A 215,985-nucleotide genomic window follows, 5' to 3' on the forward strand; every position below is an offset into this window, starting at 1 on the left:
GCGAGTGGACCGTCCGACCGTACTTCAGGTCGCCCATGATGCCGACCGTGATGTCGTCGAGCCCGACGTTCTCGCGGATGGTGTACAGGTCCAACAGCGTCTGCGTGGGGTGTTGCCCCGCGCCGTCGCCGGCGTTGACGAGGGGGACGTCCACGAACTCCGACGCCATCGACGCCGCGCCCTCGTAGGGGTGTCTGAGGACGAGGGCGTCGGCGTACCCCTCGACGACGCGGACGGTGTCCGCGAGCGTCTCGCCTTTCTTGACCGAGGAGGACTCGACGGGGCCCATGTCCACGGTGCGACCGCCCAACCGCTTCATGGCGGTGTCGAAGCTCATCCGCGTGCGGGTGCTGGGTTCGAAAAAGCAGAGACCGAGAACCTGTCCGGCGCGACGTTGCTGCCACGCCGCCGGGTCGGCGTCGATTTCGGCCGCCCGGTCGAGCACCGCCTCGATGTCCTCCCGCGACAGTTGTGCCGCGGAGATGAGGTGGTCCTGACGCATCGTTGAGTAGGGGGCGATGGACCGACTTGAATCACTCGGGTTCCGAACGCGGGCGAGATGCACACGTCCGTGCATCGCTCGCGCCGGAGAGCGAGTCCGCCGGAATCCCACACGTCGCTTCGCCGCGACGACGACGCTCCGAGCGTAGCACGAAGGGTCTCCGGTACGTCCTCTCTCGCTCCGACGAAAAAGAAAAATCGATCCGCGGCCCGTCCCCGGTTACGTCGGGGAGCGTTCAGGGCCAGTTGCCGCTCTCGGCGTAGGCGTCGGCGACGCGTTGGACGGCGACGACGTACGCCGCGGTTCGGAAGTTCGGCAGGTCGTGCGTCTCGTACGCCTCGACGAGGTTGTCGAACGCGTCGGTGATGACCTCTTCGAGCTCCTCGTTGACGCGTTCCTCGGTCCAGTAGAACCGCTGGCGGTTCTGCACCCACTCGAAGTACGAGACGGTGACGCCGCCGGCGTTCGCAAGGATGTCCGGGACGACGGTCACGTCGCGGTCCGTCAGCACCTCGTCGGCCTCCGGCGTCAGCGGACCGTTCGCCGCCTCGGAGATGACGTCGGCCTGCACCTCCTCCGCGAGGTCGCCGTCGATGGCGTTCTCCAGGGCCGCCGGAACGAGGAGGTCCACGTCGAGCGTCAGGAGTTCCTCGTTCGTCAGTTCCTCCTCGGCCCCGTCGTACCCGACGACGGACCCCGTCTCCTGCTTGAACTCTCTGACCTCGCGGGCGTCGAACCCGTCCTCGCTGTAGATGCCTCCGCTGGAGTCGGAGACAGCGACGACGTTCGCGCCGAGGTCCTCCAGGAGGTACGCCGCGATGGACCCGGCGTTACCGTACCCCTGCACCGCGACGGTCGCGCCCTCTATCTCCTTGTCGCGGTAGTCGAACGCCTCGCGGGCGGCGAGCATCGTGGACCGACCCGTCGCCTCGACGCGGCCCTCGGACCCGCCGGACGACAGCGCTTTCCCGGTGACGACGCCGGGTTCCGTCTTGTGTTCCAGCGTCTCGTAGGTGTCCTTTATCCAGTTCATCTCCCGCTGACCCGTGTTCACGTCCGGCGCGGGGATGTCCCGGTCCTCGCCGATGAGCGGTCGGAGTTCCTCGGCGAACGACCGCGTGATGCGTTCGAGTTCGCTCTCGGAGTACTGCTTCGGGTCGATGACGATGCCGCCCTTCCCGCCGCCGTAGGGGATACCTACGACGGCGCACTTGTACACCATCCACCCCGACAGGGCCTTCACCTCGTCGCGTGATACGTTCGGGTGGTAACGGATGCCGCCCTTGTACGGCCCCCGGTCGCCGTTGAACTGAGAACGGAACGCTTCGAACAGTTCTACCTCACCGTCGTCCATCTCGACGGAGAGGTTCAGTTCGAGCACCCGTTCGGGATTCTTCAGACGCTCGATGACGTCGTCCCCCACGTCCAGGTGGGCGGCGGCGTCGTCTATCTGTTCTTGCAGACTTTCGAACGGATTTGCCTCCTCGGGCATATTCCACCGTCCCGGCAGTGGATGGTTAAGTCTGCCGGGTTTGGTACTCCGTCGCAATATTTGTTCGGTTCTGCAGAGATATATCTAGGTGGTATCGTCTCCGGCGCGGTCCAGGATTCGCTCCGCCTGCGCGACGAGGGGCGCGTCTATCATCTCGCCGTCCACGCGGAACACCCCTCGCCCCTCCTCGTCGGCGGCGTCGCGCGCTTCGAGCACCCGTTTCGCCCACTCGACTCGGTCGGACGCGGGGGTGAACGCCTCGTTTATCGGGCCGACCTGCGCGGGGTGAATCGCCATCTTGCCGTCGTACCCGAGCGTCGCGGCGAACTCCGTCGCCTCGCGGAGGCCCGCCTCGTCCTCGAAGTCGGTGTAGACTGTGTCTATCGCGTCCGCGCCCGCCGCCGCCGCGGCGAGGACGACGCGTTCGCGGGCGTACAACACCTCCGTCCCCTCCGCCGTCCGCGTCGCGCCGATGTCCGCCGCCAAGTCCTCCGCGCCGAAGACGAGCGCAGTCGTCGGGTCCGCGGCGGCTATCTCGGGCGCGTTCAACGCGCCGCGGGCGCTTTCGACGAGTGCGAAGACGGGGAGCGTCCGCCCGCGCGCCTCCAGTTCCTCGGCGACGGTTCGCACGTCCCCCGGGGTGCCCGCCTTGGGGACCATCACCGCGTCGAGGCGCACGTCCGCGTCCGCGCCGTCGTCTCCGAGGAGGACGCCGAGGTCGGATTCGTAGTCGTCGCTCACTCGGACGACGACTTCGGCTCCCGGGTCGAACGACGGGTCCGAGAGGACGGCGCGCACCGCCTCGCGGGCCTCCGCTTTCCGGGCGGGCGCGACGGCGTCTTCGAGGTCGAAACAGACGATATCCGCGCCGGTCGCCGGGGCCTTCCGCATCAGTTCCGGGCGGTCGCCGGGCGAGAACAGCAAACTTCGTCTGGCCATATCCGAGGTACGCGAGGCGATGTGTTCAAACCGTGCGGTGCGGGAACGACCGGTACGATTTTTCGCCTCGCGCGCGAGGTTCCCCCATGACCGGGCGGTACTACGAGGAGTTCGAGGTGGGCGAGACCATCGAACACGAGAAGCGCCGAACCGTCTCCGAGGCGGACAACCAGCGGTTCTGCGACGTGACGATGAACCAACAGCCGTTGCACCTCGACGCCGAGTTCGCCGCGGAGACGCAGTTCGGCGAGCGACTCGTCAATGGGCTGTACACGCTCTCTCTCGGCGTCAGCCTGACGATACCCGACACCACCGACGGCACCATCGTCGCCAACCTCTCGTACGACGACGTAGAGCACCCCGAACCCGTCTTCCACGGCGATACCCTCCGCGCGCGGTCCACGGTGACGGACAAGCGGGAGACGTCCGACGGGGAACGCGGCGTCGTGACGATGCGCGTCGAAGTGATGAATCAGGAGGAGACGGTCGTCTGTTCGTTCGAGCGAACCGTGTTGTCGCTGAAGCGTCCCGACGAGTAGTCGCCTACCCGACGACGAGGACGAAGTTCGAAACCGACGCGAGGCCCCACGGCGTCGCCACGGCGAGGGGGATGAGCGGCCGCCCTCGGTTCGGGACGAGGCGGGCGGCGACGACGGCGAATCCGACGACGAGAGCCTTCAGTCCGACCATCGCCGGCAACGGACCGACCGCCGAGATGACGGCCCGGGCGAACGGGTTGCCCTCGGTGTACCCGAGTTCGAGGCCGTACGCCGTCAGGAGAACGTCGAGGACGAACGTCACGCCGACGAGTGCCCACAGCGTTCGTTCGTAGTCGGCAACCGCATCGAGGGTGGCGGCGAAGGCGGACGACGAGGGGGACGCCGTCGAGTTGGGCGCGGCCATGTTCGATGGGTCGGCGGGAGAGATCCTCAGTAGTCGTCACATACGGAGAGACTGTACAAATAAACTGAACGTTACCCCGCCGGTAGCTTCGTCGTATCGGGTTCCTAACGGATACGTCGCGTCCGAACGGGGGCGACCAGTCGGCGCGGAAGACGCATCTCGACGTTGTCGAATCTCGAACCGTGAACTCGTCTGGCGGGACGGGCGGGCGTCGCGGACCATCGCCGTCGAAGCGGACTCCTCGCACTCCATCGAACGAACGGTAGAATCATTACGCGCTGTTCCATCTCCACCACCCATGTCGATAGATTGGGGTGACGTGTCACACGTCACGAAGGTAGACCCCGCCGAAAATCTGCCCGAGGACCTGTCTATCCTCGACGGGACCGACCTCGTCATCGTCGGCGGTTCCGACGGCGTAACCCGGGAGAACTCCCTGAACGCGCTCGAACGGATCCGAGCGCACCACCCGGACGTTCCGTTGTTTCAAGAGCCGTACAGTTCGAGTCACGTCTCGGAGGAGACGATAGACGCGGCGGACTACCTCTCCGTCCCGGCGGTGTACAACGGCGACCGCGAGAACTTCGTCGCGAAGCACGTCAATTTCTTCACCGAAGTCGGCAGCAAACCAGAGGAGATACTCGGGTCGGGGCTTCCGCTCGTCGGCGACCTGATAGCGTCGAGGGGCCGGGACGCGATCGAAGCGATTTCGGAGAAGATCCTCGCGGAGGGGTACGTCGTCCAGAACCTCGACTCGAAGGCGGCCGCCGTCTCGGGCGTCGAATCGACGTTCACCGCGGAGCAGGTGGCGGGGGCGGCGTTGGCGACCGAGTCGTTCTACGGGTTCCCGATATTCTACGTCGAGTACTCCGGGACCTACGGCGGGCCGGAGGACGTCGCGGCGGCGGCGAAGTACCTCGACGACACCGTGTTGCTGTACGGGGGCGGCATCGAGAGTCGAGAACAGACCGAGGAGATACTCGACGCGGGTGCCGACGCCGTCGTCGTCGGGGACTGCTTCCACGAGGACCCGGAACGGTATCGACGGACCCTGTGTTGAGCGGTTCGCCCCCGCCCCCGAAACTCCGGGGAACGCTCGCCCCTACAGCACGGTGCCGTGTTTCTTCTCGGGCAGCGATTTCTCCACCGTCTCGTAGAAGGCGAACCGCCCGGCGAGTTCCGCCCGGAGGTCCGACGGCGGCACGATATCGTCGATGACGACTTCGCTGGCCATCCGGTGGGCGTCGATGTCCTCGCGGTACTCTGCGCGCAGTTCCGCCTCCCGCTTCCGGCGTTCCTCCGGGTCGTCTATCTCGTTCAACTTGTTGGCGTAAACGGCGTTGATGGCCGCCTCCGGTCCCATGATGCCTATCTCGCCCGACGGCAGGGCGATGATGCTCTCGGGGTCGTACGCCGGGCCGCCCATGGCGTAGATGCCCGCGCCGTACGCCTTCCGGACGACAACGGTCTGTTTCGGCACCGTCGCCGAGGAGGTGGCGTAGATGAACTTCTTGCCCTTCTCCAAGATGGCGTCGCGTTCGACCTGCGACCCGGCCATGAACCCCGGCGTGTCGCAGAGGTAGAGCAGGGGAATTTCGTAGGCGTCGCACGTCCAGATGAACTCCGCCGCTTTCTCGGCGGCGTCGGGGAAGATGGCTCCGGACCGCTGAGCGGGTTGGTTGGCGACGACGCCGACGGGTCGGCCGTCGATGCGCGCGAAGGCGGTGACTATCTCCGTCCCGTAGTCGGATTTGAGTTCGAAGACCGACTCGGCGTCGGCGACGCGGTCCAACAGGTCGCGGACGTCGTACGGGCGGTTCGGCGACTCGGGGATGAGTTCGTCGATGCCGTCGGGGGAGTACTTCGGCGGCACCGTCTCCGCTCGCGGCGGTTTCTCGCCCGCCTTGTCGGGGAGATACGTTATCAGGTCGGCGACGAGCTCGCGGGCGTGTTCCTCGTCGCGTGCGACCAAGTCGGCGCTCCCGGACTCCTCGGCGTGCATGCGCGCGCCACCGAGGTCCTGCATCTCTATCTTCTCGCCGGTGACCATCTCCACCATCCGCGGGGAGGCGATGGCCATCGCGGACATCCCCTCGACCATGACGGTGAAGTCCGCGAAGACGGGCGTGTACGCCGCGCCCGCGATGCACGGCCCGTAGAGGACGCAGATCTGCGGGACGCGGCCGGAGAGCATCGAGTGGTTGTAGTAGTACTTCCCGATGCCCTCCCGGTTGGCGAAAAAGCCCGTCTGCTGGTCGATTCGACCGCCGGAGGAGTCCATCAGGTAGAGGACGGGTCTGCCGTTCTTCAGCGCTCGCTGCTGCATCCGGAGGAACTTCTCGACGCCGCGGCGCGCCATCGACCCTGCCTTCACGGTGAAGTCGTTCGCCATGAAGTGGAGTTTCCGCCCCTCGAACTCGGCGGCGCCCGTGATGAGGCCGTCCGCGGGGAGGCGGTTGCCGTCGGTCGCCTCCTCGGCATCGACTTCGGGACTGTCCGGGTGCCACGAGTCGAAGTTGGCGAACTTGCCGTCCTCGAAGAGGACGCCCGACGCCTCGCCGTCCGCCGAAGCCACGCCGTCGGTCGAATCCCCGCCGTCACCGTCGTCGAACCACAGATCGAGGCGGTCGCGGACGAACAGTTTCCCCTGTTCGGAGAGTCGGTTTCGGTACTTCTCTGGCCCGCCTTCGAGGATATCGGCGATCTCCTCGCGGAGTTTCGCCTCCCGGTCGGTCGGACCGAGTTCGTCGTCGAGGGGGTACGCCGTCTCGGGCGGGTCTGCGGTCGCCGCGGGGGAGTCGCCGCCGGCGTACACTTCGACGCTCGTATCCAGGTGGCGGGCGAGTGCGCCGGCGATGGCAGACGCCTCGTCCGCGGAGGCGTCGCCGCCGATTCGGACCTTCATAGGTTCGACTCCGCGGCGTTATTCAAAATGGTTTTCTATGTAAGAGTCCGCCGGCGCTCAGTCGTCGGCGAGGTGCGCCTCGATGGGTTCGACGAGCGATTCGTTGCCGACGTACACCGGCGTCCGCGCGTGCAGTTCGTCCTTCTCGACGTCCATCAACGACTTCTCGCCGTCCGAGGAGTACCCGCCCGCCGTCTCGACGATGTGTCCGACGGGGTACCCCTCGAACTGGACGCGGAGTTTCCCTTCGGGCGTACCCTTCAGCGTCGGGTAGCCGAAGACGCCGCCGTAGGTGAGTACCTGGTTCACGTCGCCTATCATCGACCCGCCGTACCGGAGTTTCATCGAGTCGTCCGACTCTATCTCGCGGACGTACGCCTCGAAGGAGTCGACCCAGTCGGGGACGCGCCCGCCGAACCCGTACACCGTCGGGTCCTCGGGGAGCGTCAGGTCCTCGCGGACGGCGTCGTAGGTGCCGTCGGGGTGGACGACGTACTCGGTGACGGTGCCGTCGCGGGCCGTTATCATCGTCGTCGTCGCCCCGTAGAGGACGTACGCCGCGGCGACGATGTCGTCGCCCGTCGCCGGAAGCGGCGCGTCGTAGACGGAGACGATGGTGCCCATCGTGTTGTTGGGCTTGAGGTTCGAGGAGCCGTCTAACGGGTCCACGCAGACGGAGAGACCCGCGCCCACGCCGATGACCTCCTCGCGTTCCTCGCTGGCGTACTCGCCGACGCCCGCGATGTCGCCGATGCGTTCGAGAAGCAGGTCGTCGGCGAACACGTCGGCCTCCATCGGACGCTCCCCCGAGGGGTTCTCGCCCTCGACGTACTTCCGCCGGGTCGGGAGGCCCTGTCGGATGTCCGGGGCCGTCCGCGCCGTCACGTCCACTATCTGGTCGATTACGGAGGCGGCCGAACTCGCTTCGGTCGGGAGTGAACTCTCTTCGGTGGCCATCTCAGAGCCCCGCCGTTTCCAGCGCCTCGTCCGTGGTCGTTTCCTCGAAGATGACCTGCTCCAAGGCGTCGAGGATGCCTTCCGGGTCCTCGCGTTGGAACACGTTGCGTCCGACGGCGAGTCCCTGCGCGCCCGCGTTCATCGCGGACTCGACCGTCTCCAAGAAGTCGCGGTCGGACGCCTTCGACCCGCCGCTCATGACGACGCTCGTCGGTCCGGCGGCGCGTACCGCCTGCTGCATCGCGTCCTCCGAGCCGGGGTACTTCACCTTCGCGATGTCCGCGCCGAGTTCGAGAGCGAGGCGGGCGGCGTAGGCGATGGTGCCCGGCTTCTTGTCGTTCTTGAGGCCCTGTCCGCGCGGGTAGGACCACATCACGACGCCCATGTCGTTCTCGCGGGCGGCCTCTTGGGCGTCGCGGAACTCCTCTTGCATCTCAACCTCGTGGTTCGACCCGCCGTAGAGGGTGAACCCGATGGCGTCCGCGCCGAGGTCCGCCGCGTTCTCAACCGTCCAGTTGACGGCGGAGTCCGGTTCGCCCATCCAGAGGTTGCTCGTGCCGTTCAGCTTCGCGAGGAGCGACACGTCGTCCTCGTAGGAGGGGTAGTACGCCTCCGCGACGCCCTTCTGGACGGCGAAGGCCGTCACCGCCGAGTGGGTCGCCAAGTCCCACAGGACCTCGGGGTCGGCCGTCTCCGGCACCGGGTCGAAGTCCGACGGTCCGTGCTCCAGTCCGTGGTCGTACGCGAGGATGATGGACTTGCCGTTCCGAGTGATGGCGGAGTCGGCTCCGGGTTTCATTACTTCCATTTCGGGTAACTATCTATATAAGCTCTTTGCAGGTCGTCATTCTCGTGCCCGCAGAATCAAATGCAGAATATTTGCTTTAGAAACCGTGACAAGCCAGAACTGCCGGAAGTGGGAAATTAACTCGAAAAGTAAAAAGTTCTTCAAACGCCGTCGAGTCGCTCGTCGGCGGCGCGGACCCACCCCTCGACGAGGGACTGGTCCAACTGCAGGGCGTCGGCGACGCTCTCGGGGTCGGCGGTGGCGAGGCGGCGGACCGAGCGAATCCCGGCGTCGGCGAGTTCCCGAGCGTCCGCCTCCTCCACGCCGTCGAGGACCGTCACGGGAGTCGGGAGGCTCTCGGCGCGCCACGCGGCCTCCTCGTCCTCGGGCGCGGCGGACGCGTCGGCACCGGTCGCGTCAGACCGCCACGCCGCCTCCTCGTCGGTCACGTTCGAGTCGCGTTCGCCCCCCCGCATCGACTCGGCGCGCCACGCGGCCTCCTCGTCCTCGGGCGCGGCGTCGTCGGACGCGCCGTTCCGGTCGCTCTCGACGCTCCGACTCCGCCACGTCTCCTCGTCCGCGGTGGCGTCGTCGCCCGAACCCTCCGTTCCCGAGTCCGCCGACGCCGAGGCGGCGCGTTCGCGCCACGTCGACTCGTCCACGGGGTCGGCGTCCGTCGGTCGCCGGCCGTCCGGTCGCGCGTCCGCCTCGGCGGATTCGGTCCGACGGTCGACGGCGGCCCGGTCGCCGTCGCCCCCGGATTCGTCCGCGTCGCTCTCGTCGTCGCCCCATCCGGTCGAACTCGCGGCTATCCACGCCCGTTCCTCGTCGTCCAAGCCGCGGACCTGCGTGGACCGCCGCGAGAGGTCCGTGTCCGCCGCGTCGAACGACCACGACAGGGAGTGCTCGCGCCGTATCTTCGCCGCGACGCCGGGGTTGACGCCGATCTCGGTCAGATTCCGGTACGAGATGCGCTTTCGGACGAAGTCCGACAGTTCTATCTCCGACGATTCGAGCGCCTCGGCCGTCTTCGGCCCGACGAACCGGAGGTCCTCGAACGTCTCGGGGCCCTCGTCGTCGTCCGCCGCGTCGCTCTCGTCGGTGCTGTGCCACGGAAGCGGAATCTCCTCTCCCTCGTCCGCCTCGCCGGTCCCCTCCACGTCCGACAGGCGGTTGCGGTCGCTCACTCGTCCCGCTTCGACGTACTCGTTCACGCCGTCGCCGGCGTCTCCGCCTTCGGTCACGATGTCACCCGTTGGGTGTACCTTCACTGTTTCCGACTTGAGCGTTTCCGTGCCTATCTCCGGGCAATCATGTTGTCCGACGGCCGACGGAAGCGACGAAACCGACCGACGGGGGAACGTCCCCTCCGGCACGTTTACCACGCGACCGGACGCACGTCCTCCATGGACGTTCGTGACGTAAACGAAGCGGAGACGGTCGGCGTCGTCGGCGCGGGCACGATGGGCAACGGCATCGCACAAGTGGCGGCGACGGCGGGATACGACGTCGTGATGCGCGACATCGAACCGGAGTACGTCGAGCGCGGGTTTTCGAGCATCGAGGAGAGCCTCGACCGACTCGTCGGAAGCGACCGCCTGACCGACGAGGAGGCCGAGGCGGCGCGAGCGAGGATAACCGGGACGACCGACCTCTCGGACCTCTCCTCGTGCGACGTGGTCGTCGAGGCGGCCGTCGAGAACATGGACGTAAAGCGGGACATCTTCGCCGACTTAGACGGACTCGTCGACGACGACGCGGTGTTGGCGACGAACACAAGTACGCTCTCGGTGACGACCATCGCCGCCGCGACGGACGCGCCCGAACGCGTCGTCGGCGTCCACTTCATGAACCCCGTGCCGGTGATGAAGGGCGTCGAAATCGTCGTCGGCGAGAAGACGGCCGAACCCGTCGTTGAGTTCGCCCGCGACTTCTCGGACCGACTCGGCAAGGAGACGTGGGAGTCCGACGACAAACCGGGGTTCGTCACTAACCGCATCCTGATGCCGTGGCTGAACGAGGGCATCCGCGCCTACGACGAGGGCGTCGCCTCGAAGGAGGACATCGACCGCGGGATGAAACTCGGGACGAACGCGCCGATGGGCCCCCTCGAACTCGCTGACCACATCGGCCTCGACATCTGTCTCGACGCCTCGAAGACCCTGTTCGAGGAACTCGGCGACCGCTACAAGCCCGCCTACCTCCTCAAGCGGAAGGTCGCCGCCGGCGACTTGGGGAGGAAGACGGGGGAGGGGTTCTACGAGTACGACTGACTCCGCGACTCACCACGTGCAGTACTCGCACCGGTCGCCGTCGAGTTCCTCGGGGTCCGCCTCCCGTTCCTCGGCGGGGTCGATGACGCTCGACCGCTGACACCCCAAGATGTCCGTCCGGTGCCAGTCTCCGTCCGCCGCGCGAATCACCGTGAGTTCGGGTGCCATACGAGAATGGTCACTCTCTCGTCACGAAAAAGTATCGCCGACGGTGCGGGGGCGCGACGCCGGGGGAACCACTCGTTCGTTCGTTCGTCCGTTCGTCCGTCACCGGGCGAGAAGCGCCGCGGCGGCCAGAGAGAGGAGGAGAAAGACGACGCCGAGTCCGGCGAGTGCGCCCGAGAGCGCCCTCACCGCCGGAATCAGGTCGCCCGCGGCGACGTACGCCAGCAGGGCGGCGAACCCGAACAACCCCGCGACGAAAACGCCCACGAACGCCGCCGTCGTCGCGTCGAGGTAGTCGTCTGCCGGCACGACGCCCCCTTCTCGGTCCGACCCCAAATGGGTACCGAGGCGACAGTCTGAGTATCAGGACTGAACATCTGCGCGAACGCTTTATCGGGGGGAGTGCCGTTGCCGTTCGCATGATTACCGTCGAGAACCTCAGGAAGACCTACGAGGGGTTCCCCGCAGTCGTCGGGAGTTCCTTCGAGGTGGACCGCGGCGAGATATTCGGCGTCGTCGGCCCCAACGGCGCGGGGAAGACGACGACGCTGAAGATGCTCGCCGGACTCATCGAACCGACGGCGGGCGCGGCGCGCGTCGGCGAGTTCGACGCCGGCGACCCGGAGATGCGGCGATGCCTCGGCTTCCTCCCCGAGGAGTCACCCCTCTACGAGGACATGACGCCGCGGTCGTACCTCCGTTTCTTCGCCGACCTGCACGACGTGCCGTACGCGGAGGCGACGCGCCGGACGGAGCGAACGTTCGACCGACTCGAACTCGAACACCGGGAGCGTCGCCTCGGCGACATGTCGAAGGGGATGAAGCGGAAGGTGGCCATCGCCCGGTCGTTGGTGAACGACCCCGACCTGCTCATCTACGACGAACCCGCGTCGGGACTCGACCCTCTGACGACGAACTACGTCTTGGAGTTCACCCGCGAACTCGCCGAACGGGGCAAGACCATCGTCTTCAGCGCGCACAACCTCTATCACGTCGAGAGCGTCTGCGACCGGGTGGTCATCATGAACCGCGGCGAGATAATCGCCCGCGGGACGGTCCCCGAGATACGCGACGAACACGGGGAGACGACGTACCACGTCTTCACGACCGTTCCCGTCCCCGACGCCGAACCCGTCGGCGACGGGCGGCACCGGCGCGTCGTAGCCGACATGGACGCCGTCGAGTCCGTCCGCGCCGCCGCCGAGTCCGCGGGCGGCGAGGTGGACGTGGCCGTTTCCGGCGACGCCACCTCGGACCTGATACGGGCGGCGTCGTCCGTCGGCGGCATCGACGCCAGACCGTACCGGTCGGAGGACGCCGCGATGTGGGCCTTCGACAGGGGCGACGCGGACGCCGTCCTCTCGGCGGAACGGTTGCACGGGCGGGTGTTCGTGACGGCGACGGCCCCCGACTCGAACATCGCGACCACGGTGGTCGTCGTCCGACTCCGCGACGCCCTCCGCGAGTTCGAGCGGACCGAACGGGCCGAGCGGTCGGCGTTCCTGACGAGTTCGACGCTGGAGTTGCCGTCGGAGACGAAGTCGAGCCCGTACTACGGCTTCACGTACACGGTGCTCGTCCCGCTTCTCCTCTACCTCCCGGTGTTCATCAGCGGCTCTATCACCGTCGACTCCATCACCGAGGAGATAGACCGCGGGACGCTCGAACTGCTCCGGGTCGCACCGCTGTCGCTGTCGGACGTGGTGGACGGAAAACTCCTCGCGGCGGCGACGCTCGCGCCCGCCCAGTCGGTGCTGTGGATTCTCCTCCTCGGCGTCAACGGGACGCCCGTCTCGAACCCGCTGTCGCTCTTAGTGATGGTCGCCGCGCTCTCGACGCTCGTCTGCTCGCTCGGCGCGGCGGTGGCGCTCCTCTCGCCCGAACGGCGCGCCGCGTAGTTCCTCTACTCCATCGGCGTGCTGTTCGTCTTCGGCGGCACCACGCTGTTCCCGCACAATCCCGTCAACACGTCCGCGCGCCTCGCAATCGGGAGCCCGGACCCCCTCGCGCCCGCCGTCGTCGCGTCGTACGTCGTCCTCGACGCGGGCGCGTATCTGGCGGTCCGGTACCTCGTCGGCGGCGTGGATCCGAACGAACTGTGAACTCTACTCGACGAACTCCACGCCGGTAATCTCGAACCGCCCGCCGCCCTCCGGCCCCTCCGCGGCGGTCACCTCCCACCCGTGAGCGTCGGCGACGCGCCGCACTATCGAGAGGCCGAACCCCGTCCCGTCGCGCGTCGTCGAGTAGCCCGTCTCGAACACGTCGTCCCGCCGGTCCGGCGGGATGCCGGGGCCGTCGTCCTCGACGTGGAAGCCGCGGGCCGATTCGCCGACGCGGACGGTCACGTCCGGGCCGCCGTGTTCCACGGCGTTCCGGACGAGGTTCTCCAGCAGTTGTTGCATCCGCCCCTCGTCCGCGCGGACGACGCGACCCGCGTCGGCGATGAGCGTCGCGTCCGCCGTCTCGACGTTCCGCCACGCCGATTCGACGGCGTCGCCGAGGGCCACCGGTCTGGTCTGCGTCGCCGCCTCGCCCTCCCGCGCGAGCGCCAACAGGTCGTCTATCAGCCTCCCCATCCGTTCGTGGGCGTTCGCCACGTCCCGGAGGTGGTCGCTGTCGCACTCCTCGGCGGCGAGTCCGAGGCGTCCTTGGGCGACGTTCAGCGGGTTCCGCAGGTCGTGGGAGACGACGCTGGAGAACTCGTCGAGTCGCTCGTTCTGCTGGCGGAGTTCGCGCTTGCTCGCCAACTGGTCGAGCGCCTGCCCCGTGTGCGAGACGAGCAGTTCGGCCAGTTCCACGTCGTCCTCGTCGAACGCGCCGGCCCGTTCGCTGACCGCCTGAAAGACGCCGTGGTCGCCGAGGGGGACGCTGAGCGCCCCGCGGTACGGCCCCTGCGGGTTCGCCTCCTCGGCCGTCCGCACGTCGTCGAACAGGTACGACTCGCCGGTCCGGTACGTCTTCCCGACGATGCCGTCCTCGACGGACATGGGGGCGACGCCGTCCGACGGAACCTCCTCGGAGACGGCCACGACCGACAGCAGGCCGTCGTCTTCGAGGTTTATCACGCACTGGTCGAACTCTAGGATGCTCTCGGCGACGTCCACCGTCCGCCGACAGACCTCCTCCGGCGTGCCGAACGTCGTGATGTCGGTGGCGATGCCGTGGAGCTCCTCCAGCGCCCTCTCGCGCTCTCGCTGCCGTCGGTTGCTGAGCACGCGGAGCACCTGGTCCGCGAGTTCCCCGGCGAACCGGCGCTCGTCGGCGAACCACTCGCGCGGTTCGCCGACGTGTTCGTGGCAGACGACGCCGACGACGCCGCCGTTCGACCGAATCGTCGCGTCCAGGACCGAGCCGATTTCGAGCGGTTCGAGGTACGCTTCGGCGAGTTCGGCGGTTCGCGGGTCGGTCCGCGCGTCCTCGGCGGCGAGAGAGCGGTGCGCCTCCAACGCCTCGAAGTAGGTGGGGTAGTCCGCGGCGGTCAGTTCCTCGCCCTCGGCGTGCGCGTCGGCGGACCGTTCGTACAGGTCCGCGCAGCGGAGGACGCTGTTACCGTCCTCGAACAGCCAGATTCCGACGCGGTCCACGTCGAGCGTCTCGGCGGCCGTCTCGGTTATCGTTCGCTTCCCGGTCTCGAAGTCGCCGTCGGTGATGCGCTCGTCGGTCGAGAGTTCGACGACCGTCCGTCGCTGCCGCGCCCGACGCTCTCGACTGTGGTAGTCGTCCGTCACGTCGCGGAAGACGAGCACGACGCCGATTACCTCGCCGCGCTCGCTCTCTATCGGCGACGCGCTGTCGGCGACGAACCGCTCGGTGCCGTCCCTCCCGACGAGGACCGTCCCGTTGGTCAGTCCGACCGCGCCGCCCGTCTCCAACACCCGCCGTGCGGGGTTCTCCTCCGGTTCGCGCGTCTCGTGGTCGATAATCTCGAACACCTCCGAGAGCGGTTCGCCGGCCGCCTCCTCGGCGGACCACCCCGTCAGTTCCTCCGCGACCGGGTTCATCCGCGTCACCCGCCCCTCGACGCCGGTGGTGATGACGGCGTCGCCGATGCATTCGAGGGTGACCCGGAGGTTCTCCTCTCGCTTCCGCAGGCGACGCTGGGTGCGGTGGTGTTCGTGCTCCTGTACGATGGCCCGCGCGAGGACGCCGTACTGCGAGGTGGGGTCGCCGCCCTTCCGGAGGTAGCGGTCCGCGCCGAGGTTGAGCGCCTCTATCGCCACCTCCTTTCTGCCCCTCCCGGTGAACATGATGAACGGCACGTCGTCCTCGAACTCCTGACGCACCGTCTCGAGCACTTCGAGGCCGTCCATCTCCGGTATCTGGTAGTCGCAGACGACGACGTCCACCTCGCGGCGCTCTATCGATTCCAGCCCCCGCCGCGGGGACGACGTCGTCTCGACTTCGATTCGCGGCGTCTCCGTCTCCAAGAAGCGTCGCGTGAGCTCCAAGAGACTCTCGTCGTCGTCGATGTAGAGCGTCCGAATCGGCGAGACGCGCTCGAAGTCCCCTTGCTCCCGCATCAGTGGGACTCCTTTCGCGCAATAGATTAAAAGAGTTACCAGCACCCGAACGCGCGCGTCGCAGGCTCCGCCCTCCCGCGTCCGAGAGGCGTCGGGTCATGCCCGGTGAAGGGTTCCCCGCGTGGAACATCCGAGTCGGAACGCACTCAAGGTAAGAGGACGGTGTTCGAGGTATGGGACTCGGAGGAACCGCGAAGAAGCTTCAGAAAGTGGCCGAGATGGCAGAGGACGTCTACGCTCGATTGAACGACTTGCGCGACCAGATTCACGCGATGCGCGAGACGGTCGACGAGACGAAAGACCGCGTGGACACCCTCGAAACGGAGTCCGCCGAACAGCGAGCCATCCTCGAAGCCATCGCCGAAGAGCAGGGTATCGACGTCGAAACCGTCACCGCGACGGCGCACATCAAAGAGGCCGAGGCGGACGAAACCGCGGGGGCGGGCGACGCCGACGCCGCGGACGCCCCGACGGACGCCGACGCGACGGACGCCGACGCGACGGACGCGGGGACCGCCGACCCCGAACCCGCCGACGAAGCGTAACGCCGCTTCGGCACCGCGATTCACGTCGGCGCGCGACCCGACCGGTAGTAGTTCGGCTCCCGTCCGCCGCCGACGGATGACAACCTTCAGGTTCGGGGGCAACTTTTGCCACCGCATGACCACGGACCGCGAGCCGCTTTCCTCGGTGTTGGAAACCATCGGCCGGACGCCGTTGGTCCGCGTCCACGCCTCGCCCGACGAGGTGCCCGTCTACGCCAAGGTGGAGTCGTTCAACCCGGGCGCGAGCGTCAAGGACCGCATCGGGAAGTACATGCTCGAACGGATGCTAGAGGAGGGGACGCTCCCCGAGGGCGGCACCGTCGTGGAACCGACCGCCGGGAACACCGGCATCGGCATCGCCGTCGCCGCGGGGCAGCTCGGCGTCGACGCCGTGTTCGTCGTCCCCGAACGATTCAGCGTCGAGAAGCAGCAACTCATGCGCGCGCTCGGCGCGACGGTCGTCAACACCCCGACCGAGAAGGGGATGGACGGAGCGATACGGCGCGCGCACGACATCGCCGACGACTTGGACGACGCCGTCGTCCCCCAGCAGTTCTCAAACCCCCTGAACGCCGAAGCGCACTACGAGACGACGGGGCCGGAGATTTACGAGGCGCTGGACGACGAGGTGGGCGCGGTCGTAATCGGGTGCGGCACGGCGGGAACGCTCATGGGCGTCGCCCGGTACGCCCGCGAACGGAACGAGGACACCTACGTCGTCGCCGTCGAACCCGAGGGGTCGCTGTACTCCAGACTCGAAGGCGAGGACGTCGAGGAGGCCGACTACAAGACGGAGGGCATCGGAACGCACAACCTCGAGACGAACGAACTGTTCGACGACTCCCTCGTGGACGAAATCGTCCAGATAGCCGACCGAGACACCCACGCAGAGGTCAAGCGACTCGCGAGCGAGGAGGGGCACCTCGTCGCCTCCTCCTCCGCCGCCGCGAGTCTCGCCGCGCGCGGCGTCGCCGAACGCATCCGCGACGGCGAGGTCGACGCGCCGCACGACACCGTCGTCACCATCTTCCCCGACTCCAGCGAACGCTACCTCTCGAAGGGAATCTACCGCGACTTCGAGTCGTGGGAGGGGTAGTCGGCGCGGCGTCGCGACGGCGGAGCACGACACCGCCGCGATACCGCCGCGTTACCGCACGAGGCGGCCGTGCTCTACCTTCATACACCTGTCCTGCACGACGGTTAGCCCCGCCTCCTCGGCGCGCGCGGCCGCCTCGTCGTCTCGTATCCCCTGTTGGAGCCAGATTGCGTTCGCGTCGCCGGCCGACTCGTGACGTTCGAGCACGTCGTCGACGATTCCCGGAACCTCCTCGCTGGGGCGGAACACGTCCACGACGTCTATCTCGGCGTTCTCCGGCACGTCCGCCAGCGAGTCGTACGCCGTCTCGCCGAGAACCTCGTCGGCGAAGGGGTTGACGGGAACCACCTCGTACCCGTGGCGTTGGAGGTACGCGGGTATCTCGTGGGCGGCCTTCCCGGCGGTGGTCGAACAGCCGACGACCGCGATGGTTTCGGCGTCGAGTACGTCCCTCATTCCGGCGTCGTCGGTGACTGGCATGGGTACACGGAGGGCGGGCGCGAACAAAAATCGTGGCCGTACGTGCGCACGCGTCACACAGTCAGGCGGCGGGAAGTCAGTCCGAAGCGAGAAGTTCAGTCCGCGGCGAGGCGAATCTCGGGGTCGCCGTCCTCGCGGGTGGTGACGATGCCGTCGAACAACTGCTTCAGCGTGTTCATCGTCTGGTCGTCGTAGGCGCTGGAGTCGATGGCGAACAGGCCCAGTCCGTCCACGCTCTGGATGCGCCCGGTGAACACGTGCAGGAAGCGGAACACCGTCTGCAGGTCGGCGTACATCAGGAGCGTCGAGAGCGAGTGCAGCATGACGCGGTTCTGCTCGATGTGGCGGTCCCGATAGAACGCCTGCAGGAACTCCGAGAGCTTGATTCCGATGCCCGTCATGTCCACGGGCGAGGACGTGTACTTGATGCGGTCGTCGTCGCGGATGTCGCCGAGATCCTGCTGGCGCGTCACGCAGTCCACGACCGCGACCGGCTTCCCCTCGTAGGGGACGCGCTTGCCGAAGTCCGAGAGGACGCGCTGTGCGCCGTCCTTCGTGGTGACGATTATCGCGCCGTCGCCGCGCTCGGTCCCCTCCGCGAGGACGTCGAGCGCCAGCGACCGCTTTCCGGTGAGCGGCGGTCCGCTGATGAGGATGTTCGTTCCCGGTTGGACCTCCGTGTCGAGATCGGGGCCGAGGTCATACATGCGGGTCCCTCGGGGCTGAGCCGTCAGCATGGAGATAAACGTTCGCGTGACGGGTCGACTCGCCGGGAGTCATTAGATGTAAGGTGATATCGTGATGCGATAATATTCTTTTTGATTCCGTAACAAGCGACCGATTCGGCGAGCGACGGACTCCGTCGAGCGACCCCTTCGCCGCCGGTTCGGCGGACACTCACGCGGGTACGCCGCCGGACGCGGTGATTCGCCCGGCGATGAACGCCGCCGTCGCCAGCAACATCCCCTGTTTCAGTCGCGACTGGCCGGCCGACGGGTCGGAGAACGCCCGCGCCGCGCCCCAGAGCATGACGCTGTCGGCGGGGAGCACGAGTGCGAGGTAAGCGGCGCCGAACCCGCCGACGAGGAACGGGACGACGCTCGACGCGACGGCGACGGCCAACACGGCGACGCCGAGCGTCAGGGACCGCCGTTCGCCGACCACTATCGGAAGCGTCCGCAGGCCCTCCTCTCTGTCGCCCGCGACGTCTTCGACGTCCTTGGCCACCTCCCGCGCGAACGTCGCCATCGCCGAGAGGGCGAAGAGGACGAGCACCGTCGTCTCGAACGCGCCGTCCACCGCGGCCGCGCCGAACAGGAACGTAGACCCCGTGAGATACGCGACGACGACGTTTCCGACGCCGGGGAGGCCCTTGAAGAGCTCCGTGTAGGCGAGCAACGCGACGAGGTTCACCACGGCGATGGCGATGGCCGTGACGGGGAGGACGGCCGCGGAGACGACCGCCCCCGCGAAGAGCGCGACGCTGAACCAGAGCGCGCCGCGTTCGCTCACCGCGCCGCGCGGAATCGGGCGGCTTGGGCGGTTGATTCGGTCTATCTCGCGGTCGAAGTAGTCGTTCACCGCGTTGCCCGCCGCCGTGGCGAATATCGTGGCGGCGACGGCGGCGACGATGGCGGCCGGCGCGAGGAGTCCGTCCGCGACGAACGCGCCCGTGAACGTGAGGACGCCCGCCGCCGCGACGTTGCCGGGACGGGTGAGTTCGAGGAGTCCGCGCGCCGTCTCCGACGGCGACGACTCCGCCTCGCGGACGCTCGATTCGGACTCTGCGGCCGGTGGCATACGACGTACTCCCGAAGCCGCGGAGATAAATGGCGCGGAGTCGGACGGATTCGCACGACGAGTCCGAATCCGTGGGTTTAAAACGAATCGCCTCACTACGTAGTAGCGAGGGCGCTTAGCTCAGTCTGGACAGAGTGCTTGGCTTCGGACCAAGTTGCCGTGGGTTCAAATCCTGCAGCGCCCACTTCTCTGCGAGGAACGTACGTGACGAGCGAGACGTTTACGCGAAGGATTTGAATCGGGGAGCGAGCGACCGAGGTTCAAATCCTGCAGCGCCCATGATTCTTCCGCGAACAACGTGAGCGGAGAATCATCTACCGCGAAGGATTCGAACGAGACCGAGGTTCTGCGGAAGCGTGGGTTCTCGGGCGTAGTCCACGATCCTGCAGGGTCCACGGAATCGATAGATTACAGCGTAGAATGTCGCCCGCCCTCTACGAGAGTTCGAGAAGTTGTTGAGCCAGTTTTCGAGGCACCGACACCATCGGCCAGTGCCCCGTGTCCAGTTCGCGGAGTTGCCACCCTCGCTGCTCACACAACTGCCGAATCATATCCAGGGTGGAGTCGTCCATCCCGTTCTGGGTGCAGAGAATATAGCTGGTGAGTAACGCTGCGTCCGGATTACCGACGTTCACCGGCTGTTTGAACGTGTTCAGCGGATGCGGAACAGCCTTTTCCCGCATCCACCGCGTGTCCTCGTCCGAGATGCCCACCCAGCCTGGAGGGTCATCTGGGAGCGACCAACCTCCAGCATGGCCTTTTGCCGACGCTTCCATGGCTTCCCACTCGTCCGGAGGATAGAACTCAGATGCCGAAACCGGCTCGTCGTTCATCGGAACCAGTGCATCCAAATAGACGACGTGTGCGAGCCGCTCGGGGACTCGTTCTGCCACGCCGGTCACTACAAGCCCCGCATAGCTGTGCCCGAGGAGAACAACGTCCGTGAGCTCGTTGTATTCGAGTGCATTCACGATATCCGTGATGTGCGTTTCTAAGTCGATCTCGAACTGAGCAAGGTGTTCTCGTTCACCAAGCCCAGTGAGTGTCGGTGTGTATACTTCGTGTCCCTCGTCACGGAGCAGAGGGGTGAGGTACTTCCAGCACCAGCCGCCGAGCCATGCTCCAGGAACGAGAACGAACTGTCGTGCCATGGTTCTTAGAACGGTTGCGAGCCTGATATAGATCTCTGCGAGGAACGTACGCGACGAGAGAGCAGTTTACCGCGACGGATTTGAGTCGGGGAGCGAGCAGTAGCGAGCGACCGAGGTTCGAATTCTGCAGCGCCCACTTCTCGATTGGAGTCCACTATTAGCGGAGACGCGTCGCTCCCCCGTTTCGTGAGACGCGTACGGATTCGACGTCGGTGCCCGCCGCCGGAAGCGTACCCGGTCCACCGTCGATGACCGACCGGTACGTTCGGTGCTCGGCCGAGGACGAGTCCGACCCGGAACGGTCGAAAAATACGTCGAACGGTGCTGTTCTCCGTAACTTCCGTTACGTTCCCGACGAACCCCCTTCGCTATCCCTCTTCTCGTCGTGACCGTTCCTCCTGCCGGTCGTGCTATTGTCTTCGATAGGAATGTTCTCCTCGCCGTCGAGACCGTGCCAGACGCCGTTATCTCCGACGATATCGGCGCGGCCTCGGTCATTGTCGACGAACAGCCGGACGATCGACGCCGGTCCGACCTCGAGTGTCACCGTGCCGTCACCGTCGACGTCTTCGACCGCGTGCTCGACCGCGTGGTTCGTCGGTTCGTCCCACGAGGACGGTAGCTCGTGGGGCAGTGGACGTTCCGCGGTGGCCGGTTTGAGCTGGACGACTTCGACCGACTTGTCGGCGTACCGGTCGCCCAGTTCGACCGTCACCTCGCTCGGTGCGCGGAGGTTGCGGTTGGTCAGGAACACGGCCAGTTCCTTTCCGCGTCGGTTCTGCATCGCGGCGGCGTCGACGTACGAGACGTCGTCCATCGGATCGATCCGCGGTCCGGTGTCGGGGAGGTTACGGCTAGCACCGCTCGTCGCGACGTCGACGGCGTGCCACTCGGCGTCGAGCTCGAAGACGGCGGAGTACAGTCCGGTCACGGAGCCGTCGGGACGGAGGGGATTCGGATCCGGCGGGTGATCGACCGTTTTCATCGGAACCCACGACTTGATCGGGACCCACGTCTGAGCGGCCCACCTGACGGTATCGGTCTCCCGAATGCACGCGTTGAGGACGCCCGCGACGTAGGACGCGCCGGGCATCGTATCCGGACCCGGATACGGCGCGCCGTCCGCGACGGTCGGGAAGATTCCGATTTCGCTGAGGTTGACGTAGAAGTCGTCGCCGTAGCCGTGTTCGTCAGCGAGCGTTCCGAGCTCGCCGAGTTGTTCGCCCAGCTGGGTCGCGGCCATCACGATCACTTCGTTGTAGTCCCAGTCGTCGGCGTCGTGTTCGTCTTTCCACGATTCGACGTCCTCGGCGCTGTCTAAGCCCCACTGGTAGCGGTGGATATTCAGCCCGTCGAGCTGATCGGGCGACAGTTCGTCCAACAGCGTTTCGTTCCACGGATTGTCGTTGTGTTCGGCCTCGGCCGGGTCCCAGCCGCTCGCGATGATCGTGATCGAATCGTCGACCTCGCGCATCGCCGCGGCGTACTCGTCGAAGCCGATCCGCTCTTCGGAGCCGGTGGCGTACTCCGAGGCGTCGGACGTGTGACCGAACTGCCAGTCGCCCCAGACCTCGTTTCCGACGCCCCAGTGTTCGACGTTCCAGGCGTCAGTGTAGCCGTGTTCGGCCCGTAGCGCCCCCAGCTCGGTGTCGGTCGAGCCGTTGACGTACTCGACCCAGTCGGCGGCGTCCTCGGGGAGGATCTGCCGCTCTTCGCCCCACTCCGGCGCGTTGTCGTGCCAGCCGATCGTGATCTCGGGAACGAGGTCGGCCACCTCGCACAGTTCGAGGTACTCGGCGGTCCCGAAGAAGTTCGGCTGCATCCCCTGCCAGGCGTGATTGAACCGGGGCGTCCGCTCCTCGAGCGGGCCGATCCCGTCGCGCCAGTTGTACTGGCTGGTGACGTTGCCGCCGGGCCACTTCAGCCACGTGCCGTTTTGGTCTTCGAGGAGTTCGATCGTGAGCGGGTTGAACTTGCCGTTGACGGCGTCGTCGGCAGCGAGTTCGATGAAGTCGATGTCGAAGTGTCCGTCGCCCTCGGCCGTGAACTCCACGGCGTACCGGCCGTACGGCGTCTCGACGTCGTCGACGGCGCCGCCCACGTATTCGTCGCCGCTCTTCTCCTCGAGTTCGAGCGTCGGCTCGTGGCGCGTCCACTCGCCGGTGACATCCACCTCCGTCGAGGCGAGGACATCGCCCTCGAGCGTCGTGATCGAGGCCGCAACGGCGTCGACGTCGCCGCGCACCGAGAAGCCGAGGTCGTAGCCCAGCGTCCGGTAGTCCGGCAGGACGATTCGCTGTTTGATACCGCCGGTCGAGCCGTCCTCGACGGCGATGCGCTCGTAGCCGACCGTCCCGTGGGAGGCCGATCCGCCGGCGACGCGCTCGCCGTCGGTCCGGTGTTCGAGGCTCACTCCGGTCTCTCCCACCGGCTCCCACGGGTACGGGAGCATGTCGTGGCGCTCGACCTCGTAGAACGTATCGATCTCGTTCGCGTCGAACCAGTAGTCCGGCGTCCGCCAGAACGTCGGGTTCATCACGTGCAGTGAGTAGACGCCCGGATAGATCGTCGCGTCGCCGTAGTGTTCGTTCAGGCGGCCGAACAGCGTATCGGGGACTGCACTCGCCGACCGAGCGTCGGTATCGACGGTCACCGTGTTCTCGACCGCGTTCCCTGATGTCGCCGACACGACGCCGGGCCCTAGCCCGACCGCCGACCCGGCGACCAGCATCGATTGTGCCGCGAGAACCTGTCGCCGAGAGACGCCGTTTCCGTCCGTCTCACTGTTTCCGTCGTCGTCGTTCTTTGGATCTACCGTCATCCACCGGCGAATAGATCATTATAGTATTAAATGATTGCTAGGTGTCATGAAAGATGAATACGAGACCGGATCGAGCACAGCGAGGGAGCCTATAACCGATCTAAGAGCTGCCAGAACTGGTAGTCTTGCAAGGGCCAAATTCGGCCGACTCGCGCCTCAGAGGTCGATTCGTTCGATAGTCGAACCGGAGCCTGCAGCGCCCATCTTCCTGCGACGAACGAGGCGATAAGACGCTACTCTCTCACTCACTCAACGGACGCTCCAACGCCTCGTCTATCGGTTCGTCGCCGGACCCGAGTTCGAACGTCTTCCCGTGGGTGTTCTCGGCCGTGAGCGACGCGGCGAGCGTTCGAGCCACGTCCTCGCGCGGAATCTCCGCGCTGTCGCGGTCGATTTCCTCCCCGACTTCGACCCGCCCGGTTCCTTCCTCGTTCGTCAGGGGGCCGGGGCGGACGATGGTGTAGGTCAGGTCGCTCTCGCGGAGGTACTCGTCGGCTTCGGCCTTCGCGCGCAGGTACTCTCGAAGCTCCTCGGGACTGTTCTCGGGTCGGTCGGCGTTGATGGAACTGAGCATCACGAACCGCTCTGCGCCCGCCTCCTCCGCGGCGTCGACGATGTTCATCGCGCCGTCGCGGTCGACGCCCCACACGTCCTCGCCGCCGGACCCCGCGGCGAAGACGACGGCGTCGCGCCCCTCGACGGCGTGCGTCACGTCCTCGGTCAGGTCGGCGACGACCGGTTCCGCGCCGAGCGATTCGATGTCTTCGACCTGCGCCTCGTCACGGACCATCCCGTAGGCGTCGTGGTCGCTCTCGGCAAGGATTCTCGTCAGGTGTTGCCCCACCTGTCCGTGCGACCCTGCGACGAGCACGTTCATGGCCCGGAGTTCGCCCGGAGTTCCGAAGAACCTGTTGCCCGGCCGCGCGACGAGGCGCAACCGATTTCGGCCCGTCCGCCCCTCCTTACCGCGGGCGCGCCTCTATCGTGGTGACGATACCGAACAGGGCCGTATCGGACCGCACGACGGGTAGCCCCGCCTCCGCGACGAGTTCGAGGGGTTCCTGGGTCCACCGACAGCCCATCTTCTCGTAGTGGGCGTCGGCGCGCCACTCTTGGAAGCGCGCGAACGGTCCGAAGTCGCTCTTCCCGTGTTCGACGAGCAGAATCCGCCCGGAGGGCGTACAGACGCGGCTCATCTCGCGAAGCGCGGCGACGGGGTCGGGGAACGTGCAGGTCGAGAGCGACGAGATGACGGTGTCGAACTCGTCGTCGTCGAAGTCGAGGTCCTGCGCGTCCATCTCGCGGAGGGTGTCGTCGCGGCCGAGTTCGTCGAGTCGCTCCCGGGCGTTCGCCAGCATCTCGGGGCTGATGTCGATGCCGACCAACTCGACGGACGCCGGCAGGTACCGGAAGTTCGGCCCCGTGCCGCAGGCCACGTCGAGGACGCGGCCCTCCGCGGTGGCGAACTGCCGCCGGCGGTATCGCCCGGCGAGAAACCGGTCGAGCCACTCCATCCGCGCCATCAAGTCGGCGCACTCCGCGTACGACGTCCGAATCTCCGCTATCGACTTCGGTCGCCGCTCCGACGGCGAGGAGTCGGTCGGTTCGGTCGAACTCACGAGTGATACCTCTCGTTCCACCGAGGTTCTACTGGCGCATAAAGATTGACGGCGGCGGTTACAGCGACGGAAGGACGCTCACAGCACCGCCGGAACGACGCTCGACAGCACCACCGTCGTGACGAGCCCAGTGAGGGAGATGATCGTCGTGAGGGCGGTCCACGTCCGGAGCGTCTCGCCGATGGTGAGGCCGCCGATCTCCTTGACCAGCCAGAACCCGGAGTCGTTGTACCACGAGAAGATGTTCCCGCCGGCCCCGATGGCCATCACGAGGAACGCGGGGTGGACGTCGAGTTGCGACACCTGCGGAGCCATGATGCCGGCGGTGGTCAGCATCGCCGCCGTCGCCGACCCCTGCGCGATGCGCACGATGGCGGCTATCAGCCACGCGCTGACTATCAGCGGGATGCCGATGCCGGCGAGGATGCCGGTTATGTAGTCGCCGATGCCGGACGCCGCCAGTAGCGCGCCGAACGCGCCGCCGGCGGCGGTAATCGCGGCGATGTTCCCGCCGCTTCGCAGCGCTTCGGTCAACTCCTCGGTCCACTCTTCGCGCTCCAAGTCGTTGTGGCGGTAGAACGTGTGCGCGGCCGCCATCGCCGCGATGGTGAGCGCCACGTTCTTGTTGCCGATGAACTGAATGTACGGCCGAATCGCCTCCAGCGCCGGGAACACGTCCCGGAAGGAGTTGACGAACGTCAGCGCGCCGACCAAGAGGACGGCGAGAAGGATGGGGAGGAGCGACTCGAACATGCCCGGAAGGGAACTCGTGTTCCGGTCGGCCAGTTCCTCGAGTTCCTCCGTCGTCGTCGCCATCGTGTCGCGGAGGGGGATGTCGAGTCGCTTGTTGATCCACCGCCCGTACACGATGCCGGCCAGAAACGCCGCCGGAAGGGCGGTGGCGATGCCGACGAGAATCGTCATCCCGAGGTTGACGCCGATTTCGTTCGCCACCGCGAGGGGGCCCGGCGTCGGCGGGACGAACACGTGCGTCGTCGCCGCGCCCGCGCCGACCACGACGATGAACAGGGTGTAGTCGCGGCCGACCCGCGCGCGCATCGACCGCGCGAGGGGTGCCATGAGGTAGAACACGCTGTCGAAGAAGACGGGGACGGCGAGCACGGTACTGCTCCCCCACAGGGCGATGTCGGAGTTCTCTCGGCCGAGTGCGCTCTGGAACCCGCGGACGACGCGCTGGGCGGAGCCGCTTTCGAGCATCGACTTTCCGATTATCGCGGCCATCAGAATCGGTATCCCGATGCCGGCCATGTTCTCGCCGAACGCGGCGGCGACTCGGCTAGCGGCGTCGGCCCACGCGAAGTCGGGCACGAACACCGCGTTGATGATGCCGACGAAGAACGCGGCGATGATTAGCCCGACGAACGCCGGGAGGTCCCACACGACTAACAGTAGTATGACCGCTGCCAACGCCAGGATGAACGTCAACAGCGGGCTATGTGCGAACTCTATTGCCATGGTTTGTTGTGATACTCTTCTCACTGCACAGTCGGGGTATAATTATCCACCGAAAACGAGTATTATATATAGAAATTATTATAAGAATAATCTATGAACCGAGCGTAAAATAATGACAGAACTTCACTCTCTGCATCTACGAGGTAGAGTGTGCGTCCCCGGGCGGAGAATGAGTTGAACGGACTACCGGGTTTACCGCCCGTACGTCGCCTCCCGCGCCACCGTGGACGGGTCACCGGTTCGGACGGCGGTCCGACGTCCGACGACGCTTGAGGCTGGAGCCGTCGGGAATCGTACATGTATCCGACGAAAACACTAGTTCTCGGCGGCCATAGCGCCCTTACGGGTAATCGCCTTGGTGTCGGTATGGCCTCCTATTACGTCGCTCTCATCGTGGTGAGCCTCGCCATTCTCGGAGCGGCGGTGCTCCCCCGGGTGTTCGCCGACAAACCGATATCGCTCCCCATAATCTACCTCGCGTCGGGGGCGGTGCTGTTCTTCGTCGCAGGGGTGGACGTCCCGCACCCGGTGGCCCGCCCCGAGGTCACGGAACGCCTCACCGAACTCGTGGTCATCATCGCGCTGATGGGCGCTGGCCTCAAACTCGACCGGCCGTTCGACTGGGGAGCGTGGTCCTCGACGTGGCGACTGCTCGCGATTACGATGCCGCTCTCCATCGCCGGCACCGCCCTCCTCGGCTGGTGGGTGCTCGGCGCGCACGTCGCGACGGCGATTCTCATGGGCGCGGTCATCGCCCCCACCGACCCGGTTCTCGCGGCGGACGTCCAGACGGGTCCCCCGGCGGAGGGCACCGACGAGGAGATAGACCCCGAGGAACAGGAGGGGACGATTCGGTTCGCGCTCACGTCGGAGGCCGGACTCAACGACGGACTGGCGTTCCCGTTCACCAACCTTGCCATCGCCCTCGCCGGCGCGGCGTCCCTCGCGGCGGGCGAGTGGCTCCGAGACTGGGTGCTCGTGGACGTGCTGTACAAGATTATCGTCGGCGTCATCGCGGGGTATGTCGTCGGGCGACTCATCGCGCGGTTCGTCTTCGGGGAACCCGCGAGTACGAGACTCGCCGTGGTGATGGAGGGTTCGGAGGCGTTGGCGGCGACGCTGTTCGCCTACGGCGCGACCGAACTGGTCCACGGCTACGGGTTCATCGCCGTCTTCGTCACCGCCCTCGTCCTCCGGCACTACGAGTGGGAACACGGCTACTACGAACACCTCCACGACTTCGCGGTGATGACCGAACGCCTGCTGATGGCCGGCATCCTCGTCCTCTTCGGCGGTACCCTCGTCAACGGACTGCTCGATCCCCTCACGTTGCCGATGGTCGGCGTCGGCCTCCTCATCCTGTTCGTCGTCCGACCGGTGGCGGGGATGGTGGGACTCCTCGGACACTCCGCACACTGGGCCGAACGACTCGTCATCGCGACGTTCGGCATCCGGGGTATCGGCTCCTTCTACTACCTCGCGCACGCGCTGAACGAGGCGACGTTCAAAGAGCAGGAACTCATCGTCGCCGCCGAGGAACTGTGGGCGCTACTCGGGTTCATCGTCGCCACCTCGACGGTGGTGCACGGAATCGCCGCGTCGCCGGTGATGGAGTGGTTGGACGAACGCCGCGCGTAGCACCCTTTCGCCCCGTCTCCCTCTCGTACCGACGGGTACGCGTTCTCGGCGTGTACGAGGTTCGCGCTGCGCGAGTGACCGTTCTGAAACGGAAACGACATACAAGTGCGTGGCCTCCGAACGGTGCGTTCACCGTGCCACGTGAACGCTCAGTCGATTTCTCGATAGACTACCTGCAGGTGCTCGCCCCCGACGGGTCCGCGGACGATGACCTCGACCCGGACCTCTCGGAGGACCGCCTGCTCGAGCTGTACCGGACGATGAAACGCTCGCGGCGACTCGACGAACGGGCCGTCTCCCTCCAGCGACGGGGGGAACTCGGGACGTACGCGCCGGCCATCGGACAGGAGGCCGCGCAGGTCGGAAGCGCGGGCGCCCTCGAAGAGACGGACTGGATGGTGACCTCGTTCCGCGAGACGCCCGCGTACCTCGCGCGCGGGACGCCGCCGCGGGCGATACTCCAGTACGCGATGGGGATGGAGGAGGGATCCGCCACCCCGCGCGAGGAGCGCAACTTCCCGCCTTCGGTCCCCGTCGGGTCCCAAGCCCTGCACACGGCGGGACTCGGGTGGGCCCAAGAGATAACCGGCGAGGACGCCGCGACCATCGGCTACTTCGGCGACGGCGCGACCAGCGAAGGCGACGTGTACGAAGCGCTCAACCTCGCCGGCGTGTTCGACGCGCACGCGGTCTTCCTCTGTCAGAACAACCAGTACGCCATCTCCGTCCCCCGAGCGAAGCAGACTCGCGCGGAGACGCTGGCGCAGAAGGCCATCGCGGCCGGAATCGACGGGATCCAAGTAGACGGTAACGACGTGCTCGGGACGTACACGGCAGTGCGAGATGCCTTAGAGAGCGCTCGGAACGGCGACCCGGTGTTCATCGAGGCGTTGACGTACCGTCGCTCGATCCACACCACCTCTGACGATCCGTCGGTGTACCGAAAGGTGGAGGAGGAAGACGAGTGGGAGGAACGCGACCCGATAGTCCGGTTCGAGACGTACCTCCGGGAGCGCGGCGTCTTGGACGACGACCGAGTCGAGGAGATACAGGAGGACATCGAGGAGGAACTCCGCGAGGAGATTCGACTCGCCAACGAGGCGCGGGAGGCCCTCGACGCGGCGGACATGTTCGACTACGTCTACGAGTCCCGCCCGCCGGAGGTAGACAGACAGCGCGCGGCGTTCACGGGGGAGGAGAATGGCCGATAAGCTGCGGATGGTCGAGGCGATTCGGGAGACGCTGTTCGAGGAGATGGACCGCGACGAGGGCGTCGTCGTCTACGGGCAGGACGTCGGCGTCAACGGCGGCGTCTTCCGCGCGACGCAGGGCCTCCTCGACGAGTACCCGAACCGCGTGTACGACGCGCCCGTCGCGGAGGCGGGCATCGTCGGCCTCGGCGTCGGCCTCGGCGCGTACGGGCTGACGCCGGTGCCCGAAATCGAGTTCTCGGGCTTCATGCACCAAGCGTTCCACCAGATACAGCAGCACGTCGCCCGCCTCCGGACGCGGACGCGCGGGGAACTCAACTGCCCGATGACGATTCGCGCGCCGTACGGCGGCGGCATCCGGGCGTTGGAGCACCACTCCGAGAGCTTCGAGGCCGGATACGCCCACACGCCCGGCCTGAAAGTCGTCGTCCCCGCGACGCCCGCGGACGCGAAGGGCCTCCTCGCCTCGGCGATACGCGACCCCGACCCGGTCGTCTACTTCGAACCGACGCGGCTCTACCGCGCGTTCCGCGAGGACGTGCCCGAGGGCGACTACACCGTCCCCCTCGGCGAGGCGGACGTGGTGCAGGAGGGCGACGACGTGACCGTCGTCGCGTGGGGCGCGATGCGCCACCGCGCGATAGACGCCGCGGAGGACGTGGACGCGAGCGTGGAGATAATCGACCCCAGAACCATCTCCCCCCTCGACTCGGAGGCGATTCTGGACTCCGTCAGGAAGACCGGTCGCTGCGTCGTCGTCCACGAAGCGCCGAAGACGGCGGGGATGGCCGCCGAGATAATCGCGCAGATAAACGACGATGCGCTCTACTATCTCGAATCGCCGGTCCAACGGGTCACCGGGTACGACGTGCCGTATCCGCTGTTCGCCCGCGAGGACGAGTACGTCCCCGGCGAGGAACGGATCCGAGGCGGTATCGAACGAGCGCTGTCGGAATAAGAGGGGGCGTACCGCCCGCGGCGGCGGCGCGGCGTTACTCCTCGTTACCGGACTTCGTCCGGTGGGCCGACGAGTTTCACTCGTCGACGTCGTCAGACTGCGTCTGACGGCCCGCCGAAGTCTCTTCGGCGGCGTCGCTGTTCTCTTCCATGTACTCCCGCGCCGCCGAGAGTGCGCCGTCGCGGTCGGTCGGTTCGGCGGTCAGGGGGACCTGATTCGACGTTCCGAGTTCGCCGCGCGGTTGGGAGTACACTATCCACTCGTCGCCGCCGCCGGCCTTCTCGGTGCAGACGACCCGTTCCTGCGGCCCTAACCACGAGTGCACGTCGTCGTCGGACTCTTCTGTCGTCCACCCGGACGGGGCGTCGTCGGGCGCGTCGGTAGCGGAACCCATTGTGGGATACCACGCCGCCGAGCGACATAGATGTTCACCGACCGCCACGTTTTCCGACGAGTTCGGTCGTCTCGCTTCGTTCGACTCTCTCTCGTCGGCGACCACCTCGCTTCGTCGCCCCCTTTCGATCCTGTCGGATTCGAAGTCGTTTCGCCGACGACGAAACTCCACCGCGTCGGCCCAATCTCACATCCCTCTGACCCTCCACGATTCGAGTATGCGCGACGATAGTCAATACGACGACTCCCGAGACGAGTACGGCTACGAGGAGATGAACGATCGGTCGTCGTCGCAGTCCCGGCTTCCCGTGCCCACCATCCCGTGGGGGTGGGCCCCCGCCTCCTTCCGAAGCGGAGACGACCACGTGACCGGCGACGAGGACTACGACACCGTGGCGGGCGACGACGAGGGCTACCGCCGGTCCGAGGACGACCAGTTCGCCGGCGGCCCCGACGACCGCCCGTCCGGGGGCGATGACGACTCGTGGTTGGACGAGGGACTCATCACCCTCCTCATCGTCAGCGGCGCGTTGCTGTTCCTCTTCCCGGAACCGGCGACGTCCGCGGTCGGAATCGTCCTCCTCGGCATCGGCATCATCGCGTGGGCCGCCGACATCATGCTGTGAGGTGCCGGCCCTCGCAGACGGCGGCGACGCCACCGACGTCGCGGCCCGTTTCAGAGGCCCTTCGCGGCTCTGCGACGCCGTGAGACAACCGTTTTACCGCGGTTAACTCCCGGATAACTCCGATAGCGGCTACATACTATTATGCCGATATGTATTACCCCGGCCCATGGTAGATGTCTCCGTAATCATCCCGACGCTGAAGCCGCCGGAGGAGATAGAGGCGGTCGAGTATCTGAAACGCGGGACGTTCGACGACTACGAGGTGGTCGTCTCGGACGCGTATCCAGTCACGCGGGCGCGGAACGAGGGTATCGAACACGCAAAGGCGGACAAGCTGGTGTTCCTCGACGACGACTCCCGCCCTCGTGAGAACTACCTCGAACGCGCCTCGGAGACGTTGGAGGACCAGTACGCCGTCGCCGGACGCATCTTCCACCCCCGCGACGACATCTTCGCGCGCTACTTCACCGCCCACTACGGTCACGGCGACGAACCGAAGACCGTAGACCGCTTCTGGGGCTGTAACATGGCGATGCGCCGAGAGGTGATAGAGGCCGTCGGCGGGTGGGACGAGCAGATGGGCTGGGGCCACGAGGAGAAGGAACTCGCCGACCGAGTGCAGGAGGAGTACGACATCTACTACGACCCCGAGATGGTCGTAGACCACCCCTACGCGGAGGGTATCTTGGACTACTGGCGCAAGCGCTACCAACTGGCGAAGCAGACGCCGTACTACTGGCAGACGCAGGGGCTCTCGCAGTCGGCGCAGGTGAAAGAGACGCTGAAGTCCCTCGTCCACCCGCTGAACTACCTCGGTCGCACCCCCACCGCCGCCCTCACGAGAACCGGCGGAACCCTCGCGCAGGGCGTCGGCCGGGTGCAGGGGTTGTTGGGAAACCGAATGCAGGAGTCCCCGAAGACGCCGACGACCGAGTACAAAGAGCCCGTGGGGGGAAAACAATGAGTTACGACGTCGCCGTCGTCGGCACCGGCGCGAACCCCGAGGAGAAGGACACCGACGGGTTCGCCATGGCGTACCGACACGCGGAGGCGTACGACCGCCTCGACGCCTGCGAACTCGTCGCCTGCACCGACATCGTCCGCGAGAACGCCGAGGCGTTCGCCGACTACTGGGACATCGCGGATGGGAACGTCTACACGGAGCTCGACCGGATGCTCCGCGAGGTCGAACCCGACGTGGTGAGCGTCTGCGTCCCGCCGGCGTTCCACGCCGACATCGTCGTGCAGTGCGCCGAGAGTGGCGTCGTCCGGGCCATCCACTGCGAGAAGCCGATGGCGAAGACGTGGGAGGGGTGCCGCCGGATGGTCGAACGCTGCGACGCCCACGGCGTCCAACTCACGTTCAACCACCAGCGACGCTTCGGCGGCCCGTTCCGCCGGGCGAAGGAACTCCTCGACGCGGGCGAGATAGGCTCGCTCCGACGCATCGAACTCGGCGGCAAGAACCTCTACGACTACGGGTCGCACTACTTCGACCTCTGCGGGTTCTTCACCGACCAGAGCGACCCCCTCTGGGCGATGGCCGGCATCGACTACTCCCAGGAGAACGTCCAGTTCGGCGTCCACAACGAGAACGGCGCTATCGCGCAGTGGCGCTACGAGAACGGCGTCCACGGCCTCGCCTCGACAGGCGAGTCGAGCATCATCCCCTGCGAGATTCGGCTCACCGGCACGGACGGGATGATAGACATCGGCGTCGACGACGGCCCCACGCTTCGGATGTTCAACGAGTCCTCGGGCGGGTGGAAGACGGTGGACGCCGACGGCGACGACATCCACTCGCCGAACTGGTCGAAACCCCGGACGGCGGCGCTGAAAATCGCCGAGCGCGTCCCCTTCCTCCCCGAGGAGTGGGTGAAGCAACCGACGTTCATCGACCGCGCGATAGCCGACGTGGTGGGCGCCCTCGACTCCGGCCGAAAACCCGAACTGGCCGCCGAGAACGTCGTCCAATCGACGGAACTGATATTCGCCTGCTGGGAGGCCGCCCGTCGGCGGACGAAGGTCGAACTCCCCCTCGACGTGGACGGCAACCCCCTCGAGGAGATGGTCGAAGACGGCGAACTGCTGGCCGACGAGCCCGAGAAACCGAAACAGACGCCGTAACCGGCGGCGCGGACGGACCGAGCGGCGAAGTACCTCTCCTCGACGGCCCGACGCGTCGGGCGCGCCTCCGATCGCTTCGGACGTAACTGTCATCCGAGAGACGGGCGTAGGCGATGCATGGAGTGGACACCGCTCGTCGCAGAACCGGTGGCGCGGTTCCCCGTCCTCACCCCCCTCCTCGCCGTCGTCCTCGCGGCGGTTCACGTCGTCACGGCGTACGTTCCCCACAAGGCATCGCTGCGAAGCAGGCAGTTGCTCTCCATGGGCGCGGGAACGTCCGTCGCGTACGTGTTCGTCCTCCTCTTTCCGGAGGTCGCGAAGGCGGCCGCCGAGGTGCGCACGATGTACGCGGGGCAGTTCTTCGCGGAGCAACTCGTCTTCCTCGCCGCGTTGGCCGGCCTCGTCGCGTTCTACGGATTGGAGGTGTACGCGGCGCACCGCATCGACGGTCGATTCGAGTCGTCCCGCGGCGGATACACCATCCACCTCGGGAGTTTCACCGCCTACTCCGCGCTCATCGGCTACCTCCTCTTCCATCAGGAGGTGGAGGGCGCACCCAACCTCGTGTTGTACACGGTGGCGATGGGACTGCATTTCCTGAACTTCGACAGGGGGTTGGACCGCCGGCACGGGGACCGGTTCAGGTCCACCGGTCGCTGGATTCTGGCCGGCGCGACGCTCCTCGGCGCGGGCATCGGAATCGTGACGCACGTCGGCGAACTCGCCCTCGGGATGCTGCTCGCGTTCCTCTCCGGCGGGTTGGTGTTCAACACGTTCAAAGAGGAGGTGCCCGAGGTCGACAAGGGACTCTTCCCCCCGTTCTTCGCGGGCGCGGCCGTCTACTCCGCCATCGTGCTCTTCATCTGAGTCTCGCGAAGAGCGTCTCACCACCACTCTTATGCGACCCCTCGCCGAACCACCGAGCAAATGAACCGTCCGCTCGCCGCCGTCGGGGGTGGATTCGTGGGAACGGTCGCGCTGAGCCTTTTGCTTTTACTGTTCGAGGTGGAGACGCGGTCGCGAATCCGCATGTTCGACGCCGTCGCGCGATTCGTCGGCGTCCCCGGCGACACCACTGTCGGATTTGTGCTCTTCGTCGTCGCCGGCGTCTTCGCGTGGCCGCTTCTGTTCGCCGCCGTCGAACAGTCGCTCCCCGGCGACGACCCCGCGATGAAAGGGATGGCCCTCGGAATCCTGCTTTGGGTGGCGTTCGTCCTCCTCGGACGCGGCGACCTCTCAGGGCCGATAATCGCCGCCTTCGCCGGCCTGACGCTCATGGCGCACCTCGCGTACGGATTCGTCCTCGGGAGCGCTTACGCCCGGTTCACGGGCGCGACACCCACCCACGACGCCGGTACCGAATCGGAGATGAGGTGGTGAGAGACGTTCTCGGAAGCCTAGAACTGCCCTTTGAACTTATGCCCGTGTTCTCCCTACCCCCCTGACACGCACTTCGTGCGATGCTATCGATGAATATTCCCCCCTTCGTCGTTCTCATCGTCGCCAGTCTCTTCGCCGCGAGCGTGGCGTACTGGCGGCGTCGTCGGAACGACGCGACGGCAGCGACCGAACTGCTCACCGACCGACTGCGGGCGGACGGCGGCGAACGACGTTCGCCCGACGACGAGGCGAACGAGACGTCCGCCACGGACGGCGGCGTTCCCCCGGCGGCGGGCATGCTGTTCAAGCGACAGCACAAGACGAGCAAACCCTACGGCCTGATGCGGTGGTTCACCACCGTGGACCACAAGGACATCGGATTTCTCTACCTCCTCTTCGGACTCGCGGCGGCGCTGTGGGGCGCGACGGACGCCTTCATGGTCCGGACGGAACTCGTTACGCCGAGTATAGACGTCTGGGACGCCGAGACGTACAACGCGCTGTTTACGACCCACGGGCTGACGATGCTCCTGTTCTTCGTGACGCCCGTGTTCAACGGCTTCGCGAACTACTTCCTCCCGCTGTTTCTCGACGCCGACGACATGGCGTACCCGCGAATCAACGCCATCGCCTTCTGGTTGGTCCCCCTCTCGTTCGTGATGGTTCGCGCGGGACTCCTGACTGAGGTGTTGGCGAAGATCATCGACGTGTTCGGGCCGAGCCTCACCTTCCTCTACGCGTTGGAACCCCCGGCCACCGGGTGGACGCTGTACGTTCCGCTGTCGGTGCAGATACCGAACCCCCAGATCGACCTGCTGCTCCTCGGGTTGCACCTCTCGGGGATAGCGACGGTCATCGGCGCGATAAACATCATCGTCACCGTGTTCACCGAACGTGGCGAGGGTGTCACGTGGTCGGACATGGACATCTTCTCGTGGTCGATACTCACCACGAGCGGTCTCATCCTGTTCGCGTTCCCCCTCTTGGGGAGCGCGCTCTTGATGCTCATCGCCGACCGAAACTTCGGCACGACGTTCTACGCCGTCGAAGTGCAGGGGCCGATACTGTGGCAGCACCTGTTTTGGTTCTTCGGCCACCCCGAGGTGTACATCCTCGTGTTACCCGCGTTCGGGTTGACGAGCCAGATCCTCCCGAAGTTCAGCGGTCGGACGCTGTTCGGCTACAAGTTCATCGTCTACTCGACGCTGGCCATCGGCGTCCTCTCGTTCGGCGTCTGGGCGCACCACATGTTCGCGACGGGCATCGACCCGCGGATCAAAGCCTCCTTCATGGTGGTCACGCTCTCCATCGCCGTCCCGTCGGCGGTGAAGACGTTCAACTGGATATCGACGATGTGGAACGGCGACGTCAGACTCGCCGCGCCGATGCAGTTCCTCGTCGGCGGCATCGGCCTGTTCATCGTCGGCGGCGTCACCGGCGTCTTCCTCGCGTCGATTCCGGTCGACCTCCTCGTCCACGGGACGTACTACGTCGTCGCGCACTTCCACTTCTTCGTCGCCGGCATCATCGCCTTCTCGATGTTCGCCGCGTCGTACTACTGGTACCCGCTTTTCACCGGCCGGTGGTACAGCAGACGCCTCGCGAACATCCACGCGGCCCTGAGCATCTCGGGCGTCGTCGTGACGTTCACGCCGCTTTTCATCATCGGGATGATGGGGCTCCCCCGCCGTTCGGCGTCGTACCCCGAGCAGTTCGCGCCGTTGCAACAGGTCGCCTCGTTCGGCGCACTCCTCATCGCCCTCAGCGTCGGCGTCTGGCTCTTCAACATGGTCCAGTCGTACCGCGTCGGACCGCGGATCCGGAGCGCGGACCCGTGGAACCTCAAGGCGACGGGGCAGTTCTCCAACGAGTGGCAGTGGTTCGAACGGCGACTCGAACAGGAGTTCGACTACGTCGTCGCCGACGAGGGGTCGGAACTCGACACGGGCCGAAACCGGACGGACAACCCCGAACGCTCCTCCGAGACCGAGGACGAGGGGACGCAGGGGGCGTCGGCGGAAGACGACTACTGACTACCGGTTGCCGGGGGTTCGGGGGTCCACCCGCCCCTCCCGGACGCGTTCGTCGTCTACGAACCGGTGGCTGTCGGTTCGTCTGTCCACGAGGAGCGCCACGTCGGCGGCGTCGTACAGCGTGAAGAAGGTGTCCCAATCGACCGCCCTGCTCGCGTCTCTCTCGTCCACGAGGTCAAGGCGCACCGACCCGCCGGGCGTCGCCGCGACGACGGGGCGCTTCCTGGCGGCGGCGGCCCACCCCTCGATCGCGCTCCGCTCCGAGAGCGCGTGTTCGGCTGACGGGTCCCTCGCCTGTCTGTCGGTGTCGTTCTCGGGAGGCATCGTCTCCGTGTCGTTGCCGCGGCACGGTGACGGTTCTCCTGCTTGCGATGGCAAGGACGCGTCGTCGCGGGACGGCCTCGCTCCGAAGTCGGGATCCGCTTGAAGGGCCGCGTTCGCGGGACTCAGCCGTCCGTTCGCACGCCGAGTTCCTCCTCGGCCAGTTCCGCGGCTTGCCGAATCGACCCGACGGAGGTGAGGTGTCCCGCGCCGACGGACGTCTTCATCGCCTTCGCGGGCGCGCCGGTGAACACCTTCGGGCCGAGTTGGGCCACTGCGCCGTCGCCGACGGAGACGATCCACCCCGGCACGTCGAACCGGTAGGGGTCGAGTCGCGGGGCGAAGTCGTCGCCGCCGCCCCGTTCGTGTTCGACCAGTCGGGCGACGTTCGTCGCCACCGTCCGCGCCTCCCGGATGGCCGCCGAGGCGGACGCGGGGACGGCCTCCCCGTCGGCGTCCACCGCCCGCGCGGCGTCGCCGACGACGAACGTCCGGTCGTCGAGTCGCAGGTCGCTCCTGACGAGGGGTCGGTCCCCGCCCATCGCCGCCGCGCCGGTGATGCCGCCGGTCCAGACGAACACGTCCGCCGGGAGCGTCTCGGCGTCCGTCTCGACGGCGTCGGCAGTGGCCCGGACGACGGGCGTCTCAGTCCGCACGTCGACGCCGCGGGCGGTCAGTTCCTCGCGCACCGCGTCGCGGAAGTTCTCCGGGAAGTTCGGCGCGACGTCGCCGAGTCGTTCGAGGACGGTCACGTCGGCGTCGAGATTCTCCTCGCGCGCGAGTGCGGCGAGTTCGCCCGCCGTCTGGACGCCCGAGAGGCCCGCCCCGCCGACGACGATTCGCACACCCTCGCCCGCGTCGAGGACCGCATCGCGGATGGCGAGGGCGTCGTCGACTCGCTTCAGCGGGTGCGAGTGCTCCTCGACGCCGGGAAGCCCGTAGTACGCCGTCTCCGCGCCGAGGCAGACGGCGGCGTAGTCGTAGGAGAGGGAGTCGTCGCCCTCGAAGTACACCTCGCGGGCGTCCCTGTCGAGGCGTTCGACGCGCGCCACCCGCGGTTCGGCCCGGTCGAACATCTCCGTCAGGGGGACTCGGATGGCGTCGGCGACGCTCGGTCTGCGGATGACCCGGTGGACCTCGTGTTGGACGAGGTGGGCGTCGGACTCGTCCACGACGACGAGTTCGGCCTCGGACGGGAGGCTCGATTCGAGTCGGCGAGCGAGCGTCACGCCGGCGTAGCCCGCGCCGAGTACCAGAATTCGCATACGGTCGCTTGGCGCGCCGCGACCAAAGAGCGTGCGGGTCGCCGGGCCGAACGGTCGGGCGGAGTCGCGCGGGGCGGAGGAACCGCCTCAGAAGAGGGCGTCGGACTCGGGGAGAATCTCGGCGGGGCCGCCGACGGACCAGACGTCCGTCTCCACGTCGCACGCCGCGACGGCGGACTCGACGCGTTCGACGTGTTCCTCGGTCGTGTTCACGTAGACGCTCGCACCCGTGTCCGTCGAGAAGTATACCGGGACGTCCTCCTCCTCGCGGAGTTCACGCACGGCGTTGAACACGGCGATGGTCCGCGGTTGCCAGTACACCCACCCGGCGGGGCCGGTCATCGTCGTCGCCGTCAGCGACAGCGAGTCGTGTTCGGCCAACTCGAACGCCCGGTCGAAGTCCGCCTCGCGGAGGGCGTCGCGCATCGTCTGTAACTGCTCGTGGACGTGCGCCATCCGCGCCTCGAACATGTGGCTCTCCGCGGCCTCCTCGTGGGCCTGTTCGGTCTCCTTGTAGGCGGGGACGTGCGCCGCGACGATTCGCAGGTCGTCTTCGAGGTCGGACTCGATGCGCTCCGATCGGCAGTCCTCGTCGTTGAGTCCGGCGTACAGGTGGGAGAACGCGCCGGTCACCGCGCGCGCCGCCGAGGAGGACCCGCGACGGGCGATCGTCGAGATATCGGGGCGGGAGAGGTCGAGGCCGGCGGCCTCGGCGAGGGCCATCGCCGCGGCGGCGAACCCCGACGAGGACGACCCGAAGCCGATGTTCGAGGGGAAGGAGTTCTCGCTCTCCAGTCTGACCGCGTGGTCGAACTCGGCGAGTCCGCGGACGTGGTCCACGACGGCGTCGATGCGTTCCGCGCCGCGGCCCGTCACTTCCTCGCCGCCGATGCGGTAGACGTCCTCGGCGGCGTCGGGTCGGAACTCCACCGTCGTCTTCGTGTGCGTCGGGGCGGTGCAGACGCTGATACTGTCGTGGTAGGGGAGTCGCAACTCCTCGTCTCGCATCCCGTGGTACTTTACGAGACCCTGAATCGGGTGTGCCTTCGCGGTGGCCTTCATGCACCTACGCGGGAGTGACTCCCGGTTAAACGTCCCGATGGGTCACGAGGAAGGGTCGCTCAGTCGTCGGACGGTTCTTCCGCCTTCGTCTCCGCCTCCGGCCCGCGTTGCCAGACGTTCGTGACGGGTTCGCCGGACGGCGGCGTGTGACTGACGTGCTTCATCGAGGTTCGGTCCGAGTTCATCGTGATATCTCTTCTCGTGGGGCGGCTTAACGCTTCGCTGGATATGCCTAGTACCTTCATTAGCATACTTAGGTGTATAAGGTGGACGAGACGCGGTGGCGCTCCGCTACCGCCAGAACGCCGCAGAAGAGGACGCGCGAGGAGAAGACGAGGCCGGAACCGGCGCTTTCGAACTGATCTCTGGTAACATCACGTTACTGCCTACTCTCCCGAACTAATATATCACTTCACGGACAATGGGGCAACCGGGTGACGCAGGTGTTACGTGGTCACGACGACGAAACTTTGATTATGGATTGGACTTAATCAACGCGACACATTCCGAAATTTATCCCCTGAGCGTGCGAATCATCGGAACTTCGAGCCGAGTGGTATCCAAATGAAAACTTGCCCCCACCGTCGAATCCCCCGTCGAACCGCCCCCATGAATTGTGCCCGAACCAACAGGAGCCCTCTCGAACATGTCTGAAACGTGGGACGCCGCGGGATACATCGCGAGTTCCCGCTACCGACTCGCGGTCTGTAAGTTGCTCGCGCGGAACGGACCGGACCTGCCCTCGCGGATAGCCGAGGAACTGGACTTGGCCCAACCGCACGTCTCGCGTGCGCTCTCGGAACTCCGCGAGAGAGACATCGTCGAACTACTCGTCCCCGAGTCCCAGCAGAAAGGGCGGCTGTACGGCCTCACCGGGGACGGTCAGGCCGCCCTCGCCCGACTGCGCGGACAGGCGGTGAACGTCGAGTTCGTCGACGAGTCGCGTTTCCCCCACGCGAACCTCCTCGACTACCTCCTCGACGCTCACGAGTCCGAACTCCGACTCGCTATCTCCCACCACGAGGACCGGACGGACGTCTACCTCGCCGCCGACGCCGCCGCGCGCACCCACGACGAGGAGTCGATTTCGAGCCTCGTCGCGTCGCTGGAAACTGACGGCTGCGACGGCGTCGAGTCCTCCGTCGTCGGACGGACGACGTTCGTCGTCCGCGGACTCGAAGGCGCGACGCTGGTCCAACTCCCCACGGACTGCGACGAAGACGTGTTCCTCTCGCTCGAACGAGGGGCCGACGTCTCCGTCGAATCGTTCGTCGAGAACTGCCAAGCGCACCTCTCCACCGAGAACTAACCGTCGCCTGCCTCCGAACGGGCGAATTCGTCGAAAGAGCGCACTGTCGGTGAGTCGAACATATCGGAGTTTGACGGGCGATACTAAGACGGGAAGGTGTTTAATCACGTAACAGACGTCCATACGTGTATTATAACAACGACTTTGTGTTCGGTCCTCCATCCGTCACTCGGCGTGGACCACCGCTCCGTCCACGAGTCAGTATCGAGTGCCGTCGTCACCGGGTTCACGCCGTCGAAGATACCATGTCCGTGCCGGCGACCGTTCGCCGCGGCCGCCGCTTTTCGTCTTTTCCGCCGGTTCGAGGCGTCAGTCACCGATTTCTCTCCTCTGGACCGCGCGGGCCGCGGAAACTGCCGCTCACCGTCCGTTAGTTGTTGTAATATTCTACTACAAGAGAAACGGCGGAGTAGTTTGTAGAAATTTACAACACCTTATGTAGTACCCGCCCATCTCGGTATCCAAGAACCGCCGGCGCGTCCGGTGGCGACCGGTTGCCCGGAACCGGTCAGGACGGAAACCCCGGGAGCCCCCACAATGATACGAAAGGTACTCGCGGTAGTCCTCGTCGGCGCACTGATTTCGAGTGCAGTTCCGGTCGCCGCACAGACCGTGGACCCGGAACTTCGGACGTACGTCTCCTCCCCGACGCTGACTCCCGGTCAGGTGAACGAGGTACAGGTGCAGTTGGTGAACGACGCGACCGACTTCGACGACACTGCGCGCACGGCGAAGAACATCAACGTCAACCCGAAGGACACGGGCCGCCTCGACGTGCAGACGGGGAGTCTGTTCCTCCCCACGCTGGCGGACCCGGACGCGGCCCAACAGGGTTCGGCAGCGACGCAAGAGATAACCATCGCGGTGAAGGTGCCCTCCGACATCGAAGCGGGGACGTACCGGATTCCGATAAAGGTCCAGTACGAGTGGGATGGCGAGAACGGGCCGCGCGAACGCACCACCACGGAGTACGCCACCGTTCGCGTCGAGGAGGGTCCGCGCTTCGCCGTCGTCGATACGAACTCGACGACCACCGTCGGCGGAAGCGGGACGTTCGAGGTGACGATGGAGAACGTCGGCGAACAGGACGCGAGGGACGCGAGCCTGACGCTCTCCTCGCAGAGCGGAGACGTCTCCATCAGCGGCGGCCAGCAGGGTAACCGGTACGTGGACCGGTGGGAGACGGGCGAGACGCGCACGTTCGAGTTCGACACCAGCCTCACCAACACGGCCCGACCCGGAAACTACACGCTCAACGCCTTGGTGTCGTACAAGGACGCCAACGGCAACGACGGTCGGAGCCCCAACATCTCGCTCGGGATGAACGCCCTGCCCGAACAGACGTTCGACATCAGCGGCGTCAACAGTTCGCTCCGCGTCGGCGAGGAGGGGACGCTCTCCGCCGAGGTGACGAACAACGGCCCGCAACCGGCGAAGAACGCGGTGGTCGTCATCGACCAATCGGGGGAGACGGTGACGCCCATCGAGACGGAGTACGCCGTCGGTGACTTAGCGCCCGGCGAGTCCGCGCCCGTCTCGTTCGACGTGGAGGTGTCGTCGGAGGCCACCTCCGGCCCGCGCCAACTCGGCATGTCCGTCAAGTACCGCGGCGACGACGGCACGCAGCGACAGTCCGACACCATCGACGTCCGGGCCGAAGTCGCCCCGCAGACCGACGAGTTCGAGGTCGAACCGGTGAACGCGACGTTCGCGGCGGGCGACGGCGGAACGCTCGAACTGACGGTGACGAACACCCGCGACGAGACGCTGACCGACATCTCGGCGAAGATATACCCCGAAGCACCGCTCTCCTCGACCAACGACCAGGCGTTCATCGAGAAACTCGGTCCGGGCGAGTCCGAGACCATCGTCTTCCAGACGAGTGCTGGCGGCGACGCGATGCCGAAGACGTACCCGATGAAACTCGACTTCCAGTACGACGACGCCGACGGTGACACCATCATCTCCGACACGTACCAAGTCCCCGTCCGGGTGACCGAATCCGAAGGCGGCGGCCTGCCGTTCGTCGTCGCGGGCGTCGCCCTCGCCCTCCTCGGCGCGGGCGGAGCGCTCGTCTACCGCCGGCGGGACTGATAGATGGACCTCGACCACCAACGCGTCGTCGACTGGGCCGACGACCACATCGTCGAGCGACCGGGGAAGGTGATGCTCGCCTTCTTCGTCGTCACCGCGGTGTTCACGGTCGGTCTGGGAAACGTCTCGACGGAAGCCGGAACGCAGCAGTTCGCCGAAGACATCCCCGCACAAGAGGCGCTCGATAGGGTGAACGACGAGTTCAGCTCGTCGTACGGCGCGGACACCGGCAGCACGCAGCTCATCCAACGCGACCAGAACGTCCTCTCGAAGCAGTCGATGGTGAACATGTTGCGGTTGCAGCAGAAGTTAGAGGAGCGACCGGAGATGCGCGTCAGCGGAACGTCGTCGGCCGCCTCCGTCGTCGCACAGACCATCGACCCGAACGCGACGACGCTGGACCAGCAGATAACGACCCTCGAACGGGCGACGCAGACCGACGTTCGGCGGGCGGTCCGGCAGAACGCCGACAACCCGGCGTTCACCGGCACCCTGAGCAACGACTTCAACGAGGAGGACGCCTCCGCGTCGGCGACCATCGGCGTCGTCGAGCACACGCTCCCGACCGGCCTCTCCAGCTCGTCGGCGGGACAGTCGGGGGAGAGTCCGCTCACCCCGATTCAGACGCAGGCGCAGCGTATCGCGGCCACCTCCGACGGCGACATCACCGTCTTCGGGAGCGGCATCATCTCGCAGGAGTTCTCGACGGTGACGACGGACTCGCTTCTCATCGTCACGCCCGCGGCGGTGCTTCTCATCGTCCTGTTCCTCGTCATCGCCTACCGCGACTTGGTGGACCTCCTGTTGGGGGCGTTCGCGCTGGCGATGGCGGTCATCTGGACGTTCGGCTTCCTCGGGTTGGCGGGCATCCCGTTCAACCAGATAATGATCGCCGTCCCGCCGTTGCTCCTCGCGGTGGGGATCGACTTCGGCATCCACGCGGTGAACCGCTACCGCGAGGACCGCCAGACCGGACTCGACATCGACGCGGCGATGCGGGTGGCGACCGACCAGCTTCTCGTCGCCTTCTTCATCGTCACGGGGACGACGGTCATCGGCTTCCTCTCGAACCTCGCCTCCGACCTGCCGCCCATCCGCGACTTCGGCGTCGTCGCGGGCGTCGGCATCACCTTCACCTTCCTCATCTTCGGGGTGTTCCTCCCCGCGGCGAAGGTGTGGATAGACCACAAGCGCGAGCGGTACCCCATCCCGACGTTCAGCCAGTCGCCCCTCGGACAGGAGGGGTCGGCCCTCGGCGACGTGCTGAGCGTCGGCGTCGGCATCGCGGACAGAGCGCCCGTCATCTTCCTCGTCGCGACGCTCCTTCTCAGCGCCGGCGCGGGCGCGTACGCGACGGGCGTGGACACCTCGTTCTCGCAGGAGGACTTCCTCCCGCCGGAGGAGGTGCCCGCCTACCTGAAGGCGCTTCCCGAACCGTTCGCGCCGAGCGAGTACACCGTCGTCTCGCAGCTGAACTTCCTCGAAGACAAGTTCACCAGCACGCAGGGGGGGACGGTCACCATCTACGTCGAGGGCAGGATGGAAAACGACGCCGCACTCGAACAGGTGTACCGCGCGGGCGAGGACCCGCCGGACTCGTTCGTCTCGGAGAACCGCCGCGCGGAGTCAGAGAGCATCGTGACCGTCATCCAGTCGTTGGCCGAACAGGACGAGGAGTTCGCGGCCCTCGTCGACCGCAACGACAGGGACGACAACGGCGTCCCCGACGACAACCTCGGCGAGATCTACGACTACCTCGAATCCTCGCCGATGGAGTCGCAGGCGTCGCAGTACCTCGCGGAGGACCACCGGAGCACTCGCGTCGTCTACACCGTCTCGGCGGACGCGTCCGACCGCGAAGTGACGAACGACGCGCGCCAGGTCGCCGACCGGTTCCGCTCCGACTACGACGCCATCGCCACCGGGAGCACCATCGTCTTCCTGGAGGTGTCCGACCTCATCTTTACGTCTGCGGTGACGAGTCTGGCGCTCGCGCTCGGGGGAACCGTCGTCTTCCTCGTGTTCATCTACTGGCTCCTCGAGGACTTGCCCTCTATCGCCGTCGCTAACCTCATCCCCATCGTCGCCTCCGTGGCGTTCGTCGCCGCGACGATGCGACTGCTCGGCATCTCCTTCAACGCCTTCACGGCGACGATCCTCTCGCTCACCATCGGCCTCGGCATCGACTACTCCGTCCACGTCGTCCACCGGTTCATCGACGAACGCAAGGAGACGGACGTGATGACGGCGCTCCGGCGCACCGTCGTCGGGACGGGCGGGGCCCTGATGGGGAGCATGTTCACCACGGCGTTCGGCATCGGCGTCCTCGTCCTCTCCGTCCTCTCCGTCCTCGGGCAGTTCGGGGTGCTGACGGCCATCTCCATCATCTACTCGTTCGTCACGTCGCTCGTGGTCCTCCCGCCGGCCCTCGTCCTGTGGGACCGCATCGTGAACGACGACCCGAACGAACCGATGGGCGGCGGCCGCGACTCGCCGTCGGACTCCGACAGTCCTATGACCGCGACGGCGGACGGTGATTTGCTGTGAACCCACTCCGACCGGACGGCGGCAGTTCGCGGGACGGGGACGACGCACCCGCCGACGCCTCCGACGCGTCCCTCGATGCGCCCGGCGCGGCCGCCGACGGCGAACACGAGGCGGTCGAATCGCTCGAAGCGCTGGGGTTGTCGAACTACGCCGCCCGCGTCTTCGTCGCGCTACAGAAGCTCGGCGCGGGGACGGCCAAGGAGATTCACGACCTCGCGAACGTGCCGCGGTCGCAGGTGTACGGCGCGGCGGAGGAACTGGAGTCGCTCGGCTTGGTCGAACTCCAACAGGCCACGCCGAAGCGGTACCGGCCCGTGGGACTGGACGCCGCCCGGCGGCGACTCGCCGAGGAACTGAAGAGCGAGGCCGACCGGGCGTTCGACTACTTGGAGGCGGCGCGGCGACAGCGCACATCGGGCGAGACGCGCGACGACGTCTGGACCGTCCGCGGGCGCGAACCGGTCAACAACCGCCTCATAGAGCTCGCGGAACGGGCCAAAGAGCGGGTGGTCTTCGCCGCGCCCGACACCGACCTCGTCCCGACGGAGCTCGTCGCCGTCCTCGCGGAACGGGCCGACGACGGCGTCGCGGTGTGCGTCGTCAGCGAGAGCGAGGCGGTCCGAACCCGGTTCGCCGAGGCGGCGTCGTCGGTCGGCGTCCTGGAACCGCCGAACGAACCCCCGGCGTCGGACTTCACCGGCCGGGTGTTGCTCGTCGACGGCCGCGTGGTCTTTCTCTCCGTCGCGCCGGCGGCCGAGTCCGGCGGCGAGGAGACGGCCATCTGGAGCGCCGATACGGCGATGGCCGACATGCTCTCTCGCATCATCGAGGGAACGCTGGTCGAACGCTGACGGCCTCCTCGCGGGTCGGACGCCGCCCGTCGCTTACGACCCGACGCCGACGGCGCGCGTCGCCCCCCACGTCAGGACGACGATGCCGACGACGAACCCGCAGAGGGCGACGAGCATCGGGACGGGGTCGAGCAGCTTCTGACCGAGGAACGGTCCGCGGACGAGGAGGAACCCCGTGGCGACTGTCGCCGCGAGGCCGACGGTCGTCACGAACCCGTAGAAGTAGGTCAACACGCCGAGGCCGGCGCGGTCCGTCTCGAACTGTGAGGTGCGAGGCATACCGGAACCTGTAGATTCCGGTGACTTAGCCCTTCTCGTACGTGTCAGCCGACGCGTCGGTGTCGGACGCGCGTCCGACTTCGACTCCGACTCACCAGCGAATCTCGAAGCCCTCCTCGCCCTCGGGGTCGTCGTAGGTGGCGTCTACGTCCTCCACCTCGGCGGCGCTACTTCCGGTGTGACACCACTCGACCATCTCCTCGACGGCCGGGCGCGGCCCCTCGAAGACGGCCTCGACGCGGCCGTCGTCGCGGTTGTGGACCCACCCGTCCACGTCGCGTTCTCTGGCGGCGTCGCGTGTGCTCGCCCGGTAGTAGACGCCCTGTACCGTCCCGGAGACGAAGACGTGCGCGCGCACGCGGTCGTCTGTGGAACTCATACGTCGGCGTACGCGTTCCCGCCGGAAATATCGCCGGGAAAACCGCGGGGCGCGAGGAGGAGAAACCGCCGGACGCGACGCGGTGACTCGGAGCCGGCCGGGACGCCGCGCCGGAATTGGAGGAATCTAAGTGGGGGCCGTCCAACTCTCTCGTATGGAACTCTTCGGAACCGCGGGTATCCGCGGCGACGTCACGTCCCGGGTGACCCCGGAACTCGTACTCGCCGTGGGTCGCGCCGTGGGCCTCGACGTCGTGGAGTCCGGCGGACGGCCGGACGTGGTCGTGGGGCGCGACGGGCGAACGACGGGGGCGGGCCTCGCCGCGGCGGTGGAGTCGGGGCTGGAGTCCGCCGGCGCAAACGTGCTCAGAGTCGGCGTCGTCCCCACGCCGGCCCTCGCGTACGCCTCGCAGGGACGGCACGGCGTGATGCTCACCGCCTCGCACAACCCGCCGACGGACAACGGCATCAAACTGTTCGTGGACGGCGAGGAGTACGACAGGACGCTCGAACGCGCCGTCGAGGAACGCGTGGAGGCGGGCACCTCCCCCGCCGCGTGGGACGAGTGGGGCGACGCCTACTCGATGGAGTTACTGCCCGAGTACCGCGAGGCCGTCGCCTCGTACGCGCGGGCGTACGGCGCGTCCTGCGAGGGCCTCCGAATCGCCGTGGACTGCGGCAACGGCGTCTCCGCGCACGCGACGCCGCGCGTCCTCGACGAACTCGGCGCGCACGTCGTGACCCTCAACGGGCAGGTGGACGGCCACTTCCCCGGCCGGGAGTCGAAACCGACGCCCGAGACGCTTCGGGACCTCCGGGCGTTCGTCGCCGACTCCGAGTGCGACTTCGGCATCGGACACGACGGCGACTCCGACCGCATCGTCGTCGTCGGCCCCGACGGCGACGTGGTCCACGAGGACACCGTGGTCGCCATCCTCGCGGAACACTACGTCCGTTCCGGCGACGCGGACGACCCCGTGGTCGTGACGACGCCCAACGCCTCGGGCCGCATCGACGAACGGGTGTCGGCGGCGGGCGGACGGGTCGAACGCGTCCGCCTCGGCGCACTCCACGAGGGCATCGCCGCGGCCAGAGAAGGGGGCGGCGACGTGGTGTTCGCCGCGGAACCGTGGAAGCACGTCCACACCGCGTTCGGCGGGTGGATAGACGGCGTCGCGTCGGCGGCGGTGTTCGCCCGACTCGTCGCCGAGTCCGGCCTCGACGGCCTCCGCGAACCCGTGACGGAACGCCCCTACCGGAAGGTGAGCGTCGCCTGCCCGGACGCAGCGAAGGAGGAGACGATGCGGACGCTCGAATCGACGCTCCCGGAGGCGTTCCCCGACGCGTCGGTGAACACAGACTACGGCGTCAGGGTCGAACGTCCGGACAACTCGTGGATACTCGTCCGGCCCTCCGGGACCGAACCGTACGTCAGGGTGTACGCCGAGGCGGACGACGTGGACGCCCTGGTCGAGGCGGCCACCGACGCCGTCGAGGACGCCGTCGAGTCGGCGTCCTGAGGGGCGACCCGACGAACGGAGAGCGAGACCGAATCGACGGACGGGCGTCCGGTCGCGAGATAATCGGTCGTACGTCGAGAAACCGCGAATTTTTCGAACATATCGGTCAGCGAAGAAGCGGAGCATTTATGCGCATCTCTGAGACCTATCCTCAATAGGTGACCACACTCATGGATAGACGGAAATTCATCAAGGCGACCGGCCTCGCGGGCGCAGTGGGCCTCGCAGGTTGCACCGGCGGACCGAGTGGAGAGGGAACTAGCGGCGAGTCCGAGACGACGGGGTCCTCGGGAGAGGGCGACTCCTCGGCGACCGAACAGACGACGGGGTCCTCCGAACCGGAGGCGCACGTCGGCGTCGTGTACGCGACCGGCGGCCTCGGCGACGGGTCGTTCAACGACCAGGCCCAGCAGGGCATCCAGCAGGCCGCAGACGAGTTCAACGTCGCGTACAACGAGGCGCAACCGGACGAGGTGTCCCAGTTCCAGAACTTCCAGCAGCAGTTCGCCAGTTCGACGAGTCCGAACTACGACCTCGTCTCCTGCATCGGGTTCCTGCAGGCGGACGCACTCTCGCAGACCGCACCGCAGTACCCGGACCAGCAGTTCATGATCGTCGACAGCACCGTCGACGCCGACAACGTCGCGAGCTACGTGTTCAAGGAGCACCAAGGCTCGTTCCTCGCCGGTCAGATGGCCGGTCTGCTGACGACGCAGGAGTTCAGCGCGGGCGACGGCGCGACGAACCCCGACCAGAAGACGGTCGGCTTCGTCGGCGGCGTCGAGAGCGGCCTCATCGCCAAGTTCGAGGCCGGGTACAAGGCCGGCGTCAAGAACGCCGACGACTCGGTCAACGTCCAGTCCACGTACGTGGGCAGCTTCAACGACCCCTCCGCGGGGAAGGAGGCGGCGCTGTCGATGTACAACAGCGGTGCGGACATCGTCTACCACGCCGCGGGGAACACCGGCACCGGCGTCTTCCAAGCCGCCAAAGAGCAGGGCGCGTTCGCCATCGGCGTGGACCGCGACCAGTCGCTCACGAAGCCCTCCTTCGCGAGCGTCATCCTCGGGAGCATGGTCAAGCGCGTCGACACCGCGGTGTACAACGCCGTGAAGTCGGTCGTCAAGGGCAACTTCGAGGGCGGTTCCACGGTCACGCTCGGTCTGAAGCAAGAGGGCGTCGCCCTCGTGTACGGCGACGCCATCGGCTCGGAGATTCCGTCCGACGTGAAGGACTCGGTCAGTTCCGTCCGCGAGAAGATAATCGGCGGTTCCATCTCCGTGCCGACGGACCCGTCCGAAGTCTAACGTCGAATCGGCGGAACTAAACTATTCCTCAATCATTTACCCACAATGTCAACAGCCGTTCGACTCGCCGGGATAACGAAGCGGTTCCCGGGGGTCATCGCGAACGACGACGTAGACATGTCCGTCGAGGGTGGGACGGTGCATGCGCTTCTCGGTGAGAACGGGGCCGGGAAGACGACATTGATGAACGTCCTCTACGGGCTGTACGAACCGACCGAGGGAACCGTCTACATCGACGGGACGCCGCGCTCGTTCGACTCGCCGCGAGACGCCATCGACGCCGGCATCGGGATGATCCACCAGCACTTCATGCTGGTCGACCCGATGACCGTCACCGAGAACATCACGCTCGGCAACGAACCGCGGAAGTGGGGCGGGTTGGCCATCGACCGCGAGACGGCCCGGGAGGAAGTCGCCGAACTGTCGGAACGGTACGGGTTCGACGTGGACCCCGACGCCCGAATCGAAGACATCTCCGTCGGCGCGCAACAACGCGTCGAGATTCTGAAGGCCATCTACCGCGGCGCGGACGTTCTCATCCTCGACGAACCGACCGCCGTCCTGACCCCGCAGGAGGTGGAGGAACTGTTCGCCGTCCTCGAAGAACTCACCGCGCAGGGGAAGACGATTATCTTCATCTCGCACAAGCTCGGCGAGGTGCTGGAGGCGGCCGACGAGGTGACCGTCCTCCGCGACGGGAAGAACGTCGGCACCGTCGCCACCGACGAGACGACGCGGGAGGAACTCGCGGAACTGATGGTCGGGCGGGAAGTGCTGATGGAGGTGGACAAACCGGCGATGGACGCCGGCGACTCCGTCCTCTCGGTCCGCGACCTGTCGGTCGAGGACGAACGCGACGTGGAAGTCGTCGGGGACGTGTCGTTCGAGGTTCGCTCCGGCGAGGTGTTCGGAATCGCGGGCGTGGACGGCAACGGGCAGGCCGAACTCGTCGAGGCCATCACCGGCCTGCGGACGCAGGAGTCCGGCACCGTCTCCTTCGAGGGCGAACGCATCGACGGGTGGTCGCGCCGAAAGCGCATCCGGGAGGGGATGGCCTACATCCCGGAGGACCGCCAAGAGCGCGGACTGGTGATGGAGTTCGACCTCGTGGAGAACGGCATCCTCGGGAGCCAGCACGCCGAACCGTTCGCCTCCGAGGGTCGAATCGACTGGGACACGTCCCGGTCGCACGCCGAGGACATCATCCGGAAGTACGACGTTCGCCCGCCGAACGCCGACGCCGACGCCGTCTCCTTCTCCGGCGGGAACCAACAGAAGTTCATCGTCGGCCGCGAGTTCGAACGCGACCCGTCGCTCGTCGTCGCGACGCATCCGACGCGCGGCGTGGACATCGGTTCGACCGAGTTCATCCACGAACGACTGCTCGACCTCCGGCGGGAGGGGAAGGGAGTGCTCCTGATATCCTCGAAGTTAGAGGAGGTACAGGGCCTCTCGGACCGCCTCGCGGTCATGTACGAGGGCGAGATAATGGACGTGGTGGACCCGGCGGCGGTGACCGAGGAGGAGCTCGGCCTCCTCATGGCGGGGGAGTACCCCGACTCCTACGAGTCGTCGCGTCGAACGGACGCCGCGGAACCCGCGGGTGAGCGTCGATGAGCGTCAAAGACGGCGTCGAACGACTCGTCGGCGCGTCGGCGTTCGAGCGGTTTCTCATCAGCGGTGCGGCGTTGCTGCTCTCCGTCGCCGTCGGGTTCGTCCTCATCCTCGCGGCGGGGCGGATGACGACGTGCGGGGCCGCCGCCGCGACGTACTTCGGCGTCGGGTTCTGTTACGACCCGTTCCTCATCTACGACCGCCTGTTCCTCGGCGCGTTCGGCAACTTCTCGGCGAACCCGCTCAACGGGCAGTTCGCCACGACGCTCTCGGAGACGACGATACTGATGTTCACCGGCGTCGCCGTCGCCGTCGCCTTCCGCGCCGGCATCTTCAACATCGGGACGCAGGGGCAGCTCGTCGTCGGCGGTCTGGTGACCGCGGTGGCGATTCCCGCCGTCGCGGCGACGATACCGGCCGGCGTCGGCGCGTTCGTCCTCCTGCCGTTCGGCCTCCTCCTCGGGGCCGTCGCCGGCGGCATCTACGGCGCGATACCGGGCGCGCTGAAGGCGTACGCCGACGCGAACGAGGTCATCACGACCATCATGCTCAACTTCGTCGCCACCTCGATCGCGCTGTACCTCGTGCAGAGTCACTTCAAGGACCCCGAGAGCTTCGCGACTCAGACGGTGCCGGTCCCGGACCAAGCGCTGTTCCCGACGCTGGTGTTCAACCCCCGCAACGACTTCTCGCTCGTCGCGTTCGGCCTCGCCGTCGCCCTCCTCGTGGCCGTCTACCTGATCCTCGAACGCACGTCGTTCGGGTACGACCTCCGGACGAGCGGTCTGCAGTCGGAGGCCGCCGAGTACGGCGGCGTCGACGCCGCCCGAACCGTCGTCGCGAGCATGACGTTCTCCGGAGCGCTCGCCGGCATCGGCGGCTCGATATACGTCCTGATGGTGCTGGGTAACTTCCAGACGGGCGTCCCCGCGTACGGGTTCGACGGCATCACCGTCTCCATCCTCGCGGGGAACAACCCCCTGGGCGTCGGCTTGGCGGCGCTGCTGTTCGGCGTCCTCAAGAGCGGGTCCATCGTCGTGGACGTAGCCACGGACGTGCCGCCGCAACTCGTCGGCGTCCTCCGGGGCCTCATCATCCTCTTCGTCGCCATGCCCGAGTTCTTCCGCCTCATCGGCAGACGCGTCTGGACGTTCGAAGACGAGGCGACCGGTCGTCCGGTCACCGACGGCGGCGTGGGAGGTGAGGCCGATGAGTGAGGCCAACCTCCGTTCCGGCCTGACGAGGGGCATCGACTCGCGGCGACTCGTCGCCGGCGTCGCGCTCTTCGCCCTCGCGGCCGTCGCCGTCCTCGGCGTCCTGTTCCCGTCGTCGGGCGCCGGGCAGTTGCTCTCCATCATGACCGCGAAGAGCACGATGTCCGCGACGCTCCGGCTGTCGGTTCCCATCGCGTTCGCCGCCCTCGGCGGTATCTTCGCCGAGAAGAGCGGCGTCATCAACATCGGACTCGAAGGGCTGCTCATCATCTCCGCGTTCGGCGGCGTCTACTTCGCCGACGTGACCGGGAGCACGTGGCTCGGCGTCGCCGCGGGCGTCGTCGCCAGCACCCTGCTGGCCGCGGTGTTCGCCGTCGTCTGCATCGAGTTTCGCGCCGACCAGATCATCGCCGGCCTCGCCATCTGGCTCATCGCGCTCGGGTTGGCCCCCTTCGCGTCGCAGGTGGTGTACGGCGGGCCGAACACCACGAGCGTTCCGACGGTGGGGACGGTTACGGTTCCGTTCCTCTCGAACCCGAAGTTCGGCGCGTTCGCCGCGCTCTTCGACGCGACGCCGTTCGTCTACCTGATGTTCGTCGCCGTCGTCGCCTCGTGGTGGACGCTCAACCGGACCGCGTTCGGTCGGTGGGTCCGCGCCAGCGGCGAGAACCCGAAGGCGCTGGACACCGCGGGCGTGGACGTGCAACGCGTCCGCTACGCCGCGGCCATCCTCTCGGGCGTCCTCGCCGGCATCGGCGGGGCGGCGCTGTCGCTCAGCATCGGACAGTTCACGGGTAACGGCCCGACGATGGTCAACGGCAAGGGGTTCATCGCCATCGTCGCCTACCTGTTCGGCAACTACAACCCCATCGGCGCGATGCTCTCGACGATGCTGTTCGCCGGACTGGACGCGCTTCAACTGACGCTGCAGGCGCGCGACGTGTTCGCGATCCCGCAACCCCTCGTGCGGACCATCCCGTACGTGACGGTCATCATCGTCCTCGCACTCGTCGGTCGGACCCGCATCCCCGAGGCCGCGGGCGACCACTACGAGTCGGGCGAAGACTGAGGCACCGCGCCGATTTTCGCCCTCTGCGTCGTCCGCTTCCGCCGTTCTCTTTTCGCCGTTCTCCGTTCACCGCTCTCCGTTCGCCGCCCGTCGCCATCCGGTCGGATATACTATTTTTCTGACCTTCTAACACGTCTGGGGGATTTATTATCAGGAACGGTGATGCGCCGCATATGCGCCCGCGAGACGCTGTCCGAAGTGCCGCCCGGTACCACCTCCGTGCGTTCGTCCCGACGGCCGTCGGCGTGGGTCTCGCCGGTGTCGGCCTCTGGTTCGGACTCCGAGGAGGCGGAACCCTCTCCCCGACCGCCCTGGCCGCCTCGGGCCGCGTCGTTCCGACCGCCCTCCTCGTCGGCGTCGGCCTCCTCGTCGCCGCGTTCGGCCGAACCGCCGCCCGCCTCGCCGCCACCGCCGACCTCGTCGCCGTCGAAGTCGAGGACGCGCGGGGCGGGGACGACGGAATCGACCCCGACGACCTGCGCGAGACGGTGTCGCTGGCGGTGCAACACGCCGTCGCCGACACGATGGACGTTGCGTCGGACCAGATAGAGGAGAACGTCGAAGACGCCGTCTCCCGCGCCCTCGCCGAACGCGGCGGGTCCGGGGCGGCCGACTCCGTCCGGAAAGTCGTCGACCCGACGGGCGAACGGGAGGTCCGCGAACTCGACGAACGACCCCCGTCCGCCGACCGCCCGTCCGCCGGGAGCGTGAACGGGGACGTCACCGCCGACGGGCCCCCCGCCGACCCTCTCGCCGAACGGCCGCGCGGCGACGAGGAGACGCACGACCCTCTCTCGGAGGCGTCCCGGCGGGCCAGCGAACGGATGCAGTCCCTCCTCGACGACGACAACAGCGAGTTCCCGGCGGAGGCGTCGCCCGACGCGCCCGCCGACGGCGCGGAGATACTCACCGACGACGGCGACGACGGCGGCGAGGAGTCTCGGCTCCCGGACGGTTCGACGGCGACGGCGGACGACGCGGAGATTATCGACGGGGACCGACGCGACGGCGAAGCGACCGGGGAGGAGGCGGCGGACGCCGACGCCGGGATGGTGTTCGGCACGGAACTGAAGGACGCGGAGTGACCGCGCTACTCGGTCTCGCCGGCCCGGCGGCGTGCGTTCGCGCCCGTCCCGTCGAACTGTCGCCTCGTAGGCGACCGAACCGGGCATAAAGAGTATTTCTTACACTGGGTTTTACCAATACTCATCATGTCTGACCTGTTATGGGGTCGCTCACCGACTACGCTGGGTACGGACGGAAGTTCCGGAAGGAACTCGACAAACTCGACCACCACACCGACGCCGATCGGCCGCACGTCAAGCGCTGGCTGAACAGCCTCGACGGCAACGTCACCGAGGGTACGATGGGCGAGTATCTCCGCCAGTTGCGCATCGCCTCGAAGAGACTCGACTGCCCGCTCGTCGAACTGACCGAGGACCGCATGGACGCCTACAAGTTCGAGATGCGCCACGAACGGCAGGGCGGTGACGGCCTCTCGGACTTCACCGTCAAACAGCGCCAGTTCGTCATCCGGCGCTTCCTCCAGTTCGTCAACAGCGACCTCGACGGCCTCGACTGGGCCGACGACTACGAACTCGTCAAACCCGACAGTAAGACCATCAGCGCCGACGACATGCTCACGCAGGAGGACATCCGCAAACTCACCGAGGGAGCGCAGAACCTCCGCGATATCGCCGTCATCGAGTTCCTCGCGGACACAGGCGCGCGCCTCTCGCTCATGGGGTCGCTCCGCGTCGGCGACGTCGACCTGGATACCGAGCAGGCTACCTACACCCCGAACGACGAAGCGAGAGGCCTGAAGGGTGCGCCGATCACCGAGTACCCGCTCATCGACTCGAAGGCGAGCCTGCGGACGTATCTCCGGAACACGCACCCCCGACCGGATGTCGACGAAGCGGCCTTCTTCCACAAGTTGAGCGAAACCAGACGGACGTGGCGTGAGGACGACGGCGCCGTCTCGCCGAACACGATCCGCCGGCAACTCCGTCGAGCGGCCGAACACGGCGGCGTCGACAAGCCCGTCAACCCCCACAACTTCCGACACTCTGCGGTGACGCGGATGGCTCGCGAAGGCTATACGAGAAGCCAGATCGAGCACCGCGTCCACTGGACCATCGACACGGACATGTGGGAGACGTACGAGCACATCGCGAGCGAACAGCACAACTCGGACATCTTCGCGCAGGCGGGCGTCATCGATCCCGAGGACCGCGACGGCCCGAGTCGGGAGCGACACCCCTGCGGAAACTGCCACGAGACGCTCGCCCCGCACCACGAGTTCTGCCCGCGGTGCGGCGAGCCCGCGACGCCCGAGCGACGCGAAGAGGTGGACGCCAAACGCGACGTCGTCGTCGACGAACTCGTGAAGGCGACCGACGCGGAGACGCGCCAGCAGCTGCGGACGCTGCTCGACGCCATCGACGAGAACCCGCAGCACGCCGTCGACGGGTCGTGAATCGTCTGCCGCGATACGAAGAGCGGGGGTCGTAGTCGCGGACATCGCAGTCTCCAACTTACGACACCTCCGAGAGTACGACGTCGTCACCGAGGCGGTGCCACGAGTTTCCGTGGGTGTCGCTACAGTAGATGATTCGAGCGACAGCGTCGGCGTTTTCGACGCACTCGGTGTGGTACGGCTCTCCGTCTTTAAGCGGGGCTACTTTCGTGTCCCAGTCGAGTTCCTCGTCACAACCGGGACAGGTGAAGTAGCCGCGTTCCTTGAACCGCTGAATCTCGCTGGTCTCTGTCTCACTCATCGTCGGTCCTCCCGTCGAGGACGGACTGGGCGAGTTCACCGATTTCCTCGCCTTCGTACTTCTTGACGAGTGCACGCAGCGCTTCGTCAGTCGAGTCCGTGTACTCGCCCGCGTTGGGAGCGTCACTCGAACTCATCGTTTCCTCCGAGGATCGACCTTCTCGGTCGATCGGTTCGGGCAGTCCTCGCGCGTCCCGTCCGTGTGCGGGCTCTTGTTCCACGCGCGGGCGTGCCCGTACTCGACGCCGTCACCGTCGACCGTGATCCAGTAGTTGCAGTCTACACAGACCGCATCGTGGTTCGGGTGCTCGACGGGGATGAGGTGTGATGGGAACTTCTGATCCGTCTCTGCTGGCGTCCAGTCGCTCCGGGCGCTGTTGTCGCGCGAGGGGTTCGCGGGTAGCGTCGTCATGCTGACCCTCCCACGTCGTCGGGATCGGCGTCGGCGAGCTTTCGCGCGAGGCCGTACCGAACCGGGCCCTCTTGGATGGGGCGAATCTTTGGTTCGCGGAAGGTGGCCTGACAGCGGTCACAGTAGTACGCCTCGGCCTCACTGGGCGGGTCCGACGAGATCCCACCCGGCCGGCGGCGAACCTGCGTCTCGTTACACTCGGGACAGGCACGCACCTCGCCCTTGCCAGTGACCGGTCGGCTCATAGGACCACCCCGATGGCGTACCCGACGAGCACGCCGACCTCGAAGATGATCGCGGCGATCCAGATGGCGAGGAACCAGAACGGGCACGTCCGAATCCGGCGGTGGAGTCTCGCCACCTGCCGGTGGAACCGCGTCATCAGGGCCATAGGTCTCCCCCTCCCTGCTTTTCGCGGACTTCTGCGACGTTTTCGAGGTACGTCGCGCCCTTGCGGATCTCGTTGGGATCGACGTTTGTGTGCCGGTCGACGAGTTGTTTGAGTTCCTCACGCCATTCTTCAGCGCTCATTCGGCACTCACCTCAAATTCCTCGTCGCTGCCGGTCTCGGTGAGGAACGTCTGGTCGGAGTCGGGGAGCGACGCGTACTCCAGCAGTTCCTCACGAAGCCACTTCGCGAACGTCGGCGTCGCCATCGTCGTGAACACGGCGACGTAGCCCGAGGCCGCGGCCGTCCCGCGGACGCTCGTCCCGTTCCACGAGTAGCGGAAGCCGAGTTGCGACGTCTCACGCCCGTCGGTCTGGCTGAGGTGGGCGTCGGCGTGGTAGTCGATACTGATGCGCGGGTTATCGGGGTCGGTCTTGTCGCTCGCCCCGACGTGCCACGCCTCGGCGGTGTCGTCGTCGCGCAGGTCGCTCGCCCACGCATCCAAGTCGAGGACGGCGCGGTCGATCCAGACGCCCGCACGCGCACCGAGGTAGTCGAACAGCCACTCGCCGTCTGAGGAGTCGACGCCGACGAAGCCCGCATCGAGGTCGGCATAGAAGTCGCACGCCACCTCGCGGAGCCCGTCGACCTTCTCGGTCGAGATGCCGGTCTCGTCGTCAACCCAGACGTCGGTCGTCTGCGTATCGATGGTGTTCGCGCAGGTGCCGTGGTACACTTCCGCGCCGTCGAGGTAGGCCGTCGACTCGGCATCGATGGCGGGAAAGCCGCTGTCGAGCCGGGAGTCGATGGTGGTCGTCTCCGCCGGGCCGTCGGTGAGACCGAGAATGCACGCGTGCATCAGTCGGCCACCTCCCGAAGGGCGGCGATGCGCTCTTCGAGCACGTCGTCCTCGACGAGCGTCTCGTTCGACTGCAGCAGCCCCAACTTCCCGAGGAGGTCCTTCGTCGTCATGAGCGAGTTCATGCCGATACGTCGGTGGACATCGAGCGCCGTCTCCTGGGCCTCGACCTCATTGAGCACTTCCGCGAGCGTACGCGGCGTCGTCGCGTCAGCGACAATTTGGCTCGGGTGTCCGTCGCACCACTCGGGAATGTCTGCGTCGTTCGACGCCTCCGGGCTCTGATCAAGCGGGGCGTCGGGCTCGTGATCGAGCGGAATGGGCTCGTCGTCGGGGTGCATCTGCCCGTGGTGAATGTTGAGGCTCTGGTAGGGGCCCTTGCCGCAGATGCCGCACCAGACTTTGGACTCGCTGTCGTCGGCGTCGTCGGCGTCGTACCGGTCGGCGTCGTCTTCGGCACTGGCCTCCGAGTCGTCCTCCTCACGCTCGTCGGTCTGGATATCGGGGGACTCGACTGCGTCGGCACCGTCGTCGATGACCGTGGCGAACGCTCCGAGGTCGAGACCATCCACGCGGTCACGCAGTTCGGCGATGCCCTCGACGACGAGGGGGAACATCTCTCGCGAGAGCGACGTCGTCCCTACGGGCGCGATGCGCGCAAGCCGGACGCCCTCGCCCCCGGACGTGCCTGACGCCGTCAGGACGACCGCGTGATCGTCGTCGCCGTCGATGCGGACGACGAGCTGGTCGACCGCGCCATCGCTGAACGTCTCTTCGACCTTCGCGAGCGTGGGCGTCACTCCGGCGGTCGGCGTCTCGATGCTCATCACCGCCACCCCCCGAGGTCGACGAGGTCGTCTTCGCTGGCGAGTCCCTTCTCCGTCTCGTCGGGGTCGATGGCCCCCGAATCGATCCACGAACGACCGGTCGCAGACTCGACGACGTGATAGTCCTCGCCGGCACGGCCGCCCGTCACGGGAACGCAGGCCAACGGAAGCGTGGCCGGCGACTCCCACGGGGAGCCGATGCCTTCGGCGGCGCGATGGCTGACGGCGGCCTCTTCATGTCCGGGCGACGCGCCCGGCGCAGTGGGCCACCCGCCAGAGTCTCGCTTATCGACCGTGGACATCACTCGCTCACCACCCACTCGTCGGTCTCCAACTCTCGTTTAGGCATGAACCCCATCGCGATGAACGAGAGGCAGAACATCGCCAGTCCTACGAGGGCGATGAGCATCGTATCGTATCCGAAAAACGTGCCGAAGAGGCCGACGGCGACACCGACGATACCGACGCCTGCGATTGCAGAAAGGCCATCGTGGTAACCGACTCGCGACATCAGGCGTCACCTCCGACGGTGACGCGGACGCCAGCGACTTGCCCGCAGTCGGGGCAGACGAAGCCGCCCGCCCGTCGCTTAGTCATCGTCGCGCCGTCGTTCCGGCAGGAGAGGGTAACCGCCATCACATCTCACTCCCGTGGGCGATGGCAGGCTCGATGTCGCCGGACCGGAGTCGAATCTCGGCGAGTTCGGCGGCGTCGCGGACGAGGTCCGCATCGACACCGGCGTCTTCGGCGAGCAGCGCGACGGCGGTGGGCATGTGGCCGTCGGCCCACTCGTCGGCAGCGACCATCAGGTCCGCGAGGAAGTGGAGCACGTCGGCGCTCATTCGCCGGCTCCCTCTAATACGGGGATGGAGACGCCGCGCTTCTTAGCCATCCAACGAAGCTTCGCGTCGATCGTCGAACGCCCCTTCTCAGTCAGTTCGTACTCGTTCGTCCGCTTGTCGAGTTCCGACTTGCTGATGAACCCGCCCTCGACGAGTTCGTCGAGGTTCGGATATAGCCGGCCGTGGTTTACGTCTTCGCCATAATAGTCTTCGAGGTCGGCTTTGACCCCGAGGCCGTGCTGGGGGCCGTCGGCGAGTATCGTTAGTATGTTCTGCTGAAAATCGCGCAGCTCAGTCGGCCGCAGCTTTTCTTGCGCTTCAGTTCCTCCCGTATCGTTGGGACAATCATTATTGCCCCGGTGGGTGTCTGCTGTCATGGGTACGGTCCCCGATACGATCCTCGATTGGATCCTCGGACATCTCGTCCGAGTTCGTTCACGGCACCGACACGGTGTCACGAATCCCCAGGGTAGGGGATCGGCCCATCCGGCGTGCGCCAACACGCCGGTTCTTCCGAACGATGATGGGACAGATTGACTATATCGCTCCCTCTACATATAGCTTACTGACAACTAGTCACCACCGTGGTGAGGTGGGGACTACACACAGTATTGTAGGCGTCACATCTAATACTCCCCATCCTGTACTGATGTGTAATCAGAACTACTATGAGCGTAGTCACAGATGGGTCAGACATGCGTAAGGGGGCTGAGTGGATGACCCGCCCCGCTGACGACAGCATCTTGGAGCTGCTGCGGGAGTACGGGAATCTCACGCCAACGGCTGTCGGAGTCCTCAGCGAGGGGGATCTGTCCCAAAGTCACGTCGGCAACCGCTTGCCCACGCTCGCGAAGTATGGGATGACCGGCCGCATCGCGCGTGGCCTCTATTATATCTCTGAGATCGGCTTGGCGTGGCTCGACGAGGAGGTCGACGCCTCGGAGTTGCCCGAACGGGACGAGCCGCTCGGTCCCGAGGACGCCCCCGCGTTCGTCTACGTCACCGACGAGTGAGAGGTGCCTCTGATCCTCGCCGGAGTGCCCCTTATCTCGCGGCGAACTGATCCTCTTCTTATGATCCCTCACGGAGCCGTCGGTGGATGCCCCATCGAGTACCGACGTCCCGTGCATCCACGTGAGACCACGATCTGACGCCGCGTAACTGGCTGCGACCGCGGAGGATATGGATGGCATAGAGCAGTCGGGATCGAAGTATTTCCGACCTCCCCGACACAGATTCATCTGCATGTCACCTACTTATACCTTTCCCGCATCGTCTCGTGTCAATACGACAATGAACGCTTACACCATTCGATGTATTATGATACGATATGATGTACTGTCCAGCAGTACGTCGTCTCATAGGACTGTCTATACCGTTGCCACTATGCCTACCTCGGGTGGATAGCCACACGAAATGGTTCGTAAGCCGGGGGCGTGGATGACGCCCGGAACCGATGAGCGCATTCTCGAGTACATGCGGGCGGAAGGGAACATGACGCCGCTGGCGCTGTCGCGCGATGGAGAGCAACCCCGGCTGGACAAGTCGCGCCAGCACATGAGCAACCGACTCGGAAAACTCGCCGAACGCGGGCTGGTCTACAAGCTCGACAAGGGGTTGTACGGGCTCACCGAGGCAGGCGAGGCGTACCTCGATGGCCGCCTCGACGCCCGCAGCCTTGAGCCCGTCGCCGACCTCACGGACCCAACGGGCCCGCTGCCCGGCGAGACTGAGAAGTGACATTGGTACGAGCCAACTAGTCAATCCCTGCGATAATGAATGTCTGCCGTACCCCTGGAGTGAAAGTGAAAGAAACGGCGAAAGTAGAACTCGTTCGGACAGTTCAAGCCCTGAATCACTAATCTACGGTTCTGGGGCCAATAACGTCTAATAACTGACGGACTGGAATTGCGATAGCGGTTCATATGTGATAGTCACAGACGTTAATGTGGTGACCTGTCATATGAACCTGGATCACTGAGCAGGTATTTACAGCCCGGTGAGTCGTCTGTGCGGTGTTAGCACGTCATAAGATCTTCTTGCACGCGTCCTAATCGTGCCGAGGGGCTAACACTTACGACGGTGCGCCCGAGTGGTTCGTTCCATGGACCGACGTACATTCTTAACACTCACCGGAACTGGACTACTAACTGGAATCGCCGGCTGTAGCGGTGACGCAAGTGAGACGACCACGACTGGCGGTGGTGGCGAGCAAACGACCGCCGCTGCGACGACGTCCTCGACGCCGAGCAAGACCGAAACGGAGACAGCGACCGAGACCGCGACTCCGACCGGCGAGGCCGCGGTCACTGCGACGAAGGAGGCGACGCTACAGGTCAAAGAGGGCGATTACACCACGAAGGCGTGGGCCGAGGCCGAACTCACGAACAAGGGCGACGCTCCGTCGGGCCAACTCCAGGTCGACGTCCGCTTCTACGATGCCGACGACAACATTCTCAGCACCGAAACCGGGTATCTCGCAACGCTCGGCCCGGGGGAGACGTGGCGGGCGTTCATCCCACTGTTTGGCGGCGACGCCAAAAACGCCGACCACGTCGAGGCCGAAGGCAAATTCTCGAAAGATCCGCCGGCCGTTCGCGATGGTGTTACTGTCGCTGAGAGCAGCCTCTCGGGTGGCGACACCGACAAGGTCGTTTCGACGGGTATCGTCGAGAACGGGAGCGACCGCGAAATTAGCTATCTCGAAGCCATCACCAAATTTTACGCCGGCGATGGCGTGGTCGTCAACACCGAGTTCTCGAATATCGACGGCCTCCCCGCGGGCGAGACGTGGAAATTCGAACACACCTACCTGCGGCAGTACGCGCCCGCGGTGACCGACCACACGGTCGTCCTCAACGAAAATATCTGAAAAGGAGTCCGGGGTTGGCTGAGGCGAGGTCAGTCTTTGCACCCGCCGTCGGTACGGACGTGCCGTCGCCCGCCATCGGTCGCACGCCCCTTCTCGATGCCGAGATTGTGCCGGGCCAAGGAGCAAACTTCCGAATGTTCAATCTGAGATAATGTCTCGTCACCAGCGAAGCACTCACAGCACCAGAAGTGGACGACCGTCCCTTGGATATAGCCGTGTGCCTTGTTCACCTCGCCAGCTTGGAGGATCACGAACTCGTGGTCCGCCTTGATCGCCTCACGGAACACGTCGGTACTGGGCTCGTGGGCCTCGTAGTCGAATTTCTCTGTGAGCGGGCAGTGATCTAAGTGGTCGATTTCGGCGATTTCCTCGTCCGACTGCTCGCACTGCCAGCACCTGTACCCGGCCCCGATACCGGCGGGCAGGTCGTATGCAGGCAGCGAGTCCATCGTCACCATCCGCTCGATGGGCAGGCCGTCGACCTGATCGAAGCGGACGCGGATGCTCATATCGGCACCGCCATGTCGGCGTCACATTCGAGCGTCGCCGGCGCCGTCACCGACTCTTGACCGCGCGTCATCCAGTCCTCGACGACCGGATCGTACACCTGCTCGACGCGCCGCCACGGGTACGGGTCGGCGTCGGCGACCTCCTCCCGCGGTTCGTAGACGACGCGCCGCCGTGGAGCGTCGCGGACGTCGTACTCGACGATGAGCTTCTTCCCGTTGCGGATGACCGTCGGCCCGTCGCGCTCACTCATCGTCCGTCACCCCAAGGTCGGCCTGCAGACCATTGGCCACCTGCTCGACCGACACCCACCACGGGAGTTCGACGTAGCGCTCGACGAGGAGCGCACGGATCAGGTGCTTGCAGCGCTTCCCTTCGTCACGCTTCCGATAGACGAAGTCGCCACAGTCGCACTGCAGCGCGTCGAGATTGACGACATGTTCACGTACCTCGTCGTCGACCTCGTTGATCACGACGACCTCGTGGTCGCCCCATGCGTTAGGGTGGTCGCGCTCGACGCGCAGCGGTTCGGTGAGCGCTCGACGCGTCGTCTCGCTGACGGGGAGCGGCTTGCGGTGGAGGTCGTGGTCGTCGTCGGTCATGGTCGGGGCGCTCTTACTCATCGGGAATTCCTCCCTGACGCTTCGGCGGCAGCTCCGGGTCGGGATTCCCCCAATCGGCGGGCACCTCGGCGACGGTCGTCGCGAGCCACGCCTCGTCGGACGCGCCCGGTCCGGTTTCGACGAGTCGCCAGCAGTCGTCGTCACCGTCCTGCGGACGGAGGAGATCGCACCACCGGTCGGGGCCGCCATGGCCGACCCACGCATCGTCGGAGCGCTTGGTCGCGCTCATTGGCCGTCGTCCTCCTGGTGGACGCACGAAACGCGGTATCGCTGGCAGTCCTCACAAAACGTCGCCTCAGGGTGATCAGAGGCGAGCATTAGTCGTCACCTCCGACACGCCGCACGCTCACCGAGTGGTGCATGTCGAGGATCACTTTGCCAGTGCGCTCGCCCTCGCGGAAGTGGCGTTGGTTGACGAGCAGGTATGTGTTCGCGTTCGCCCACTCGCCGGAGACTTCCACGGCGTGCTGTTCGACCGCCCCGTTCTCCATCGTCTCGAACGGCCGGGAGCCGGCGTCGCGGACGACGAGCGGTTTGCTTCGGTCCCCGAAAAGGACTTCGTCCCCGACGTCGAGGTCGCGGACGTCGTCGATGCGTTCGATGCGTTCTTCCGTACTGCGGTATTTCGTAGACATGCTTTCGTTTCCTGCGAAAGCGCGGTCGGTGTCTCCAGCACCGGCCGATTCTGCGACAGTCCGAATCGGCGAGCCACGCTTCACAGATGTTAGTACATTTGCTAACACCATAAAGGTTAGAGCACTTGCTAACATTACGATATGCGCTAAGTATTAGTAGATGCGCTAACTACCATTGGGTGAGAGGTTAGCAAATACTACAATGCAAACAGATGTAGTCCGGGGCATGGCGAAAACTCGGGCACTCCTTACTGAAACAGAGCGTGAACAGTTGGCAGGAGACCATGGGAATAACCGAAAGTACCAGGCGACATCACGGGCGAGACGGCGAATCGAAGACGAACTCCCTGCGGACGTGCGAGTGATGCAAGAACATCAGCAGGACCTGTTAGGCGAACTCCGTGGGGTTGTTTGCCCCGACGAGACGGCCGACGTCGACCTTGACGCCGTCCGCGACGCCACACGGGATGCGAGAGAGGCGTACGAGAGCGTCGACGGCAACGGCGTTGAGGACGCCCTCGACCGGCTCGAAGAGCTACTCGGGATGGAGGACACCGATGGCGACGTGTGAGACCTGCGGCGAGTACATCAGCCTCAAACTCGTGTCGTCGCACGACTCGGACCCGATCTCGACATTAGTTTCTTCCCCGCTCAAGAGTCTGGGGAAGTCGGGAAGAGTGTCCCGCGGAACTTCTACTGCGGGACAGAGTGCGCGATGGAACGCTTCGGCGAGGTGCTCTGTCGGGACTGTTCGTCGAAGCCGGTCGTGTTCCGGGTGAGGTGTTCGAGCGGGCTCTGTTCCTGGACGTACCGCGTTGAGGAGACGGAGTTCAACCGCGGACACGCGAAGACATTGGCTCAACAGGAGGCGAACAACCACGAGAAAGAGAAACGCATCTTCGACGACGATCCGATGCACACGACGACCGTCGAGGAGGCGGCCCGTGGCGAGTAAGACACTTCGACCTACAGGGAGAAGGAACGGTTGAGGGCCCTCATGACTGACGAACGCCGATTCACCCACTGCCCCCGATGCGGTACAGAAACCAACGGCAACGAGGTCTACCGGATGCCGATACAAGGGGACACACCGGACGCCAATCCCGCTGACGAAGCCGCGACCCCCGACCGCCAGATGGTCAACACCGAAGAGTGGATACGGTTCCTCCCCTGCGAGTGCGTCGTCCCGCCCGAAGAGTACGTAGAACTGTTCAAAGAGCGCATGGGCCGATGAGCGACGCACCACGCGGCGCGGCGGGCGTGGAGTTCCTCCGTCTCATCGCGGCGGTGACGAGTTGGTTCCTGAGAGTCATCATCCGGTCGGACTCGTGTCCATCGTCGTGGTCGTTCCCTACGCGGCCTTCATCGTGTGGGCAACTCCGGAAGTCGGGGACGTCCTTGGGACGGGCGGGATGGCGGTGGCGCTACTCGTGTTCTTGCTCCTGACCATGCCGGCGCTGGCCGTCTGCTTGCTTGTCGTCTCGCTCGTCGCAATGGAATACGTCCCATGGGACGTGGTCGACGCCGGGGGTCCGCGATGAGTGACTTCGACATGTTCGAGTATGGGTGGTTCTACGCGACGACCGAGGGGCGCGTGAGTATGCTCTCCTCCAAGAGCAATCTTCACGACATGACCGTCGATGAGGCGAAAGCCCTCCGAGACGAGTTAGAGAAGGCCATCCAGAAGGCCGAGGAGTTCGACGATGACTGACGGCGAGACTATTCCGAGTCGCCGCCGACTGCTTCAGCTATCTCGATGAACCATCCGACCATCTTCTGAAGGGCAAACATCGTGGTAAGAGTGGTGAGTGCGACAAAATGGCCGAGGGTAAATATAAGCAGCGCGGCAAGCCCCCAACGAACCATCATCTTCCAAGGACTGCCACCGCACACCAGATCCACGAACCATGATAGCAGCATCGCTCCGGTCTCGTAATTTGCCCGGATGCCGAGTACCGAGGAGAACACTCTCGGTGTCGACGACGTCGGCGTGGCGAAGGGGTCCGCGGCCGTCGTGGTCGTCGTGGCCGACCGTCGCCGCCGTCGCGACGCACCGCCAGTCGGCGTTCCAGCCTGCCCGATCGCGTCGCCGATCGCGTTGAGGTGGCTCTCTGTCACCGAGTCGAGCTTCTGCGCAGCTTCGAACACCGATTCGAGGTCGGGCATCGCGTTGTGAGTCGGGGCGAGCGCGTCAGCGGCCGTTTCGTTGACAGCAGCGACGTGTTCGAGAGTACCCCTGAGTGGTTCGAGTTTCTCCTGCTCTTTGGCCATGCGTTCCGCAGCGGGTTGGTACGTCTCTGCAGCGTTAAGCGAGGCCTCCGTGACTGGTCCGAGCGCCTTCTGCATCGACTCCAACATGTCGGGGGAGATGAACGGTCCGAAGGTGTTCTCGTCGTCGTCATCGTTGGAGTCCGACATTTATGAATCGCCTCCGAGAGGGACCTGACCCCGGCCGCTGAGCCAATCGCCGAGTAGTTCTGTCACAAATATTGCCGATGAAGTCGAGTATTAAAGCCGTTGCGTCTCCGTCCGCGTCAGAGACGTTCAGCTCCGCACACACCACCGTTTCCAGTGAACCTGCCCTCGCCTGAGTTCAGATGTCTCTCACGGCGGGCTGACAGACCACGAAAAACAGCGCCGAGGCTACGGCTCGTACGGCTCGCCGTCCAACAGCACCTCGGTATCGTCAGGGACGTGGAGCCGCCGCAGCTCGCCCATGAACATGTAGGTCGCAGACCACCCATGTTGGGCCCGGCCATAGACGTACCACGTACCATCATCCTCTTCAACGGTCGAACTCGCCGGGGAGATGCTCACTTCGTCTTCGGCGACGAAGCCGTACTCGCAGGTCGTCGCGAACGACAGATCAAGCTTGTGCGTCTCCTGCTCGCCGTCGCCCGATCCGCCCGACACCCCCGAGTCAGACTGATCCTCCTCGGGGTCGCTTGCAGCGGTGGGGTCTCTCGCACCGTACTCGCCGTCTGGTTCGGCCTCGCCGTAGTGGTTGTCTCGGACTTCGACGCAGTCCCACTCGTCGACGTGGACCTGAATCACCGCTTCGTCAGTCCACCCGTTCGGCGTCGCACGCGGCTGCTTATCGTTGTAGAACCAGTTCAGGTAGATCTCGGCTTTCTCCGAGGGCGTCCCGCGGATGGCGACCGCCGGGACGCGACCGCCGCCGGAGCGCCCGCCGGCGTTCTCGACGACGCGCACCGTGTTGTGGTGAATCTTCATTCGCGTCCCGCCGGGGCGGTGCTGGTCGAAGACATGCGAGATAGCAGGGGCATCGACGACGTTGTACCGGATTTCGTACCCGCCGCCGTTGCCCTGGACCGCGTGGCGGACGTGCCAGATCCGGTTGTACTCGATGATGGGGTACTCGCTGCCCTCGGTCGCGACGCCGTACCCATGCCCCATCCGCGAGCAGTGATGGATGTCGCAGTAGCGAACACGCGTATCGTCGCCGGTCCGAACGCCGGCGTAGCCCCACCCCGACAGCGAGCAGTTGTCGACTTCGACGCCCGTACTCCCCTGCGCGTCGATGCCGAGTTCCGTCGTCTCCGTCTCGTCAACCCAGTTCCACCGCGGCCCGGCGACGCGGAACCCCGTGATGCGGACGTTATCCCCTGCTTCGAGCATCGCCCACGGGTGCTTCTCCGTCTTCAGAAGCGCGCCCTTCGAGCCGTCGTGCCCGCGGTCCGAGGCGAGCGTCACACCCTTAGGGACCGTGAACTCGCTCTTGCCCATGTCGTCGATGGCGGCGTCGTCGGCGACGAAGACGACGTCACCCGTAGAGGCGTTGAGCAAGGCGTCGTTCAGTTCGGACTTCGATTCACAGACCACGTCGGCATCGTCGGCCGTGACGATGCGCGAGTAGCCCTCGCTGCCACCGATCGGACCGTCAGTTTCAGTCATTTGTTGTGTCCTCGCAGATCGGCGGGCGTGTACGCCTCGCCGTCGATCAGGATCTCGGTATCGTCAGGGAGGTTCACCAACGGGAACGACGCGCCCGTCACCTTGAACACCGGAGACCAGCCGGATTGGGCGTAGCCGTGGACGTACGTTTGTCCGCCCTCTTCGTAGACGTCCGCGCTCTTGGGGTGGTCGTGGATGCTGCCGTCGACGGCAAAGCCGTACTCGACCGTGGTCTTGAACGTGAGTTCGAGCGTCTTCGCGTCGGCAGGAACGTCACGTTCGCCGTCGCTGCTATCGTCGACGGGGTCACCCTCGACGGTCACCTCGGCGTCGCCCTGGAGCAGCTCTACGGACTCGACATCGCCGGCGATGTCGTACGTGTCCGTATCCCCCTTGTCGGTGATCCACGCCGTGATGGTGCCGTCCTTGATGGTGTCCCACTGCTCGACATCGTCGGTCGGCCAGATATCGTCTGTCGTGATGATGCGATACTGCGTCTTCGTGCCCGTGCCCGTCACGACGAGCGACTTCGTCGAGGGACGCGTGGACTCGTCAGGCGCGGTCGTCTCCTCGTCGAGCTGCGGCCGCTGGCAGCCGCTCCCCGCGGCCGTCCCCGTGTCGATCCCCGACGTCGGGCAGGAGAAACACCCGCCGTCGACGGTGACCGAGCGTCCGCCATGCACGCGCGCAGTCCCTGCGCCCGAGAACGAACAGTTCCGGAACGTGATCGACTGATCGTCTGGTTCGGTACCCCAGCGGGCGTTCGTCAGGGCGTCGAAGGGGCGACAGGCCTCAACCTCGGAGCGGAGGCGGGAGTTCTCGATCGTGACCGGGCCCACGTTCCCGTCGGCGAAGGCGAGTCGGGACTTCTCCGGCGCGCTCAACAGGAGGAACTCGGTGTTCGAGATGGTGACCGGAACAGACGAAACGCCCTCTTTGGTGTTCTTCGTTTCGAGCACCGGGCCGTGAGGGTTGATGAACTCACCGCGATTGTCGGGATGGGCGTTGTCGGTGTCGATCACGAATTCGCAGTCGCGGACCGTCGCCGGGCGCTGCCCGCCGCCGAGTCGAATCGACGCCTGGTTGTTGTTCTCGAAGCGTGTCCGAATGAAGTGCGTCGAGCCGCGTGTTCGCGAGCAGTAGATCGCGTTCGTCCCGCAGTTCGCGAACACCGAATCGACGACGTAGAGGTCGCCTTGATGCTTGCTTCCGAGCCAGATGCACCCCTCGTTAGCGTCGCCGTCGAGGTGGCCGTGCGAAACGATGTTCGTCGGGCCTGTTCGCTCGATCCGCCGCAGGATAACCGTCCCGTCCGGGGAGGTGGCCATCACGGCCAGATTGTCGGCCGCGCCGTCGCCGTCCGTCGGGTTGAAGCCCTTGAATCGGACGTTATCGACGAGGATGTCGCCGCCGGCTTTGATGAGAAAGCCCGCGGAGCCCTCCCACTCCTCGCCGTAATCGACGACGACGTTTTCGATCGCGAAGTCGCCGCTTACGCTACCGCGGAGGATGAAGTGCGTACCCGCGCCTTTGTAGCGAATCGTCGCTGTCGGTTCGCCGTTCTCGTCAGTCGGCCCGGAGATGACGCAGTCCGATCGCGGCGGGTTCTCGCGGGTGGTCGTGTACGTGACGCCGTCCTGCAGCTCGAAGCGAGTGGCCTCGTCTGCTCGCTCCAGGGCGCGGTCGAATTCGCCCGGGGGGACACGAATGGTTCTGGTTGTTTGGACGTCCGATGCGTCTTGAAGTGTTCCGTCGGGAATCTCTTCGGTTGTCGTAGGCATGTGTTGAGTGGGAAGGATCGCGCAGCGGTGTGTGTCAGAAAAACGGCGGGGAAACGGAGTGCGGTATAGAAAAACTGCAGTCTGTGAGGTGGATGGTTTCAGTTGACCGCGGCGAGTGAGACGGTGGGAGGGGATTCCGCTCTTAGAGGCCTACCCAGGCCCATTCGCGGAGATGGACTTTTTCTTGAGAAGACGTGTCTGCGGGGGTGATATCAACCCGGATGCGTGGGGTGGTGATCGACGAGATATCGACGTCCGTGTCCGCGACGGTATACGCATATTTTGGGTATCCGTTCGCGTCGACCCGCTCCGTCATGATCCCGAAGCGCTGCGCGTCGGCTTCTTGTTGGGCCGTCAACTCCCGACGGGAGACCGACAACGAAACCCCGGTATCTACGTTGGCCTGTTCAACCCCGTCAACGACAACGACCGCGTGCCATGTCGTATTTGCCACGGGGTCTGCAACGAGCATGGCATGATTCTGTTCGGACTCGTAGAACCCGAACCGGACAGTCGCATCCGAGTCGGTATCGCGGGTGATCGACGCCGAGACGAGGGTATTTCGATGCGGAGTTGTGACACGGCCCGCGGTCGCACACGAAGCGGGTTGACCGTCCCCTCGAATCCGGAGGTCGCCCCAGCGATTCACGGCGACGTCGCCTGTAGTGTCATACTGCGAGACGGTGTCCGTGACGAAGTGATCCCAGTGGGCGGTCGTCTCGCCGTGGACCGCCGCCGTCATGTTCGGCGGCGTCGCCAGTCGCGACCCGCTCCACGCCGCGCGTCCCGGCATCGTCGGGAAGAACGTCTGCGCACGAATATCGAAGGGGGTCGTCGTCTTCGAGTGGTTGTTGTAGACGAAGTTCTGCCCCCAGTCGATGCGGTACCCCGTCGCCTCGTGGCCCTGTTTGTCCCCCTCGGCTTGCACGAAGAGGTGATTACTCTGGCCCTTTGCGACGTGGACGCCGACGTCTTCGATTTGGTTGAGTTGCCCCCACCAAAACGACCGGTCTGAGGTTTGCGGATCGTCTTCGTCGCCGATGATGATACCGCGCTGCATCCCTGTTCCCGACACGCAGATGCGATTCATGTGCCCGCTGATCTGTTGCGCCCGCTTGCGGATGATCGCATCAACCGGGCCGCGGCATTTCGGCCAGTGAATCGTCGACGAACTAATATCACAGAGGTGGAGCACATCGCCCGGATCATCCACGTCCGCGACGTCGAAGGAACCCGGGCCATAGATATTGACGGTGTTGCCGATGCCTTTGGACTCGATGAAGTTCCCCGTGAACGAGTCGATGTCTATATCCGACCCACGGAAGTCGAGTGTGTAAGTCGAATAGTCGGTGTCGGGGAGCGAGAGGGTCTGCGTCCAGTGTCCATCTGGGTTATCCTGGCCGTCCCCATATGCGCCGGGTTCGAGTCCGACGATCCCCCCACACGGCGGGAGTGCGTCCAACTTCGTTTGCATGTCATCCGGCGAGGTCGCCCGTGAAGAGGCCGTCGTGTTAGTCATCGGTCGTTAGATCGGATTCGGTGAAATGCCGTACAGGATGTTCACGTGATACAGGAACATCGTGTCATTCGCCGTCCCGTCCGGGTTTTCGATCGAGACGAACGGGGTGTAATCCAGCGTCGGGTCGGGGAGCGCTGACGCGTCCGTGAGTCGGTTCCCGAACGCGTCCTGATACCGGTGGTAGAGTTCTCCCGACGCGTAATCCCAGTAGATCCCTGACGTGACCGCGCCAGAGGGGATGATATTCCGTGTCGGGAGTAGCGTCTCGGTCCCGGCGTTGGAGACTGCGACATTTGCCGCCCCACTCGACGGGCTGTTGACCGGTTGATGGACGATGCTATTCCCGGCACCGTCCTCGAAGCCGATCCCGACGTTCGCGTCGTCGTAGACGCCGACGTTGCCGCCAAATCCGAACGTGACCTCGAATCCGAAAACCCCGAACCGACCCGCGGCGTCGGGGGTGAATGGCCCCATGTCAACCCGGGCAGCGTCTCCCTGCGTTCCCCCCGTGTCCATGAGCGCCCGTCCTCCCATCGTCGTCTCTGTCGAGAGCGTCGCGGCCCCCGTCGAGGCGTCAGTCATCCAGGACGCAAGCGATCCGTCGAACCCGTGGGAAATCTCCTTTTCAAACCGGAATCTGTTTTTCAGCGTCATTGGTTGATCTCTCCGAGTTTCGCCCGCGCGACACCGATGTTCGAGTTGTTGCTGACTTTCGCGTAGTAGAACATGTGCAAGTATTCGCCGTCGTTGTAGAAGTCGTAGGCGTTCACGCCAGTCGCATCGGCCCACGCCGGGGGCGAATAGACGACTTCACCGCCGCCGAATGCTGTTTTCTCATGATCGCTGAACGGGAGCGCTCGTGCGTGAGGCCCTGCTCGGTCGCCGTAATGGATAGCAACCCTCCCGCCCACCGACGAGAGTGCCGGAGACCCTCCGTTATACTCTCTCGGCGCGTAATTCTGCCACTGAGTGTTGTCGAAGGCAGGGGAGGGCTTCGTCTCCCAATTCTCGCCGTCCATGGACCACGCGACGCCGATCCCGGGGGCGTTGTTCGGGCCGTCTCGCCCCTGGTACACGCCGACGAACTTCCGACCGATCCGGCGGACGGAGAAATAACTACGCTCCTGTTCGTCCCACCGGCCATCCGCGGAGCACTTGAGGACCTTCTTCTGAAGCGTGAACGACGTGCCGTCTCCAGAGAGCGGCGCGGTCATCAGATAGGTGTCCTGGCTCCCTCCATCTGGCGAGTGAACGTAGAGGTTGAGACGGCTGTTCCGGGAATCAACCACGGCAGACGGGGAGGCGACGTGGTTGTCTCCGAGTGCAGTGTCGGAGATGACGCGTCCGTGGAAGGTCCACGGCCCCCACAGCGATGGTGCGGTTGAGAGCTCGATTCCCGCGCCCGCGTCGTGGCCCGACCAATAACAGTAGTAGGTGTCGATCGGGGAGGCGAGGGCTTCTTCGGCATTTATGATCGTCGGGTATGTTGCCCCGTCGGGCGATGCGCTCGCGCTCCCGTCGATTATTGGCGAGCCTTTGTCTTCCCACGTGATATCCTCCCACGACCAGTCCCGCTTTTGGTTCTGGATTCGTGGATTCGCCGGCGTGACCGGCGTCGCAGAGAGGTTATCGACAATTGAGTGCCGCGTGGAGACCAGATCAGCGTCGGCCGTTTCGGGCTTGATATCAAGCCCATCGACAGGCGAGATGTTCGTGTTGATATCCGCGTCGACGTACTTTTCTAGCGGGATGTTCGGGTCGTCGTGAACGAGATCAGCAACGTCGGGCGCGACGATATCCAGTGGTCGGGACGCAGAGACGTCGATGCCTTGTGCATCCCATCTCCAGCTACCGCTCGTCTCGGTGTACCTAACGATTTTTCCAGGTGCCATAGATGTGTCTTGTGAAGTTCTTTCTGCAGTGGTTCGCGGGCGGTGCGTCCGGTGGTCAGTGTGTTACTGGGTCTTCTGCAGGCGGCGGACGTCGCGTTCAAGCCCGTCGAGGATGTCGATCGAGTCCTTTGGCGGGTTGATTTTGAGTGTCGCAGTCGCCTGCCCGATTGATTCGCTATACGAGACGGTTTCGATTGGGTATTGCTCGCCGCCCCACTCGGGGATCTCGAACAGATAGCCGGGAAGGACAAGCTCCGGGATGATTACGATCTCTCCCGAGAGTGTGTCCTGGCGGAGCCGTTCTTCGAGCGCCGAGTCGGCGCGGGCTTGACAGTCCGCGTCCGTCGTGAGTGTCGGGTCGGTGATCCGCCAGGGGATCGTCTCCCCGAGCGCATCGATTTCAGCTTGATCCGATGCCGTCGCCGACACTTGCGTCCCATCAGAGGAGATTTTACCCTTGACGATGACCTTGTTCGCGTAATCAGTCACGCTCCCCGTCGCGGAGTCGTCAACCGACGTCCACGTCCCTTGGCGGACGAGGGCGCCGGGTTTGTACGACTCAACAAGACGATCCGCTGCGGTATGCTGGACGGTGAACCGCATCCCTACGCGCTCGTGGAGGTCTTGAAGGACTTCGAGTGGCGTCCCCTCAAACGTCCCATCCGAGAGCGTCGTCGCCGTTTCCGGGTCATAGACGGTCGCGGTGAACGTCGTGTGATCGGTCCAGAATCGACGGATCGCTTCCGAGACGCGCAGGCCAGAATAGTCGACCGTGATATCCCCACGGGCAAGTTCGAGCGCCGGCCCGCGGCCGGCCAGCGTCGCCTCTTCGCCTCTGCCTGGCCCCGGGAACTCCTCGACGCGCCCCTTGAAGATGAGCGAGTCGCCGTAAAACAGGTCCAAGTCCGCGAACTTGAACGACCCGAGGCCGTTGATCCGCGGGACAGTCAAGGAGACGTCCGACGGCGCCGTATGCTCTAACGTGAGATCCATCCCAATGATGGACGTGATGTCAGTGCGGCGACCGTCGGCAGTCGTCAACCGGGCTCGATAGCCCTGCTCACTCTGTGGGCCGAGCGTCCCGCCCCGCTCCCCGCCGAGAGTCGCCCCCTCACGCTCGCCGAGGGTGAACCCACGAGCGGCCGGGCGCGGGGCGCTCGTCGAAAGGTCAACCATCTCAGGCTCCGTCGGGCGTTACGGCGAGACGGTCGGCTCGCACTTCGCCACTCCCGCCGTGCATCGTGATCCCATAGCCGCGCCCACGGTGCGCCGTCGAGGCCGTCGGCGAGGTGATTTCACCGAGCATCGTGTCCCGGGCTCCCGACGCCGTCGAATAGATGCGGCTCGGATGCACGCCTTCGCCCCCGCCGTCGTAATCGGTCTCCAAGATGTACCAGTTCGGCCACGAGACGGAGACGGAGACGCTCCCGAGCGTGTCGAAGTTATTCGAGTCATCGGCGACTTGCAACCGGAGGAGGCCATCGGGATCGAGGCGGACTCGGTTCCCCGAGTAGTAATCGTCCGACTCGCGGCCGAAGGTGAACCACATAGTCCGCGCGTTCGTCGAGTCGAACCGGACAGCGATCGAGATGCGGTCCCCCGACGAGGCGTAGTAGCTGAGGCCGTCACCAGGCAGCGAGTAGTCGCGCGTCCACGTGTTGTTGCTCCACGCGGCGGCCGCATTCCCCTCGAACGCGGGCGTGTTGAAGGTGTACTCGGAACCGCCACCGCGCCAGTTGGCGTTGATGCTCTCGTCGAACGGCTCAACGACACGCTCGGAGGGGGCGCCGATCGTCCGGACGAGCGTCGTGTTGACGCTATGGACCTCGTTAGTGTCCTCGCGATAAACACGGATCTCGCCCGCAGTCGTGTTCAACCACTGCCGCGTCGAGAGGAGTTCCTCATCCGGAGGATCTGACGAGAGTGCGGGGATCGCCCCGCCACCGGTCCCGGCCTTGATCCGACGATCGGTCCTGAATCGCGGTTCGAGGTCGCCCGACGACGTTGCTCCTGGAGGCACCCAGATTTCGGCGAGCGGGACGGCGTCCAGCGCCGCCGAGTCGGGGGGCGCAGGCTGCCAGGTCTTGTCGCCGACGCGGTCCTCGGGAAGCGGCGGCGCAGGACGCCCCTGTTTCACTCGGATTGCACCCTCTCGATCGACGTAGATCAAGTCCTTCCGCGGGTTGACGGGGTCGCCGGGTTGGAGCGTGACGGCCCCACCGGAGACGGACAGTTGTCGCCCGTCATGGACGACCCGTCCGCTGGCGACCTGCAGCTCGATCGCTGAGGTTGAACCGCCGATGATCACGCCGCAACCGCGGTCCCACCCGTAGCCTTCGCCGCGGCGATTCAGGTTATTCAGTGTGAGCGCGTCGCTACCGTCGCCGATGAAGTTTCGCTGTGGCATGAGTCGAGAAGATGTTCCGGCTTACCGTCGGATCTGAAATGCGTTACGAACGTCCGCGGCCGTCCACTCCTCGCCGAGCCGGTCCGAGAGGAATGTCGCCGCTTCATCCGCCGTGACGACGGACACGTCCGAGTGTTCGGTGAGGCTGTCTGGAACGGTCTCTTCAGTCCGCGCGGCGTAGGCCTCGCCGAGTTCGGGGTGTGAGACGACGAACCCGACGTAATCGAGCCCGATGTCGACCGCCGGGCCGGGGATCGTCACTTCCCCGCGCTTGCGCTCGCCGACCGGGAGCACGATAAACGTCGACATCTCAGATCACCCGCTTGGCGAGGCCATCAATAATGCTCAGGTCGCTTTTCGACCCGTGATTCTCCCAGATGATGCGTAAGCCGGCGTAGTTGGTCAGCTCTGCTTCGGTGGCCGTGATATCGACGAGCGTGTTGGAGGTGTCGAGGCGCGTCTGGGTGAGGCGTATCTCACCCGTACTGTGAGTGTTATCGTCGAAGCGCTTGATGCGCGTCTCGATCCACGTGCTTTCCGGCGGGACTGTCCCGACGCTCGCGACCTCCGAACCCGTCCCGCTAGTCATTTGGTCAAGCGTCGTCTCGCCGTTGGCGACGTCGTTCCGAAGCCGCCAGAAGTTGTTCCCGTCGGAACTCCCGGCGAACTGTAACTGGAAGACCGAGGGTTCGTCGCGGTAGGTGTAGATCCGCGCCTCCTCGCCGAGCTCGAAGTAATGGGGCAGTCCATCGCCCGGATAGGAGTCGATATCGCAAAAGTTCGCGTTAGTGTCGGCGCGGACCGCGCCCGATCCCTCGTAAACGGTGGATGTCTCCGGGCCGAAGTCGCCCGTGTCGCCCGTCCAACCGCTGTGGAGCCCCGTGTTGAACGAGTCGATGGTGAGCCACGAACTCCCGCCGATCGCGCCAGCGGTGGTGATCAGCGCACCCCCGTCAGTCGGAAGCCCACCCATTAGAACACCTGGTATGCGGCGGTTAAGGTGACGCTCGATGGGCCGTCCCCGTCCGCGGTGTAACTCGTCGATGTGTCGTTGTCGATCGTAATGTAGTAGACCGAGGTCGAGTTTGTGGTGTTTTCGACGGACCAGATCGGGTTGCCGGTGGTGTATATGTTGTTTATAGCGTCGGTGCCGCTGACTTGGTTTTTATCGGAATCTGTGAGCTCGACGGTGAGATGGTTCTGCGGGGGGCTTCCGTCCCCCTCCGCGATACCAACCATGAAGACGTCGAGCGTCGCCCCTGGCGGGACATGAACAGGCGAGTAATAGTGATCCCCACCGTTGGGGGCGCCGTCCTCCTCGATCGTAACGTTAATCGAGAGGTTTGGCTGCGCGATGACCGCATTCGGCGTGATCTTGTAGGGGGTAACCGACAGATTCCCCAGGATCTCCCTCGTGACCTTTCGGGAGCCGTCGACCGGGATATATTGCGGGTGATCGTCATCGCTCAACCCCGAGAGATTCCCGTGGTCTGCGGTGATCGACTGGTCGCTGACGACGGGAATCCGTCGATCCCGAACATACTCGACATGGGGGTCATCCAGGTCGTTCGCGCCCGTCGCACGCGCAGGGACCCATATCTCGGCGATCGGGACGCCAGTCGTCCCGACAAGGTCGGGCGGAGAGGGTTGACGCGCTTGTCTCGCTTTCTTCCCCTTCGGTTGCGGAGGTTGCGGGACGCCTATCTCACAGTCAAGGGCACCATTCTCATCGACATAGACGATATCCTTGCGCGCCCAGTCGGAGTCACCCCGTGGGAGCGTGATCGACTGCGCATCCACCGAGACAGTCGTCCCCTTAATCCGGACGTCCCCGGTCGTGACGGAAATCTCGATCTTGTCGTCGCGGTCGACGAGTGACGGATCGGCACCAGAACTCCACCCCGTTCCCGTGAGCGCGTCCGTCAGCTGGCCGATTTCGAGAACGTCAATATCGTCTCCGGTTTGCGTCGTGAACATGTCGGGTAATTACTGATTCCCGCTCTGGACGACGTTCGTCGCGTTCGCGTCGATCGTGACGGTCCCACGGTTGTTCGTCACCCAGACGTAGCTCGCATCGGGTTCGTTCATCTGCACCGCGGTCGCCGTTCCCGCAGTGCAGTCACAGTTCTGAACGCGGAGATTCGTCAACGCGTCATACGAGGCGTTGGTCGCGATGACCGCCGCCACGTTGCCGCTCGACGTGTCGATGCGGGACCTGGAGACGGAGACGAACTCGACAGTCCCCGCGCCCGCGGTGACGACGCCCCGACCGGCATGTCCCCCGACGATGTCGAACTCGTCGAGCGTCACGTTCGAGACGACCTCGCCGGTGGCGCCCGCTTCGATGGTGACCGCGTCGCCAGTCCCCGTCGATTCGAGCCGTCCGGCGAGGGTGACGTCCGAGACGTTCGCGCCGGCCGAGTGGATATAGACGGGGTCACCGCCGCCGGAGACGATATCGAGGTCTAACGCGACGCCCGTGACGGCGCCGGTCGCTCGAACCTCGACGGCGTTTACCATCTGGCCGGACGGATCGTCGATGCGCCCCTCGATGTCAGCCGACCCTGCTTCGATGTAGACGCCCGTTTCAGTCGCTCCGTTCCGCGGGATGAGCGTCACATCCGTCGCGTCGATCCGGCCACCCGCCTCGACGACGAGCCCGCGCCGGCCACAGAGGAGTTCGGTCCCCGAGAGTGTGATCGCGCCACCGCTGTCAGTGACGACGCACCCCCCGGAGGCGGAGGCATTCCCGAAGTCCTCCTGGCCGATGTAGCCGCCGACGACCTCGATATTCTTTACCGGCCCCTGGTGCGTGCTTACACCGGCGAGAGTGAACTGCTCGATCTGCGGGTTGATGACGACCGCATCATGCGAGGACTTGTGAAAGTCGATCCCCCGGCGGACCGGTGTGGTACTCGCACCGCCGCCGGCCACCTTCGGCGCGATGAGCGTGAGGTCCTGCGACTTGTGGTGTTGGAACGCCTCACCCTCCGAGGAGCCGTTCAGATAGGGCTTCTCGATCGTGCAGCGGTCGGTCGTATGTCGCCAGCAGTGATAGACGCCGAGTGCGTTGAAGATGAAGCCGTTGACGTGGACGTCTTCGTAGACGCTGTCCGCACACCAGTCGAACTTGAACCACGACGACGTCTGCGCCGAGTCGTCGCCCTCACAGCGCAGGTTTTCGATGCGCGGCGATTCGAGGAGGTCGACCTGGTAGAGGGTGGCGTTGTTCGCCGTCGTGAAGTCCTCGCGGGCGGTCGTCGACATCGTGACGATATTGTTCGTCGTGTCGACGGACGTCACGCGCCCGAACGTCATCGCGTTCGCGGTGTTGACGTTGACCGAGCCGTTATCGAAGAGGTAAACGTAGTCGTCAACCGAGAAGAGAGAGGCGTCCGTCACCGGGATGTCGTTCGTCCCCTGCGAGACGTCCGCCGATAGCGCCGACGACGCCTGGACGCCACCACCGCGGAAGACGATCGCGCCGTCTTCGTTGATGTCCGTGGAGTTGACCGTCCGGGTGAGGGTCGCGTTCTCGCCGCGGATGGTGAGCGGTTTGTTGATGACGTGCGTGCTGTCGAGTAGATACGTCCCGTCGTCGATAACGAGCGTGTCACCGGGGTTACAGTCCGCGATAGCGAAATCGAGGCCAGTGTCCGATGTCGTTGCCCCGGAGGGGTCGGCGGATTCGTAGTTCGAGAGATAGACGGTGTTCGGCGGCCCTCGCCGTCGCGGTTCGTAGATCTCCTTTGCACTGCCCTGATGGACGAGACGCCGGCCGTTGTTCTCGATCAGCTCCGTCCCCTGCCCGTCGACGACGCCTTTGAGCTCGGCGTTGGTCATGTTCCCGACGCCTTTCGGCGAGTCAACCCCGTTTGCAGAGGTGGCGGACGTCCCCGATATGGCCGTGAACTTCGTCCCCGGCCCGCCAGAGAGGGGGTGCGACCCACTGGAGGCCGTGATGTTACTGCTGACGAGGCCGACGTTCGCCGAGTCGGTCACGTTGATCGCGGTGGCGACGTTGCCCTCCCCGATGTTACAGCCTTTGAGTTTGATGGTGCCCTTCTTGATGCCGACACAGATGCCCGCTGTGCCGTAGTTCCCCTTCTGGTAGATGTTGCAGTCGCGGGCCGTCGCGAAGCCGTTCAGTTGGACCGAGGCGTTGAACTGGATGCCGTCAAGGAACGAGTCCCCCTTCCCATAACACGCCCAATTGATTCCGTTTTCGACGACGACGTCGGCGGGGGCGGAAGGATTGCCTAAGAAGGTCACGTCCGCCAGCGTCGAAAGCCCCGTCATCACGGGGGGCCTGTAGGTATTCGATCCGTTGTTGTAGACCGCCGGGAGATTCCCGTTGCTGTTCGGGACCGTAAACAGATCGATCACTACCTCATCAGAGAGGAAAAACGGCAGTGAGTCGATGGCTCCCTGGAGCGTTAGGGGGTCCGACTGCGTCCCCGCAGCGTCGGCCGTCCCGTTCGGCGAACAGTAGAGCGTCCGCTTGCCGGCATCCCACGCAAGCGGGCGCGAGACGAGACCCTCGGAGACGTTCTCCGTGCTGAAGGTGACCGTCGTGTCGGTCGGGAACTCATCAACGCCATCGAAGTCGATGGTGAACGTCTCGTCCTTATCGTTGTGGGAGGTGGTGATGTCAGCGCCGGCAGTGATGAACCCGGCGACGACGTCGCGAACCGACTCTGCATCGCCGGCAGGCGATCCCAGACGCCGATCTTTGAGATACTGGATCTCAGGGTCGTCGAGGTCCGTCGAGGCGTCCGCCTCTGCAGGGACCCATACCTCCCAAAGGGCGAGGTAGTTGCCCGCCTCACCATCGAGTTCTTCGACGCTCGGTTGGTACGCATCCTCGTCGGTCGTCCCGTCCGGGAGCGCCGGTTCGGGCGTTCCGGGGAGGACGACACACGAACCGGCGGTGTCGACGGCGATCAGGTCCTTCCGCGGATCGTCGAGGTCGCCCGCCTGCAGGGAGACCTGCTGGGCGTTGACCGAGACGGTGGTCCCACCGAGGCGGATCTCCCCGCTCGTGATGTCGACGGTGATGTCCGTCGAGTCACTGGTGAGCGAGGCGTCACACCCGGACTCCCACGCATCACCGTTCGACAGATGCAGGAGTTGGTTTATCGTCAGCGAGTCGATGCTGTTCTCGGATTGGATTTCTAACGGCATGGATTAGTGAAACAAGAGTCAGGGCGCGTCGCGGCCGGTCAGAGACTGTTGCGCCGGCGGGCGGCGATGACGGCCTGCCGGGTCGGGAACTCCGCCGTTGAGGCGATGGTCGTCGTTTCGATCTCGAGCGTACACTGGCGCTCGGGGAGACTCGTCCCGTCACTGACACCAGTTACGACCGCCCAGCGGGGGTCGTGGACGCTGTCGCGCGTCGGCGGTAGCTCACCCGTCGCCGTCGTCGCCGGGGCGTCCGCAGCGAGCGGCCGGATGCGAACCAGATTCGACGCCCCGGCCTGCTGCTCACGAAAGTAGCAGTCCACCTCGGGCGTCTGGTAGACGACGACGCCCGGCGCGCGGCGGCCGTACTGTTTGAGCGCGCGATACCGCTCGACGTGGTCGGCGATTTCGTCGTCGGGCTGCGGCCACATGGCGACGCGATAGGTCGCCGATGCGCCGGGTGTAATCGGCGGGACGCCGTTTTCGGCGCTCAGTCCGTCGACGCGGACGGAGCCGATGTGCCACGGTGCGAGGACGGAGTCAGGTGCACCGCCGTCGCTCCCGCCACCGGGGAGGGAGTAGTTAGTGTTATCGTAGCGTGACTGGTCGTAACGTGGTCTGTCGGGCATGGGTTTGTGAGGAGAGGGCTACTGGGCGGTCGGGGGCGATTCCCTGATACAATCAGTGTATCTGAAGACTGAGGTATACGGACGAAACGCGACGCTCTTTCTCTGAACCGACTCGGAGAAAGGAGGGGTGCGGGAACACCCCACCGCGCTTCTTAGAGAAGAAACACCTACTTCCGATTGCACGTTTCTGTACGAACACGAAAAGTGGACTTTTATTCAAAAGCAGTGTAAGGATACCTCTCATGGTGTAGCGAACGGAGGGAAGAGGGGAACCGCCACCGTTACCGTAAGATAGACGATGAGCGCTCCGATGACCGCAAGCGTCAGGGCGGGATTTCCAGTCGTAATTGATGTCACAAGTCCAGAGGTGAAGATTTCCATACTCATTTTCTTCAGTTCCGCGAGTATCCGGTTGACCATGCTGTTCATGCGAGTCTCACGTTCGTGGTGAAACCCCTCTGAGGATTCGAACCTTATTGACCAGTGTTCGCACCTTTGATGGTCAACCGGCTAGACTTGTGTTCACGTGGTTGATTTTTCCATCTAATAGCAGATAATGTTTGCCTTTGTGCGAACACGGGCTGAGATTGGTAGGGAGAAGAATTAGTCTGTGGCCGGCGTCGGCTGCAATAACTCCCGGTAGTTCTCCGGAAGACGTGTTCCATTAGCCCTCATCTCTTGGACCAACGCGTCTGCTTGCTCGAACGCTATTGACTCAGCACGAATAAGCTCGCGCATAACACCAAGACTACCCATCAACTCTAGTTCGAGGCGTTCACAAACAGTACGCGCTCTTCCATCGTCAAGGACGCAGGAATATGTACTCCCACTCGATTCGTATTTCTCGCCAAGGGCAAGAACGGATAATTCTCCGCGCCCTAGGCCGAGGTACCGGTTCGATAGCTCTTCTCGGCGATCAGGATCAGTATTAACGACCTCAGACTCCGATTGAACCCGCTCCACCATCGGACCATCCGACAACACTTCATCCATTACCGTTTCTGTTGTCACAGGAGCGTAGTCACAATCGATTATAGAGTCGAACACGACCAAATCTTCTAGCTCGTCGCACCAAGAGATGATGACTGAAGCATCCAAGATGAGCCTATGCACGTATCGCCCCTCGGAACTCCGACATCGGTACACCAGCTAGCTCCGACGCTTTCTCAAGACTGACTTTACCGCGTTCATAGAGATGCCGGGCAACCTGCTTCCGTTTCCCTTCTAAGCCCTCCTTCTCCATCGAGTTCTTCGTCATCTCTGGATACGTATAATAGACATAAACCAGCAGTTCGTCCCTAGATAAATCGTTCGCAAAATCCTTGATATCCTCTACGAGATACCGAATTCGATCCGGTATCTCAGCATAGACATCCTCAACCAAATCTTCGCCCTTTGGAGTGAGTGCAACACCAAGACGAGTACGTTGGACGAGACCGTACACCTCGAGTTTGTCGTGTATTCCTTCGACGGTCTCGCTGAATGGACCTCTGAGGTAAGCCTCGAACTCAAGGGCCTCTTCCAGCTTCGGCATATTCTTCGCGACCAGGAACAGCTCCTTCTGTATCCACAAATCTCCTGGTACCGCATCACCCCCATTTGCGTGTAATAGCAGCAGGTAGAGTTTGTCCACCTGATCCAGATCGTCGTCTATCATGCCAATCACCTGTATTTATATGTTGTGCACAGGCTCTTAAGGCTATGCCGAAGCTGAACGTAAAAGTCGATACATTTGACGACAGTTCTCTCTTCGCCCATAAAACCATCCAGCTCGGCTCAAAGAGCATCGAAACTCCCGCCAAAGCACTCCAAATTGACGAAACCACACAAACCGACCAGGTTCTGGACGATGCTCGTGGAGCTAACGAAATTTACGTTTCTACCAATCCAGGGAAGCTCTCAAAAGCACAGGAAGAATTCAAGCCGAATATCAAGAAGAATATCGGACGAGCACTGAACAAAGCAAACGACGACGAGTTCAACTTCGTATTCGCTCAATTCGGTTCCGAACGCCGCTTTGAAGACGACAATCTCGACTTTCTCGTAGATACCATTTACTCGACCTCCGATTTTGTGACGGTGCCATTGATGTCCGACCTAGTTTCTGCCATCGAGGACGACGGCAGTGGTGCAAGCTCGATATATTTCAAAACATATAGAGAAAACGTGAAACGATTCATCGAAACCGCAGAGCAGATCAGCAGCAAGCCGATCATGGGGACTCTTCCACAATTGCCATGGGGACTAACGAACAAAATCGTCGAACTGTATCTTGACAAGGGGATTCGGGCGTTCTGCTTCGACTTCAATGGCCGGACTGTCACAGCACAGTTTCAACTATCCAATATGGTCGTCCCCCTCCTTCGTGAGATTGGGCGACGGAAACTCCAAGAGGAGGTTTTCTTCTACTGTCTGAACGCAAATCGCGGTCGAAGCTCAAACGATGCGAACTTTGTCCCCGCGCGTGACTTCATCTCACTCGGATTTGGGTTCGACCTTGTGGGAGACAAGCACATGTCGTTACCTCTCCCAGCAGATTTCTACGATAAGATGGGTGACTCAGACCCAGAGATCCGGCTATTTGATAAAGACGGGTACTACTATCAGAACCACGAATACGATGGGGACCTCACCGATCAACTGCCAACAGAAACAGGACTTGATCGAGACAGAATCGCCAGTAATCCTAGTGACCACCACCGATCCAAGTTCGAAAAGTTGCTCAATGGAGAGCAGCAGGCGCTGGAGGCGACTGACTTGCGCCCAGCGATCGATGAATACCGTGTATTAGACCACATCGAACCGAAAGCGGGGGTGGACAACACGGTACTCTCAAACTTACAATCGTCAAAGCAGGAATTCGACGATGGCCGGAAGCAAAAGCGACTGAACGATCTCTGGTAGCTGTTGGTGTCGTCTTTTCCTTGAATCCGATGGATTCACGACATACAGAGATTTGTCCTTGATTCTGCAACAACAGATACCCTACTTCGAGACGAAAAATCCATTTGCAGATCCGTGTTTGATCTATTCTGCGGCATGCTGCACCGCTAGCCGGTCAGCTAGCGCATGTCGGGACAGGAGCTTCTATACAATCTTCACTGTACTTACCGAATCGGCGGTGATCGTTTCGGGGGTGATATCGAGCCCGTCGACGAGCGTCAGGTTCGTATTCAGATTCGCATCGGGATACTTCGTCAGCGGGATGTCGGGGTCGTTGTGGACGAGATCGGCCACGTCGGGCGCGACGACCTCTAGCGGCCGGGGCGGCGAGACGTCGATGCCTTGGGCGTCCCAACGCCAGCTGCCGCTGTCTCGGGTATACTTGACGATAACTCCGGGTGCCATGATGTGTGTCTATGAATGGGTGACTGCGGGCGGTTACGAGACGATACACTGCGAAAATGAGTGTCTGAGTCGTGTTAGTTGTCGACGAGACGTCTGAGTTTCCGCTCCTGCTTGCGATCACGGGCGTCGAGCATCCGGCGGAGTTCAGCGACGGCGTCCTCGCCGCCGCCGACTTCGATCTTATCGATGATCGTGCGGGCGTCGATCGGCTGGCCACCCCCACCACCACCGCCGGTGCGCTCGTACGCCTTTGTCTCGGCGGGGGTGAGGACGCGCTCGCCACTATCGACGAGCGCCAGTCCCTCGGACCGGACGTAACCGCCGGAGTGGAACGAGGGGATGTTCCCACCGCCGGCAGAGGCTGCGTCGGCGGCCGCACTCGCGGCGTCGCCCGCGGCGTCCCGGGCCGACGAGAGGGCGTCTGCCGCCGAGGAGGCCGCATCCTTGGCAGTCGAGACGATGTCGCCGGCGATGCCGGAGACAGTCGAGAGCTTCGAGCGGAACGCACCAACGAGTCTGTCTAAGATCCCCGTGATCTGGTCGTACATCCCCTGCACCGCCGAGACGGCCGCATCTTTGGCGGCGTTGAACTCGGACTCGGTCGTCGAACGGACCTGGCCGAAGATGTCCGTGACCGTCGAGAGGATCTGGTTGAGGACGTCCGTGATGAGCGACAGAATCTGATTCCAGATGTCCGTCGCCGTCGTGAGAATCTGGTTGAGAACGTCCGTGATCGTCGTCAGAATCTGGTTCCAGATATCCGTCGCGGTCGTCAGAATCTGATTCAGAACGTCGGTGATCGTCGTCAGAATCTGATTCCAGATGTCAGTCGCCGTCGTGAGAATCTGGTTGAGGATATCCGTGATAGTGGTCAGAATCTGATTCCAGACGTCGGTCGTCGTCGTGAGGATCTGATTCAGGATCGTCTGGACCGTCGTCAGAATCTGATTCCAGACCGTTTGGACCGTGGTTTGGATCGTCGTGAGGATCGTCTGGATCGTTGTCTGGATCGACGTCCAGATCGTTTGGACGGTCGTCTGTATCGTCGTGAGAATCGTCTGGATCGTCGTTTGGATCGTCGTCCAGATGGTTTGGACGGTCGTCTGTATCGCCGTGAGGATCGTCTGAATCGTCGTCTGGATCTGGGTCCAAACGGTTTGGACCGTCGTTTGGATCGTCGTGAGGATCGTCTGGATCGTCGTTTGGATCTGAGTCCACACCGTCTGAACGGTGGTTTGGATCGCAGTGACGACCGTTTGGATCGTCGTCTGAATCGCCGTCCAGACAGTTTGGACCGTGGTTTGGATCGTCGTCAGGACCGTCTGGATTGTCGTGAGGATCGCGTTCCACGCCGTCGTGACGACGTTTTGGATCGCGGTGAGTGTCGTCTGAATCGTCGTCTGGATCTGGGTCCACACCTGCGTCGCCGTCGTCTGAATCTGCGTGACGATCGTCGTGATCGTCGTGAGGATCGTGTTCCAGACCGTCTGAACCGTCGTCTGTATCGTCGTGAGGACGGTCCGGATTGTCGTGAGGATCGCGTTCCACGCCGTCGTGACAACGTTTTGGATCGCGGTGAGAGCCGTCTGGATCACCGTCTGGATCGTCGTCCACACCTGCGTCGCGGTGGTCTGAATCTGCGTGACGATCGTCGTGATCGTCGTGAGGATGGCATTCCAGACCGTTTGGACGGTGGTTTGGATCGTCGTCAGAACCGTCTGGATTGTCGTCAGAATCGCGTTCCACGCCGTCGCAACGACCGTTTTGATGGTGGTAAGCGCGGTTTGGATCGCCGTCTGTATCGCCGTCCAGACTTGCGTCGCGGTGGTTTTGATCTGCGTGACGATCGTCGTGATCGTCGTGAGGATCGCGTTCCAGACCGTTTGGACGGTGGTTTGGATCGTCGCGAGGACGGTCGCGATGGTGGTCTTGATGAGATTCCAGTCGTTGATGATCGCCGTCTTCATCGTGGCAAGAACAGTCTGGATGACCGTCTTGATCTGGTTCCAGACGTTCTTAACCGTCGAGAGAAGCCCATTGAGGGCGTTTAGCACCGCGGTCTTGATCGCGTTCCACGTCGCGGTCGCCCCCGCTTTGAGCGACCGCCACTGCGTGAGGAGAGTGGTGACGATCTGCTTCCCGAGTTGCTGCGCGCTTGCGGCGAGGCCGGTGAGGAACTGGGTGACCGAGTCGATGACGTTCTTCGTGATGTCCCGAATCCCGAGGAAGTTCGTCCGCCACGCGGCGAGCAGGGCGGTCACGACGGCGATGGTTGCCGTGATCGGGTTCGACAGCATGACGAAGGCTGCCGCGACGGCGCCGATGATCGAGATCGCGAGCTGGAGTTCCGAGGAGAGGCTGAGGAACGCTTCGAGGATGCGGTCGACGATGGTGATCGCCGCGGTGATCGCGGGGATGAGCACCTCGGCGACGATGTTTGCCATCTCCCCCAAGACGGGGACGACGTTGTTCCCGACCCACTTCGCGAACTTGACGAGCGTCGGCAGGAACCCCTTGACCGCATCGATCAGCGCCAGCAGCTCCGGCTTCAACTCGGTCACCGCCTGCTGGAATGCCGCGAACGCCTGCGGCGCGTTCGAGACGACGTAATTGATGAGTTCCTTGATCGGCGGCAACAGGCCCTTCGCCCGGGCGAGGAGTTCGTTGATCGTCGGTTGGAGCTGCGTTACCGCGTCCTTGAACGCCTGGAACGCCTTCGGGGCGTTCGTCGCGACGAAGTTGATGAGCTGTGTCAGCGGGGGGATGAGATTCGTCGCGATGAACGTCCCCAGCTCCATGATGAACGGGAGGAGACTGGCGATCGAGGCCGCGAACTCCTTGAAGACGGGGTAGGTCTTCGCGACGACCTGCTGAAGCGACTGAAACGCCGGCCCCGCCGAGGTGGTGAGCATCTTCACCAGATCCATGAACACCGGCAGCGCCTGGTTCGCGAGGCCGACGATCGCCTTGACGATCTGCGGGATGACCTGCATCGCGATCTGGCCGAGCTGCACCATCGCATCCCGGAACTGCCCCACCGGGCCGATGACCGCGAGGATGTTCGCGACCAACTGTGGGAGTGCGCGAACGGCCTGGACGAGGAGCGGGCCGAACACCTCACCCAACGGTTGTATGAGCGCTGTGATCTCCTTCTTCGCGGTCTTGAACGCCGCCTTCAACTCCTCCATGTGCGTCACGACGCCCGTCAGCGCCAGTCCGCCGAAGACGGCGCCGAGTGAGGCGGCCGCGGCGGCGACGCCACCGATGACGACGGCCATCGGAGCAAGGACTGTCGAAAGCGTGATGATCGCCGGGATGAGCGAGGCCGACAGTGCCGACGAAAGCGCGGCCGAAGCCCCGGCGGCGAGGGATGCCGCTCCCGAGTAGGCCGACACACCGCCCGCCGCGGCCGCGCCCTTGACGCCTGCCTGCGTCAGCTCGTCGCCGACGGCGTTGACGCGCCCCTTCGCAAGTTGCGACTTCGCCGCGACGCCGGTCATCGCACCCGAGGCGCGCTTCAACCCCGCGCTCATCGTCGCGGCTTGTGCCGCACTCGTGGCGGCCTCGTTCCCGAGTTTCGAGAGCCCCTTCGCCGCACTCCCGGCCGCTTTCCGGATCAACGCGGCCGACGAGGAGAGGTTATTCGCAGAGGACTCGGCGCGCTTGATTCCTTTAGAGAAACCGGAGGAATCAAGGCTTAAAGAAACTGACAATTTCTCGAAAGGCATGATTTTTGACCTGAATTACATTTTTGGGACACTATCGGCAGTGTCCTCAGTCGGTTGCGGGCGCGGTGCTACTCGGGACGGTCTAATCCAGACGCTACGTGGTCTGAGAACAGCAACAGGGCGGGACGCTACCCGCCGATGTCGGTTAGTTGACGGCGAGGGTCGGGCGCAGCGGGATGCCCTCCCACGTACGGTGGCAGGAGATGCAGAGCGTCACCAGATTCTCCATCCGGTTCGCTTGTTCGTGGTTGAGTTCGCCGTCTTCAACGAACTTGTTTCGCGGGGTGATATGGTGAACGTTCAACCCCTTGCCGTACCTGTCACGCGACTTCTCGCTGTCGAGGCCGCATGCTTGACAGGTGTGGTCATCGCGGGCGAGTACCCTCTCACGACGGGTCTGCCAATTCGGCCCATATCCAAGTGACTCTGAGTCACTGTCGGGTAGTTCAAGGCCTATCGCGGCGAGAACGTCGGGCCACGGGCCGAACATCCGATAGTACACGCTCCATGCGTGCGGTCCTTCGCGTTTGAGGTCTTTTGGAAGTGGGACACGCCCAAGCTCATTGTAGAACTGCCGGAGTTCACGAGCGAGTTCGGTCCGTGTCTGCTTCCCGTTATTGTACCTCTCAAGCCCCGCGGCCTCAAGGGCCTCATCCCATGAGCCAAATCTGCGGGTGTAGATCCCGTGGCTGAACTCCCCGTGCTCGATCATATCCCGGTGGCTGAGACGCCGTCCGAGTTCTTCTCTAAGCCGGCGGAGCTCTGCAAGAAGCTCGTCGGTGGGGATGTTGACGCGGTGGTTAGGGTCCAGTCCCGACGCTTCGAGAGCGTCATTCCACGACCCGAACCGGTCTATGTAGGTCGGTGGAGAGTACTTCCCGTGCTGCCGCATATGGGCAATGGAGGGAACCCGACCGAGTTCTGACGTGAGCCGTTCCAGTTCGTCAAGGAGCGCCCCCTCGCTGATGTCCCTCTCCTTATTTGGGGCGAAGCCAGCTTCTTCGAGCGCCTCGCCCCACGACCCAAAGTGTTTGTTGTAGGTCGGATACGAGGCGACGAGTTCGCCGTCCTTCGCATCCTTCACCTTGGGCGTGCGTCCCAACCGTTCAGCGACCTCTCGAAGGGACTCGATCATCTCCTCTTTCTTGTCGGACTGATGGACGCGGGTCTGGTGGTAGTTCAAACCGCACTCGCTGACGAAGTCGTCGCGCCCGCACGTCGGACACTCGATGCCGTCGGCGCTGTCTTCAGTCGTCGCCATCACACACCACCTCGCGGAGCTCGTCGAGGAGGTCGGGACGGTGTTCACGCAGAACATCGATGTCCTGCGGGAGTTCCTCAGTGATCCGCTTCCGGACGCGGTACACCGACTGATCCCGCTGAGAATCAGACGGCTCTCCGTTGCCGGTGATGTAGTCGCGATCGGTGTCGGTCATGAGTGCACGGTAGCGTCCCATGCCCGACTCTGCAGTCTGAGCCATTACAAGACTGACTATGCACTACTGCAACTAAGAAATTTGCACTAATGCATAGTATAGGACTCAGCCGTTGTTAATTGGCTGACCAGTGAGCGTCAAGCCGATCTTATCGCGATAGTTGCTGGCGGCCGTCTCCAGGAACCGCTGCTCCGCGGGATGGAGTTGGCCCCACTCACCGGGCGTCATGCCCATGACGAGGAGGAGTTCGAAGTACCAGATTCCGCGCTTGCTTTCAGCGAAAGTCGTCGATGTCCTCGGCGGACAGCGAGTCGTCCTCCGCGATCAGTCCCTGCGCGACCGTGATGAGTCGCATGAGCGACAGCGTATCGGACCACCAGTCAGGGTCCGACAGCGACTCGTCGACCGCCTTGTCGCCGAGGATCTCGGAGATGTCGGAAACCATCTCCCGGAACCTGTCGCGAATTTCGCCCTCGTTCTCGGCGTCAACCTCTCCCTCGTCGATCGCCTCGAACTCCTCGCTGATAGCCATCAACCGCGTCGCTTCGTTCGTCGAGAGCGTCGAGAATTCGACCTCGAGGTCCTTGTCCTCGAAGACAGGGACGAAGATCGTCTCTTCGTCGGCCGCCTGTTCGAGCTGCTGCTTGATCGACTGGTTCTTTTTCGCCTCGGCCTTCTTCTCGTCGAGCTTCTCTTGTGCCATCTCCCGGGCCTTCTGGGCCGTCTCGGGATTGTCGTAGTCCGGCCCGATCTCGGGAGAGTTGTCGACCTGTGCGCCGCCGTCCGTTCGGATGTTGTCGTTGGTGTCAGTCATGCTGATGTATTAAAAAGTGAGAGTGCGGTGTTAGGGCGACGTGGACCCGATGTGGTAACCGCCGTTCGCGTCGACCTGGAACGTGATCTCGGAGCCGTCCTGCGGGAGGGCCATCTCGTCGAAGTTGATTTCGCACCGATAGAACTCGAACGTCTGCTGAGGCGCTCCGGCCATGGCCGGCTCGTCGTTGTAGACGTGGAGCCGGATGTCGAGTTCCTGCCGGGCGAGCGGCTGCCCGTTGGAGTCGACGATGCCCAGCGTTTGGAGCTGGGGCATCCCCGCGGCGAGCGCGGTGACGAATTCGAGGCCCACCGCTTCGTGCTCGTTGAACCGCTGGCCCCAGCGGCTTTCGTGGAGCTGGAACTCGGTGGTGGTGTCTTCGGACGAGATGGTGGTCTCACCCATCGTGAAGCCGACGATACTCTCTGTCTCGGACGTCTGGCCGATATCCGAAACGACTGCGATTTCGATGAACGCGCCCGAAAGCACGTTCTTGAGATTGGAATTGTTAGCTGGCATGGATGTGTCTACGTCTGCGGAACTGCGGGACTGCGGAGTCGGTCAGCGAACGATGCGCGAAAAGAGGTCAGACGCCGCGCGTCTGGAACCGGAAGCGTTGCGGGAGGGTGACCTTGCCGACAAGGTCGTCTGCATCCTCGCCGCCGAACTGAAGCTCACCCGGGCCGTTGTTACCCCCGATCGGCGTCACGCCCGGGGCGATACCTCCGTCCAACGCGTCGGCGACGGTGTCGCCGATGTTGTAGATGTGGAGACGGCCGTTTTTCTCCCAGTAGGGTTGCGACATCACGACCGTCACCTGAAAGCCGGCCCGGAGGCGGTTGCCGACCTTCCCCTCGGGGCGTTCGTTCTTGTCGGCGAGCCCGACAGAGACGAACACCTCACCGTCCGGGATGCCCGTCTTCGAGGGATTGTCGATGATACGCGCCGGGTCGCCGTCGAGATAGCCGTCGACGAGCGGCGGATGCGTCTGAAGCGTTTTGATGATCGCTTCGAGGAGGTACCCAATTCTGCCTTCGACTGCTGCCATCTGTTAGGCCCTCCGTTTTGCCCGACTGACGGCCGCCTGGAGGCGGTCGTTTATCTCGCCCTCCGCCGCGTGTAAAGCGGGACCTAAGAAGGGTTGCGCTTTTGCTGGCCCGACACTCTTCCGGAAGATCGTCTCCCCGTCAACGGTGAACTTGAGTGCCTTCCCGTCGGCGGTCACGGGACCACGGCCGAACTCAACGGCAGGCGCGTACTCGACGTTCGTCCCGATGATCGCCTCGAAGTACCCCTCACCGATCGCATTGACGACGTGTCCGATGGAGGCCCGAAGCGTCCCCGTGTCGACCGGGGCGCGTTTCTTCGCCTCACGCTCGATGAGGAGGGCGATATCTCCGACCGCCCGCTCAACCTCGTCCATGAGGATGTCGAGGAACTTCTGGAGCGACCGGGACAACTCTTCAGGCGTCGTGTCCCACTCGACATCGACTGAGACACTCATTTAGACGGCCTCCGAGTAGCGTTCGGCGTCGAAGACGTACATCTCAGGCGTTGCTTTTCGGGCGTAGTGGAGGCGCTCGCCGACGATCTTGTAGAGGTCCGCGGCCGACTCGCCGGCATGTTTCGGCCAGACGCGGACGCGGTCCCCCGTCTGGATCTCGCCCGCTTTCGCACGCGGCGACCAGAGGGTGAGCGCCGCGTCGACAACCTCGCCAGCGTTCGTCCGCCCGAGGTTGCCCGCCTCGGCCGGCGACGCGGCCATACAGTTGAGGCGGAACTGCTCGACCCACTGTTCGGTGGGTTGGCCGAGGTCGTCGGTGCCGCCCGTCGGTTCTTGCCGTTCGACGGCGAGTCGGTGGGCGTCGCGCTGGCGGTGGCTCATGATCGAGTGTGCCTCATGATTCGCGTTCGATCTCGTAGTCTGCGCTCAGTTCGAGAACGGTCCCGCTGGCGTCGAACGTGACCGTGTCGTGTCCTTCGCGGGTGAGCGTTACTTCGGTGGGGCAGACGTACTCGAAGGCTTCTTCAGAGTCTTCGAGGTCAAGGCCCTGCGATTCGAGCCACGCTGTGAGAAGTTCGCCGAGATCCACGCCGTCAACCGCCGGAAGTTGTGTCTCGTCCATGTTGGCATCAGGGGACGCTGCCATTCGAACGTTTCGATGACTCATGTAGGAGGCTCCCTCAGCATCTGGAAGGCGATCATCGCGAGGAGGGCGAGGACAGCGGACTCGAACGACGTTCCGAAGTACTCGTACGCGATGAACGGGGCGAGTACGACGATAGCGTCGACGAGGTTGCGAAGTGTACTCTCCCCCTCTGCCTCAGTCTGGTCGCTCATGAGGGACACTCCCGTAGCATCTGGAAGGCGACGACGGCGAGGAGAACCAGAACGACGGACTGGAACGGCCACCCCAGATACTTATGCCCGACGACCGGGATGAGGATGACGACCCAGTTAACGAGTGCGCCGAGCAGGGACCCCTCGTCGCACATCGTTACTCCTCGTCCTCGGGGAGGTCTTCGACGGCCACGGTGACGGTCACCATCGTCGTGTCCTCGCCGCGGTCTTCGATGTCGACTATCCCACCATCCCGAAGCGTGTGAACTCCCTCGCCGTCAGAGAGGTAGTCGATGAGCCGCCCTGCTCGCCGAGCGTGATCGCCCGGTTTGGGGTCGTTACTCATCGTTGCTCACCTCCAGAGAGCGTCGTGTGAACGTCCGTCTCTATCTCGTAGAGCGCGCCACCGATGCGTACTCGGGTGTGGTCGGCGGTAATGATGAATTCGTCACTCATCATTTCACGTCCTCGGTAACCACGAGTTTGAGATTCTCCCCGTGCGGGAGGGGGTACGTCGACCCGTCGCCGTACGTGATCACGAATTCGATGGGGTAGACGCCCGGCGTGTTGAACTCGCCAGACGCCGGCGTATAGCTGACGACGCCGTTGGGGGCATCGTCAAGCGTGGCGGCGACGCCCGACAGTTCCGCCGTCCCATCGGGCGCGTCGGCCCACACGGAGACGCCCGATACTGTCGAGAGATCGATCGCGTATCCGGCGCGGTTCCGAAGCGTTGTCTGGAACTTCGTGTGATCGTCTCCGGGCTTGCGGGTATGGAACGGCGCCCCGTTGACGGTCGGGGAACCGGTCTGGACGTCCTCGCGTACCTCGATTCGGAGGTTGCGGTCCTGCGGGACGGGTTCGTACGACGTTCCTGTCCCGCGGTTAATGACGAACTCGGCGTAGTAGGTGCCGACGGCGTCGAGTTCGGCCGACCCGAACACGTAGCTGACCTTCCCGTTGGCGGCGTCTTCGAGGGTGGCCGCGGCGCCGTTGACGACGGCCGTCCCGTCTTCGGCATCGACGTAGAGGTCAACGCTCGTCGCGCTGGAGACGTCGATCGGGTCCCCATTTCTGTCGCGGAGCGTGTAGCTGAACTTGCTGTGGTCGTCACTCGGTTTCCGAGTGTGTGCGGTTGCTGTCATGAGTCGCTAAAGTTGGTTGAAGTGATGTGCCGCGACCCACCGCCGAGGCGGCGATACCCCATGTCGCGGAGGTCGCCTTTGATATCGGCGTGTAACTCCTTCGGCGAGCGGTAGTCGTAGCCCGCGCCACTCACGAGATCCTCGCTCGCGATGCCGTCCTCGTGGATGCGGAGGATGCGTGCCCGAGCGAGACGGATGACGGCCTCCGAGATCGTGTACGGCGCGTCGTCGGCGTCGGTCCACGTATGCTCGCTGGTGGTCCACCCGTCAACGCGCTCCGTCGCGGTTTGTAGCGACTCGTCGAGAAGGTCGTTCCAGTCGGTTTCGGACTCAATGCCGAAATCCAGCGGCGAGTAGTCCAGTTCACGCTCAAGAGCCGCGCGAGAGGCATACTGTTTCGGCATCCGTCACTCCTCGGCCGAGTCGTCAGCGAGCTCGTCGCGCCGGTCCTCGATCGCTTCGTGTGCGGTCGTCCGGTCCTCGCCTTCTCGCTCGGCGTGTTGGAGCGCGTCTAACCGCCCGTCGAACTCGCCCGCGTCGAGTGCCTCTTCGAGCTCTGGAACCGTCCCGTTGAGGATGTCGTACGGGCCGCGAACGCGCTCGAACTCGGCATCAGTGTGCTCAGTGAGGAACTCGGGGAGCGTGACCGTCTCCGACTCGGCGTCGTCGGGGGCGCCCTCCGGGGCCGGAAGCGTGACCGTCGCATCCGGGTCGACGTCGAACTCGTTCCCCCGTGTGACAACGATGTCGTGCGCGGGCATTCGGAGTCGCATACTCGGCCCCTCGAAGCGGTAGGTGTGAGTGCGGTCACTCATCGTTCACCTCCGCGCGATGGATGAGCGCCTGCTTCTCGTACTCGACGCGTTGCAGGGCGGCTTTGGCCTCCTGGACGGCGTCGCGGAACGCGCTCGAATCGACTTCGACGGTCGCGTACAGTTCGTCGATGTCGGGCATGTTCACCTCCGCCCCTCGACGGCTTTGAGGACGGAGTCCCGCGGGGACTCCCGCGATTCTTCGGCGTCCTCGACGGCGTCGAGATGAGCGTCGACGTTTCCGTCCTCGATCGCGGAGACGACCGACTGCCACGCATCATCGATGAAGGCCTCGGCGTCGAAGTCCTCCGTCTCAGCGTCGTCTGCAGCGTCGTCATCATCGGCACTCTCGGAGTCGGACGCTTCCGGCGGGCCGTTGGCCCACGAAATCGCATCGTAGGCGGCGACGAGCGCGCGGGCGAGGTCTTCATCCTCGACGCTGAAGCGGTTCGCGCTGTCAGTGTCGAGTTGGACCGTCGTCTCCTCGTCGCGAGGGTCAACCACGGCGCCCCAACCGTCGAGTGCACAGCGCAGTTCAAAGCCCATGGGTCAGTCCCGTTTAGACGCCGCCCTGAACCTTCAGGGCCGCGTCGGGTTCGGTCGGGACCCAGTCGATACGGCCGCTGACCTGGTAGACCCACTGCTTCTTCGAGTCTTCGCGGTAGCGGGTGATGTCGAAGCTCGACCGGGGCGATTCCCACCCGTAAACGCCCGTGTCGACGAGCATCGCTTCGTCGGCGCCGAGGTCTCCCGTGTTCGTCAGGAGGGCGGGGCGGCCCATGATCTCGGTGACGCTCGGGCCAGCGCCGCGCAGTTCGTCCGCGAACGTCTCTGTAGACGAGGCGAACTCGTTCGTGGTGATCCAGTCGCCCCACGCGTCGGGCGAGAGGAACCAGACGAAGCGGTCGGGGTTGTAGCCCGCATCGACGAGCGTCGTGTAGGCGCTGACGGCGGCGTTGTAGTTGAAGTCGGTTCCGTCAGTCCCGATGGTGGTGCTGTTGCGGTTGGCGTTGAGGACGGAGTAGGCGATGCCGTCGAGGCGGCGCTGTTCCTCCTCGGACATCCGCATCTGGGTCGCCAGCGTCACGTTGACGGTGGAGTCCTGGATGTCGTTGTCGTGGATGACAACTTCGAACCCGTAGTCAGTCCACGCGGCGCGGACGCCGTCGTAGTTCATGTCGGCGCGGGGGTAGTCCGAGCCCTGCTCAACTTCGACCATCTCGCCGTCGAAGTCCTCGCTGATGGCAGGGTACTCGACGGAGTCGCCGTCGCGGTTCGGTGCTTCAGAGTCGACTTGATAGGCGTTCCGGAACTGGAACATCTCCTCCGGTTCAGGGAGGAGGACGTTTCGCATGTCCGTCTCAGTCGGGACGCCGCTGTAGTTAACGTTCGTAGGCATGTTGTAAGTGGAGAGAGTGTTACCGCGTCGTTACAGGTTGACCGCCGCGTAGCCGGTCGGCATCGTGCCGCCGTAATCGCCGGCGTCGCCCTCGGGCGTCAGCGTCGAGATGGCCTGCGTGCCACTGCCGAACTGCCCCTCCGTTGCGGAGGAACCGAGTTGTGTGCCGGCGGCCGTCCCGGACGCCACGTTGGCGACGACGGGGCCGGCGATGTGAACAGAGACCTTCTCGGTGTCAGTCTTGCTACCTTGTTCCTGTGCCAGAACGCCGATGACGTGCGGGTCGTTGGTCCCGTCTGCTTGCGTGACCTTGCCAGCACTCATGGCGACAGCGTCACCATCCGAAGCGGTACCGTCGCCAGTCAGCGTAACCGTGATGACGCCCGCGTTGAGCGCCTGTCCGGGGTTCTTTGCCATTGTTAGAGAGCCTCCATGTCGATGTCGTCGTAGCTGTCAACGCCCGCCGCCTCGGCCGCCTCCTCGCGGAGCGACTCCGCGTAACTGGAGTTGACGCCGTTGAGCGTGTCGGCGCGGGCGAGCTTCGAGCGGATCTCCTCGCGTTCGTCCTCCGAGAGGGCGTCCACGCCGTCATCGGCGCCGACGTCCCCACCGTTGGGGTCGGCCGGGTCGTCGTCCGTGCTGCCCGTCTCGGGCGACTGGACGAGTGCCTCGGCGTCGAACTCGCCGTCGTCGGTCTCGAACTCGGCCATCAGGTTGTCGAGCGAGAGGGCTTCGGCGGTCGACGTCTGCATACCGGTGCGCTCGGCGAGGGCGTCGGCCAGTACCGAGCGCACGGTTTCGACGCGCTCGGCGAGGGCGTCGTAGTCTTCGGCTTCGACGACATGCGGGTCGTCGTACGTTTCCATTTCGTCGGCGAGTGCCTCGACGTCGGCCTCCACGACGCTCGGGTCGTCAAGCGTGCGGGCCGTGCGAACGAGGTCCTCTTCAGAATCAGTCAGGTCCATAGATGGTGTCGGATCGTCAGGTCCCAGCGTGCTCGCGCCGTCACCGGGATCGTCGCCAGTGGGTGTCGTGTCGGCATCATCGCCCGCCGGGTCGTCAGGAGTCGCGTCGGATTCCGCCGATTCGTCGTCGGGCTGTGCGCCGCCGTCGTCACCCTCGTCGCCCTCGGCACCGCCGTCCTCGAACGCCGCGCCGAGGGCATCGGCGAGTGCCGTGTTCGACATGGCCTCCGCGGCCGAGGGTGCGGGTTCGATACTCGCGCCCTCCGACGCGCCGTTGGAGACGACCGCGAGGTCGCGCCAGTGGAGGATTTCCTCGGCCTGCAACGCGTCGCGCTGCTCGTCACGCTCGCCGAGGCGGCGAATGACGAACGGCGAGACGTCGACGCGGCCGTTCCGGACGAGGTCGGCGATCTCTGGGTCGTCAACCTCGCCCTCGTAGAGGACACCGACGCCCGGCTTGTATCGTGCGTCAGTCACCTCCCCGACGATCGAGCGCGTCGGTGGCTCAGTCGGAAAATCCCCATCTTCGGGGATATCGTGCGCCGAGTCGTCGACGAGCTTCCGCCCGATCAACGCCTCAGTCGCCTGTTCGAGTGTCTCTCGCGGCCAGTGGACGCGCGTTTGCGAGGCGCCGTGAGTAACATCCCCCTCCCCTAACGCCACCCCCCTGACCACCAAAGGCAAGTCGTCGGTTGATTCGTCCGCGAGGACGGCGATACCAGTCGCTGGAGTGTCGTGCTGGGCGTCGGTCATAGTTAGGTTGGAGGAGTTAGTCTCCGAATCGGTCAGGAGTCGTCGTCAAGGACGGGGATGACAGTCCCCTGGCATTGTGGGTGGAATGGTGGCCCCCCGTGCGGGATGTCGTCGATGGGGTAGACATTCCCAACGAACTCCTGACAATCCTCGCAAGGATCATGCCCGAGAATTTTGACGCGCTCGACGTCTGCCTCTCGGTATCGGGTTTTTGCTGCTTCGTTGTGAGCCCGAGGGATTTCAGTCCGCGCCGTTCGTGTCGCGTTGACCTTCCCGTAGGAATCGATGCGGTCAGTGAGTTCACGGGCCGTCTTCTCCGCCCCCCACCCCTGCGTGAGTGCATCCGACAGGACGCGAGACATCTGCTGGCCCGTCGCCGATGTGATGCCCTCCAGTTCGTTGAAGGTGCGAGTGTACAGCTGTTCGACCGTCTCGATATGGATCGAGCGGGTGAACGCGTCTGCGACCGTCCCGGCCGGCACGCTGGCGCCGGCCTGTTGAAGCCATGTGTCGGCGTGGCGAATGCCCTTCTCGTAGGCGGATCGGACATACTGGATTTCGCCCGCATCGTTACGGACGGGTTCGAGGACTCCGCGGTCGAACTGGCGCCGGAGCCACGCCATGAACTTCTCGTGTTTGCGGGAATCGGTCGCGAACGCGTACGTTTGGAGGTCCTCAATGTCACGGAGTGCATCGGCCGCCGTCGGGGTGAGCCCGAGGCGGTCACGCCGTCCGACATCGCGACGGATTACCGTGTTGATAGAGGCGAATCCCCCGCGGAGCTTCTGTGCGAACTGTTGCTGTTCGGTCTTCGTCTTTGTCGGCGGCGTCGGCATCGTTACTCAGACTCCGGCGGTTGTGCGAGGTCAGGCAACTCTTCAACCGGCGGGGGTGACTCCTCAGACGTGTCGGACTCCTCGAACGCCGCCTCGTCGAGTGCGTCTCCGGGGAGTTGCATTATCAAGTCGGCCAGGTACTCGCGGTCGAAGTACTGGTATGCCTTGTCACCAAAGACGAACTCGATTAATTTGCCGTAGGAGGCCGCGGCCTCCAGTTCGTCGGCGTCCATCGAACGGATCGGCGAGTCGTCATCGTCGGGTTCGAGGACCAGATCCATCCCCGAGGTATCGAGGTCGCGCTGTTCGGCCACGCGCTTCATCGCCGGGAGGAACCCGTCGGTGAGTTCCTCGCGGAGGTCGATGACGCGTTTCTCGTAGCGCCGTTCCTGTTGGGTGGTGACGAACTGGTTGATGTTCTCTTCAAAACCCACCGCATACAGCGGCACCGGCAGCGCCGAGACGATGAGTTTGATGTAGAGATTGATGACGTTCAGCAGTCCGTCGGCGATTTCCCCCTCGAACTTCTCGAAGGTGACCGTCCCGTCGTGGCCGATGATGTCGCCCGGCCCCATCTCCGAGCCGATCTTCTCCTCGATAAACTCCGACTGTTCGTTTGCGGACCACTCGGTGACGATGACCTCGTCGCCCGCCTCGACGACGCCCGTCTCGAACGCCAGCGACCAGATGCCGTATGCCTTCGTCTGGATGGCATTCTCGTTGTCCTTGAGGATCTGCTTGAGCCCGCGGACGAGATCGCGGACGCTGTGCGTCGCGGGCGTCCCCCACAACTCGCCCGGGTCGGGGTCCCGGGCGATTTTCGTCACGTCGTTCTGACTGAGCGGGACAACGTCTTTACCGTCGTACTTGCCACGCTGCCCGAGGACGGAGCGTTTGTGATACTGGAGATACGCCGCCGCCTCCCCGCGTTTGGTCTGGATGATCTCGTCACCACTGGCGTCGGGCGAGAGGAGGATCGGACGCTTATCGAGGGTTTTGAGCGTCACCGACCAGGGCGGGATGCACATGAACCCCGTGATTTTCTCGCCGTCTTCGCCTTTGACGTGCTCGGCGAGGACGTCGCCGGCGGCCACGTAGAGGAGGGCTGCCTGTCGAAGGACGGCCGTGAAGTCCTGGTGGGTCTGCCCGGCGATGATGCCCGCGTTTTCGAGAAAGCCACCATCGGGAGTGCCGTCAGGGGCGTCATCCCCACCGTTGAAGAACGCCTCCGTTTCATCGGAGTCGGCAACCATCCGACAGCCGGGTTCGACGACGTCGGCCGCGTACTGCCCGAGGCCGGCGTTGATGAACGGCGTCGTCTTGTAGGTCAGCCAGTCGTCGTAGCGATCTTCCGGGGCCGAGACAGTGTCGACGTTGCCTGCCGTGAACGATCCCGTCCCGTTCTCGGTTCGGGTCTCGGGCGTCTGTGCCTCATGTCGGAGCGCGTCGGCGAGTGTAGACAGTGGATTACGCATGTGTGAATTAGTGTTTGCCAGTAGAGGCGGGCGACCGGCGGCGGACGGTCTTCTTATCGATGTTCCGGAGTGCGATTTCGATAGCGTCGAGGCGGTCGTCGTGCGTCGCGCTGGGGAACTGCAACCACTCATCGGTCTCGAAGTCGCGCCACGTTTCGGCCGCCGGATCTCCGATGATGCGGAGGTCAGAACTCTCGAACTCCGCGGCCATGTTGTGAATGCGCTCCTCTTTGCTCCCGGTCGACGTCGTCCCCTTCGCCGGGATGGGCGTGTCGTCGCGAAGGCGCTGGGACACGCCACGGTTGGCGTTCTGCTCGACAAGCATCGAATCGACGTTGACGTCGCGCAACTGCTCCACTGCCCAGTCCGCGGCACCCTTCACCGACAGCCCCCGCTTTCGAGCGAGGTGGGTCAGATAACCGCGGTCGGTCGTGGTATCCCACGCAACCACGGCCAGGGTGGTGTAGTCGGTATCATTCTCGACTGCCTGCTGGAGGTCGTCGACGAGCCCGAGGTCCATCCCGGCAACCCACTCGTACGACGATTCGGGGGCCGGAAGTTCGTCGACGTACGTGAGCCACTCGCTCCGAAAGACCTCGCCGCTGAGGGCGTGGGGGTCCTGTTGGTTCTCCCGCCGCCAGATCGGGAGCGAATCGTCGCCGTCGACGATGTCGTACAGAAGCGATTCGGGCGGTTTGTGCTCCGGCCAGAGGACGCGGATCTCCTCGTCGGGGATGACACCGTTGTTCGCGAGGTTGACGTCCGCGGGGAGGTCCGAGACGTCGTCGTACACCTCGCCGTCATCGCCGCGGACTGACCAGGCTCGTTGGTCGACGAGCGGCCAGTCCGTCTCGTGGATGGCCTTGTAGACCTTCGCGTCCCACGTCGCCGACTCCAGGATGTCCGTCGCGTAGAGGTCCCGGGGGTGCTTGCGCGTCCCGATCATCGCCTGGACGGCACCGCCTTTGAGGGCAGAGTCGGGATCGCCGAGGTTCTTCGTGTAGTCGCGGAAGTACTCGCGGACGTTCCGGCGCTGGGTCTTCGTCCGCTGGTTCTCCCAGTCGACGATGTCGTCCCAGATGATGACGTCGAAGTGCTTCCCGGTCAGTTGGCTCTCAAGGCCGTACGCACTGATCGAGGGCTCTTTGTGATCGTTCGCGGCCGTCGTGAGTTGATGGCCCGCCGCGTTGGCGATGTCGATGCCGAAATGCGGCGCCCAGTGCTCGACGGCGTCGACGACCTTCCCCGCCCGTTCCGCGGCGATGTTCGCAGTTTTACTGATGATCGCCACCCGGATGTCGGGGTGGGTGAGCAGCGCCCACGCCGGGAAAACGACACCGACGCCTTCACTTTTGCCGTGTCCCCGGGGGAGGAGACGGGCAACCTTCTTCGGGGCGTGCGGGTAGTCCTCGTCGACCGCCTTCCAGAGCGCATTATACAGCTCCTTGAGGTGGTCGCCCGGGGGCAGCGAGTACTCGAACAGTTGGACCGACGCGACCCCCGGATGCGCGATCGGGTTGCGCTCGGCGATGGCCGACGGCGTCACCTGGTCGGTCTGGCTCATGTCTGCGGCTCGACGTCGAACGCCTGGTCGAGTTCGTCCTTCTCTTCAGTCGAGAGGGTGAGGTCAAGCCCCGCCTCCAGGGCGTCGGCCTGCCGGTCTTCGGGAGAGTCGAGGAGCCCGAGGTCTTTTAGCCACTTGCGGTTCTCGTTTGAGAGCGTCTTCTTCGCCGCCAACGCCGGCGCCTTCTTGTATCGGATTTCTTTGACCGTCCCGTGTTCGTGGGTTTTGATCCTCGTTTCGCGATCGATCATCACCGTCCCCGAATCGAGGTCGTCGGGCTTCTGCGTGCTCCAGTTCTCGACGCGGAGCTCAGTCACCGCGTTTACCGAGAGTTTGAACAGGCGGAGATCGTGGCCGGTCGGGATGTCGCCGTGCGTCTCAAGGTAGCGCTCGCGGTAGTCCTCATAAATGTCGTCGGCGATCTGGCGCTGGGGGTCGGTGAACTTCTCCGAGTAGAGGTTCGATTGATCGGCGTACGCACCGTGAGAAACTGAGTTCGTGTTCTCCTCGGGAGCGCCAGCGCCTTCGCGAGCGCCGCCGGGTGCCGCCCCGCCGTGATACTTGCAGTATCCTTCGCCGAGATGGTCAGTCCCCATCCCGGCCCGTTGACCGCAGTAGCCACCGTCCTGCGTCGGGTGGTAGTTGCAGTTTCCGTCAACAGGTTCGTCGTTACTCATCGATACCCCTCATGGATTGATTGTTTTCTCAGTGTGTGTTCGGTCTGTGTTCAGCCGTCGTCGTGGTAGAATTCGACGGGGGTGTTACGCACTCTGGGGGGTGTGGTTGCTACTCTCCAGTTTGTGATGGCACGGTCGGCAGACGGTGATGAGATTTTGTAATTCATGAGGAGACTCGGCCATATGCGCAGGAGTGCGGTGGTGTACGTGTAACGCCTGCCCGAATCTCTCGTTATGTTCCTCGTTAGTCATCCGGCAGAGGCGGCATTGATAGAAGTCGCGCTCCTTTGCCACCTCTCTTCGCTCAGGCCACGGTTTGTGGTAATGGATACGCCGACCAGAGTTCTCCTCCGCACGCTGCTTGAAGAACTCCCGGCGGCAACCGATTGAACAGAAGTCAAGATCGCACCGTTCAGCGAAAAACTTCTTCTTGTCGAACTTCACCGCACAGTTCTCGCAGGTCACTTCTACCCGATCCCACTGGAACCGGTCGTGGCACTCCGGGCTGCAGAAGTTATTCTCGGACCGTTCCAACCGGCGAGGGGTAACGGTTACCTCGTCTCCACATTCAGCGCATTCAACCGTCTCCCCAGCGATACTCTCACCATGCAGTCGGGCATGGTGAATCTTCATTCCGTGGCGGTTCTTGAAACCCGATTCTCCGCACGTCGGGTAGACGTGTTCGGTACTACTAAACTCGTCCAGCGTCTTTTGATGCATGCTTCGGTTGCTCCCGAAGCGCGGTCGGTGTCTCAAGCACCGGCCGTTTTCCTGAAACGGCGATACCGCGCTTCTTGGCAACCTCTACATCCCGAACGCACTTAGTAGTGGCCCCACCGGAATGTCACCCGTGGTAGAAATCCACGGGTAAATACCAACTCACAATCCGATCGTAGCCGATGCGGAGGTCGGTCTGGTTGTTCGACAGCGTCAGTACTTCGTCGTCGTCGTGGAACGTCGCCGTCCCGAGGCGGATCTCGACTTCGGCGTCCTCCTCTTCGACAGTCGCGTGTACTTCTCCGTGCGCTTCAACGTCGGCCTTGAGTAGGTCTATCTGGCTCATTGGTATGGAAAGGGTGAATGCAGTCGTTCAGCGTCGCGTCATGCGGTCTTCGATCTCGTCGGCGATTTCGCGTTTGAGCATCCCGACGTCGTCAGCAGTGAGTGCATTCGTTCGTTCAGGCTCCCGTGGCACGTTTTCCCCGTCGGCGAGTGCTTCGAGGTACTCCGTCCAGGACACGCCGTCGGGCTTGTCCGCCGAAAGGCGCTCGAACAGCGGGTCATCGATGGAGATCGTCGTCCGGTCAGTCATCGGACCTCCTTAGTCCGCTCATAGTAGTCGTCGGCGGTGGCAAGTTCCTCCTCGCAGGCGAGGAGCGAAATGACGAGGGAGGGGGCGGCGAGGGCGACGAGGAACGTGTCGCCCAGGGCGGCGAACAAGAGCATGAGTCCCGCGTTGACGTAAACGGACCAGAAGGTGAGGGTTGATAGCCCCAACTCGTTGAACCTGCGGACTTTGGTGAGGGTGTCGCGTTCAGTCATCTGGTTACTCCGTGTCCGTGCCGATGCCGAGGCGGACGAATAGCGGGTCGTGGGTCGTGAGATACCACTTAACGACGCGGTCAACTCGTGTGGTGACGAAGAGCGCCATCGCCACGACGTAGAGGGCCGTTTCCGTGCCGTCGGACGCGAGTGCCATGAGGAGGATGCCGAGGGCGACGTGATCCAACGGGGGCGAGGAGAAGGTGTCGCGTTCAGTCATCGCGAGGGACCCCCACCATCCCCTGTCCGAGAAAGAGTACGAGAAGCGCCTGCGCTACTGCGACGCCGTCAAGCGCCAACCACCCGAGCCACCCGATAGCGACGAGGATGAGAAACCACCCAGCGGCACGGATGAGCAGGACACCAAGGGTCGCGAGTGCGACCTTGTAGTAGTCTTTCATGGGTCACAGATCCCCGAGCGTCGGTGTCCGAACCTCTGCGCCGCACCCGACGTGCCATCGGTGGGCGTACTGGCGACGGGTCTCGGTTCGGGGGACGGACGTCTCGCACTCCGGGCAGTACAGCCGGAGGTACGGGGAGCTATCGGGATCGTTGGTAGTCGACATGAGGGAGTCCTCGAAGGGTGGTCAGGTCGTCACTCGGCGTACTCGGCGGCGAGCGTCTCGGGATCGAGTTCGATGACGACCATATGCTGACGGAGGAGGCGAATCTCCTCGCGGGCTTCCGCGGACATCGTCGGGAAGATGACGACCGGGACGTACCGCGGGGAGTGGCTCGCGTACAGTCTCGCCTGTCCGACGCCGCCGATCACGTCGTCGGCCGTGTTCTCTACCTCGATCGCGAAGACTGCGCCGAGTGGCGAGACGACCAACCAGTCGGGGATACGGCCGGTGTGGAGACGCGGCTCGTCTCGGATAGCGTCAGAGGGGAATCGGTCGTGGAGCCATGCGCCGACAAGGTCGTGAAACTCGGTTTCTGGGATCGTCATTGGTCTGATGTATGAAAAAGTGCGTCTGCGTTACCGGCGCGTGTCCGTCCGCCCCGGCCAACACTGCCCGCAGGGAAACGCGCCCTTGGCGCGGGCTTCCGCGGGCATCGTCTCGATCATGCCCGCAGTCGTCGCGAGCTTCGTCGGATCGTGATAGATGAGCCAGTTGTCGGTGACAACGGGCTCGGGTGGGGTCATCATCTCCGGTCGTACTCGATTCCCTCCTCGTCGAGGATCGATTCGAGGCGTCTGGTTCCGCGTTCGACGTCCATGTACTCCTCGGAGAGATGCTCGTCGGGGTGTTCCGTCGGTTCGGGTTCCCAATGCGCCAGCACTTCGAGGCCGTCGGGGTGGTCGAACGCTCGGATGTGGTTCTGCCACTCTTCGATTTCGGGCGGGCCGATCTCGGGGCGGAACTCTGTCCGCCGGAGGTTCTGGATTTCGCCCTTGTAGTAGACGGAGAGCTCCCAGTTCGGGCCGAACGAGCGCCGGCCTAACACGTACCGGAGCGCCCGCTCGGGTGGGATGTTGCCTTCGTCGAGGCCGTAGACGATGAGTCGCGGGACGTCATCGGGTTTCTCAACGGTGTGCTGGGCGACGCGGTAGGCAGCGATGCCGGCCCGGACGAGATGCCACGGGACGCGTTCGATGTACCCGAACGACATTTAGTGCGCGCCGGAGGCGTGGCCTTCTCCGACCATGTGCGACAGCGCGTCGGATACCATCTTGAACTGCTCGCTATACGGGACGGTGACGAGCGAATACCCGAAGAGCGTCCCGGCGATCACCAGGACGAACGCTGTCGAATCGAGCCACTCCTTCGGGATGGGTGTCGAGTTCGGTTGTGCGATGATTCGGAGGGTCGCGTACACGACGCTCGGCCCCCCGACAACCTTCAGCATCGCGTTCGGGTCGTGCGCGAGGGTATGGCCGAGGATGGTGCCGAACGCGGCCGCCAGGAACCACGCGATGAGCGCGCTCCGCCGCACCTCGATCCTGCCATCGCCATCCTTGTCTCGCGGGAGACGCTTCCGGAGGTGTTTCGTGACGCGACCGAGGCGTGCGCGGATGTTCGAGTTCGACGCCGACGTGACGGTGTCGTGTCCGGTCGACGTGAACTCGCCGGCGGCGGCGACGTCGGCCGCCGACTTTCCGTCGGACGTGTCGGGGTGCGTTTTCTTGTGCTCCTTGTACTCGGCTTTCTCGTCCGAACTGAACGTTTCCCCGCAGTAGTCGCACTCGTAGGCGGGTAGGCCACCCGAGTCGGGGGTGTCCGTATCGCTCGACTCGGCGGGTGTGTTCTCGACGATCGTCTGGGCGGCGTGGGTGGAGATTCCCTCGACGCGGGCGAGGTCGTCGACCATCGCGGTTTGGATGTCGGCGATGGTCTCGTAGCCGGCCGCGCGCAGTCGAGCCGCTCGTTTCGTGCCGATGCCGTTGATAGTCGTGAGGTCGTCGCTGGTGGTGTCGTTAGAGTTTGTCATGGGGAATATCTTCGGCGTAGTGGTCGACGATGCGGGTGAATCCGGCGGACATGACGATGAGGACGAGGCCGAGCGAGAACACCACGGCCGACGCGCTCCAGAACGGTGACGCGATCAGTAGGCGGGCGAAGATGCCCATGAACGCCAGTCCGAGCAGGAAGTACAGTGCTTGAAAGACGAACGGGTATCGACGATCTGTCATCCGCAACCACAGGCCGGCGACCAGGAGGCCGAAGCCGACGAAGAGGCCGAATTGGTGTGCGAGGACGCTTTCCGATGGGGGAGCAATCATCTTACTTTGAACCTCCGTTGAGGATCACGTCGACGCCCCAGCCCGCGCCGAGGATCGTGAGAAGCCCGACGACGGTCCAGTACTGCGGCGGGGTGCCGGTGACCGATATGTAAATGATCGCGAGACCGGCGACTGTGCCGACGTAGAATTTGATGCTGTCTCTGTTCATTAGACATGATTCTTGTAGTACACGCCGCCGGGAGTGGCGGGGCTGCACGAGAGGGCTACGAGGAGGGTAGTTTCGGAACAGTACAAGTGAAAAGACGCCGGCGGGGAATCGAACCCCAGCACATGGATGGCCACCGTCGCCGGCTTTAGATCACCGACGCGATAGGTGGCTCCATGCCGCGACCAGCGGGCGTCAGCTGCGGACGCACGGGCTTTGTTGGAACTATTGGACTGGAATCGTACGGAGTCGAATGACAGACGCACCGCGCGATAGCGGGACGAGGGCCGACGTAGTGAAGATGAGTACGCCGATCTGCGGTCCCGAGGAACGTAGTTCCCCTACGAAGAATTGATCATGTCCGCCGGTTGGCGAATGTGCGCCCGCTCGTGTGGCTCTGCGTCCTATCGCCGTCGGTCTCGCGGCTCTCGCCGGTCATCGGGTCATCTAGGACAGGTTAGCAAGTAGTTCGCTGGTTACGTGTCTGTTTCAGTCTGTTCGTCTGATTCAACCTGCTCGTCTCTTTCCTCAACCCCCTCTTCGCTTGATGCACCGGCGAGGACAGGTTGATCTCCTGTGATGAAGTCAGGCTTTTCTGGAGGAGAGTGGCATCGATTATGTTTTGCCTCCGAGAAAGGTACCCACCAGAAAAAGCCCGTTCGGGCGTCGATTTCGCTAAGGAGCTTCGTCCGGGCCATGATCGCCTGTTTTGAGTCGTGCTGAAGGTTGTGTATGGCAAGGTGTGATTTCGGGTGATCGGGGAAGTCTTCTGAAGCTGGGACTGGATCAGCCTCTACAAGCTCGTTATACCATTCTTGATCGTCAATGATCCTCTCGATATTTCGGTAATAGTCTGTCGCGTAATCAAGTTCGTCGCTTGATAGCAACCCAAGCTGAGAGTAGTGCTGGTCATACATCCGGGTGCTGAGATCTCGCTCAAGATTGCTCCGTTTACTGTCTGGCATAGATGCTAAAAAATCGAGATCTTCCTTTGATCTCTTTATCTCTGCTCTTAGCGAGTTTCGAATCGATCGGCGTTTGACTGCATCTCGATAGTACTGAATCGTCCATGACGCAACAGCAGTTAGGATAGATCCGATGATTATGAACCAAAGTTCGCTCGGCACCCATGAGACGAAATCCAAGAAAGGAGAGAAATCTCCAAGCATTGAGAGCACCTTTCATCAGAAATGTATTCATTGACCACACTTGAACCTGTCCAGTAATAATACTGACACTTTGTCGGATGAAATGGTTCGGCCGAAATGCAGTTTTGATTAATAAAATGACACAATCAACTGCTATCACCGTGGGTCAGTCGCGATGAAGTGCCGAATCTCCTCGATCTGCTGGGCCGACCACCGCCCGGACTCCCGCGCGGCGTCGGTGTTGATCGAGACGGGATAGCCTGTCACCACCTCGCGTTCCTCGGTGTCGATGACGAGCCGGTACGTGACGCCGCCGAACGTCTCGCGAAGCCACCAGAGGTCCCGGCCCTGCTTCGTCACGACGCCGTTCTCGATGCAGCCGTTGATGATCTCGCCGTCGAGGTGCCGCTTCCGGTCCGAGTAGCGATCACCGAACCGCTCGCCGAAGTGAATCCCCGGACGGTACGCCGACGGCTCACGGGGCGTCGGGAGGTCATCTGCAGACATGGGTTACTCCTCGTCTGCGGCAGAGGCTCCCGAACGGACGAGCCGATCCAGTTCGTCCATCGTCTCCTCACAGTCTGGGCAGACGTCGTCGATAGACGCTCTCGGTACGCGCTCCCTGCACATCGGGCAGGTCGTCAAGTGTTCGCCGGCGGCGCGACAGATGCCGCAGTAGTCGGGGTCGGCACCGTGGCCGGCGAACCCTCCACAACACTGGCAGCGTGCCTCCCGAGCCGACTGTATGGGTTGGTCGTCCATCATGCGTCCTCGTCTTCGGGGCAGTTGCACTCGTTCGGACAGCACTCGTCCTCGCCGTCGGGCTCGGGTTCGTAGAACGCGCCGCAGTCCGGGCAGCGATGCGGCGTCGCAGGGCCGTTACTCATGGTGATCGAGATTTAACCGGTGAGCGAGTGCGGCCGCGAACTCTTGCACCCCGTCGACGCGCCCCGCCGCGTACTGCGGGTCGTCGACATCGCGAACGTCCTCGGTGAGGGTCCGTTCGACGGCTTGGATATTCTCGTAGAGCGCGTTCCGCTCGGCTTTCGAAAGGTCGTCTGGTGAGTCAGTCATCGAAAATCACCCATGCGAGATACCAGAGGGCGAGGCCGCCACACCCGATGGACGTGAGGGCGAAGAGATACCACGCCAGCCAGTCCATCGTCAGACGACCGCCGGTTCGAGATCGTCGTCGAACGCGTTCTCGTAGAACTCGGTGATCTTCTCACGAATCGCGTCGTCGACGGCGCCGTGGTCCTGCTCGGCGCTGGCGCAGATGGCTTCGGAGCCGAACTTCCCGCCGGGGAACTTCGCGATGGATCCGCAGAGCGGACAGCGTGGCGTGAAGTAGTCGAGCATCCAGCGGGCGGGGTAGCCCTTCGAGGCGAGGCGTTCCGCGAGCGCTAACCAGAGGAACGTATCGCGTGTGTGGTTGCGTTGGGCTTTGAGTTGCTTGATAGCCGCCGCCGCAGCGCAGTCCATCTTCGGGTTCGGTTCGGCGAACTCCTGCCGGTGGACGCGTTTGAAGTAGCCGAGTAGCCCCGCGTCGGACGAACTGAGTTCTCCGTTCGTGAGGGCGCCTTCCCGATTACTCCAGTCAGCGTCGATGGCCTCGTGCGGTTTCGGCGTCCGCAGCGGGACGAACACATGTTCGGGCGCTTCCGAGGGAGTTGTGAACGCACGGTTATCGAGTGGTACGCCTGTATCGGGGTCAAATGCACACGGTCCTTTCATGGGTGGAATGCAGAAGAATCGCGGAGCGGCGGCTGTTATCCGACATCCCTCATCCCCGCGATCACTGCGGGTCGGGGGCCGGAGCGAGTCTATCCAGTATATACGGCTTATGGCGGATAAATCCGGAGATAGCACAGAAATTCTGTGTTACTTTGGTGTCACAAAGAGACAGTGGCGTAAATCGTCGTGTCGATGGGTCCGTTCGAGATGCCCCCGGTCGACTAACTCGCGGGTCGCGACGCGGACCGTCTCACCCGTGTACCCGAGCATCTCGACTAACTCCGACGTCGTGAGCGGGCCGTTGGCAGCGATCGTGTGATAGATGTGTTTCGTTGCTGGCGATGCGTCACGGAGGTCGTCGGGGAGTTCAGGGAGGGATTCGCTCATTCGTGCATCCTCAGTTCGTTCTGGTAGGTCTGTTCACGAGGGCGATCCCACCGGCGTGTGAACGTCTTCGCACAGCGCTTGCACCGCCAAGAGCACTTGGCGCGGTTATTCGAGTTGACGAAGTGATGCGACCCACAGTCCGGACACGGCGGTTCGTGCTCGGTGTCGGTTTGTGCCGACCCCATCACGCCTCACCTCCGAAGGCGTCGAGGCCGGTTTGATCCGTCGCGGCGTGGGGCCCGCGACCGGGGAGGTTGCTCGGGCGGAACTCGGCGAGGTAGTCCCAGCAGGGATAGCAGAGTCCCCAGAGCGAAACGCCGTAGAGTGGACGAGACGATGCTGGTGAACCGCAGCGCTGGCATTCGGCCTCAGCCATCGGCGGCCTCCCATCGTTCCGAGGGCGTCAGCGAGCGGATTGTCGGGGTCGTTGCATCAACCCGGTACTCGTCGGCGCACGTCTCGCAGACGAACAGTTCGTCGATCGAGTCGAGATAGGCGTTCCCACCGAGGTTCCCGACGGCGACGTTCGCCGGCTTCGTACAGCCCTCGTAGGCCTCACATTCGATGCGGGCCTTCGAGAGACAATCGCCGTCGAGTGTTCGCTGGTGGACGGCGTCGGTGGGCTCACTCATCGTCGGTCTCCATGTTCGCCAGCAGGTGGTCGGCTTCCGGCAGCGGTATCTTGAGTCGGCGGGCGAGGTGCCGGACCTGTTCGTCGTGCAGCGGGCGGGTCTGCTCGGTCATTGGCCGAACACCCGGACCGTCCCCTCGCCACCGGGGCGGTACGCCTCCCCCTTCTGACAGAGGACTTCGACTTCGTCTTTTGTCACGCGAGGCTTCAGGCCGAGTTGCTCCTCGGCCTCGCTGCAGAGTTCCCCGACCATGAGCGGCCCCTCGTCGCCCTGCAGTTCGATGATGAGTTGCCGAAGCGATTCCTTCCGTTCTTTCTGAGTCTTCGAGGTGCCCGTCTCGGTGATGTCCGCGTCGAACTCGTTGTCGTCGTTCGTCGCGAACTGCCGCATCGACGCACCGACGAGCCGTTGGGCGCGCTTGACGTCCTGTTCCTCGATGACGGGCGAGAGGCGGGCCCGCGCCGACGCCTCGGCGATACGGTGGACGTCCTGCAGTTTCCGGAACGTCACCGGGACGGCCGCGTCGGGATCGTAACCGTTCGACGAGCGGAGCGTGACGAACTTCTCGCGGGCGTGCTCGCGCACGTCGTCGTCGCGGAACACGGGCGTGTAGTTCGCTCGCGCGTACGCAATATACTTCCGCAGGAACTCGGTGTCGAGGGCGGGTTCGACCGCGGCGCGCTCATCGTCGCCGACGCTGTTCGTGTTGATCGAGAGGCGCTTGCCGATGTCTTTCGACGCCAGCATCGTATCCGAGATGCGCGTGTCACGCTCCTCGTCGGGTTCGTCCGTCAGTTTCCAGATGAGGCCAAAGCGTGAGAGGAGCGCGCCGTCGATGTCGATCTGTTCGTGGGTTTCCTTATAGGGGTCCCACCGGCCGTCCTTCGGGTTCGCCGCGCCCAACAGTGCCGTCTCGGAGGGCAGCGTCGTGTTGATGCCCGCTTTGTTGACGGGGATACGCTGCTGGGAGAGCGCCTTGTGCATCGACTTCACCGCGTCGGGCGAAATCTTGTCGAGTTCGTCGACGCAGGCGAGGCCTTTGTGCGCGTGGACGAGCGCCCCGGCCTCGAGCGTCCACTGTCCGTCGCCGAAGTCGTCGCGAACAGCGGCGGCGGTCAACCCAGAGGCGGAGGCGCCGTGGCCCGAGACGGAGACCGATCGCGGCGCGATCGTCTCGGCGGCGTCCATCAGCAGGGATTTGCCCGTCGAGGGGTCGCCGATGAGGAGCTGGTGGTAGTCGCCCCGTTCGACCGTCCCGTCGGGCATCTCCACGCGCACGCCCGAGACGAGCTGCAGGAAGATGGCGAGTTTGATGTCGTCTTCCTCCTCGACCGTCGGCGCGATGGAGTCGACGGCCAGCTCGAAGATGTCGCCGTCGGTCTCCTCGCTGGCGATATCGCGGATGCGTTCCTCCTCGGCGTCGGTGATTTCGATGTCCTCGAACTCCGCTTCTTTCGTCGTGATCGCGCGGCCGTCCAAGTAGGGGCGGAACTTCCCCGTCTTCGAGTTATTCGCCGTCTGCTGTTCGAGGTGGAGGATGCCCGCGACCGCCACCTTGTCCCCGGGCTCGATCTGTTTGACGAGGTCGTCTTCGAGGAACACGTCGATATGGCTGGTGTCGCCGCCTTTTGCCACCTCGGGCGGTTCCTCGATGCGGAGTTTCTGGGCGTCGATGAACGTCGAGTCGTCGAAATCGACGTCGAAGGGGCCCTGTCGTTCACAGCCCTGGCACTCGTGGGGTTCCTGAAACCCGCTGTCGGTCTGGGGGATGTACGTCGGCGTCCCGCAGCGCTGGCAGACGAACGCCGCTTCGACGATACTCGAGTACGTCTCGGTCGCCTTCGCGACCTGCCCCTCGATGGCGACGTACTCGCCGGCGTGGTCGGTCGGGGAGAACCCACCGGGGTAGTAGGTGTGCTCCACCGGAAGGCCGGTGAGTCGAACCGTGGCTGCCGGAGTGTCAGTCCCTCCGCTGAGGTCGATGTCCGCCGGCAGGTCGTACAGCCGCAGCGCCTCGTCGGCGTACTCCCGTACCGTCTCGGGGTTGCCCACCCAGTCGTCCGCGAGGGCATGGTCGAACGTGAACAGGTCGTCGTAGGTGATGTACAGCGACCGCTGCTCCGACGGGTAGCGTTGCGCGAGCGTGCCGATGGCGTCGCGGTAGTACTTCTCGAAGAACGCGAGGAACCGGTCGATGAGTCCCTCGGTTCCGGCGACGGCGGCGGTGCTCACGCCGCGTCACCTCCCGGCCCGGTGTGTAATCTACACAACACCGAAACAGGTGTGTGTACGGCGGTTGATGCGAGCTGTGCGAGCGTTGTGCGAGCGTAGTGTTGACTAATCGACATTTGCTTTCGTTTCGTGTTCCGCGTAACTTTCACCTAATCCAAGCGAGGTTGCTGAGTGCGTGGGTCACGGCGGGGGCTTGCCTGCCTCGCGTGTTGTGTAAAGTATACACCTCGACTCCGGTGTGTTCACGCCGTGGTCACCTCCAGCTCGTGGCCGGCGACCATCTCGGGGAGATCGCCGTTCCGGAGGTCGAGGACGAGACGCGTGTTGTCCGAACTCGAGCGCGGCTCTTTCTGCTTCCAGAGGACGTTCGGGTTGCCGACCAACTCGACGACGTCGTCCATGAACCCGTACGTGTTCGTCCGGTCGATCGAGCCGCCGAGGGCGTTGACGATGCCCGTGGCGTCGAGTTCACTCCGCGCCGGTTGGGAGTCGGGACGACCGCCGGCACGGCGACCGAGCGTGTTGATGACCTCGACGGCGCGCTTTTCGGTCGTCGTCGCGCCGTTCTTGCGCACGGTCTGGACGAGGTCCGCGCCGCGGCGAAGCGCGTCGTTCTCGGCTTCGAGGTCCTCGACGCGGTCCTCTAACTCGTCGATGCGCTGAAGGGCGGTCTGGTGCTGTTTGAGCAGGCCCTGGAAGTCGCTCTTCAGTTGGTTCACCTCCGAGCGAAGCTCCTCGTCGGTCATCGGACGATACCTCCGGTGGATTGATGGTGGCTAAATTTCATGCTCATACTGTATTCCCAGTTGGGAAACAGCTTAATGCTTTCCCAGTTGGGAATAGACGGAGAGGGAATTTTCCCACATGGGCAAGATTCATGCAGCCTGCAGCCGAACGAATCATCCAATGGAGAAGCGGCTCCTCGACGAGATGGACATCTGCGAGCCGTATACGGCGAGTGAACTCGCCGAGACGCTTGATGCGGAACGTCGGACGGTCCACAACTACCTCGAAGCCCTCGCTGAGGAGGACAAGATTCATCGTAAGAAGCACACGTCGCGCCACGTCTCGTGGTGGCGAACCGAGTAACGCTGGTTCTCACGCCGAGTCACCTCCGAGGCGTTCGATAACCGGATAGTCACGCGCGTGCGTTTTGCAGACCGTCCGGTGGCCGTGGTCGGGGTGATCGACGACAAAACTCGCCGGGCGAGCGCAGCCGAGACAGCCGCAGCCGGGCGGGAGGTCGTCGAGGACGCTCACGCCGACGCACCCCCCTGCGTACGCCGCCCGCGCACGTTCGACGACCGGCGACAGCGCCGGGAGCTCCCGGAACTGCACCTGGACGTCGATGCCGCCGCGGTCGACCGTCAGATACGGGTTCGTCTCGGGCTGTCGCGCACTACTCTGCTTGAAGAAGAACGCGACGTCGTCACGACGGCACTGCCGCAGGATGTCGCGCGCCCACGCGTGATCCATGTCGCGGCGGTCGGCGTCGGGGCCGGACTCGCCGCCGGCGATGACCCAGTCGTAGCCCGACAGGTCGATTTCCCCGAGCGGGCCGATCAGCGGCTCACACGAGAGGAACAGCGTCTCGGCGTCGCACTCCCGGAGCAGGTCGATCCGGTCGGTGACGCGACCGTCCTCGACGCTCGTCCCCATCCAGACGTTCGGCGGCCACTCCAGCGTCATGTGCGTGGCGCGGCCGGGACGCTTCGTGAGGGTCTGGGAGATGTGGTGCGGGCAGTTCCGCATCACCGCGAACACGTCGAGGATGAACTCGTCGGGAACGGCCGCGTGGAACAGGTCGCTCATCGAGTTCACGAAGATGCGCGACGGCTCGGTGAGCGCGTACGGTTCCTTGAGCTTGTCGGGGCGCGTCGAGACGTTCTCGCCGGCGTGCTCGTTCGTCCAGGCGTGGTCGGTGTGGCCGTACTGCCGGCTGATCCGCTCGGCGTAGCAGTTGTCGCAGCCAGCGCTCACCTTCGAGCAGCCGTGGACGGAATTCCACGTGGTGTCGGTCCACGCGATGTCCGTCTCGTTCATGCCGCCATCCCCGTAATTCCGCTCTGCTGACGCGTCACACCCGAAATGTTGAGGGTGTCAACGGTCGAATCGGTTGGCGAGGCGGCTTCTACGACCGATTCGGGGGTGGAATGGCTGGTCTTTGCCCGACTCAGACCAACAAATAAAGAGTTTTCCTGCCACGGCGGAGAAATGCGAGTCAATGAGTACGACCCACGAGTACGACGTCGTCGTCGTCGGCGCGGGCACCGCTGGATGCTACGCCGCCGCGACCGTCGCGAGTGAGGGTCTCGACGCAGTCGTCGTCGAGCGAAAGACCGCCGAGGAGGCGGGGCACATCGCCTGCGGTGACGCCCTGAAGGGCGCAGACGAGTTCCCCGACGCCATCCCGAAGGCGCAGATAGAACCGGCGTTCACGAACACGGATGTCGACCACGGGCGCTTCGAGATACCCAAGGAGGACTCGGTGCTCGACATTCCGGTCCCCGGCGAACTCGCCGTCATCGACCGCTGGGAGTACGGTCGCCGCATCATCGAGGGCGCCGAGAACGCCGGCGCGGAGTTCCACTACGACACCGTCGTCCAGGACGTGACGCAGGACGACGACGGCACCGTCACCGGCGTCAGCGGCAAGCGCAAGGGCGAGGAAGTCGAGTACGACGCCGACATCGTCATCGACGGCGCGGGCGCGTTATCGCTCCTGCAGGACAAGGCGGACTTCTCCGATGCGACGTTCGACACGAACGTCTCGTACTCGCAGTTCTGTTCGGCCTACCGCGAAGTCGTCGAAGTCGAGGAACCGGTTGAGTGGTCCGACGCACTCGTGTTCAAGCCCGCACAGGTCGCCGCCGGGTACATTTGGTACTTCCCGCGGACGGAGACGGAGATAAACGCGGGTCTCGGCTTCCAGATGAACGAGGAACCGATGAAACTCGTCGACGACCTGAAAGACGACCTGCGGAACCGCGAGGAGTTCGAGGGCGCGGAGGTCACCGACAAACTCGGCGCGGCCCTGCCGACGCGTCGCCCCTACGACTCGGCCGTCGCGCCGGGGTTCATCGCCGCCGGCGACTCCGCGGCCCACGTCAACCCGACCACCGGGGGCGGCATCGCTGGCGCGGCGTACGCCGGCGAGTACGCGGGCGAACAGGCCGTCGAAGCCGTCGCGAGCGGTGACGTCTCCGAGGAGACCCTCTGGCGGTACAACGAGCGCGTCATGTCGCACTTCGGCGCGCGGTACGCCGGCCTCGACGTGTACAACATCCTCTCGACGGCCATCAACGTGGACGAACTGATGAGCCTCCTGGCCGCGCTTCCGGGCGAGAAACTCGCCGAAGCGCTGTACTCCGGGACGACGTCGTTCGGCCCGAAACTCGCTCTCAAGACCGCAAAGGAGAGCTACGGCTACTGGGAACTCATCTACGACTTCTACAAGACGAAGAACCTCGCGGACGAACTCATGGACCACTACAAGCGCTATCCCGGCCGCCCCGGCGCACTCGAAGGGTGGCAGGCCGAGCGTGACCGCTTGATGGACGAAATCTACGAGGTCACGGGCGCGGAACCGAAGTACTGAAAAAAGAAGACGCAGACGGTTCGGAACGTTTTCTTACGTCTCGACGGTCACGTTACCGGACGCTTCGGTCGTCGTGTTCTCTCCGACCGGCGTCGCGGTGTCGTTCGTCGTTGTGTTGTTCGTCGCGGTGGCGTTCGTCGTCGTCTCGTTGACGATCACCGTATCGTTGGCGGTGTCGTTCGTCGTCTCGTTGATGACCACCGTATCGTTAGCGGTGTCGTTCGCCGTCGTCTCGTTCAGTTCGGTATTCGTCTCGTCGGTGTCCGTATCGTTGACGATCACCGTGTCGTTCATTCCTATCGTCTCGTTTTCGTCGGTATCGTTGACGATCACCGTGTCGTTCTCGGTCGTCTCGTTTTCGGCAGTGTCGTTGACGATCACCGTGTCGTTCTCGGCCGTCTCGTTTTCGGCGGTGTCGTTCGTCGTCTGGCCGACGAGGGCGTAGGTGCCGTTCCCGTCGACCATCGCGGTCGCGTTGTTGGTAGAGACGTTGACGTGCGTACCGGTCACGGGGCTCCACGAGTCACCGCTGACCTCGTAGATGCTGAGGGAGAACTCGTCGGTCCCCGCGTCTTCCAGCTCGGACTCCTGGTAGATGAACGACAGTTGGAACGTGGCGTTCTCGGACATCGCTTCGGTCTGGAGGGGCTGACCGAGGACGGCGACGCCCTCGGGGGCGTCGGGGTAGTCCGTCGCCGGGCGGATGTTCACGTCTCGGAACGTCGCGGAGAACGTCGTCTCGTTGACGGTGACGTTCTCGACGGAGTTGTTCTGGGTGACGTTCGCGCTAGCGTTTTGGCTCGCGTTGCTCGCGTTGTTCAGCGCTTCGGTGTTCTGACTGGAGACCGTCCAACCGGTCGTGTTGTTGACGACGGCCTCACGGACGGTGTTGTTAGTCGAGTTCACGAAGGCGAACGCGCCGGAGAACGTGTCGTTCGACTCGTTCGTCTCGGTGTCGTTGATCTCCGTCTCGTTAATCTCGGTGTCGTTGATCTCCGTCTCGTTAATCTCGGTGTCGTTGATCTCCGTCTCGTTCAGTTGGCTGGTGGAGACGTTATCCGCGGTGACGTTCTCGACGACGCTGTCGGACGCGCCCGCGAAGACGACGGCGGCGCGTTCGGTGTCTCTCGCTTCGAGGTTGTTCACCGAGGCGTTCTCGGTGCCGGCGAGGTGGACGCCGACGTCGAAGTCCGAGACGGTCGGGTACTGAACCGTGGCGTTATCGCCGGCGACGGCGATGCCGACGGTGAGCGATTCGTTGTTCGTCTGATTGGCGGTCGTCCCGTTAGGGGCGCTGATTTCGATGTCCTGTCCGTCGAGAGTCACGTTGTCCGCGGCGATGACGATGCAGGCGGACGCGTTAGCGTCGACGCCGGGGTCCGACACTTCCTGCAGTTCGTCGGCGGAGAAGTTCTCGGAGATGGTGTACGTCCCCGATTCGTTGATGACCGTACACGAGTCGATGGTCCGGTTGTCCTCCTCCTCTTCGACGGGAGTCTCCGTCTCATTCTCGGTCGGAGTTTCCGTCTCATTCTCGGTCGGAGTCACCGTCTCAGTCGGGGTGTCTGTCTCCGTCTCGGTCGGAGTCTCCGTCTCAGTCTCAGTCGGAGTTTCTGTCTCCGTCTCCGTGGTGTTGTTCGTCTCCTCGATCGGAGTGTCTGTGGCCGTGTCTGTCGCCGTCTCGTTCTCAGTTGTCTCCTGTGCGACCACGGGGGCGGCGAAGACGCCGACCGGCGTGGCCACCAAGACCAGAAGAGCAACCGCAACGGTAATCGTTCGTCTACGTGTCATGCAATACCCACATCTCCGTCTGCGTTGATAAAAATTGTAAGCGGGCTTACATAGTTTCCACGGGAAATGAATATATTATTATCTATCCTAAACCTCCGGTTTTGGCAGTAAGAGGGACTGAAGAATAGGAAAACGAACAATGTGTAAACGTAAGTAAATAACTATCCTCGGTCAGGGTCGGCGCTTCGAGAGTTCCCGGATGGACTGAGAGAGGACGTCGATGCCGAGGCCGATGCTGTCTTCGTCCACGTCGAACGTGCTCGTGTGGTGGCCGCCGGGGTGGTCGGTTCCGACGCCGATGTAGGCCGCTTTGCCGCCGTTCTTCTGTACCTCCTGCATCAGGTAGGTGGCGTCCTCGCTACCGCCGAGGGAGTCGCGTTCGACCAAGGAAGTCACGCCGGCGTTCTCGCCCGCGACGTCGCTCACGATTCCGACGAGTTCGTCGTCGCTCCGCGCCGAGGGGGCTTTCCCCTCCGTCGTAATCTCCACCTCGCAACCGTGCATCTCCGCCGCCGACCGGAGGACGCGACGGGACTTCTCCTCCATGTACTCCATCAGTTCGGTCGTCTCGCCCCGGACTTCGCCCTCGATGAACGCCTCCTCGGGGATGATGTTCGTCGCGGTGCCGCCGCCGACCATCCCGGCGTTGACGCGCGTCGCGCCGTCGGCGTGCCGCGAGATGCCGTAGAGGTTCTGGACGGCCGTCGCCATCGCCTGCACCGCGTTGTCGCCCTCCTCCGGGCGCGCCCCGGCGTGCGACGGCGCGCCGGTGAACTCCGCGCGGAAGTGCGAGACGGCGAGGAAGCCGTCGATGCCCGCGACGATTTCGCCGGAGGGGTGGTCGAGTCCGATGTGGGCGCCGTAGAGGTAGTCCACGTCGTCGAGGAGTCCCGACTTCGACATCGCCCGCCCGCCGGCGACCAGTTCCTCGCCGGGTTGGAAGAACACCTTCAGCGTCCCCGCGAAGTCGCTTTCGAGGACCGAATCGAGGACGCCCAGTCCGATGGCCGCGTGGGCGTCGTGCCCGCAGGCGTGCATGTACCCCTCGTTCTCTGACCGGAACCCCGTCGCCGTCGGTTCGTGGCCGTCGTCCGAGGACTCGGTGATGGGGAGGCCGTCGATGTCGACGCGGAGGGCGACGGTCGGTCCTTCGCCGCGTTCGGCCACCGCCACCGCGCCGGTGTACCCGCCGCGGAGGGCTTCGAGAACGTCCTCGCGGGCACCCGCGGCGAGGGCGCGTTCGTACCACTCGTCGAGTTCCGCCTCGTCGGGGACGGCCATCCGTTCCTCCTCGGCGAGTACCTCGCGCCCGACGTACAGGGCGTCTAAGTCCCGCGTCTCCAGTTCGTCCACGAGGCGCGCGGTGGTGTAGAACTCCCGCCACGCGGGTTCGGGGTGCCGGTGCAAGTCGCGTCGAAGGCTGACGAGGTCGGACGTCGTCATCGTCTGTCGGTGGCGGTGGACGGTGATAAACCTCGCCGAGTACGTCGGGTTTGCCGCCACGCGGTTCGAGTCCGTCCCTGCGCCTCGCCGTCGGCGCGTTGACGGGTCTGCGCGCCGTGTCGGGTCGCTTATGTGGACCCGTCTTCCACCAGTGAGTGAATGACCGACTCAGACGAAACTCGTGAACTGCGATTCCGAGGCGGACGCCTCGCGAGCGCGGTTCCGATAGCGTTCTTCGTCGCGTGGGCCATCGTACAGAGCGGGATACTGGGCATCGGCGACCCGACGGGACTCGTCGTCGGGATGCTCCTCGGACTCATCCTCGGGATGTTCCTCGTCGTCGGGAACTGGAAGGAGTACGCCGACGTGGTGTTCGACGGCATGACCGAACGGGTGGCCGCGACGGCCATCGTCGCGTGGTTGTGGGCCGGGATGTTCGCCGAGACGATTCAGGTCGGCGGCTTCGTCGACGGACTCGTCTGGGCCGCGGACGCGATAAGCGTCGGCGCGGCGTTGTTCCCGGCGCTGACGTTCCTGCTGGCGGCCCTGCTGGCGACGGGTATCGGAACCGGGTACGGGACGGCGATCGCGTTCACCGCCCTCGTCTTCCCGGCGGGCGTCGTCCTCGGCGCGAACCCCGTCCTCATGTTCGGGGCCATCCTCTCGGGCGCGGTGTTCGGCGACAACCTCGCGCCCGTCAGCGACACCACCATCGTCAGCGCCGTGACGCAGAACGCCGACATCGGCGGCGTCGTCGCCTCGCGGTTGAAATACGCCCTCGTTGCCGCCGCCTTCGCCTTCGTCGCCTACCTCGTCGCGGGTGCCGCGATGGCGGGGCAACCCATCGACGTGAGCAACGTGGGAGGCCCCGCCACCGCGCGGGGACTCGCCCACCTCCTCTCCATCGCCATCGTCATTGTGACGGCGGTGCGCGGCCGACACATCATCGAGGCCATCTCGTGGGGTCTCGTCACCTCCGTCGCGTTGAACCTCCTCCTCGACCTCGCCGCGCCCGCGGACATGGTCGCCTTCGAGGCGTCGCGGGCCTCCGAACTCGTGCAGACGGCAGACGCGATTCCCGTCGTCGGTGCGTTCGTCGTCCCGGTCGAACCCGGGAGCGCCGCCGTCTCGGGGAGTCTCTACGCCGGCGCGGCGGGCTTCTTCCCCCTCATCGTCCTCGTCCTCCTCATCGTCGCGGGCGCGCAGGTGATGCAGGTCGGCGGCGCGTTCGACGCGATACAGGAGTTCCTCCTCGAACGCGTGGCCACCAGCGTCCGCCGCGCGGAGACGACGATGGTCCTCGGCACCGCCCTCGTCAACGGGATGATCACCATCAACACCGCCGCCGAAATCGCCATCGCGCCGTACATCGCGACGCTCGGCCGCCGGTTCAACATCAACGGCTACCGCCGGGCGAACATCCTCGACGCGAACACCTCGGCGCTCGGGTACATCTTCCCGTGGGGCGGCGGCTTGCTCGCGGGCTACTCCGCGATGCAACGCCTCCCCGAGCAGTACGAGTGGTTCACCCAGTCGATGGTGGTCAACCCCGCCAGCGTCTGGCCGTACGTGTTCCACGGTTGGTTCCTCGTCGCGGTGTTCCTCTTTGCGGCGTGGACCGGGTACGGACGCGAGTACGTCTCCGACCGGCAGTCCGGGGAGGTGAGCCGCGTATGAGCTTCCTCGACTTCCTGTTCGCCGAGGAGACGTTCCGCGCCTCGAAGCCCGCCTTCGAAGCCGGCGAGACGGTGACGGCGTTCGTCACCCGCATCACCGGCGACGGCGCGATCGTCCGAATCGGCGACACCGTCATCGAACTGCCGGGGGCGGACCCGACGCTCCTCGAACGGCGCGTCCGGTTCGAAATCGAGGAGTTCGACGCCGCGTCGAGTCGCGGCCGCGGACGACTCGTCGAAGTGCTCGACGACCGAGGATAGCGAGAACGGAGACGCGAAAGGAAAATTGGAGAGCGTCGGCGGCGGCGGAGAGAAGAACGCGGGAGCGAGAGAGTCGGTCGCTCTCCGTCTACTTCCGTCGGTGGCCGAGCGGTTTCTTCTGTTCGACCTCTATCTCGACGTGGATGCTCTCGGGGAACGCCATGTGGCCGACTTCGCGCGCGATGTGGTCGTTGCCGTGAATCTCGAGTTTCCGCGAGTAGACGGTGTACTCCCACGGCGAGAACTCGTCGCCCGGCGCGAGATTCCTGTACTGCGGGACGCGGACGTTCTCCGGCGGTTGGGCGTGCGGGCCTTTGCATTCGGCGCCCTTCTTCTCGACGAGTTCTTTGAGACTCGACACTTCGTCTTCGAGTTCGTATCGATTCCCGCTCTGGAAGGTGAGTTTGGTTACGAAGGTCATGGCTGGGTGGTGGCCGTTACACCCATCGAGAGTACGGAGCGGTAAAAACGCACCTACACGCGGAATCCGTGCGCGAGCGTGACAGACAGAGACGACGAGGTGTCGGTATCTTTCAACAAGAAGAGAAGAACGACTCTCCGATACCCTCTTAAATCCCCGTATATATACATTCACCAATGACAGTGGAAGCGGTGAGCGCTGGAGCCATCCTCTTCCGCGACACCCGCGGCCGAAGGGAGTACCTGCTCCTGAAGAGCCGACCGGGGGACTGGGAGTTCCCCAAGGGCGGGGTCGAAGGAAACGAGGAGCTCCAGCAGACAGCGATACGCGAAATCAAAGAGGAGGCGGGAATCGAAGACTTCCGCCTCATCGACGGGTTCCGCGAGGACTACGACTACGTGTTCGAGGCGAACGGCAAGACGATTCACAAGACGGTGCACCTGTTCATCGCGCGCTCCTTCGAGGCGAGCGCCGAACTCTCCCGGGAGCACCGGGACCTGCAGTGGCGCGACTACGAGCAGGCGATAAACACCATCACGCAGGACGGTCCGCGCGACATCCTGGAGAAGGCGCACTCGTTCCTCGACGACCTCCTCGCGGAGAGCGACGAGGAGAACCGCCGGTACATCGCCTGAACCGTCGTCCCTCCGACGCAGAGCCGTAGCCCCTCCTCGCGGTCCGACTCCGCGCGAGTCGGTCCGTCCCCGTAGCGACGGCGTTTTCGCTCCCGTTCGACGCCGACCCGAAACCGTTTCCTCCCCCGACCGAAGACCACCGGACGTGTACCCCGCAGACGCCGAGTTCGGGTTCGAGTTGCTCGTCTGTCGGTGGGCCGAGGAGTCGTGGCCCCCGGACGGAGAGCGAGACTCGGCTGTTCTCGTCGCGCGCCAACTCGGGACGAAGCGCCGCCGGTGGGACACCGTCGTCGTCGAGTGCGACTCGGCGGGACTCGCCGCGCGCGCGGCGTTCGGCGACCGAACGCTCGATTCCGACCTCCTGCACGTCGTCCGCAACGCGCCCGAGGAGTGGGCGTGGTACCGCGACGCCCTCCCGCACCCGGGCTACCCGTGGCGGTACGTCCGCGCGGCCGTCCACCGCGCGGCGGGCCGCGGCGTCGTCGAGAAGCGTCGCCGCGGCAACCGCATCGAGATTCGGCGCATCGCGCCCTACCCCGACTGGGTGCGCCGCATCGTCGCCGTCGAGAACAAACCGGACCTGGACGCCTCCGCCGCCCGCGCCCTCTCGGACCAACTCGAACGCGACGTGGAGACGGGACTGGCCGACGAGGTGTGGGTGGCGACGACGGCGACGGGGCGGCGCGTCGAACCCGCGCTTCTCGAAGACGTGCCCGTCGAGGTGGGAATCCTCACGATGTCGTTCGACCCCGACGAGAGAGCGTGGGCGACGGCGGACGTGGAGTGGCACCCCAGCGACGTGACGCCCGCGGACGACGACGCCGACCGGGAGACGACCCGCCTCAAACTCGCCGAACGCGCCTACGGCAAGGGCTGGCGGTCGTTCCACGAGACGATGCGGCCGGACTGCCGCCACTTCGAACTCCGGCGGTTCGGCGGGGTCACCGGACGCAGTCCGGTGGGCTGTCGAGGTTCGCTCGGCAGTGTCCTCGTCCCCCACTGCGCGGCCAAGGGGCGGTCGCAGACCGCCGCGGAGTGCGCCGGGTCCTGTCCCGACTTCGAACCCGAACCGCCCGCGTGGCGGACGAGGGGGTGGCCCATCGAGGGCGGACCGGGGAAGGCGATACGGCGACTGCTCGGCGACAGGCGGGAACGCGTCCGCGAGAGAGAAACCGAGCGGACGGGTTAGTCGGTCACTTCCACGTCCACCTCGTCGCGTTCGACGGCGAGGCGGAACGTCGGGACGGTTCGGTAGACGACTTCGACGACGCCCTTCCGGCGGAGACTCTGGAGGGCGCGGCGGACGTCCTCGACGTCGGGGTCGTCGTCGAACCGGTCCCGTATCTTGTTGAGGACGCTCACGACGCTCTCGGAGCGTTCCTCCGGGCCGGCGACGACCTCGAACACCTTCGATTCGAGGGCGGGGACGCGGATGACCGAGGGCACCCCCTCCTCCTCGTCGGCGTCGGTCTCGACGCCCGGTTCGACGTCCACGAGGTCCGCCGCCTCGGCGGTGGCGCGGATGAGACTGTTGTCGTCGCGGTAGTAGTACTCCTTGAGGTTGTCCTCCAGATAGCGATGCACGTCGCTCCCGGAGTCGAGCCCCCACCGTTCCTGTAACTCCTTGTTCTTCGTCGGCTGGAGACGAACGACGTCGGCGAGTCGTTCCTTCTCTTCGTCCGAGAGTGCCATTGCGTCCAAATTTGCACCGGGGGATATAGACCTGTTTTCTCCGCGCGGCGGCGGACTGTCTCCCCCGCGTGAACGAGCGTTGAAGCGGAGAGGACCGAACGGCGGGGCGAGGGGGGACCGAACGCGGGGCCGGGGGAACGCTTACACGCGCGCCGCGCGTCGCGCCCCCATGGCTTGGGATACCGTCCGACTGGAGTGGGACGACGAGGTGGCGACGCTCGTGATCGACCGCCCCGACCGGCTGAACGCGCTGAACCCCGAGACGTTGGACGCGGTCGAGGAGGCGGTCACGGAGGCCCGAGAAGAGAGCGCTCGCGTCCTCGTCATCACCGGTGCGGGCGACGAGGCGTTCGTCGCCGGCGCGGACATCGAACGGATGCGGGGGTTCGACACCGCCGAGGCGCAGGCGTACGCCGAACAGGGCCACCGCATCGCCTCGGCGGTCGAGTCGTTCCCCGCGCCGACCGTCGCCGCGGTCAACGGGTACGCCTTCGGCGGCGGGTGCGAACTCGCGTTGGCGTGCGACCTGCGCGTCGCCTCCGAACGGGCCGTCCTCGGGCAGACCGAGATCGACCTCGGAATCATCCCCGGGTGGGGCGGCACCCAGAGACTCCCCGCACTCGTCGGCGACGAGACGGCCCGCCGGATGATATTCTTCGGCGAACGCATCGACGCCACCGACGCCTACGAACGCGGACTCGTCGGCGAGGTGGTCGCCCACGACCAACTGCGCGACCGAGTCGCGGAGACGGCCGCCGAACTCGCCGAGAAACCGCGGCACGCCCTCCACGCGGCGAAGGAGGCGATAAACGCCGGCCACGAGGCCCCGCGGTCGGCCGCCTTGGAACACGAGGCGCGGGCGTGGAGCGGACTGTTCGGCACGCACGATCAGAGAGAAGGGATGGAGGCGTTCGTCGAGAAACGCGACCCGGAGTTCGAGTAGTTACGTCGCGTCGATGACGTCGGTTCCGTCGGCGGCGTCGATGGACGATATCGCCGCTTCGAGTTCGCTCGCGGACGCCTCGATGTCCTCGACGACTGCCATCTGGTCGTCGTTGGCCGTCGCCGCTTCCGTCACCTCGGCGCGGACGGACTTCGAACGTTCGGCGGCGGTGTCGACCATGCTCGCGACTTCCTCCGTCCGGACGGCTTGGTCGTCCGTCGCCGCGGCGATGTCGTTCATCCCGGTCGAGGTGGCGCGAACCTCCTCGGCGATGGCGTTCTGGTTCTCGACCATCTCGCGGACGGCGTCGGCGTTCGAGCGAACCTCCTCGGTGACCGACTCGATGCTCTCGACCGTCTCGCCGGCGTCGCCGCGCGTCTCCTGAATTATCTCCTCGATGCGCTCGGATTCGTTCTGCACCTCGTTCGCCAACGATTTGACCTCGTTCGCGACGACGGCGAATCCTTCGCCGGCCTCGCCCGCCCGCGCCGCCTCGATGTTGGCGTTGAGGGCGAGGATGTTCGTCTGGTCGGCGATGTCGTTGATGACTTCGACGATGTCGTCGATTTCGGCGACCTGTTCGGCGAGTTCGCGTGTTTGTTCGGCCGCTTGGTCGCCGCTCTCCGCGACGCCCTCCATCGCCCGAACGGCGTCTTCGCCCGCTTCGGTGCTCGCCTCCGCGAGGCGTTCTGCCTCCTCGGAGCGTTCGTTGACCTCCTCGGCGGAGGCGGCGATCTCTTCGACGGTGGCCGAGAGCGACCCGACTTCCCCGGAGACTTCGTCCATGTTCTCCGCCTGTTCGCCGGCCAGCGACGCCGCCTCGCCGAGTGCGTCGTCCACGCGTTCGCTCGCGTCCGTCGCCCCGTCGATGGCGTTCCGGAGCGTCTGTTCGACGCTCGTCTGCGCTCCGACTATCGCCTCGCGTTGCTCCACGAACTCCGTCATTGAGGACGTCGTCTCGAACGCGCCGACGACGTTCCCCTCGCCGTCGAAAAGCGGCACCGCGTTCGAGCGAACCCACTCCGTGCCGTTCGGCGTGTGGACTTCGCGGAACTCGTCTTCTCGGGCCGCCTCGCGCGTCCGAAGCGTCTCCTCGGCGAACGTCTCCTCGTTGCCGGACTCTCGGAACGCCTCCTCGGTCGTCAGTCCGAGCATCTCCGCTCTGTGTATCCCGTACGACGAGGCGGCGGTCTCGTTGAAATACGCCACCCTGTCGTCGGCGCTGACGACGAACGCAGGTTCCGGGAACGACTCGACGACTTGTTCGAAGAGGCCGCGCCAGTAGTCGCGTTCCGTCCGCAGTCGTTCGGTCTCGCTCGACGCGTCCACGTCGGGGTCTAATCCTCCGGCGCGGTCCGGCGTCTCCGGCGACGCGCCCGCATCCGTCGCGGGGCCGTCGTCCGAGATGACGCCCCCGTCGGTCCGTTTCTCCCTCGTCTCCTCGCCCCCGTTTCGTAATCGACGTGTGAACCAACCGAAATCCATGTTCTACGTTCCGAGAATGAGCCGTATAAATCCCACATCCCCGTTATCAGAACTGAGACTTCTGTCCCGTTCTCGTTCCGCGACGCGGCCGTCGCCGACCGGGAGAAAGAGGAGCAATGCCGGATACGTTGACTGTACAATTCGCTAACGTAGCACAAGGATAAGGCGTCGGGAGACGAAAGGAGATGTATGACCGAAGACGTCAAACTGAGTCGAGTCGAGCCGAGATTAGAACAGCTCTCGTACCCGATATCGCGGTCCGACGCGGCCGAACAGTGCTCGGACGTCGAGTTACAACTGGCCGACGGGGAGGTGAACCTCGGCGACGTCATCGCCGACACGCAGAGCGACTCGTTCGGCGGGCCGGGCGAACTGTACGAGGAACTGCAGAACTCGCTCCCGATGGAAGCCCTCGGCGAGCCGAGACAGTCGGACGGAGACGCCTGACATCGCCCGCGTCCGGGACTCTCCGCCGGGGTCGTTTCCGGACGTTTAAGTGCCAGAAGCGACTGTCTCTTGTAACAATGGAGTTCTGCGACGAATGCGGTTCGATGATGAAGACGGACGGCGACAAGTGGGTCTGCGGGAGCTGCGGCTACGAGAAACTCCGCGACGAGGCCAAGGAGTCGCACATGACCTCCACCGCCTCCCGCGAGGACGGCGGAGTCGTCGACATGTCCGACGTGGACGACGCCGAGATCGGCCCCACGACCACGGTCATCTGCCCGAAGTGCGGACACGACAAGGCGCGCTACGAGATGAAGCAGATTCGCTCGGCCGACGAGTCCGAGACGCGCTTTTTCACCTGCGTCGAGTGCAGTCACAAGTGGCGCGAAGACGACCACTGATACCGTAGCGACGCGTTTCTCCGGCGAGTTAAGTCCGCGCCGCCCGTAGCGGCGTCCATGCGCCCGTCGGACGTGCCGCCGCCGGCGGTTCCGTCGCCCGAGGGATGGCGCGTCGTCTCCGAGGAGGCGACGACGCCGTTCGACGCCGTCGTCGTCGCCGTCCGCGCCCGCACGGTGCTTCTCGCGGACGAACGCCTCCGCGAACGGGTGACCGCGAGGGCGGGCGCGGCGGGGTCGGACGCCGCCACAGGTTCCGACGCGGAGGCGGACGACGCGACGTGGCGGTTCTTCTTCGCCAGTCGCCTCCGCATCGAACCCGCCGCGCCGCCCTCCCGCGCGGTGACCCGACTCGTGACGAAGCGAGCGAACGCCGGGTTCGCGGACGTCCTCCGCGAACGGGGGTTCGACTCCGTCCGCGCCGTCGAGTCCCGCCCGTTTCGGATTCGGGACGAAGAGGCCGACCTGACGCGCTACCGGGCGCGCGTCCCTCTCTCCGAGTTCGCTCTCCTCGCCGAGGCGTACGTCGCGGTGTGGCCCGACGGCGGCGGCGGGTTCCTCGTCGCCGGGGGCGCGTACCCGCGGGACGTCGAATCCGGTCCCGCCGAGGAGTTGTCGGCGCTACTGGAGCCCGACAGGTTCAGAGAAGAGCTGTTCGAGATGGTGCGCGCGACGGAGTGACGCTACTCGTTCCGCGCGAACGTGAGATAGCCCGTGTGGCCGACGCCCGCGGTGGAGGGGCGCGATCCGCGTTCGCCGAAGTCCATCTCTCGCTGGATGGTCTCGAACGTCTCCACCGCCGAGAGGCCGACGTCGCGGGCGGCCAAAGAGGTCTCGCGACTCTGCTCGACGAACGGCGAGTAGACGGCGACGTAGCCGCCGCTTACGAGCAGTTCGGGGGCGCGCCGGACGACGTCCGCCGCGTCGCCCGTATCGAGGGTGAGGAGGTCGAACCCGCCGTCGAGTTCGTCGAGTTCCTCCGTCAGGTCGCCCGTCCGAACCTCGACGGTCCCGGCGACGCCGGCCATCTCCATGTTCTCGCGGGCCACGTCGGCGAAGTCCGCGTCGCGTTCGTACGTCGTCACCGCCGCGCCCATCCGGCCGAGGTACGCGGAGAGGACGCCCGTGCCGGTGCCGGCGTCGAGGACGCGGTCGCCCGCGGCGATGCCCGTGTGGCCGACGATGAGTCCGATGTCGCGCGGCATCATCGGCGCGCCGGTGCGTTCGAGGTGGTTGAACAGGTCCGGGCCGCGCAGGCCGCGGACGAGGAACTCCTCGCCGAGATGCGTCTCGAGCGTATCGCCCGGTTCGACGCCCTCGGGGACGTCGAGAACGCCGAGGTCGGTGTGGAGTTCCTCGCCCGGGCCGCGGAGGTACTCGCGGTCCCCGTGGACGAGCAGGTACACTTATTCGAGCCGCGAGATAGCGGCCGCGAGGTCGCCGTTCTCGGCTTCGAGCGCGTCCCGCGCCTCGTCCTTGCCGACGCCCGCGCGCTGGGCGACGATTTTGATATCGGAGTCGGGGATTTCGGCGTCGCCCTCGGAGGCGGACTCGTCGGCCTCGGATTCGCCGCCCGCCCCGGAGGCGTCGCTCGCCCCGGCGTCGCCCGACCCGAGTTCGGTCGACTCGGGTTGGCCGACTATCTGGTACGTCTCTTGGCCTTGGGCGTCCATCCGCGTGACCTGCGCGTCGGAGAAGACGAGCTCCTCGTCGGCCGTCCTGATGACGACCTCCTCGGCGTCGAGCTCCGTCACGTCGATGCCCATCTGTTTCATCATCTGCTTCATCTTCCGCGGGTTCATACCGCCTCCGCCAAACATACCCGAAGCGTCGGGGTCCGGTAGCAAAAGCGTGGCGAACGCTCCTCGGCGGGTCGGTTCGGTCTGCTGATGGACGGCGTCCGACGCCGCCGGACGCCCGCCCCGCGATCAGGCGTCGGCGTCGGTCCGACCGGTGCGGACGCTGACCGCCAGTCCGTTCCCTATCGGGAGCAGGACCGTCTCGTACTCCGGGTCGGCCCGCACGGCGTCGAGGTAGGACGCGACGCCCTTCGTGTGTTCGTCGGGGGCGTCGAGCGATTCACCCTCGACGTACCGGGCGAGTGCCGCCGCGTCCGCGGGGCCGCGCGTCACGTTGTCGGCGACGACGACGCCGCCGCGGGCGACTTTCGACCGGACGGCCCGGAACGCCTCGGCGTACCGCGACTTCTCGTGGTCCACGAGGACGACGTCGAACGGACCGTCGTACTCCTCGACGGCCGCCACCGCGTCGCCCTCGTGGAACTCCGTGCGGTCGGACAGACCCGCGCGTTCGAAGAACTCCCGGGCCATGTCGAGTTCGTCGGCGTCGTACTCGGTGAGGATGAACTGCGCGTCCGGCGCGGCGCCCTTCGAGAACCAATAGGCGGAGTACCCGAACCCGGACCCGAACTCGAACACGTGCGCGGCGTCGGTGAGGCGCGCGAGGAGTCTGAGCGCCCCGCCCGCCTCTAGCCCGACGATGGGGAAGCCGTGTTCGTCGGCGTAGGCGGCCATCTCCGCGTGTATCTCGTCGTGTTCCGGAGACAACCCCCGAACGAGCCTTCGGATCGCCTCGGCGTCGTCGCTCATGGCCGGCCCGTTCGACGGGCGGGGACGTAAGCGTACGGTCGGTGCGAGACAGCTTCGATACGAGCACTGTATCGGAAGGCGAACCGTCTCTCGGCTCACCGGAAACCCGGTGTGCGGCGGTCCTCGGTCGGGCTCTCGGTCGGCACCCCCCGTCGGACATCGTTAAGGCCACTGACCCACATATTCGACCATGTTCGACCCGGACGAGTTAGAGCGGATCCGCGACGCGAAAGCGGAGTGGGAGGAGGAGACGCTCTCGCCGACGCTGAGCCGATTCGGGGAACGCGAGGAGGAGTTCATCACCGACACGCAGGGGCAGTCGGTGAAGCGACTGTACACGCCCGAGGACGTGGCGGACCACGACTACTTCGCGGACGAGGGGTTCCCCGGCGAGGAACCGTACACCCGCGGCGTCTACCCGACGATGCACCGGGGCCGCCTCTGGACGATGCGGCAGTACGCCGGGTTCGGCACCGCCGAGGAGACGAACGAGCGGTACCACTACCTCATCGACAACGGGCAGACGGGCCTCTCGGTGGCGTTCGACCTGCCGACGCAGATGGGGTACGACTCCGACGCCGAGATGGCCGCGGGCGAGGTGGGGAAATCGGGCGTCGCCATCGACTCCCTGCGGGACATGGAGACGCTGTTCGACGGCATCCCCTTGGACGAGGTGTCCACGTCGATGACCATCAACGCGCCCGCGTCGGTTCTCTTGGCGATGTACGTCGCCGTCGGCGACCAACAGGGCGTCCCCCGCGAGGAACTCCGCGGCACCGTCCAGAACGACATCATGAAGGAGTACGTCGCGCGGAACCTCTACATCTACCCGCCCGAGGAGTCGATGCGCATCATCACGGACGTCTTCGAGTTCTGCGCGGCGGAGACGCCGAAGTTCAACACCATCTCCATCTCCGGGTACCACATCCGCGAAGCCGGTTCCACCGCCGCACAGGAGATTGCGTTCACGCTCGGAAACGGCATCGAGTACGTGCAGGCGGCCCTCGACGCCGGGCAGGACGTAGACGAGTTCGCGCCGCAACTGTCCTTCTTCTTCAACGCGCACAACAACGTCTTCGAGGAGGTGGCGAAGTTCCGCGCCGCCCGGCGCATGTGGGCGAAGATAATGGAGGAGAGGTTCGGCGCGGAGAACCCCGAATCGAAGCAACTGAAGTTCCACAGCCAGACGGGCGGTTCGACGCTGACGGCCCAGCAGGTGGAGAACAACGTCGTCCGCGTCGCCTATCAGGCGATGGCCGCCGTCCTCGGCGGGACCCAGAGCCTCCACACCAACGGGAAGGACGAGGCGCTATCGCTCCCGACCGAACAGAGCGTCCGAACCGCACTTCGGACCCAGCAGATCCTCGCCCACGAGTCGGGCGTCGCGGACACCATCGACCCCCTCGCGGGGAGTTACTACGTCGAGTCGCTCACCGACGAGGTGGAGGCGGAGGCGTTCGATATCTTAGCGGAGATAGACGAACGCGGCGGCATGCTGGAGGCGGTGAAGTCCCAGTGGGTCCAACGGCAGATACAGGACGTCGCCTACGAACGGCAACGCGAGATAGAGGAGGGCGAGCGAATCATCGTCGGCGTCAACGAGTTCCGCACGGACGAGGACCCGGACCCCGACGTGCAGGAGGTGGACGAGGAGGACGAGGCCCGACAACTCGACAGACTCGACGAGGTGCGGGCCGAACGCGACGACGAGGCGGTGGAGGCGACCCTGGAAGCCCTGCGGACGGCGGCGAACGGCGACGACAACCTCGTCCCCTACATCGTGGACGCGGTGAAGGCGTACGCCACCGTCGGCGAGATATCGAACGTCCTCCGCGACGAGTTCGGCGAGTACCACCCGAGCCACGCGTGACACCGACTCCCGCACCACCGAAACGATGATTTTCTGACACCTCGTCGGTAGGGTACGATGACCCTCCTTCCGTTCTGACCGCGCGCACTCGCATCGAATCGGGTCCGTCTCCCCGCTTTCGCGACGGTGCGGACTCGACGTGCGCCGGTTCTCGTCCCGCGACGCGTAGCGTCGCCGCCGTCCAGTAGTCGAACGACCCCTCACCAGAGACAGATGTCACGACCCGACTCAGACTCGCCGTATCGCCCGCGAACGCTCGTCCCCACCCGAACCCTCCGCCCGTCGTCTCCGTCGCCCGCCGCGCGGGCGGGATTCGCCGCCGCCGTCGCTGCCGTCGTCGGCGTCGTCGGCGTCGTCGCCGCCGCCTCGTTCCCCCTCGCGGCCGTCGCCGTCGTCACGTACGCCGTCGTTCGCGCCGCCGTCGGTGCCGTCCGGCGGCGTTCTCGTCGCTCCGCGGACGGCACGACGGTTAGCGTGCCGGGCGTCTCCGTCGAGGTGACCGTCGCGCGGACGGACGGCGAGTAGTCCGCCGTCGCTCGCGACGGACGAGGGGACTCCTCCCCGACGTTCGCTCGTCGCCTAGAATTATGCGTGCCGCCGCCGTTGTGACGGTCACCAATGGAACTGGACCACGTCGGCGTCGCCGCCGCCGACGCCTCGGGTTTGGCAGCGATGTTCGGAGAGTTGTTCGACGCCCCGGTCGTCCACGAGGAGGAGTTCGACGGGATGTCGGTGTTGTTTCTGGAACTCGGCGGGAGTTACTTCGAGTTGCTCGAACCGCACGAGGACGGGGCGATAGGGCAGTACCTAAACACGCACGGGCCGGGAATCCACCACGTGGCCGTCCGGACGGACGACGTCTCGGACGCGCTCGACACGGCCCGGGAGGCGGGCGTCGAACTCATAGACGAGGAACCGCGGCAGGGGGCGTGGGGGCACGAGGTGGCGTTCCTCCACCCCAACTCGACCGGCGGCGTCCTCGTCGAGTTCGTCTCGCACTGACCGCCGCGGACGGCACCGCCGCGTCCGGGTGTGCGACTCGCCCTCGTCTCGGTGCGGACTCCGACCGACACCCCCGACCGGAACCCCGGCGGAGATGTCGCAGTCGGTCGATTACGCGACGACCGACAGACGGTACTATATTTACCTCTCGGCGAGAGTAGCGGACGAATGCGCGACTGGCTCTCTCACCGGGTTCGGGCGTCGCCGAACGCGACGGCCCTGATACTCGCTTCGACGGGGGAATCGTGGACCTTCGCGGAGCTCGATTCGATGGTCGAGGAGACGGCGGGCCGCCTCGCCGCCCTCGGCGTCGAGTCGGGCGACCACCTCGGCGTCGTCACGGAGACGCGAGTCGCCTCTGTCCGCTTGCTCCACGCCGCGATGCGCCTCGGGGTGACGCTGGTCCCCATGGGTGACAGCCTGACCGCGGGCGAACTCCGGTCGCAGGCGGAGACGGCGGACGTGACCGCCGTCGTCTGCGGGTCGGCCACGGAGGGGCGGGCCGTCGAGGCGGCGGGGGACGCGCCGGTCGTCAGCGTGGACCCGCCCGCGACGGACGAAGCGACCGCCCTCGAAGACGCCTCTCCCGAGAGCGTCGAACCCGCGTCGCGGGAACTCGACGACCCGCAACTGCTGCTTTTCACCTCGGGGACGACGGGCGACCCGAAGGCAGTCACCCTGACGATTCGGAACCTGCTTTCGAGCGCAGTCGCCTCCGCGTTCCGCCTCGGGTTCGACCCGGCCGACAGGTGGTTGGTCGCGCTTTCGCTGCACCACATGGGCGGCATCGCGCCCGTCCTCCGGATGCCCCTCTACGGGATGACCGTCGTCCTCAGGCCGGAGTTCCGAGCCGGGCCGACCGCCGACGACATCGAACGCCACGAGGTGACCGCCGTCTCTCTGGTGCCGACGATGCTCCGCCGGATGCTGGAGAAGCGCGGAACGCTCTCGGAGTCGCTCAGGGTCGTCCTCCTCGGCGGCGCGCCCGCGTCGTCGGAACTGATAGCGCGGTGTCGGAACTACTCCGTCCCCGTCTACCCGACGTACGGGATGACCGAAACCGCCTCCCAGATAGCCACGGCGCGCCCGAAGGAGGCGTTCCGGAACGTCGGCACCGTGGGTCGCCCCCTCTACTGGACGGACCTCACCGTCGTCGGCGAGTCCGGCACCCCCGTCGAACGCGGCGAGACGGGCGAACTCGTCGTCTCGGGGCCGACGGTCACGCCGGGGTACTACGGCGACTCGGAGGCGACGGCGGAGGCCTTCTGCGAGTACGGTCTGAAGACGGGCGACGCAGGCTACCTCGACGCCGAGGGCCGACTGTACGTGCTCAACCGTGTGGACGACCGAATCATCACCGGCGGCGAGAACGTCGAACCCGGCGAGGTGGTGGACGTCCTCCGCTCGCACCCCGAGGTTCGCGACGCCGCCGTCGTCGGCGTCCCCGACCCGGAGTGGGGCGAACGCGTCGGCGCACTCGTCGTCCCCGGGTCCGAGGAGGTGACGCGCGACGGGGTGGAGGAGTACGCCCGAGAGCGACTCGCGGGGTTCAAACTCCCCCGAATCGTCGCGTTCGCCGACGAACTGCCCCGAACCGTCTCAGGGACGGTGAAACGCGACGCCGTCCGCGAACGACTCGAAGCGGTCGCGGAGGGGGAGGACGAGGAAGCAGAAGACGAGGCGGTGGACGGTGAAGCAGAAGACGAGGCGGTGGACGGTGAAGCGGACGACGAGAAAGCGGAGGGCGGTGACGAGGGGGTTGGCGGCGACGAATCAGATGCGGACGCGAACGACGAGTCCGACGAACCCGCGGAGGCGGGCGAGGACGAAGACGAACTCGCGGAGGCGGATGCGGACACCGACGCGGAAGCCGACGCCGAATCGAGCGACGGCGACGACTCCGCGGACGGAGACGCAACGGGCGAGTCGCCCGAGTGAGTCCGCGACGACGGTCTTCTCCCCAACCCACACAAACGATAATTAACGATGCTGCCGTTGGTGTGAGGTATGCCCGGAGCAACCGACCAGACGTTGCGGCCGTTCCTGTGGCGCGCGAGCAAACTGTTCCCCGACCGAGAAGTCGTCTCGCGGACGCACGACGGCGTAGAGCGGTACACGTACTCGGAGTACGAGGACCGCGTCGGTCAGTTGGCGAACGCCCTCGACGCCGCGGGCGTCGAACGCGGCGACCGAGTGGGGACGTTCTGTTGGAACCACCACCGGCACTTCGAGACGTACTTCGGCGTCCCCTCGATGGGTGCGCAACTGCACACCATCAACCCCCTGTTGCCCGACCACCACATCCAGTACATCGTCGAGAACGCGGCGGATACGGTGCTGTTCGTGGACCCGTCCTTGGTCGAGAAGCTAGCGGGGGCGTACGACGAGGAGGTGTTCGCCTCCGTCGAACGGTACGTCGTGGTCGGCGAGGAGGTGCCGGAGACGTCGCTGTCGCCGGTGACGGATTACGAGTCGTTCGTCGCCGAGGCGGACGCCGCGTACGACTGGCCCGACCTGTCCGAGGAGCAACCGGCGGGGATGTGCTACACCTCCGGGACGACGGGGAAACCGAAGGGCGTCGAGTACACCCAACAGATGCTCTGGTCGCACACGATGGCGACCCTCCCGGAGTCCGGACTCGACATCCGGTCGTCCGACGTGGTGATGCCCGTCGTGCCGATGTTCCACGTCAACGCGTGGGGTCTGCCCTTCTCGACCACCGCCGCGGGCGCGAAGCACGTCTACCCCGGGCCGTCGCCGTCGCCCGAGGACCTCGCCTCCCTCATCGAGGAGGAGGGCGTCACCCTCACCGCGGGCGTCCCGACGGTGTGGTTGGGGCTGTTGGACTATCTTGACGAGAACGACGCGGACATCTCCTCGCTCGACCGAATCGTCATCGGCGGGGCGGCGGCCCCCCGGTCGGTCATCCGGCGGTTCGACGAGGAGTACGACGTGGACGTGGTCCACGCGTGGGGGATGACCGAGATGGCCCCCATCGGCACCGTCGCGCACCTCAAACCGGGGATGGAGTCGTGGGACCGAGAAGAGCGGTACGAAAAGCGCGCGAAGCAGGGCCTCCTCGCGTCCGGACTGGAGATGCGCGTCGTCGGCGACGACGGCGAGGAAGTCGAGTGGAACGGCGAGGACTTCGGCGAACTGTGGGTCCGCGGCCCGTGGGTGACGACAGAGTACTACGAACGCCCGGAGGCGAATGAGGAGGACTTCGAGGGGAACTGGCTGAAGACGGGCGACGTGGTGACCGTAGACGAGGAGGGGTACGTGCAGATAGTGGACCGCGCGAAGGACGTCATCAAGTCCGGCGGCGAGTGGATCTCAAGCGTCGAGTTGGAGAACTCCCTCATGGCGCACGACGACGTGGCGGAGGCCACCGTCGTCGGCGTCCCGCACGAACGCTGGCAGGAACGCCCCGTCGCGTTCGTCGTCCCGAAGGACGGCGCGGACCGCGAGGCGTTGCAGTCCGAACTCACCGAGATGGTCAGAGCGGAGTTCCCGAAGTGGTGGGTGCCCGACGAGGTGATGTTCATAGAGGAGGTGCCGAAGACGGCCACCGGCAAGTTCGACAAGAAGGTACTGCGCGAGGAGTACGACGACGAATCGATCGTCGCCGGGAAGTCGCCGGACGACGCCGCGCCCGCCTCGAACGACTGACGGCCGCCGCCGCGACTCGCCCGAGGTGGCCGCCGCGTCGCTTCCGCCGAACAAACGGTAAACTCGTTTTACGGTTTTCGCAGTTCCATGGATTATTTTACGTTAGGAATCCACTCTCGGGCATGGACCTTCTCGACGACACCATCGTACCGGAACACGCCCGAGACGTGAAGCAGGAGGCGCGCGAGTTCGCCGACGAACACATCGCGCCGAACGCCGAGGAGTACTTCGAGAACGCGGAGTACCCGTGGGACGTCCTGGAGGCGGGGATGGACGCCGGCTTGGTCGCCCAGGACATCGGCGAGGAGTACGGCGGACGCGGGTTCGACCTCCAGCAGATGCTCGCCATCAACGAGGAGTTCTACCGCGCCGACGCCGGTATCGCCCTCACCCTGATGCTCGCGTCGTTCGGCTGCGAGATAGTCGAGCAGTACGGCTCCGAGGACCAGAAGGAGGAGTATCTCCGCCCCGTGGCCGAAAACGACCAGATTTCGGGGTTGGCCGTCTCCGAACCGCAGACGGGGTCGGACATGGCCGGGATGACGACGGAGGCCGAGAAGACCGACGACGGCTACGTTCTCGACGGCGAGAAGTACTGGGTCGGAAACGCCGTTGAGGCCGACTGGCTCACTGTCTACGCGAAGACGGGCGAGAGCGAGGACCGCTACTCCAACTACTCGATGTTCATCGTCCCGACGGACGCCGAGGGTTACGAGGCCGAACACATCCCCGAGAAGATGGGCATGCGCGCCTCCAAGCAGGGTCACATCGTCTTCGACGGCTGCGAGGTGCCCGAGGAGAACCTGATCGGCACGGAGGGCGGCGGCTTCTACATGCTCGCGGACTTCTTCAACCACGGGCGCGTCGTCGTCGGCGGCCACGGACTCGGACTCGCCGCGGCGGCCATCGAGGAGACGTACGAGTTCGTCCACGACAGGGAGGCGTTCGGGCGCAACATCGCCGACTTCCAAGCGACCCAGCACACCCTCGCGGAGATGCGCATGGAGTTCGAGGCCGCGCGCGCACTCAACTGGCGCGCCGCCGAGAAAGTCCAGAACGGCGAGGACGCCGGGTTCTGGGCGGCGGTCTGTAAGACCAAATCCACCGAGACGGCGACGGAGTGCTCCGAACGCGGGATGCAACTCCACGGCGGCCGTTCCATCCTCTCGGAACGCCGCATCGCCCGCGTCTTCCGCGACGCCCGCATCCCGGTCATCTACGAGGGCGCGAACGAGATCCAGCGCAACCTCATCTACCGGCAGTGGACCTGAAATCGGTCTGACGCCGCATCTCCGCCCTCTTTCTCGTTCGAATCGGTCGTCCGCGCACTCAGCGTTCGAGACGTATCTCCGACGCTGAGAAATGAACTATGCTATCGTCCCCCATACCTCGAGTGGACCATGACAGCAGACGACTCACTCGACGGCAAGGTGTCCGTCGTGACGGGCGCGGGCGGACAGATAGGCGAGGGCATCGCCGTCGAACTCGCCAAGGCGGGGAGCGACGTGGTCATCGCGGACGTGGACGTCCTCGACACGGAGCACAACCAGCAGGGTTCGAAGGAAGTCGGCGGCGCGACGAGGGCGCGGGAGGTGGCCGAACGCGTGGTCGAACAGGGGTCGCGCGCGCACGTCGTCGAGTGCGACGTGACCGACGCCGAACAGGTCGAGTCGATGGTCGAAGAGACGATTTCGGAGTTCGGCCGACTCGACGTGCTCTGTAACAACGCGGGTATCATCACCGTTGCACCCACCGAGGAGATGGAGGAAGACGAGTGGGACGCGGTGATGGAGGTGAACACGAAGGGGCCGTTCCTCGTCTCTCGGGCGGCGATTCCGCACCTCAGGGAGACGAACGGGACCATCATCAACACCGCCTCCATCGCCGGGGAAATCGGCGCGGCGGGCCTCTCGCACTACTGTTCTTCGAAGCACGCGGTCCTCGGCCTGACCAAGTCGCTCGCCCTCGAACTCGCCGAGGACGACGTGACGGTCAACGCCATCTGTCCCGGCATCGTGGACACGCCGATGTGGAATCAGGTGCTGACGCCGACCCTCCAAGAGGAGTACGAGGACACCATCAAACGCGCCATCCCCCTCGGACGCGACCAGACGCCGGAGGACATGGGCAGACTGGCCGTCTACTACGCGACCAACCGCAACGTCACCGGGCAGGCCCTCGCCGTGGACGGCGGTATCCTCCAGAACGTCCTGTAACTCCCCAGACAACAGTTATCACCGGGGCAACCGAACCGCCGCCATGGTCGACGCGAGCATCAGACTCCTCGACAGGGGGCGGGTCGTCGCCGACGCGGGGTTCGTCCTCGACGGACACACGATGGGCACCGCGGCGAACCCGAACCCCGACCACGAGATGCGGGAGTTCGTCGTCTGGAGCGCGGTGATAGACCACCCCGAGGGGACGTTCCTCTGGGATACGGGGTCGCACCCGGACGCCGGGGAGGGCTACTGGCCCGACCCGTTGTACGCGACGTTCCAACACGTCGATGCCGACGAGCACCCCTTGGAGGACGATTTGGAGGCGGCGGGCTACTCGCTCTCCGACGTCGACGCCGTGGTGATGAGCCACCTGCACCTCGACCACGCGGGCGGCCTCGCGGCGTTCGAGGGGACGGACGTGCCGGTGTACGTCCACGAGGAGGAGTTGAAGTACGCCTACTACTCCGCGAAGACGGACGAGGGCTCTCTCGCCTACCTCGCCGACGACTTCGACCGCGACCTGAACTGGCGCGTCGTCCACCGACACCGCCGCACTCTCGCGGCGGACTTCGAGTTGCTCCACCTGCCGGGGCACACCCCCGGCGTGATGGGCGCGCGAATCGACCTGCCGGAGGAGACGGTCCTCGTCGCGGGCGACGAGTGTTACGTGGACGAGAACTACGCCGGGGAGATTCCCCTCGGCCCCGGCCTGCTTTGGTCCGAACGCGACTGGTTCGAGAGCCTCCGAACGCTCAAAGAGATAGCACGCCGCACCGACGCGGACGTGCTGTTCGGCCACGACAAGCACCGCTTCGAATCGTTCGGTGACGGCTGGAACCTGTCCTGAGCCGGCGAGAGAACGATCAACTCGGGCGATGCGCCCGAATTTTCTCTCTCCGAATCCCGGCGTAGTGTTGCACGAAACACGCAAATCATTTTGAGCCAGCGCCGCCAACGCCCGTCAAGGATGCCCGATTCGATGGCGGAGTACCTGCAGGCCGACATGGAGTGCGAAGGACTGCTCGAGTGCGTTCACGGACTCAAACCCCTCGACAGGGACGTCTTCGAGGTTCTCGTCGAGAGCGACGCCCCCATGACCGTCGACGACGTGGCGGAGGCGGTGGACCGCGAGCGTTCGACGGCGTACCGCGCCGTCCAGCGGCTCCTCCAGTCGGGGTACATCCAGAAGGAGCAGGTGAACTACGAACAGGGGGGGTACTACCACGTCTACCGACCGGCCGACGCCGACGAGGTGGCGGACGACATGCAACGGACGCTGAACGACTGGTACGCGAAGATAGGGCAACTCATCCACGAGTTCCGCGAGAAGTACGACGAGGCGGAGAACGCCGAGACGCCCCCTGCGGAGTGAGTTTTCGCGTCTTTCAGGCGTCTCTACTGGTTCCCTAACGGCTTAGGCTGTCCATCTATCCACCGAAGGCTTGTATACTGTAGGTGAGGTATCAATCATGTCCAAAAGCAAATCGGGCCTCACCGAACTGACCGAGTACTGCGACCGGTGTGACGCCCACACTCCCCACGAAGTCTCGATAACTCTCAAGACCGAGAGTTCCAAGCAGGTCAATCGAGAGTTCTCACGGGAACCTTACCGGGCGACGAAGTGCGTCCACTGCGGCGAAGAGACCCTACAGCGGATGAACGACGCCTGATCGCTCGAACCGGCGTTTCCGGGCCGTCAGGTCGAACCGATTCCCCCGATTCGATCCCCCACGCGATTGAGACCCCCCCGCACGCGACCCCCCGACTCGATGACCGTCGTCCCCCCGACGGACTCTCCGCACGGATGAACGATTCCCCCGAACGCGCACCGACCGACGAACGAACTGTTCTCGTCGCGGACGACGAGGCTGCCTTCACCGACAGTCTCGCCGTCTGGTTGTCCGACGAGTACGCGGTCCGAACCGCGTACTCGGGTCGCGAAGCCGTCGAAGCGTACGACTCGACGGTAGACGCCGTCGTCCTTGACCGTCGGATGCCCGGCCTCTCGGGAGAGGAGGTGTTCGAACGACTCCGCGACCGACCGGGAGACGCGCGAGTCGCGTTACTCACGGCGACGGACCCCCACCGTCTCCGCGAGGGCGACGACGCGCCCCCGTTCGACGAGTACCTCACCAAACCGGTGCGGAAAGACGAAGTTCTGGCGGCGGTCGAACGACTCGCCGAGGAATCGCCGCCGCCCTCCGCGGAGTGAGTGCGGTCAGTCGCTCTCCGTCTGACTCCGCGCGGCGTCGTCGCCCGCGTCGAGACCCGTCTGGTCGAAGAACGTCTCTATCAGTTTTCGCTCCCCCGAGCGCAGGTGCTCGTGGAACGTCGGCGCGGAGATGTTGAGCGACGTGGCCACCTCCTCGGCGGTGCTCCCCCGCGGCCACTCGAAGTAGCCGGAGACGAACGCCGTCTCCAACACGTCGCGCTGGCGGTCGGTGAGTTTGTTCTCCAGTTCGTGGCGGAACGCGTCCGTCGATTGGACCGACCGCTCCACCTCCCGCTTGGCGACGACGCTTATCTCGGGGAACGACTGCTGAACGGAGTCGATGAGCGCTCTGAGGTCGGCGTCGGGCGCGACGGTGGCGACGACGGTTCCCTGGCCGTCGGTGACCGAGAGCGTGTTCACGTCCGCTCCGAACCCGACGAACGTCACGAGCACCGCCGAATCGGTTATCTCCCACTCGAACAGCGTCTCGGAACCGTTCTGGGTGACGATGCGCGCGCGTTCGACCGCCGGGTGCTTCGTCGCCTCCTCCAACAGCGACTCGCTCTCGACGCCCTCGGCGGTGACGTAGCAGGCGACGCTGTCGTTCGACTCCGGGGCGAACCCCTTCAGGGTGAGCGTCCCCCCGAGTTGCCGCGTCAGTTCGACGAACAGGTCGCCGTCGTCCGCGTGTTCGAACTCCAGTTCGACCGCCGTGTCGCCGTAGAGGAGTCGCTTTGACTCGGCGGCGTTGATGCCGTTGCCGATGCTCCGCCCGAGCTGTTCGAACACCTCGACGTGTTCCTCGAAGAACTCCGAGGGACCGTCGGCGTAGACGAAGAGTGCGCCGTACGTCGTCTCCCGGTAGAGGACGGGGACGACGATGACGGAGACGGGGTCCTCGAGGGTGCTCTCGGACGGGAACGCCGCTTCGCGGTGTTCGTCGGTGATTCGCTCGACGACCCTGACCGTCTTCGACTCGACGACGTCCCGGACGAGGGGGCGCACCGTCTCGACGCGGTCGCTCAGTCGCGCGGCGTCCACGCCCGCGGCGGCGCGGGGACTCACGCCGTCCATCGCCCGGTTGTAGCGGGCGATCCACGCGCCCCGATAGGACCCCTCGTCCGCCACGGAGAGACAGACCGCCTCCTCTATCTCCTCGCGCGTCGTCGCGTCCACTATCGCTCGGTCCACCTCGCGCAACAGGTCGTTGACGTGGTGGAGGTGGTCGAGTTGACGCTGACGCAGCTCTATCTCGTCGGCGCGTTCGCTCCGGAGCGATTCGACGTTCGCGCGGAGCGATTCGAGCGTCTCCGGGTCCCTGAGCTCGTCGGTGTCCCGGCTTTCGAGCACCGTCTCGGTGGACTCCAACGCGAAGAACCGCTGTACCTCGTCTTCGAAGTTTGACCGGACGAGGAGTTCCTCGACCGTCTCTCGGACGTCCGTCTTGGTGACGGGCTTGACGAGGTAGTCGTCGAACCGCATGTCGACGATGTCGGTGTCGGGTTCGACGGCCGTCATCATCGCGATACGGCAGTCTAACTCGCGCTCTTCGAGGGATTGGAGGACGTCGTCGCCGGAGACGGTCGGCATGCGCCTGTCGAGGAGGACGACGTCCACGGTTTCGTCTACCGCGTCGAGGGCCTCCCGGCCGCCGTACGCGACGCGAACGTCGTAGTCGTCGCGCAGCCAGTACTCGCAGGTGTCCGCCAAGTCCTCGTCGTCGTCGACGACGAGAACGACCGGCGTCGCCGATTGGTCTTCGCTCTCCGGACTCGGCGAACGCTTGGTGGACATCGGATACCGTAGCCACTCCCCCTACGAGTAAATATCTGGCCATAAATCGAACAGAGTTTATCGACCGACTGTCTGTCTCTCGTGAGTGAACGTAACCGTCCGTCGCAGACTCGGTGGTCGAGCGAGATGCCGCGCAGAGCCCCTCGACGGCGGTTCGTGGCGGTCAGGCGATCTGGAGCGACACCGTGAACACCGCGCCTTCGGGGTCGTTGTCGCCGACGGTGATGGTGCCGCCGTAGCAGTCTACGAGTTCCTTCACGAGGAAGAGACCGAACCCGCTGCCGGGCGTCGAGAGTTGTTCGACGCTCTTGTCGACGATTCGCTCCTTGGCCTCGTCCGAAACTCCCGGGCCGTTGTCGGCGACGCGAACCTCGACGCACTCCTCGCCGGGGTCGACCGACACCGTCACCCGCGGTTCGTCCTTGTCGTTGTGCTGGACGGCGTTCGTCAGGAGGTGTTCGAACACCGTCGAGAGGAGTTCGTCGGCCATCACCTCCACCTCGGGGAGGGGACCGTCGGTGGCGACGGTGGCGCGGTCGTACTCGTCGTCTATCGCCTCCAGTTCGCGTGCGAGCGTCGAACCGAGTTCGACGGGTTCGAGGTTGTGCGACTCCTGCCCGACCGCCCGCGTGAACGACCGCATCGTCTCCACGAGGCCGGCCATCTCCGCGACCCGGTCGCGGAGCGTTTCGAGGTGGGTCTTACCGTCTTCGGGGACGAAGTCGCCGAGGATGTCGGCCCGAGCGCTCACGACGTTCAGCCCGTTGAGGAGGTTGTGCCGGAGGACGCGGTTCATGAACTCCATGCGCTCGCGTTCGCGCCGCAGTTCGTGTTCCCGCCGCTTTCGCTCCGTGATGTCGCGCCCTTCGAGGACGAGAAGCACCACCTCGCCCGTCTCGTCGGTCACGGGCGTGATGGAGACGTCCACGGTCACCTCGGTGTCGCGGTCCGGCGCGTCCGCGTTCGTCTCGAACCGGACGAACTCGCCGGCGGCGGCCCACCGGATGGCGTCGCGCAGTCCGGCCACCTCGTCGTCGCCCCCCCACCACGGAACCTCCCAGAACGGGTTGCCGATGAGGTCGTCGCGTTCCGTCGCGGCGAACTGCACCGCCGCGTCGTTCACCTTGACGACGGTCCCGTCCGGTTCCAGCAGACCCATGAACTGGAACGTCTTGTTGAACACCGCCTCCAAGCGGCGTTCGCGGCGCTTCCGTTCGGTCATGTCGCGGACGACCTTGATGTACCCGCGGAGGTTGCCCTCCTCGTCGGTCAGCGCCGTGATGGCGACGGACGCCCAGAACCGCGACCCGTCCTTCCGGACGCGCCACCCCTCGTGTTTGGCCTGCCCCTCCTCGGCGGCGCGTTCGAGGAGTTCCGTCGGAAGTCCGTCCGCCCTGTCCTCCTCGGGGTAGAACGTCGAGAAGTGCCTGCCGAGTATCTCGCGTTCCTCGTAGCCCTTTATCTCCTCGGCGCCGCGGTTCCAACTGGCGACGTGGCCCTCGGCGTCCAGACGGAAGATGGCGTACTCCTCGACGTCTTCCACCAGCGCGGAGAACTCCTCGCGCCGGCGGCGCAACTCGCGTTCGCGCTCTCTCTGTTCCACCGTGTGGACGGCGTGCGCCACGGTGTCGGCCAGCCTGTCCAGCGGTCCGGCCTCGTCGTGCGGTTCGGCGAACGCGTTCTCCCGCCCGGCGTACAGGCCGAGGATGCCGTACGTCCGGCCGTCGTACCGGAGCGGTAAGCAGGCGCAGGAGCGATACCCGCGTTCGAGGGCGGCCTCGCGCCACGGTTCGAACTCCGGGGCCGTCTCGATGGCGTGCGTCACCTGCACCTCGCCGGTGGCCGCCGCGCGCCCCGCCGGTCCCCGTCCCGTCTCGGAGTCGTCGGCGGTGATGGTCACCTCGTCGAGGTAGCCGTCCTCGTGTCCGGCCCACGCCGAGGGGACGAGTTCCTCCCCCGGCCCCTCGAAGCGACCGGCCCACGCGAACCGCAGCGACGTCGTCTCCACGAGGCGGCTACACACCATCTGCTCGATGTGGGTCCGAGACACCGCCTCCTCCGTCGCGTTGCTGACGTCCGCGACGACGTGGGTGAACGTCTCCAACAGGTCGAGTCGGTCGCGCTGAACCTCTATCCGTCGCTCCCGTTCCTGTTGCGCCGTCACGTCGCGGAAGTAGACGGTGAGTCCCGTCTCGGTGGGGAACGCGTTCACCTCGAACCACGTCTCCAAGGGGTCGTAGTACTCGGTGAACGTCACGTCCTCCATCTCTCGAAGCGCGCGTTCGTACTTCCGCTGGAACTCCGTCCCCGTCGCTTCGGGGAACTCGTCCCAGAGGACCGACCCGAGGAGGTCGGACTCGTCGCGTTCGAGCAACTGCTGGGCCTTCTCGTTCAGGTAGGTGAACCGGAACTCCGAGTCGAGGGCGAAGACGGCGTCCGAGACGCGGTCGAGGTGTTCACGGACGTCGGTACCGAGTCGGCTCTCCTGTCCGTTTCGGGTGTCTTCCATGGTTCGTCGGGTCGGCGGCGTTCGCGCGCACCGTCGTTCGATCGAAAGACGAGGGCAGAGGCATTTACCGCTTTCCCCGCGCCCGGCGAGAACCCTAACACCATAGGCACCCTACTTACGCGATATTCCGCCGTCGATAGGCACGAGCATGTTCGTCAGACCGACCCCCGACGACGCATTGGTCGCACGAGCGACGAGTACGACGTCTCGGGAGGTGACCCACGATGCCTGAGTGTCAGAACTGCGGGTCGTTCGTGACGCAGAACTACGTCAGAGTGTTCGCGCCGCAGGACAACGACGACCCGCGCGTCTGTCCCCACTGCGAGGACATGATGCGCGACGGGTCGGACGTCCGCGAGGCGCGGTCCAAGCGGGTCACGTAACGGACGCCGACCGGCGCGGGTTCCCCCGCCGCGCCGACCCTCTCTTCTCCTTTCGTTCCGCACAACGTCCGCCATATTGTAACCCTCTCTGCGCTCCCAATTTCGCGTCTGATTGCACGAAGCGGGCCGCTTACCTTGCTTGAGCACGTACGTGTACATCCGATGAAGAAGAACGAACTGGTCCACTATCACGCCCTGCTCAGGGAGATATCGACGGACTTCGCGGACCGCGGCATCGTCACGCGCGACGACTTCGACGAGTACGAGCGACTCGACGTGTCGCCGGTGGCCCTGCGGGCGTCGCGCGACGACCACGAGGAGGCGGTTCTGCTACTGGCGGAGGTTCTCTCCCTCGCCGCGGAGCGTTCCACCGACGAGGCGACTCCCGGCTCCGAGTCGTCCGCCGACGAGCGTCCCGTTCCCTCCTGGTAACGCCTCTTCTCCGCTGACTCGACCGAGTAGTGGCGACGCCGCCGGTCGAGGGACCAGTTCCGCCGCGGACGGGCAACCTACAAGACCCGGCCCGAGTAGTTCTCGGTATGCGACTTGAGGACTACTGGGGGGTCGGTCCGAAGACGAGCGAACGCCTCGCGGAGACGCTGGGCGTCGAACGTGCCGTCGAAGCGATAGAGCAGGCCGACATCCGCGCGCTCTCGGAGGCGGGCGTCCCGCGCGGGCGGGCCGTCCGCATCCTGCGGCGGGCCAACGGCGCGGCGGGGATGGACGCGCTGGGAACGCGCGACGCGCGAAACGTCTACGACGACCTGTTGACGCTGGCGAGTCAGTACGCCATCACCGAACACGCGGCGGACCGCATCCGCGTCACGACGCCGTTGGAGGACGCCGACGCGCGCGAGGACCGACTCGACGGGGTCCTCGCCGCCCGCGACGCGTGGGCGTCGCTCGACGACGACGCCCGCGACGCCGTCCTCGACGCCTTCGCGGAGTACGACGAGGCGGGGGGAACCGACCGCGCCGCCGTCGAAACCGCGCTCACGCTCCGCGAGGCGGGGCTCCGCGGGCGGACGTTCGACACCCTCGACGGCGTGGACGACGAGGCGCTTCGGGACGCCGCGGGCGCACTCGGCTACGTGAACGAGGACGGCACCGTCGCCGAGGGGGCAGACGAGGAACTCGACAGACTGCGCGAGACGCTGGAATCCGTCGAGTCCTTGGAGAGCGGCGCATTGGACGTGCTCGAATCCGTCCGCTCCCGCGGCGTCCAGAGCCTCGACGAGTTCCGGTCGGCGTTCGTCGAGTACGTCGCGCGGGAGACGGACCTCCGCCGCGGGCGAATCGAGTCCGCCGCCGCCGGGGACGCCTACGACGAGGCGGACTTCGCCAGCACATCGCTGCGAACGCTCGTGGAGGAACTGCAGGCCGAGGTGGCGGAACGGGAGGCCGACGTCGCCGCCGACCTGCAGGAGGACGTGGAGTCGGCCCGCGAGGACGTGGACGCGGCGGTCGAAGCCGTCTCTGACATCGCCTTCGAGCTCTCCTTGGGCCGGTTCGCCGTCGAACACGACCTGAACCGCCCGCGACTCGTCGAGGACGGCCTCGCCGTCTCCGGGGCGCGCAACCTCGCCCTCTCCGGCGACGTGCAGTCGGTCACGTACGGCGTCGGGACGCACGGACTCGGCCCCGAGGGGGCGGACGCCGACGAGGACGACGCCCCCCGCCCGCCGTCGGGCGACCGGGTGACCGTCCTCACCGGGGCGAACAGCGGCGGGAAGACGACGCTCTTAGAGACGCTCTGTCAGGTCACGCTGCTCGCGATGATGGGGATGCCCGTCCCGGCGGACCGCGCCGAAGTCGGCTCGTTCGACAGCGTGGTGTTCCACCGCCGCCACGCCAGTTTCAACGCGGGCGTGCTCGAATCGACGCTGAAGTCCATCGTCCCGCCCCTCTCCTCGGAGGACCGCACGCTCATGCTGGTGGACGAGTTCGAGGCCATCACCGAACCGGGGCGGGCCGCCGACCTGCTCAACGGGTTGGTGGACCTCACCGTCCAACAGGACGCGCTCGGCGTCTACGTCACCCACCTCGCCGACGACTTAGACCCGCTCCCGCCGGAGGCCCGCATCGACGGCATCTTCGCCGAGGGGTTGACCGAGGAGTTGGCGCTCCGCGTGGACTACCAACCGCGGTTCGGCACCGTCGGCAAGTCCACGCCGGAGTTCATCGTCTCCCGCCTCGTCGCCAACGCGCGCGACCGGTCGGAGCGGATGGGGTTCGAGGCGCTGGCGGCCGCCGTCGGCGAGGAGGCCGTCCAGCGGACGCTCTCGGACGCGGAGTGGACGGAGTCCTGACGGACCGAGGAAGAACGAACGCCGCGAACCGACGCCTCAGCGGTACTCTTCGAGGCCGACGAACGCGTCCTGATTCGCGGTCAACCACGACTGCATCCGGTCTCGACAACTCTCCCGCCGGGGGTACAGCGTGCATCGGTCCGGGCGGCCGTCGTACCGGACGACGACGCTGTGGAGGGCGAAATCTCGCCCGTCGATTGCTCGGTCGCCGACGGCTTCGTCGGTCGACCGCGGTTCGGGCGTCCACGTTGAATCTGCGGATGAGTCGGACATCACGGGGGTCCTCGTTCGTACGTCCGCCGCGGAGAGTACATAACCTCTGCTAAGTCAACTCTATAGACACCATCACGGTTATCGAGACGACCGGACCGGTCCGGAACGCCCCCAACCGCCGCCCCGAGGCCGTTCGGGCCCAGACCGTTCGCGGTTCTCCGCCGGACGAGAGGCAAGTACCGCCGCCTGAGACGGAGTGAAGCGTCCCCGAGCGAACTCCCGAGAGCGATGGTGGACCCTACCTCGGACATCGGCGAAGACGCAGACGAGAGTACCGCGCAGGAGTGCGCCAACTGCGGCGAGAAGATACTGCAGTCGCCGACGCACCGGGTCGTCACGCGGGTCGAAGACGGCGAGGCGCGACACCGGCACTTCTGTTCCGACGAGTGTCGGGCGGCCTACGGCGAGTCGAGGTCGGAGTCGGACGAACCGACCGACGAGTAGGGGCGACTCACTCGACGGACGACCAGAACCGTTCGACGCCGAACCCGAGCATGTCGGGGCTGACCGGTTGGAACTCCTCGCGTTCCCCCGGCGGGAAGTACTCGCGGACGCCGTTCCACGACTCCCGGGCGTACCGCGCGTCCACGAACGCGCGGATGCCGACCTCGTCCGCCCCGCGGATGACGCGCCCGATGGCCTGCCGCGCCTTCCTGACCGCCGGGACGGTCAGGGCGGCTTCGAAGCCGTCGCCGAACTTCCGGTCGTACGCCGTCTTCAGCGCGCGCGTCCGCGGACTCGACGTGTTGATGATGGGGACGCCGCAGACGACGGCCGCCGAGAGGCGGTCGCCGCGGTAATCGACGCCCTCGGTGAGCGTTCCGCGGAGACTCGTCACCAGCACCTTCTCGTCGCCGCCGAAGAAGTCCGCCTTCAACCGCTCCGTCGCGCCGTCGTCGCTCGCTTCGTCCAGGAGGACGGGCTTGTCGAGGCGCGACTCCAACGCCCCGGCCATCCACTCCGCCTCGGCATAACTCGGCATCCCGACGAGGACGTTTCCGGGCGACTGGGCCACGTCTTCGACGGCGTCCACGTACGCCCGCCGCGTCTCGTTGTCCTCGCCCGGCGGGCCGCGGTTCTCGTAGGTGAACTTCGGCGCGTCCACGGCGAACGACGCGCGGTTCTCCGCCGGGAACGAGAGCCCGTACGTCCGTTCGACGACCGGCCGACCCGACGATTCGAGGGCGTTCAGTCCGGTCACCTCCCTGAACACGTCCAAGGGAGCCAGCGTCGCGGACATCAACACGCCGCCGCCGAACTCGCCGAGTCGTTCGGCGATGGCGTCGCCGGGGACGCAGTTGTGAAGCGCCAGGTGGGCGTTGTACGCGCGTCGCCACGAGTCCGGCCGCGCCGTCTCGTCCCACGTCCGGTCGAGCGTTATCTCCCGGAAGTACGTCTCGTGGTCCTGCCGCGCCCAGTTGGCGAGGGTTCGCCCGACCGGAAGCGACGCGCGCCGCCTGTCCTCCTCCTCGACTTCGTTCAGGATTCGGGCGACCACCGCGCCGACCGACTCCGCGCGGATCCACGTCCCCTCGTCGTAGCCCGCCTCCTCGGCCCACTCGGTTATCTCGTCCACCTCGGGCGTCTCGGGGTCTCTGAGCGGAATCTCGTCGTCGTCCAGTCGGGTGAGGTCCGCGCGCCAGTCGGGCGTCGTCCGGTCGAGGTGGGCTGTCACCCGCCGGTCGAGCTCCTCGCGCAGGTCCCGCAGGAAGTCGCGCGCCTCCTCCAACTCGCGGAGGGTCACGTCCGCGTCTTCGAGTTCGCCGCGGACGAGGTCGGCGTCCTCGACGCCCTTCCCGTCGTCGTCGAACGTCAGCGGTTGTACGACGCGCGTCAGTTCGTTCTCGGCGTCGCGAAGGGTAGCGTCGCCCACGCCGTCGCTGACGAGTTCGCGCACGCGCGGTTCGAGCATGTGCGCCTCGTCGCAGACGACGAACGTCGAATCGTCCACCAACGCGCCCGTGAACGACCCGACGGTCGTGGGGTCGAACGCGTGGTAGTAGTTGCCGACGACGACTTCGACGTGCGGGAGGACCGCCCCCATCGCGGAGTGGGGGCAGGTGCCGTACCCGGCGGCGAGGCGGACGAGTTCCTCCGTGTCCACCAAGCCGAGTTCGGTCACGTCGAACGGCACCGCCTCTATCGGGTCGCCGTCCTCCGGCAGGTCGTCCAAGAACGTCGCGTAGAACGGGCAGAACTCGGTTCCGTCGTACTCGCCCGTCTCGGGGAGGTACGGCGTCGGTTCGCCCGCCGTCTCCAGATACGTCGGTCCGCCGTCGCTCCCGGAGTCCAGTAGCCCCGTCTGGGCCGCCCCCGCCTCGCGGACGAGGGCGGAGGTGGAGGTGACTCCCCCATCGCCGGACGACGTCCGGCGGCCCGCCGGGGTTCCCCCGGCGACGTCGCCGACGAGGTTCCGCGTCCGTTCGCGCAGGCCCTCACAGCGGTCGTAGACGGTCTGGTCGTCGATGCCGGCGACGTTCTCCCTGCTGTAGGGGCAGACGTCCGCCTTCCCGACCATCGTGAGGCCGGAGACGGGTCGCCAGTCGTCGGGCAGGTTCTCGTTTATCGTCCGTAGGTCGGCCTCGAACTGGCGCAGTTGCTGTTTGACGCTCGTCAGGACGAGGACGCGTTCGTACTTCGAGTCGGGGTCCCGCACCCGGTCGATGCCCGCCGTCAACGCGAGCATCGTCTTCCCCGTTCCGCACGCGCCCTCGACGACGAGAAAACCGTCGTCGTCCGCCGCCTCGGCGGCGGCCTCGATGCCGTCGGCTTGCTCTTCGTACGCTTCCTGATGGCCGAAGACCGCCTGCCAACTCACGTTCGCCCCTCGCGCCCCCGTGGTCATATCGGTGTCGGTGACTGGCCCCGTCTCCCCACTTCAACGTTCGGCGGGGCGACCGGTCACTCCTCGCGCGGAGCGTCGGCGGGGGAGTCGGAATCGGATCCGGCGGACGGGAGGAACCCGAGGGCTTCGACGAACCGGTCGATTCGGTCGAGGAGCGTCGATCTGTCGTCCGTCCCGCCGACGCAGACGACGAACGCGTCGTCCGTCGGCGCGTACACCTTCATCTCGCGGCCCTTCACCGAGTAGCACGTGTCCGCGACGTGGACGAGGTCCGCGTCCCGGAGGTTGCCGAGGTGGTGGCGGACGTTCTGGACGGAGGTGTCCACAGCGTCGGCGAGTTCGGACGCCGTCGCCGGGTCCCGCTGGAGAGCGGAGAGCGTCGAACGGGCCGTCTCGGAGGAGAGAGAACAGATGAGCCGCTCCGCCTCGTCGTCGTCGAGCCAGAGCACGCGGAGGTCCTCGTCCGCTTTCGAGACGTCGATATCCGACGGAAGGAGAGTCGACATGTCGTCCGATTCATATCTCTTCATTGTAAGCATTTCGGAGGTGAACGGTGACGGAGGCGGCGCAGTACGTCGGTTACGCCTCTCGTGACCGTCCCGATCACTCGCCACTTGTCCGGTCACGGACCCTTTCTACGCCGGCGCGTCGCCCGCGCCGGGGAGTCGTCCGGAGAGATACAGCACCGTCAGGAGGGCGACGACGACGACGAGGAAGCCGGCGAACGCGCGGAACACCTCGTCGAACCCGTACCCCGCCCCCGTGAGGAAGCCGACGGCTCCGCTCCCGTTGGCCTCCAGAAGGAGCGACGCGCCGCTGAACACCGCGTAGGCGCTCCCGCGGACATCCTCGGGGAGCGTGCCGAGGAGCCACGCGTCCAGCGCCGGAAAGAGGCTGTGGATTGTGTAGCCGAGGATGGCGGTGACGAGGAGCACCGGCACGAACCCGCGCACGGCGGTCAGCGCGAACAGCGAAGCGACGTAGGCGGCCAGTATCGCGATGAGGTACGGGATGCGCGGGAGGCGGTCCGCGAGGCTCCCCGAGATCCAGAACGCCGGGACGCCCGCGGCGAAGACGACGGTGAGCATCGTGCTCGCGGCGTTCTGCGTGAACGACTTCGCCTGGACGAGGTAGGAGACGTAGAAGTTGAAGAGACCCTGCCAGACGAACCCGGCGGTGGCGACGATGAGCATCCCGGTGAGGATGAGTCGCCAGTGGCGAAGCGCGCCCGCGAAGTTACGGTCCGCGCCGGCTCCGGGCGTGCCGTCCATCTGCCGAACCGTCGCGTAGACGAGGAGCGTCACCACCGCGGCCCCCGCGGCGAGGACCCAGAACGTCGCCCGCCACGACGCGGTGGCGAGAAAGAGGACGGCCATCGGCGCGGCGGCGACGGCGGCGAGTTGCGAGGCGGTGCCGTGGATGCCGAGCGTCCGCCCGACGGCGTCCGGGTAGAGTTCGCCCACGAGGGGGACGGCGGCGACGAAGTACGCCCCGGAGGCGATGCCGATGGCGAACGCGCCGACTTGGAGCATCAGGATCGACGTCGCGGACGCCGCGAACGCCGCGGCGGCGGCGAGGAGAGCGCCGGTGGCGAGGACGACGCGGTGGCGCGGGACGCGCGTCAGCAGGTAGCCCACCGGGATGCGCGGCAACGCCGTGCCGACCCAGACGAGCGTCGTCACGACGCCGACCGTCGCGGGGCCGACGCCGAACTCCGACTGGAACGTCTCGACGAGCGGCGCGAACGCGGTTCGGCCGAGGTTGACGAGAAAGACCAGCCCGCAGAGCGTCCCGAACAGTCGTCGCGTCACGGCCCGCGATTCGTCCGACCCCGTGAGTAATGTTGCGAAAGCGGAAGCGGCGGGAGCGAGCGTCGAACCGACGAACGACCGAATACGCCCCGCACCGTACGCTCACGCATGAGAGACGTACGCCTCGGCAAGCACGGCGCGGTACTGCTCGCCGTCCTGTTCGTCGTCCTCCTCGCAGAGGACGCGCTCATCTGGCTCCGCGGCGGAGCCGTCCCCGGCATCGAGTTCTTCGCGGGGACGCTGGCGGTGCTGGCGGTCGTCGCCGTCGCGGTTTACGAGGCGAACCGCCACCCGCCGGTCGGTCGGTGAGCGGTCGAAAGAAGAGTCCGCGGCGGCGGTCGAGCCGATTACGACTGGAACGGCTCCTCGTCGCGGTGGTTGTCGACGTTCTCCTGGTCTTCGGCCTCCCGTTCGCGCATCTCGTCTTCCTCGTCCGGTTCCTCCTCCTCCTCCCTCTCGGCGTCCACCTCGTCGGACTCCTCCGGGGACGACGCTCCGGCGTCGCCGCCGCCTTCGACCGACACGCCGTGGCCCTCCTCGTCTTCGACGTCCGGGTCGCGGTCGGTGACGTCCGCCTCGGTTTCGTCGGACATGGTCGAATCGACGGGCGACGCGCGGTTAGGTGTGGCGGCCATCCGACGCTCGACGCGGACGTCAGGGAGCTCGGACTGCGGGACCGCGCCGCGACGCCGCCGGACCCGCGCTCCGCGCGACACCCCCTTTTACCACGCCGCCGACCGAACGGTCGAGCATGATATCGAGCGAGCGAATGGCCGCGGTGGACGAGAACGCCGACGCCCTCGGCGTCCCGCGGAAACAGCTCATGGAGTCGAGCGGAAACGCCGTCGCGCGGGCGGTGCGCCGCGTCGCGGACCCCGACTCCTCGGTGGCTATCGTCGCGGGGCGCGGCAACAACGGCGGCGACGCGTTCGTCGCGGCCCGGTTTCTGGACGAGTACGACCCGACCGTCCACCTCCTCGGCCGCCCCGAAACGATTTCGACGGACATCGCCCGCAAGAACTGGGAGGCACTCGTCGCCGCGGAGTACGACGCGCGGACGGTGACCGACTCGAAATCGCTCGAACTCGGCGACCCGGACGTGGTCGTAGACGCCATGCTCGGCACGGGCGTCACCGGCGAACTCCGGGAACCGGAGGCGACGGCCGCCGAGGCCATCGACGCCCTCGACGCGACCGTCGTCTCGGTGGACGTGCCCTCGGGCCTCGACGCCGACACCGGCGAACGGGCCGACTCGGCCGTCTCCGCGGACCACGTCGTCACCTTCCACGACGAGAAGCCCGGCCTGACGGAACTCGACGCGGAGGTGACCGTCGCAGACATCGGCATCCCGGCGGCCGCGGAACTGTTCGTCGGGCCGGGCGACCTGCGCTCCGTCCGTCGGGGCGTCCGCGGCGGCGACTCGCGCGTGTTCGTCATCGGCGGCGGCCCGTACACGGGCGCGCCCGCCCTCGCCGGGCAGGCCGCCCTCCGCGCGGGGGCCTCCCTCTCGTTCGTCGCCGCGCCGGAGAAGGTAGCCGGGCAGATACAGGGCTACGCGGAGGACCTCATCGTGCAGGACTACGCGGGCGACCACCTCACCCCCGACCAAGTGGACGGCCTCGTGCAGACGGCCCACGACTACGACGACGTGGTGGTCATCGGTCCGGGCCTCGGCGACGACGACGAGACGTTGGAGGCCGCGCGGCGGTTCCTCGACGCGTTCGAGGGCGAGGCGGTGGTGGACGCCGACGCCCTCCCCGTCGTGTCGGAGGTGGACACCGACGCCACCCTCGTCTGCACGCCGAACCGAAAGGAACTGGCCAAGATGGGCGGCCCCGACGTCGAGGGGCCGTTGCGCGACGCCCGCGACGACATCGCCTCGTTCGCGGCCGACATCGGCCACGTCGTCGTGGCGAAGGCGGCGGAGGACGTGGTCACGGACGGCGAGCGAACGCGAATCGTCCGCGCGGGCACGCCCGCGATGGCCGTGGGCGGCACTGGCGACACCCTCGCGGGGGTGATAGCGGGCCTCCTCGGCACGCAGGACTCGTTCGACGCGGCGTGCGCCGGCCCGTTCGTCAACGGCCTCGCGGGCGAACGCCTCGACGCGGAACGCGGCGACGGCCTCCTCGCGTCGGACCTCCTGGACGCCATCCCGCGAGCGCTCTGGGGTGACGAGCGGTGAGCGACGAGGAGAGGGTCGACGCGATGCCCGACGAGGACGAGAGCGACGCGGAGGGCGACGACCTGACGCACGTCGACGAGGCGGGGAACGTCCAGATGGTGGACGTGGGGGAGAAACCGGACTCGCAGCGGCGCGCCGTCGCCCGCGGCACCGTCCGCCTCACCGAATCAACCGTCGAAGCCGTCCGCGACGACGAAATCGGGAAGGGCGACGTGCTGGCGACGGCCCGAATCGGCGCGATTCAGGCGGTCAAACACACGTGGGAGACGATTCCCATGTGCCACCAGATACCCATCACGAACGTCGAGACGGAGTTCGACGTGGGGGAGGCGGAGGTGACTCTCTCCGTCGCCGTCGAGACGACGGGCAAGACCGGGTGCGAGATGGAGGCGCTCGAAGGCGTCACCACCGGTCTGAACGTCGTCTGGGACATGGTGAAGGCGGCGGAGAAAGACGACGACGGCCAGTATCCGGACACGAGAATCGACGACGTGCGCGTCGTCTCGAAGGAGAAGCGGACGCCGGAGTAGCGCGCCCGAATCCCCCGGGTTCGACTACGGCGAATCGACGACGCCGTCGGTCTCCGCGCCGCGCCGGAGGTTCGCCGCCTTCGACCGGGCTTTCTCCACGATGGCCGGTTGGGCCTTGAACTCCAGGAACACCTGCTGGCCCTCGTACTCCTCCGCTTCGACGTGGCCGTGGTCGTGGACCCACGAGACGAGGCTCATCGCGTCGTCGTTCATCGGGAGGAGCAGACGCTCCTCTTCCCACGGCGGCAGTTCGTGTTCGATTCGGTCGCAGAGTTCCTCGACGTTCTCGCCGGTGAGACCGGAGACGACCACCGGGTTCGGCGCGAGTGCGCTGAGCGCGTTCGTCTTCTCTTCGAGTTCGCCCTCGTCGAGCTTGTCGCACTTGTTCAGCACCGTCACGATGGGCGCTTCGTTTCGCTCGTACAGCGTGTCGTGGCAGGTGACGAGTTTCTCGCGCATCTCCTCGACCGGTTCGGAGGCGTCCACGACGAGGAGGACGAGGTCCGCGCGGTAGACGGAGTCGAGCGTGGACTTGAACGACTCGACCAACCAGTGCGGGAGGTCCGAGATGAACCCGACCGTGTCGGTCAGGAGGACGTTCCGCGTCCCCGTGTCCGCGCGGCGCGTCGTCGTCCCGAGCGTCGTGAACAGGCGGTCCTCGGACTCGGCGGTCGTCTCCAAGTCGGGGTGCAACTCGTCGTTCTGCCCGACTTCGAGGTCCTCGGCGAGTCGTTGCATCAGCGTGGACTTCCCGGCGTTCGTGTACCCCGCGAGGGCCACGAGGTCGAACCCGGACTCGCGGCGTTGCTCCCTGCGGGTCTCCTCCTTGTCGGCGATGGAGTCGAGTTCGCGCTTGATGCGGGAAATCTGCGCTTTGATGTCCTGTTCGCGCGACTGGTCGTACTCGCCGAGACCCATGAACCCCGGCCGTTCGTCGCGTTTCGCCAGCGACGCCTTCGCCTCCGCGCGCGGCAGTTCGTACCGGAGTTCCGCGAGTTCGACCTGCAACTGTGCCTTGCGCGTGTTCGCTCGCTGGCCGAATATCTCCAGGATGAGCGTGAAGCGGTCGACGACTTCCGTCCCCTCGGGGAGTTTCGCCCCGATGTTGAACGTCTGGTACGGGCCGAGTCGGTTATCGACGATGACCGCCGCGGCGTCCGTCTCGGCCATGAGCGTCGCCAACTCCTCGACTTTGCCCTCGCCGAAGTGGAACGCGGCGTCCTCCTCCCGACTCTGCGTGAGTTCGCCGACCACGTCGTACCCGGCGGCGCGCGCGAGGTCGGTAATCTCGGTCAAGTCGGCCGTCCCGGAGTCCACCCGCTTTGCGACGACGGCTCTCGTTCCGTGACTCATCTGACCACCCGGCCGGCCGTCCGGGACCCGACCGTGGTCGGTAATCTTGCATGCACGGTTCGGTTCGAACGTTGGGTATCGACGCACTTGAACCCTCCTCGGGCACCGTCGAGCGAACGGAGAGACGAGATGTTACCTCGGCACCTCCGTTGAGGACGCACCGTGGCATACGCTAACCATGGGCTCGAATTGGGCATCGATCGCCTTGTATGTTCCCGCCCGTCGGTCGCTCGTCTGACAGATTGGGATTCCGAACGGTCACGTTCCCACAAACGACTTATACTGAGACGCGCGAGAGTGCCCTATGTCCGACCCGTTGCAACTGTCGCTCGACCCGACCGCTCTCGGCATCGACTTCGGAAGCGGTGCCGTCATCGGCGGCGTCATCGGCTTCGCGGCGAAGAAGATAGCGAAGTTGGTCGCCGTCATCGTCGGCGTCGAACTCGCCGTGTTCAAGTTCCTCGAATCGCGGGGGATCCTCACCGTGGACTGGGAACGCCTCTCGGCGGGACTGGTCTCGAAGACGCAGGACGCCGCGGCGGGGACGCCCCCGGATTGGCTCTCCAGTCTCCTCTCTACGCTGTCCATCTCGGCGGGGTTCACCGGCGGCTTCCTCGTCGGCTTCAAGAAGGGATAGTCCGCGCTGCGCCCCGGTTACCCGATGCGCTCTCGGTTCGAACCGGCACGTCGGCGCGACGACGAACACGGAAGCGGGCCGCCCGCGTCCGACGTGTTTCGACTACCGCGTCTTCAGGTCGTCTTTGTCCTTGACGATTCGCGTCTCCGCCTCGCCGGAGGTCATGTCGTTGACCATGTCGAAGAAGTCGTTCTGCATCCCGGCGGGGAACGTGACGACGCCGACCCACGACCCGTCGTTCTGCCACTCCTCGCGGTCCAAGGAGCCGTACTCGCGGACCTTCGCCTGCGTCTTTCCGGCGTACTCCGGGGGAATCTGGACGGCGATGGTCACCTCGTCGAACCGGATGGGGATGACCGGCCGCAGGGCGTCGAGGGCGTCGTCCACCTGCGATTCGACCTTCTCCATCGGATCGACCTTGAATCCGGCCTCCTCTAAGGCGCGTTCGATGCGTTCCGGCGGGTGGGGCGCGTTGTCCATCTGCGGGTTGACCGCGTTCCGCGTGATGCGGTTGATGAGTTGCTTCCGCTTTTGCTCCTGCATCTCGCGGCGTTGCTCGGCGGTGATCTGTATCTCGCCGCGCTTGACGACCTCCGGGATGATCTCCATGGGGTCGGTCGTCCCGAACACCTCCTCCAAGTCGTTCTCGGCGGGCCTGTCGCCGCGGGACGCGTCCTCGAACACGTCCTCGGCGGCGATGACGTCCTCTAACTCCCCCTCGAACTCGCCGCGTTTGATGTCGAGGGCCGCGTCGGGGTCGATGAGTACCTCGAACCGTTCGCCGTGAGATTCGAGTCGGGCGGTGACCGCCTCGTCGAGTGATATCATACGGATAGATACTCCTCCCGAATTAAAAAGCCCTCCCCGATTCGACCGCAGGGCGGCGGCGACGTCCGCGACGGCCGGGGAGGGAAACGCTATATCGCCCGACGCCCTCCCCACCGCTATGAGTACCGAATCGCCGTCCGACGCCCCCGAAAATGACCTCGAAGAGCGCATCGAACGGTTCATGCGGCGGAACTTCCCCCAGATTCAGATGCACGGCGGGGACGCCGGCATCGAGGCCATCGACGAGGACGCCGGCGAGGTGTGGATTTCGCTCACCGGCGCGTGTTCGGGGTGCGGCATCTCGCCGATGACCATCCAAGCGCTGAAGTCGCGGATGGTCGCCGAGTTCGAGGAGGTGTCGGAAGTCCACGCCTCCACCGGCGACCCGTTCGACTACGAGGCCGACGCCGAGAGCGACCCCTTCGAGCGAAGTCGCTCCGACGCGCCGTTCTGACCCGAGGAACCGTCGGACTCGCCGACCCTCTCGCGCTTCGATAGAAACGTACCGCGTCTGCCACTTTGAGGCGTCGGTTCGATAACTCGCCGAGTTGCGCGTCCGTCCGCCGCGTGTGGAACTAGTTATTTATGTATTCCGCGTATCACTTCAGGCATGATAGATGATAACGCTGGACACGGAACGGCGGCCGGGAACGCAGGAGGGGTGACGCGGCGTACCGTCCTCCGAACCGTCGCCGTCGGCGGCGGGGCGGTGGCGAGTGGAGGCGTCGTCGGGGCGACCCGGCGAACGGCGCAGTCGCCGATGCACACGCTGATGATCGCGGCGAACGGTCCGGCCGAGTACTCCGTCACCGTCGACGGCGAACTCGAACCTGACACGGAGGGCGGCGCGTTCGCGGCCGACGACGACGACGAGATTCGACCGGTGGAACGGGAGGACGTCGCCGAGATACGCGACGAGGTGACCGGACCGCGCGAAGAGTCGGCGGGCGGTACTGCCTACTACGGCGACCGCTTCCGGGCGCAGATTCCGGTGGCGTTGGACATCCGTCCGCAGGGCGACTACGACGTCAACGTGTACGTGAACGAGCGTCGCGTCGGCGGCGCGGAGGTCACCACCGCCGAACCCGCGTCCGGGTGGGACGGACCGTTCTCGCTCATGGTGACGGCGAACGGGCCGACTACCTACTCGTGTCGATTTCACGAGGCCGACCCCGCACTCGATACCGACGCCGGCACGTTCTCGGCCGACGCCGACGACGCGGTGACGAGGAACTCCGACGGGACGCTGACGGCCGCCGACGAAACCGGCGCGCGGCCCGAGGACGCCGGCGGGTTGCACGTCCTCGGCGACCGGTACCTGTTCTCGGGGCGCGTGGAGGCGTTCGAGGTGAACTCTGCCCCCGATACGGACGTGTTCGTCTACGTGGACGAACGCGACACCACCCCCGCGCGCGTGCGGACCAACGCGTTCTGAGAGGGATCTGTCGCTCGTCGTGCGTCCTCTCGGACGGCCGCTCCGGGCCTCCCTCGACACCGTAGGCGGCGTCTACCGTCGCGTACGCGCTGCGAACCGGTCGTATATGCGACGTTTACTTATGTCCCCTCGCGGGGACGCTCGGACCGACGAGAGATGACACGGAGTCGATCACGGTCCGAAGAAGGGTCGAACGAAGGCGTAACCGCGCAGTACTACCACGTCGTCTGCCACGACTGTCGGGTAGAGTCGCTCGAAGTGGACGCGGAGGACGCCCGCAACATGGCGGACCGGCACGACGAGAAGACCGGCCACAGCGTCACCGTCGGCCGCCTGTGAGGGCCGGTCCTCCGAGGCGGCGGTGACGAATCGACGGGAGAAGGCGCTCAGTTCGAGAGCTGGTCGATTATCTCGACGAGGTCGTCTTTGTCCTGCACGCCGATGACCTGCTTGGCCTGGTCGCCGTTGTGGTAGAACTGGAGCGTCGGCACCGAGCGGATTCCCTGCTCTTGGGCGAGTTCCTGCAGTTCGTCGATGTCCACCTTCAGGACGGCGGCGTCCGTCTCCTCGGCTATCTCCTCGACCGTCGGTTCGAGCATCTTGCACGGACCGCACCAGTCCGCGTAGTAGTCGACGAGAACGACGTCGTTGTCCGAGACGAGTTCGTCGAGGTGTTCCGCGCTCTCGACGTGGACGGGCGAGCCAGTAGATTCCGGTGTGCTCATACCACGTCTTACAGCCGGGACCGCCTTAACTATTGAGCGTCTCTGTTCGGCGTCCGCACGACCGCTCGGTCGAGGCCCCCGTCGGGGGACCGACGCGTCCCCGCCGCGCCTCACCGTTCGGTCGCCCCTACTCCACGTCGTACGAGAGCAGAACGCCGTCGTCCAGGCGTTCCACCTCGCGCAGCGAGAGGGTCGGAAACCCCTCGACGAACCCCTCACCGTCGGCCAGCGTCGGCGCGTCGCGCCCGCCGACGACCATCGACCCGACGTAGACGCGCAGTTCGTCCGCCGCGCCCTCCTCGAACAGCGAGAAGATGACCTCGCCGCCGCCTTCCACCATCACCGACTCGACGCCGCAGGATTCGAGCGACCGGAACGCCTCCGAGAGGGAGACGCGTTCCTCGCCCGTGACGATGACCGTCGCCCCCGCCGATTCGAGCGCCTCGATTCGGTTCTCGGGGGCGGCCTCCGAGACGAGGACGTACGTCTCCGCCGCCTCGTCGAGGATGCGAGCGTCCGTCGGCGTCCGTCCGCGGGAGTCCGCGACGACGCGGACCGGATTCGCCGGGCGGCCCTCGGCCTGTCGGGCCGCCCGAAGCGACTGCCCGTCCACGGTGAGGTGGGGGTCGTCCGCGAGGACGGTCCCGATACCGACGAGGACGGCGTCGTTCTCCGCGCGGACGCGGTCCACGCGGGCGAAGTCCTCCTCGCCGCTTATCTCCACCTGTTCGCGCCGCCTGTTCGAGAGTTTCCCGTCCACGCTCGCGGCGGCGTTGACGACGACGTGCATGCGCGAACGTGGGTGCGGTCGGCGTATTCGACTTTCGGTCGCGGAGACGCCGAACGGTCACGAATTATATAAGCCACCGTGTCATTGTGGCGCACGTATGTCGCCGAAGATTCTGATGCTCGGATGGGGGTTCCCTCCGAACGTGAGTGGCGGACTCGACACGCACGTCGGAGAGTTGTTCGACGGCCTGCAAGCGAGGGGAACCGACATCGAGTTGGTGCTCCCCGCCGAGTACGCGCCGGAGGACCGCGACGGAATCATCGGCGTTCCGACCGGCGACGGCGACATCATCACCCGCATCGGTCAGCTCAGTTCGACCTTCGCGGAACGCGCCGAGGACGCCGACATCGTCCACACGCACGACTGGTTCGGCTACGGTCCGGGTTCGCGCGCGAAGTCCAACGACGACGCGGACGTGGAGTGGGTGACGACGTTCCACTCGCTCTCCTCGGATCGGAACATCGACCCGCCGAAGCGGGAAGTCGAGACGGAACGCCGCGTCGTCGAACGCTGCGACCACTTGCTGGCGGTGAGCGAACTGCTGGCGAACAAGGTGAACGAGGAGTACGGGCGGAAACCGGAGGTCATCTACAACGGCTTCTCCACCGTCGAGACGACCGGCCGCGACCTGAAGGAGGAACTCGGCATCGACGGCCACATGGTGTTCTTCGTCGGGCGACACACCGACCAGAAGGGTATCGCACATCTCGTCTACGCACTCGACAAACTCCGCCGCGACGACGTGACCCTCGTGATGGGCGGGTCCGGCCACCTGACGGACCAACTGAAGCGGTTCGCGGAACTGCTGGGCGTCGAGGACCGAATCGAGTGGGTCGGCTACGTCCCCGAGGAGGAACTCGGCGACTACTACGCCTCGGCGGACCTGTTCGTCTCGCCCTCGCTTTCGGAACCGTTCGGCATCACCATCGTCGAAGCCCTCTCGGTGGGCACGCGCGTCGTCGCCACCGAGAGCGGTGCCGCGGAGGTGTTACCGGAGGACTGCGTCATCGAGGTGGACCCCAACTCCCAGTCCATCGCCGAGGGCATCGAGTACGGCCTCTCCTTGGAGGGGCCGCCGGAGTACGAACCGCTGACGTGGGACGAGGTGGTGGACCAGACCATCGAGTTCTACGAGCGAATCGCCTGAGCGAACGGCCGCAGAGTCTCTTCTCTCGTACCCGTCGCCGCCGAACTACCGCAGGACGCGAACGTCCGTCGCGGGTTCGGGGTGGCGGATGCGGTAGCCGTCCGCCGTCGGGACGAGGCCCTCGCTGGGGAGACTCTGCCGCGCGGGTTGGTACGGGCTGTCGGAGTCCGCCGACTGGTACGGGCTGTCGGAACTCACCGACTGGTAGGGACTGTCCGACTCCGCAGACTGGTACGGGCTGTCCGAACGCACCGACTGGTACGGGCTGTCGTCGGACTCCCGCGGGTTCCGACGGAAGTCCTCGGGGGGTAGGTAGATGCGCTCTCCCGACTCCGAACGGACGACCACCGCGGTGTCCCTGTCGCCGCGCATCGTTATCTCCGTCGTTCCGTCCTCGATGGTGACGCTGAACGTGACGGACTCCTCGTCGTCCTCGTCGCCCTCGTCTGGTGACGCTGCCATACGTTGTCGGGTGTCGGCCCCGCCACTTAGCAGTTCGTGCCGCGGGACCCCCGCGCCGGAAACCCTTTTTACGGTACGAGAGCGAATCTCGATACGATGGACGTAGACGACCATGCCGAGGAACTCGCCTCCACCCTCGGCGTAGACAAAGCGGAGGTCAAATCCGACCTACAGAACCTGTTAGAGTACAGCGTCCCGATAGACGAGGCGAAACAGAGCGTCCGGCGCAAGCACGGCGGCGGCGACGGCGGCGGGAGTTCGCCCGCCTCGAAGGACGTGGCGGACATCACCACCGAGGACGGCAACGTCACCGTCACCGTGCGCGTGTTGACCGTCGGCCGACGCTCGATTCGCTATCAGGGCGAAGAACAGACCATCCGAGAGGGCGAACTCGCCGACGAGACGGGGAAGATATCCTACACCGCGTGGGAGGACTTCGGCTTCGAACCCGGCGACTCCGTCACCGTCGGCAACGCCGGCGTCCGCGAGTGGGACGGCGAACCGGAACTCAACCTCGGTTCCAGTTCCACCGTCGCCGTCGAGACGACGCCCGTCGAGACGCCGTACGAGGTGGGCGGCGAAACCGACCTCGTGGACGTCCGCGCGGGTGACCGCGGTCGGACGGTCGAAGTCCGCGTCCTCGAATCCGAGGAACGGACCATCGACGGCCGCGACGGCGAGACGCTCATCCGGTCGGGCGTCGTCGCCGACGAGACGGGCCGCCTCCCCTTCACCGACTGGGGCGCGCGGCCCGACCTGCGGGATGGCGCGACCCTGCGGTTCGAGGACGTGTACGTCCGCGAGTTCCGCGGCGTCCCCCAGATCAACCTCTCGGAGTTCACCACCGTCACGCCGTTGGGCCGCGACGTCGAGGTCAACGAGTCGGCCCCGCGGATGCGAATCGGCGAGGCCGTCGGGTCCGGCGGGATGTTCGACGTGGAGGTGACCGGCAACCTGCTGGAAGTCCGCGACGGGTCCGGCCTCATCGAACGCTGCCCCGACTGCGGGCGCGTCCTCCAGAACGGCCAGTGTCGCTCCCACGGCGACGTGGACGGCGAGGACGACATGCGCGTGAAGGCCATCCTCGACGACGGCACCGGCACCGTCACCGTCGTCTTAGACCGCGACCTGACGGAGACGCTGTACGGCGGCACGATGGAGGAGGCGATGGAACAGGCCCGCGAGGCGATGGACAAGGAAGTCGTCGCCGACGACATCCGCGACACCGTCGTCGGGCGGGAGTTCCGCGTCCGCGGCAACCTCTCGGTGGACGACTACGGCGCGAACCTCGAAGCCACGGAGTTCGAGGAGACGGAGGACGACCCGGCCGACCGCGCCGCCGCCCTCCGCGAGGAGGTGGGCGCATGAGCGTCGTCGAGAACCGCCGCGAGGTGGCTCACCGGATGTTCGCAGCCGAGTTCGACGACGCGTCGTTCTCCTACTCGGAGGGCGACGAGGAACGCGCGCCGAACTACGTCGTGACGCCGACCGGCGCGCGGGTGAACCGCCTGTTCGCCGTCGGCGTCCTCACGGAGATAGAGAACGTCAACGAGGAGGTCCTCCGCGGCCGCGTCGTGGATCCCTCCGGCGCGTTCGTCACCTACGCCGGGCAGTACCAACCCGAGGCGATGGCGTTCCTCGATCAAGCCTCTCCGCCCGCGTTCGTCTCCCTGACGGGGAAGGCGCGGACGTACGAACCGGAGGATTCGGACCGCGTGTTCACCTCGGTTCGCCCCGAGAGCATCAATGACGTGGACGCCGACACGCGCGACCGGTGGGTCGTCTCTGCGGCGGAGGCCACCCTCGAACGCGTGGCGACGTTCGCCGAGGCGTTGGAGATGGACGAACGCGGCGACGACCTGCGCCGCGCCCTCGAAGCCCGCGGCGTCGAATCGACGCTGGCGACGGGCATCCCGATGGCCATCGAACACTACGGGACGACCGAACACTACCTCGAAGCGGTCCGACGCCTCGCGGTCGAGGCGTTGGAACTCGTCTCGGGCGACGTGGACTCCGTCGGGCCCCTCGACGTCGCGCCCGGCGACGACGGGCCGAACACGCTGGGTCCGCTTCCGGACATCGACATCGGCGAGTACTCGCCCGTCGAAACCGCGGCGGAGGCGACGACGCCCGACGAGGAGGCGACGTCCGCCGAGGGTGCGGCCTCCGACGAGGAACCGGAACCAGACGCCGACGACGTGACCGCCACGGATCCGACGACCGACGACGTGACCCCCGACGAGGGAACGGTCGAGTCCACCGTCGAGGACACCGAGGGACTGGCGGGCGAGGACGCCGTCTCCGCCGACGACGTGGCGACGGCCGACGAGTCGGCCGCGGACGTGCGGACGGCCGACGAAGGGACGGAGACGGACGAGACGGCCGCCGACTCGACGGACGCCGATTCGCTACCCTCCGACGTCGACGAGACGCAGAGCGTCTCGTCCGCAAACCGGAATGCGGAGCGTTCCGGTGACGTCGACGCGGACGAGGTGTCCCCCACGGACCCGACGGCGGGCGACGGCCCCGAGTCCACCCCCGAACCGGTCCCCGACGCGGGCGATGCCGGCGACGAGACTGAGGACACCACCGAACGGACGCCGGAACCCGCCGGCGACGCGGCGTCGGTCCTCGAATCCGACGACGCGCCGGCCGACCCCGAACCGGTCCCCTCCGAGTCGGACTCGACGGACGACCTGGGCGACTTCGGGGCGGACGAACCGGCCGCGGAGACCGAACCCGAGACCGAGGCGACGGACGACTTGGGCGACTTCGGCGACGACGCCTCGCCCACCGGCGAGTCCGACGAACTGGCGTCGAACGGGACCGACGCCGACTCGGCGACGACCGACGAGATGTACGAGATGGACGAGGAGGAACGCCGGCAGGTCGAAGAGGAGTTCGGCACGGAGTTCTCCACCGGCGCGGAGGTCGATTCGCCCGGCGAGGCCGACATCGACGTGCCGGACGTCGACGAGGTGTCGGAGTCCGGCCCGGCGTCCGGCGGCGTGGACGCCGAAGAGGCGACGAACGAGTCCGAGTCCGTCGAGACGGCGGAACCCGACGCCGACGAGGCGGAGGCGGCGGAGACCGATTCGGACGCCGACGAGGCCGAGGAAGAGGCCGACCTCGAAGACGTGGACCTCGAAGACGCCGCCGTCGAGGTGATGTCGGACCTCGACGACGGCGACGGCGCGGACCGAGAGGAAGTCGTCGCCGCCGTCGTGGACCGGTACGGCGCGGACCCCGGCGACGTGGAGGACGCCATCGAGGACGCGTTGATGGGCGGGAAGTGCTACGAACCCGCCGAGGGTACGCTGAAGTCCATCTGAGGCGTCGATGGCACCCCCGCGCCGCACCGGCCCGTTGGTCGAACCCGTCTCCGGCGAACCGGCGGCCGTCGCCGACGTCGGCGGCGAACGCGCACTCGTCGTCGCCGACTACCACGCCGGCATCGAGGCGGGTCTCCGGTACGAACGCGGCGTCGAACTCGACAGCGACGCGGACGTCCGGCGCGCCCGAATCGAGTCGCTCCTCGACCGGACAGACCCCGACAGACTCGTCATCCTCGGCGACTTGGGGCACCGAATCGGCGGCCCGAAGGGCGACGAGGAGGGCGAACTTGCGGCGTTCGCGGCGGCGGTGACCGACCGCGTCCCCGTCACCCTCGTCCGCGGGAACCACGACGGCGGCGTCGAGGAACGACTCGCCCCCGAGTACGGCGACCGGTTCGCCGTCACCGACGGGGCGGGCGTCCGCCTCGGCGACGTGGGGTTCGTCCACGGCCACCGGTGGCCCAAGCGGGAGGTAATCGAGGCCGACGTGGTCTGCTCGGCGCACGAACACCCCGCCGTCAGACTCGAGGATTCGGTCGGCGGCGGGCGCAAGGAACGCGCGTGGTTGCGCGGCCCCCTCCGGCCCGAACCGTTCGCAGCGCACCTCGAACTCGACGTTTCGGAACTCGACTGGAGGAGTCCGGAACTCGTCGTCTTCCCGGCGTTCAACAACCGGTCGGGCGGAACGTGGGTCAACGTCGAGGGGCAGGGCTTCCTCTCGCCGTTCCTCCCCGACGCGCTCCTCTCGGCGGACGCGTACCTCCTCGACGGGACGCGCCTCGGCGCGTACGACTCGCTGTAAGTCGGCTGAGGCGACTGTCACCCCGCGCGGCAACACCGCATTTCCGTCCGCCGGGAGTGCGAGTGGGTATGCGACTCTCCACGGTAGTCATGGCTCTCGGCGTACTGCTGTTCGTCCTCCCCGTGCCCGTCACGTTCATCGCCGGTGGCATCGTCTTCCTCGCGGGCGTCGCGTTGCGACTCCTCGGGAAGTAAAAGACCGCCGTTCGGCGGGGCGAGACGCCGAGAGCGGTGCGCTTAATCCGCTCGCGCCGCTAGCGGAAACGATGCAAAACGGGCCGTCCGCGCAGGGTATGGACGCGTTCACGTTCCTGGGCGAAACCGTCTGCGACGCGCTATCGAAGCGAGGGTTCACCACCCCCACGGAGCCGCAGCGTCGGGCGATTCCGCCCCTCGCGGCGGGGAAGAACGCCCTCGTCATCGCCCCCACCGGGACGGGGAAGACGGAGACGGCGATGCTCCCCGTGCTGAACTCGATCGTCGAATCTCCCGACGAGGACCGAGAGGGCCTCTCGGCGCTGTACATCACGCCGCTTCGCGCCCTGAACCGCGACATGCGGGAGCGACTGGAGTGGTGGGGCGAGGAGTTGGACGTGGAGATAGACGTCCGCCACGGCGACACCACCCAGTACCAACGGCAGAAGCAGGCGAACGACCCGCCGGACGTGTTGGTGACGACGCCGGAGACGCTACAGGCGATGCTGACCGGGAAGAAACTCCGGCAGGCGCTCTCGGACGTTCGGCACGTCGTCGTCGACGAGGTGCACGAACTCGCCTCGGCCAAGCGCGGCGCGCAGTTGACCATCGGCCTCGAACGCCTGCGGGAACTCGCCGGGCCGTTCCAGCGAATCGGCCTCTCGGCCACCGTCGGGTCGCCCGAGGAGGTGGGGAAGTTCCTCACCGGCGACCGGTCCTTCGAGATAGTCGAGGTGGACGTCGCCAGCAAGGTGGACTTCACCGTCGTCCACCCCGAAGTGACGCGCGAGGACGAGACGCTGTCGGGCGAACTCGCCACGGACGCCGAGATAGCGAGTCACGTCCGCCTCGTCCGCGACTTGGTGCGCGAGCACGAATCGACGCTCGTGTTCGTCAACACCCGTCAGACCGCCGAAGCGCTCGGGTCGCGGGTGAAGAAACTCGGCGCGCCCATCGAAGTCCACCACGGGTCGCTCTCGAAGGACGTGCGAATCGACGTGGAGGACCGGTTCAAGGCGGGCGAACTCGACGCGCTCGTCTGCACGTCGTCGATGGAACTCGGCATCGACGTCGGGCGGGTGGACCACGTCGTCCAGTACGGCAGTCCGCGCGAGGTGTCGCGCCTCCTCCAACGCGTCGGCCGGGCGGGGCACCGCCGCGACGAGGTGTCCCGCGGCACCATCATCACCGCCGACCCGGACGACACCCTCGAAGCCCTCGCCATCGCCCGCCGCGCCGAGGCGGGCGACGTGGAACCCGCCCACATCCACCACGGCAGTCTCGACACCGTCGCCAACCAGATCGTCGGCATCGTCATGGACACCGGCGAGGCGTCGGCACGGAAGGCGTACGAATTCGTCACGTCGGCCTACCCGTTCCGCGACCTCTCGGAGGAGAAGTTCCGCGAGGTGGTCCGCGAACTGAGCAGCAACCGCCTGCTGTGGTTGGACGAGGAGAAGGACCTCCTGGAGAAGTCCGGCGGGACGTGGCAGTACTTCTACGCCAACCTGTCGATGATCCCCGACGAGGAGACGTACGACGTCCACGACATGTCCTCGCGGCGGCAGATAGGCACCCTCGACGAGCGGTTCGTCGTCAACTTCGCGGAACCCGGCGCGTCGTTCATCCAACGCGGCGAGATGTGGCGCATCAACGACATCGACGACGACGAGGCGCGGGTGAACGTCACGCCCATCGAGGACCCCGCCGGCGAGGTGCCGTCGTGGACCGGGTCGGAGATCCCCGTCCCCGAACCCGTCGCGGGCGAAGTCGGCGAGATACGCGACATCGCCGCCCGGCAGTTCGAGGCGGGGGCCGACCGGTCGGCCGTCGCCCGCGACGTACTGACGCGCTATCCGACCGACGAATACACGCTCTCGGAGGCGTTGAAACCCGTCGAGAGGCAGGTGGAGGCGGGTCACCCGATTCCGACGGCGGACCGCCTCGTCCTCGAGGGCCAAGCGCGGCGGGTCGTCCTCAACTCCTGTCACGGCCACCGCGTGAACGAGACGCTCGGCCGACTGCTTGCGGCCCTCGTCGGCCAGCGAACCGGGTCGTCCGTCGGCATCGAGGTGGACCCCTACCGCGTCTCCTTCGAGGTGCCGCCGAAGGTGTCCGTCCACGCGTTCGTCGAGGTTCTGGAGGCGACGGACCCCGACCACGTCGAGGGACTCCTCGAACTCGCGTTGAAGCACTCCGACTCGCTGAAGTTCACCCTCGCGCAGGTGGCCGCGAAGTTCGGCGCACTGAAGCGCTATCAGGGGAACAAGCGCTTCGGCGCGGACCGACTCGTCGCCGCCCTCGAAGACACCCCCGTCTACGACGAGGCGGTGCGCGAGGTGTTCCACGTTGATCTGGCCGTCCCGGAGGCGACGGCCCTCCTCCGCCGAATCCACGAGGGAGCGGTGGAACTGGCCACCGCCCGCGAACGCACGCCCATCGGCATCGACGGGAGTTCGGGCGGGCGCGACTTCCTCGTCCCCGAGAACGCCGACGCGAGCGTCATCGAGGCCATCAAGGATCGAATCCAGAACGACCGGGTCATCCTGTTGTGTCTCCACTGCAAGGACTGGAAGCGCAAGACGAAGGTGCGGCGCGTCCCCGACGAACCCGAGTGCCCGGAGTGCGGCGCGACGCGCATCGCCTGCCTCAACCCGTGGGACGAGGAGACGGTGAAGGCGGTTCGCGCGGCGGAGAAAGACGACGAACAGGAGCGACTGACGAGGCGCGCGTATCGCTCCGCTAGCCTCGTCCAGAGTCACGGCAAGCAGGCCGTAATCGCGTTGGCCGCCCGCGGCGTCGGCCCGCAGAACGCCGCGCGAATCATCGCCAAACTCCGCGAGGACGAGGCCGACTTCTACCGCGACATCCTCCAACAGGAGCGACAGTACGCGCGAACGCAGTCGTTCTGGGACTGAGGGACGGTCGCCCTGGATATGACAGTTAGTAGCACACGTCAGGGTTTTATCACTTCTCGGGGAGATGTCCTCTCCATGCCGGACGACGCACTCGGTGCGGCGATGTTGGACTACGTTCGCGGCGACTACGACGGGTCGTGCGTCCACTACGACCCCGAGACGGGGGAGGCGTGGGACGCGAACGTCGAGTCGTTCTACTTCGCGCCGCCCGACGAGTGGTCGGAGTCGCTTCGGTCACTCGTAGACGGCCTCCGGACGCCCGTCCTCGACGTGGGGTGCGGCGCGGGCAACCACGCGCTCGCCGTCCAAAATCGGGGGACGGTGGTCGGGTTCGACGCGAGTCCGAGGGCGGTCCGCGCGGCGCGCGAACGCGGCGTCGAGCGCGCGTTCGTCGCGGACATGTTCCGGATGCCGGTCGCCTCCGACCGCTTCAAGACGGCGTTCGTACGCGGCACGCAGGCGGCGCTTGCATCCTCGCGGGCGGAACTGGTCTCCTTCCTCGACGCACTCGCCCGCGCGACGACGGAGACGGGCGAGGCGGTCGTGGACTCCTACGACCCCGCCGACGCCGACGGGTCGCACGGACACCGACCGACCGACGAGGCGGGCGTCGGCCGCCGAACCTTCCGCGTCGAGTACCGGGGCCGCGGACTCGTCGGGCCGCGACTCGACTTTCGGACGTTCTCGCCGGGCGAACTCCGCGCGGCGTGCGCCGAGACGGCGTGGACCGTCGCAGAGGTGACGGACGGCGGCGACGCGGGATACTACAGCGCACGCTTGCAGAAGTGAGCGTTACCCTCGCAAACACGCTTAACGCGGCCCCGCTTGTAGCGGACGCTATGACCCGTCTGCCATCGGAGCGGTCGCGCATCGCGTGGTGGGGACTGACGGCGACGCTCGCGCTGTTTCTCGCCTTCGCGGTGTACCAGTTCATCGGCACCGTCGCCCTCGCGATATTCGTCTACTACGGGACGCGCCCGGTGTTTCACCGCCTCCGACCGCACCTCGGATCGGACGAACACGCCGCGTCGGCGACGGTGTTCCTCCTCGCGGTTCCCGTCTTCGCCCTCCTCGCGTACTTCTTCCTCGTCGGCCTCAACGAAGTCGGCGCGGTCGCCGAACAGTATCAACGACTCCTGCAACCGTACGTCAACGTGGACGCGTTGCGCTCGAACCCGGTCGAGACGGTTCGCTCGGCGGTTCGGAGTTCCGGCGGCGGAAGCGGCGAGGAAGCGATCACGGCCGCGATGGAGACGCTCGGCGCGGCGACGACGGCGGTGATGCACGTGTTCTTCGCGCTTCTCGTCGCCTACTACCTCCTCCGGGAGGGGCGGGACATCGACGGGTGGTTCCGGTCGGAGGTGGCCGACGAGGACTCCGCGGGGTACGCCTACGCCACCGCCGTGGACACCGACCTCGAAACCGTCTACTTCAGCACCACCCTGCTGGTGTTCGTCGTGGGCATCCTCTCGGGCGTCATCTACAACGGCTACAACCTCGTCGCGCCGCAGGCCGTCTCGATTCCGCTCCCGACGGCGTTTGCCCTCGCGACCGGACTGGCGACGCTGATTCCGCTGGTCGTCGGAAAAGTCGTCTACGTGCCGTTGGTCGGCTACCTCGCGTTCGCGGCCGTCCGAACCGGCGGGCCGTTGCTCGTCTACCCGGCTGTGCTGTTGGTCGTCGCGTTCATCTTCCTCGATTTCGTCCCGCTCACGTTCGTCCTGCCGAAACTGGCCGGTCGGAGCACCCACACCGGGTTGGTCCTGTTCGGCTACATCGGCGGGCCGATGCTGTTCGGGTGGTACGGGCTGTTCCTCGGCCCCCTCATCGTCGTCCTCTCGGTCCAGGTCGTCCGCATCGCGTTCAGCGAGTTGATACACGGCCAACCGGTCACGCCGCACGTCACCGCCGCCCGGTCTATCGGGTCGGACCCGCCGTCGAACGACGACTGACGGAGAACGCGCTTCGGTCGCTTACGCCGGCGAACCCGCCGGTCGAACCGAGTCGAGGGCGGCGTCGAAGTGTTCCCGGCGGATGCGCACCTCGTCGGCGTGGTCGTTCGCCGCCTCGCCCTCGTAGGCCGACGCCACCTCCTCGATGGCGCGCATCGCCGCCTCGCGGCACACCGCCGCCACGTCCGCCCCGGAGTAGCCCTCCATCCGCCCCGCCAACGCGTCTAAGTCCACGTCCTCCGCGACGGGTTTCTCGCGGGTGTGGACGCCGAGGATGGCGCGCCGGGCGTCCGCGTCGGGCGCGGGCACCTCGACGTGCGATTCGAGGCGGCCCGGTCGGAGAAGCGCGGGGTCCAGCGCGTCCTTCCGGTTCGTCGCCGCGAGGACGACGAGGTTCGGGTTGTCCGCCAGTCGGTCCAACTCGGTCAAGAGTTGGGAGACGACGCGTTCGGTGACGCCGGAGTCGCCGCCCATCGAGTCGCGGTTCGTGGCGATGGCGTCTATCTCGTCGAAGAAGACGATGGCCGGGGCGGCCTGCCGCGCCCGTTCGAACACCTCGCGGACGGACTTCTCGGACTCGCCGACGTAGCGGTCCAGCAGTTCGGGTCCGCGCACGTGGATGAAGTTGACGCCGCTCTCGCCCGCGATGGCCCGCGCGAGGAGCGTCTTCCCGGTTCCCGGGGGGCCGTGCAACAGGACGCCGGAGGGCGCGTCCGTGTTCGCCGCCTCGAACAACGGCGCGTACGTCAGCGGCCACGTCACGGCGCGTTCGAGCGTTCCCTTCGCCTCCTCCAGGCCGCCCACCTCGTCGAACGTCGTCGTCGGCGACTCGGCGACGAACTCCCGCATCGCCGAGGGTTCGACCGACGCCATCGCGGACTCGAAGTCGGCGGCCGTCACCTCCAACTCGGTGAGCGAATCGGGCGCGTCGCCCGTCTCCCCGCGCCGGGAGCGTCGTAACGCGGTCATCGCCGCCTCCTTCGCCAGCGATTCGAGGTCCGCGCCGACGAAGCCGTGCGTTCGGGCGGCGAGGCGTTCCAAGTCCACGTTCTCCGCGAGAGGCATCCGGCGGGTGTGGACGTCGAGGATCTCGCGGCGGCCCCGTTCGTTCGGCACGCCGATCTCTATCTCGCGGTCGAAGCGGCCGCCGCGGCGCAGGGCCGGGTCGAGCGTATCGACGCGGTTCGTCGCGCCGATGACGATGACGTCGCCGCGGGCGTCCAACCCGTCCATGAGAGAGAGGAGTTGGCCGACGATGCGGTTCTCCACGTCGCCGCCGTCCTCTCGCTTCGATGCGATCGAGTCTATCTCGTCGAAGAAGACGATGGCCGGGGCGTTCTCTCTGGCCTCCTCGAACCGTTCGCGGAGTTTCTCCTCGGACTCGCCCTTGTACTTCGACATTATCTCCGGGCCGGAGATGGTGAGGAAGGTGGCGTCGACCTCGTTCGCGACGGCTTTGGCGATGAGCGTCTTCCCCGTCCCCGGCGGGCCGTGAAGCAGGACGCCCTTCGGCGGGTCGATGCCGAGGTGGGCGAACACCTCCGGTTCCGAGAGGGGGAGCTCTATCATCTCCCGCACCAAGTCCAGTTCCTCGTCCAGTCCGCCGATGTCCTCGTAGGTGACGCCGGTCGACTGCTGGTCCTCGTCGTCGGAGGGGCCGACGGAGGCGACGACGCGTTCGACGCGCCCCCGCCTGACGAGTTCGAGCCTCGTCGAGCGGGTGATTCGGACCATCCCGTCGGGGTTCGTCTCCGAGACGACGAACGGGTCCCTGCTGAGCCGTTCGAAGTGAATCTGCCCGCCCGCCTGTATCGGCCGGTCCTGCAGGCTGGTCTTGATGAGGTCCACCGCCCGGTCTTGGTCTTCGAACGCCACGTCGTCGGGCATCGCCAGCGTGACGGAGCGGGCGTCCTCGACGTCCACCTTCGAGACGCGGACGGACTCGTCTATCTTCGCGCCCGCGTTGGCGCGCGTGTCGGCGTCGATGAGGACGACGCCCTCGGGGACGGTGCTCCCGGCGGGCCACACCTTCGCCACCGTCTCGCGCGACCCCTCGACGACGACGGTGTCGCCGCTGAGGACGCCGAGTTTGCGGCGCGTCGCCTCCGGAAGCCGGGCGATCCCCCGCCCGGCGTCGCGTTTCTCCGCGCCGCGGACGGTCAGCGTGAGACCCTCCTCGTCGGTCATACCCGGCCCTTAGGTGGGCCCTTTCTTTATCCTTCCGCGCTGACACCGCGCGGCGAACGTCCTCCGATCGCTGAATTTCTGGACGATTTTTTATGGTACGATAGCGAACAGCCGGGTATGGTATCTACGACCGAACGAGACGACATGACGTGGTACCAGTGCGACGGGTGCGGGTTGCTGTTCGACACGAAGGAGGAGGCGAAACAGCACGAAGGCAACTGCGACACGGAGAGTCCGTCGTACCTCCAGTAAGGCGGCGGTTCGTGGCACCCCGGCCCGTCGCCTTCGGCACCGCGAACTACAGGTCGTCGAGCAGTCGTTCCGCGTGGTCCGGCGACTGGGCGCGCTTCCAGCGGACTTTCTCGGCCGACCCGTAGGAGAGTTCCTCCCTGAGAACGTCCGGGAGGAGTCCGGCCGTTGCCTCTATGACGTCGCCCGATTCGTCGCCGAACTCGACGACGCCGTAGGCGTCGGGCGTCTCGCCGACCGTCGAACGCGTCAGCGGTCGCCAGCGCTTCCGGAGCGACATCAGTCCTCGTCGACGAACTCGTAGGAGTCTTCGCCCCAGTCGTCCTCCGCGAAGACGAAGACGCGCCCGCGCGCCTCCTCGGGGTCGGCCTCCACCTCGGTCCGCATCCCGGCGACGCTTCGGACCGTGACGCCGGGGAATATCTCCTCCTCTTCGCCCTTCTCCAGGATGACGCGCCCGACGCCCGTCGATTCGAGGATGTCGTCGTGCGTCTTGAGGTCGTTGACGTACACCATCACGCCCTCCGTCTCCGTCGGGTCGGTGACGAGGACGTGCACCTGCTTGCCCGGACTCGTCGTGAGCGTCCCGTCGACTTTCTCGGGGACGCCCCGGTAGAGCGTCGTCCGCCCGTCGGTGTACTCGACCTGCACCCCGTGTTCGAGGAGTTCGACGCCGAGCGTACTCGGCGCCACGTCGTTGCGCGCGCTCATACTCTCGCGTTGGCGCGGGCCGGTGAAAAGGTGCGCGATGGGTCTGTTCCCCGCCGCGGAGACGGCTAAATCCGCACCCACCGCTACACCTTTCCGTTCGCTCGCGTCCCTACTGGTATGCACGGCCGCGCAGTAGCGCTCGGTGCGGGGACGGTCCTGAACGCCCTCGCGACGGGCGTCGGGTCCGCCTTCGCCATCGACGCCGAGACGACGGCGACGGTGGAACTCGACGACTCCGGCACCGTCGCAGGCGAGGTGGCGGAGGACGCCGAGGCGGACACGCGCCTGATCGAACGGTGCGTCGAACTCGCCGTCGAACGCTACGGCGACGGCGCGGAGTACGGCGGCCGCGTCCGCACGGAGAGCGAGGTGCCGATGGCCGCGGGGCTGAAAAGTTCCAGCGCCGCCGCGAACGCCTCCGTCCTGGCCGCCGCCGCCGCCCTCGGCGTCGACCCCGACCGGGAGGAGGCCTGCCGCCTCGGCGTCCGCGCCGCCCGCGACACCGGCGTCGCCGTCACCGGGGCGTTCGACGACGCCTCCGCGTCGATGCTCGGCGGCGTCACCGTGACGGACAACCGCGAGGACGAACTCCTCGCCCGCGACGAAGTCGAGTGGGACGTCCTCGTGTGGACGCCCGACGAACGCGCCTACAGCGCCGACGCCGACGTCGAACGCTGCGAGAACGTCGCGCCGATGGCCGAACTGGTGGCCGACCTCGCGGTGGAGGGCCGGTACGCCGAGGCGATGACGGTGAACGGGCTGGCGTTCTCCGCCGCCCTCGGCTTCCCGGCGGACCCCGCCGTCGAGGCGATGCCCCACGCGGCGGGCGTCTCCCTCTCCGGAACCGGACCGAGCGTCGTCGCGGTGGGCGACCGCTCGGACCTCGAACGCGTGAGGGACCTGTGGGACCGACGCGACGGCCGGACGCGACTGCTGACGACCCGAACAGACGGAGCACGCACACTATGACACGAGACACCGACGCAGACGACGCACGACGACCGGACGAGATGACGCTGGACGAACTCCGCGAGGAGATAGAGGACATCGACCGCGAGATAGTCGAACTCATCGCCCGCCGGACGTACGTCGCCGAGACCGTCGCGCAGGTGAAAGCAGAGCGGGACCTGCCGACGACCGACGAGGGGCAGGAAGAGCAGGTGATGCGACGCGCCGGCGAGAACGCCGAACGGTTCGACGTGGACTCGAACCTGGTGAAGGCCGTCTTCCGGTTGCTCATCGAACTGAACAAGGTGGAGCAACGGAACAAGCGATAGTCGAAAGCGAGCGTTTTGAGGCATCTGGTGCGGTTGGATTAGTCGAATCTTCCTCCAGTGGTCGTTCTTTCGCTCTCGGTCGGTGAACGAGTACCCGGTTCCGGAGGCGAACGGGCACCGGGCCGAATTCGGCGTGTGAACCGTAGATATGTTAATTGCCTCACATGCCAATTGAGTAGGTGAGTATGAGCGTGTCTAGCCCTCCTTCTGCCCGAGAGGTTTCCGAACTCGTGATGGCGAACCGAGCGATCAGAGCACCCTACTACCAAGCCGACCACGACGATGGCGTTCGCTTTACGGATTTAGAGAAGGGTCTCCAATGGGGTGCCGACGTCGTTCCAGCGATGTTGGGTCTGTTCCGCGTGGAGCGAGACGTCCGGGACGACCACATCGACGGCTGGGTGGGATTCGCTCGCCACTGGCGAGGAGGGACGCTGCGGCTGGACTTCGACCTGTTTTCCGGTTCCGAAGAGTCGGAGCCGATCGCGGTCGTGACCGCGGTATCGGGCCGGAAGGGGGAGAACACCGTCGCGGACGAGGACTTCGGGGAAATCGAGTTACCGGATCACGTTCCGACGCAGGAGGAGTGGGAAGACCGAGAAAAGCAGTATCAGAAGGCGCGGCGGAACGACGATACCGACGGGTCGGCGGCCGTTGAGGCATACATCGCAGCGTTACCGGGGTGGAAGCGGGAGTTCGCGACGCGGTTCGACGAACTCGTCCGACGCGAGGTGCCCCATGTGCGCCGCGCCGTCCGGTATCACCAGCCGTTCTACGGCGTCGAGGACAACGGATGGTTCGCGTCTTTCAGCGCATTCTCGAAGCACGTGAAACTCTCGTTCGTGTGCGAAACGCACCTCGAACCGGAGCCACCTAGCGGAACGGCGCCGCAGAGACAGGCTCTCGACCTGACGGAGACGGACACGCTGGACGAAGAGCAGGTCGCGTCCTGGATACGGCAAGCCGCCGACGACCCGGGAATGAATTGGTGAGGAGTAACCCGACGCCTAGGAGAGGGGTTCGACAACAAAAGTTCCCGACGGCCCGAACGACCAGCTAACGGACGAGTACTGCGACTCCCGCGACGGTTACGGTCAGATCGAGAGCGAACGCTACGACGCCGATTACGACTCCGGCCGTGACTCCCGCCCGTCTGACCCCCTCACTACGAACTGGCACAGAAATATCAAATAATAAATACTACGGGCAGATAAGCTCTCACGAGGTTCTCAGAGTCGGACGACAAAATATGACGACGCTCGATCGACGCCTCGAACACCGAACCGAAGCGTGGCCCTGCCTCGGGTGACGATACGTTCGAGGTTCTGCCGGTGGTCGCTCGCTGATATCGAAGTTCCCTTCTGGCCGTCGATAGTGTACATCCATAATGAAGGGCGCTTCGGGGACCGAACAACGGATTCGAGAAGCCGCATTCCGTGCGCTCGCTGAGCACGGCTACGCGGACCTCACGATCGTGGATATCGGCGACGAACTCGGGCAGAATCCGTCGCTCATCTACCACTACTTCGACAGCAAGGACGAGTTACTACTTTCGATGCTTGACGTCTTCGTGGACCTCTTCGTCACAGGGGTAGACGAGGAACCGGTCCACGACCCGGAGGCGGAACTCCGACAAGTCGTCGCGCAACTACTCCATCCCGACCCCGTACGAGTCCAACAGGTGATGGAGTCGCCGCCAACCGATATCGAGACGGCGATGTCGCGCGTGTTCGTGGAGTTGTGGGGACACGCAATCTGGGACGACGACTTCCGCGCGGAGACGACAGCCCTGGAGGAACGCGTCCGCGAGGCTATCACAGCGATTCTCAGGACCGGTATCGAGCGCGGCGAATTCCGCCCTGTCGACCCGAAACTGACGGCTGATCATCTTTTCTTCCTGCTCATGCAGGCCACCCACACTCGAGCGACAACGAACTGGGAGACGGCCACTGACCGAGTAGAAGAAATCGTCGACGACATCATCGACGATATCGCTCGCGACGACTGACGCCTGCTACTTTCCGGGTTTTCTGCCCTCACGCGTTTCGCCCGCTTTCGACCTAATTACCGGCCAGCGTACGACGCTGATCGACCGGAATCGCCGAAAGGCCTATAATTAATTAATTGATCAATTAACCCATGCAGTCAACTGATTCGATCGATAGCGCCCGACAGATACCGGCCCCGTTACGGAGCCGTGACGCGAAGCTTGCGCCGTTCGACTGGTACACCGAGATGCGGCGCGAAGCCCCTGTCCACTACGACGAAGAACGCAAGACGTGGGACGTCTTCCGCTACGAGGACGTCGATCGCGTCCTCCGCGATCACGAGACGTTCTCGGCGGATCGGTCCGGGAGTGCTGAGAACCCCTCGGGTGACGCTGGGAGCGATATGGCGGTACTCAAAACCATGATCAGCACCGACCCCCCGGAGCACGAGCGTCTACGGGGGTTCGTAAACGAGCGTTTCCAACCCGGTGCACTTCGCGAATACCGACCTCGGCTCGGAGAACTCACCGACAAGCTAGTAGACGGACTCGAAGACGCGGGCCGATTTGACTTCGTCGAGGAGTTCGCCATTCCGTTCCCGGTGACGGTCATTGCGGAACTACTGGGTATCCCTGCCGAACGCCGCGACCGGTTCAAAGAGTGGTCAGACGCGCTCATCGCCCGCCCCGAAGACAGTAGCGAGGAAGCTATCCAGCGGATGAAGCGACGGAGAGAAACCGCTCAAAAGGAGATGGGCCAGTACTTCGCTAAACTTCTCAACGAACGACAGGCGGGCGAGGGAGACGATCTCATCACGCTAGCGGCGACGGCGGACGAACTGAACCTGCAAGAGAAGATCGGCTTCTGTATGATCCTTCTCCTCGCGGGTAACATTACGACGACGAACCTCCTTACTAACGCCATCTGGTGTTTCGAGGAACAAGGCATAACGGAGGCCGTGGCGTCGGGCGAAATCGACCACAAGAAGGCCATCGAAGAGGTGCTTCGCTATCGGTCCCCGATACAGGAAGTACAGCGCGTTGCCGTCGAGGACGTCGAACTTAGCGGGCAGCAGATCGAGGCGGGGGAGGTCGTGAACGTCTGGGTGGGCGCCGCGAACCGTGATCCAGAGGTCTTCGACGGACCGGAGGCGTTCCGTCCAGAGCGTCGGCCGAACCAACACCTCGCATTCGGAAAGGGCGTCCACTACTGTTTAGGCGCACCGCTCGCGCGTCTCGAGGCGGATATCGCGCTCGACCGACTTCTCACGCGCTTCGACAGTCTCGATGCGGATCTGTCTGGGCTTCGACCGATATCGGAACACTACGGTCTCCGATCTCTCCCCTGTCGGGTGAGCTAGATCGCTACCGAATCGGCAGTCCATCATCCCTCATCGGCGAGAGATGCGAGGAGAAAGATCGTGCAAATAACGACATCAATCGACGCGAAGTAAACATATGGATGGATTGGAAGAGAAGACGGCACTAGTAACAGGAGCAGGATCGGGGATCGGACGTGCGTCGGCACAGCGTCTCGCAGCGGAGGGAGCCAACGTCGTCGTCGCGGACGTCGTCGAAGAAACCGGTCGCGAGACGGTAGACCTAATTGAGGACTCCGGCGGTGACGCAACCTTCGTTGAAGTCGACGTTTCCGACACTGAGTCGGTCGAGCGACTGGTAGACGTCGCGGTCGACACCTACGGAAGTCTCGACTTCGCGCACAACAACGCCGGCATTACTGATTTTGCGGCAGTGACGGACATCGAGGACGAACAGTGGGACCGGCTTCTCGACATCAACCTGAAGGGGGTATGGGCCTGCGTGAAAGCCGAACTGCCCGTCATGGCAGAACAGGAGAACGGTGCGATTGTCAATACTGCGTCGGAGGCCGGATTGGTGGGGATGGCTGGGCTCTCCAGTTACTCGGCTAGTAAGCACGGAGTCGTTGGTCTGACGAAATCGGTCGCGCTCGAATACGCGGCTCAAGAAATCAGGGTCAATGCCGTCGCTCCGGGCCCGACGAAGACGAACATTCAAGCGAACTCGGAAGCTCGACAAAGCGGCCCTGATTCGATGCCGTTCGACGTGTCGGCGATGACCGATGTCCCGATGGAACGCGTCGCGGAACCGGAGGAGATAGCTGGCGTCGTCGCCTTCCTCTTCTCGTCCGACGCCTCGTACATCACCGGCCATACGATCCCCGTCGACGGCGGTCAGGCCGCTGACTGAAACGGACGGCCAACTTCCCTTTTCGACTGTCGGTCTGTCTCGGGTACAGAATGCCGTCTCTAGACCGACAAGACTTATGACTAACTGACTGATTAGTCAGTACATGCAAGAACGGCTTTCGCGAAAACGGCCGTGGCTCGCTGCACTACTTGCTACGGTCGCTACTGGACTCGGCCACCTCTACCTCCGGCGGTGGAAACGCGCTTTCGGGTGGCTCGCTGTACTCTTTGCTGTGACTGCTCTCTTCGTCGACCCCAGCACTATCTCGGCCCTCCGAGCGGGAAGCACGGTGAGTCCGTCGGCTATCGCCCCGGTTCTAATCGTGGGGGGACTCAGTACCGTTGATGCGTACCTTCTCGCACACGCGCAGAATGCAATCTCTCGAATAACAGTTACGTCGAACGGACGGTTCACGCACTGTCCGAACTGTCGTCGAGAACTCGATGCAGAACTCGATTTCTGTCATTGGTGCGCAACGAACGACATCGACCCGGAAGCAGCGCTTTCGGATAAACCGGTCAGTCGAGAGAGGAATTGACGAACTGACATCCGGAGACAGATCGTTTCGATAAACGCCACTCTCGGAGCGAAGGGCGAATACGATGAACTATCCAAATCAAGTAGCCAGAATCGACGCGCAACTCGCGAGTGTCGCATGTACTGCAGACCAAGCCGGAGTGACGCTCGTTCGGCGGACGCTCGAAGAACTGGACGATAGGTGGTACGGGAAGTTCGTCGTCGGGGTCTATGGTTCGCTGGCGGACGCGCCAGACATCGAGGCAGTCATCCCCGCCGCGACGGCGATCGAACTCCTCCGGGGGTACTGCCGTCTCCGGAGCGAACTTCTCGTTCAGGTCACCGACGAACGAGCGCACTCTCTCTCCCACGATGAATCGACGGCGCTGTTGGCCGGGGATTACCTATACACGTCAGCGTATTCGTTGCTCGATTCGCTCGGGTATCCAGCACTCGGCGCTTGTTCCGAGATCCTCACCGACGTGCTGATGGATGTCACGGCGGCATTCGTGACGGGGTATCGTCAGCAGTCACCGTCTAAGCTAGACTCGACGGCCTTCTTCGACGCAACGACGGGTACCATCGGTGAAGGTGCCGCCCTCCTCGGGGCGACACTCGCTAGAGCCGAGGAAAACAAGTACGAATCTATCGCAAGAGTTGGACGCGGATACAGCACGTCGAGACAGATACGTCGCATCCTCGGTGCCGACCCCGGCCTGTTTAAGGTCGTACCGCGTCTCATCGACGAGTCGAAATTGCAAACGCACGCGGACTTCTGGCGAGAGAACGCGGAGGTAGCGCTCTGTGATCTCTCGACGACGACGGACGTCACTCCGCTTCGACTACTCGTGGAGGCGAACGAATAACGGCAGTTACTAGTTCGCTGGCCCTCGGCGATATGCACTCGCATCCGCTCACCGACTGTCTCTTGCCTGAAATGCCACCCGGTCGATGCGGAAGTCGATGCGTCAAAAACCGCGCCGGTAGTTTCTCCTGACTCGCTCTACTAGGAACCGTAGAGCGTTCATGTCACTATCCATAACGTAACTGACGACGCTTCCGTTCTACGGGCATGCTCCCGCCCTCCACGACACCCGACTTCGTTCTCTCCGTGACCGCCGCCACCGTGGCAACGTGGTGGTTCCTCCGAATGCGGGAGACTCGGCTAAGGCAGTCACGGATGCCCGTCACCGTGGTCGCGTTAGTTGGAGCGGTCGCACTCCTCTCTTGCACCTCCTTCGGTTCGACTACGTCGCGGTACCGTCTCCTCCGTCGGGATTCGGTTCCGGGGCGTATCGGCGCGTCCTCCCCGTTATCGCGGCGGAGGGACTCAGCGTCGCCCTATCTCTCCTCGTCCTCGCGAGGGACAGATCGTGAGCGCCGACGGGGCCCGCTTGAGGGGCCCTCGCTCAGAGGCGGACGCCGCCGTCCACGACCAGCGTCTCGCCGGTGATCGCCGACGTGGTGGCGAACGTTCGGACCGCCTCCGCGACTTCCTCGGGTTCGACGAGTCGATCTATCGGCGACGCCTCCCGTGTGGCCGGTCGTCGCTCCTCCGCGAACATCTCCGTTTTCACCGGCCCCGGTGCGACCGCGTTCGAGAAGACACCGTCCTCGGTGTACTGCTTCGCGAGGGACTTCGTGAGTCCGAGCAGGCCGCTCTTCGACGCGCCGTACGTGACGTCCGTCGGGCTTCCGTCCGTCCCGGCGGTCGAGGAGACGTTCACGATTCGCCCCTCGCCGCGGTCGCGCATCCCGGGGAGGACGGCCCGCACGCAGTAGACCGCACCTTCGAGGTTCACGCGGAGCGTCTGTTGGATGGCCTCGTCCGACGCCGTCTCCAGCGGGGTCCCGTGCAACACGCCCGCGTTGTTGACGAGGACGTCGACGCCGCCGAGTTCGTCGCGCGCGCGGTCGACCATCTTCTCGACGTCGTCGGGGTCGCTGACGTCGCACCGGTGAGTGATCGCCTCCCGTCCGGCTTCTCTGACGTCCTCGGCGACGGCGTCCGCGCCCTCGCTGTCGCTGTGGTAGTGGACGACGACGTCGTGGTCGCGCCCGAGTTCGCGCGCTATCGCGCTCCCGATTCCGCCGCTCGCGCCGGTGACGAGTGCAGTGGGTGCCATCTGTCTCCGAGTTCTCGCTCTACACAAAAAGTCGTTTCAGCGGCGTGTCCGGAGCCCGCTTTCGCCGCGGACTCGTTCCCCCACCACAGAGTATATTACTAAGTGGTATTACTAGGTTGTCGATGGCAAAGACCCAACTCCAGCGCGCCCGAGGGGGCGAAACTACCCCCGCCGTGGAACGAGTCGCCGAGCGAGAGAACGCCGACCCGGAGTTCGTCCGACGGCAGGTTGCAGACGGGCGGGCGGTGATTCCGAACAACCGCGCCCACGAGTCGCTCGACCCGATGATAATCGGGCGGGAGTTCTCCACGAAGGTGAACGCGAACATCGGCAACAGCGATACGACCGGCGACGCCGAGGGGGAACTTCGGAAACTCCACGCCGCGGTCCACTACGGTGCCGACACGGTCATGGACCTCTCGACGGGCGAGAACCTCGACGAGACGCGCGAGGCGAACGTCGAACACTCGCCGGTTCCGATCGGGACGGTGCCGATTTACGAGGCCGTCAAGCGAGCGGACGGTCCCGAGGACATCACGCACGAACTGCTTCTCGACGTCGTCGAGAAGCAGGCCGAACAGGGCGTCGATTACATGACCATCCATGCGGGCGTGCTGATGGAGCACCTACCGCTGACCGACGGTCGGAAGACGGGTATCGTCTCGCGGGGCGGCTCCATCCTCGCCCGATGGATGGAGGAGAACGGGATGCAGAACCCCCTGTACGCGAAGTTCGAGGAGATATGCGACATCTTCGCCGAGCACGACGTGACGTTCTCGCTGGGGGACGGCCTCCGCCCCGGCAGTATCGCCGACGCCGGCGACGAGGCGCAGTTCGCCGAACTTGAGACGCTCGGGGAACTCACGCGCACCGCGCGGGAACGCGGCGTGCAGGTGATGGTCGAGGGGCCGGGCCACGTCCCGATGGACGAGATCGCCGACAACGTGGCGCGACAGCAGGACGTCTGCGACGGCGCGCCGTTCTACGTTCTCGGACCCCTCGTCACCGACATCGCGCCGGGGTACGACCACATCACGAGCGCGATCGGCGCGGCCGAGGCCGGACGCGCGGGCGCGGCGATGCTCTGTTACGTCACGCCCAAGGAGCACCTCGGCCTCCCCGACGAGGGAGACGTCCGAGACGGTCTCGCGGCGTACAGAATCGCGGCCCACGCCGCCGACGTCGCCAACGGCCTGCCGGGCGCGCGCGACTGGGACGACGCGCTCTCGGAGGCCCGGTACGAGTTCGACTGGCGGCGGCAGTTCGAACTCGCCTTGGACCCCGAACGCGCCCGGAGTTATCACGACCAGACGCTGCCCGGTGACAACTACAAGGACGCGCAGTTCTGCTCGATGTGCGGCGTCGAGTTCTGCTCGATGCGCATCGACCGGGACGCGCGGGACGCCGACGGCGAGATGGAGGCGATAGACGACGGGACGAATCTCGATACCTCCCCCGCCGCGGAGGCGAACCTCCCGCCGGTCGGCACCCACGACACCAGTCGCGTCCCCGACGAGATAGAAGTCGGCGGGGTCACGTTCACGCCCGAGGAGTCGCACGGAGGCGACTGAGAGCCGCCGCTCTCGAACGCTCCCGCGCGTCGAGGCGTACCGGACGAAGATATATCTCCGACGGGGCGCGATTGTCACCAACAGGAAGCTCATGTCCGCGACACGAACCCGCCGAGTGATGTACCCCGGACGGTGGTGGATTCCGGTTCTGGCGGTTCCCGTCCTGTTTCTCCTCTGGCTTTCGGTCAAACTGGTGAACCTCGCGTTCGGGCTGTCTCTCGGGCCGCGCGTTTCGGGGTACCTCGTTGAGACTGCATCGGCGCTCGTCGCCGTCAGTTACGCAATCTCCCTGTTCGCACCGTTCGCGCTCTACCACGACCGCGGGTACGTGAGCGAACGGTCCGAGTGGACGCCGACGCTCCTCTCCCTGTTCGTCTTCGTTCCGCTCCTGAACGTGCCGATAGCGACCCTCTATCTGGTCCGGCGTCGCCGGTTCGTGGGCGCTCCATAGTTCGTTCTCCCTACCCCCCGATGGTGAGCGAGAACCCCCACTCGAAGAGACCGTAATAGTGCGGGGCGAAGAGCTGTCCTCCGACGGTACCGAGGGGTCGTGACCGTCTCGATCGCTCCCCTCTCCGACGGATGAAGTGGCGGAACGGACGAATTACGTCGTATCCGACTACTTCTGCCCCAGCGGTAAAGAGCCGACGTCCGCTATCACTTATATGGCCGGTGTCTCCGAGGAGACGAACGTTGGTCGAGAGGGGGCCGCGAACCGGGACGGCGAAACGCCGGTCGTCGAACGGCCCGAGACGGCCGACGAGGCGACCGTCCACGAGGAGGGGACGGAACTCGAACGAACGATCGGCGTTCGGGGCGGCGTCGCCATCGGCGTCGGGACGATGATAGGCGCGGGCATCTTCGTGTTTCCGGGCATCGCCGCCGGGCAGGCGGGCCCCGCCGCCGCCGGATCGTTCGCGATCGGCGCAGTCATCGCACTTCTCGTCGCCTTACCTACGTCGGAACTGGCGACGGCGATGCCCCGAAGCGGCGGCGGGTACTACTTCATCTCTCGGGGTATGGGGTCGCTGTTCGGCGCCATCGTCGGCCTCTCGCTTTGGTTCGGCCTGGTGTTCGCCTCCGCGTTCTACCTTGTCGGGTTCGGGTTCTACGCGGAGGCCGTCCTCACCAGACTCGGCGTCTCGCTCGGCGGGTTCGACATCGTCGTCCCGTTGGCGCTTCTGTTCGGCGCGTTCCTGACCGCGCTGAACGTCACTGGGACGGAGAACGCGGCGAAGCTCCAGAACGGCGTGGTCGGAGTTCTGTTGGTCATCATCGTCGGATTCCTCACGTTCGGCGGCCTCTCGGCGTTCGGGTTCGTCGGCGACCCCGAACCCATTAGCGAACCGTTCCTGTCGCAGGGCGCGTTCTCGGTGTTGACCACCGCCGCGTTGGTATTCACGTCCTACCTCGGGTTCGCGCAGGTGGCCACCGTCGCCGGCGAAATCAAACAACCGGGGCGGAACCTCCCGCTGGCGATGGTCGGGTCCGTCGTCATCGTCGGCGTTCTGTACGTGGCGACTATCTTCGTGGCGGTCAGCGCCTTCGGCAGCGAACGCCTCTCGACGCTCGGGGAGACGGCGATGGTGACCGTCGCCGAGAGCTTCATGGGACCGCTCGGCGCGTTCCTCATCCTCGTCGGCGGGTTGCTCGCGACGGTGTCGAGCGCGAACGCGTCGATTCTCAGCACCTCGCGCGCGATTTACGCGGTGAGCAAGGACGCCCTCCTCCCGCGCGCCGCGAGTCGAATCAACCTGAAGTACGGCACCCCGCACGTCGCACTCGGGATGGCCGGCGGCCCGATTCTCGCGCTCATCCTCCTGGGCGAGGTGGACGTCCTCGCGGAAGTCGCCTCCTTCCTCCACCTCGTCATGTACGGGCTGATGTGCGTCGCGCTCATCGCGCTTCGCCGAGACGAACCCGAGTGGTACGACCCCGACTTCCGCGTCCCCGGCTACCCGGTCGTCCCGGTACTCGGCGGACTGGCCAGCTTCGCGCTCATCGGGTTCATGCAACCCGCTTCCCAGTTGATCGGTGCCGCGATAATGCTGCTCTCCGCGGGCTGGTACTTCTATTACGCTCGCGGCGTGAAGCTCAGGGGGGTCCTCTGATGACCGAACCCGACTGGACGGTACTCGTACCGTTGGAAGTCCTCGAAGGCGAGGCGGTGCCCGACACCGTCGTCGAACTGCTCTCGACGCTCTCCGTCGTCGTGCTGGGGTACCACGTGCTGCCCGAACAGACCCCGCCGGGACAGGCGCGGATGCAGTTCGAAGACCGGGCGCAGTCGATACTGGACGACGTGGCGAGCGACTTCCGCGAGGCCGGAAGCGCCTGCGAGACTCGCCTCGTGTTCACCCACGACGAGGAGCAGACGATGAACCGCGTCGCCGACGAGACGGGGTGCGGAGCGATCCTCGTGCCGAACCCGTCCTCGCGCGTCGAACGGGTGCTGGTCCCCCTCCGCGGGGAGGTGGACGTCGCCCGCGTCACGTCGTTCGTCGCGTCGATGCTCGGCGGCCGCGACGTCGGAGTGACGCTCTACCACGTCGCCGACGACGAGGCGTCCGAACCGGCGGGCCGGTCGATGGTGGAGGGCGCGGCGACGCGACTGCGCGAACGCGGCGTCCCGTCGGCCGGAATCGAGACGGAAGTCGCCGTCTCCGGCGCGCCGGTCCGAACCATCGCGGCCGCGGCCGCCGACCACGACGTCGTCGTCATGGGCGAGAGCGAACCGTCGCTCCGGTCGTTCCTCTTCGGCGAGACGGCCGAACAGGTCGCGGCCCAGTCGTTCGGACCGGTAGTCGTCGTCCGGCGTCCGCGGGGCGCGAACGCCAGCGAGTGACCGAGGCGTTCACTCCCGGATGACCACCACGGGGAGGTGAGTCTGGTCGGCGATGGATTGGTACGTGTTGCCGAAAACTCGCTCGAAGGTGGGTTCGCCCGTCTCGCCCATGACGATGAGGTCGTAGTCCCGGGATTTCTGGCTTATCTCGAACGGCGGGTCGTCGGACTCGGCCACCTCCGTGTCGATGGAGAACTTCGAGAACCCGGCGTCGACGAGTCTCTCCTTCAGCGAGGCGAGCATCTCCTCTTTCTCCGCGACGTCGTCCGCGTCGGTGACGTTGAGGAGCGTCGTGTGGTGGATGACGTCCTCGTTCAGCGTTCCGACGAACCGGGCGATGGACTCGGCGAACGTCTCGTCGCGGACGGCGATGAGGACTCTCCCGAGGTGCGTGATCGGGTTCGGAACCAACAGCGCGTCCACGTCGCGTTCCTCCGCGACGGCCGTCGGCGTCCCTTCTAACTCCTGCCCCGTGACCAGTTCGACCTCCGCGGTTTCGCCGGAGCGGACGAACTGGTGGGCCAGCGAGTACAGCGTGTAGTTCGCCTCGATTTCGCGTCGCTGCCGTTCGTCGGGGTCCACGTCGTCGGGCATCTCGTAGACGCCGAGGAGGATGACTCGACAGGAGGTGAAGCCGCCCACGAAGGAGGACGGAAGCGGGTCGGGGTCGGGGAACTCGATCGGAACCAAGAGCGTCGGTGAGGACATCGATAAATCACCTACGCCGACGTACGGACGACGCGGTAAAGTGTCTTTTCGATTAGACGAACGGGGATTCCGTCGACGGCACCGACCCGCGCCCGCAGGTGGACGACTGCGAGTCCGATCACCGTCGGCCCGAGGGCGGCGACGCCGTCGCCGCGTCGGAGTCCCGCACCGTCGGCGTAGGGGTACCGGAGAGAGTCTTCGAGCACGGTTACGCTCCATCGCTGCCTGTCCGACCTGAGAGAACCGTACGATGCGGTACCTATCGCTCGCTGAGGAGGAAACGGACTCTCGCGGACCGGCCTCCGCGGACGGGTTCGAGCGTTCTTTTCCCTTCCGTGCTAAGTAGTCCCAAGGTACTTCGCCCCGCGGGGCGTGACTCTACGCGCCATGTCCTTCGACCCCGACGCAGTCGAGACCATCGCGTTCGACTCCTACGGCACTATCGTGGACGTCACGGCGGTGGCGGAACCGCTCTCGGAGCACGTCGAGTCGCCCGACGCCGTCTCGAAACTCTGGCGGAACCGATCGCTGCTGTACGCGACGGTCGGGAACGCCATCGGAGAGTACGACTCGTTCTTCGAGATGAACTGCCACGCGCTCCGGTACGCCCTCGAAACGCTGGGAATCGACCTCTCGGAGGACGAACGCGAGGAGGTGCTCTCGACGTACCACGAACTGCCGGTGTTCGACGACGTCCGCGAGGGGATGGAGCGACTGCACGACGCGGGCTACGACCTGTACGTCGTCTCCAACGGCAGCGAGGAGATGCTCGAATCGATGGTCGAACACGCGGATCTCGGCGACCTGATAGCGGAGACGGTGAGCGCCGACGAGATTGAGCAGTTCAAACCCGACCCCGGCCTGTACGAACACGCCGCCGACCGAATCGGGACGCCGATAGAGGAGATAACGTTCGTCGCCGCGGGGTGGTGGGACGTGCCGGGGGCGATGAACGCCGGGATGCAGGGCGTCTGGGTCAACCGGCAGGACACGCTCTGGGGTCCCTACGAGGCGGACCCCGATATGACCGTCGAGACGTTCGTCGAGTTCGCCGACGAACTCGGGGTCTGACCGCCTCCCGTCACTCGCCGCCGTCGCCGAACACCTCGACGATCTGCTCGCAGTACGCGTCGAGGTCGTCCGGTTTCCGACTCGTCACCAACCGCCCGTCGGTGACGACTTCCTCGTCCACCCACTCGCCGCCCGCGTTCCGGATGTCGGTCCGGAGGCTCGGGTAGGAGGTGAGCGTCCGACCCTCCACGACGTCGGCCTCGACCAGCGTCCACGGGCCGTGACAGATCGCGCCGACCGGCTTGTCCGCCTCGAAGAACTCGCGGACGAACGACACCGTCTCCTCGTCGGCGCGGAGTTTGTCCGCCCCGACGGTGCCGCCCGGGACGAGCAACGCGTCGTAATCGTCGGCGGAGACGTCGGAGACCGCCTTCTCTACCTCGTGCGTCCCGGCCGAGTTGAGGTCGCTCTCGACGGTCTGGGCGTCGCCCGTCTCCGGGCCGACCGCGTCCGCGTTCGCCCCGGCGTCCTCGACGGCCTGCCGCGGTTCGGTGAACTCGACCTCTTCTGTCCCCTCCGGTGCGAGCAGAATCGCCACGTTCGTATCGTCGAGCGCAGTCATGGTGTCTCGTCTCGAAACTGCGCCTCGACGTCCCTAAGTCGTGTGGCGAACCGTTCTTCCCCGCCGAGAACGCCGCGTCGAGGACCTCGCCGACGGACTCACGCGCCGTCGGCGCGGGCGAGCAGTTGGCGTCGGAGGCGTCGCACGTCCCGTCGCTCCCTGTCGCGCCACGGTTTGAACAGGAGGAAAAGCGCCCGTCGTCGGAGGAACCGAGCGAGGTAGGCGACGCTCGCATCCGAGAGCGTGACCGTCTGGAGGGTCGCGCCCGTCTCCTCTGTGTCCCCCAGTTGGGTCTCGATGGACCGCCGCAGTTCGTAGACGTACTCCCACTCCTCGGACCGAGAGCGGAGGGCGTACATCGCCCTGTTCTCCCGCGACCGCAACCAGTTACAGAGGACGTACCACTCTTCGGACTCCAACGCGATATCGCGGGGCATCGTCTCGGGGACCGTGCTACCGGGGCCGAAAGTATTGGTATTGTGGCCGCGCTACCCCGAACCCCCATGGCCGGCGATGTCTCCGTCGCTATCGACCCGCACGTCCACTCTGAGGGCTCCTACGACGGCCGTGAACCGGTTGAGTTGCTCCTCGAACAGGCCGACGACATCGGTCTGGACGGCATCGTCGTCACGGACCACGACGAGATAGACGAGTCCCTCCGGGCCGCCGAGTTGGCCCCCGAGTACGGCCTCGTCGGCATCCCCGGCGTCGAAGTCTCCACCGCCGCGGGGCACGTCCTCGCCATCGGCGTCGAAGAACGGCCGGAACCCCGACGGCCGTTCGACGAGACGGTCGAGACCGTCCGCGAGTTGGGCGGCGTCGCCGTCGTCCCCCACCCGTTCCAGCGAACCCGCCACGGCGTCCGAAAGCGACGAATCACGGACTGCGACGCCGTCGAGGTGTTCAACTCGTGGGTGTTCACGGGCTACCGCAACCGCCGGGCGAAGCGGTTCGCCGAGAACGAGGGCTACCCCGGCGTCGCCGCCAGCGACGCCCACTCGGCGGGGTATCTCGGGCGCGCGTTCACGGAGTTCACGGTACCCGACGCCGAGTCGAAAGCCGAGATCGACGGCGACGACGTGGTGGAGGCGATGGACGACGGCAGCGCGGAGATTCACGGCCGCCGCCAACCGCTGATTCGGAGCGCACACCACTACCTCGTCGGCGCGGGGCGGAAGACGGGGTGGGCGCTCAGCCGTCGCGCGCCGAACATTCTGTGACTCGGTGGACTGCCGCGGGCACCCACGAGAACGACCACACGGGCTCGAAGGCTCGGCGAACAATCGGGCGTCGCAGTCGAAGCGTGGGTTCTCGGGCGTCACTCAGCGGAGTCACTCCTCGGAGTCGAACACGTCGGGGTTCTCCGGCCCCTCGGCGCGGACGAACGCCTGCCCGACGGCGAGGAGTGACCGCGACTAGCCCCTCCCGGCGAAGAACCGGGCCAACCCGGCGCTTGTGACCATCTCGACGACGCCGAACGCGACGGCGGGGAGGGACGCCGCCGGGGGGAACCCCGCGGCGACGACGAGGGCGGCGGCGACGGCGAAGTCCCGCATCCCCACCGAGAGCGTCGCGGCGATCCGTTCCTCGGGGGCGAGGGACCGTCCGGCGACCCAGCCGAGGGCGTAGCCCCCGCCGTTGAGGGCGAGAGCGCCGACGGCGACGACGGCCAGTAGCGTCCCCCCGGACCGGACGACCGGCGCGTTCGCCGCCGCGACGATGCCGATGACGAGGACGACCATCAGCGCCGACACCGACGGGTACACGCCGTCGTACCGGCCCACGCGCCGCGGCCACCGCCACCGCGCGGCTATCGCCGCCGTCATCGGAATCACCACGGCGACGGCGAGTTGCTTGACGATCACGAGGGCGTCCACCGACACCGCGTCCCCGAGGAGGACGCGCAGAACCCCCGGGACGAAGGCGACCGTTCCGAACCCGACGGCGACGAGCGAAACCGTCGAGAGCGCCGTGTCGCCGCCGCTCAGTTCGGTCATCGTCGGCGTCACCAACTCCGGCGTCACCGCCCCGAGGACGACGAACCCCGCGGTCAACGGCGGGGACAGTCCGAGGAGGCGGGCGACGCCGAAGGCGACGAACGGCATCGCCGACTGGACGAGCAGAATCGTCGCCACCGCCCTGCCGCGCAACCCGCGGAACCGTTCCGGCGAGAGCGTCAGCGAGACGCTCCCGACCATGACCGCGAGAATCGGCGTCGAAAGCGGCGTGAGAGCGGAGAGCGACGGCGCGGCGAACCCGACGCCGACGGACAGAAGCACCAACGCGAGGAGGTGGTCGTCCACGAAGGCGGCCGCCCGACCGAGGCGAGAGGGTGGCATCGGACACCGCCGTCTTTCGGCGGTCCCGGCTTGTCGGTTCTGGTTCGGGGCCTCGGATGCCCCGAACCGTCTCGACGGCGACGAGGGAGAACCCGCCGTGCGGGAGGGTGCTGAGAACGACCGAACTTCGCTCCGGGACGCTCGACCCGACGGCCGCGACGACGGCCCCGCGGACGGCCACCGGCAGGCCGTCCCGCCTGCTGAGTCGCCCGGCGGCGCGGCGACTCGGGATCCTCGCCAGCATATTAGTTCTCTCCGGTCTCTATGCTACCTATGTACGACGCGATACTCGTTCCGACCGACGGAAGCGAGGCGGCGATGGACGCGGCGAAGCACGCGTACAGCCTCGGCGAACGGTACGACGCGACGGTCCACGTCCTCTCGGTCGTCACGAACAGCGAAAGCGCCACGATAGTCGGACAGGGAGACGAGAAGCTGGACACCCTCCGCGAACGCGGGACCGACTCGACGCGACGAATCGTCGAAGAGGCTCTCTCGCGGGACGTCGACGCCGTCGGCGCGGTCGAGATCGGAACCCCCGACCGGACGATTCTCGGCTACGCGGAGGAGAACGATATCGACGTCATCGTGATGAGCACCCACGCTCGGTCCGGCGTCGGCCGGTTCCTCAGGGGGAGCGTCACCGAACAGGTCATCCGCGACGGGGAGACGCCCGTGCTCGCGATACAGCGGTAACCGGAGAGCGCGAGTCGGTCGGACGGCGGAGGGGGAGCGCTCGAGAACGTAAATCAAGCCCCCCTCCACCCCGTATCCGCCTCTAATGGACATCGCCCGGTTGAACGAACGCGAGTTCCACCACATGCTTCTGGTCGCCGCCGTCTTGGGCGTCGGCGTCGGCCTCGTCGCCACTGGTTTCCGTCTCGTCTGGCTCTTCGTCAAGCACCACCTCTGGGGGGCGTTGGCCGCGCCCTACTGGCGCGTCCCGGTCAGCGTCGCCGCGGGTATCCTCATCGGCGCTATCCTCTATGCGACGTTCTACCCGGGGGCGCTCTCCACCCTCGTCCAGCAGTTCCACGCCGAGGGGCGCGTCGAAATCGAGGAGAACGTCCCCATCATCCCCGTCGGTCTCATCGGTCTGGTCGCCGGGCAGAACGCCGGCCCCGAGGGCGTGATGTCGGTCGTGGGCGGGTCGTTCGGGACGTACGTCTCTGAGCTGTTCGAGTTCGAGAACTCCGCGAAGTTGCTGACCCTCGCGGGGATGGGCGCGGGGTTCGGGGCGATTCTGGGCGCGCCCATCGGCGGCGCACTGCTCTGGTTAGAACTCCCCCACGAACGCGGACTGGAGTACTACGAGGCTATCGTCCCCACGTTCGTCGCCTCGTTCGCCGGTTACCTCACCGAAGTCGTCCTCGGCGGGATGGAACTGTTCCCCGCGTGGAAGACGGCGTCCATCGTGCCGCTGACCCCCGCGCAGTTGGGGTGGGCCGTCGCCGTTGGTCTCCTCTGTATCCCGTTCGGACTAGTGTACTCGAAGACGTTCTCGGTGATAGGACGGCTGTTTCGTCGGATGTCGCTCGCCGTCTACGTCCGAACGACGCTCGCCGGCGGCGTCATCGGCGTGCTCGGTTGGCTCGTTCCGCTGTCGTACTTCTACGGCGGTTCGAAGATGAACGTCCTGATGGAACGGGGTGCGTCGCTCGGTCCCGAGGGGTTGATGCTCACGCTCGCCGCGGTGATGGTCGCCGCCGGGTTCACGATTCACGGCAACTGGATCGGCGGCCTCATCATCCCGCACATGTTCATGGGGGCACTCGTCGGTCAAGCGGCGGCGTTGGTTGTTCCCGGCCTCTCGCCCGTGCTGGCGACGCTCGCGGGGATGGCCGCGTTCAACTCCGTCGTGACGGGGACGCCGCTCTCCTCGGCGCTCATCGCCATCGCCCTCACGGACGGTGCGAGCATCACTCCGGTGTTCCTCGCATCGCTCGTGGCGTTCGGAGCGAGTCCGTCCGTGCGGTTCCTCGACGAAGCCGCGCCGCGCTCGGAGTCTCCAAACTTCCACATCTCCGACGACTGACCGCGCCGCGCGACGAGCGCTCGAACCGTTCGGTCAGAGTGTTGAACAGGGCGGGGAACGACGGAGACGTATGAACCGGCGGCGAATGGGGACGAGCCTGTACGCGGGGGTGCTATTTAGCATCCTCGGGCTCGTCGGGTGGGTGAGCGGACATCCGTTCATCTTCCCGAGTCTCGGACCGTCGGCGTTCATCCTCGCGTTCGAGCGTCGCGGCGAACGGACGAGGACGTACCGAATCGTCGGGGGCCACCTCATCGGCGGCGTCTGCGGACTGTTCGCCTACTGGCTCCTCGCCGCGGGGACGGTGCTCACGACGTCTCCGCCCGGTCTCTCCCTGGAGGGCCTTCGGCTCGCCGCGAGCGGGTTTCTCTCCGTCGTCCTGACGAGTTGGGGGATGATAGCGACCGACACGAAGCACGCGCCGGCCTGCGCGACGACGCTCATCGTCTCGCTCGGACTGCTCTCGTCGCTGACCGAAGTCGCCATCATCGTCGCGAGCGTCGTTATCCTCGTCGAAACGCACTTGGGCGTGCTGTGGGCGTTCGAGCGGATCGTCGGCGACATCCCCGAACCGTCCGCGGCGGGCGACGAGGCCGAATCGACCGAGTGACCGAGAAGGGCACGCGCGACGGACGGAGGGCCCCTCACTGTTCCTGTTCGGGCGTCGTGAACGGAATCGTCGCGGCCGTCCGTTTCGTGACGGTGGCGATGCGGAGGATGTACGCGAACAGGACCGAGAGGGGGGCGAGGCCGACAGTCACGACCGCGGGGACCAACAGGGGGACGACGAACGACGGGACGGACGCCCCCGACGAGGCGGTGAACAGGAACAAGCCGGACGCGACGCCGGCCACCGCGGGAAGTCCGACGTAGAACAGGCGACGCGACAGTTCGGCGAGTTGCTGTTGGAGGTAGATGGATTTGAAGTACTGCCGCGCGACGTCGATGCGCTGGAGTTCGTCGATGAGCCTGTCTATCGCCTCCTTCACGTGCCCCGGGAGGCTGTCGTCGTGCCGCGATTTGATCCGGCGGAGGCGGTTGATGTCCCTCGCGTAGTTGGTGGTGAGCGTCGCCGAGAGGACGTGGAACGTCGACGCGTCCGACTTTTGGAGGAGCCGGTCCGTCCGGTCCAGTTGTTCGGTCACCCGCGAGACGGCGGCGTCGACTTCGCCGTACACCTCGTCGTTCGTCTCCGCGATGGAGAGGCCGCCTAACTCCTGCGCCGCCTTCCGCGTGTTCTCGACGACCAACCGGAGGAAACCCAACGGTTCCACCGGGGCGATTCGCCCGGCGGCGTCCTCGACGTCCGTCCGGTAGTCGATGACGCCCTCCATCTGCGACTCCAGTTCGTCGGGCGTGCCTAGCTCCCGCGAGAGCAACAGTTGACTGATGGAGACGACGACGGTGATGACGGTGAGGTTGCCGCTGATCAGTCCGCCGTACACGTAGTAGATAGGCTGCTTACTCACGAACAGGCTCAGGCCCGAGAGACTCAGTGAGGTGACGAAGACGAACAGAGCGAGGGCCGTTATCCCCGCGACGACGGCTCTGCTGCCGTCGAGCAAGAACCACTCTCTCCACTTCCCTTTGGAGGCCCAAGACTCCTCCTTCGATGACATCGACGTCGACTAGGACACCGATTTCAAAAGACTCCTCGGCCGTCGCGCCGCGTACGGCGTTTTCAGCGCGAAGATTCGAACAGGTCGCGCAGTTCCGCCACGTCGCCGGGCGTCGTCCCGCCGAAGAACTCCCTGTCTCGCTTCGACATCCGGCGAATCTCCGCCTCGGTGAACGTCATCTCCGGGTCTATCGACGCTCTCGGTTCGACGCAGCGACTCGCGTCTATCTCGTACTCCTGGCCGAAACACCGCTCGAAGATGTACTTCGCCCGTCGCAGGTGCAGGCAGGAACTGACGACGCGGACGGTGTCGCCGCCCCAGTCAAGTTCGTCCACGAGGAGGCGGGTGAAGAAGCCGTTCTCCCGCGTGTTACGGGCGTTCGACTCCACCAGCACCGTCTCTCGGGGGACGCCGCGCGTCACCGCGTAGTCGCGCATCGCCTCGGCCTCCGACTTCGGAACGTCCGGGTTCGTCGCCCCGCCGGTGAAAATCAGGTACGGGGCGTCCGTCTCTCGGAACACGTCGATGGAGAGGTCCACGCGCCGCCGGAGGTGCGTGTGAACCTCCTCGCCGATCAACCGCTGTCCGAGCGTAATCACGACCATGGGCGGATACCGCGCCCGCGGCGACGTAAGTGGCGGTGAAGTCCGTCGGCCCCGCCCGACGCCTCCCGAACGTATATGGCTCGGGTGCCTGCCACATCCTCCCATAGCCAGTGCAGGCATCGAGTTCCTGTTCGAGTCGGCCGCCGCCCGCGGTTCGTCCGAGCGTACCTGCCCGAGGCGTGGGACCGGTTCGACGGCCTCGACTCGCGGAGGCTCGCGACGTACGGTGAGGAGGGGTACGACAGCCTCCTCGAACAGCAACAGGACGCCAAGGGCGAGGCGGGCGGCGAGTGGGACTACCGGCTGAAACCCCTCGTCTCGGAGTTCTCGCTGTCGTACCTCCGCGAATTCGGGGAGACGCTTCCGCCGGTCGGGGACGAACGCGACGGGAACCCCCTGGCGTTCGGCTTCTGGGCCGTCATCCACTACGCGATGATTCAGTGCGGGTACGACTGGTACGAAGAGACGGCCGCCTGCGGGAAGGCGATGCGGAACCGGCTGAAGTCCGTCGCGGCCTACCGCGGGGCCGACGCCGCCCGCGAGGAGTACGACCGACTGCCCGCCGAGTTGGAGGCGTACGAAGCCGAGTTGGAGGCGTACCTCGACGCTCACCCGACGAGCGAGGCGACGATACGCTGACGGTCGGCCGTCCTTCCTCTCGCCGCGAGAACAGTCGACTGCGCCGCGTTCGGAACGCGTCCGGCGACGTTACGGCCCGGCCCCGGAGTCGTCGGGCGTCTGCTCCAGGAGCGTCCGACCGTCGTCCTCGAACGCCTCCGGCACCTCGCCGTTCTCGACGAGGTTTTCGAGCATCGGCTTACACTGCGGGTGCGCGAGGCTCTCTAACGCCTGTTTCCGCAGGTCGTCTCCGAGGCCGTCGTTCCGGACCAATTCGGCCAGCGTGTCGCACTCGTTCGCCGCTTCGAGTTGGTCTATCGCCCGTTCGCGCTCCTCTCTGTCGCTCGATTCGTCGAGCGCGATTTCGTGGTTCTCCTCGGGGGTTGCCATGACGGACAGAGAGTTTCGGTGGTCGCCACTATACCCTTGTGGGCACCGTTCGCGCACGCTACCTGTCGATCTCGCCGCACGTTCGTCGCGCGGACGCCGACGCGCAGAATCGAGAGCGGGTCGCTCGCCGTCCCCTCCCTCCGCGACTTCCGGCGGCGTCGGAGTCGCCGAAAGCGGGGGGACGCTCCGACCGTTCGCGGCGAACGAGCCGGGTCGATATTCATCTATAGATGACGACATCTGGGTGCCCGAGCGCGAAATTAGCATATGGCGAATTCCTGTATTGGTTCGGTAGAGTCACTCTCTACAGGATTTCAACGTACGACAGTTGCGACTGTCTGTAATGTCAGCCATATGAATTTTTTACGTGGCGACCGACCGACGACGTGGATGTTTTACCACGACAACGACCTGCAGTACCCCGTCGAAGTCGAAGAGCCCGACCCGAGATTCGCGAAGATGCTGCAGGAGGCCATCGGCGGCGTCGAAGGCGAGATGCGCGTCTGCCTCCAGTACCTCTTCCAGTCTTGGGGCGTCCCGGACGAACACGAGGAGTACCGGAAACTGCTCTTGGAGACCGCGACGGAGGAGATAGGCCACATCGAGATGCTGGCGACGGCGGTGACGAAGAACCTCGAAGGCGCGCCGACGCAACTGAAAGACGAGATGACGGAGGACCCCGTCATCAACGCGACGATGTCCGGCATGATGCCGCGACAGTACCTCTCCTCGGGCCTGAAGGCGATGCCCGTGGACGCCAACGGCAACCCCTTCAACGCGAGTTACGTCGTCGCGTCGGGTAACCTCGCGGCCGACATGTACGCGAACGTCATGGCCGAATCGACCGGTCGGCTTCTGGCGACGCGCCTGTACGAGATGACCGACGACCCCGGCATGAAGGACATGCTCGCGTACCTCATCGCCCGCGACACGATGCACCAGAACCAGTTCCTGAAGGCGGTGCAGTCGCTCGGTGACCCGGACGACCCCCACGACCACCTGCCGATTCCGGACAGCTTCCCCGACGCCAAGGAACTGGAGGAGTACAACTACTCGTTCCTCTCGACGATGCGCGAGAAGGCCGACTACGAAGCGCCGTGGACCGAGGGCATGTCGGTGGACGGCGAGGGCGAGTTCTCCCTCCTGCACGAACTGGACCTCGAAGGCGGCGAACGGAGCGTCCCGAAGGCGAACCCCGAGACGCACAACGAAGTCAAGGAGAAAGGCGAGGACTGAGGCGCGCCGACCGCCGAACGCGCAGTCGCCGCCTTCCCCGGCTACCTTTTTCTCGCGCCGCCCCGAACCGCCGCCCGTGACCGCCATCGTGTTCGACCTCGACGGGACGCTTCTCCGTCCGACGCGACCCTACCGCGACGTCCTCTCCGACGCCTTCGAGGCGGCGACGGGCGAAGTCAGGCCGGAGTGGGTGGACGCCTACGACGAGGCGTTCTGGGACCTGTTCTCCGACTGCGAGCCCGACCCGTTTCGCGGCGCGTTCTCCCGGATAGACGGGTGCCCCGACCCGGACTCGCTGGTCGAGTCGCTTCGAGAGTACGAGTGCGAGTCGATGCGCCCGCCCGACGGGGTCCGCGCCGACCTCGAACGCCTCTCCGAGGAGTACCGACTGGGCGTCCTCACCAACGGCGTCCGTGAGTGGCAGGTGCACAAACTCCGGACACACGGCCTGTTCGACTACTTCGACGCGGTGGTGGCGTCCTACGAAGTCGGCGCGCACAAACCGGACGCCGCGCCCTACCGCGCCGTCGAGGAACGCCTCCCCGCCGAGGCGTACGCGATGGTCGGCGACTCCGAGACGGACGTTCGGGGCGCGCGCGACGCCGGGTGGACCGCCCACCGGTACGACGGCGGCGGGTTCGGCGACCTTCCGGACGCCCTCGTCGGTGCGTGAGTCCGGGCCTCGCGGACGCTCAGTCGATATCCCCGGAGGTGAGGGTGAACCCGCCCGGGTCGAGCGAGTACTTCGAGACGACGAGGATTCTGAGCATGTAGGAACTCAACAGCACGTACGGCGAGAGTGCGATGACGAACGCGATGCTGACGTAGAGGAGTCGGGGTTGTATCCCGAACGCCGTCGCCGTCGGGAACAGTCCGGCGTCGATGGCCAAGAGGACGAACGACGTGAAGACGATGACCGGAAGCGACAGCACCAGGAGGTCACTCGAGAGGCTTCGAACCTCCCGTCGGTAGTAGAGCGTCGTGAAGTACTCCCTCCCAGAGGCGAAGTGAGTCAGAATCGATTGGAGGCTCTCCAACGCCGACAGTTGGGCGTCGTCGAGTTGACCGTCGTACTGCCACTCCAAGTAGCGCGCGCGGTTGATTCGGGCCGCGTAGTCGAAGTCCAACCCGGCGAGAAGCGTCGCAGGGACGTCCCGATTCCCCGACCGAAGGCGCGTCCGGATGCGTTCGACGTCCGCCGCGACAGTCTCGGCGAACGCTGTCACCTCCCGGTTGGCCCTCGACTCGCCTCGTTCTCTCGTCGCGTCGAGGAGTGCGTCCGTCTGCCGTCTGATGCCGTACGCGACGAACCGGTAGAATCCGCCGACTTCCGCCGGGCTGACGCCGGATCCGAGCGACTGTTCGAGGTCCATCTGGTACGCTATCGAGTCTTCGACCTGCGTCTGTTTCGTCCGAAGCGGTCCGGACTCCTCCGAGAGGAAGGCGGTGTTTATCGAGAGGACGACGGAGACGAACAGGATGATGCCGCCGAGGAGCGTGTTGAAGAGCGTCTGAATCGCCCTCGTCTCCGTCACCAGCGTCTCCATCTCTATCTCCCACGTCGTCCCGACGGCGACGAGAAAGAGGAGTATCGACGCGGAGAGGAAGACGGCGAGCGTTCGTCGACTGCCCGTGAGAAACGCCCACCGGAGCGGATACGCCTCCAATCGCTGGCGGCGACTCCCCGTCGAACCGCGTTCTGCCGTCTCGTCGTTCATCGTGGATTTCCACCATCGACACCTGTCGGAATAACGGTTCTTGCTCCGTCCTCTCCGAGGAACCCCGCCCTCACCAGTCTCTCCGGAGAACTGTACTCTTCGAGGGATAGTTCCGACAGCACGAACGTTTTTACGTGGGCTTCGCGCAGGGAGGGTAATGAGTCGTCGTCTCGGTATCGCCGTCTTCGTCCTCGTCGCCGGCGCGGGCGTCCTATCGACGTACGCCGCGGGCGGCGATACGGCGACGATGGCGTCGTGGGTGTTCCTCGCCGTCGTCCCCGCCGCCATCGTCGGCCTCGGTAGTACGCCGTCCGGATACTCCGACCGCTCAGACTGAGTCGAGGTACGTCTCCGCGAGTGCGTCGAGCGATTCGTGGTGTTCCGTCGTGTGCGGCGCGGTCAGCGGCGACACCGACACGCGCCCCTCGACGACGGCGCGGCGGTCGGTCCCCTCCGGGTCGGGCAGATCGTTCTCGCGCATCCGGTCCCACACCCCGTCGTGGAGCGTCACTTGGCCGTTCTCCTCGTCGCGCCGGGCGGTCATGTCGTACAGCGTCGAGGGCGTGGTCACCTCCAACGGCGCGGGAGAGCCGTCTCCGGCGGGCATCGGCGCGTTCACGTTGAGATACTCCGCCTGTTCGAAGACGCCCGCGCCGAGTGCGTGCTTCGCGAGGTACGTCGCCGCGTTCGTCGCGTTCCGGTAGTCCTCGGGGTCGGTCGCCTTCTCGTGCCACGACGCGTCGCCGCCGTTCGGAACGTACAGCGAGACGGCGATGGACGGCACGTCGAAGAACGCTGCCTCCACCGCGGCGCTTACGGTCCCGGACCGACCGAGGACGTACGCGCCGAGGTTCGCGCCCTTGTTGCACCCGGCGACGACCAAGTCCACGTCCGGGCAGAGCGCTTCCAACCCGACGATCGTACAGTCGGCGGGCGTGCCGTGGATGGCGTAGCCGAGTTCGTGCCTCGACACGTCCACGTCCTTCGACATCTGCCGTCCGACCGCGCTTTGGTCCTCGGCGGGCGCGACGGCCGTCACGTCCGCGAACTCCTCGAAGGCGTCGTACAACGCGCGAAAGCCCACACTGTCGATGCCGTCGTCGTTGGTGAGGAGGATAGAGAGCGACTCGCTCATGGTTCACACTCCGACGGGGGGTGCAAAGGTGTACCGCTTGGCACGGAGGCGTCCGCGACGGCGAGGTTCGGACCACGAACCCTCACCGCTCCACGCGGCAGCCGAGTGCTTCGAGTTTCCGGACGGCCGGTTCGATATCGTCGTCTTTAACGAGGACGTGGTCGGTCGAATGCGCCGACAGAGCGAAGACGGAGACGCTTTCCTCGGCGAGTGCGCCGGCGACCACCGCCAAGAAGCCGACGAGTTCGAAGGGGAGCGTCGTCTCGAACGTGAGTATCCGCCACCCCTCCTCCGCTTCTATCGCGTCTTCCTCGTCGTAGGCGTCCTGTTCGACGACGACGGTCGTCTCGTCGCCGTCTCGGACGGACGCGAACGCGTCCGGGTCGTCTCGGGTCGCTTTAAGCACGGCGTATCTGCTCTCGGAGACGCTGACGGTCCCGCCGTCGAAGTACTCCGCGAGTTCCATATCCGAAGAGGACTCCGTCGCGGCTTGTGGCTGTCTGCCCAAACCGATCCGAGGAGACGCAACGGTCGGCGCTCCGGACCCGGTTCGCCGGACGCCGTTCGCGCCGTTCAGGCGACTCTGTCGACCACAACCTCGCCGTCCACGACGAGGTTGTACGCCTCCTCGTCGTCGTTCCACAGACAGAGGACGTTCTCGAAGGCCAGTATATCGCCGTAGTCGGCGCGCGCGAGTTCCTCGTTGAGTGCGTCGCGGTGGGTCAAGACGGCGTAGTGACCCACGGACTCGCTCCCGTCGCTCACCTTGTAGAGGGGGTTCGCCCCGTCCTCGGCGAGGTTCCGACTCAGTTTCACCGCCAGCAGGTCGATTCGCTCCGTGACGTGCCGGTCCATCTCTGCCATCTTGGCGAACCGGTCCGCGGAGGCGGTCACCTCGCGGCGGCGAACGCCGTCGGTCCGGAGGATAGAGTAGGAGAACTGCACCGTCTCGTTCAGGAAGGTGCCGTCGTCGTCGCCCGCCTCATCCAGTCGTCGCTGGAACGCCGGGGCGGCGATGTCGTCGCGTCTGTCGAACGACCACCCGCGGTCCGAGGGGGCCTCGCCCGGCCAGAGGCGGAGCGTCGGCGAGTAGACGGTCACTTCGCCGTCGGGGGGCGTGACGGCGCGTTCCACCTCCCGCAGGCCGACGCTGGTGTTGAGGTCCGCGGGCGCGAGAGCGACGACGGACCCGTCGTCCGCGAGGACGTCGAGGTACTTTCGGACGACCGATTCGGGGTCGTCCAGTTCGCTCAGGACGTTCGCGAAGAGGACGACGTCGAACTCGTCGGAGTCGTCGCCGTCCCCGCCGTCTACGACGCCGCGCGCGTCGAAGTCCTCCGCCGTCTCGCGGTGGACCGTCGTTCGGAAGTTCGGCCCCGTCTCCTCCAGCATCCGTTCGAGGACGTCCGCGGAGGCGGACGGTTCGACGGCGTGGTAGTCAACGAGGGCGTCCTCGGGCAGGTAGTCGTGCAGGCCCAACGCGGGGCCGCCGGTGCCCGCGCCCACGTCGAGGACGCGGCAGACGCGCGGGAGTCGGCCCGTCTCCGCCAAATCGTCGAGGACGTAGCCGACGGCGGCGTAGTAGTCCGGCAGGTGGTAGAGGCCGTAGCCGAGTGCGGCCGTCTCGTCGTACTCGACGGGGTTCTGCCGGTAGTAGTCCTCCTTCAGGCGGCGGATCGTCTCTCTGAGTTCGTCGCCGGAGTTGTCGGACGAAGTCCGACTGCCCGACGAACTGCGTTCGTCGAAGTCGCCGCGGTGCCAGTTGACGCCGCGGCGTTCGACGAGGATATCCTCGAACGCGAAGGCGTACGCCTCCGGGAACTCGGTGGGGTTCCACGATTCGAGGGGCGCGGGGTCGTCGTTCGCCGGTACGAACGTCCCGTCGTCGCGTTCGATCAAGCGGAGGTCGTACGCCTCCTCCCGGAGGGTCTGCCTGACGACGGCGGGGTGGGGCGTCCCCTCGATGTACTCGCATATCTCCTCGGGGTCTATCGGCCGGACGTTCCGCAGGTACTTCGCGTTCGAGCGAACCGCCTCGCGGTCTATCACCGGCGCTCACCCCCCGACCCCGATCCGAACGCGCCGTCTCCGGCCGCCTCCTCGTACAGGTCCTCGAACGCCTCGCCGTCGGCGTCGGCGACGCGTCGGGCCGCCTCCGCCACCCGGTCCGCGCCGGGGAACGACTCCTGAATCTCACGGTAGACGCGGGGCGTCCCCGTCGTCACCGCCTCGACGAGTTCCTCCAAGCCGGCGGATATCGGCGTGGCGAACTCCTCGCGCACGTCCTCGGCGGCGAGTGCGTACGCGAGGATGGCCGCGTGCGCGCCCGCCTGCACCGTCTCCATCGCGGCGTCGTGTTCCGTCGCCGTCGTCTCGAACACCTCGTTGCCCGCGTCGGCTATCGCGCCGAGAATCGCGTCCGAAACCGGACCGGGTGCGTCGGCGACGACGGCGACGTTGCCGGGGGCGTTCTCCGGCGCGAACAACGGGTGCAGGCTGACCCGTTCCCGGTCGGGTGCGGCCGCCCGCATCGCCGCCACGGGCGCGTCCATCACGCCCGTCACGTCTGCAACCGCGCGTTCCGCCTTCGGCGCGTGCGCCCTGACCGCCTCCCGGACGGCCGAGATGGGGACGGCCAGACAGACGGCGTCGAACGACTCCTCGGCGTCCAGCGAAACCGCTCGGCCGCCCGCCTCGGCGGCCGCCCTCGCGGCGGCCTCGGGGTCCCTGTCGGCGTACGCCACGTCGAACTCGGCGGCCAACGTCTCTCCGGCCCAACGGCCCATCGCGCCCGCGCCGACGACGAGTACCTCCATCGCCGCCGACTACGCACCGGGCGCGTCAAAAGGAGTTCGGTGCGCGCCCCGCCTCGCGCCGCGTACCGGGCGACGACGCCTCCGTCCGCGACCGGACGAACGCCGCACTCACCGACCCACGGGCGGGGTAAGGTGAAGTACCTCCCCCCGGTACGTGTGAGCATGCCATCGAATAAACTCGACGGGCGTGTAGCGTTTATCACCGGGACGAGTCGGGGAATCGGGAAGGCGTTGGCGCTTCACCTCGCCGAACGCGGCGTCCGCGTCGTCTCGACCGGGAAGACGGTCGAACCGCGGGACGACCTGCCGGGGACCATCGTCGAGACGACGGAGGAGATACGCGAACGGGGCGGCGAGTCCATCTGGCGGCAGATAGACGTGCGCGACGAAGAGTCGGTCGAGGCGGCGATAACGGAGACGGTCGAGGAGTTCGGCGGCCTCGACTTCGTGGTGAACAACGCCGGCGCTATCCACATGGCCCCGTTCGAGGAGACGCCGCCGAAGCGGTTCGACCTGCTGAACGACGTGAACGCCCGCGGCGCGTACGTCACGACGTACGCGGCCCTCCCGCACTTGAGAGAGAGCGACCACGCGCACGTGCTGGCGTTCTCGCCCCCCGTCACCGACCCCGGCCGGCCGGGGATGGCCGCCTACGCCGTCTCGAAGTACGGGATGACCGTGACGATGCAGTCGTTGGCCGGCGAACTCGACGACGACGGAATCGCCGCCAACTCCCTGTGGCCCGTCGCCGCCGTCGAGAGCGAAGCGACGCGGCACTTCGGCATGGGCACGGAGGAAGACTGGCGGCGACCCGAAATCGTCTGCGACGCCGTCGAGGCGGTTCTCCGGCGCGACCCCGCCGACTGCACGGGCAACGCCTTCTACGACGAGGCGATTCTCCGCGAGGAGGGCGTCGAGGACTTCTCGCGGTACAACGTCGTCGAGGACGCCGACCCCGGCCCGATGTCCGCCCGCCTGTTCGACCCCGATTTCGAGCGACCCGCGTAGCTGACAGTAACGGTGATATCAGGTGTGATATTTAGACGCATAACGTTAAAGGGGAGACGCCCATCGGACGACTTGGGGTTAGTAAGCGTGCGACGCTAGGTGCGGCCCACGAAGGGGGGAATGCACCTCACGTTTCAGTTTTGACATACGACGGTACGTTCGAGGCCCGTTCCGATGAACCGCCGGTATCCGCCGTTAACAGCGTCTTCCGGCCGTCAGACGTATAAACTCGCGCTGATAGGTGGGTAGTTTTATACTGTAGTAGACACATTAGACGAACCGATGAGATTCCCTTCGGTCCCGGGGCGAGACACCGACGGTCAGCGAGTGAAACTACCGGACGACTTCGAGGGGGACCAGACGCTCGTCGTCATCAGCTTTCACGCACGCCAACAGACGCTCGTCGACTCGTGGCGGGGGTTCGCGAACGACCTCGAAGACGAGTACGACCACTTCACCTACTACGAACTGTTCGTCTCCGGGAGCCGAAGCGGGATGCTCCCGCCGACGGCGACGGGCGGTCTCTCACCGGCGAACGCCCGGCGGAAACTCCACGACCGGACGGTCCTCGTCCCCGTGGACAAGAGCGCCTTCCGACGCCGCCTCGGCCTCCTCGGCGAACAGACCATCTACGCGTTCCTCGTCGAGGACGGCGAAGTGGTCCGACAGGCGGCGGGCGTGCTGACGCCGAAGACCGCCGAAGCGCTCGAATCGCTCCTCGCGGAGTGGGCGCACGCGCAGTCGCGGTGGTCGGAACTCGGCGGCGAGACGGCGGAAGAACCCTCGGACGACTGACCGCTCACCCCCTACGGACGACTCGCTCTCTAACTGCCCGCCCTCCTTCTCAGACGACGAGTTCGACCGGATACGACGTGAGGTTCTCGTACCCGTCTTCGGTGACGACGACGATGTCCTCGATGCGGACGCCGCCCACCTCGGGGTCGTACAGTCCCGGTTCTATCGTTATCACGTGCCCCGGCTTCAGTTCGCCGCCGTCGAGGGAGACGCGCGGGCGTTCGTGCACGTCGAGTCCGACGCCGTGGCCCGTCGAGTGGATGAACCCCGTCTCCGTCGTCGGGTCCGATCGGAGCGTCGGGTGGCCCGCCTCCTCGTACACGTCGCAGACCGCCCCGTGAACGTCCGCTCCGGTCGCACCCGGTTCCACGGCGTCGAGGGCCGCCTTCCGCGCCGCGTCGGTCAACTCGAACCACTCGCGGACCGTCTCGGAGGCGTCGCCCTTCAGGAACGTCCGCGTCATGTCGGCGTGGTACTTCGTTTCTTTCGACCGGGGAAAGATGTCGATTATGACGGGTTCGTCCGCTCTGAGGGGACCGCTCCCGCGGTTGTGCGGGTCCGCGGCGTCCGCGCCGCAGGCGACGATAGTCTCGTCCAGCGCGCACCCGTTCCGGAGGAGGGTGACCTCTATCTCCTCTTTCACCCGTTCGGCGGTGAGCGGTTCCCCCTCGTAGACGAGCGTTCCGTCCCGCACCTCGGCGTCGGCGAGGAGGTTCTCCGCGGCGCGCATGGCCTCCTCGTTCGCGTCCTGCGCGTCGCGGACGTGCGCCACCTCCTCGTCGGTCTTCGTCGCGCGAATCTCCGTCACCACGTCCTCCGTCTCCGGTTCGACCGTCACGCCCCGTTCGCGGAGGATGTCCGCGGGGCCGAGGGGGAAGCGTTCGGGCGCGGCGACCGAGTCGACGCCCTCGTCGTCGAGGAAGGCGGCGACGGCGCGGGCGGTGGCCTCCGCCGAACCGTGTTCGGCGGCGAGTTCGCGGTAGCCGTAATCGACGAGGCGGGTGACCCCGTCGGCCCGGGACTCCTTCTTCGCGCGGCCGTACTCCAGCGAGGAGACCAGAAGCGACGTTCGCTCGGGGGTGTAGAGCGTGACGAACGGGTCGGGCGCGTCGAAGCCCGAGACGTACCGCTGCGTCGAGTCCGTGCTGGCCGCGTTCACGAGGTAGCCGTCGAGTCCGCGGTCGGCGAGGTACTCGTCGAGACGCGAGAGGTCCGGTTCCATGGCCCGCGATTGGCCCGCTTCGGTTAAATCCTCACGCATCGCGGAACTCTCGGCGGGCGGACCGACGGTCGCCCGGACCTTCCGAAACGTCGAAACGTAGCCCCTTCCGGTACCCTCATGCCTCACCCCGCGTCATCCCTGCGCATGAACGTCACCATCTCGAACTCCCGCGTCCGCGGACGGACGCGGGCGCCGCCCTCGAAGAGTTACACCCACCGGGCTATCCTCGCCGCCGGGTACGGAGGCGACGCCACCGTCCGCGACCCCCTCGTCAGCGCCGACACGAAGGCGACGATGCGCGCGGTGGAGGCCTTCGGCGGGTCCGTCGAACGCGCGGAGGACGATACCCACCTCGTCGTCTCCGGGTTCGGGGGCCGCCCGGGCGTCCCTGACGACGTGGTGAACTGCGAGAACTCGGGGACGACGATGCGCCTCGTCACCGCCTGCGGCGCACTCGCGGACGGGTTGGTCGTCCTGACGGGCGATGACTCGCTTCGGTCGCGCCCGCAGGGACCCCTCCTCTCGGCCATCGAGGACCTCGGCGGGCGCGGCGAGTCCACGCGCGGGAACGGACGGGCCCCCCTCGTCGTCGGCGGTTCGACGCCCGGCGGGCGCGTCTCCATCCCCGGCGACGTCTCCTCGCAGTACATCACCGCCCTGCTGATGGCCGGCGCGGTCACCGACGAGGGAGCCGAGGTGGAGTTGGAGACGGAACTGAAGTCCGCGCCGTACGTGGACATCACCGTCGAAGTGCTGGACGACTTCGGCGTCGAGGTGGAGCGAACCGAGGCGGGGTTCGCCGTCGAGGGCGGCCAGTCGTACGCCCCCGAGGGCGGCGAGTACGCCGTCCCGGGCGACTTCTCCTCGATGTCGTACCTGCTCGCGGCGGGGGCCGTCGCCGCCGAGGGGGGCGAGTCCGTCGTCGTGGAGGGCGCGCGCCCCAGCGCACAGGGCGACAGCGCCATCGTCGATATCCTCGACTCGATGGGCGCGGCGGTGTCGTGGGACCGCGAGGCGGGCGAGATCACGGTCTCGCGGGGCGACCTGACCGGGACGACGGTGGACGTGGGCGACACCCCCGACCTCCTGCCGACGATAGCGACGCTCGGCGCGGCGGCGGAGGGCGACACCGTCATCGAGAACTGCGAACACGTCCGGTACAAGGAAACAGACAGAGTCAGCGCGATGGCCGAGGAGCTCGGAAAGATGGGCGCGTCGGTGACCGAAGAGCGGGACCGCCTCACCGTTCACGGCGGCGAGACGGAGCTCTCGGGCGCGCGGGTGGACGGACGGCACGACCACCGCATCGTGATGTCCCTCGCCGTCGCGGGCCTCGTCGCGGAGGGCGAGACGACCGTCGAGGGCGCGGAGCACGTGGACGTGTCGTTCCCGGACTTCTTCGAGTCGATGGAGTCGCTGGGCGTCGAACTCCGGCGAGAGTGACTCCGGGAGGAGTGACCCCCGAACGGTCCTGTGCGAGTCAGCCGGTTCGGAAGGAGTAGTCCAAGGCCGGGGCCGAGTGGGTGAGACACCCCATGGAGACGATGTCCACGCCCGTCGCGGCGTAGTCGGGGACCGTCTCGACGGTGATGCCGCCCGACGCCTCCGTGCGAACCTCCCGGCCCAGTTCCGCGGCCGCGTCGTTCACCAACTCGACCGCCCGCGCCGTCGCTTCCGGGGTCATGTTGTCCAAGAGGACGATGTCCGCGCCCGCACGGGCGGCCCGCGGGGCGTCCCCGGGGTCGTCCACCTCTACCTCGATTTTCGTGGCGAAGGAGGCGCGCTCGCGGAACCGTTCGACGGCCGGTTCGAGCCCTCGCTCGGCGATGTGGTTGTCCTTGACCATCACCATGTGCGAGAGGTCGAGTCGGTGCGTGTCGCCGCCGCCGGCGGCGATGGCGCGCTTCTCGACGCCGCGGAGTCCGGGCGTCGTCTTCCGCGTGCCGGCGACCCTGACGCCCGACCCGCCGTCCACCTCGCACGCCGCTTCGACCGCCTCGCGTGTCTTCGTCGCGACGCCGGAGGCGTGTCCGGCGACGTTCACCGCGACGCGTTCGGCGCGGAGGACGTCCTCGGCGGGGCCCTCCACTTCGAGCGCCGTCTGCCCCGCGTCGAGTTCGTCGCCGGCGGCCGCGCTCTCGGTGACGGAGGCGTCGAAGTACTCGAAGACGGCCCTCGCGGCGTCGAGGCCGGCGGCGACTCCCGACTCGGTGGCGACGAGTCGCCCCGTCGTCTCGCCGGGCACGTCGTTGGTCACGTCGTGGTGTCCGACGTCCTCGCGGAGCCACACTTCGACCGTGGAGTTCGGAATCATCGGTCCGTCACTCCGCCCTCGGCTCCGCCGACTCCTCGACGACGCTGTGGGTGCCGACGCACCGGTCGTTCTCGCTGGCGGCCCGCATCACCAACAGGGCGGTGACCGTCGCGGAGCGCAGTTCGTACAGCGAACGGGTCGTCCGCGTGCGGACGTAGGCGTCCACCTCCCCCTTCAGTCGGCGGAGCGCCGCCCGCCCCCGTTCGAGTTCCGACGGCCGACGCCGCAGTCCGGCGTACTCGCCCATCGCGCGGCGCAGGCGGACGAACTTCTCGCTCGCGAAGGCGTCCGGAAGTTCGGGATCGGTGTCGAGGAGTTCCGGGACTTCGACCGCCTCCGGCGAGCGACCGGCCGCGTCGCCGCCGGCGCGGAGGCCCCAGACGAGTCCTTCGAGCAGGGACGTCGAAGCCAAGCGATTCGCGCCGTGGACGCCGGTCCGGGCGCATTCGCCGACCGCGTACAGTCGGTCGAGCGACGAGCGACCGACCGAATCGACGGCGACGCCGCCGCAGAGGAAGTGCTCCGCCGGCGCGACCGGAATTCCGGACGCCCACTCGACGCCGCGGTCCTCGCACGTCGCGGCCAAGTCGGGGAACTCCTCGGCGAACTCGACCGGCGAGACGTCCAAGACGACCTCTCCGGTCGCCTCCCGCTCGGTTCGGACCGCCCGCGCGACCACGTCTCGCGGGGCCAGTTCGGCGTCCTCGTGGTAGTCGGGCATGAACCGTTCGCCCGCGGCGTTCCGGAGGACGGCCCCCTCGCCGCGGACGGCCTCGCTGACGAGGAACGGGTCGGCACCGTCGGTCGCTCCGGCGTCCCCGTCTCCGTCGCCGGTCCCGTCGCCGTCCGGCGGCGCGTAGACCGTCGGGTGGAACTGGACGTACTCCATGTCCTCGACGTCCGCCCCGGCGAGTGCCGCCATGGCGACGCCGTCGCCGGTCGAACCGGCGGGGTTGGTCGAACGGGGGTACAGATCGCCGATGCCGCCCGTCGCGAGAATCGTCGCCCCCGCGACGGCCGGTGTCACCGCCCCGTCGCGTTCGAGCATCGCGCCGCGGACGCTGCCCTCGTGCGTGACGAGTTCGAGCGCCGCGGTGTCCTCCAGAATCGTCACGTCGTCGCGGGCGTCGAGGTAGTCGAGGAAGGGGACGTGGACGTGCTTGCCGGTCGAGGCGTCCACGTGGAGGATTCGCGGTTCGTCGTGGGCGGCCTCGCGGCCGAAGTCGTACCCCGCCCCGTCCGCGTCGAACTCGACCCCGAGGGTGTCGAGCAACACGTCCTCGACGGCGTCATCGGCGTTCTCGACGAGGACGTCCACGGCGTCGGGGTCGGCGGTATCGTCGCTCGCGGTCAGGACGTCACGTTTGAACTGCGCCGGATCGTCGCGGGAGACGGCGATACCGCCCTGCGCCCACCACGACGAGGCGTCCGCCGGTCGCGTGGCTTTCGTCGCGACGGTGACGGTGGCCCCTTCCCGCGCGGCTCCCAGTGCCGCCGCGAGGCCGGCGATTCCGGACCCGACGACCAGCACGTCCGTCTCGCGGCGGTCGTCGGACCCCGCCGCCGGTTCGTCGGTCACGAGTCCACCTCCAGCATCCTGTCGAGTGCGACCTTCGCGAGTCGCTTCTCCTCGGGCGCGACTTCAATGACGTTGCGCTCGCGGCCCGCCGCGAGTTCTTCGAGGACCCACGTCAGGTAGTTGGGGTCTATCTGCCGCATGGCGTTGCAGTCCATGCAGGCGTCGCCGCACAACGGGAGCACCTCCACGTCGGGGTGCCACCGGTCGAGGTGCTTCGCGAGGTGGACTTCGGTGCCGACGGCCCACGCCTCCCCGGGGTCGGCGTCCGCGACGGTCTGACGGATGGTCGCCGTCGAACCGACCACGTCGGCCGCCTCGACCACCTCGCGGCGGCACTCCGGGTGGACGACGACGCCGACGTCCGGTCGTTCCTCCCGAATCGCCTCGACGTGGGACTCGCGGAATCGCTCGTGGACCTGACAGTAGCCGTCCCAGAGGATGATATCGTTGTCCACCACGTCGGCGGCGTCTCTGCCGTCGGGGTTCCACGGGTCCCACACGACGGTTCGGTCCTCCATCCCGAGTCGGTGGGCGGTGTTCTCGCCGAGGTGCTTGTCCGGCAGGAAGAGCACCGTGTCGCCGCGTTCGAACGCGTACTCGAAGGCCTCGGGGGCGTTCGAGGAGGTGCAGACGAGTCCGCCCTGCTCCGCGCAGAACGCCTTCAGATCGGCGTAACTGTTCATGTACGTCACCGGGACGATATCCGCGTCGGGCGCGGCGGCGGCGATTTCGGCCCAGACGGCGTCCACCTGTAGCGCCTCGGCCATCCCGGCCATCGGACAGGACGCCTCCATGCTCGGCAGAATCACCGACTGGTCGTCGTCGGTGATGATATCGGCGGACTCGGCCATGAACGTCACGCCGCCGAAGACGACGTAGTCGGCGTCGGTGTTCGCCGCCTCCTTCGAGAGTTGGTAAGAGTCGCCGACGAAGTCCGCGTGTTCGACGATCTCCCGGCGCTGGTAGTTGTGGCCGAGGACGACCACGTCGTCGCCGAGTTCGTCGCGCGCCGCCTCGATTCGTCTCGTCCGCTCGGCCTCGTCTAACCCGCGGTACGCCGGCGGAAGCCGCTCTAAGCCGTCGTACTTGAACAGACTGAGGTCCGTCTCGAACTGGGTGGTTTCCATCTCCGGCATGTCTTTGAACTGCGTTGACACGTCTATCAACGCCGGTATTGAAAATATTTTTCCTTCAATGGGGGTGGTTGGGGACTTATTCCACTGGTCTCCGCACTCCGTCGGCTCACAGTCGCACATCACGCCCGACCGATTACTCGGCGGAGAAACGCAGAGAGACGCCGCCGAACCGTCCGTCGCGTCGGTCTCCGGGACGGAAGCGTCGGCGTCCGCCGCCCGTTCCACGATTGCGCCTTTCTACAAAACCTAAATGCCCGGGTAACGGACCGACGAGGTAATGAACGGCAATCGATTCGGCCGACTCTTCCAGGTCACCACCTACGGCGAGAGTCACGGCGACGCCATGGGAGTGACCGTCTCGGGGTGTCCGGCCGGGCTGGAACTCGACGAGGACGACGTACAGAAGGAACTCGACCGGCGGAAACCGGGTCAGTCGATGATAACCACCTCCCGCGGCGAACCCGACGCCGTCGTCATCAACTCGGGGACGCAGGACGGGTACACGACGGGGACGCCCATCGGGATGGTCATCGAGAACAAGGACGCCCGGTCCGGCAAGTACGAACCGTACGTCACCGCGCCGCGCCCGAGTCACGGTGACTTCACCTACTCCGCGAAGTTCGGGACGCGGAACTGGGGCGGCGGCGGTCGGTCCTCCGCCCGGGAGACGGTGAACTGGGTCGCCGCGGGCGCGATAGCGCAGAAGATTCTCGCCGAACACGGCGTCGAGGTGAAAGCGCACGTCAACCAGATAGGCGACGTGGAAGCGCCGCCGGTCACGTTCGAGGAGATGCTCGAACACGCGGAGGAGAACGACGTTCGCTGCGCCCACCCCGAGACGGCCGAGCGGATGATGGAGAAGATAGAGGAGTACCAGAAGGAAGGCGACTCCATCGGCGGGTCCGTCTACTTCGAGGCCAGAGGTGTCCCGCGCGGACTCGGCGCGCCGCGGTTCGACTCGTTCCCCGCGCGACTCGGACAGGCGATGCTCGCCGTCCCGGCGACGACGGGCTTCGAGTACGGACTCGGCCGCGAGGCCCGCGAGTGGACCGGGAAGGACAGAAACGAGGACTGGGAGTTCGGAGAGGACGGCGACCCCACCCCCGTCGGCAACAAACACGGCGGCCTGCAGGGCGGCATCACCACCGGCCAACCCATCTACGGCGAGGTGTCGTTCCACGCGCCCACGTCCATCCCGAAGGAGCAGAAGACGGTAGACTGGGAGACGGGCGAGGAGAAGGACATCCAAGTCGTCGGCCGCCACGACCCGGTTCTGCCGCCGCGGGCCGTCCCGGTGGTCGAGGCGATGTTGAACCTCACCGTCGTGGACTTCATGCTCCTCTCGGGCCGCATCAACCCCGACCGGATGGACGACGAACCCGGCGAGTACGACACCGACTACCACCCGAGCAGTCCGCGCGACGAGTAGCCGACTCGGACCCTCTTTCGGCCGGAGAACTTACCCACTTTCGGGTAGTAACTGCCGCCTGTACCTCGGAATCGACCAGACGAACGTCCACTTTCCGAGGAAATTAGGGTGGTTCATGTAGACATATTAGGACTATCATTATCTTTCCTTGTTATTCCATAGCAAAGGCTTTAATCGCCTCGTAGCGAAAGTTTTCGGTAGTGGCCCACGCGGGCCGTGAGCTCAACATATGACTGACCACGAACTCATCTGGCGAATCGCAGGCGGTTCTGGGGACGGCATCGCCTCGACGAGCCAGAACTTCGCGAAGGCCCTGATGCGGTCGGGGCTCCACGTATTCACGCACCGCCACTATCCGTCGCGCATCCGCGGCGGTCACACGTACACGGAAGTACGAGTCTCCGACGAGCCCGTTCGGTCTCGCGGAGACGGCTACAACTTCCTCCTCGCGCTGGGCGACTCCTTCGCTCGGAACCCGCAGGAGAACGCCTACTACGGCAACGAGGAGGTAAAACCGCTCTCGGAGAACCTCGACGAACTCCGAGAGGGCGGCGTCATCATCTACGACTCCGGTCTGCTCGACGCCTCCGAGATAGAGGACTTCGACGAACGGGTCGAAGAGAACGACTGGCACGTCTACGACATCGACCTGCGCACCATCGCGCGCGAACACGGGCGCGAGGTCATGCGTAACACGGCCGGAGTCGCCGTCACGTGCGCCATCGCGGACATCGAACCGCACGTCATCAAGGACCTGATGGCGGACGCGATGCCCGAGAAGATCCTCGAACCGAACATGACCGTGTT

General features: G+C 65.6%; 253 protein-coding genes, 1 tRNA gene and 1 pseudogene (2 of these 255 cut by a window edge). 104 read left to right on the forward strand and 151 right to left on the reverse strand.

The annotated features are described in order from the left end of the window. The 3 genes from pyrB to ACFQEV_RS11295 all read right to left on the reverse strand — a co-directional run. On the reverse strand, positions 1-502 hold the 5' portion of the coding sequence (gene pyrB / locus ACFQEV_RS11285) for an aspartate carbamoyltransferase (RefSeq protein ID WP_379695913.1). The gene continues 413 nt to the left of window position 1, outside the view; only the first 502 of its 915 coding nucleotides appear in the window; it begins with the start codon at positions 500-502; its stop codon lies off the left edge, out of view. A gap of 235 nt (positions 503-737) precedes the next feature. Beyond that, positions 738-1,994, reverse strand: coding sequence for a Glu/Leu/Phe/Val family dehydrogenase (locus ACFQEV_RS11290; RefSeq protein ID WP_379695915.1), 1,257 nt, complete (start codon positions 1,992-1,994; stop codon positions 738-740). A gap of 84 nt (positions 1,995-2,078) precedes the next feature. Beyond that, positions 2,079-2,933, reverse strand: coding sequence for an HpcH/HpaI aldolase/citrate lyase family protein (locus ACFQEV_RS11295; RefSeq protein ID WP_379695917.1), 855 nt, complete (start codon positions 2,931-2,933; stop codon positions 2,079-2,081). A gap of 86 nt (positions 2,934-3,019) precedes the next feature. On the opposite strand from ACFQEV_RS11295, the gene ACFQEV_RS11300 reads away from it, so the two are divergent. Continuing rightward, positions 3,020-3,472, forward strand: coding sequence for a MaoC family dehydratase (locus ACFQEV_RS11300; protein WP_379695919.1), 453 nt, complete (start codon positions 3,020-3,022; stop codon positions 3,470-3,472). 4 nt (positions 3,473-3,476) lie between these two features. Here ACFQEV_RS11300 and ACFQEV_RS11305 read toward each other — a convergent pair whose 3' ends face one another. Beyond that, entirely contained in the window at positions 3,477-3,836 is a 360-nt protein-coding gene (locus ACFQEV_RS11305; RefSeq protein ID WP_379695921.1) for a DUF5658 family protein, read from the reverse strand. Between the two features lie 298 nt (positions 3,837-4,134). Here ACFQEV_RS11305 and ACFQEV_RS11310 point away from each other — a divergent pair, with 298 nt between their 5' ends. Next, positions 4,135-4,896, forward strand: a complete 762-nt coding sequence (locus ACFQEV_RS11310; RefSeq protein WP_379695923.1) for a geranylgeranylglyceryl/heptaprenylglyceryl phosphate synthase — start codon at positions 4,135-4,137, stop codon at positions 4,894-4,896. Positions 4,897-4,938: 42 nt separating this feature from the next. On the opposite strand, the gene ACFQEV_RS11315 is transcribed toward ACFQEV_RS11310, so the two are convergent. The 4 genes from ACFQEV_RS11315 to ACFQEV_RS11330 form a co-directional block, all read right to left on the reverse strand. Next, positions 4,939-6,741, reverse strand: a complete 1,803-nt coding sequence (locus ACFQEV_RS11315; protein WP_379695925.1) for an acyl-CoA carboxylase subunit beta — start codon at positions 6,739-6,741, stop codon at positions 4,939-4,941. Positions 6,742-6,798: 57 nt separating this feature from the next. Further along, positions 6,799-7,698: a class 1 fructose-bisphosphatase gene (locus ACFQEV_RS11320; protein WP_379695927.1), complete on the reverse strand. Its 900-nt coding sequence runs from the start codon at positions 7,696-7,698 to the stop codon at positions 6,799-6,801. Position 7,699: 1 nt separating this feature from the next. Then, positions 7,700-8,497, reverse strand: a complete 798-nt coding sequence (locus ACFQEV_RS11325) for a class I fructose-bisphosphate aldolase (RefSeq protein WP_379695929.1) — start codon at positions 8,495-8,497, stop codon at positions 7,700-7,702. Positions 8,498-8,646: 149 nt separating this feature from the next. Next, the gene (locus ACFQEV_RS11330) at positions 8,647-9,756 is read right to left on the reverse strand and encodes a DUF7409 domain-containing protein (RefSeq protein WP_379695931.1); all 1,110 of its coding nucleotides are present in this window, start codon (positions 9,754-9,756) and stop codon (positions 8,647-8,649) included. 135 nt (positions 9,757-9,891) lie between these two features. Here ACFQEV_RS11330 and ACFQEV_RS11335 point away from each other — a divergent pair, with 135 nt between their 5' ends. Then, complete coding sequence (locus tag ACFQEV_RS11335; RefSeq protein ID WP_379695933.1) at positions 9,892-10,758, forward strand: 3-hydroxyacyl-CoA dehydrogenase family protein; 867 nt, start codon at positions 9,892-9,894, stop codon at positions 10,756-10,758. A gap of 9 nt (positions 10,759-10,767) precedes the next feature. Here ACFQEV_RS11335 and ACFQEV_RS11340 read toward each other — a convergent pair whose 3' ends face one another. Continuing rightward, positions 10,768-10,926 (reverse strand): hypothetical protein, encoded by a 159-nt coding sequence (locus tag ACFQEV_RS11340; RefSeq protein WP_379695935.1) that lies wholly within the window; start codon positions 10,924-10,926, stop codon positions 10,768-10,770. Between the two features lie 99 nt (positions 10,927-11,025). Continuing rightward, a complete protein-coding gene (locus ACFQEV_RS11345; protein WP_379695937.1) occupies positions 11,026-11,232 on the reverse strand; it encodes a hypothetical protein in 207 nt (68 codons plus the stop codon). A 110-nt stretch (positions 11,233-11,342) separates the two neighbouring features. Between ACFQEV_RS11345 and ACFQEV_RS11350 the strand changes: the two genes are divergently transcribed. Together ACFQEV_RS11350 and ACFQEV_RS11355 are read left to right on the forward strand one after the other, a co-directional pair. Then, positions 11,343-12,821 carry an ATP-binding cassette domain-containing protein gene (locus ACFQEV_RS11350; protein WP_379695939.1) on the forward strand — a complete coding sequence of 493 codons (1,479 nt, stop codon included), beginning with the start codon at positions 11,343-11,345 and terminating at the stop codon, positions 12,819-12,821. An 18-nt stretch (positions 12,822-12,839) separates the two neighbouring features. After that, on the forward strand, positions 12,840-13,025 hold the full coding sequence (locus ACFQEV_RS11355; RefSeq protein WP_379695941.1) for a hypothetical protein: 186 nt from the start codon (positions 12,840-12,842) through the stop codon (positions 13,023-13,025). Positions 13,026-13,028: 3 nt separating this feature from the next. Here ACFQEV_RS11355 and ACFQEV_RS11360 read toward each other — a convergent pair whose 3' ends face one another. Continuing rightward, complete coding sequence (locus tag ACFQEV_RS11360) at positions 13,029-15,446, reverse strand: GAF domain-containing protein (protein WP_379695943.1); 2,418 nt, start codon at positions 15,444-15,446, stop codon at positions 13,029-13,031. A gap of 173 nt (positions 15,447-15,619) precedes the next feature. On the opposite strand from ACFQEV_RS11360, the gene ACFQEV_RS11365 reads away from it, so the two are divergent. Next, positions 15,620-15,991, forward strand: a complete 372-nt coding sequence (locus ACFQEV_RS11365; protein ID WP_379695945.1) for a DUF5798 family protein — start codon at positions 15,620-15,622, stop codon at positions 15,989-15,991. A gap of 115 nt (positions 15,992-16,106) precedes the next feature. Beyond that, positions 16,107-17,087: a PLP-dependent cysteine synthase family protein gene (locus tag ACFQEV_RS11370; RefSeq protein WP_379695947.1), complete on the forward strand. Its 981-nt coding sequence runs from the start codon at positions 16,107-16,109 to the stop codon at positions 17,085-17,087. Between the two features lie 51 nt (positions 17,088-17,138). Here the strand turns inward: ACFQEV_RS11370 and ACFQEV_RS11375 are convergent, their stop codons facing one another. From ACFQEV_RS11375 to ACFQEV_RS11385, 3 genes are all read right to left on the reverse strand, one after another. Beyond that, positions 17,139-17,567 carry a CoA-binding protein gene (locus tag ACFQEV_RS11375; RefSeq protein ID WP_379695949.1) on the reverse strand — a complete coding sequence of 143 codons (429 nt, stop codon included), beginning with the start codon at positions 17,565-17,567 and terminating at the stop codon, positions 17,139-17,141. A 95-nt stretch (positions 17,568-17,662) separates the two neighbouring features. Next, positions 17,663-18,274, reverse strand: a complete 612-nt coding sequence (locus ACFQEV_RS11380) for an RAD55 family ATPase (protein ID WP_379695951.1) — start codon at positions 18,272-18,274, stop codon at positions 17,663-17,665. 190 nt (positions 18,275-18,464) lie between these two features. Beyond that, positions 18,465-19,367, reverse strand: a complete 903-nt coding sequence (locus ACFQEV_RS11385; RefSeq protein ID WP_379695953.1) for a geranylgeranylglycerol-phosphate geranylgeranyltransferase — start codon at positions 19,365-19,367, stop codon at positions 18,465-18,467. Between the two features lie 109 nt (positions 19,368-19,476). Here ACFQEV_RS11385 and ACFQEV_RS11390 point away from each other — a divergent pair. Then, positions 19,477-19,551 (forward strand) — tRNA-Arg (locus ACFQEV_RS11390). Positions 19,552-19,801: 250 nt separating this feature from the next. Here ACFQEV_RS11390 and ACFQEV_RS11395 read toward each other — a convergent pair. From ACFQEV_RS11395 to ACFQEV_RS11415, 5 genes are all read right to left on the reverse strand, one after another. Next, positions 19,802-20,518, reverse strand: coding sequence for an alpha/beta fold hydrolase (locus tag ACFQEV_RS11395; RefSeq protein ID WP_379695955.1), 717 nt, complete (start codon positions 20,516-20,518; stop codon positions 19,802-19,804). A gap of 343 nt (positions 20,519-20,861) precedes the next feature. Next, positions 20,862-23,339, reverse strand: coding sequence for an alpha-L-arabinofuranosidase (locus ACFQEV_RS11400; protein WP_379695957.1), 2,478 nt, complete (start codon positions 23,337-23,339; stop codon positions 20,862-20,864). A gap of 241 nt (positions 23,340-23,580) precedes the next feature. Beyond that, positions 23,581-24,216 (reverse strand): SDR family oxidoreductase, encoded by a 636-nt coding sequence (locus ACFQEV_RS11405; RefSeq protein WP_379695959.1) that lies wholly within the window; start codon positions 24,214-24,216, stop codon positions 23,581-23,583. 85 nt (positions 24,217-24,301) lie between these two features. Beyond that, on the reverse strand, positions 24,302-24,862 hold the full coding sequence (locus tag ACFQEV_RS11410) for a class I SAM-dependent methyltransferase (protein ID WP_379699843.1): 561 nt from the start codon (positions 24,860-24,862) through the stop codon (positions 24,302-24,304). Positions 24,863-25,036: 174 nt separating this feature from the next. Next, positions 25,037-26,434 (reverse strand): GntP family permease, encoded by a 1,398-nt coding sequence (locus tag ACFQEV_RS11415; RefSeq protein ID WP_379695961.1) that lies wholly within the window; start codon positions 26,432-26,434, stop codon positions 25,037-25,039. 366 nt (positions 26,435-26,800) lie between these two features. Here ACFQEV_RS11415 and ACFQEV_RS11420 point away from each other — a divergent pair, with 366 nt between their 5' ends. The 3 genes from ACFQEV_RS11420 (at position 26,801) to ACFQEV_RS11430 (ending at position 30,241) form a co-directional block, all read left to right on the forward strand. Then, on the forward strand, positions 26,801-28,072 hold the full coding sequence (locus ACFQEV_RS11420) for a cation:proton antiporter (RefSeq protein ID WP_379695963.1): 1,272 nt from the start codon (positions 26,801-26,803) through the stop codon (positions 28,070-28,072). Between the two features lie 134 nt (positions 28,073-28,206). Further along, positions 28,207-29,283 carry a pyruvate dehydrogenase (acetyl-transferring) E1 component subunit alpha gene (pdhA, locus tag ACFQEV_RS11425; RefSeq protein ID WP_379695965.1) on the forward strand — a complete coding sequence of 359 codons (1,077 nt, stop codon included), beginning with the start codon at positions 28,207-28,209 and terminating at the stop codon, positions 29,281-29,283. Next, complete coding sequence (locus ACFQEV_RS11430) at positions 29,273-30,241, forward strand: alpha-ketoacid dehydrogenase subunit beta (protein ID WP_379695967.1); 969 nt, start codon at positions 29,273-29,275, stop codon at positions 30,239-30,241. Before pdhA ends, ACFQEV_RS11430 begins: the two co-directional genes overlap by 11 nt. A gap of 76 nt (positions 30,242-30,317) precedes the next feature. Here the strand turns inward: ACFQEV_RS11430 and ACFQEV_RS11435 are convergent, their stop codons facing one another. Then, entirely contained in the window at positions 30,318-30,635 is a 318-nt protein-coding gene (locus ACFQEV_RS11435; protein WP_379695969.1) for a hypothetical protein, read from the reverse strand. 217 nt (positions 30,636-30,852) lie between these two features. Between ACFQEV_RS11435 and ACFQEV_RS11440 the strand changes: the two genes are divergently transcribed. The 6 genes from ACFQEV_RS11440 (at position 30,853) to ACFQEV_RS11465 (ending at position 36,800) form a co-directional block, all read left to right on the forward strand. Beyond that, complete coding sequence (locus tag ACFQEV_RS11440; protein ID WP_379695971.1) at positions 30,853-31,260, forward strand: hypothetical protein; 408 nt, start codon at positions 30,853-30,855, stop codon at positions 31,258-31,260. A 166-nt stretch (positions 31,261-31,426) separates the two neighbouring features. Beyond that, the gene (locus ACFQEV_RS11445) at positions 31,427-32,224 is read left to right on the forward strand and encodes a glycosyltransferase family 2 protein (RefSeq protein ID WP_379695973.1); all 798 of its coding nucleotides are present in this window, start codon (positions 31,427-31,429) and stop codon (positions 32,222-32,224) included. Continuing rightward, positions 32,221-33,387, forward strand: coding sequence for a Gfo/Idh/MocA family protein (locus ACFQEV_RS11450; protein WP_379695975.1), 1,167 nt, complete (start codon positions 32,221-32,223; stop codon positions 33,385-33,387). The genes ACFQEV_RS11445 and ACFQEV_RS11450 overlap by 4 nt, the downstream gene beginning before the upstream one ends. 117 nt (positions 33,388-33,504) lie before the next feature. After that, the gene (locus ACFQEV_RS11455) at positions 33,505-34,254 is read left to right on the forward strand and encodes a hypothetical protein (protein WP_379695977.1); all 750 of its coding nucleotides are present in this window, start codon (positions 33,505-33,507) and stop codon (positions 34,252-34,254) included. Between the two features lie 60 nt (positions 34,255-34,314). Continuing rightward, on the forward strand, positions 34,315-34,767 hold the full coding sequence (locus tag ACFQEV_RS11460) for a DUF6789 family protein (RefSeq protein WP_379695979.1): 453 nt from the start codon (positions 34,315-34,317) through the stop codon (positions 34,765-34,767). 89 nt (positions 34,768-34,856) lie between these two features. Next, complete coding sequence (locus ACFQEV_RS11465) at positions 34,857-36,800, forward strand: cbb3-type cytochrome c oxidase subunit I (protein ID WP_379695981.1); 1,944 nt, start codon at positions 34,857-34,859, stop codon at positions 36,798-36,800. On the opposite strand, the gene ACFQEV_RS11470 is transcribed toward ACFQEV_RS11465, so the two are convergent. The 4 genes from ACFQEV_RS11470 to ACFQEV_RS11485 form a co-directional block, all read right to left on the reverse strand. After that, on the reverse strand, positions 36,801-37,124 hold the full coding sequence (locus ACFQEV_RS11470; protein ID WP_379695983.1) for a hypothetical protein: 324 nt from the start codon (positions 37,122-37,124) through the stop codon (positions 36,801-36,803). Between the two features lie 122 nt (positions 37,125-37,246). Next, the gene (locus ACFQEV_RS11475; RefSeq protein WP_379695985.1) at positions 37,247-38,386 is read right to left on the reverse strand and encodes an NAD(P)/FAD-dependent oxidoreductase; all 1,140 of its coding nucleotides are present in this window, start codon (positions 38,384-38,386) and stop codon (positions 37,247-37,249) included. Between the two features lie 87 nt (positions 38,387-38,473). Further along, on the reverse strand, positions 38,474-39,448 hold the full coding sequence (gene mvaD, locus ACFQEV_RS11480) for a phosphomevalonate decarboxylase MvaD (protein WP_379695987.1): 975 nt from the start codon (positions 39,446-39,448) through the stop codon (positions 38,474-38,476). 59 nt (positions 39,449-39,507) lie between these two features. After that, positions 39,508-39,633 carry a hypothetical protein gene (locus ACFQEV_RS11485; RefSeq protein ID WP_379695989.1) on the reverse strand — a complete coding sequence of 42 codons (126 nt, stop codon included), beginning with the start codon at positions 39,631-39,633 and terminating at the stop codon, positions 39,508-39,510. Between the two features lie 461 nt (positions 39,634-40,094). Here ACFQEV_RS11485 and ACFQEV_RS11490 point away from each other — a divergent pair, with 461 nt between their 5' ends. The 4 genes from ACFQEV_RS11490 to ACFQEV_RS11505 all read left to right on the forward strand — a co-directional run bounded on the left by ACFQEV_RS11490 (position 40,095) and on the right by ACFQEV_RS11505 (position 46,249). After that, positions 40,095-40,757: a winged helix-turn-helix domain-containing protein gene (locus ACFQEV_RS11490; protein ID WP_379695991.1), complete on the forward strand. Its 663-nt coding sequence runs from the start codon at positions 40,095-40,097 to the stop codon at positions 40,755-40,757. A gap of 537 nt (positions 40,758-41,294) precedes the next feature. Beyond that, positions 41,295-42,851 carry a COG1361 S-layer family protein gene (locus ACFQEV_RS11495; protein ID WP_379695993.1) on the forward strand — a complete coding sequence of 519 codons (1,557 nt, stop codon included), beginning with the start codon at positions 41,295-41,297 and terminating at the stop codon, positions 42,849-42,851. 3 nt (positions 42,852-42,854) lie between these two features. Further along, positions 42,855-45,398, forward strand: a complete 2,544-nt coding sequence (locus tag ACFQEV_RS11500) for an efflux RND transporter permease subunit (protein WP_379695995.1) — start codon at positions 42,855-42,857, stop codon at positions 45,396-45,398. Next, positions 45,395-46,249: a TrmB family transcriptional regulator gene (locus ACFQEV_RS11505; RefSeq protein WP_379695997.1), complete on the forward strand. Its 855-nt coding sequence runs from the start codon at positions 45,395-45,397 to the stop codon at positions 46,247-46,249. The genes ACFQEV_RS11500 and ACFQEV_RS11505 overlap by 4 nt, the downstream gene beginning before the upstream one ends. 33 nt (positions 46,250-46,282) lie before the next feature. On the opposite strand, the gene ACFQEV_RS11510 is transcribed toward ACFQEV_RS11505, so the two are convergent. Then, on the reverse strand, positions 46,283-46,528 hold the full coding sequence (locus ACFQEV_RS11510) for a DUF8132 family protein (protein ID WP_379695999.1): 246 nt from the start codon (positions 46,526-46,528) through the stop codon (positions 46,283-46,285). Positions 46,529-46,619: 91 nt separating this feature from the next. After that, on the reverse strand, positions 46,620-46,907 hold the full coding sequence (locus ACFQEV_RS11515) for an acylphosphatase (protein ID WP_379696001.1): 288 nt from the start codon (positions 46,905-46,907) through the stop codon (positions 46,620-46,622). A 154-nt stretch (positions 46,908-47,061) separates the two neighbouring features. Here ACFQEV_RS11515 and ACFQEV_RS11520 point away from each other — a divergent pair, with 154 nt between their 5' ends. The 7 genes from ACFQEV_RS11520 to ACFQEV_RS11550 all read left to right on the forward strand — a co-directional run bounded on the left by ACFQEV_RS11520 (position 47,062) and on the right by ACFQEV_RS11550 (position 56,109). Beyond that, the gene (locus ACFQEV_RS11520; RefSeq protein ID WP_379696003.1) at positions 47,062-48,426 is read left to right on the forward strand and encodes a phosphohexomutase domain-containing protein; all 1,365 of its coding nucleotides are present in this window, start codon (positions 47,062-47,064) and stop codon (positions 48,424-48,426) included. A gap of 170 nt (positions 48,427-48,596) precedes the next feature. Then, positions 48,597-49,733: a BMP family lipoprotein gene (locus tag ACFQEV_RS11525; protein WP_379696005.1), complete on the forward strand. Its 1,137-nt coding sequence runs from the start codon at positions 48,597-48,599 to the stop codon at positions 49,731-49,733. 45 nt (positions 49,734-49,778) lie between these two features. After that, entirely contained in the window at positions 49,779-51,350 is a 1,572-nt protein-coding gene (locus ACFQEV_RS11530) for an ABC transporter ATP-binding protein (protein WP_379696007.1), read from the forward strand. After that, positions 51,347-52,564 carry an ABC transporter permease gene (locus ACFQEV_RS11535; protein WP_379696009.1) on the forward strand — a complete coding sequence of 406 codons (1,218 nt, stop codon included), beginning with the start codon at positions 51,347-51,349 and terminating at the stop codon, positions 52,562-52,564. The genes ACFQEV_RS11530 and ACFQEV_RS11535 overlap by 4 nt, the downstream gene beginning before the upstream one ends. Then, positions 52,557-53,630, forward strand: coding sequence for an ABC transporter permease (locus tag ACFQEV_RS11540; protein WP_379696011.1), 1,074 nt, complete (start codon positions 52,557-52,559; stop codon positions 53,628-53,630). The genes ACFQEV_RS11535 and ACFQEV_RS11540 overlap by 8 nt, the downstream gene beginning before the upstream one ends. A gap of 173 nt (positions 53,631-53,803) precedes the next feature. Further along, the gene (locus ACFQEV_RS11545) at positions 53,804-54,715 is read left to right on the forward strand and encodes a hypothetical protein (protein ID WP_379696013.1); all 912 of its coding nucleotides are present in this window, start codon (positions 53,804-53,806) and stop codon (positions 54,713-54,715) included. 140 nt (positions 54,716-54,855) lie between these two features. Beyond that, complete coding sequence (locus tag ACFQEV_RS11550) at positions 54,856-56,109, forward strand: tyrosine-type recombinase/integrase (protein WP_379696015.1); 1,254 nt, start codon at positions 54,856-54,858, stop codon at positions 56,107-56,109. Between the two features lie 58 nt (positions 56,110-56,167). Here the strand turns inward: ACFQEV_RS11550 and ACFQEV_RS11555 are convergent, their stop codons facing one another. The 13 genes from ACFQEV_RS11555 to ACFQEV_RS11615 are packed head-to-tail and all read right to left on the reverse strand — an operon-like array spanning position 56,168 to position 60,114. Further along, the gene (locus ACFQEV_RS11555; protein ID WP_379696017.1) at positions 56,168-56,410 is read right to left on the reverse strand and encodes a hypothetical protein; all 243 of its coding nucleotides are present in this window, start codon (positions 56,408-56,410) and stop codon (positions 56,168-56,170) included. After that, a complete protein-coding gene (locus ACFQEV_RS11560) occupies positions 56,403-56,546 on the reverse strand; it encodes a hypothetical protein (protein WP_379696019.1) in 144 nt (47 codons plus the stop codon). Before ACFQEV_RS11560 ends, ACFQEV_RS11555 begins: the two co-directional genes overlap by 8 nt. Beyond that, positions 56,543-56,821, reverse strand: coding sequence for a hypothetical protein (locus ACFQEV_RS11565; protein ID WP_379696021.1), 279 nt, complete (start codon positions 56,819-56,821; stop codon positions 56,543-56,545). The genes ACFQEV_RS11560 and ACFQEV_RS11565 overlap by 4 nt, the downstream gene beginning before the upstream one ends. Continuing rightward, positions 56,818-57,066, reverse strand: a complete 249-nt coding sequence (locus ACFQEV_RS11570) for a hypothetical protein (RefSeq protein ID WP_379696023.1) — start codon at positions 57,064-57,066, stop codon at positions 56,818-56,820. Before ACFQEV_RS11570 ends, ACFQEV_RS11565 begins: the two co-directional genes overlap by 4 nt. Further along, entirely contained in the window at positions 57,063-57,212 is a 150-nt protein-coding gene (locus tag ACFQEV_RS11575) for a hypothetical protein (RefSeq protein ID WP_379696025.1), read from the reverse strand. The genes ACFQEV_RS11570 and ACFQEV_RS11575 overlap by 4 nt, the downstream gene beginning before the upstream one ends. Next, a complete protein-coding gene (locus ACFQEV_RS11580) occupies positions 57,203-57,352 on the reverse strand; it encodes a hypothetical protein (RefSeq protein WP_379696027.1) in 150 nt (49 codons plus the stop codon). Before ACFQEV_RS11580 ends, ACFQEV_RS11575 begins: the two co-directional genes overlap by 10 nt. Continuing rightward, positions 57,349-58,068, reverse strand: coding sequence for a hypothetical protein (locus tag ACFQEV_RS11585; RefSeq protein WP_379696029.1), 720 nt, complete (start codon positions 58,066-58,068; stop codon positions 57,349-57,351). Before ACFQEV_RS11585 ends, ACFQEV_RS11580 begins: the two co-directional genes overlap by 4 nt. Then, entirely contained in the window at positions 58,068-58,895 is an 828-nt protein-coding gene (locus ACFQEV_RS11590; RefSeq protein WP_379696031.1) for a hypothetical protein, read from the reverse strand. The genes ACFQEV_RS11585 and ACFQEV_RS11590 overlap by 1 nt, the downstream gene beginning before the upstream one ends. Next, positions 58,895-59,197 carry a hypothetical protein gene (locus ACFQEV_RS11595; RefSeq protein ID WP_379696033.1) on the reverse strand — a complete coding sequence of 101 codons (303 nt, stop codon included), beginning with the start codon at positions 59,195-59,197 and terminating at the stop codon, positions 58,895-58,897. Before ACFQEV_RS11595 ends, ACFQEV_RS11590 begins: the two co-directional genes overlap by 1 nt. Further along, positions 59,197-59,406 (reverse strand): hypothetical protein, encoded by a 210-nt coding sequence (locus ACFQEV_RS11600; protein ID WP_379696035.1) that lies wholly within the window; start codon positions 59,404-59,406, stop codon positions 59,197-59,199. The genes ACFQEV_RS11595 and ACFQEV_RS11600 overlap by 1 nt, the downstream gene beginning before the upstream one ends. Beyond that, positions 59,406-59,531 carry a hypothetical protein gene (locus ACFQEV_RS11605; RefSeq protein ID WP_379696037.1) on the reverse strand — a complete coding sequence of 42 codons (126 nt, stop codon included), beginning with the start codon at positions 59,529-59,531 and terminating at the stop codon, positions 59,406-59,408. Before ACFQEV_RS11605 ends, ACFQEV_RS11600 begins: the two co-directional genes overlap by 1 nt. Beyond that, positions 59,531-59,737, reverse strand: a complete 207-nt coding sequence (locus ACFQEV_RS11610) for a hypothetical protein (RefSeq protein ID WP_379696039.1) — start codon at positions 59,735-59,737, stop codon at positions 59,531-59,533. Before ACFQEV_RS11610 ends, ACFQEV_RS11605 begins: the two co-directional genes overlap by 1 nt. Then, positions 59,734-60,114 carry a PadR family transcriptional regulator gene (locus tag ACFQEV_RS11615; RefSeq protein ID WP_379696041.1) on the reverse strand — a complete coding sequence of 127 codons (381 nt, stop codon included), beginning with the start codon at positions 60,112-60,114 and terminating at the stop codon, positions 59,734-59,736. The genes ACFQEV_RS11610 and ACFQEV_RS11615 overlap by 4 nt, the downstream gene beginning before the upstream one ends. Positions 60,115-60,432: 318 nt before the next feature. On the opposite strand from ACFQEV_RS11615, the gene ACFQEV_RS11620 reads away from it, so the two are divergent. The 3 genes from ACFQEV_RS11620 (at position 60,433) to ACFQEV_RS11630 (ending at position 62,609) form a co-directional block, all read left to right on the forward strand. Then, complete coding sequence (locus tag ACFQEV_RS11620; RefSeq protein ID WP_379696043.1) at positions 60,433-60,750, forward strand: PhiH1 repressor; 318 nt, start codon at positions 60,433-60,435, stop codon at positions 60,748-60,750. A 427-nt stretch (positions 60,751-61,177) separates the two neighbouring features. Further along, a complete protein-coding gene (locus ACFQEV_RS11625) occupies positions 61,178-61,477 on the forward strand; it encodes a hypothetical protein (protein WP_379696045.1) in 300 nt (99 codons plus the stop codon). A 364-nt stretch (positions 61,478-61,841) separates the two neighbouring features. After that, positions 61,842-62,609, forward strand: coding sequence for an FxLYD domain-containing protein (locus tag ACFQEV_RS11630; protein WP_379696047.1), 768 nt, complete (start codon positions 61,842-61,844; stop codon positions 62,607-62,609). Between the two features lie 29 nt (positions 62,610-62,638). Here ACFQEV_RS11630 and ACFQEV_RS11635 read toward each other — a convergent pair whose 3' ends face one another. The 5 genes from ACFQEV_RS11635 to ACFQEV_RS11655 all read right to left on the reverse strand — a co-directional run bounded on the left by ACFQEV_RS11635 (position 62,639) and on the right by ACFQEV_RS11655 (position 64,374). Further along, a complete protein-coding gene (locus ACFQEV_RS11635; protein ID WP_379696049.1) occupies positions 62,639-63,118 on the reverse strand; it encodes a hypothetical protein in 480 nt (159 codons plus the stop codon). Further along, complete coding sequence (locus ACFQEV_RS11640) at positions 63,115-63,369, reverse strand: hypothetical protein (RefSeq protein ID WP_379696051.1); 255 nt, start codon at positions 63,367-63,369, stop codon at positions 63,115-63,117. The genes ACFQEV_RS11635 and ACFQEV_RS11640 overlap by 4 nt, the downstream gene beginning before the upstream one ends. Then, positions 63,362-63,718 carry an SWIM zinc finger family protein gene (locus ACFQEV_RS11645; RefSeq protein WP_379696053.1) on the reverse strand — a complete coding sequence of 119 codons (357 nt, stop codon included), beginning with the start codon at positions 63,716-63,718 and terminating at the stop codon, positions 63,362-63,364. Before ACFQEV_RS11645 ends, ACFQEV_RS11640 begins: the two co-directional genes overlap by 8 nt. 13 nt (positions 63,719-63,731) lie before the next feature. Then, on the reverse strand, positions 63,732-63,968 hold the full coding sequence (locus ACFQEV_RS11650; RefSeq protein WP_379696055.1) for a hypothetical protein: 237 nt from the start codon (positions 63,966-63,968) through the stop codon (positions 63,732-63,734). 88 nt (positions 63,969-64,056) lie between these two features. Next, on the reverse strand, positions 64,057-64,374 hold the full coding sequence (locus ACFQEV_RS11655; protein ID WP_379696057.1) for a hypothetical protein: 318 nt from the start codon (positions 64,372-64,374) through the stop codon (positions 64,057-64,059). A 226-nt stretch (positions 64,375-64,600) separates the two neighbouring features. On the opposite strand from ACFQEV_RS11655, the pseudogene ACFQEV_RS11660 reads away from it, so the two are divergent. From ACFQEV_RS11660 to ACFQEV_RS11680, 5 genes and pseudogenes are all read left to right on the forward strand, one after another. Continuing rightward, positions 64,601-64,807: pseudogene (locus ACFQEV_RS11660) on the forward strand (hypothetical protein); the annotation flags it as partial. Positions 64,808-65,089: 282 nt separating this feature from the next. Then, the gene (locus tag ACFQEV_RS11665) at positions 65,090-65,329 is read left to right on the forward strand and encodes a hypothetical protein (protein ID WP_379696059.1); all 240 of its coding nucleotides are present in this window, start codon (positions 65,090-65,092) and stop codon (positions 65,327-65,329) included. Between the two features lie 42 nt (positions 65,330-65,371). Next, positions 65,372-65,608, forward strand: coding sequence for a hypothetical protein (locus ACFQEV_RS11670; protein ID WP_379696061.1), 237 nt, complete (start codon positions 65,372-65,374; stop codon positions 65,606-65,608). A gap of 94 nt (positions 65,609-65,702) precedes the next feature. Next, positions 65,703-65,915, forward strand: coding sequence for a hypothetical protein (locus ACFQEV_RS11675; RefSeq protein ID WP_379696063.1), 213 nt, complete (start codon positions 65,703-65,705; stop codon positions 65,913-65,915). Then, a complete protein-coding gene (locus ACFQEV_RS11680) occupies positions 65,912-66,085 on the forward strand; it encodes a hypothetical protein (RefSeq protein WP_379696065.1) in 174 nt (57 codons plus the stop codon). Before ACFQEV_RS11675 ends, ACFQEV_RS11680 begins: the two co-directional genes overlap by 4 nt. 8 nt (positions 66,086-66,093) lie before the next feature. Here the strand turns inward: ACFQEV_RS11680 and ACFQEV_RS11685 are convergent, their stop codons facing one another. The 16 genes from ACFQEV_RS11685 to ACFQEV_RS11760 form a co-directional block, all read right to left on the reverse strand. Further along, entirely contained in the window at positions 66,094-66,792 is a 699-nt protein-coding gene (locus ACFQEV_RS11685) for a hypothetical protein (protein ID WP_379696067.1), read from the reverse strand. A 225-nt stretch (positions 66,793-67,017) separates the two neighbouring features. Then, on the reverse strand, positions 67,018-68,289 hold the full coding sequence (locus ACFQEV_RS11690) for a right-handed parallel beta-helix repeat-containing protein (RefSeq protein ID WP_379696069.1): 1,272 nt from the start codon (positions 68,287-68,289) through the stop codon (positions 67,018-67,020). After that, positions 68,286-70,070, reverse strand: coding sequence for a hypothetical protein (locus tag ACFQEV_RS11695; RefSeq protein ID WP_379696071.1), 1,785 nt, complete (start codon positions 70,068-70,070; stop codon positions 68,286-68,288). Before ACFQEV_RS11695 ends, ACFQEV_RS11690 begins: the two co-directional genes overlap by 4 nt. 142 nt (positions 70,071-70,212) lie before the next feature. After that, positions 70,213-71,544 carry a hypothetical protein gene (locus ACFQEV_RS11700; protein ID WP_379696072.1) on the reverse strand — a complete coding sequence of 444 codons (1,332 nt, stop codon included), beginning with the start codon at positions 71,542-71,544 and terminating at the stop codon, positions 70,213-70,215. A 51-nt stretch (positions 71,545-71,595) separates the two neighbouring features. Beyond that, on the reverse strand, positions 71,596-72,243 hold the full coding sequence (locus tag ACFQEV_RS11705; protein ID WP_379696074.1) for a hypothetical protein: 648 nt from the start codon (positions 72,241-72,243) through the stop codon (positions 71,596-71,598). Beyond that, positions 72,240-73,481 carry a glycoside hydrolase family protein gene (locus tag ACFQEV_RS11710; RefSeq protein ID WP_379696076.1) on the reverse strand — a complete coding sequence of 414 codons (1,242 nt, stop codon included), beginning with the start codon at positions 73,479-73,481 and terminating at the stop codon, positions 72,240-72,242. Before ACFQEV_RS11710 ends, ACFQEV_RS11705 begins: the two co-directional genes overlap by 4 nt. 63 nt (positions 73,482-73,544) lie before the next feature. After that, entirely contained in the window at positions 73,545-74,657 is a 1,113-nt protein-coding gene (locus tag ACFQEV_RS11715; protein WP_379696078.1) for a hypothetical protein, read from the reverse strand. Position 74,658: 1 nt separating this feature from the next. Next, positions 74,659-75,888: a hypothetical protein gene (locus ACFQEV_RS11720; protein WP_379696080.1), complete on the reverse strand. Its 1,230-nt coding sequence runs from the start codon at positions 75,886-75,888 to the stop codon at positions 74,659-74,661. Between the two features lie 21 nt (positions 75,889-75,909). Continuing rightward, positions 75,910-76,197 (reverse strand): hypothetical protein, encoded by a 288-nt coding sequence (locus tag ACFQEV_RS11725; protein ID WP_379696082.1) that lies wholly within the window; start codon positions 76,195-76,197, stop codon positions 75,910-75,912. A gap of 1 nt (position 76,198) precedes the next feature. Beyond that, complete coding sequence (locus ACFQEV_RS11730) at positions 76,199-76,861, reverse strand: hypothetical protein (RefSeq protein ID WP_379696083.1); 663 nt, start codon at positions 76,859-76,861, stop codon at positions 76,199-76,201. Continuing rightward, entirely contained in the window at positions 76,861-77,865 is a 1,005-nt protein-coding gene (locus ACFQEV_RS11735) for a hypothetical protein (protein ID WP_379696085.1), read from the reverse strand. Before ACFQEV_RS11735 ends, ACFQEV_RS11730 begins: the two co-directional genes overlap by 1 nt. A 9-nt stretch (positions 77,866-77,874) precedes the next feature. Next, positions 77,875-81,072, reverse strand: coding sequence for a hypothetical protein (locus ACFQEV_RS11740; RefSeq protein WP_379696087.1), 3,198 nt, complete (start codon positions 81,070-81,072; stop codon positions 77,875-77,877). Between the two features lie 38 nt (positions 81,073-81,110). Continuing rightward, positions 81,111-81,698, reverse strand: coding sequence for a hypothetical protein (locus ACFQEV_RS11745; protein WP_379696089.1), 588 nt, complete (start codon positions 81,696-81,698; stop codon positions 81,111-81,113). 240 nt (positions 81,699-81,938) lie between these two features. Next, entirely contained in the window at positions 81,939-82,127 is a 189-nt protein-coding gene (locus tag ACFQEV_RS11750; protein ID WP_379696091.1) for a hypothetical protein, read from the reverse strand. A 174-nt stretch (positions 82,128-82,301) separates the two neighbouring features. Beyond that, the gene (locus ACFQEV_RS11755) at positions 82,302-82,811 is read right to left on the reverse strand and encodes a PIN domain-containing protein (RefSeq protein WP_379696093.1); all 510 of its coding nucleotides are present in this window, start codon (positions 82,809-82,811) and stop codon (positions 82,302-82,304) included. Further along, positions 82,804-83,355, reverse strand: a complete 552-nt coding sequence (locus tag ACFQEV_RS11760) for a hypothetical protein (protein WP_379696095.1) — start codon at positions 83,353-83,355, stop codon at positions 82,804-82,806. The genes ACFQEV_RS11755 and ACFQEV_RS11760 overlap by 8 nt, the downstream gene beginning before the upstream one ends. A gap of 44 nt (positions 83,356-83,399) precedes the next feature. Between ACFQEV_RS11760 and ACFQEV_RS11765 the strand changes: the two genes are divergently transcribed. After that, positions 83,400-84,602: a hypothetical protein gene (locus tag ACFQEV_RS11765; RefSeq protein WP_379696097.1), complete on the forward strand. Its 1,203-nt coding sequence runs from the start codon at positions 83,400-83,402 to the stop codon at positions 84,600-84,602. A gap of 183 nt (positions 84,603-84,785) precedes the next feature. Here ACFQEV_RS11765 and ACFQEV_RS11770 read toward each other — a convergent pair whose 3' ends face one another. From ACFQEV_RS11770 to ACFQEV_RS12010, 49 genes are all read right to left on the reverse strand, one after another. After that, a complete protein-coding gene (locus ACFQEV_RS11770) occupies positions 84,786-85,046 on the reverse strand; it encodes a hypothetical protein (protein ID WP_379696099.1) in 261 nt (86 codons plus the stop codon). 74 nt (positions 85,047-85,120) lie between these two features. Next, the gene (locus ACFQEV_RS11775) at positions 85,121-88,666 is read right to left on the reverse strand and encodes a hypothetical protein (protein ID WP_379696101.1); all 3,546 of its coding nucleotides are present in this window, start codon (positions 88,664-88,666) and stop codon (positions 85,121-85,123) included. 253 nt (positions 88,667-88,919) lie between these two features. Beyond that, the gene (locus ACFQEV_RS11780) at positions 88,920-90,035 is read right to left on the reverse strand and encodes a homing endonuclease associated repeat-containing protein (protein WP_379696103.1); all 1,116 of its coding nucleotides are present in this window, start codon (positions 90,033-90,035) and stop codon (positions 88,920-88,922) included. Next, entirely contained in the window at positions 90,022-90,255 is a 234-nt protein-coding gene (locus ACFQEV_RS11785) for a hypothetical protein (RefSeq protein WP_379696106.1), read from the reverse strand. Before ACFQEV_RS11785 ends, ACFQEV_RS11780 begins: the two co-directional genes overlap by 14 nt. Before the next feature lie 229 nt (positions 90,256-90,484). After that, a complete protein-coding gene (locus ACFQEV_RS11790; protein ID WP_379696108.1) occupies positions 90,485-91,024 on the reverse strand; it encodes a hypothetical protein in 540 nt (179 codons plus the stop codon). Positions 91,025-91,054: 30 nt separating this feature from the next. After that, a complete protein-coding gene (locus tag ACFQEV_RS11795; RefSeq protein ID WP_379696110.1) occupies positions 91,055-91,543 on the reverse strand; it encodes a hypothetical protein in 489 nt (162 codons plus the stop codon). 67 nt (positions 91,544-91,610) lie between these two features. Further along, the gene (locus ACFQEV_RS11800) at positions 91,611-92,072 is read right to left on the reverse strand and encodes a hypothetical protein (protein ID WP_379696112.1); all 462 of its coding nucleotides are present in this window, start codon (positions 92,070-92,072) and stop codon (positions 91,611-91,613) included. 3 nt (positions 92,073-92,075) lie between these two features. Continuing rightward, positions 92,076-92,528 carry an HK97 gp10 family phage protein gene (locus ACFQEV_RS11805; RefSeq protein WP_379696114.1) on the reverse strand — a complete coding sequence of 151 codons (453 nt, stop codon included), beginning with the start codon at positions 92,526-92,528 and terminating at the stop codon, positions 92,076-92,078. Further along, on the reverse strand, positions 92,529-92,909 hold the full coding sequence (locus ACFQEV_RS11810; protein ID WP_379696116.1) for a hypothetical protein: 381 nt from the start codon (positions 92,907-92,909) through the stop codon (positions 92,529-92,531). 13 nt (positions 92,910-92,922) lie between these two features. After that, on the reverse strand, positions 92,923-93,150 hold the full coding sequence (locus ACFQEV_RS11815) for a hypothetical protein (RefSeq protein WP_379696118.1): 228 nt from the start codon (positions 93,148-93,150) through the stop codon (positions 92,923-92,925). Positions 93,151-93,191: 41 nt separating this feature from the next. Next, positions 93,192-93,365: a hypothetical protein gene (locus ACFQEV_RS11820; protein ID WP_379696120.1), complete on the reverse strand. Its 174-nt coding sequence runs from the start codon at positions 93,363-93,365 to the stop codon at positions 93,192-93,194. Then, entirely contained in the window at positions 93,362-93,520 is a 159-nt protein-coding gene (locus ACFQEV_RS11825; RefSeq protein ID WP_379696122.1) for a hypothetical protein, read from the reverse strand. The genes ACFQEV_RS11820 and ACFQEV_RS11825 overlap by 4 nt, the downstream gene beginning before the upstream one ends. Before the next feature lie 2 nt (positions 93,521-93,522). Next, positions 93,523-93,711 (reverse strand): hypothetical protein, encoded by a 189-nt coding sequence (locus tag ACFQEV_RS11830; RefSeq protein WP_379696124.1) that lies wholly within the window; start codon positions 93,709-93,711, stop codon positions 93,523-93,525. Positions 93,712-93,820: 109 nt separating this feature from the next. Further along, entirely contained in the window at positions 93,821-94,510 is a 690-nt protein-coding gene (locus ACFQEV_RS11835) for a BppU family phage baseplate upper protein (RefSeq protein ID WP_379696126.1), read from the reverse strand. After that, positions 94,507-94,914, reverse strand: coding sequence for a hypothetical protein (locus ACFQEV_RS11840; protein ID WP_379696128.1), 408 nt, complete (start codon positions 94,912-94,914; stop codon positions 94,507-94,509). The genes ACFQEV_RS11835 and ACFQEV_RS11840 overlap by 4 nt, the downstream gene beginning before the upstream one ends. A 3-nt stretch (positions 94,915-94,917) precedes the next feature. After that, positions 94,918-95,325, reverse strand: coding sequence for a hypothetical protein (locus ACFQEV_RS11845; protein WP_379696130.1), 408 nt, complete (start codon positions 95,323-95,325; stop codon positions 94,918-94,920). After that, on the reverse strand, positions 95,318-95,464 hold the full coding sequence (locus ACFQEV_RS11850; RefSeq protein ID WP_379696132.1) for a hypothetical protein: 147 nt from the start codon (positions 95,462-95,464) through the stop codon (positions 95,318-95,320). Before ACFQEV_RS11850 ends, ACFQEV_RS11845 begins: the two co-directional genes overlap by 8 nt. Before the next feature lie 2 nt (positions 95,465-95,466). Next, positions 95,467-95,826, reverse strand: coding sequence for a hypothetical protein (locus tag ACFQEV_RS11855; protein ID WP_379696134.1), 360 nt, complete (start codon positions 95,824-95,826; stop codon positions 95,467-95,469). Between the two features lie 55 nt (positions 95,827-95,881). Then, positions 95,882-96,721, reverse strand: a complete 840-nt coding sequence (locus ACFQEV_RS11860) for a hypothetical protein (RefSeq protein ID WP_379696136.1) — start codon at positions 96,719-96,721, stop codon at positions 95,882-95,884. A 30-nt stretch (positions 96,722-96,751) separates the two neighbouring features. Continuing rightward, positions 96,752-97,138 carry a hypothetical protein gene (locus tag ACFQEV_RS11865; RefSeq protein WP_379696138.1) on the reverse strand — a complete coding sequence of 129 codons (387 nt, stop codon included), beginning with the start codon at positions 97,136-97,138 and terminating at the stop codon, positions 96,752-96,754. Between the two features lie 2 nt (positions 97,139-97,140). Next, on the reverse strand, positions 97,141-98,163 hold the full coding sequence (locus ACFQEV_RS11870; RefSeq protein WP_379696140.1) for a hypothetical protein: 1,023 nt from the start codon (positions 98,161-98,163) through the stop codon (positions 97,141-97,143). 308 nt (positions 98,164-98,471) lie between these two features. Beyond that, positions 98,472-99,275, reverse strand: a complete 804-nt coding sequence (locus ACFQEV_RS11875) for a minor capsid protein (protein WP_379696142.1) — start codon at positions 99,273-99,275, stop codon at positions 98,472-98,474. A gap of 2 nt (positions 99,276-99,277) precedes the next feature. After that, the gene (locus tag ACFQEV_RS11880) at positions 99,278-100,750 is read right to left on the reverse strand and encodes a hypothetical protein (protein ID WP_379696144.1); all 1,473 of its coding nucleotides are present in this window, start codon (positions 100,748-100,750) and stop codon (positions 99,278-99,280) included. Between the two features lie 7 nt (positions 100,751-100,757). After that, complete coding sequence (locus tag ACFQEV_RS11885; protein ID WP_379696146.1) at positions 100,758-102,314, reverse strand: phage terminase large subunit family protein; 1,557 nt, start codon at positions 102,312-102,314, stop codon at positions 100,758-100,760. Then, entirely contained in the window at positions 102,311-102,991 is a 681-nt protein-coding gene (locus ACFQEV_RS11890) for a hypothetical protein (RefSeq protein WP_379696148.1), read from the reverse strand. The genes ACFQEV_RS11885 and ACFQEV_RS11890 overlap by 4 nt, the downstream gene beginning before the upstream one ends. 84 nt (positions 102,992-103,075) lie before the next feature. Continuing rightward, the gene (locus tag ACFQEV_RS11895) at positions 103,076-103,711 is read right to left on the reverse strand and encodes an HNH endonuclease (RefSeq protein ID WP_379696150.1); all 636 of its coding nucleotides are present in this window, start codon (positions 103,709-103,711) and stop codon (positions 103,076-103,078) included. Positions 103,712-103,835: 124 nt separating this feature from the next. After that, positions 103,836-104,054, reverse strand: coding sequence for a hypothetical protein (locus tag ACFQEV_RS11900; RefSeq protein ID WP_379696152.1), 219 nt, complete (start codon positions 104,052-104,054; stop codon positions 103,836-103,838). A 27-nt stretch (positions 104,055-104,081) separates the two neighbouring features. After that, positions 104,082-104,303 (reverse strand): hypothetical protein, encoded by a 222-nt coding sequence (locus ACFQEV_RS11905; protein ID WP_379696154.1) that lies wholly within the window; start codon positions 104,301-104,303, stop codon positions 104,082-104,084. Then, positions 104,300-104,533: a hypothetical protein gene (locus tag ACFQEV_RS11910; protein ID WP_379696156.1), complete on the reverse strand. Its 234-nt coding sequence runs from the start codon at positions 104,531-104,533 to the stop codon at positions 104,300-104,302. Before ACFQEV_RS11910 ends, ACFQEV_RS11905 begins: the two co-directional genes overlap by 4 nt. A gap of 4 nt (positions 104,534-104,537) precedes the next feature. Then, entirely contained in the window at positions 104,538-104,753 is a 216-nt protein-coding gene (locus ACFQEV_RS11915; RefSeq protein WP_379696158.1) for a hypothetical protein, read from the reverse strand. Further along, positions 104,746-104,934, reverse strand: a complete 189-nt coding sequence (locus ACFQEV_RS11920; protein ID WP_379696160.1) for a hypothetical protein — start codon at positions 104,932-104,934, stop codon at positions 104,746-104,748. Before ACFQEV_RS11920 ends, ACFQEV_RS11915 begins: the two co-directional genes overlap by 8 nt. Before the next feature lie 3 nt (positions 104,935-104,937). Next, positions 104,938-105,099: a hypothetical protein gene (locus ACFQEV_RS11925; protein ID WP_379696162.1), complete on the reverse strand. Its 162-nt coding sequence runs from the start codon at positions 105,097-105,099 to the stop codon at positions 104,938-104,940. Positions 105,100-105,128: 29 nt separating this feature from the next. Next, the gene (locus ACFQEV_RS11930; RefSeq protein ID WP_379696163.1) at positions 105,129-105,482 is read right to left on the reverse strand and encodes a hypothetical protein; all 354 of its coding nucleotides are present in this window, start codon (positions 105,480-105,482) and stop codon (positions 105,129-105,131) included. A 30-nt stretch (positions 105,483-105,512) separates the two neighbouring features. Then, complete coding sequence (locus ACFQEV_RS11935; RefSeq protein ID WP_379696165.1) at positions 105,513-105,683, reverse strand: hypothetical protein; 171 nt, start codon at positions 105,681-105,683, stop codon at positions 105,513-105,515. Next, positions 105,680-106,147, reverse strand: a complete 468-nt coding sequence (locus tag ACFQEV_RS11940) for a hypothetical protein (protein WP_379696166.1) — start codon at positions 106,145-106,147, stop codon at positions 105,680-105,682. The genes ACFQEV_RS11935 and ACFQEV_RS11940 overlap by 4 nt, the downstream gene beginning before the upstream one ends. Beyond that, on the reverse strand, positions 106,148-106,966 hold the full coding sequence (locus ACFQEV_RS11945) for a helix-hairpin-helix domain-containing protein (RefSeq protein WP_379696168.1): 819 nt from the start codon (positions 106,964-106,966) through the stop codon (positions 106,148-106,150). Next, positions 106,953-107,258, reverse strand: a complete 306-nt coding sequence (locus tag ACFQEV_RS11950) for a hypothetical protein (protein ID WP_379696170.1) — start codon at positions 107,256-107,258, stop codon at positions 106,953-106,955. Before ACFQEV_RS11950 ends, ACFQEV_RS11945 begins: the two co-directional genes overlap by 14 nt. Before the next feature lies 1 nt (position 107,259). After that, positions 107,260-107,427 (reverse strand): hypothetical protein, encoded by a 168-nt coding sequence (locus ACFQEV_RS11955; RefSeq protein WP_379696172.1) that lies wholly within the window; start codon positions 107,425-107,427, stop codon positions 107,260-107,262. 473 nt (positions 107,428-107,900) lie between these two features. After that, positions 107,901-108,602, reverse strand: coding sequence for a hypothetical protein (locus tag ACFQEV_RS11960; protein ID WP_379696174.1), 702 nt, complete (start codon positions 108,600-108,602; stop codon positions 107,901-107,903). Positions 108,603-108,728: 126 nt separating this feature from the next. Next, a complete protein-coding gene (locus ACFQEV_RS11965; RefSeq protein WP_379696176.1) occupies positions 108,729-109,079 on the reverse strand; it encodes a hypothetical protein in 351 nt (116 codons plus the stop codon). A gap of 3 nt (positions 109,080-109,082) precedes the next feature. Further along, positions 109,083-109,334: a hypothetical protein gene (locus ACFQEV_RS11970; RefSeq protein WP_379696178.1), complete on the reverse strand. Its 252-nt coding sequence runs from the start codon at positions 109,332-109,334 to the stop codon at positions 109,083-109,085. Next, a complete protein-coding gene (locus ACFQEV_RS11975; RefSeq protein WP_379696180.1) occupies positions 109,334-109,459 on the reverse strand; it encodes a hypothetical protein in 126 nt (41 codons plus the stop codon). Before ACFQEV_RS11975 ends, ACFQEV_RS11970 begins: the two co-directional genes overlap by 1 nt. Continuing rightward, the gene (locus tag ACFQEV_RS11980; RefSeq protein WP_379696182.1) at positions 109,452-109,646 is read right to left on the reverse strand and encodes a hypothetical protein; all 195 of its coding nucleotides are present in this window, start codon (positions 109,644-109,646) and stop codon (positions 109,452-109,454) included. Before ACFQEV_RS11980 ends, ACFQEV_RS11975 begins: the two co-directional genes overlap by 8 nt. Positions 109,647-109,736: 90 nt before the next feature. Further along, positions 109,737-110,219: a hypothetical protein gene (locus tag ACFQEV_RS11985; protein WP_379696184.1), complete on the reverse strand. Its 483-nt coding sequence runs from the start codon at positions 110,217-110,219 to the stop codon at positions 109,737-109,739. Positions 110,220-110,453: 234 nt separating this feature from the next. Next, positions 110,454-110,693 carry a MarR family transcriptional regulator gene (locus ACFQEV_RS11990; protein ID WP_379696186.1) on the reverse strand — a complete coding sequence of 80 codons (240 nt, stop codon included), beginning with the start codon at positions 110,691-110,693 and terminating at the stop codon, positions 110,454-110,456. A gap of 184 nt (positions 110,694-110,877) precedes the next feature. Further along, complete coding sequence (locus ACFQEV_RS11995; RefSeq protein WP_379696188.1) at positions 110,878-111,069, reverse strand: hypothetical protein; 192 nt, start codon at positions 111,067-111,069, stop codon at positions 110,878-110,880. Next, positions 111,062-111,325 carry a hypothetical protein gene (locus ACFQEV_RS12000; protein ID WP_379696189.1) on the reverse strand — a complete coding sequence of 88 codons (264 nt, stop codon included), beginning with the start codon at positions 111,323-111,325 and terminating at the stop codon, positions 111,062-111,064. The genes ACFQEV_RS11995 and ACFQEV_RS12000 overlap by 8 nt, the downstream gene beginning before the upstream one ends. Positions 111,326-111,433: 108 nt before the next feature. Next, positions 111,434-113,557 carry a minichromosome maintenance protein MCM gene (locus ACFQEV_RS12005; protein WP_379696191.1) on the reverse strand — a complete coding sequence of 708 codons (2,124 nt, stop codon included), beginning with the start codon at positions 113,555-113,557 and terminating at the stop codon, positions 111,434-111,436. A 242-nt stretch (positions 113,558-113,799) separates the two neighbouring features. Continuing rightward, complete coding sequence (locus ACFQEV_RS12010; protein WP_379696193.1) at positions 113,800-114,303, reverse strand: coiled-coil domain-containing protein; 504 nt, start codon at positions 114,301-114,303, stop codon at positions 113,800-113,802. 160 nt (positions 114,304-114,463) lie between these two features. Between ACFQEV_RS12010 and ACFQEV_RS12015 the strand changes: the two genes are divergently transcribed. Beyond that, positions 114,464-114,646: a hypothetical protein gene (locus tag ACFQEV_RS12015; RefSeq protein WP_379696195.1), complete on the forward strand. Its 183-nt coding sequence runs from the start codon at positions 114,464-114,466 to the stop codon at positions 114,644-114,646. Positions 114,647-114,655: 9 nt separating this feature from the next. Here the strand turns inward: ACFQEV_RS12015 and ACFQEV_RS12020 are convergent, their stop codons facing one another. Next, positions 114,656-115,600 carry a DUF5131 family protein gene (locus tag ACFQEV_RS12020; RefSeq protein ID WP_379696197.1) on the reverse strand — a complete coding sequence of 315 codons (945 nt, stop codon included), beginning with the start codon at positions 115,598-115,600 and terminating at the stop codon, positions 114,656-114,658. Between the two features lie 181 nt (positions 115,601-115,781). Between ACFQEV_RS12020 and ACFQEV_RS12025 the strand changes: the two genes are divergently transcribed. After that, complete coding sequence (locus ACFQEV_RS12025) at positions 115,782-117,155, forward strand: geranylgeranyl reductase family protein (protein ID WP_379696199.1); 1,374 nt, start codon at positions 115,782-115,784, stop codon at positions 117,153-117,155. A 33-nt stretch (positions 117,156-117,188) separates the two neighbouring features. Here ACFQEV_RS12025 and ACFQEV_RS12030 read toward each other — a convergent pair whose 3' ends face one another. Continuing rightward, the gene (locus tag ACFQEV_RS12030; RefSeq protein WP_379696201.1) at positions 117,189-118,898 is read right to left on the reverse strand and encodes a hypothetical protein; all 1,710 of its coding nucleotides are present in this window, start codon (positions 118,896-118,898) and stop codon (positions 117,189-117,191) included. 219 nt (positions 118,899-119,117) lie between these two features. Next, positions 119,118-120,389 (reverse strand): amidohydrolase, encoded by a 1,272-nt coding sequence (locus ACFQEV_RS12035; protein WP_379696203.1) that lies wholly within the window; start codon positions 120,387-120,389, stop codon positions 119,118-119,120. 159 nt (positions 120,390-120,548) lie between these two features. Here ACFQEV_RS12035 and ACFQEV_RS12040 point away from each other — a divergent pair, with 159 nt between their 5' ends. Beyond that, entirely contained in the window at positions 120,549-122,066 is a 1,518-nt protein-coding gene (locus tag ACFQEV_RS12040; protein WP_379696205.1) for a Na+/H+ antiporter NhaC family protein, read from the forward strand. Further along, positions 122,063-122,326 (forward strand): DUF7513 family protein, encoded by a 264-nt coding sequence (locus tag ACFQEV_RS12045; RefSeq protein WP_379696207.1) that lies wholly within the window; start codon positions 122,063-122,065, stop codon positions 122,324-122,326. Before ACFQEV_RS12040 ends, ACFQEV_RS12045 begins: the two co-directional genes overlap by 4 nt. 88 nt (positions 122,327-122,414) lie before the next feature. Here the strand turns inward: ACFQEV_RS12045 and ACFQEV_RS12050 are convergent, their stop codons facing one another. Further along, on the reverse strand, positions 122,415-122,747 hold the full coding sequence (locus ACFQEV_RS12050) for a 30S ribosomal protein S10 (RefSeq protein WP_379696209.1): 333 nt from the start codon (positions 122,745-122,747) through the stop codon (positions 122,415-122,417). A gap of 176 nt (positions 122,748-122,923) precedes the next feature. Between ACFQEV_RS12050 and ACFQEV_RS12055 the strand changes: the two genes are divergently transcribed. Together ACFQEV_RS12055 and ACFQEV_RS12060 are read left to right on the forward strand one after the other, a co-directional pair. After that, the gene (locus ACFQEV_RS12055) at positions 122,924-123,382 is read left to right on the forward strand and encodes a bis(5'-nucleosyl)-tetraphosphatase (RefSeq protein ID WP_379696210.1); all 459 of its coding nucleotides are present in this window, start codon (positions 122,924-122,926) and stop codon (positions 123,380-123,382) included. Positions 123,383-123,527: 145 nt separating this feature from the next. Continuing rightward, positions 123,528-124,571, forward strand: coding sequence for a DUF5787 family protein (locus tag ACFQEV_RS12060; protein ID WP_379696212.1), 1,044 nt, complete (start codon positions 123,528-123,530; stop codon positions 124,569-124,571). Here ACFQEV_RS12060 and ACFQEV_RS12065 read toward each other — a convergent pair. Then, positions 124,568-125,074: a DUF5797 family protein gene (locus ACFQEV_RS12065; RefSeq protein WP_379696214.1), complete on the reverse strand. Its 507-nt coding sequence runs from the start codon at positions 125,072-125,074 to the stop codon at positions 124,568-124,570. The genes ACFQEV_RS12060 and ACFQEV_RS12065 overlap by 4 nt on opposite strands. A gap of 169 nt (positions 125,075-125,243) precedes the next feature. Here ACFQEV_RS12065 and ACFQEV_RS12070 point away from each other — a divergent pair, with 169 nt between their 5' ends. Continuing rightward, positions 125,244-126,017, forward strand: a complete 774-nt coding sequence (locus tag ACFQEV_RS12070) for an enoyl-CoA hydratase/isomerase family protein (RefSeq protein ID WP_379696217.1) — start codon at positions 125,244-125,246, stop codon at positions 126,015-126,017. On the opposite strand, the gene ACFQEV_RS12075 is transcribed toward ACFQEV_RS12070, so the two are convergent. Next, positions 126,018-127,502 carry a methyl-accepting chemotaxis protein gene (locus ACFQEV_RS12075; protein ID WP_379696220.1) on the reverse strand — a complete coding sequence of 495 codons (1,485 nt, stop codon included), beginning with the start codon at positions 127,500-127,502 and terminating at the stop codon, positions 126,018-126,020. It lies immediately after the preceding gene. Positions 127,503-127,691: 189 nt separating this feature from the next. Here ACFQEV_RS12075 and ACFQEV_RS12080 point away from each other — a divergent pair, with 189 nt between their 5' ends. The 3 genes from ACFQEV_RS12080 (at position 127,692) to ACFQEV_RS12090 (ending at position 129,028) form a co-directional block, all read left to right on the forward strand. Continuing rightward, positions 127,692-127,949, forward strand: a complete 258-nt coding sequence (locus ACFQEV_RS12080) for a DUF5789 family protein (protein WP_379696223.1) — start codon at positions 127,692-127,694, stop codon at positions 127,947-127,949. Positions 127,950-128,026: 77 nt separating this feature from the next. Continuing rightward, the gene (locus tag ACFQEV_RS12085) at positions 128,027-128,350 is read left to right on the forward strand and encodes a transcription factor S (protein ID WP_379696226.1); all 324 of its coding nucleotides are present in this window, start codon (positions 128,027-128,029) and stop codon (positions 128,348-128,350) included. A 57-nt stretch (positions 128,351-128,407) separates the two neighbouring features. Further along, on the forward strand, positions 128,408-129,028 hold the full coding sequence (locus tag ACFQEV_RS12090; RefSeq protein ID WP_379696229.1) for a DUF6517 family protein: 621 nt from the start codon (positions 128,408-128,410) through the stop codon (positions 129,026-129,028). A gap of 2 nt (positions 129,029-129,030) precedes the next feature. Here the strand turns inward: ACFQEV_RS12090 and ACFQEV_RS12095 are convergent, their stop codons facing one another. The 3 genes from ACFQEV_RS12095 to ACFQEV_RS12105 form a co-directional block, all read right to left on the reverse strand. After that, complete coding sequence (locus ACFQEV_RS12095; protein ID WP_379696232.1) at positions 129,031-129,753, reverse strand: tRNA (adenine-N1)-methyltransferase; 723 nt, start codon at positions 129,751-129,753, stop codon at positions 129,031-129,033. After that, complete coding sequence (locus ACFQEV_RS12100; protein ID WP_379696234.1) at positions 129,754-130,167, reverse strand: nascent polypeptide-associated complex protein; 414 nt, start codon at positions 130,165-130,167, stop codon at positions 129,754-129,756. A 108-nt stretch (positions 130,168-130,275) separates the two neighbouring features. Continuing rightward, positions 130,276-130,956, reverse strand: coding sequence for a class I SAM-dependent methyltransferase (locus tag ACFQEV_RS12105; protein WP_379696237.1), 681 nt, complete (start codon positions 130,954-130,956; stop codon positions 130,276-130,278). 190 nt (positions 130,957-131,146) lie between these two features. Between ACFQEV_RS12105 and ACFQEV_RS12110 the strand changes: the two genes are divergently transcribed. The 11 genes from ACFQEV_RS12110 (at position 131,147) to ACFQEV_RS12160 (ending at position 141,928) form a co-directional block, all read left to right on the forward strand. Next, a complete protein-coding gene (locus ACFQEV_RS12110; protein ID WP_379696239.1) occupies positions 131,147-132,826 on the forward strand; it encodes an acyl-CoA mutase large subunit family protein in 1,680 nt (559 codons plus the stop codon). Positions 132,827-133,039: 213 nt separating this feature from the next. Then, positions 133,040-133,351, forward strand: a complete 312-nt coding sequence (locus ACFQEV_RS12115) for a hypothetical protein (RefSeq protein ID WP_379696242.1) — start codon at positions 133,040-133,042, stop codon at positions 133,349-133,351. Positions 133,352-133,444: 93 nt separating this feature from the next. Further along, a complete protein-coding gene (gene mce, locus ACFQEV_RS12120) occupies positions 133,445-133,828 on the forward strand; it encodes a methylmalonyl-CoA epimerase (protein ID WP_379696245.1) in 384 nt (127 codons plus the stop codon). Between the two features lie 168 nt (positions 133,829-133,996). Then, positions 133,997-135,766 (forward strand): o-succinylbenzoate--CoA ligase, encoded by a 1,770-nt coding sequence (gene menE, locus ACFQEV_RS12125; RefSeq protein ID WP_379696248.1) that lies wholly within the window; start codon positions 133,997-133,999, stop codon positions 135,764-135,766. A 69-nt stretch (positions 135,767-135,835) separates the two neighbouring features. After that, entirely contained in the window at positions 135,836-137,497 is a 1,662-nt protein-coding gene (locus ACFQEV_RS12130; protein ID WP_379696250.1) for a long-chain fatty acid--CoA ligase, read from the forward strand. A 122-nt stretch (positions 137,498-137,619) separates the two neighbouring features. Then, entirely contained in the window at positions 137,620-138,768 is a 1,149-nt protein-coding gene (locus tag ACFQEV_RS12135) for an acyl-CoA dehydrogenase family protein (protein ID WP_379696252.1), read from the forward strand. 129 nt (positions 138,769-138,897) lie between these two features. After that, positions 138,898-139,713 carry an SDR family NAD(P)-dependent oxidoreductase gene (locus ACFQEV_RS12140; protein ID WP_379696255.1) on the forward strand — a complete coding sequence of 272 codons (816 nt, stop codon included), beginning with the start codon at positions 138,898-138,900 and terminating at the stop codon, positions 139,711-139,713. Positions 139,714-139,756: 43 nt separating this feature from the next. Continuing rightward, positions 139,757-140,563 carry an N-acyl homoserine lactonase family protein gene (locus ACFQEV_RS12145; RefSeq protein WP_379696257.1) on the forward strand — a complete coding sequence of 269 codons (807 nt, stop codon included), beginning with the start codon at positions 139,757-139,759 and terminating at the stop codon, positions 140,561-140,563. 120 nt (positions 140,564-140,683) lie between these two features. Next, entirely contained in the window at positions 140,684-141,088 is a 405-nt protein-coding gene (locus tag ACFQEV_RS12150) for a helix-turn-helix domain-containing protein (protein WP_379696260.1), read from the forward strand. A gap of 97 nt (positions 141,089-141,185) precedes the next feature. Continuing rightward, positions 141,186-141,386 carry a DUF7835 family putative zinc beta-ribbon protein gene (locus tag ACFQEV_RS12155; protein WP_379696263.1) on the forward strand — a complete coding sequence of 67 codons (201 nt, stop codon included), beginning with the start codon at positions 141,186-141,188 and terminating at the stop codon, positions 141,384-141,386. A 134-nt stretch (positions 141,387-141,520) separates the two neighbouring features. After that, complete coding sequence (locus ACFQEV_RS12160; protein ID WP_379696266.1) at positions 141,521-141,928, forward strand: response regulator transcription factor; 408 nt, start codon at positions 141,521-141,523, stop codon at positions 141,926-141,928. Between the two features lie 6 nt (positions 141,929-141,934). On the opposite strand, the gene ACFQEV_RS12165 is transcribed toward ACFQEV_RS12160, so the two are convergent. Both ACFQEV_RS12165 and ACFQEV_RS12170 read right to left on the reverse strand, forming a co-directional pair. Beyond that, complete coding sequence (locus ACFQEV_RS12165) at positions 141,935-143,722, reverse strand: bacterio-opsin activator domain-containing protein (RefSeq protein ID WP_379696269.1); 1,788 nt, start codon at positions 143,720-143,722, stop codon at positions 141,935-141,937. Positions 143,723-143,885: 163 nt separating this feature from the next. After that, complete coding sequence (locus tag ACFQEV_RS12170; RefSeq protein WP_379696272.1) at positions 143,886-146,231, reverse strand: sensor histidine kinase; 2,346 nt, start codon at positions 146,229-146,231, stop codon at positions 143,886-143,888. A gap of 224 nt (positions 146,232-146,455) precedes the next feature. Here ACFQEV_RS12170 and ACFQEV_RS12175 point away from each other — a divergent pair, with 224 nt between their 5' ends. The 3 genes from ACFQEV_RS12175 to ACFQEV_RS12185 all read left to right on the forward strand — a co-directional run bounded on the left by ACFQEV_RS12175 (position 146,456) and on the right by ACFQEV_RS12185 (position 148,923). Beyond that, positions 146,456-146,614, forward strand: a complete 159-nt coding sequence (locus tag ACFQEV_RS12175) for a DUF7563 family protein (RefSeq protein WP_175454408.1) — start codon at positions 146,456-146,458, stop codon at positions 146,612-146,614. Between the two features lie 162 nt (positions 146,615-146,776). After that, positions 146,777-147,046 carry a UPF0058 family protein gene (locus tag ACFQEV_RS12180; RefSeq protein WP_379696276.1) on the forward strand — a complete coding sequence of 90 codons (270 nt, stop codon included), beginning with the start codon at positions 146,777-146,779 and terminating at the stop codon, positions 147,044-147,046. Positions 147,047-147,153: 107 nt separating this feature from the next. Then, positions 147,154-148,923: a MutS-related protein gene (locus ACFQEV_RS12185; protein WP_379696279.1), complete on the forward strand. Its 1,770-nt coding sequence runs from the start codon at positions 147,154-147,156 to the stop codon at positions 148,921-148,923. Positions 148,924-148,959: 36 nt separating this feature from the next. On the opposite strand, the gene ACFQEV_RS12190 is transcribed toward ACFQEV_RS12185, so the two are convergent. Further along, on the reverse strand, positions 148,960-149,196 hold the full coding sequence (locus tag ACFQEV_RS12190) for a DUF7511 domain-containing protein (RefSeq protein WP_379696282.1): 237 nt from the start codon (positions 149,194-149,196) through the stop codon (positions 148,960-148,962). A gap of 228 nt (positions 149,197-149,424) precedes the next feature. On the opposite strand from ACFQEV_RS12190, the gene ACFQEV_RS12195 reads away from it, so the two are divergent. Further along, positions 149,425-149,640 (forward strand): DUF7576 family protein, encoded by a 216-nt coding sequence (locus ACFQEV_RS12195; protein WP_379696283.1) that lies wholly within the window; start codon positions 149,425-149,427, stop codon positions 149,638-149,640. 7 nt (positions 149,641-149,647) lie between these two features. On the opposite strand, the gene ACFQEV_RS12200 is transcribed toward ACFQEV_RS12195, so the two are convergent. From ACFQEV_RS12200 to ACFQEV_RS12210, 3 genes are all read right to left on the reverse strand, one after another. Beyond that, positions 149,648-152,041: an ATP-dependent DNA helicase gene (locus ACFQEV_RS12200; protein WP_379696286.1), complete on the reverse strand. Its 2,394-nt coding sequence runs from the start codon at positions 152,039-152,041 to the stop codon at positions 149,648-149,650. A 56-nt stretch (positions 152,042-152,097) separates the two neighbouring features. Next, a complete protein-coding gene (locus ACFQEV_RS12205) occupies positions 152,098-152,547 on the reverse strand; it encodes an ArsR/SmtB family transcription factor (RefSeq protein WP_379696290.1) in 450 nt (149 codons plus the stop codon). 129 nt (positions 152,548-152,676) lie between these two features. Continuing rightward, positions 152,677-153,852 carry an MFS transporter gene (locus tag ACFQEV_RS12210; protein WP_379696293.1) on the reverse strand — a complete coding sequence of 392 codons (1,176 nt, stop codon included), beginning with the start codon at positions 153,850-153,852 and terminating at the stop codon, positions 152,677-152,679. 108 nt (positions 153,853-153,960) lie between these two features. Here ACFQEV_RS12210 and ACFQEV_RS12215 point away from each other — a divergent pair, with 108 nt between their 5' ends. Beyond that, on the forward strand, positions 153,961-154,161 hold the full coding sequence (locus ACFQEV_RS12215) for a hypothetical protein (RefSeq protein ID WP_379696296.1): 201 nt from the start codon (positions 153,961-153,963) through the stop codon (positions 154,159-154,161). Positions 154,162-154,199: 38 nt separating this feature from the next. On the opposite strand, the gene ACFQEV_RS12220 is transcribed toward ACFQEV_RS12215, so the two are convergent. Then, a complete protein-coding gene (locus ACFQEV_RS12220) occupies positions 154,200-154,445 on the reverse strand; it encodes a hypothetical protein (protein ID WP_379696298.1) in 246 nt (81 codons plus the stop codon). A 158-nt stretch (positions 154,446-154,603) separates the two neighbouring features. Here ACFQEV_RS12220 and ACFQEV_RS12225 point away from each other — a divergent pair, with 158 nt between their 5' ends. Next, positions 154,604-156,037: an NAD(P)H-hydrate dehydratase gene (locus tag ACFQEV_RS12225; protein ID WP_379696301.1), complete on the forward strand. Its 1,434-nt coding sequence runs from the start codon at positions 154,604-154,606 to the stop codon at positions 156,035-156,037. Positions 156,038-156,060: 23 nt separating this feature from the next. After that, positions 156,061-156,567, forward strand: coding sequence for a cyclic pyranopterin monophosphate synthase MoaC (gene moaC, locus ACFQEV_RS12230; RefSeq protein ID WP_379699846.1), 507 nt, complete (start codon positions 156,061-156,063; stop codon positions 156,565-156,567). 24 nt (positions 156,568-156,591) lie between these two features. Here the strand turns inward: moaC and hflX are convergent, their stop codons facing one another. Then, complete coding sequence (hflX, locus tag ACFQEV_RS12235; protein WP_379696303.1) at positions 156,592-157,920, reverse strand: GTPase HflX; 1,329 nt, start codon at positions 157,918-157,920, stop codon at positions 156,592-156,594. 304 nt (positions 157,921-158,224) lie between these two features. On the opposite strand from hflX, the gene ACFQEV_RS12240 reads away from it, so the two are divergent. After that, positions 158,225-158,557: an FUN14 domain-containing protein gene (locus tag ACFQEV_RS12240; protein ID WP_379696306.1), complete on the forward strand. Its 333-nt coding sequence runs from the start codon at positions 158,225-158,227 to the stop codon at positions 158,555-158,557. A gap of 102 nt (positions 158,558-158,659) precedes the next feature. Here the strand turns inward: ACFQEV_RS12240 and ACFQEV_RS12245 are convergent, their stop codons facing one another. Continuing rightward, entirely contained in the window at positions 158,660-159,385 is a 726-nt protein-coding gene (locus ACFQEV_RS12245; RefSeq protein WP_379696309.1) for a ribosome assembly factor SBDS, read from the reverse strand. A gap of 118 nt (positions 159,386-159,503) precedes the next feature. Here ACFQEV_RS12245 and ACFQEV_RS12250 point away from each other — a divergent pair, with 118 nt between their 5' ends. The 3 genes from ACFQEV_RS12250 to ACFQEV_RS12260 all read left to right on the forward strand — a co-directional run bounded on the left by ACFQEV_RS12250 (position 159,504) and on the right by ACFQEV_RS12260 (position 161,159). Continuing rightward, entirely contained in the window at positions 159,504-159,839 is a 336-nt protein-coding gene (locus ACFQEV_RS12250) for a NifU family protein (RefSeq protein ID WP_379696312.1), read from the forward strand. A 156-nt stretch (positions 159,840-159,995) separates the two neighbouring features. Continuing rightward, a complete protein-coding gene (locus ACFQEV_RS12255) occupies positions 159,996-160,820 on the forward strand; it encodes a hypothetical protein (RefSeq protein WP_379696315.1) in 825 nt (274 codons plus the stop codon). Positions 160,821-160,976: 156 nt separating this feature from the next. Next, complete coding sequence (locus ACFQEV_RS12260; RefSeq protein WP_379696318.1) at positions 160,977-161,159, forward strand: hypothetical protein; 183 nt, start codon at positions 160,977-160,979, stop codon at positions 161,157-161,159. 47 nt (positions 161,160-161,206) lie between these two features. Here ACFQEV_RS12260 and trxA read toward each other — a convergent pair whose 3' ends face one another. Together trxA and ACFQEV_RS12270 are read right to left on the reverse strand one after the other, a co-directional pair. Continuing rightward, on the reverse strand, positions 161,207-161,545 hold the full coding sequence (gene trxA, locus ACFQEV_RS12265; RefSeq protein WP_379696321.1) for a thioredoxin: 339 nt from the start codon (positions 161,543-161,545) through the stop codon (positions 161,207-161,209). A gap of 127 nt (positions 161,546-161,672) precedes the next feature. After that, complete coding sequence (locus ACFQEV_RS12270) at positions 161,673-162,335, reverse strand: 2,5-diamino-6-(ribosylamino)-4(3H)-pyrimidinone 5'-phosphate reductase (RefSeq protein ID WP_379696323.1); 663 nt, start codon at positions 162,333-162,335, stop codon at positions 161,673-161,675. A 115-nt stretch (positions 162,336-162,450) separates the two neighbouring features. On the opposite strand from ACFQEV_RS12270, the gene ACFQEV_RS12275 reads away from it, so the two are divergent. Further along, on the forward strand, positions 162,451-163,482 hold the full coding sequence (locus ACFQEV_RS12275) for a glycosyltransferase family 4 protein (protein ID WP_379699849.1): 1,032 nt from the start codon (positions 162,451-162,453) through the stop codon (positions 163,480-163,482). 45 nt (positions 163,483-163,527) lie between these two features. Here ACFQEV_RS12275 and ACFQEV_RS12280 read toward each other — a convergent pair whose 3' ends face one another. Then, on the reverse strand, positions 163,528-163,944 hold the full coding sequence (locus tag ACFQEV_RS12280; protein WP_379696326.1) for a DUF7510 family protein: 417 nt from the start codon (positions 163,942-163,944) through the stop codon (positions 163,528-163,530). 96 nt (positions 163,945-164,040) lie between these two features. Between ACFQEV_RS12280 and ACFQEV_RS12285 the strand changes: the two genes are divergently transcribed. From ACFQEV_RS12285 to ACFQEV_RS12315, 7 genes are all read left to right on the forward strand, one after another. Continuing rightward, positions 164,041-165,312, forward strand: coding sequence for a Single-stranded DNA binding protein (locus ACFQEV_RS12285; protein ID WP_379696329.1), 1,272 nt, complete (start codon positions 164,041-164,043; stop codon positions 165,310-165,312). Beyond that, the gene (locus ACFQEV_RS12290) at positions 165,309-167,276 is read left to right on the forward strand and encodes a rpa-associated protein (protein ID WP_379696332.1); all 1,968 of its coding nucleotides are present in this window, start codon (positions 165,309-165,311) and stop codon (positions 167,274-167,276) included. The genes ACFQEV_RS12285 and ACFQEV_RS12290 overlap by 4 nt, the downstream gene beginning before the upstream one ends. A gap of 7 nt (positions 167,277-167,283) precedes the next feature. Further along, on the forward strand, positions 167,284-168,081 hold the full coding sequence (locus tag ACFQEV_RS12295; RefSeq protein ID WP_379696335.1) for a metallophosphoesterase: 798 nt from the start codon (positions 167,284-167,286) through the stop codon (positions 168,079-168,081). A gap of 68 nt (positions 168,082-168,149) precedes the next feature. Beyond that, entirely contained in the window at positions 168,150-168,275 is a 126-nt protein-coding gene (locus tag ACFQEV_RS12300) for a hypothetical protein (RefSeq protein ID WP_379696338.1), read from the forward strand. A 71-nt stretch (positions 168,276-168,346) separates the two neighbouring features. Next, entirely contained in the window at positions 168,347-171,193 is a 2,847-nt protein-coding gene (locus ACFQEV_RS12305; protein WP_379696340.1) for a DEAD/DEAH box helicase, read from the forward strand. Positions 171,194-171,268: 75 nt separating this feature from the next. Further along, positions 171,269-171,982 (forward strand): class I SAM-dependent methyltransferase, encoded by a 714-nt coding sequence (locus tag ACFQEV_RS12310; protein ID WP_379696343.1) that lies wholly within the window; start codon positions 171,269-171,271, stop codon positions 171,980-171,982. 50 nt (positions 171,983-172,032) lie between these two features. Then, the gene (locus tag ACFQEV_RS12315) at positions 172,033-173,145 is read left to right on the forward strand and encodes an AI-2E family transporter (protein ID WP_379696346.1); all 1,113 of its coding nucleotides are present in this window, start codon (positions 172,033-172,035) and stop codon (positions 173,143-173,145) included. Between the two features lie 21 nt (positions 173,146-173,166). Here the strand turns inward: ACFQEV_RS12315 and ACFQEV_RS12320 are convergent, their stop codons facing one another. Then, entirely contained in the window at positions 173,167-175,332 is a 2,166-nt protein-coding gene (locus ACFQEV_RS12320; protein ID WP_379696349.1) for a CDC48 family AAA ATPase, read from the reverse strand. 117 nt (positions 175,333-175,449) lie between these two features. On the opposite strand from ACFQEV_RS12320, the gene ACFQEV_RS12325 reads away from it, so the two are divergent. Beyond that, complete coding sequence (locus ACFQEV_RS12325; RefSeq protein ID WP_379696351.1) at positions 175,450-175,584, forward strand: DUF7128 family protein; 135 nt, start codon at positions 175,450-175,452, stop codon at positions 175,582-175,584. 46 nt (positions 175,585-175,630) lie between these two features. Here the strand turns inward: ACFQEV_RS12325 and ACFQEV_RS12330 are convergent, their stop codons facing one another. Continuing rightward, on the reverse strand, positions 175,631-175,861 hold the full coding sequence (locus ACFQEV_RS12330; RefSeq protein WP_379696354.1) for a DUF7508 domain-containing protein: 231 nt from the start codon (positions 175,859-175,861) through the stop codon (positions 175,631-175,633). After that, the gene (locus ACFQEV_RS12335; RefSeq protein ID WP_379696357.1) at positions 175,861-176,292 is read right to left on the reverse strand and encodes a DUF5796 family protein; all 432 of its coding nucleotides are present in this window, start codon (positions 176,290-176,292) and stop codon (positions 175,861-175,863) included. The genes ACFQEV_RS12330 and ACFQEV_RS12335 overlap by 1 nt, the downstream gene beginning before the upstream one ends. Before the next feature lie 117 nt (positions 176,293-176,409). On the opposite strand from ACFQEV_RS12335, the gene ACFQEV_RS12340 reads away from it, so the two are divergent. From ACFQEV_RS12340 to ACFQEV_RS12375, 8 genes are all read left to right on the forward strand, one after another. Beyond that, complete coding sequence (locus ACFQEV_RS12340; RefSeq protein ID WP_379696360.1) at positions 176,410-177,261, forward strand: shikimate kinase; 852 nt, start codon at positions 176,410-176,412, stop codon at positions 177,259-177,261. Next, positions 177,258-177,569, forward strand: coding sequence for a chorismate mutase (locus ACFQEV_RS12345; protein ID WP_379696363.1), 312 nt, complete (start codon positions 177,258-177,260; stop codon positions 177,567-177,569). Before ACFQEV_RS12340 ends, ACFQEV_RS12345 begins: the two co-directional genes overlap by 4 nt. A gap of 185 nt (positions 177,570-177,754) precedes the next feature. Further along, positions 177,755-178,561, forward strand: coding sequence for a DUF1801 domain-containing protein (locus ACFQEV_RS12350; RefSeq protein WP_379699852.1), 807 nt, complete (start codon positions 177,755-177,757; stop codon positions 178,559-178,561). Between the two features lie 395 nt (positions 178,562-178,956). After that, positions 178,957-179,577 (forward strand): TetR/AcrR family transcriptional regulator, encoded by a 621-nt coding sequence (locus tag ACFQEV_RS12355; protein ID WP_379696366.1) that lies wholly within the window; start codon positions 178,957-178,959, stop codon positions 179,575-179,577. Between the two features lie 131 nt (positions 179,578-179,708). Continuing rightward, positions 179,709-180,917 carry a cytochrome P450 gene (locus tag ACFQEV_RS12360; protein ID WP_379696368.1) on the forward strand — a complete coding sequence of 403 codons (1,209 nt, stop codon included), beginning with the start codon at positions 179,709-179,711 and terminating at the stop codon, positions 180,915-180,917. Positions 180,918-181,014: 97 nt separating this feature from the next. Then, positions 181,015-181,785 (forward strand): SDR family NAD(P)-dependent oxidoreductase, encoded by a 771-nt coding sequence (locus ACFQEV_RS12365; protein ID WP_379696371.1) that lies wholly within the window; start codon positions 181,015-181,017, stop codon positions 181,783-181,785. A gap of 103 nt (positions 181,786-181,888) precedes the next feature. Continuing rightward, positions 181,889-182,323, forward strand: coding sequence for a DUF7575 domain-containing protein (locus ACFQEV_RS12370; protein WP_379696373.1), 435 nt, complete (start codon positions 181,889-181,891; stop codon positions 182,321-182,323). A 64-nt stretch (positions 182,324-182,387) separates the two neighbouring features. Continuing rightward, positions 182,388-183,167 carry a polyprenyl synthetase family protein gene (locus tag ACFQEV_RS12375; RefSeq protein ID WP_379696376.1) on the forward strand — a complete coding sequence of 260 codons (780 nt, stop codon included), beginning with the start codon at positions 182,388-182,390 and terminating at the stop codon, positions 183,165-183,167. A 543-nt stretch (positions 183,168-183,710) separates the two neighbouring features. Here the strand turns inward: ACFQEV_RS12375 and ACFQEV_RS12380 are convergent. Further along, a complete protein-coding gene (locus tag ACFQEV_RS12380; protein WP_379696379.1) occupies positions 183,711-184,427 on the reverse strand; it encodes an SDR family NAD(P)-dependent oxidoreductase in 717 nt (238 codons plus the stop codon). Positions 184,428-184,549: 122 nt separating this feature from the next. On the opposite strand from ACFQEV_RS12380, the gene thiC reads away from it, so the two are divergent. The 4 genes from thiC (at position 184,550) to ACFQEV_RS12400 (ending at position 188,843) form a co-directional block, all read left to right on the forward strand. Next, positions 184,550-185,998, forward strand: coding sequence for a phosphomethylpyrimidine synthase ThiC (thiC, locus tag ACFQEV_RS12385; protein WP_379696382.1), 1,449 nt, complete (start codon positions 184,550-184,552; stop codon positions 185,996-185,998). Positions 185,999-186,116: 118 nt separating this feature from the next. Beyond that, positions 186,117-186,449 carry a hypothetical protein gene (locus tag ACFQEV_RS12390; RefSeq protein WP_379696385.1) on the forward strand — a complete coding sequence of 111 codons (333 nt, stop codon included), beginning with the start codon at positions 186,117-186,119 and terminating at the stop codon, positions 186,447-186,449. Between the two features lie 214 nt (positions 186,450-186,663). Next, positions 186,664-188,109 carry an APC family permease gene (locus tag ACFQEV_RS12395; RefSeq protein WP_379696388.1) on the forward strand — a complete coding sequence of 482 codons (1,446 nt, stop codon included), beginning with the start codon at positions 186,664-186,666 and terminating at the stop codon, positions 188,107-188,109. Next, positions 188,109-188,843 (forward strand): universal stress protein, encoded by a 735-nt coding sequence (locus ACFQEV_RS12400; RefSeq protein ID WP_379696391.1) that lies wholly within the window; start codon positions 188,109-188,111, stop codon positions 188,841-188,843. Before ACFQEV_RS12395 ends, ACFQEV_RS12400 begins: the two co-directional genes overlap by 1 nt. A 9-nt stretch (positions 188,844-188,852) precedes the next feature. On the opposite strand, the gene ACFQEV_RS12405 is transcribed toward ACFQEV_RS12400, so the two are convergent. Both ACFQEV_RS12405 and ACFQEV_RS12410 read right to left on the reverse strand, forming a co-directional pair. Continuing rightward, positions 188,853-189,551, reverse strand: a complete 699-nt coding sequence (locus ACFQEV_RS12405; protein WP_379696394.1) for a universal stress protein — start codon at positions 189,549-189,551, stop codon at positions 188,853-188,855. Between the two features lie 11 nt (positions 189,552-189,562). Then, a complete protein-coding gene (locus ACFQEV_RS12410) occupies positions 189,563-189,757 on the reverse strand; it encodes a hypothetical protein (RefSeq protein ID WP_379696397.1) in 195 nt (64 codons plus the stop codon). A gap of 181 nt (positions 189,758-189,938) precedes the next feature. On the opposite strand from ACFQEV_RS12410, the gene ACFQEV_RS12415 reads away from it, so the two are divergent. Then, complete coding sequence (locus ACFQEV_RS12415; RefSeq protein WP_379696400.1) at positions 189,939-190,622, forward strand: haloacid dehalogenase type II; 684 nt, start codon at positions 189,939-189,941, stop codon at positions 190,620-190,622. A gap of 10 nt (positions 190,623-190,632) precedes the next feature. Here the strand turns inward: ACFQEV_RS12415 and ACFQEV_RS12420 are convergent, their stop codons facing one another. Then, on the reverse strand, positions 190,633-191,184 hold the full coding sequence (locus ACFQEV_RS12420) for a type 1 glutamine amidotransferase domain-containing protein (protein WP_379696403.1): 552 nt from the start codon (positions 191,182-191,184) through the stop codon (positions 190,633-190,635). Between the two features lie 98 nt (positions 191,185-191,282). Next, positions 191,283-191,621: a hypothetical protein gene (locus ACFQEV_RS12425; protein ID WP_379696407.1), complete on the reverse strand. Its 339-nt coding sequence runs from the start codon at positions 191,619-191,621 to the stop codon at positions 191,283-191,285. Between the two features lie 66 nt (positions 191,622-191,687). Here ACFQEV_RS12425 and ACFQEV_RS12430 point away from each other — a divergent pair, with 66 nt between their 5' ends. Further along, positions 191,688-192,404 (forward strand): CehA/McbA family metallohydrolase, encoded by a 717-nt coding sequence (locus ACFQEV_RS12430; RefSeq protein WP_379696410.1) that lies wholly within the window; start codon positions 191,688-191,690, stop codon positions 192,402-192,404. A 195-nt stretch (positions 192,405-192,599) separates the two neighbouring features. On the opposite strand, the gene ACFQEV_RS12435 is transcribed toward ACFQEV_RS12430, so the two are convergent. Continuing rightward, entirely contained in the window at positions 192,600-193,523 is a 924-nt protein-coding gene (locus ACFQEV_RS12435) for a bile acid:sodium symporter family protein (RefSeq protein ID WP_379696413.1), read from the reverse strand. Between the two features lie 273 nt (positions 193,524-193,796). On the opposite strand from ACFQEV_RS12435, the gene ACFQEV_RS12445 reads away from it, so the two are divergent. The 3 genes from ACFQEV_RS12445 to ACFQEV_RS12455 all read left to right on the forward strand — a co-directional run bounded on the left by ACFQEV_RS12445 (position 193,797) and on the right by ACFQEV_RS12455 (position 196,168). Further along, positions 193,797-194,219 carry a universal stress protein gene (locus ACFQEV_RS12445; protein ID WP_092535647.1) on the forward strand — a complete coding sequence of 141 codons (423 nt, stop codon included), beginning with the start codon at positions 193,797-193,799 and terminating at the stop codon, positions 194,217-194,219. 85 nt (positions 194,220-194,304) lie between these two features. Further along, positions 194,305-195,558 carry a chloride channel protein gene (locus tag ACFQEV_RS12450; RefSeq protein ID WP_379696417.1) on the forward strand — a complete coding sequence of 418 codons (1,254 nt, stop codon included), beginning with the start codon at positions 194,305-194,307 and terminating at the stop codon, positions 195,556-195,558. 70 nt (positions 195,559-195,628) lie between these two features. Further along, complete coding sequence (locus ACFQEV_RS12455) at positions 195,629-196,168, forward strand: HPP family protein (RefSeq protein ID WP_379696420.1); 540 nt, start codon at positions 195,629-195,631, stop codon at positions 196,166-196,168. A 34-nt stretch (positions 196,169-196,202) separates the two neighbouring features. Here ACFQEV_RS12455 and ACFQEV_RS12460 read toward each other — a convergent pair whose 3' ends face one another. Further along, positions 196,203-197,177, reverse strand: coding sequence for a DUF7972 family membrane protein (locus ACFQEV_RS12460; RefSeq protein WP_379696423.1), 975 nt, complete (start codon positions 197,175-197,177; stop codon positions 196,203-196,205). A gap of 62 nt (positions 197,178-197,239) precedes the next feature. After that, entirely contained in the window at positions 197,240-197,782 is a 543-nt protein-coding gene (locus ACFQEV_RS12465) for a YdcF family protein (protein ID WP_379696426.1), read from the reverse strand. A gap of 84 nt (positions 197,783-197,866) precedes the next feature. Here ACFQEV_RS12465 and ACFQEV_RS12470 point away from each other — a divergent pair, with 84 nt between their 5' ends. Then, entirely contained in the window at positions 197,867-198,421 is a 555-nt protein-coding gene (locus ACFQEV_RS12470) for a hypothetical protein (RefSeq protein ID WP_379696430.1), read from the forward strand. A 69-nt stretch (positions 198,422-198,490) separates the two neighbouring features. On the opposite strand, the gene ACFQEV_RS12475 is transcribed toward ACFQEV_RS12470, so the two are convergent. After that, on the reverse strand, positions 198,491-198,790 hold the full coding sequence (locus tag ACFQEV_RS12475; protein ID WP_379696432.1) for a hypothetical protein: 300 nt from the start codon (positions 198,788-198,790) through the stop codon (positions 198,491-198,493). Between the two features lie 390 nt (positions 198,791-199,180). On the opposite strand from ACFQEV_RS12475, the gene ACFQEV_RS12480 reads away from it, so the two are divergent. Together ACFQEV_RS12480 and ACFQEV_RS12485 are read left to right on the forward strand one after the other, a co-directional pair. Continuing rightward, positions 199,181-200,026: a manganese catalase family protein gene (locus tag ACFQEV_RS12480; protein WP_379696435.1), complete on the forward strand. Its 846-nt coding sequence runs from the start codon at positions 199,181-199,183 to the stop codon at positions 200,024-200,026. Between the two features lie 76 nt (positions 200,027-200,102). Continuing rightward, positions 200,103-200,699 carry an HAD family hydrolase gene (locus tag ACFQEV_RS12485; protein ID WP_379696438.1) on the forward strand — a complete coding sequence of 199 codons (597 nt, stop codon included), beginning with the start codon at positions 200,103-200,105 and terminating at the stop codon, positions 200,697-200,699. A gap of 19 nt (positions 200,700-200,718) precedes the next feature. Here ACFQEV_RS12485 and ACFQEV_RS12490 read toward each other — a convergent pair whose 3' ends face one another. Then, entirely contained in the window at positions 200,719-201,744 is a 1,026-nt protein-coding gene (locus ACFQEV_RS12490; protein ID WP_379696441.1) for a DUF7972 family membrane protein, read from the reverse strand. A 157-nt stretch (positions 201,745-201,901) separates the two neighbouring features. Between ACFQEV_RS12490 and ACFQEV_RS12495 the strand changes: the two genes are divergently transcribed. Then, positions 201,902-202,081 (forward strand): hypothetical protein, encoded by a 180-nt coding sequence (locus tag ACFQEV_RS12495; RefSeq protein WP_379696444.1) that lies wholly within the window; start codon positions 201,902-201,904, stop codon positions 202,079-202,081. Here ACFQEV_RS12495 and surE read toward each other — a convergent pair. The 4 genes from surE to ACFQEV_RS12515 form a co-directional block, all read right to left on the reverse strand. Then, positions 202,073-202,879: a 5'/3'-nucleotidase SurE gene (gene surE / locus ACFQEV_RS12500; RefSeq protein ID WP_379696447.1), complete on the reverse strand. Its 807-nt coding sequence runs from the start codon at positions 202,877-202,879 to the stop codon at positions 202,073-202,075. The two genes, ACFQEV_RS12495 and surE, sit on opposite strands and share 9 nt — an antisense overlap. An 82-nt stretch (positions 202,880-202,961) precedes the next feature. Beyond that, positions 202,962-203,345: an ACT domain-containing protein gene (locus ACFQEV_RS12505; RefSeq protein WP_379696450.1), complete on the reverse strand. Its 384-nt coding sequence runs from the start codon at positions 203,343-203,345 to the stop codon at positions 202,962-202,964. A 107-nt stretch (positions 203,346-203,452) separates the two neighbouring features. Next, positions 203,453-204,928, reverse strand: a complete 1,476-nt coding sequence (locus tag ACFQEV_RS12510; RefSeq protein WP_379696453.1) for a small ribosomal subunit Rsm22 family protein — start codon at positions 204,926-204,928, stop codon at positions 203,453-203,455. Further along, entirely contained in the window at positions 204,925-205,695 is a 771-nt protein-coding gene (locus ACFQEV_RS12515; RefSeq protein WP_379696456.1) for a prephenate dehydrogenase/arogenate dehydrogenase family protein, read from the reverse strand. The genes ACFQEV_RS12510 and ACFQEV_RS12515 overlap by 4 nt, the downstream gene beginning before the upstream one ends. A 162-nt stretch (positions 205,696-205,857) precedes the next feature. Between ACFQEV_RS12515 and ACFQEV_RS12520 the strand changes: the two genes are divergently transcribed. Further along, positions 205,858-206,703: an SDR family oxidoreductase gene (locus tag ACFQEV_RS12520; RefSeq protein ID WP_379696458.1), complete on the forward strand. Its 846-nt coding sequence runs from the start codon at positions 205,858-205,860 to the stop codon at positions 206,701-206,703. 282 nt (positions 206,704-206,985) lie between these two features. Then, positions 206,986-207,498: a hypothetical protein gene (locus ACFQEV_RS12525; RefSeq protein WP_379696461.1), complete on the forward strand. Its 513-nt coding sequence runs from the start codon at positions 206,986-206,988 to the stop codon at positions 207,496-207,498. 49 nt (positions 207,499-207,547) lie between these two features. Here the strand turns inward: ACFQEV_RS12525 and ACFQEV_RS12530 are convergent, their stop codons facing one another. After that, complete coding sequence (locus ACFQEV_RS12530; protein WP_379696464.1) at positions 207,548-208,720, reverse strand: M24 family metallopeptidase; 1,173 nt, start codon at positions 208,718-208,720, stop codon at positions 207,548-207,550. A 144-nt stretch (positions 208,721-208,864) separates the two neighbouring features. On the opposite strand from ACFQEV_RS12530, the gene aroA reads away from it, so the two are divergent. Further along, complete coding sequence (gene aroA / locus ACFQEV_RS12535; protein ID WP_379696467.1) at positions 208,865-210,163, forward strand: 3-phosphoshikimate 1-carboxyvinyltransferase; 1,299 nt, start codon at positions 208,865-208,867, stop codon at positions 210,161-210,163. Positions 210,164-210,200: 37 nt separating this feature from the next. Here aroA and nadC read toward each other — a convergent pair whose 3' ends face one another. From nadC to nadA, 3 genes are read right to left on the reverse strand one after another with little or no spacing between them, the layout of a single operon-like run. Continuing rightward, positions 210,201-211,034, reverse strand: coding sequence for a carboxylating nicotinate-nucleotide diphosphorylase (nadC, locus tag ACFQEV_RS12540; protein ID WP_379696471.1), 834 nt, complete (start codon positions 211,032-211,034; stop codon positions 210,201-210,203). A 7-nt stretch (positions 211,035-211,041) separates the two neighbouring features. Beyond that, a complete protein-coding gene (locus ACFQEV_RS12545; protein WP_379696474.1) occupies positions 211,042-212,613 on the reverse strand; it encodes an L-aspartate oxidase in 1,572 nt (523 codons plus the stop codon). Then, positions 212,610-213,749 carry a quinolinate synthase NadA gene (gene nadA / locus ACFQEV_RS12550; protein WP_379699855.1) on the reverse strand — a complete coding sequence of 380 codons (1,140 nt, stop codon included), beginning with the start codon at positions 213,747-213,749 and terminating at the stop codon, positions 212,610-212,612. Before nadA ends, ACFQEV_RS12545 begins: the two co-directional genes overlap by 4 nt. A gap of 277 nt (positions 213,750-214,026) precedes the next feature. On the opposite strand from nadA, the gene aroC reads away from it, so the two are divergent. Continuing rightward, complete coding sequence (gene aroC, locus ACFQEV_RS12555) at positions 214,027-215,178, forward strand: chorismate synthase (RefSeq protein WP_379696477.1); 1,152 nt, start codon at positions 214,027-214,029, stop codon at positions 215,176-215,178. Between the two features lie 229 nt (positions 215,179-215,407). Further along, positions 215,408-215,985 carry the 5' end (the start) of a 2-oxoacid:acceptor oxidoreductase subunit alpha gene (locus ACFQEV_RS12560; protein ID WP_379696479.1) on the forward strand. 1,321 nt of this gene lie beyond the right edge of the window, so 578 of the gene's 1,899 nt are visible here — the first part of the coding sequence; the start codon lies at positions 215,408-215,410; its stop codon lies off the right edge, out of view.

The sequence above is a fragment of the Halopelagius fulvigenes genome (assembly GCF_042662625.1).
GTDB lineage: Archaea > Halobacteriota > Halobacteria > Halobacteriales > Haloferacaceae > Halopelagius > Halopelagius fulvigenes.

Coding starts and splice junctions, on each gene's coding strand:
- ACFQEV_RS11460 (WP_379695979.1), top strand. CDS start 34,315: ATGAACCGTCCGCTCGCCGCCGTCGGGGGTGGATTCGTGGGAACGGTC.
- ACFQEV_RS11640 (WP_379696051.1), bottom strand. CDS start 63,369: ATGAGTGAGCGCGACGGGCCGACGGTCATCCGCAACGGGAAGAAGCTC.
- ACFQEV_RS11940 (WP_379696166.1), bottom strand. CDS start 106,147: ATGTCGTTCGGGTACATCGAACGCGTCCCGTGGCATCTCGTCCGGGCC.
- ACFQEV_RS11315 (WP_379695925.1), bottom strand. CDS start 6,741: ATGAAGGTCCGAATCGGCGGCGACGCCTCCGCGGACGAGGCGTCTGCC.
- ACFQEV_RS11320 (WP_379695927.1), bottom strand. CDS start 7,698: ATGGCCACCGAAGAGAGTTCACTCCCGACCGAAGCGAGTTCGGCCGCC.
- ACFQEV_RS11695 (WP_379696071.1), bottom strand. CDS start 70,070: ATGCCTACGACAACCGAAGAGATTCCCGACGGAACACTTCAAGACGCA.
- ACFQEV_RS11970 (WP_379696178.1), bottom strand. CDS start 109,334: ATGGACGACCAACCCATACAGTCGGCTCGGGAGGCACGCTGCCAGTGT.
- ACFQEV_RS12480 (WP_379696435.1), top strand. CDS start 199,181: ATGTTTTACCACGACAACGACCTGCAGTACCCCGTCGAAGTCGAAGAG.
- ACFQEV_RS11400 (WP_379695957.1), bottom strand. CDS start 23,339: ATGACGGTAGATCCAAAGAACGACGACGACGGAAACAGTGAGACGGAC.
- ACFQEV_RS11575 (WP_379696025.1), bottom strand. CDS start 57,212: ATGGCCCTGATGACGCGGTTCCACCGGCAGGTGGCGAGACTCCACCGC.
- ACFQEV_RS11295 (WP_379695917.1), bottom strand. CDS start 2,933: ATGGCCAGACGAAGTTTGCTGTTCTCGCCCGGCGACCGCCCGGAACTG.
- ACFQEV_RS11580 (WP_379696027.1), bottom strand. CDS start 57,352: ATGAGCGCTGAAGAATGGCGTGAGGAACTCAAACAACTCGTCGACCGG.
- ACFQEV_RS11510 (WP_379695999.1), bottom strand. CDS start 46,528: ATGCCTCGCACCTCACAGTTCGAGACGGACCGCGCCGGCCTCGGCGTG.
- ACFQEV_RS12075 (WP_379696220.1), bottom strand. CDS start 127,502: ATGGATTTCGGTTGGTTCACACGTCGATTACGAAACGGGGGCGAGGAG.
- ACFQEV_RS11465 (WP_379695981.1), top strand. CDS start 34,857: ATGAATATTCCCCCCTTCGTCGTTCTCATCGTCGCCAGTCTCTTCGCC.
- ACFQEV_RS11955 (WP_379696172.1), bottom strand. CDS start 107,427: ATGAACAGAGACAGCATCAAATTCTACGTCGGCACAGTCGCCGGTCTC.
- ACFQEV_RS11635 (WP_379696049.1), bottom strand. CDS start 63,118: ATGAGCATCCGCGTCCGCTTCGATCAGGTCGACGGCCTGCCCATCGAG.
- ACFQEV_RS11785 (WP_379696106.1), bottom strand. CDS start 90,255: ATGGCTCAGACTGCAGAGTCGGGCATGGGACGCTACCGTGCACTCATG.
- ACFQEV_RS11340 (WP_379695935.1), bottom strand. CDS start 10,926: ATGGCACCCGAACTCACGGTGATTCGCGCGGCGGACGGAGACTGGCAC.
- ACFQEV_RS11590 (WP_379696031.1), bottom strand. CDS start 58,895: ATGAGCATCGAGACGCCGACCGCCGGAGTGACGCCCACGCTCGCGAAG.
- ACFQEV_RS11560 (WP_379696019.1), bottom strand. CDS start 56,546: ATGAGTTCGAGTGACGCTCCCAACGCGGGCGAGTACACGGACTCGACT.
- ACFQEV_RS11930 (WP_379696163.1), bottom strand. CDS start 105,482: ATGACGATCCCAGAAACCGAGTTTCACGACCTTGTCGGCGCATGGCTC.
- ACFQEV_RS12285 (WP_379696329.1), top strand. CDS start 164,041: ATGGACGTAGACGACCATGCCGAGGAACTCGCCTCCACCCTCGGCGTA.
- ACFQEV_RS12050 (WP_379696209.1), bottom strand. CDS start 122,747: ATGACCTTCGTAACCAAACTCACCTTCCAGAGCGGGAATCGATACGAA.
- ACFQEV_RS11645 (WP_379696053.1), bottom strand. CDS start 63,718: ATGACCGACGACGACCACGACCTCCACCGCAAGCCGCTCCCCGTCAGC.
- surE (WP_379696447.1), bottom strand. CDS start 202,879: ATGAGCGAGTCGCTCTCTATCCTCCTCACCAACGACGACGGCATCGAC.
- ACFQEV_RS11475 (WP_379695985.1), bottom strand. CDS start 38,386: ATGCGAATTCTGGTACTCGGCGCGGGCTACGCCGGCGTGACGCTCGCT.
- ACFQEV_RS11900 (WP_379696152.1), bottom strand. CDS start 104,054: ATGAGCCAGATAGACCTACTCAAGGCCGACGTTGAAGCGCACGGAGAA.
- ACFQEV_RS12085 (WP_379696226.1), top strand. CDS start 128,027: ATGGAGTTCTGCGACGAATGCGGTTCGATGATGAAGACGGACGGCGAC.
- ACFQEV_RS11665 (WP_379696059.1), top strand. CDS start 65,090: ATGGAACGCTTCGGCGAGGTGCTCTGTCGGGACTGTTCGTCGAAGCCG.
- ACFQEV_RS11370 (WP_379695947.1), top strand. CDS start 16,107: ATGACCACGGACCGCGAGCCGCTTTCCTCGGTGTTGGAAACCATCGGC.
- ACFQEV_RS12335 (WP_379696357.1), bottom strand. CDS start 176,292: ATGAGCGCGCGCAACGACGTGGCGCCGAGTACGCTCGGCGTCGAACTC.
- ACFQEV_RS12530 (WP_379696464.1), bottom strand. CDS start 208,720: ATGGAACCGGACCTCTCGCGTCTCGACGAGTACCTCGCCGACCGCGGA.
- trxA (WP_379696321.1), bottom strand. CDS start 161,545: ATGAGCACACCGGAATCTACTGGCTCGCCCGTCCACGTCGAGAGCGCG.
- ACFQEV_RS11365 (WP_379695945.1), top strand. CDS start 15,620: ATGGGACTCGGAGGAACCGCGAAGAAGCTTCAGAAAGTGGCCGAGATG.
- ACFQEV_RS11730 (WP_379696083.1), bottom strand. CDS start 76,861: ATGGGTGGGCTTCCGACTGACGGGGGTGCGCTGATCACCACCGCTGGC.
- ACFQEV_RS11410 (WP_379699843.1), bottom strand. CDS start 24,862: ATGGCGCGGATGGAGTGGCTCGACCGGTTTCTCGCCGGGCGATACCGC.
- ACFQEV_RS12015 (WP_379696195.1), top strand. CDS start 114,464: ATGGAGAAGCGGCTCCTCGACGAGATGGACATCTGCGAGCCGTATACG.
- ACFQEV_RS12360 (WP_379696368.1), top strand. CDS start 179,709: ATGCAGTCAACTGATTCGATCGATAGCGCCCGACAGATACCGGCCCCG.
- ACFQEV_RS12525 (WP_379696461.1), top strand. CDS start 206,986: ATGAGATTCCCTTCGGTCCCGGGGCGAGACACCGACGGTCAGCGAGTG.
- ACFQEV_RS12090 (WP_379696229.1), top strand. CDS start 128,408: ATGCGCCCGTCGGACGTGCCGCCGCCGGCGGTTCCGTCGCCCGAGGGA.
- ACFQEV_RS12420 (WP_379696403.1), bottom strand. CDS start 191,184: ATGACTGCGCTCGACGATACGAACGTGGCGATTCTGCTCGCACCGGAG.
- ACFQEV_RS12330 (WP_379696354.1), bottom strand. CDS start 175,861: ATGTCGCTCCGGAAGCGCTGGCGACCGCTGACGCGTTCGACGGTCGGC.
- ACFQEV_RS11980 (WP_379696182.1), bottom strand. CDS start 109,646: ATGACTGACTCACCAGACGACCTTTCGAAAGCCGAGCGGAACGCGCTC.
- ACFQEV_RS12475 (WP_379696432.1), bottom strand. CDS start 198,790: ATGGCAACCCCCGAGGAGAACCACGAAATCGCGCTCGACGAATCGAGC.
- ACFQEV_RS11535 (WP_379696009.1), top strand. CDS start 51,347: ATGAGCGTCAAAGACGGCGTCGAACGACTCGTCGGCGCGTCGGCGTTC.
- ACFQEV_RS12325 (WP_379696351.1), top strand. CDS start 175,450: ATGGTATCTACGACCGAACGAGACGACATGACGTGGTACCAGTGCGAC.
- ACFQEV_RS11710 (WP_379696076.1), bottom strand. CDS start 73,481: ATGGCACCTGGAAAAATCGTTAGGTACACCGAGACGAGCGGTAGCTGG.
- ACFQEV_RS11975 (WP_379696180.1), bottom strand. CDS start 109,459: ATGAGTAACGGCCCTGCGACGCCGCATCGCTGCCCGGACTGCGGCGCG.
- ACFQEV_RS11905 (WP_379696154.1), bottom strand. CDS start 104,303: ATGACTGACCGGACGACGATCTCCATCGATGACCCGCTGTTCGAGCGC.
- nadA (WP_379699855.1), bottom strand. CDS start 213,749: ATGCCGGAGATGGAAACCACCCAGTTCGAGACGGACCTCAGTCTGTTC.
- ACFQEV_RS11290 (WP_379695915.1), bottom strand. CDS start 1,994: ATGCCCGAGGAGGCAAATCCGTTCGAAAGTCTGCAAGAACAGATAGAC.
- ACFQEV_RS12495 (WP_379696444.1), top strand. CDS start 201,902: ATGAGTCGTCGTCTCGGTATCGCCGTCTTCGTCCTCGTCGCCGGCGCG.
- ACFQEV_RS11885 (WP_379696146.1), bottom strand. CDS start 102,314: ATGAGCCAGACCGACCAGGTGACGCCGTCGGCCATCGCCGAGCGCAAC.
- ACFQEV_RS11845 (WP_379696130.1), bottom strand. CDS start 95,325: ATGAGTGACCGCACTCACACCTACCGCTTCGAGGGGCCGAGTATGCGA.
- ACFQEV_RS11530 (WP_379696007.1), top strand. CDS start 49,779: ATGTCAACAGCCGTTCGACTCGCCGGGATAACGAAGCGGTTCCCGGGG.
- ACFQEV_RS11945 (WP_379696168.1), bottom strand. CDS start 106,966: ATGACAAACTCTAACGACACCACCAGCGACGACCTCACGACTATCAAC.
- menE (WP_379696248.1), top strand. CDS start 133,997: ATGCGCGACTGGCTCTCTCACCGGGTTCGGGCGTCGCCGAACGCGACG.
- ACFQEV_RS11735 (WP_379696085.1), bottom strand. CDS start 77,865: ATGTTCACGACGCAAACCGGAGACGATATTGACGTTCTCGAAATCGGC.
- ACFQEV_RS11525 (WP_379696005.1), top strand. CDS start 48,597: ATGGATAGACGGAAATTCATCAAGGCGACCGGCCTCGCGGGCGCAGTG.
- ACFQEV_RS12220 (WP_379696298.1), bottom strand. CDS start 154,445: ATGTCCGACGAAACCGAGGCGGACGTCACCGACCGCGACCCGGACGTC.
- ACFQEV_RS12340 (WP_379696360.1), top strand. CDS start 176,410: ATGCACGGCCGCGCAGTAGCGCTCGGTGCGGGGACGGTCCTGAACGCC.
- ACFQEV_RS11720 (WP_379696080.1), bottom strand. CDS start 75,888: ATGCCACAGCGAAACTTCATCGGCGACGGTAGCGACGCGCTCACACTG.
- ACFQEV_RS12300 (WP_379696338.1), top strand. CDS start 168,150: ATGCGACTCTCCACGGTAGTCATGGCTCTCGGCGTACTGCTGTTCGTC.
- ACFQEV_RS11995 (WP_379696188.1), bottom strand. CDS start 111,069: ATGGCTGAGGCCGAATGCCAGCGCTGCGGTTCACCAGCATCGTCTCGT.
- ACFQEV_RS12020 (WP_379696197.1), bottom strand. CDS start 115,600: ATGAACGAGACGGACATCGCGTGGACCGACACCACGTGGAATTCCGTC.
- ACFQEV_RS11385 (WP_379695953.1), bottom strand. CDS start 19,367: ATGCCACCGGCCGCAGAGTCCGAATCGAGCGTCCGCGAGGCGGAGTCG.
- ACFQEV_RS11795 (WP_379696110.1), bottom strand. CDS start 91,543: ATGCCAGCTAACAATTCCAATCTCAAGAACGTGCTTTCGGGCGCGTTC.
- ACFQEV_RS11490 (WP_379695991.1), top strand. CDS start 40,095: ATGTCTGAAACGTGGGACGCCGCGGGATACATCGCGAGTTCCCGCTAC.
- ACFQEV_RS12465 (WP_379696426.1), bottom strand. CDS start 197,782: ATGGTCGTGATTACGCTCGGACAGCGGTTGATCGGCGAGGAGGTTCAC.
- ACFQEV_RS12310 (WP_379696343.1), top strand. CDS start 171,269: ATGCCGGACGACGCACTCGGTGCGGCGATGTTGGACTACGTTCGCGGC.
- ACFQEV_RS12270 (WP_379696323.1), bottom strand. CDS start 162,335: ATGCACGTCGTCGTCAACGCCGCCGCGAGCGTGGACGGGAAACTCTCG.
- ACFQEV_RS12490 (WP_379696441.1), bottom strand. CDS start 201,744: ATGAACGACGAGACGGCAGAACGCGGTTCGACGGGGAGTCGCCGCCAG.
- ACFQEV_RS12395 (WP_379696388.1), top strand. CDS start 186,664: ATGGCCGGTGTCTCCGAGGAGACGAACGTTGGTCGAGAGGGGGCCGCG.
- ACFQEV_RS12100 (WP_379696234.1), bottom strand. CDS start 130,167: ATGTTTGGCGGAGGCGGTATGAACCCGCGGAAGATGAAGCAGATGATG.
- ACFQEV_RS12435 (WP_379696413.1), bottom strand. CDS start 193,523: ATGCCACCCTCTCGCCTCGGTCGGGCGGCCGCCTTCGTGGACGACCAC.
- ACFQEV_RS11470 (WP_379695983.1), bottom strand. CDS start 37,124: ATGCCTCCCGAGAACGACACCGACAGACAGGCGAGGGACCCGTCAGCC.
- ACFQEV_RS12355 (WP_379696366.1), top strand. CDS start 178,957: ATGAAGGGCGCTTCGGGGACCGAACAACGGATTCGAGAAGCCGCATTC.
- ACFQEV_RS12315 (WP_379696346.1), top strand. CDS start 172,033: ATGACCCGTCTGCCATCGGAGCGGTCGCGCATCGCGTGGTGGGGACTG.
- ACFQEV_RS12225 (WP_379696301.1), top strand. CDS start 154,604: ATGATATCGAGCGAGCGAATGGCCGCGGTGGACGAGAACGCCGACGCC.
- ACFQEV_RS11685 (WP_379696067.1), bottom strand. CDS start 66,792: ATGTCGGACTCCAACGATGACGACGACGAGAACACCTTCGGACCGTTC.
- ACFQEV_RS12380 (WP_379696379.1), bottom strand. CDS start 184,427: ATGGCACCCACTGCACTCGTCACCGGCGCGAGCGGCGGAATCGGGAGC.
- ACFQEV_RS12260 (WP_379696318.1), top strand. CDS start 160,977: ATGACACGGAGTCGATCACGGTCCGAAGAAGGGTCGAACGAAGGCGTA.
- ACFQEV_RS11585 (WP_379696029.1), bottom strand. CDS start 58,068: ATGCACGCGTGCATTCTCGGTCTCACCGACGGCCCGGCGGAGACGACC.
- ACFQEV_RS11790 (WP_379696108.1), bottom strand. CDS start 91,024: ATGACTGACACCAACGACAACATCCGAACGGACGGCGGCGCACAGGTC.
- ACFQEV_RS12460 (WP_379696423.1), bottom strand. CDS start 197,177: ATGTCATCGAAGGAGGAGTCTTGGGCCTCCAAAGGGAAGTGGAGAGAG.
- ACFQEV_RS11445 (WP_379695973.1), top strand. CDS start 31,427: ATGGTAGATGTCTCCGTAATCATCCCGACGCTGAAGCCGCCGGAGGAG.
- ACFQEV_RS11655 (WP_379696057.1), bottom strand. CDS start 64,374: ATGTCTACGAAATACCGCAGTACGGAAGAACGCATCGAACGCATCGAC.
- ACFQEV_RS11815 (WP_379696118.1), bottom strand. CDS start 93,150: ATGGACGAGACACAACTTCCGGCGGTTGACGGCGTGGATCTCGGCGAA.
- ACFQEV_RS11690 (WP_379696069.1), bottom strand. CDS start 68,289: ATGACTGAAACTGACGGTCCGATCGGTGGCAGCGAGGGCTACTCGCGC.
- ACFQEV_RS11415 (WP_379695961.1), bottom strand. CDS start 26,434: ATGGCAATAGAGTTCGCACATAGCCCGCTGTTGACGTTCATCCTGGCG.
- ACFQEV_RS11780 (WP_379696103.1), bottom strand. CDS start 90,035: ATGGCGACGACTGAAGACAGCGCCGACGGCATCGAGTGTCCGACGTGC.
- ACFQEV_RS11830 (WP_379696124.1), bottom strand. CDS start 93,711: ATGAGTAACGACCCCAAACCGGGCGATCACGCTCGGCGAGCAGGGCGG.
- ACFQEV_RS12080 (WP_379696223.1), top strand. CDS start 127,692: ATGACCGAAGACGTCAAACTGAGTCGAGTCGAGCCGAGATTAGAACAG.
- ACFQEV_RS11380 (WP_379695951.1), bottom strand. CDS start 18,274: ATGTATGACCTCGGCCCCGATCTCGACACGGAGGTCCAACCGGGAACG.
- nadC (WP_379696471.1), bottom strand. CDS start 211,034: ATGATTCCGAACTCCACGGTCGAAGTGTGGCTCCGCGAGGACGTCGGA.
- ACFQEV_RS12290 (WP_379696332.1), top strand. CDS start 165,309: ATGAGCGTCGTCGAGAACCGCCGCGAGGTGGCTCACCGGATGTTCGCA.
- ACFQEV_RS11520 (WP_379696003.1), top strand. CDS start 47,062: ATGGAACTCTTCGGAACCGCGGGTATCCGCGGCGACGTCACGTCCCGG.
- ACFQEV_RS12365 (WP_379696371.1), top strand. CDS start 181,015: ATGGATGGATTGGAAGAGAAGACGGCACTAGTAACAGGAGCAGGATCG.
- aroC (WP_379696477.1), top strand. CDS start 214,027: ATGAACGGCAATCGATTCGGCCGACTCTTCCAGGTCACCACCTACGGC.
- ACFQEV_RS12170 (WP_379696272.1), bottom strand. CDS start 146,231: ATGGAAGACACCCGAAACGGACAGGAGAGCCGACTCGGTACCGACGTC.
- ACFQEV_RS12105 (WP_379696237.1), bottom strand. CDS start 130,956: ATGAGCGACGACGCCGAGGCGATCCGAAGGCTCGTTCGGGGGTTGTCT.
- ACFQEV_RS11805 (WP_379696114.1), bottom strand. CDS start 92,528: ATGAGTGTCTCAGTCGATGTCGAGTGGGACACGACGCCTGAAGAGTTG.
- ACFQEV_RS12245 (WP_379696309.1), bottom strand. CDS start 159,385: ATGATATCACTCGACGAGGCGGTCACCGCCCGACTCGAATCTCACGGC.
- ACFQEV_RS12295 (WP_379696335.1), top strand. CDS start 167,284: ATGGCACCCCCGCGCCGCACCGGCCCGTTGGTCGAACCCGTCTCCGGC.
- ACFQEV_RS11625 (WP_379696045.1), top strand. CDS start 61,178: ATGACGCCCGGAACCGATGAGCGCATTCTCGAGTACATGCGGGCGGAA.
- ACFQEV_RS11550 (WP_379696015.1), top strand. CDS start 54,856: ATGGGGTCGCTCACCGACTACGCTGGGTACGGACGGAAGTTCCGGAAG.
- ACFQEV_RS11925 (WP_379696162.1), bottom strand. CDS start 105,099: ATGTCGACTACCAACGATCCCGATAGCTCCCCGTACCTCCGGCTGTAC.
- ACFQEV_RS11760 (WP_379696095.1), bottom strand. CDS start 83,355: ATGATAGACGACGATCTGGATCAGGTGGACAAACTCTACCTGCTGCTA.
- ACFQEV_RS12205 (WP_379696290.1), bottom strand. CDS start 152,547: ATGTCGACTCTCCTTCCGTCGGATATCGACGTCTCGAAAGCGGACGAG.
- ACFQEV_RS11545 (WP_379696013.1), top strand. CDS start 53,804: ATGCGCCCGCGAGACGCTGTCCGAAGTGCCGCCCGGTACCACCTCCGT.
- ACFQEV_RS12450 (WP_379696417.1), top strand. CDS start 194,305: ATGGACATCGCCCGGTTGAACGAACGCGAGTTCCACCACATGCTTCTG.
- ACFQEV_RS11310 (WP_379695923.1), top strand. CDS start 4,135: ATGTCGATAGATTGGGGTGACGTGTCACACGTCACGAAGGTAGACCCC.
- ACFQEV_RS11335 (WP_379695933.1), top strand. CDS start 9,892: ATGGACGTTCGTGACGTAAACGAAGCGGAGACGGTCGGCGTCGTCGGC.
- ACFQEV_RS11500 (WP_379695995.1), top strand. CDS start 42,855: ATGGACCTCGACCACCAACGCGTCGTCGACTGGGCCGACGACCACATC.
- ACFQEV_RS11430 (WP_379695967.1), top strand. CDS start 29,273: ATGGCCGATAAGCTGCGGATGGTCGAGGCGATTCGGGAGACGCTGTTC.
- ACFQEV_RS11860 (WP_379696136.1), bottom strand. CDS start 96,721: ATGCCTACGAACGTTAACTACAGCGGCGTCCCGACTGAGACGGACATG.
- ACFQEV_RS12255 (WP_379696315.1), top strand. CDS start 159,996: ATGATAGATGATAACGCTGGACACGGAACGGCGGCCGGGAACGCAGGA.
- ACFQEV_RS12405 (WP_379696394.1), bottom strand. CDS start 189,551: ATGTCCTCACCGACGCTCTTGGTTCCGATCGAGTTCCCCGACCCCGAC.
- ACFQEV_RS12010 (WP_379696193.1), bottom strand. CDS start 114,303: ATGACCGACGAGGAGCTTCGCTCGGAGGTGAACCAACTGAAGAGCGAC.
- ACFQEV_RS11540 (WP_379696011.1), top strand. CDS start 52,557: ATGAGTGAGGCCAACCTCCGTTCCGGCCTGACGAGGGGCATCGACTCG.
- ACFQEV_RS12200 (WP_379696286.1), bottom strand. CDS start 152,041: ATGACCACGGGGGCGCGAGGGGCGAACGTGAGTTGGCAGGCGGTCTTC.
- ACFQEV_RS11395 (WP_379695955.1), bottom strand. CDS start 20,518: ATGGCACGACAGTTCGTTCTCGTTCCTGGAGCATGGCTCGGCGGCTGG.
- ACFQEV_RS11305 (WP_379695921.1), bottom strand. CDS start 3,836: ATGGCCGCGCCCAACTCGACGGCGTCCCCCTCGTCGTCCGCCTTCGCC.
- ACFQEV_RS11440 (WP_379695971.1), top strand. CDS start 30,853: ATGCGCGACGATAGTCAATACGACGACTCCCGAGACGAGTACGGCTAC.
- ACFQEV_RS11515 (WP_379696001.1), bottom strand. CDS start 46,907: ATGAGTTCCACAGACGACCGCGTGCGCGCGCACGTCTTCGTCTCCGGG.
- ACFQEV_RS12240 (WP_379696306.1), top strand. CDS start 158,225: ATGTCCGACCCGTTGCAACTGTCGCTCGACCCGACCGCTCTCGGCATC.
- ACFQEV_RS12115 (WP_379696242.1), top strand. CDS start 133,040: ATGTCACGACCCGACTCAGACTCGCCGTATCGCCCGCGAACGCTCGTC.
- ACFQEV_RS11910 (WP_379696156.1), bottom strand. CDS start 104,533: ATGACTGAACGCGACACCCTCACCAAAGTCCGCAGGTTCAACGAGTTG.
- ACFQEV_RS12425 (WP_379696407.1), bottom strand. CDS start 191,621: ATGCCCCGCGATATCGCGTTGGAGTCCGAAGAGTGGTACGTCCTCTGT.
- ACFQEV_RS11620 (WP_379696043.1), top strand. CDS start 60,433: ATGCGTAAGGGGGCTGAGTGGATGACCCGCCCCGCTGACGACAGCATC.
- ACFQEV_RS12195 (WP_379696283.1), top strand. CDS start 149,425: ATGGTGGACCCTACCTCGGACATCGGCGAAGACGCAGACGAGAGTACC.
- ACFQEV_RS11485 (WP_379695989.1), bottom strand. CDS start 39,633: ATGAACTCGGACCGAACCTCGATGAAGCACGTCAGTCACACGCCGCCG.
- ACFQEV_RS11455 (WP_379695977.1), top strand. CDS start 33,505: ATGGAGTGGACACCGCTCGTCGCAGAACCGGTGGCGCGGTTCCCCGTC.
- ACFQEV_RS12140 (WP_379696255.1), top strand. CDS start 138,898: ATGACAGCAGACGACTCACTCGACGGCAAGGTGTCCGTCGTGACGGGC.
- ACFQEV_RS11670 (WP_379696061.1), top strand. CDS start 65,372: ATGACTGACGAACGCCGATTCACCCACTGCCCCCGATGCGGTACAGAA.
- ACFQEV_RS11880 (WP_379696144.1), bottom strand. CDS start 100,750: ATGCGTAATCCACTGTCTACACTCGCCGACGCGCTCCGACATGAGGCA.
- ACFQEV_RS11595 (WP_379696033.1), bottom strand. CDS start 59,197: ATGTCCACGGTCGATAAGCGAGACTCTGGCGGGTGGCCCACTGCGCCG.
- ACFQEV_RS11605 (WP_379696037.1), bottom strand. CDS start 59,531: ATGGCGGTTACCCTCTCCTGCCGGAACGACGGCGCGACGATGACTAAG.
- ACFQEV_RS11650 (WP_379696055.1), bottom strand. CDS start 63,968: ATGAGCGCGACCAAGCGCTCCGACGATGCGTGGGTCGGCCATGGCGGC.
- ACFQEV_RS12165 (WP_379696269.1), bottom strand. CDS start 143,722: ATGTCCACCAAGCGTTCGCCGAGTCCGGAGAGCGAAGACCAATCGGCG.
- ACFQEV_RS11300 (WP_379695919.1), top strand. CDS start 3,020: ATGACCGGGCGGTACTACGAGGAGTTCGAGGTGGGCGAGACCATCGAA.
- ACFQEV_RS12520 (WP_379696458.1), top strand. CDS start 205,858: ATGCCATCGAATAAACTCGACGGGCGTGTAGCGTTTATCACCGGGACG.
- ACFQEV_RS11325 (WP_379695929.1), bottom strand. CDS start 8,497: ATGAAACCCGGAGCCGACTCCGCCATCACTCGGAACGGCAAGTCCATC.
- ACFQEV_RS12455 (WP_379696420.1), top strand. CDS start 195,629: ATGAACCGGCGGCGAATGGGGACGAGCCTGTACGCGGGGGTGCTATTT.
- ACFQEV_RS12065 (WP_379696214.1), bottom strand. CDS start 125,074: ATGGCACTCTCGGACGAAGAGAAGGAACGACTCGCCGACGTCGTTCGT.
- ACFQEV_RS11990 (WP_379696186.1), bottom strand. CDS start 110,693: ATGAGCGAATCCCTCCCTGAACTCCCCGACGACCTCCGTGACGCATCG.
- ACFQEV_RS12045 (WP_379696207.1), top strand. CDS start 122,063: ATGAGCTTCCTCGACTTCCTGTTCGCCGAGGAGACGTTCCGCGCCTCG.
- ACFQEV_RS11600 (WP_379696035.1), bottom strand. CDS start 59,406: ATGTCGCGAGTCGGTTACCACGATGGCCTTTCTGCAATCGCAGGCGTC.
- hflX (WP_379696303.1), bottom strand. CDS start 157,920: ATGAGTCACGGAACGAGAGCCGTCGTCGCAAAGCGGGTGGACTCCGGG.
- ACFQEV_RS12390 (WP_379696385.1), top strand. CDS start 186,117: ATGTACCCCGGACGGTGGTGGATTCCGGTTCTGGCGGTTCCCGTCCTG.
- ACFQEV_RS12400 (WP_379696391.1), top strand. CDS start 188,109: ATGACCGAACCCGACTGGACGGTACTCGTACCGTTGGAAGTCCTCGAA.
- mvaD (WP_379695987.1), bottom strand. CDS start 39,448: ATGAAGGCCACCGCGAAGGCACACCCGATTCAGGGTCTCGTAAAGTAC.
- ACFQEV_RS11915 (WP_379696158.1), bottom strand. CDS start 104,753: ATGACTGAACGCGACACCTTCTCCTCGCCCCCGTTGGATCACGTCGCC.
- ACFQEV_RS11750 (WP_379696091.1), bottom strand. CDS start 82,127: ATGAACAGCATGGTCAACCGGATACTCGCGGAACTGAAGAAAATGAGT.
- ACFQEV_RS12370 (WP_379696373.1), top strand. CDS start 181,889: ATGCAAGAACGGCTTTCGCGAAAACGGCCGTGGCTCGCTGCACTACTT.
- ACFQEV_RS11420 (WP_379695963.1), top strand. CDS start 26,801: ATGGCCTCCTATTACGTCGCTCTCATCGTGGTGAGCCTCGCCATTCTC.
- ACFQEV_RS11820 (WP_379696120.1), bottom strand. CDS start 93,365: ATGAGCGACCAGACTGAGGCAGAGGGGGAGAGTACACTTCGCAACCTC.
- ACFQEV_RS11865 (WP_379696138.1), bottom strand. CDS start 97,138: ATGGCAAAGAACCCCGGACAGGCGCTCAACGCGGGCGTCATCACGGTT.
- ACFQEV_RS12000 (WP_379696189.1), bottom strand. CDS start 111,325: ATGAGTGAGCCCACCGACGCCGTCCACCAGCGAACACTCGACGGCGAT.
- ACFQEV_RS12110 (WP_379696239.1), top strand. CDS start 131,147: ATGTTCGACCCGGACGAGTTAGAGCGGATCCGCGACGCGAAAGCGGAG.
- ACFQEV_RS11800 (WP_379696112.1), bottom strand. CDS start 92,072: ATGGCAGCAGTCGAAGGCAGAATTGGGTACCTCCTCGAAGCGATCATC.
- ACFQEV_RS11825 (WP_379696122.1), bottom strand. CDS start 93,520: ATGTGCGACGAGGGGTCCCTGCTCGGCGCACTCGTTAACTGGGTCGTC.
- ACFQEV_RS12215 (WP_379696296.1), top strand. CDS start 153,961: ATGAGAGACGTACGCCTCGGCAAGCACGGCGCGGTACTGCTCGCCGTC.
- ACFQEV_RS11920 (WP_379696160.1), bottom strand. CDS start 104,934: ATGAAAGACTACTACAAGGTCGCACTCGCGACCCTTGGTGTCCTGCTC.
- ACFQEV_RS12070 (WP_379696217.1), top strand. CDS start 125,244: ATGGCTTGGGATACCGTCCGACTGGAGTGGGACGACGAGGTGGCGACG.
- ACFQEV_RS12180 (WP_379696276.1), top strand. CDS start 146,777: ATGAAGAAGAACGAACTGGTCCACTATCACGCCCTGCTCAGGGAGATA.
- ACFQEV_RS12320 (WP_379696349.1), bottom strand. CDS start 175,332: ATGACCGACGAGGAGGGTCTCACGCTGACCGTCCGCGGCGCGGAGAAA.
- ACFQEV_RS12025 (WP_379696199.1), top strand. CDS start 115,782: ATGAGTACGACCCACGAGTACGACGTCGTCGTCGTCGGCGCGGGCACC.
- ACFQEV_RS11435 (WP_379695969.1), bottom strand. CDS start 30,635: ATGGGTTCCGCTACCGACGCGCCCGACGACGCCCCGTCCGGGTGGACG.
- ACFQEV_RS12445 (WP_092535647.1), top strand. CDS start 193,797: ATGTACGACGCGATACTCGTTCCGACCGACGGAAGCGAGGCGGCGATG.
- ACFQEV_RS12150 (WP_379696260.1), top strand. CDS start 140,684: ATGCCCGATTCGATGGCGGAGTACCTGCAGGCCGACATGGAGTGCGAA.
- ACFQEV_RS11840 (WP_379696128.1), bottom strand. CDS start 94,914: ATGCCGAAACAGTATGCCTCTCGCGCGGCTCTTGAGCGTGAACTGGAC.
- ACFQEV_RS11850 (WP_379696132.1), bottom strand. CDS start 95,464: ATGCCCGACATCGACGAACTGTACGCGACCGTCGAAGTCGATTCGAGC.
- ACFQEV_RS12250 (WP_379696312.1), top strand. CDS start 159,504: ATGAGTACCGAATCGCCGTCCGACGCCCCCGAAAATGACCTCGAAGAG.
- ACFQEV_RS12305 (WP_379696340.1), top strand. CDS start 168,347: ATGCAAAACGGGCCGTCCGCGCAGGGTATGGACGCGTTCACGTTCCTG.
- ACFQEV_RS11875 (WP_379696142.1), bottom strand. CDS start 99,275: ATGCCGACGCCGCCGACAAAGACGAAGACCGAACAGCAACAGTTCGCA.
- ACFQEV_RS12505 (WP_379696450.1), bottom strand. CDS start 203,345: ATGGAACTCGCGGAGTACTTCGACGGCGGGACCGTCAGCGTCTCCGAG.
- ACFQEV_RS11630 (WP_379696047.1), top strand. CDS start 61,842: ATGGACCGACGTACATTCTTAACACTCACCGGAACTGGACTACTAACT.
- ACFQEV_RS12430 (WP_379696410.1), top strand. CDS start 191,688: ATGGCCGGCGATGTCTCCGTCGCTATCGACCCGCACGTCCACTCTGAG.
- ACFQEV_RS11935 (WP_379696165.1), bottom strand. CDS start 105,683: ATGATGACCCCACCCGAGCCCGTTGTCACCGACAACTGGCTCATCTAT.
- ACFQEV_RS12135 (WP_379696252.1), top strand. CDS start 137,620: ATGGACCTTCTCGACGACACCATCGTACCGGAACACGCCCGAGACGTG.
- ACFQEV_RS12130 (WP_379696250.1), top strand. CDS start 135,836: ATGCCCGGAGCAACCGACCAGACGTTGCGGCCGTTCCTGTGGCGCGCG.
- ACFQEV_RS11890 (WP_379696148.1), bottom strand. CDS start 102,991: ATGAGTAACGACGAACCTGTTGACGGAAACTGCAACTACCACCCGACG.
- ACFQEV_RS11565 (WP_379696021.1), bottom strand. CDS start 56,821: ATGACGACGCTACCCGCGAACCCCTCGCGCGACAACAGCGCCCGGAGC.
- ACFQEV_RS11965 (WP_379696176.1), bottom strand. CDS start 109,079: ATGTCTGCAGATGACCTCCCGACGCCCCGTGAGCCGTCGGCGTACCGT.
- ACFQEV_RS11715 (WP_379696078.1), bottom strand. CDS start 74,657: ATGGTTGACCTTTCGACGAGCGCCCCGCGCCCGGCCGCTCGTGGGTTC.
- ACFQEV_RS11350 (WP_379695939.1), top strand. CDS start 11,343: ATGATTACCGTCGAGAACCTCAGGAAGACCTACGAGGGGTTCCCCGCA.
- ACFQEV_RS12040 (WP_379696205.1), top strand. CDS start 120,549: ATGACCGACTCAGACGAAACTCGTGAACTGCGATTCCGAGGCGGACGC.
- ACFQEV_RS11360 (WP_379695943.1), bottom strand. CDS start 15,446: ATGCGGGAGCAAGGGGACTTCGAGCGCGTCTCGCCGATTCGGACGCTC.
- ACFQEV_RS11680 (WP_379696065.1), top strand. CDS start 65,912: ATGAGTGACTTCGACATGTTCGAGTATGGGTGGTTCTACGCGACGACC.
- ACFQEV_RS12280 (WP_379696326.1), bottom strand. CDS start 163,944: ATGGCAGCGTCACCAGACGAGGGCGACGAGGACGACGAGGAGTCCGTC.
- ACFQEV_RS11770 (WP_379696099.1), bottom strand. CDS start 85,046: ATGGCACCCGGAGTTATCGTCAAGTATACCCGAGACAGCGGCAGCTGG.
- ACFQEV_RS11700 (WP_379696072.1), bottom strand. CDS start 71,544: ATGCAAACGAAGTTGGACGCACTCCCGCCGTGTGGGGGGATCGTCGGA.
- ACFQEV_RS11895 (WP_379696150.1), bottom strand. CDS start 103,711: ATGCATCAAAAGACGCTGGACGAGTTTAGTAGTACCGAACACGTCTAC.
- ACFQEV_RS12175 (WP_175454408.1), top strand. CDS start 146,456: ATGCCTGAGTGTCAGAACTGCGGGTCGTTCGTGACGCAGAACTACGTC.
- ACFQEV_RS12345 (WP_379696363.1), top strand. CDS start 177,258: ATGACACGAGACACCGACGCAGACGACGCACGACGACCGGACGAGATG.
- ACFQEV_RS11740 (WP_379696087.1), bottom strand. CDS start 81,072: ATGCCGTTAGAAATCCAATCCGAGAACAGCATCGACTCGCTGACGATA.
- ACFQEV_RS12160 (WP_379696266.1), top strand. CDS start 141,521: ATGAACGATTCCCCCGAACGCGCACCGACCGACGAACGAACTGTTCTC.
- ACFQEV_RS11375 (WP_379695949.1), bottom strand. CDS start 17,567: ATGCCAGTCACCGACGACGCCGGAATGAGGGACGTACTCGACGCCGAA.
- ACFQEV_RS11725 (WP_379696082.1), bottom strand. CDS start 76,197: ATGTCGACGTTTATCGTGCTCCCGGTCGGCGAGCGCAAGCGCGGGGAA.
- ACFQEV_RS12190 (WP_379696282.1), bottom strand. CDS start 149,196: ATGTCCGACTCATCCGCAGATTCAACGTGGACGCCCGAACCGCGGTCG.
- ACFQEV_RS12275 (WP_379699849.1), top strand. CDS start 162,451: ATGCTCGGATGGGGGTTCCCTCCGAACGTGAGTGGCGGACTCGACACG.
- thiC (WP_379696382.1), top strand. CDS start 184,550: ATGGCAAAGACCCAACTCCAGCGCGCCCGAGGGGGCGAAACTACCCCC.
- ACFQEV_RS11615 (WP_379696041.1), bottom strand. CDS start 60,114: ATGACAGCAGACACCCACCGGGGCAATAATGATTGTCCCAACGATACG.
- moaC (WP_379699846.1), top strand. CDS start 156,061: ATGCCCGACGAGGACGAGAGCGACGCGGAGGGCGACGACCTGACGCAC.
- ACFQEV_RS12155 (WP_379696263.1), top strand. CDS start 141,186: ATGTCCAAAAGCAAATCGGGCCTCACCGAACTGACCGAGTACTGCGAC.
- ACFQEV_RS12185 (WP_379696279.1), top strand. CDS start 147,154: ATGCGACTTGAGGACTACTGGGGGGTCGGTCCGAAGACGAGCGAACGC.
- ACFQEV_RS12350 (WP_379699852.1), top strand. CDS start 177,755: ATGAGCGTGTCTAGCCCTCCTTCTGCCCGAGAGGTTTCCGAACTCGTG.
- ACFQEV_RS12145 (WP_379696257.1), top strand. CDS start 139,757: ATGGTCGACGCGAGCATCAGACTCCTCGACAGGGGGCGGGTCGTCGCC.
- ACFQEV_RS11405 (WP_379695959.1), bottom strand. CDS start 24,216: ATGAACGTGCTCGTCGCAGGGTCGCACGGACAGGTGGGGCAACACCTG.
- ACFQEV_RS11765 (WP_379696097.1), top strand. CDS start 83,400: ATGCCGAAGCTGAACGTAAAAGTCGATACATTTGACGACAGTTCTCTC.
- aroA (WP_379696467.1), top strand. CDS start 208,865: ATGAACGTCACCATCTCGAACTCCCGCGTCCGCGGACGGACGCGGGCG.
- ACFQEV_RS11450 (WP_379695975.1), top strand. CDS start 32,221: ATGAGTTACGACGTCGCCGTCGTCGGCACCGGCGCGAACCCCGAGGAG.
- ACFQEV_RS11810 (WP_379696116.1), bottom strand. CDS start 92,909: ATGAGCCACCGCCAGCGCGACGCCCACCGACTCGCCGTCGAACGGCAA.
- ACFQEV_RS11555 (WP_379696017.1), bottom strand. CDS start 56,410: ATGAGTGAGACAGAGACCAGCGAGATTCAGCGGTTCAAGGAACGCGGC.
- ACFQEV_RS11570 (WP_379696023.1), bottom strand. CDS start 57,066: ATGAGCCGACCGGTCACTGGCAAGGGCGAGGTGCGTGCCTGTCCCGAG.
- mce (WP_379696245.1), top strand. CDS start 133,445: ATGGAACTGGACCACGTCGGCGTCGCCGCCGCCGACGCCTCGGGTTTG.
- ACFQEV_RS11950 (WP_379696170.1), bottom strand. CDS start 107,258: ATGATTGCTCCCCCATCGGAAAGCGTCCTCGCACACCAATTCGGCCTC.
- ACFQEV_RS12515 (WP_379696456.1), bottom strand. CDS start 205,695: ATGGAGGTACTCGTCGTCGGCGCGGGCGCGATGGGCCGTTGGGCCGGA.
- ACFQEV_RS11610 (WP_379696039.1), bottom strand. CDS start 59,737: ATGAGCGCCGACGTGCTCCACTTCCTCGCGGACCTGATGGTCGCTGCC.
- ACFQEV_RS11495 (WP_379695993.1), top strand. CDS start 41,295: ATGATACGAAAGGTACTCGCGGTAGTCCTCGTCGGCGCACTGATTTCG.
- ACFQEV_RS11705 (WP_379696074.1), bottom strand. CDS start 72,243: ATGACGCTGAAAAACAGATTCCGGTTTGAAAAGGAGATTTCCCACGGG.
- ACFQEV_RS12375 (WP_379696376.1), top strand. CDS start 182,388: ATGAACTATCCAAATCAAGTAGCCAGAATCGACGCGCAACTCGCGAGT.
- ACFQEV_RS12415 (WP_379696400.1), top strand. CDS start 189,939: ATGTCCTTCGACCCCGACGCAGTCGAGACCATCGCGTTCGACTCCTAC.
- ACFQEV_RS12055 (WP_379696210.1), top strand. CDS start 122,924: ATGACAGTGGAAGCGGTGAGCGCTGGAGCCATCCTCTTCCGCGACACC.
- ACFQEV_RS12035 (WP_379696203.1), bottom strand. CDS start 120,389: ATGACGACGTCCGACCTCGTCAGCCTTCGACGCGACTTGCACCGGCAC.
- ACFQEV_RS11835 (WP_379696126.1), bottom strand. CDS start 94,510: ATGACAGCAACCGCACACACTCGGAAACCGAGTGACGACCACAGCAAG.
- ACFQEV_RS11745 (WP_379696089.1), bottom strand. CDS start 81,698: ATGCCCGACAGACCACGTTACGACCAGTCACGCTACGATAACACTAAC.